At 67.5% G+C, this 230,686-nt stretch carries 193 protein-coding genes, 2 tRNA genes, 1 other RNA gene, 1 pseudogene and 2 riboswitches (1 of these 199 cut by a window edge); of the genes and pseudogenes, 114 read left to right on the top strand and 83 right to left on the bottom strand.

Translation table 11 applies throughout. The features are described from left to right. From typA to LDO15_RS15960, 3 genes are all read left to right on the top strand, one after another. Positions 1–1,856 carry the 3' portion of a translational GTPase TypA gene (gene typA / locus LDO15_RS15970; RefSeq protein WP_223980054.1) on the top strand. 73 nt of this gene lie to the left of the window's left edge, so 1,856 of the gene's 1,929 nt are visible here — the last part of the coding sequence; its start codon lies off the left edge, out of view; the stop codon is at positions 1,854–1,856. 27 nt (positions 1,857–1,883) lie between these two features. Further along, on the top strand, positions 1,884–2,261 hold the full coding sequence (locus LDO15_RS15965) for a hypothetical protein (protein WP_223980052.1): 378 nt from the start codon (positions 1,884–1,886) through the stop codon (positions 2,259–2,261). A gap of 585 nt (positions 2,262–2,846) precedes the next feature. Continuing rightward, positions 2,847–3,656, top strand: a complete 810-nt coding sequence (locus LDO15_RS15960) for a type IV toxin-antitoxin system AbiEi family antitoxin domain-containing protein (protein WP_223980050.1) — start codon at positions 2,847–2,849, stop codon at positions 3,654–3,656. 362 nt (positions 3,657–4,018) lie between these two features. Here LDO15_RS15960 and LDO15_RS15955 read toward each other — a convergent pair whose 3' ends face one another. Further along, positions 4,019–4,267 carry a hypothetical protein gene (locus LDO15_RS15955; RefSeq protein WP_223980048.1) on the bottom strand — a complete coding sequence of 83 codons (249 nt, stop codon included), beginning with the start codon at positions 4,265–4,267 and terminating at the stop codon, positions 4,019–4,021. A gap of 152 nt (positions 4,268–4,419) precedes the next feature. Between LDO15_RS15955 and fdxA the strand changes: the two genes are divergently transcribed. The 5 genes from fdxA (at position 4,420) to LDO15_RS15930 (ending at position 8,983) form a co-directional block, all read left to right on the top strand. Next, complete coding sequence (gene fdxA, locus LDO15_RS15950) at positions 4,420–4,746, top strand: ferredoxin (protein WP_026266493.1); 327 nt, start codon at positions 4,420–4,422, stop codon at positions 4,744–4,746. 12 nt (positions 4,747–4,758) lie between these two features. Further along, positions 4,759–5,907: a succinyldiaminopimelate transaminase gene (dapC, locus tag LDO15_RS15945; RefSeq protein WP_223980047.1), complete on the top strand. Its 1,149-nt coding sequence runs from the start codon at positions 4,759–4,761 to the stop codon at positions 5,905–5,907. Between the two features lie 215 nt (positions 5,908–6,122). Beyond that, on the top strand, positions 6,123–7,406 hold the full coding sequence (locus LDO15_RS15940) for a citrate synthase (RefSeq protein WP_223980046.1): 1,284 nt from the start codon (positions 6,123–6,125) through the stop codon (positions 7,404–7,406). 214 nt (positions 7,407–7,620) lie between these two features. Then, positions 7,621–8,313, top strand: coding sequence for a TetR family transcriptional regulator (locus tag LDO15_RS15935; RefSeq protein ID WP_223980045.1), 693 nt, complete (start codon positions 7,621–7,623; stop codon positions 8,311–8,313). A gap of 58 nt (positions 8,314–8,371) precedes the next feature. After that, positions 8,372–8,983: a hypothetical protein gene (locus tag LDO15_RS15930; protein WP_223980044.1), complete on the top strand. Its 612-nt coding sequence runs from the start codon at positions 8,372–8,374 to the stop codon at positions 8,981–8,983. 104 nt (positions 8,984–9,087) lie between these two features. On the opposite strand, the gene LDO15_RS15925 is transcribed toward LDO15_RS15930, so the two are convergent. Both LDO15_RS15925 and dapD read right to left on the bottom strand, forming a co-directional pair. Further along, complete coding sequence (locus tag LDO15_RS15925; protein WP_223987473.1) at positions 9,088–9,885, bottom strand: hypothetical protein; 798 nt, start codon at positions 9,883–9,885, stop codon at positions 9,088–9,090. 164 nt (positions 9,886–10,049) lie between these two features. Continuing rightward, on the bottom strand, positions 10,050–11,084 hold the full coding sequence (gene dapD / locus LDO15_RS15920; RefSeq protein ID WP_223980043.1) for a 2,3,4,5-tetrahydropyridine-2,6-dicarboxylate N-succinyltransferase: 1,035 nt from the start codon (positions 11,082–11,084) through the stop codon (positions 10,050–10,052). Between the two features lie 265 nt (positions 11,085–11,349). Between dapD and dapE the strand changes: the two genes are divergently transcribed. Beyond that, positions 11,350–12,465: a succinyl-diaminopimelate desuccinylase gene (dapE, locus tag LDO15_RS15915; RefSeq protein WP_223987471.1), complete on the top strand. Its 1,116-nt coding sequence runs from the start codon at positions 11,350–11,352 to the stop codon at positions 12,463–12,465. Between the two features lie 216 nt (positions 12,466–12,681). Here dapE and LDO15_RS15910 read toward each other — a convergent pair whose 3' ends face one another. From LDO15_RS15910 to LDO15_RS15895, 4 genes are all read right to left on the bottom strand, one after another. Then, positions 12,682–13,518, bottom strand: coding sequence for an amino acid ABC transporter permease (locus LDO15_RS15910; RefSeq protein WP_223980042.1), 837 nt, complete (start codon positions 13,516–13,518; stop codon positions 12,682–12,684). Continuing rightward, positions 13,515–14,165 carry an amino acid ABC transporter permease gene (locus LDO15_RS15905; protein ID WP_223980041.1) on the bottom strand — a complete coding sequence of 217 codons (651 nt, stop codon included), beginning with the start codon at positions 14,163–14,165 and terminating at the stop codon, positions 13,515–13,517. Before LDO15_RS15905 ends, LDO15_RS15910 begins: the two co-directional genes overlap by 4 nt. A gap of 98 nt (positions 14,166–14,263) precedes the next feature. Next, positions 14,264–15,148 (bottom strand): glutamate ABC transporter substrate-binding protein, encoded by an 885-nt coding sequence (locus tag LDO15_RS15900; protein ID WP_223980040.1) that lies wholly within the window; start codon positions 15,146–15,148, stop codon positions 14,264–14,266. A 58-nt stretch (positions 15,149–15,206) separates the two neighbouring features. Further along, the gene (locus LDO15_RS15895; protein WP_223980038.1) at positions 15,207–15,962 is read right to left on the bottom strand and encodes an amino acid ABC transporter ATP-binding protein; all 756 of its coding nucleotides are present in this window, start codon (positions 15,960–15,962) and stop codon (positions 15,207–15,209) included. Between the two features lie 386 nt (positions 15,963–16,348). Here LDO15_RS15895 and LDO15_RS15890 point away from each other — a divergent pair, with 386 nt between their 5' ends. The 4 genes from LDO15_RS15890 (at position 16,349) to LDO15_RS15875 (ending at position 19,263) form a co-directional block, all read left to right on the top strand. Continuing rightward, positions 16,349–17,080, top strand: a complete 732-nt coding sequence (locus LDO15_RS15890) for a TIGR00730 family Rossman fold protein (RefSeq protein WP_223987469.1) — start codon at positions 16,349–16,351, stop codon at positions 17,078–17,080. Between the two features lie 48 nt (positions 17,081–17,128). After that, positions 17,129–17,485 (top strand): DivIVA domain-containing protein, encoded by a 357-nt coding sequence (locus tag LDO15_RS15885; protein WP_223980036.1) that lies wholly within the window; start codon positions 17,129–17,131, stop codon positions 17,483–17,485. Between the two features lie 80 nt (positions 17,486–17,565). After that, positions 17,566–18,828, top strand: coding sequence for a hypothetical protein (locus LDO15_RS15880; protein WP_346655998.1), 1,263 nt, complete (start codon positions 17,566–17,568; stop codon positions 18,826–18,828). 267 nt (positions 18,829–19,095) lie between these two features. Beyond that, entirely contained in the window at positions 19,096–19,263 is a 168-nt protein-coding gene (locus LDO15_RS15875; protein ID WP_079550332.1) for a DUF3117 domain-containing protein, read from the top strand. A 193-nt stretch (positions 19,264–19,456) separates the two neighbouring features. Here the strand turns inward: LDO15_RS15875 and LDO15_RS15870 are convergent, their stop codons facing one another. Next, positions 19,457–20,089 (bottom strand): O-methyltransferase, encoded by a 633-nt coding sequence (locus LDO15_RS15870; protein WP_223980034.1) that lies wholly within the window; start codon positions 20,087–20,089, stop codon positions 19,457–19,459. 276 nt (positions 20,090–20,365) lie between these two features. Between LDO15_RS15870 and sigE the strand changes: the two genes are divergently transcribed. The 3 genes from sigE (at position 20,366) to LDO15_RS15855 (ending at position 22,752) form a co-directional block, all read left to right on the top strand. Continuing rightward, positions 20,366–21,019: an RNA polymerase sigma factor SigE gene (gene sigE / locus LDO15_RS15865; RefSeq protein WP_223980032.1), complete on the top strand. Its 654-nt coding sequence runs from the start codon at positions 20,366–20,368 to the stop codon at positions 21,017–21,019. A 110-nt stretch (positions 21,020–21,129) separates the two neighbouring features. Next, entirely contained in the window at positions 21,130–22,275 is a 1,146-nt protein-coding gene (locus tag LDO15_RS15860; protein WP_223987702.1) for a hypothetical protein, read from the top strand. An 81-nt stretch (positions 22,276–22,356) separates the two neighbouring features. Continuing rightward, positions 22,357–22,752 (top strand): twin-arginine translocase TatA/TatE family subunit, encoded by a 396-nt coding sequence (locus tag LDO15_RS15855; RefSeq protein WP_223980030.1) that lies wholly within the window; start codon positions 22,357–22,359, stop codon positions 22,750–22,752. 9 nt (positions 22,753–22,761) lie between these two features. Here the strand turns inward: LDO15_RS15855 and LDO15_RS15850 are convergent, their stop codons facing one another. From LDO15_RS15850 to LDO15_RS15840, 3 genes are read right to left on the bottom strand one after another with little or no spacing between them, the layout of a single operon-like run. After that, positions 22,762–23,904, bottom strand: a complete 1,143-nt coding sequence (locus LDO15_RS15850) for an Mrp/NBP35 family ATP-binding protein (RefSeq protein ID WP_223980028.1) — start codon at positions 23,902–23,904, stop codon at positions 22,762–22,764. An 11-nt stretch (positions 23,905–23,915) separates the two neighbouring features. Beyond that, positions 23,916–24,677, bottom strand: a complete 762-nt coding sequence (locus LDO15_RS15845; protein WP_223980026.1) for a DUF1003 domain-containing protein — start codon at positions 24,675–24,677, stop codon at positions 23,916–23,918. Then, on the bottom strand, positions 24,670–25,953 hold the full coding sequence (locus LDO15_RS15840; protein WP_223980024.1) for a CBS domain-containing protein: 1,284 nt from the start codon (positions 25,951–25,953) through the stop codon (positions 24,670–24,672). The genes LDO15_RS15845 and LDO15_RS15840 overlap by 8 nt, the downstream gene beginning before the upstream one ends. 77 nt (positions 25,954–26,030) lie before the next feature. On the opposite strand from LDO15_RS15840, the gene LDO15_RS15835 reads away from it, so the two are divergent. Next, positions 26,031–26,924: a general stress protein gene (locus LDO15_RS15835; protein WP_223980022.1), complete on the top strand. Its 894-nt coding sequence runs from the start codon at positions 26,031–26,033 to the stop codon at positions 26,922–26,924. 140 nt (positions 26,925–27,064) lie between these two features. On the opposite strand, the gene LDO15_RS15830 is transcribed toward LDO15_RS15835, so the two are convergent. After that, complete coding sequence (locus tag LDO15_RS15830; protein WP_223980020.1) at positions 27,065–28,648, bottom strand: aminopeptidase P family protein; 1,584 nt, start codon at positions 28,646–28,648, stop codon at positions 27,065–27,067. A gap of 150 nt (positions 28,649–28,798) precedes the next feature. Here LDO15_RS15830 and LDO15_RS15825 point away from each other — a divergent pair, with 150 nt between their 5' ends. Then, positions 28,799–29,644: a PHP domain-containing protein gene (locus tag LDO15_RS15825; protein WP_223980019.1), complete on the top strand. Its 846-nt coding sequence runs from the start codon at positions 28,799–28,801 to the stop codon at positions 29,642–29,644. Positions 29,645–29,739: 95 nt separating this feature from the next. On the opposite strand, the gene LDO15_RS15820 is transcribed toward LDO15_RS15825, so the two are convergent. From LDO15_RS15820 to LDO15_RS15810, 3 genes are all read right to left on the bottom strand, one after another. Continuing rightward, on the bottom strand, positions 29,740–30,612 hold the full coding sequence (locus LDO15_RS15820; RefSeq protein WP_223980017.1) for a site-specific DNA-methyltransferase: 873 nt from the start codon (positions 30,610–30,612) through the stop codon (positions 29,740–29,742). 8 nt (positions 30,613–30,620) lie between these two features. Next, on the bottom strand, positions 30,621–32,375 hold the full coding sequence (locus LDO15_RS15815; RefSeq protein WP_223980015.1) for a DEAD/DEAH box helicase: 1,755 nt from the start codon (positions 32,373–32,375) through the stop codon (positions 30,621–30,623). Between the two features lie 307 nt (positions 32,376–32,682). Next, a complete protein-coding gene (locus LDO15_RS15810) occupies positions 32,683–34,188 on the bottom strand; it encodes an RNB domain-containing ribonuclease (protein ID WP_223980013.1) in 1,506 nt (501 codons plus the stop codon). Between the two features lie 41 nt (positions 34,189–34,229). Between LDO15_RS15810 and LDO15_RS15805 the strand changes: the two genes are divergently transcribed. Continuing rightward, a complete protein-coding gene (locus LDO15_RS15805) occupies positions 34,230–34,901 on the top strand; it encodes a ferritin-like fold-containing protein (protein ID WP_223980011.1) in 672 nt (223 codons plus the stop codon). Positions 34,902–34,980: 79 nt separating this feature from the next. On the opposite strand, the gene thiE is transcribed toward LDO15_RS15805, so the two are convergent. Further along, positions 34,981–35,688: a thiamine phosphate synthase gene (gene thiE / locus LDO15_RS15800; RefSeq protein WP_223980009.1), complete on the bottom strand. Its 708-nt coding sequence runs from the start codon at positions 35,686–35,688 to the stop codon at positions 34,981–34,983. 26 nt (positions 35,689–35,714) lie between these two features. Next, positions 35,715–35,835: riboswitch (TPP riboswitch) on the top strand. Between thiE and thiO the strand changes: the two genes are divergently transcribed. From thiO to LDO15_RS15785, 3 genes are all read left to right on the top strand, one after another. Further along, on the top strand, positions 35,829–37,205 hold the full coding sequence (gene thiO, locus LDO15_RS15795; protein WP_223980007.1) for a glycine oxidase ThiO: 1,377 nt from the start codon (positions 35,829–35,831) through the stop codon (positions 37,203–37,205). (Overlaps the previous riboswitch by 7 nt.) Beyond that, positions 37,202–37,438, top strand: a complete 237-nt coding sequence (thiS, locus tag LDO15_RS15790) for a sulfur carrier protein ThiS (protein WP_223980006.1) — start codon at positions 37,202–37,204, stop codon at positions 37,436–37,438. The genes thiO and thiS overlap by 4 nt, the downstream gene beginning before the upstream one ends. Before the next feature lie 38 nt (positions 37,439–37,476). Then, positions 37,477–38,268, top strand: coding sequence for a thiazole synthase (locus LDO15_RS15785; protein WP_276572952.1), 792 nt, complete (start codon positions 37,477–37,479; stop codon positions 38,266–38,268). A gap of 175 nt (positions 38,269–38,443) precedes the next feature. Here LDO15_RS15785 and LDO15_RS15780 read toward each other — a convergent pair whose 3' ends face one another. The 3 genes from LDO15_RS15780 to LDO15_RS15770 all read right to left on the bottom strand — a co-directional run bounded on the left by LDO15_RS15780 (position 38,444) and on the right by LDO15_RS15770 (position 39,766). Next, positions 38,444–38,746 (bottom strand): cytochrome c-type biogenesis protein CcmH, encoded by a 303-nt coding sequence (locus LDO15_RS15780; protein ID WP_223980005.1) that lies wholly within the window; start codon positions 38,744–38,746, stop codon positions 38,444–38,446. An 86-nt stretch (positions 38,747–38,832) separates the two neighbouring features. Continuing rightward, positions 38,833–39,057 (bottom strand): DUF3107 domain-containing protein, encoded by a 225-nt coding sequence (locus LDO15_RS15775; RefSeq protein WP_223980004.1) that lies wholly within the window; start codon positions 39,055–39,057, stop codon positions 38,833–38,835. A gap of 61 nt (positions 39,058–39,118) precedes the next feature. Then, positions 39,119–39,766, bottom strand: coding sequence for a TetR/AcrR family transcriptional regulator (locus LDO15_RS15770; RefSeq protein WP_223987463.1), 648 nt, complete (start codon positions 39,764–39,766; stop codon positions 39,119–39,121). Between the two features lie 170 nt (positions 39,767–39,936). Here LDO15_RS15770 and moeB point away from each other — a divergent pair, with 170 nt between their 5' ends. Both moeB and LDO15_RS15760 read left to right on the top strand, forming a co-directional pair. Then, on the top strand, positions 39,937–41,160 hold the full coding sequence (gene moeB / locus LDO15_RS15765; RefSeq protein ID WP_223980003.1) for a molybdopterin-synthase adenylyltransferase MoeB: 1,224 nt from the start codon (positions 39,937–39,939) through the stop codon (positions 41,158–41,160). Between the two features lie 75 nt (positions 41,161–41,235). Next, positions 41,236–42,258, top strand: coding sequence for an SDR family NAD(P)-dependent oxidoreductase (locus LDO15_RS15760; RefSeq protein WP_223980002.1), 1,023 nt, complete (start codon positions 41,236–41,238; stop codon positions 42,256–42,258). A gap of 30 nt (positions 42,259–42,288) precedes the next feature. Here LDO15_RS15760 and LDO15_RS15755 read toward each other — a convergent pair whose 3' ends face one another. Next, entirely contained in the window at positions 42,289–43,647 is a 1,359-nt protein-coding gene (locus LDO15_RS15755) for a glutamyl-tRNA reductase (RefSeq protein ID WP_223980001.1), read from the bottom strand. A 290-nt stretch (positions 43,648–43,937) separates the two neighbouring features. On the opposite strand from LDO15_RS15755, the gene hemE reads away from it, so the two are divergent. From hemE to hemL, 10 genes are all read left to right on the top strand, one after another. Then, entirely contained in the window at positions 43,938–44,975 is a 1,038-nt protein-coding gene (hemE, locus tag LDO15_RS15750; protein ID WP_223987461.1) for a uroporphyrinogen decarboxylase, read from the top strand. Positions 44,976–44,980: 5 nt separating this feature from the next. After that, complete coding sequence (gene hemG, locus LDO15_RS15745) at positions 44,981–46,531, top strand: protoporphyrinogen oxidase (protein ID WP_223980000.1); 1,551 nt, start codon at positions 44,981–44,983, stop codon at positions 46,529–46,531. Positions 46,532–46,958: 427 nt separating this feature from the next. Next, positions 46,959–47,756: a hypothetical protein gene (locus LDO15_RS15740; protein WP_223979999.1), complete on the top strand. Its 798-nt coding sequence runs from the start codon at positions 46,959–46,961 to the stop codon at positions 47,754–47,756. Positions 47,757–47,895: 139 nt separating this feature from the next. After that, entirely contained in the window at positions 47,896–48,642 is a 747-nt protein-coding gene (gene hemQ, locus LDO15_RS15735) for a hydrogen peroxide-dependent heme synthase (RefSeq protein ID WP_223979998.1), read from the top strand. Then, the gene (locus tag LDO15_RS15730) at positions 48,639–49,919 is read left to right on the top strand and encodes a ferrochelatase (RefSeq protein ID WP_223979997.1); all 1,281 of its coding nucleotides are present in this window, start codon (positions 48,639–48,641) and stop codon (positions 49,917–49,919) included. Before hemQ ends, LDO15_RS15730 begins: the two co-directional genes overlap by 4 nt. Next, complete coding sequence (gene hemC / locus LDO15_RS15725; RefSeq protein WP_223979996.1) at positions 49,916–50,914, top strand: hydroxymethylbilane synthase; 999 nt, start codon at positions 49,916–49,918, stop codon at positions 50,912–50,914. Before LDO15_RS15730 ends, hemC begins: the two co-directional genes overlap by 4 nt. A 19-nt stretch (positions 50,915–50,933) precedes the next feature. Then, complete coding sequence (locus tag LDO15_RS15720; RefSeq protein WP_223979995.1) at positions 50,934–51,956, top strand: uroporphyrinogen-III synthase; 1,023 nt, start codon at positions 50,934–50,936, stop codon at positions 51,954–51,956. Continuing rightward, positions 51,953–52,936 carry a porphobilinogen synthase gene (gene hemB / locus LDO15_RS15715; RefSeq protein WP_223979994.1) on the top strand — a complete coding sequence of 328 codons (984 nt, stop codon included), beginning with the start codon at positions 51,953–51,955 and terminating at the stop codon, positions 52,934–52,936. The genes LDO15_RS15720 and hemB overlap by 4 nt, the downstream gene beginning before the upstream one ends. Next, positions 52,933–54,045, top strand: a complete 1,113-nt coding sequence (locus tag LDO15_RS15710) for an LLM class flavin-dependent oxidoreductase (protein WP_223979993.1) — start codon at positions 52,933–52,935, stop codon at positions 54,043–54,045. Before hemB ends, LDO15_RS15710 begins: the two co-directional genes overlap by 4 nt. 59 nt (positions 54,046–54,104) lie before the next feature. Continuing rightward, positions 54,105–55,436: a glutamate-1-semialdehyde 2,1-aminomutase gene (gene hemL, locus LDO15_RS15705; RefSeq protein ID WP_223979992.1), complete on the top strand. Its 1,332-nt coding sequence runs from the start codon at positions 54,105–54,107 to the stop codon at positions 55,434–55,436. A 169-nt stretch (positions 55,437–55,605) separates the two neighbouring features. On the opposite strand, the gene LDO15_RS15700 is transcribed toward hemL, so the two are convergent. The 4 genes from LDO15_RS15700 to LDO15_RS15685 form a co-directional block, all read right to left on the bottom strand. Beyond that, the gene (locus LDO15_RS15700) at positions 55,606–56,343 is read right to left on the bottom strand and encodes an amino acid ABC transporter ATP-binding protein (protein WP_223979991.1); all 738 of its coding nucleotides are present in this window, start codon (positions 56,341–56,343) and stop codon (positions 55,606–55,608) included. After that, positions 56,340–57,104 (bottom strand): amino acid ABC transporter permease, encoded by a 765-nt coding sequence (locus tag LDO15_RS15695; protein WP_223979990.1) that lies wholly within the window; start codon positions 57,102–57,104, stop codon positions 56,340–56,342. The genes LDO15_RS15700 and LDO15_RS15695 overlap by 4 nt, the downstream gene beginning before the upstream one ends. A gap of 3 nt (positions 57,105–57,107) precedes the next feature. Next, positions 57,108–58,043 (bottom strand): ABC transporter substrate-binding protein, encoded by a 936-nt coding sequence (locus LDO15_RS15690; RefSeq protein ID WP_223987458.1) that lies wholly within the window; start codon positions 58,041–58,043, stop codon positions 57,108–57,110. Positions 58,044–58,450: 407 nt separating this feature from the next. Then, positions 58,451–59,161 (bottom strand): 3'-5' exonuclease, encoded by a 711-nt coding sequence (locus LDO15_RS15685; protein WP_223979989.1) that lies wholly within the window; start codon positions 59,159–59,161, stop codon positions 58,451–58,453. Positions 59,162–59,257: 96 nt separating this feature from the next. On the opposite strand from LDO15_RS15685, the gene LDO15_RS15680 reads away from it, so the two are divergent. From LDO15_RS15680 to LDO15_RS15670, 3 genes are all read left to right on the top strand, one after another. After that, positions 59,258–59,674, top strand: coding sequence for an MGMT family protein (locus LDO15_RS15680; RefSeq protein WP_223979988.1), 417 nt, complete (start codon positions 59,258–59,260; stop codon positions 59,672–59,674). Positions 59,675–59,871: 197 nt separating this feature from the next. After that, on the top strand, positions 59,872–63,183 hold the full coding sequence (locus tag LDO15_RS15675; RefSeq protein WP_223987456.1) for an ATP-dependent DNA helicase: 3,312 nt from the start codon (positions 59,872–59,874) through the stop codon (positions 63,181–63,183). Then, on the top strand, positions 63,180–66,854 hold the full coding sequence (locus tag LDO15_RS15670; protein WP_223979987.1) for an ATP-dependent DNA helicase: 3,675 nt from the start codon (positions 63,180–63,182) through the stop codon (positions 66,852–66,854). The genes LDO15_RS15675 and LDO15_RS15670 overlap by 4 nt, the downstream gene beginning before the upstream one ends. An 807-nt stretch (positions 66,855–67,661) precedes the next feature. On the opposite strand, the pseudogene LDO15_RS15665 reads toward LDO15_RS15670, so the two are convergent. Continuing rightward, positions 67,662–68,606, bottom strand: a pseudogene (locus tag LDO15_RS15665) (macrolide 2'-phosphotransferase); the annotation flags it as partial. Between the two features lie 312 nt (positions 68,607–68,918). On the opposite strand from LDO15_RS15665, the gene nudC reads away from it, so the two are divergent. From nudC to LDO15_RS23535, 3 genes are all read left to right on the top strand, one after another. Beyond that, complete coding sequence (nudC, locus tag LDO15_RS15660; RefSeq protein ID WP_223987454.1) at positions 68,919–69,896, top strand: NAD(+) diphosphatase; 978 nt, start codon at positions 68,919–68,921, stop codon at positions 69,894–69,896. A 164-nt stretch (positions 69,897–70,060) separates the two neighbouring features. Next, positions 70,061–72,151: an ATP-dependent DNA helicase UvrD2 gene (locus tag LDO15_RS15655; RefSeq protein ID WP_223987452.1), complete on the top strand. Its 2,091-nt coding sequence runs from the start codon at positions 70,061–70,063 to the stop codon at positions 72,149–72,151. Further along, positions 72,151–72,819: a M48 family metallopeptidase gene (locus LDO15_RS23535; protein WP_223979986.1), complete on the top strand. Its 669-nt coding sequence runs from the start codon at positions 72,151–72,153 to the stop codon at positions 72,817–72,819. Before LDO15_RS15655 ends, LDO15_RS23535 begins: the two co-directional genes overlap by 1 nt. Positions 72,820–72,905: 86 nt before the next feature. Here the strand turns inward: LDO15_RS23535 and LDO15_RS15645 are convergent, their stop codons facing one another. Further along, entirely contained in the window at positions 72,906–74,363 is a 1,458-nt protein-coding gene (locus LDO15_RS15645; protein WP_223979985.1) for a zinc-dependent metalloprotease, read from the bottom strand. Positions 74,364–74,659: 296 nt separating this feature from the next. Here LDO15_RS15645 and LDO15_RS15640 point away from each other — a divergent pair, with 296 nt between their 5' ends. The 4 genes from LDO15_RS15640 (at position 74,660) to LDO15_RS15625 (ending at position 79,705) form a co-directional block, all read left to right on the top strand. Next, positions 74,660–75,808, top strand: a complete 1,149-nt coding sequence (locus LDO15_RS15640; RefSeq protein WP_223979983.1) for a S16 family serine protease — start codon at positions 74,660–74,662, stop codon at positions 75,806–75,808. A gap of 214 nt (positions 75,809–76,022) precedes the next feature. Beyond that, positions 76,023–79,031, top strand: coding sequence for a UPF0182 family protein (locus tag LDO15_RS15635; protein WP_223979982.1), 3,009 nt, complete (start codon positions 76,023–76,025; stop codon positions 79,029–79,031). A gap of 268 nt (positions 79,032–79,299) precedes the next feature. After that, positions 79,300–79,373, top strand: a tRNA-Met gene (locus tag LDO15_RS15630). Positions 79,374–79,631: 258 nt separating this feature from the next. Further along, a tRNA-Met gene (locus LDO15_RS15625) sits at positions 79,632–79,705 on the top strand. Positions 79,706–79,804: 99 nt separating this feature from the next. On the opposite strand, the gene LDO15_RS15620 is transcribed toward LDO15_RS15625, so the two are convergent. The 3 genes from LDO15_RS15620 to LDO15_RS15610 form a co-directional block, all read right to left on the bottom strand. After that, entirely contained in the window at positions 79,805–81,229 is a 1,425-nt protein-coding gene (locus LDO15_RS15620; protein WP_223979981.1) for a deoxyribodipyrimidine photo-lyase, read from the bottom strand. Positions 81,230–81,478: 249 nt separating this feature from the next. Further along, the gene (locus tag LDO15_RS15615) at positions 81,479–82,270 is read right to left on the bottom strand and encodes a PspA/IM30 family protein (protein WP_223979980.1); all 792 of its coding nucleotides are present in this window, start codon (positions 82,268–82,270) and stop codon (positions 81,479–81,481) included. Positions 82,271–82,439: 169 nt separating this feature from the next. Further along, positions 82,440–84,491, bottom strand: a complete 2,052-nt coding sequence (locus LDO15_RS15610) for a TPM domain-containing protein (RefSeq protein ID WP_223979979.1) — start codon at positions 84,489–84,491, stop codon at positions 82,440–82,442. Between the two features lie 307 nt (positions 84,492–84,798). Here LDO15_RS15610 and LDO15_RS15605 point away from each other — a divergent pair, with 307 nt between their 5' ends. The 6 genes from LDO15_RS15605 to LDO15_RS15580 all read left to right on the top strand — a co-directional run bounded on the left by LDO15_RS15605 (position 84,799) and on the right by LDO15_RS15580 (position 91,442). Continuing rightward, positions 84,799–86,526, top strand: a complete 1,728-nt coding sequence (locus LDO15_RS15605; protein ID WP_223979978.1) for a trypsin-like peptidase domain-containing protein — start codon at positions 84,799–84,801, stop codon at positions 86,524–86,526. A 309-nt stretch (positions 86,527–86,835) separates the two neighbouring features. Then, entirely contained in the window at positions 86,836–87,636 is an 801-nt protein-coding gene (locus LDO15_RS15600) for an electron transfer flavoprotein subunit beta/FixA family protein (RefSeq protein ID WP_223987450.1), read from the top strand. 15 nt (positions 87,637–87,651) lie between these two features. Further along, on the top strand, positions 87,652–88,605 hold the full coding sequence (locus LDO15_RS15595) for an electron transfer flavoprotein subunit alpha/FixB family protein (RefSeq protein ID WP_223979977.1): 954 nt from the start codon (positions 87,652–87,654) through the stop codon (positions 88,603–88,605). Between the two features lie 3 nt (positions 88,606–88,608). Further along, the gene (locus LDO15_RS15590) at positions 88,609–89,388 is read left to right on the top strand and encodes a PIG-L deacetylase family protein (RefSeq protein WP_223979976.1); all 780 of its coding nucleotides are present in this window, start codon (positions 88,609–88,611) and stop codon (positions 89,386–89,388) included. Positions 89,389–89,463: 75 nt separating this feature from the next. Then, positions 89,464–89,994, top strand: coding sequence for a gluconokinase (locus LDO15_RS15585; RefSeq protein ID WP_223979975.1), 531 nt, complete (start codon positions 89,464–89,466; stop codon positions 89,992–89,994). Between the two features lie 44 nt (positions 89,995–90,038). Next, positions 90,039–91,442, top strand: coding sequence for a gluconate:H+ symporter (locus LDO15_RS15580; RefSeq protein ID WP_223987448.1), 1,404 nt, complete (start codon positions 90,039–90,041; stop codon positions 91,440–91,442). Between the two features lie 116 nt (positions 91,443–91,558). On the opposite strand, the gene LDO15_RS15575 is transcribed toward LDO15_RS15580, so the two are convergent. The 4 genes from LDO15_RS15575 to LDO15_RS15560 form a co-directional block, all read right to left on the bottom strand. After that, positions 91,559–92,443, bottom strand: coding sequence for an anti-sigma factor (locus tag LDO15_RS15575; protein WP_223979973.1), 885 nt, complete (start codon positions 92,441–92,443; stop codon positions 91,559–91,561). A gap of 10 nt (positions 92,444–92,453) precedes the next feature. Beyond that, complete coding sequence (sigK, locus tag LDO15_RS15570; protein WP_223979971.1) at positions 92,454–93,059, bottom strand: ECF RNA polymerase sigma factor SigK; 606 nt, start codon at positions 93,057–93,059, stop codon at positions 92,454–92,456. Between the two features lie 284 nt (positions 93,060–93,343). Further along, positions 93,344–93,811: a tRNA (cytidine(34)-2'-O)-methyltransferase gene (locus LDO15_RS15565; RefSeq protein WP_223979969.1), complete on the bottom strand. Its 468-nt coding sequence runs from the start codon at positions 93,809–93,811 to the stop codon at positions 93,344–93,346. A gap of 23 nt (positions 93,812–93,834) precedes the next feature. Next, positions 93,835–94,821, bottom strand: coding sequence for a DnaJ domain-containing protein (locus LDO15_RS15560; RefSeq protein WP_223979967.1), 987 nt, complete (start codon positions 94,819–94,821; stop codon positions 93,835–93,837). Between the two features lie 141 nt (positions 94,822–94,962). On the opposite strand from LDO15_RS15560, the gene LDO15_RS15555 reads away from it, so the two are divergent. Continuing rightward, the gene (locus tag LDO15_RS15555; protein ID WP_223979966.1) at positions 94,963–95,919 is read left to right on the top strand and encodes a diacylglycerol kinase family protein; all 957 of its coding nucleotides are present in this window, start codon (positions 94,963–94,965) and stop codon (positions 95,917–95,919) included. Between the two features lie 162 nt (positions 95,920–96,081). On the opposite strand, the gene LDO15_RS15550 is transcribed toward LDO15_RS15555, so the two are convergent. After that, on the bottom strand, positions 96,082–96,531 hold the full coding sequence (locus LDO15_RS15550) for a hypothetical protein (RefSeq protein ID WP_223979965.1): 450 nt from the start codon (positions 96,529–96,531) through the stop codon (positions 96,082–96,084). A 90-nt stretch (positions 96,532–96,621) separates the two neighbouring features. On the opposite strand from LDO15_RS15550, the gene LDO15_RS15545 reads away from it, so the two are divergent. Further along, on the top strand, positions 96,622–97,428 hold the full coding sequence (locus tag LDO15_RS15545) for a transcriptional regulator (RefSeq protein WP_223979964.1): 807 nt from the start codon (positions 96,622–96,624) through the stop codon (positions 97,426–97,428). Between the two features lie 36 nt (positions 97,429–97,464). On the opposite strand, the gene LDO15_RS15540 is transcribed toward LDO15_RS15545, so the two are convergent. Further along, a complete protein-coding gene (locus LDO15_RS15540; protein WP_223979963.1) occupies positions 97,465–98,388 on the bottom strand; it encodes a DMT family transporter in 924 nt (307 codons plus the stop codon). A 152-nt stretch (positions 98,389–98,540) separates the two neighbouring features. On the opposite strand from LDO15_RS15540, the gene LDO15_RS15535 reads away from it, so the two are divergent. Next, entirely contained in the window at positions 98,541–99,785 is a 1,245-nt protein-coding gene (locus tag LDO15_RS15535; RefSeq protein WP_223979962.1) for a cysteine desulfurase family protein, read from the top strand. 8 nt (positions 99,786–99,793) lie between these two features. On the opposite strand, the gene LDO15_RS15530 is transcribed toward LDO15_RS15535, so the two are convergent. After that, positions 99,794–101,044, bottom strand: coding sequence for an FAD-dependent oxidoreductase (locus LDO15_RS15530; protein ID WP_223979961.1), 1,251 nt, complete (start codon positions 101,042–101,044; stop codon positions 99,794–99,796). Between the two features lie 298 nt (positions 101,045–101,342). Here LDO15_RS15530 and mnmA point away from each other — a divergent pair, with 298 nt between their 5' ends. From mnmA to LDO15_RS15495, 7 genes are all read left to right on the top strand, one after another. Further along, positions 101,343–102,455 carry a tRNA 2-thiouridine(34) synthase MnmA gene (gene mnmA / locus LDO15_RS15525; protein WP_223979959.1) on the top strand — a complete coding sequence of 371 codons (1,113 nt, stop codon included), beginning with the start codon at positions 101,343–101,345 and terminating at the stop codon, positions 102,453–102,455. A gap of 270 nt (positions 102,456–102,725) precedes the next feature. Further along, a complete protein-coding gene (locus LDO15_RS15520) occupies positions 102,726–104,354 on the top strand; it encodes an ABC transporter substrate-binding protein (protein WP_223979958.1) in 1,629 nt (542 codons plus the stop codon). Positions 104,355–104,487: 133 nt separating this feature from the next. Further along, positions 104,488–105,579 (top strand): ABC transporter permease, encoded by a 1,092-nt coding sequence (locus LDO15_RS15515; protein WP_223979957.1) that lies wholly within the window; start codon positions 104,488–104,490, stop codon positions 105,577–105,579. Positions 105,580–105,581: 2 nt separating this feature from the next. Beyond that, positions 105,582–106,601 (top strand): ABC transporter permease, encoded by a 1,020-nt coding sequence (locus LDO15_RS15510; protein ID WP_223979956.1) that lies wholly within the window; start codon positions 105,582–105,584, stop codon positions 106,599–106,601. Next, positions 106,598–108,313, top strand: a complete 1,716-nt coding sequence (locus LDO15_RS15505) for an ABC transporter ATP-binding protein (RefSeq protein WP_223979955.1) — start codon at positions 106,598–106,600, stop codon at positions 108,311–108,313. The genes LDO15_RS15510 and LDO15_RS15505 overlap by 4 nt, the downstream gene beginning before the upstream one ends. A gap of 275 nt (positions 108,314–108,588) precedes the next feature. Beyond that, a complete protein-coding gene (locus LDO15_RS15500) occupies positions 108,589–109,005 on the top strand; it encodes a chorismate mutase (RefSeq protein WP_223979954.1) in 417 nt (138 codons plus the stop codon). A gap of 2 nt (positions 109,006–109,007) precedes the next feature. Continuing rightward, positions 109,008–110,051 carry a hypothetical protein gene (locus LDO15_RS15495; RefSeq protein WP_223979953.1) on the top strand — a complete coding sequence of 348 codons (1,044 nt, stop codon included), beginning with the start codon at positions 109,008–109,010 and terminating at the stop codon, positions 110,049–110,051. Between the two features lie 92 nt (positions 110,052–110,143). Here LDO15_RS15495 and LDO15_RS15490 read toward each other — a convergent pair whose 3' ends face one another. Continuing rightward, positions 110,144–110,851, bottom strand: coding sequence for a DUF4166 domain-containing protein (locus LDO15_RS15490; protein WP_223979952.1), 708 nt, complete (start codon positions 110,849–110,851; stop codon positions 110,144–110,146). 179 nt (positions 110,852–111,030) lie between these two features. Here LDO15_RS15490 and mtrA point away from each other — a divergent pair, with 179 nt between their 5' ends. From mtrA to secA, 7 genes are all read left to right on the top strand, one after another. Continuing rightward, positions 111,031–111,705: an MtrAB system response regulator MtrA gene (mtrA, locus tag LDO15_RS15485; protein ID WP_223979950.1), complete on the top strand. Its 675-nt coding sequence runs from the start codon at positions 111,031–111,033 to the stop codon at positions 111,703–111,705. A 190-nt stretch (positions 111,706–111,895) separates the two neighbouring features. Then, positions 111,896–113,836, top strand: coding sequence for an MtrAB system histidine kinase MtrB (mtrB, locus tag LDO15_RS15480; RefSeq protein WP_223987446.1), 1,941 nt, complete (start codon positions 111,896–111,898; stop codon positions 113,834–113,836). Then, positions 113,833–115,551, top strand: coding sequence for an LpqB family beta-propeller domain-containing protein (locus LDO15_RS15475; RefSeq protein WP_223979948.1), 1,719 nt, complete (start codon positions 113,833–113,835; stop codon positions 115,549–115,551). The genes mtrB and LDO15_RS15475 overlap by 4 nt, the downstream gene beginning before the upstream one ends. 258 nt (positions 115,552–115,809) lie before the next feature. After that, on the top strand, positions 115,810–116,721 hold the full coding sequence (locus tag LDO15_RS15470) for a phosphoribosyltransferase family protein (RefSeq protein ID WP_223979946.1): 912 nt from the start codon (positions 115,810–115,812) through the stop codon (positions 116,719–116,721). A gap of 171 nt (positions 116,722–116,892) precedes the next feature. Beyond that, positions 116,893–117,618, top strand: a complete 726-nt coding sequence (raiA, locus tag LDO15_RS15465) for a ribosome-associated translation inhibitor RaiA (protein WP_223979944.1) — start codon at positions 116,893–116,895, stop codon at positions 117,616–117,618. Between the two features lie 32 nt (positions 117,619–117,650). Further along, positions 117,651–118,871: a crosslink repair DNA glycosylase YcaQ family protein gene (locus tag LDO15_RS15460; protein WP_223979943.1), complete on the top strand. Its 1,221-nt coding sequence runs from the start codon at positions 117,651–117,653 to the stop codon at positions 118,869–118,871. Positions 118,872–118,972: 101 nt separating this feature from the next. Beyond that, positions 118,973–121,711, top strand: a complete 2,739-nt coding sequence (gene secA, locus LDO15_RS15455; protein ID WP_223979942.1) for a preprotein translocase subunit SecA — start codon at positions 118,973–118,975, stop codon at positions 121,709–121,711. 163 nt (positions 121,712–121,874) lie between these two features. Here secA and LDO15_RS15450 read toward each other — a convergent pair whose 3' ends face one another. Together LDO15_RS15450 and LDO15_RS15445 are read right to left on the bottom strand one after the other, a co-directional pair. Then, positions 121,875–122,357, bottom strand: a complete 483-nt coding sequence (locus LDO15_RS15450; protein ID WP_223979941.1) for an Rv3235 family protein — start codon at positions 122,355–122,357, stop codon at positions 121,875–121,877. Positions 122,358–122,439: 82 nt separating this feature from the next. Continuing rightward, positions 122,440–123,258, bottom strand: a complete 819-nt coding sequence (locus LDO15_RS15445) for a LysM domain-containing protein (protein WP_223979940.1) — start codon at positions 123,256–123,258, stop codon at positions 122,440–122,442. 173 nt (positions 123,259–123,431) lie between these two features. On the opposite strand from LDO15_RS15445, the gene LDO15_RS15440 reads away from it, so the two are divergent. Then, positions 123,432–124,001: a hypothetical protein gene (locus LDO15_RS15440; RefSeq protein WP_223979939.1), complete on the top strand. Its 570-nt coding sequence runs from the start codon at positions 123,432–123,434 to the stop codon at positions 123,999–124,001. Positions 124,002–124,023: 22 nt separating this feature from the next. Here LDO15_RS15440 and LDO15_RS15435 read toward each other — a convergent pair whose 3' ends face one another. Beyond that, entirely contained in the window at positions 124,024–124,245 is a 222-nt protein-coding gene (locus tag LDO15_RS15435) for a helix-turn-helix domain-containing protein (RefSeq protein ID WP_090583666.1), read from the bottom strand. Between the two features lie 168 nt (positions 124,246–124,413). Here LDO15_RS15435 and LDO15_RS15430 point away from each other — a divergent pair, with 168 nt between their 5' ends. From LDO15_RS15430 to LDO15_RS15415, 4 genes are read left to right on the top strand one after another with little or no spacing between them, the layout of a single operon-like run. Beyond that, positions 124,414–125,058, top strand: a complete 645-nt coding sequence (locus LDO15_RS15430) for a hypothetical protein (protein ID WP_223979938.1) — start codon at positions 124,414–124,416, stop codon at positions 125,056–125,058. Continuing rightward, entirely contained in the window at positions 125,055–126,386 is a 1,332-nt protein-coding gene (locus LDO15_RS15425; protein ID WP_223979937.1) for a P-loop NTPase, read from the top strand. The genes LDO15_RS15430 and LDO15_RS15425 overlap by 4 nt, the downstream gene beginning before the upstream one ends. A 57-nt stretch (positions 126,387–126,443) precedes the next feature. Next, positions 126,444–131,309 (top strand): NAD-glutamate dehydrogenase, encoded by a 4,866-nt coding sequence (locus tag LDO15_RS15420; protein ID WP_223979935.1) that lies wholly within the window; start codon positions 126,444–126,446, stop codon positions 131,307–131,309. Between the two features lie 36 nt (positions 131,310–131,345). Continuing rightward, a complete protein-coding gene (locus tag LDO15_RS15415) occupies positions 131,346–132,815 on the top strand; it encodes a PAS domain-containing sensor histidine kinase (protein WP_223979933.1) in 1,470 nt (489 codons plus the stop codon). Between the two features lie 177 nt (positions 132,816–132,992). Here the strand turns inward: LDO15_RS15415 and LDO15_RS15410 are convergent, their stop codons facing one another. After that, a complete protein-coding gene (locus LDO15_RS15410) occupies positions 132,993–133,241 on the bottom strand; it encodes a WhiB family transcriptional regulator (RefSeq protein WP_003804966.1) in 249 nt (82 codons plus the stop codon). A gap of 255 nt (positions 133,242–133,496) precedes the next feature. Between LDO15_RS15410 and LDO15_RS15405 the strand changes: the two genes are divergently transcribed. Next, positions 133,497–134,006: a hypothetical protein gene (locus tag LDO15_RS15405; protein ID WP_346655963.1), complete on the top strand. Its 510-nt coding sequence runs from the start codon at positions 133,497–133,499 to the stop codon at positions 134,004–134,006. A gap of 69 nt (positions 134,007–134,075) precedes the next feature. Here the strand turns inward: LDO15_RS15405 and LDO15_RS23395 are convergent, their stop codons facing one another. Further along, positions 134,076–138,119, bottom strand: coding sequence for an FtsK/SpoIIIE domain-containing protein (locus tag LDO15_RS23395; protein WP_263428204.1), 4,044 nt, complete (start codon positions 138,117–138,119; stop codon positions 134,076–134,078). A gap of 27 nt (positions 138,120–138,146) precedes the next feature. On the opposite strand from LDO15_RS23395, the gene LDO15_RS15395 reads away from it, so the two are divergent. The 7 genes from LDO15_RS15395 (at position 138,147) to LDO15_RS15365 (ending at position 146,220) form a co-directional block, all read left to right on the top strand. Further along, entirely contained in the window at positions 138,147–138,443 is a 297-nt protein-coding gene (locus LDO15_RS15395) for a hypothetical protein (RefSeq protein WP_223979931.1), read from the top strand. 432 nt (positions 138,444–138,875) lie between these two features. Continuing rightward, complete coding sequence (gene glf, locus LDO15_RS15390) at positions 138,876–140,063, top strand: UDP-galactopyranose mutase (protein WP_223979929.1); 1,188 nt, start codon at positions 138,876–138,878, stop codon at positions 140,061–140,063. Then, a complete protein-coding gene (locus LDO15_RS15385; RefSeq protein ID WP_223979928.1) occupies positions 140,060–142,051 on the top strand; it encodes a glycosyltransferase in 1,992 nt (663 codons plus the stop codon). Before glf ends, LDO15_RS15385 begins: the two co-directional genes overlap by 4 nt. Further along, the gene (locus LDO15_RS15380; RefSeq protein WP_223979927.1) at positions 142,052–142,921 is read left to right on the top strand and encodes an ABC transporter permease; all 870 of its coding nucleotides are present in this window, start codon (positions 142,052–142,054) and stop codon (positions 142,919–142,921) included. It abuts the gene before it with no gap. Position 142,922: 1 nt separating this feature from the next. Continuing rightward, positions 142,923–143,675, top strand: a complete 753-nt coding sequence (locus LDO15_RS15375) for an ABC transporter ATP-binding protein (RefSeq protein ID WP_223979926.1) — start codon at positions 142,923–142,925, stop codon at positions 143,673–143,675. A 93-nt stretch (positions 143,676–143,768) separates the two neighbouring features. Then, positions 143,769–145,574: a L,D-transpeptidase family protein gene (locus tag LDO15_RS15370; RefSeq protein ID WP_223979925.1), complete on the top strand. Its 1,806-nt coding sequence runs from the start codon at positions 143,769–143,771 to the stop codon at positions 145,572–145,574. Next, entirely contained in the window at positions 145,558–146,220 is a 663-nt protein-coding gene (locus tag LDO15_RS15365) for a hypothetical protein (RefSeq protein WP_223979924.1), read from the top strand. The genes LDO15_RS15370 and LDO15_RS15365 overlap by 17 nt, the downstream gene beginning before the upstream one ends. 182 nt (positions 146,221–146,402) lie before the next feature. Here LDO15_RS15365 and LDO15_RS15360 read toward each other — a convergent pair whose 3' ends face one another. The 3 genes from LDO15_RS15360 to rfbA all read right to left on the bottom strand — a co-directional run bounded on the left by LDO15_RS15360 (position 146,403) and on the right by rfbA (position 151,282). Beyond that, complete coding sequence (locus LDO15_RS15360; protein WP_223987440.1) at positions 146,403–148,106, bottom strand: HNH endonuclease signature motif containing protein; 1,704 nt, start codon at positions 148,104–148,106, stop codon at positions 146,403–146,405. 185 nt (positions 148,107–148,291) lie between these two features. Continuing rightward, a complete protein-coding gene (locus tag LDO15_RS15355; RefSeq protein ID WP_223979923.1) occupies positions 148,292–150,340 on the bottom strand; it encodes a DUF6541 family protein in 2,049 nt (682 codons plus the stop codon). Positions 150,341–150,412: 72 nt separating this feature from the next. Then, positions 150,413–151,282: a glucose-1-phosphate thymidylyltransferase RfbA gene (gene rfbA, locus LDO15_RS15350; protein WP_223979922.1), complete on the bottom strand. Its 870-nt coding sequence runs from the start codon at positions 151,280–151,282 to the stop codon at positions 150,413–150,415. Between the two features lie 153 nt (positions 151,283–151,435). Here rfbA and LDO15_RS15345 point away from each other — a divergent pair, with 153 nt between their 5' ends. Further along, positions 151,436–152,518 carry an acyltransferase gene (locus LDO15_RS15345; protein WP_223979920.1) on the top strand — a complete coding sequence of 361 codons (1,083 nt, stop codon included), beginning with the start codon at positions 151,436–151,438 and terminating at the stop codon, positions 152,516–152,518. 62 nt (positions 152,519–152,580) lie between these two features. Here LDO15_RS15345 and LDO15_RS15340 read toward each other — a convergent pair whose 3' ends face one another. The 7 genes from LDO15_RS15340 to LDO15_RS15310 form a co-directional block, all read right to left on the bottom strand. After that, positions 152,581–153,474, bottom strand: coding sequence for a glycosyltransferase (locus LDO15_RS15340; RefSeq protein WP_223979918.1), 894 nt, complete (start codon positions 153,472–153,474; stop codon positions 152,581–152,583). A 17-nt stretch (positions 153,475–153,491) separates the two neighbouring features. Then, positions 153,492–154,586 (bottom strand): NAD-dependent epimerase/dehydratase family protein, encoded by a 1,095-nt coding sequence (locus tag LDO15_RS15335; protein ID WP_223979916.1) that lies wholly within the window; start codon positions 154,584–154,586, stop codon positions 153,492–153,494. A gap of 24 nt (positions 154,587–154,610) precedes the next feature. Beyond that, positions 154,611–155,498 carry a glycosyltransferase gene (locus LDO15_RS15330; protein ID WP_223979915.1) on the bottom strand — a complete coding sequence of 296 codons (888 nt, stop codon included), beginning with the start codon at positions 155,496–155,498 and terminating at the stop codon, positions 154,611–154,613. Position 155,499: 1 nt separating this feature from the next. Then, on the bottom strand, positions 155,500–156,000 hold the full coding sequence (locus tag LDO15_RS15325; RefSeq protein ID WP_223979914.1) for a DUF2304 domain-containing protein: 501 nt from the start codon (positions 155,998–156,000) through the stop codon (positions 155,500–155,502). A 2-nt stretch (positions 156,001–156,002) separates the two neighbouring features. Further along, the gene (locus tag LDO15_RS15320) at positions 156,003–156,752 is read right to left on the bottom strand and encodes a glycosyltransferase family 2 protein (protein ID WP_223979913.1); all 750 of its coding nucleotides are present in this window, start codon (positions 156,750–156,752) and stop codon (positions 156,003–156,005) included. Between the two features lie 77 nt (positions 156,753–156,829). Beyond that, entirely contained in the window at positions 156,830–157,771 is a 942-nt protein-coding gene (locus LDO15_RS15315; protein WP_223979912.1) for a glycosyltransferase, read from the bottom strand. Continuing rightward, complete coding sequence (locus LDO15_RS15310) at positions 157,758–158,993, bottom strand: polysaccharide biosynthesis protein (RefSeq protein WP_223979911.1); 1,236 nt, start codon at positions 158,991–158,993, stop codon at positions 157,758–157,760. Before LDO15_RS15310 ends, LDO15_RS15315 begins: the two co-directional genes overlap by 14 nt. Positions 158,994–159,080: 87 nt before the next feature. Between LDO15_RS15310 and LDO15_RS15305 the strand changes: the two genes are divergently transcribed. Further along, a complete protein-coding gene (locus LDO15_RS15305; RefSeq protein ID WP_223979910.1) occupies positions 159,081–159,845 on the top strand; it encodes a glycosyltransferase in 765 nt (254 codons plus the stop codon). Between the two features lie 139 nt (positions 159,846–159,984). Here LDO15_RS15305 and LDO15_RS15300 read toward each other — a convergent pair whose 3' ends face one another. Next, positions 159,985–161,778, bottom strand: coding sequence for a GH25 family lysozyme (locus LDO15_RS15300; protein WP_223979909.1), 1,794 nt, complete (start codon positions 161,776–161,778; stop codon positions 159,985–159,987). A 150-nt stretch (positions 161,779–161,928) separates the two neighbouring features. Here LDO15_RS15300 and rfbB point away from each other — a divergent pair, with 150 nt between their 5' ends. Then, positions 161,929–162,927, top strand: coding sequence for a dTDP-glucose 4,6-dehydratase (gene rfbB / locus LDO15_RS15295; RefSeq protein WP_223979907.1), 999 nt, complete (start codon positions 161,929–161,931; stop codon positions 162,925–162,927). 3 nt (positions 162,928–162,930) lie between these two features. After that, positions 162,931–164,355 (top strand): bifunctional dTDP-4-dehydrorhamnose 3,5-epimerase family protein/NAD(P)-dependent oxidoreductase, encoded by a 1,425-nt coding sequence (locus tag LDO15_RS15290; RefSeq protein WP_223979905.1) that lies wholly within the window; start codon positions 162,931–162,933, stop codon positions 164,353–164,355. 176 nt (positions 164,356–164,531) lie between these two features. Here the strand turns inward: LDO15_RS15290 and LDO15_RS15285 are convergent, their stop codons facing one another. Then, positions 164,532–166,094, bottom strand: coding sequence for a DUF2142 domain-containing protein (locus LDO15_RS15285; protein WP_223979903.1), 1,563 nt, complete (start codon positions 166,092–166,094; stop codon positions 164,532–164,534). 104 nt (positions 166,095–166,198) lie between these two features. Continuing rightward, entirely contained in the window at positions 166,199–167,203 is a 1,005-nt protein-coding gene (locus tag LDO15_RS15280; RefSeq protein ID WP_223979901.1) for a substrate-binding domain-containing protein, read from the bottom strand. Positions 167,204–167,487: 284 nt separating this feature from the next. Between LDO15_RS15280 and LDO15_RS15275 the strand changes: the two genes are divergently transcribed. Then, positions 167,488–167,946: a GtrA family protein gene (locus LDO15_RS15275; protein ID WP_223979899.1), complete on the top strand. Its 459-nt coding sequence runs from the start codon at positions 167,488–167,490 to the stop codon at positions 167,944–167,946. On the opposite strand, the gene LDO15_RS15270 is transcribed toward LDO15_RS15275, so the two are convergent. Further along, positions 167,943–169,490 carry a DUF2142 domain-containing protein gene (locus LDO15_RS15270; RefSeq protein WP_223979897.1) on the bottom strand — a complete coding sequence of 516 codons (1,548 nt, stop codon included), beginning with the start codon at positions 169,488–169,490 and terminating at the stop codon, positions 167,943–167,945. The genes LDO15_RS15275 and LDO15_RS15270 overlap by 4 nt on opposite strands. Positions 169,491–170,013: 523 nt before the next feature. On the opposite strand from LDO15_RS15270, the gene LDO15_RS15265 reads away from it, so the two are divergent. The 14 genes from LDO15_RS15265 to LDO15_RS15200 all read left to right on the top strand — a co-directional run bounded on the left by LDO15_RS15265 (position 170,014) and on the right by LDO15_RS15200 (position 182,490). Then, on the top strand, positions 170,014–171,237 hold the full coding sequence (locus LDO15_RS15265) for an ATPase, T2SS/T4P/T4SS family (RefSeq protein ID WP_223979895.1): 1,224 nt from the start codon (positions 170,014–170,016) through the stop codon (positions 171,235–171,237). Continuing rightward, complete coding sequence (locus tag LDO15_RS15260; protein ID WP_223979893.1) at positions 171,237–172,091, top strand: type II secretion system F family protein; 855 nt, start codon at positions 171,237–171,239, stop codon at positions 172,089–172,091. The genes LDO15_RS15265 and LDO15_RS15260 overlap by 1 nt, the downstream gene beginning before the upstream one ends. Further along, a complete protein-coding gene (locus LDO15_RS15255; RefSeq protein ID WP_223979891.1) occupies positions 172,088–173,029 on the top strand; it encodes a type II secretion system F family protein in 942 nt (313 codons plus the stop codon). Before LDO15_RS15260 ends, LDO15_RS15255 begins: the two co-directional genes overlap by 4 nt. Positions 173,030–173,221: 192 nt before the next feature. Next, the gene (locus LDO15_RS15250) at positions 173,222–173,425 is read left to right on the top strand and encodes a hypothetical protein (RefSeq protein WP_223987437.1); all 204 of its coding nucleotides are present in this window, start codon (positions 173,222–173,224) and stop codon (positions 173,423–173,425) included. A gap of 66 nt (positions 173,426–173,491) precedes the next feature. Next, positions 173,492–173,923, top strand: coding sequence for a TadE/TadG family type IV pilus assembly protein (locus tag LDO15_RS15245; protein ID WP_223979889.1), 432 nt, complete (start codon positions 173,492–173,494; stop codon positions 173,921–173,923). Then, positions 173,904–174,356 (top strand): hypothetical protein, encoded by a 453-nt coding sequence (locus tag LDO15_RS15240; protein WP_223979888.1) that lies wholly within the window; start codon positions 173,904–173,906, stop codon positions 174,354–174,356. The genes LDO15_RS15245 and LDO15_RS15240 overlap by 20 nt, the downstream gene beginning before the upstream one ends. Positions 174,357–174,427: 71 nt before the next feature. Further along, positions 174,428–174,841, top strand: a complete 414-nt coding sequence (locus LDO15_RS15235) for a pilus assembly protein TadG-related protein (RefSeq protein ID WP_223979887.1) — start codon at positions 174,428–174,430, stop codon at positions 174,839–174,841. Positions 174,842–174,909: 68 nt separating this feature from the next. Continuing rightward, positions 174,910–176,025 (top strand): peptide chain release factor 2, encoded by a 1,116-nt coding sequence (gene prfB, locus LDO15_RS15230; RefSeq protein WP_223979886.1) that lies wholly within the window; start codon positions 174,910–174,912, stop codon positions 176,023–176,025. A gap of 193 nt (positions 176,026–176,218) precedes the next feature. Then, positions 176,219–177,040 (top strand): cell division ATP-binding protein FtsE, encoded by an 822-nt coding sequence (ftsE, locus tag LDO15_RS15225; RefSeq protein WP_223979885.1) that lies wholly within the window; start codon positions 176,219–176,221, stop codon positions 177,038–177,040. Continuing rightward, positions 177,037–177,951 (top strand): permease-like cell division protein FtsX, encoded by a 915-nt coding sequence (gene ftsX / locus LDO15_RS15220; protein ID WP_223979884.1) that lies wholly within the window; start codon positions 177,037–177,039, stop codon positions 177,949–177,951. The genes ftsE and ftsX overlap by 4 nt, the downstream gene beginning before the upstream one ends. A 26-nt stretch (positions 177,952–177,977) precedes the next feature. Continuing rightward, positions 177,978–179,381, top strand: coding sequence for a M23 family metallopeptidase (locus LDO15_RS15215; RefSeq protein ID WP_223979883.1), 1,404 nt, complete (start codon positions 177,978–177,980; stop codon positions 179,379–179,381). 115 nt (positions 179,382–179,496) lie between these two features. Further along, entirely contained in the window at positions 179,497–179,967 is a 471-nt protein-coding gene (gene smpB, locus LDO15_RS15210) for an SsrA-binding protein SmpB (RefSeq protein ID WP_091249322.1), read from the top strand. A gap of 100 nt (positions 179,968–180,067) precedes the next feature. Further along, positions 180,068–180,436: a transfer-messenger RNA gene (ssrA, locus tag LDO15_RS15205) on the top strand. 164 nt (positions 180,437–180,600) lie between these two features. Next, the gene (locus LDO15_RS15200; RefSeq protein ID WP_223979882.1) at positions 180,601–182,490 is read left to right on the top strand and encodes an alpha-amylase family glycosyl hydrolase; all 1,890 of its coding nucleotides are present in this window, start codon (positions 180,601–180,603) and stop codon (positions 182,488–182,490) included. Between the two features lie 139 nt (positions 182,491–182,629). Here the strand turns inward: LDO15_RS15200 and LDO15_RS15195 are convergent, their stop codons facing one another. The 14 genes from LDO15_RS15195 to LDO15_RS15135 all read right to left on the bottom strand — a co-directional run bounded on the left by LDO15_RS15195 (position 182,630) and on the right by LDO15_RS15135 (position 194,311). Then, positions 182,630–182,980 carry an SHOCT domain-containing protein gene (locus tag LDO15_RS15195; RefSeq protein ID WP_223979880.1) on the bottom strand — a complete coding sequence of 117 codons (351 nt, stop codon included), beginning with the start codon at positions 182,978–182,980 and terminating at the stop codon, positions 182,630–182,632. A 50-nt stretch (positions 182,981–183,030) separates the two neighbouring features. Next, complete coding sequence (locus LDO15_RS15190) at positions 183,031–183,498, bottom strand: DUF6325 family protein (RefSeq protein WP_223979878.1); 468 nt, start codon at positions 183,496–183,498, stop codon at positions 183,031–183,033. A 414-nt stretch (positions 183,499–183,912) separates the two neighbouring features. Next, positions 183,913–184,047: a hypothetical protein gene (locus tag LDO15_RS23390; RefSeq protein WP_018775274.1), complete on the bottom strand. Its 135-nt coding sequence runs from the start codon at positions 184,045–184,047 to the stop codon at positions 183,913–183,915. A gap of 47 nt (positions 184,048–184,094) precedes the next feature. Then, a complete protein-coding gene (locus tag LDO15_RS15185) occupies positions 184,095–184,466 on the bottom strand; it encodes a hypothetical protein (protein ID WP_223979876.1) in 372 nt (123 codons plus the stop codon). 90 nt (positions 184,467–184,556) lie between these two features. Continuing rightward, positions 184,557–184,925: a CrcB family protein gene (locus LDO15_RS15180; RefSeq protein ID WP_223987434.1), complete on the bottom strand. Its 369-nt coding sequence runs from the start codon at positions 184,923–184,925 to the stop codon at positions 184,557–184,559. Then, entirely contained in the window at positions 184,925–185,374 is a 450-nt protein-coding gene (locus LDO15_RS15175; RefSeq protein WP_223979875.1) for a CrcB family protein, read from the bottom strand. Before LDO15_RS15175 ends, LDO15_RS15180 begins: the two co-directional genes overlap by 1 nt. Positions 185,375–185,386: 12 nt before the next feature. Further along, on the bottom strand, positions 185,387–186,103 hold the full coding sequence (locus LDO15_RS15170) for a metal-dependent transcriptional regulator (protein ID WP_223979873.1): 717 nt from the start codon (positions 186,101–186,103) through the stop codon (positions 185,387–185,389). Between the two features lie 16 nt (positions 186,104–186,119). Next, a complete protein-coding gene (locus LDO15_RS15165) occupies positions 186,120–187,331 on the bottom strand; it encodes an Nramp family divalent metal transporter (protein WP_263428400.1) in 1,212 nt (403 codons plus the stop codon). Positions 187,332–187,558: 227 nt separating this feature from the next. Beyond that, the gene (locus LDO15_RS15160; RefSeq protein WP_223979871.1) at positions 187,559–188,371 is read right to left on the bottom strand and encodes a class I SAM-dependent methyltransferase; all 813 of its coding nucleotides are present in this window, start codon (positions 188,369–188,371) and stop codon (positions 187,559–187,561) included. A gap of 206 nt (positions 188,372–188,577) precedes the next feature. Then, positions 188,578–190,017 carry an aminotransferase class V-fold PLP-dependent enzyme gene (locus LDO15_RS15155; RefSeq protein ID WP_223979870.1) on the bottom strand — a complete coding sequence of 480 codons (1,440 nt, stop codon included), beginning with the start codon at positions 190,015–190,017 and terminating at the stop codon, positions 188,578–188,580. A gap of 34 nt (positions 190,018–190,051) precedes the next feature. After that, positions 190,052–190,165: riboswitch (SAM riboswitch) on the bottom strand. A 184-nt stretch (positions 190,166–190,349) separates the two neighbouring features. Continuing rightward, on the bottom strand, positions 190,350–191,162 hold the full coding sequence (gene hisN / locus LDO15_RS15150) for a histidinol-phosphatase (RefSeq protein ID WP_223979869.1): 813 nt from the start codon (positions 191,160–191,162) through the stop codon (positions 190,350–190,352). Positions 191,163–191,240: 78 nt separating this feature from the next. Further along, positions 191,241–192,356 carry a ribosome small subunit-dependent GTPase A gene (locus tag LDO15_RS15145; protein ID WP_223979868.1) on the bottom strand — a complete coding sequence of 372 codons (1,116 nt, stop codon included), beginning with the start codon at positions 192,354–192,356 and terminating at the stop codon, positions 191,241–191,243. Beyond that, a complete protein-coding gene (gene aroA, locus LDO15_RS15140) occupies positions 192,340–193,758 on the bottom strand; it encodes a 3-phosphoshikimate 1-carboxyvinyltransferase (protein WP_223979867.1) in 1,419 nt (472 codons plus the stop codon). The genes LDO15_RS15145 and aroA overlap by 17 nt, the downstream gene beginning before the upstream one ends. 7 nt (positions 193,759–193,765) lie before the next feature. Then, the gene (locus LDO15_RS15135) at positions 193,766–194,311 is read right to left on the bottom strand and encodes a DoxX family protein (RefSeq protein WP_223979865.1); all 546 of its coding nucleotides are present in this window, start codon (positions 194,309–194,311) and stop codon (positions 193,766–193,768) included. Positions 194,312–194,559: 248 nt separating this feature from the next. Between LDO15_RS15135 and LDO15_RS15130 the strand changes: the two genes are divergently transcribed. After that, positions 194,560–195,312 (top strand): sigma-70 family RNA polymerase sigma factor, encoded by a 753-nt coding sequence (locus LDO15_RS15130; protein WP_223979863.1) that lies wholly within the window; start codon positions 194,560–194,562, stop codon positions 195,310–195,312. Further along, positions 195,309–195,569, top strand: coding sequence for a mycothiol system anti-sigma-R factor (gene rsrA / locus LDO15_RS15125; RefSeq protein WP_090950251.1), 261 nt, complete (start codon positions 195,309–195,311; stop codon positions 195,567–195,569). The genes LDO15_RS15130 and rsrA overlap by 4 nt, the downstream gene beginning before the upstream one ends. A 266-nt stretch (positions 195,570–195,835) precedes the next feature. Here the strand turns inward: rsrA and LDO15_RS15120 are convergent, their stop codons facing one another. The 4 genes from LDO15_RS15120 to LDO15_RS15105 all read right to left on the bottom strand — a co-directional run bounded on the left by LDO15_RS15120 (position 195,836) and on the right by LDO15_RS15105 (position 201,938). Next, positions 195,836–196,468 (bottom strand): PadR family transcriptional regulator, encoded by a 633-nt coding sequence (locus LDO15_RS15120; protein WP_223979862.1) that lies wholly within the window; start codon positions 196,466–196,468, stop codon positions 195,836–195,838. Beyond that, complete coding sequence (locus LDO15_RS15115; protein ID WP_223979860.1) at positions 196,468–197,295, bottom strand: DUF4097 family beta strand repeat-containing protein; 828 nt, start codon at positions 197,293–197,295, stop codon at positions 196,468–196,470. Before LDO15_RS15115 ends, LDO15_RS15120 begins: the two co-directional genes overlap by 1 nt. 128 nt (positions 197,296–197,423) lie before the next feature. Next, on the bottom strand, positions 197,424–198,023 hold the full coding sequence (locus tag LDO15_RS15110; protein WP_223979859.1) for a GDSL-type esterase/lipase family protein: 600 nt from the start codon (positions 198,021–198,023) through the stop codon (positions 197,424–197,426). A 111-nt stretch (positions 198,024–198,134) separates the two neighbouring features. Then, complete coding sequence (locus tag LDO15_RS15105) at positions 198,135–201,938, bottom strand: multifunctional oxoglutarate decarboxylase/oxoglutarate dehydrogenase thiamine pyrophosphate-binding subunit/dihydrolipoyllysine-residue succinyltransferase subunit (protein ID WP_223979858.1); 3,804 nt, start codon at positions 201,936–201,938, stop codon at positions 198,135–198,137. Between the two features lie 363 nt (positions 201,939–202,301). On the opposite strand from LDO15_RS15105, the gene LDO15_RS15100 reads away from it, so the two are divergent. The 6 genes from LDO15_RS15100 to LDO15_RS15075 all read left to right on the top strand — a co-directional run bounded on the left by LDO15_RS15100 (position 202,302) and on the right by LDO15_RS15075 (position 209,336). Further along, positions 202,302–203,798, top strand: coding sequence for a GuaB1 family IMP dehydrogenase-related protein (locus LDO15_RS15100; RefSeq protein ID WP_223979857.1), 1,497 nt, complete (start codon positions 202,302–202,304; stop codon positions 203,796–203,798). A 320-nt stretch (positions 203,799–204,118) separates the two neighbouring features. Next, positions 204,119–205,456: a hemolysin family protein gene (locus LDO15_RS15095; protein WP_223979856.1), complete on the top strand. Its 1,338-nt coding sequence runs from the start codon at positions 204,119–204,121 to the stop codon at positions 205,454–205,456. Then, complete coding sequence (locus LDO15_RS15090; protein WP_223979855.1) at positions 205,453–206,517, top strand: hemolysin family protein; 1,065 nt, start codon at positions 205,453–205,455, stop codon at positions 206,515–206,517. The genes LDO15_RS15095 and LDO15_RS15090 overlap by 4 nt, the downstream gene beginning before the upstream one ends. Before the next feature lie 112 nt (positions 206,518–206,629). Beyond that, positions 206,630–207,589, top strand: coding sequence for a zinc ABC transporter substrate-binding protein (locus LDO15_RS15085; RefSeq protein WP_223979854.1), 960 nt, complete (start codon positions 206,630–206,632; stop codon positions 207,587–207,589). A 49-nt stretch (positions 207,590–207,638) separates the two neighbouring features. Further along, the gene (locus tag LDO15_RS15080) at positions 207,639–208,454 is read left to right on the top strand and encodes a metal ABC transporter ATP-binding protein (RefSeq protein ID WP_223979852.1); all 816 of its coding nucleotides are present in this window, start codon (positions 207,639–207,641) and stop codon (positions 208,452–208,454) included. Then, on the top strand, positions 208,455–209,336 hold the full coding sequence (locus tag LDO15_RS15075) for a metal ABC transporter permease (protein ID WP_223979850.1): 882 nt from the start codon (positions 208,455–208,457) through the stop codon (positions 209,334–209,336). It begins immediately after the preceding gene. 149 nt (positions 209,337–209,485) lie between these two features. On the opposite strand, the gene LDO15_RS15070 is transcribed toward LDO15_RS15075, so the two are convergent. After that, positions 209,486–209,947 carry a Fur family transcriptional regulator gene (locus LDO15_RS15070; protein ID WP_223987431.1) on the bottom strand — a complete coding sequence of 154 codons (462 nt, stop codon included), beginning with the start codon at positions 209,945–209,947 and terminating at the stop codon, positions 209,486–209,488. A 133-nt stretch (positions 209,948–210,080) separates the two neighbouring features. On the opposite strand from LDO15_RS15070, the gene LDO15_RS15065 reads away from it, so the two are divergent. After that, on the top strand, positions 210,081–210,737 hold the full coding sequence (locus LDO15_RS15065) for an MBL fold metallo-hydrolase (RefSeq protein ID WP_223979848.1): 657 nt from the start codon (positions 210,081–210,083) through the stop codon (positions 210,735–210,737). A gap of 26 nt (positions 210,738–210,763) precedes the next feature. Here LDO15_RS15065 and LDO15_RS15060 read toward each other — a convergent pair whose 3' ends face one another. Then, complete coding sequence (locus LDO15_RS15060) at positions 210,764–211,915, bottom strand: PLP-dependent cysteine synthase family protein (protein WP_223979846.1); 1,152 nt, start codon at positions 211,913–211,915, stop codon at positions 210,764–210,766. Positions 211,916–211,964: 49 nt separating this feature from the next. On the opposite strand from LDO15_RS15060, the gene LDO15_RS15055 reads away from it, so the two are divergent. The 3 genes from LDO15_RS15055 (at position 211,965) to LDO15_RS15045 (ending at position 214,841) form a co-directional block, all read left to right on the top strand. Next, a complete protein-coding gene (locus tag LDO15_RS15055) occupies positions 211,965–212,837 on the top strand; it encodes a sulfurtransferase (protein ID WP_223979844.1) in 873 nt (290 codons plus the stop codon). Positions 212,838–213,237: 400 nt separating this feature from the next. After that, the gene (locus tag LDO15_RS15050; RefSeq protein ID WP_223979842.1) at positions 213,238–214,416 is read left to right on the top strand and encodes an NAD(P)-dependent alcohol dehydrogenase; all 1,179 of its coding nucleotides are present in this window, start codon (positions 213,238–213,240) and stop codon (positions 214,414–214,416) included. Then, on the top strand, positions 214,413–214,841 hold the full coding sequence (locus LDO15_RS15045; protein WP_223979840.1) for an HIT family protein: 429 nt from the start codon (positions 214,413–214,415) through the stop codon (positions 214,839–214,841). Before LDO15_RS15050 ends, LDO15_RS15045 begins: the two co-directional genes overlap by 4 nt. Before the next feature lie 82 nt (positions 214,842–214,923). Here LDO15_RS15045 and hrpA read toward each other — a convergent pair whose 3' ends face one another. The 7 genes from hrpA to benA form a co-directional block, all read right to left on the bottom strand. Continuing rightward, entirely contained in the window at positions 214,924–219,006 is a 4,083-nt protein-coding gene (gene hrpA, locus LDO15_RS15040) for an ATP-dependent RNA helicase HrpA (RefSeq protein ID WP_223979839.1), read from the bottom strand. A 13-nt stretch (positions 219,007–219,019) separates the two neighbouring features. Then, the gene (locus LDO15_RS15035; RefSeq protein WP_223979838.1) at positions 219,020–221,896 is read right to left on the bottom strand and encodes a LuxR family transcriptional regulator; all 2,877 of its coding nucleotides are present in this window, start codon (positions 221,894–221,896) and stop codon (positions 219,020–219,022) included. A gap of 24 nt (positions 221,897–221,920) precedes the next feature. Further along, positions 221,921–223,357 carry an aromatic acid/H+ symport family MFS transporter gene (locus tag LDO15_RS15030; RefSeq protein ID WP_223979837.1) on the bottom strand — a complete coding sequence of 479 codons (1,437 nt, stop codon included), beginning with the start codon at positions 223,355–223,357 and terminating at the stop codon, positions 221,921–221,923. Positions 223,358–223,460: 103 nt separating this feature from the next. Further along, positions 223,461–224,282, bottom strand: a complete 822-nt coding sequence (locus tag LDO15_RS15025; protein WP_223979836.1) for a 1,6-dihydroxycyclohexa-2,4-diene-1-carboxylate dehydrogenase — start codon at positions 224,280–224,282, stop codon at positions 223,461–223,463. Further along, on the bottom strand, positions 224,279–225,343 hold the full coding sequence (benC, locus tag LDO15_RS15020; RefSeq protein WP_223979835.1) for a benzoate 1,2-dioxygenase electron transfer component BenC: 1,065 nt from the start codon (positions 225,341–225,343) through the stop codon (positions 224,279–224,281). Before benC ends, LDO15_RS15025 begins: the two co-directional genes overlap by 4 nt. 28 nt (positions 225,344–225,371) lie before the next feature. After that, positions 225,372–225,908, bottom strand: coding sequence for a benzoate 1,2-dioxygenase small subunit (gene benB, locus LDO15_RS15015; RefSeq protein WP_223979834.1), 537 nt, complete (start codon positions 225,906–225,908; stop codon positions 225,372–225,374). 31 nt (positions 225,909–225,939) lie between these two features. Then, the gene (gene benA, locus LDO15_RS15010; protein ID WP_223979833.1) at positions 225,940–227,367 is read right to left on the bottom strand and encodes a benzoate 1,2-dioxygenase large subunit; all 1,428 of its coding nucleotides are present in this window, start codon (positions 227,365–227,367) and stop codon (positions 225,940–225,942) included. Between the two features lie 332 nt (positions 227,368–227,699). Between benA and LDO15_RS15005 the strand changes: the two genes are divergently transcribed. From LDO15_RS15005 to catA, 3 genes are all read left to right on the top strand, one after another. Next, the gene (locus tag LDO15_RS15005; RefSeq protein WP_223979831.1) at positions 227,700–228,614 is read left to right on the top strand and encodes a LysR family transcriptional regulator; all 915 of its coding nucleotides are present in this window, start codon (positions 227,700–227,702) and stop codon (positions 228,612–228,614) included. Further along, the gene (locus LDO15_RS15000; protein WP_223979829.1) at positions 228,611–229,720 is read left to right on the top strand and encodes an enolase C-terminal domain-like protein; all 1,110 of its coding nucleotides are present in this window, start codon (positions 228,611–228,613) and stop codon (positions 229,718–229,720) included. Before LDO15_RS15005 ends, LDO15_RS15000 begins: the two co-directional genes overlap by 4 nt. A 67-nt stretch (positions 229,721–229,787) precedes the next feature. After that, positions 229,788–230,651, top strand: coding sequence for a catechol 1,2-dioxygenase (gene catA / locus LDO15_RS14995; protein WP_223979827.1), 864 nt, complete (start codon positions 229,788–229,790; stop codon positions 230,649–230,651). Positions 230,652–230,686: the final 35 nt, after the last annotated feature.

Below are 230,686 nucleotides of genomic sequence, written 5' to 3'. Positions count from 1 at the left end.
CCCACGTTGACCACGGCAAGACCACTCTGGTCGACGCCATGCTCAAGCAGACCAACTCCTTTGCCGAGCACAACCACCTCGAAGACCGTGTCATGGACTCCGGTGACCTGGAACGCGAAAAGGGCATCACCATCCTGGCCAAGAACACCACGGTGGCCTACAACGGACCGTCCTCCAAGGGCGAGACCATCACCATTAACGTGATTGACACCCCCGGCCACGCGGACTTCGGCGGCGAGGTCGAGCGCGGCCTGTCCATGGTCGACGGCGTCGTCCTCCTCGTCGATGCATCTGAGGGCCCGCTGCCCCAGACCCGTTTCGTGCTGCGCAAGGCCCTCGCCGCGCACCTGCCGGTGATCCTCCTGGTCAACAAGACCGACCGCCCCGACGCTCGGATCGAAGAAGTCGTCCACGAGTCCATGGACCTGCTCCTGGGCCTGGCCTCCGACCTCGCGGACGAAGTTCCGGACCTGGACCTGGACAAGATCCTCAACGTCCCCGTCGTCTACGCCGCCGCCAAGGTCGGCCGCGCTTCCCTCGAGCAGCCCGCCGACGGCAGCGCCCCGGAGAACGAGGACCTCGAGCCGCTCTTCAACGCCATCATCGAGCACATCCCGGCCCCGACCTACAACCCGGAAGGTGTCCTGCAGGCGCACGTCACCAACCTGGACGCCTCGCCGTTCCTCGGCCGCCTCGCGCTGCTGCGCATCTACAACGGCACCCTGCGCAAGGGCCAGACCGTGGCCTGGGCCCGTGCCAACGGTGAACTGAAGAGCGTCAAGATCACCGAACTGCTGGCCACCAAGGCCTTGGACCGCGTGCCGACCGAATCCGCCGGCCCCGGCGAGATCGTCGCCGTCGCCGGTATCGAGGAGATCACCATCGGTGAGACCCTGACCGACGTCGAAAACCCGCAGCCGCTGCCGCTGATCACCGTTGACGACCCGGCCATCTCCATGACCATCGGTATCAATACTTCGCCGCTGGCCGGCAAGGTCAAGGGCGCCAAGGTCACGGCCCGCCAGGTCAAGGACCGTCTGGACAAGGAACTGATCGGTAACGTCTCCATCAAGGTGCTCCCCACCGAGCGTCCTGACGCCTGGGAAGTCCAGGGCCGTGGCGAGCTCGCGCTGGCCATTCTGGTCGAGCAGATGCGTCGCGAAGGCTTCGAGCTGACCGTGGGCAAGCCGCAGGTTGTCACCAAGACGGTCGACGGCAAGGTCCACGAGCCGATGGAGCACATGACCATCGACGTGCCGGAAGAATACCTCGGCGCCGTCACTCAGCTCATGGCAGCCCGCAAGGGCCGCATGACCAACATGGCCAACCACGGCACCGGCTGGTGCCGCATGGAGTTCATCGTTCCGGCCCGTGGCCTGATCGGTTTCCGCACCAAGTTCCTCACGGACACCCGTGGCGCCGGCATCGCCGCCTCGATCTCCGAAGGCTACGAGCCGTGGGCCGGCCCGATCGAATACCGCACCAACGGTTCGATGATCGCCGACCGCGCCGGTGTTGTGACCCCGTTCGCCATGATCAACCTGCAGGAGCGCGGCTCCTTCTTCGTCAAGCCCACCTCCGAGGTTTACGAGGGCATGATCGTCGGCGAGAACTCCCGCGCCGATGACATGGACGTCAACATCACGAAGGAAAAGAAGCTCACCAACATGCGTGCGGCTTCCTCGGACACCTTCGAGAACCTGACGCCGCCGCGCGATCTGACCCTCGAAGAGTCCCTCGAATTCGCCCGCGAAGACGAGTGCGTTGAGGTTACCCCGGATTCCATCCGCATCCGCAAGGTTATCCTGGACACCAACGAGCGTGCCAAGGCCAACCGCGCCCGCGCCAAGGTCTGATCCCGGATTCCGGGCTTCGGCTAAAACGTGACTAAGAGAGCTGCCGGGACGGCAGGCGGCATTGCCGCCGCCGTCCCGGCAGCTCTTTTTGTTGCCCTGGCCGGCACGGCCCTGCACCGGCACGATCTGGTTCTCGGCGGGATGCAGATTCCGTGGGGAGCGGCGGCGGCCCTGCTCCTGCTGGGCTCTGCCGAAGTATGGCTTGGGGCGGCGTTCCGGTCCGTCATTCCGACCGCCGTCTGCGGGCTCGTCTGCTATGCGCTCATCGGCTGGTGGTCCACCCTGGAGACAGGAAAGCGCCTGATCATCGGGGACACCGCAGGCAACATCTGGGTCTTCGGCATCGCCGGCATTACCCTGGCCATGCTCCTCTGGTGCCGGCGGTACAGGCTGCCCACCGGCTAGGCCCTCACGGGACATGCCCCCTGCACTCCGTGAGCTGCTTGAACTGAACTGCTGGACTGAACTGCTGGACTGAACTGCTGGACTAAGACTGCTGAACTGAACTGCTGGACTGGACTGGACTGCTGGACTGAACTGCTGGACTGCTCCCCGGGGGACATGCTCATTTTTTGCGCCCTCGAGTGGGCTCGATGGCATTATGTCCGGCGCGGGGCTGGCGCACGGGACATGTCCCCTCCTCCCGGCGGGACATGTCCGGCGCCACCACCGACCTGTGGACATGCCCCACCTGCACTCCGTGAGCTGTTTGAACTGAACTGCTGAACTTGAACTGCTCCCCCCGGGGGGACATGCTCATCTTTTGCGCCTTCGAGTGGGCTCGATGGCATTATGTCCGGCGCTGGGCTGGCGCACGGGACATGTCCCCTCCTGCCCGCGGGACATGTCCGGCGGCACCACGGAACTGGGGACATGCCCATTGACACGCCTGACCGGATGGCGGACAGCCTTGGCTCGGCAGCTCTTTAGTTCTCCACATAGCGCGGGATCTGACTACCCGGGCGCCGCGTACGACTTCACCATGGGTGAATGGCCAACATCATCGAGGTGCTCTCCAAGTACGACGGCGTTGCGCGCGCCAAATACCTCGCCGCGGCGGGGGTATCCGATTTCCAGCTCAAGTCGGCGATGGCCGCGGGTACCGTGTCCCGGGTTGCCCGTGGCGTCTATGCCTTGCCCGGCGCCGACGCGCAGCTGATCTCCATACGCTCGCTTCCAGCAGAGCCGGCCTGCATCACCGCTGCACACTACGGCGGGCTGTGGGTTCTCAAATCCCCGGCGCAGCCGCACGTAGCCCTCACTCACAGCAGGAGTTACCAGGGCTTCGTCTGTCACCGGGCATCCACGCCGCCGACGCTCCTGGACACCGTCGTCCAGTGCCTGCGCTGCCTGCCGGAGCTGGACGGACTGATCGTCGCCGAGTCCGCCGTCGTGGTCAAGGGACTCCAATTGGCGTCCCTGCGCCGGCGGCTCGATGGCAGGAACGACGCCCGTGAGCGCCGAATCGTGTCGGGCATCGTTCCGCAGTCGCAGTCCCTGATCGAGTGCCTGGCCCGATTTCTTCTGCGGCGTGCCGGCTTCCATGTCGAGTCCCAGGTCAACGTTCCGGGAATGGGCCATCTGGACCTGATGGTCGATGGCCGCCTCGGCATAGAGACCGATGGGGCCGGATTCCACATGGACAGGACGAGCTTCGAGGAGGACCGGCGGCGCTGGAACGTCACAACGCGCCGGGGAATTCCGACATTGGTTGTGAGCTACCAGCTGCTGAAGGATCATCCCGAGGAATTCATCACCATGGTCCGGGAAGCCCTGAACACGTTGTCTGCCGCCGCTTAGGGCTGGTTGCGGGTTCTCTCTTCTTGCGCGCTTGCATGGCGCCCACACAGTGCCCAGGCCGCAACTCGTCATGTGCTGAGCTGCATCCATTTATCACTGAACATGCGCCTTGTTGCCTCGACCCACCACTGGACATGTCCCGTTTTGCGTGGGTTCACCACTGGACATGTCACGTGCTGGCCGTCACCAATGGAGATGATGCTGATATGTCCATTGGTCCGTACATGGGGAGAGCATGTCCATCGGCTACACGTGATCTGGGAGGGCATGTCCACTGGGCGTTGCCAGGGGAGGGCATGTCCCGTCGGCGGCCTGACAGTAAGGTGTCCCGCCGCCGTCGCGCCGCTCCGGAGAGCCGCCGGCTACGGGGACTGCACCCGCGGGGCCCGACGAGGAGGGGCCGGGGGGACTTCCTTGGCAGCCACGACGAGGGGGAGTGCGATGACGACGTCGGAGCGGCGCGTGCGGACGGTGCACACGTCGTCGGCACGCTGAACCAGTTCGCCAAGCGCATCTGTGAAGCCGCCGTCGATCCGGTACCGGACCACAACGCGGGTGCCGAGCGGTGCGCCGGAGAGGAACTGCTGGGGCAGGGGCAATGGCGAGCTCATCAGATCATAGTAAGACGCGGACGGTGTATGACGCCCGGCTAGGTTCGCGGGAACAGGCTGGGAGATAATAGGCTCGGAAGTCAGCAACCCCGGCGCTCAGGCCGGGAAACCATCCGGCCGGTCGCCGGAACCAACGTGGAGAGGCCAGGGACGTGACGTACGTAATCGCGCAGCCGTGTGTAGATGTCAAAGATAAGGCATGTATTGAAGAGTGCCCCGTCGATTGCATTTACGAGGGTGAGCGCTCCCTGTATATCCACCCGGACGAGTGCGTGGACTGCGGTGCCTGCGAGCCGGTCTGCCCCGTCGAGGCAATTTACTACGAGGACGACACCCCCGAAGAGTGGGCCGACTACTACAAGGCCAATGTCGAGTTCTTCGACGAGCTCGGCTCTCCGGGCGGCGCCGCGAAGGTCGGCAACACCCACACCGACCACCCCATGATCGCCGCCCTGCCGCCGCAGAACCAAGACAACTAGGACGGCGCCACGGTGACCTCCGCGGTGCGCACTTTCGGCCTGAGCCTGCCCGACTACCCGTGGGAGGCCATGGCGCCGTACCTCGCCACGGCCGCCCGGCACGCGGCGGGAACCGTCAACCTCTCCATCGGAACCCCGGTGGACCCGACGCCGGATCTCATCCAGGACGCGCTGCGCGCCGCCGCGGACGCCCCCGGGTATCCCACGGTCCACGGAACGCCGGCCCTCCGGGAAGCTATCGCCAGCTGGTTTGAACGCCGACGCGGCGTGCCCGGGCTGGATCCGCAGAACGTGATGCCGACTGTGGGTTCCAAGGAACTCGTCGCGTGGTTGCCGTTCCTGCTCGGCCTGAAGACAGGCGACGTCGTCGTCCGCCCCACGGTTGCCTACCCCACGTACGATATCGGAGCCACCTTCGCCGGTGCGGAACAGATCGCCGCCGATGACCTCGACGAGCTCGACGCCGGAACCCGGGCCCGGGTGCGCCTTATCTGGGTCAATTCACCGGCCAACCCCACAGGCAGTGTCCGGGACATCGCGTCGTTGCGGCGGATCGTCCGGCAGGCCCGTGAGATCGGCGCAGTCGTCGCATCCGACGAATGTTACGCCGAACTCGGCTGGGGGGAGTGGGACGTCCAGCGCGGCGGCGCCCCGGTCCCCAGCATCCTGGACCCGCAGGTCGCGGAAGGCTCCCACGAGGGCCTGCTCGCCGTCTATTCGCTCAGCAAACAGTCCAACGTGGCCGGCTACCGGGCGGCATTTGTCGCCGGCGATCCGGCGATCATGGCGAACCTGGTCAACAGCCGCAAGCACGCCGGCATGATCGTTCCCTATCCGGTCCAGGAGGCCATGCGCGTCGCGCTCGGCGATGACGCCCACGTCGCGGCACAGAAGGACCTCTACAGGGGCCGGCGGGAGCGGATCGTGCCCGCGCTGGAGGGCTTCGGCCTGACGATCCACGAGTCCCGGGCAGGCCTTTATCTGTGGGCCACCGCAGGCGAGGCGACGTGGGACACCGTGGGACGTCTCGCGGACCGCGGAATCGTCGTCGGGCCCGGGGTTTTCTACGGCGAGGCCGGCAACGGGTTCGTCCGGGTGGCGCTGACTGCCAGTGATGAGAGGATCGACGCCGCCGTATCTCGGCTGGCCACAGGAGCGTAACAATGCTGTGACGCGTACCACATGTGGCCTTTTGGCGCCCTTCCGGATTAGTGCCACCCGCGAAGTGAAGGTACTTTTTAACTGACGATCAATGGTGGCTTTCCACAAGAAGGCAGCGCAGCCTTTGGAAATCCTGTCCGCAGGATCCGCGGGCAGCTTCACCAGATGTTGGACCAGCTTTCGACAGAGGCCCCGATGCCTCATGAGGAGACTCCATGACTGAAACCACCAGCGCAACCCTGCGCCATGCCGGCGGCGAGCTCGAACTCCCGCGCATCAAGGTTGTAGAAGGAAACGAAGGCTACGACGTTTCCAAGCTGCTGAAGCAGACCGGCGCCGTCGCCTTCGACCCCGGTTTCATGAACACCGCGGCCACCACCTCGGCGATCACCTACATCGACGGCGACGCCGGCATCCTGCGCTACCGCGGCTACCCGATCGAGCAGCTTGCCCAGCACTCGAGCTTCCTGGAAGTTTCCTACCTGCTGATCTACGGCAACCTCCCGACCCCCACTGAGCTGGAGTCCTTCGACCAGAGGATCCGCCACCACACGCTGCTGCACGAGGAACTCAAGGGCTTCTTCAGCGGCTTCCCCCGGGACGCCCACCCGATGCCGGTGCTGTCCTCGGCCGTGTCCGCGCTCTCGACGTTCTACCAGGACTCGCTGGATCCGTTCAACGCCGAGCAGGTGGAAGTCTCCACTATCCGACTCATGGCCAAGATGCCGGTCATCGCCGCCTATGCCCACAAGAAGTCGATCGGCCAGCCCATGCTGTACCCGGACAACTCGATGAACCTTGTGGAGAATTTCCTGCGCCTCAGCTTCGGCCTGCCGGCCGAGCAGTACGAGGTGGACCCGGTGGTCGCCAAGGCCCTGGATCTACTCCTGATCCTGCACGCCGACCACGAGCAGAACTGTTCCACCTCCACGGTCCGCCTGGTCGGCTCCTCGAACGCCAACCTGTTCGCGTCCGTCTCCGCCGGCATCAACGCCCTCTTCGGCCCCGCCCACGGCGGCGCCAACGAGGCCGTCCTGAAGATGCTGCGGCAGATCCAGGCCGACGGCGTCAAGCCGGAGGACTACATGGAGAAGGTCAAGAACAAGGAAGACGGCGTCCGCCTCATGGGCTTCGGGCACCGGGTCTACAAGAACTACGACCCCCGTGCCAAGATCATCAAGGCCACGGCCCACGAGGTCCTCAGCAAGCTCGGCGGAAACGACGAGCTGCTGGACATCGCCATGCGCCTGGAAGAGAAGGCCCTGGGCGATGACTACTTCATCCAGCGTAAGCTTTACCCCAACGTGGACTTCTACACCGGCCTGATCTACAAGGCCATGGGCTTCCCCGAAAAGATGTTCACCGTGCTGTTCGCCATCGGACGCCTGCCGGGCTGGATTGCCCAGTGGCGCGAGATGATCAGCGACCCGAACACCAAGATCGGCCGCCCGCGCCAGCTCTACGTCGGCGAGCCGGAGCGCAACTACCCGTCGCTGTAATGGCGCCGCCCGCAACGGCGCCGCCCGTTTAGGGCACCTGCCGTTTACGGCACCTGCGTTTGGCAACCACGACGCCGGCCGCGCACCTTTCCACTGAGGTGCGCGGCCGGCGTCGTGCTGGGGGAGCTCCGTTGCAGTGTGACCCGCGGCACGTGCCCGGCGGGTGCCGGTGTGCCCCCGAGCGGCAGCAGTACGGACGTGCTAAAAAAGACCAGTGCCTAAATTTGTCGACGCCGTAATCCGGCGCCAAGAAATAGTTGACGCGGTCTTCAGGATCATCGCCGCGGATGGTCTTGAACGGGCTTCCCTGCGGGAAGTTGCAGATGAGGCGCAACTGGCCGTCGGCTCGGTGCGGCACTATTTTGCCAGCAGCGACGAGTTGTTGACCCACGCTTTCTCCGTGGCGGTGGATCGGGTCGCCGGCCGCCTGACGGCCGCGGAATCCCGGCTGGCGGACCTGCCGCCAGGAACCGGAGAGCACCACGACGCCGTGCTGGCGCTGCTGGGCGAGGTTCTTCCGCTGGACGAGGAGCGGGCGGTCGATTCATGCGTCTGGATGGCCTTCAAGAACGCCGCCCGGACAAAGCCCTTCCTGGCCGCGGAGGCCGATCGCAGTCATCGCGCCGTTGCCGCCGTCGTGGGCGGGCTCATCCTCGGCCTGGCCGACGCCGCTTCTGACGCCGCTTCTGACGCCGCTTATGACAGCGCTGCTGACAGTGCCGCGGCCGGCCTGGACCAGCAGGTGCTGGTCACCGAAGCGGAGCTTCTGCTGGCGGTCCTGGACGGGCTGACGATGCACGCCCTCCTGCAACCGGAATGGATGACGGCTCAGATATGCAAAGATGTGCTGGAAGCCCATCTCGAGGGCCTGAACCGCCGGATGTCAGGCCGGGTAGCCAGCGGTTAACGTGCAATAACAACAGGATTAGACTGAGATGGTACGTCGTGCCAAGGGAGGCAACTGCATGCACCACACCGGCGGACCTGGCTGGCAGATCACCATGGATACTTCTGGTCCCATGCTCATTGCCCTTTATGTTCGTGACGCTGCCGGTCTGGACTCCGCCGGACATCCGGCACTGTGCCACGTGGCCCCGAAGATCCGCGCGTCGGACCATGCACATCTGATCGGTGAGGTCGGCGGCCCTGCCGCGCTCAAGACCGAGTGGGAAGCCTGGTGGGAGCAGCTTGTGAAGGCCCACCCGGAGATGTCGCCCGAGCTTTCCCCGCCGGGCTTCGGAACATTCAGCAACTCACCGGCGCTCCGGCGCGTCCTGCAGGCTCACTTCGGTGCTGCGCTGACGTGGGCTCGGGAGCGCCGAGGGGAGTATCTGGCCCTCGAAGCGGAGCGCGAGGCGAACAGCAACAACGAACTCCTGGCCGACATGGTGGAGGACCGGCTGCTGGAAGTGGGCCGTGCCGCGAAGGATTTCAGCCTGACGATCATCGAACTCCCGCTCGCGGAGCCGCGCGCCTGGTACCTCGAGCCGGACAAGATCATCATGAGCCAGGAGCTCCTGGCCCAGCCGGAACTGTTCCGAAGCTACGTCCAGCCGGTGGTCGACCTCCTCGTGTGAGCCGCGGCGGGGCCCGGGACGGCAAGCAGCGCAACGCGGGGTCACCTACGGCCCGTGTTGCCGCCGCGCATGGGCTGTAGGTGACCCCGCGTTGCTGTCTGCCGCTACGTCCCGGGAGCGTCGGCGACGGTTACCCGGACCTGTCCCGCGGGGACCTGTGCCTGCTGCCAGCCGTCGCGGGACTGCCGGTTCCAGGCGCGGCCGTCGACCTCGACGCCGGTGATGGAGAGGGCCTTGGCGTTGGCTACGGCCCACTGTCCAACAGCCCAGGCCTGGGTTCCGTCGGCGTCCACGAGCAGCGTCCGGCCGTCGGTGGACGTCCGCACTTCACCGAGCGCTGCCGTCAGCTCTTCGGCGACGGCAGCCGGATCCCCGGCGGTGTCGGGGGACCGCAGCGAGCAGTCCAGGCCGGCGGCCGTCTGGCCGCTCAGGGCGGAGGCGAACGCGCGGGCCATTGACTCGTGCTGGGCGTAGGCGGCCGGGTACGCCGAGTGCTGGACCCGCTGCGCGGCATCGGTGATCTCCAGCGACTGGTAGCCGGCGATCTCCTCGAGCGCATCGTAGAACGCATTGCTGGCATGGTAGGGGTCCATCACCTGTGCCGTCGTGCCCCAGCCCTGGGACGGCCGCTGCTGGAACAGCCCGCGGGAGTCAGGACCGGCCTGGTCGCCATGGCCGATGTTGCGCAGTTTGGATTCCTGCATCGACGTAGCCAGCGCAATGCTGGCGGCCCGGGCGGGAAGCCCGCGCCGGACCGCCACGGCAGTGATGAGGGACGCATTGGCGGCCTGGTCCGTGGCGAGGTCGTCGCCTCCGCTGCCCAGGGCGGTGCAGCGTTCGGTGATCAGCGTTTCCGAACGCTGCAGGAATGCCACAGCGGTGTAGATGGCGCCCGCGACCATCGCAAGGGTCAGCAGAAGGACGATCCGGCGCCGCCAGCTCCCTCGTCGTGCCACGAAACGTACTCCCTCAGGCCCTAGCGGGCTGTGTCATTGGCTGCTTCATCAACGGGACAGGCCCGTCGGGGCGGCCTTCGCCGCACGCCATACCGTACCAGCCGGTGCGGTCAGTTAGCGTGCAGGTCCGCGTTGAGCTCGACGGTCTGGCCCTTGCGGGGGAGCGCTTCGACGGTGCCGGTGGTGGAATTGCGGCGGAAGAGCAGGTTCGGAACCCCGGACAGCTCCACAGCCTTGACCACCCGGCTGGTGTCTTCACCTTCGGCGTCCCGGGGGCTAATGACGCGGACGCGCGTGCCGGCGGTGACGTAAAGGCCCGCCTCCACGACGGAGTCGTCGCCCAGGCTGATGCCCACGCCGGAGTTGGCGCCTAGGAGTACCCGCTCGCCGATGGCAATCTTTTCCTTCCCGCCGCCGGAGAGGGTGCCCATGATCGAGGCGCCGCCGCCGACGTCGGACCCGTCGCCGGTGACGACACCGGCCGAGATCCGGCCCTCGACCATGGAGGTGCCGAGCGTGCCGGCGTTGAAGTTCACGAAGCCCTCGTGCATGACCGTGGTGCCTTCGGCCAGGTGCGCGCCAAGGCGGACACGGTCGGCGTCGGCGATCCGGACGCCGGAGGGGACCACGTAGTCCACCATGCGGGGGAACTTGTCCACGCCGAAGACGGTGACTGCGCCGCGCCTGCGCAGGCGGGCCCGGGTGAGTTCGAAGTCCTCCACGGCTGCGGGACCGAAGTTGGTCCACACCACGTTGGGGAGCTTGCCGAAGATGCCGTCAAGGTTGATGGTGTTGGGCTGGACGAGCCGGTGGGAGAGCAGGTGCAGGCGGAGGTAGGCGTCCGCCGTGTCCGCGGGTGCCTCATCCAGGTTGATCTGGGCGAAGACGACCTGCTGCTCCGTGCCACGGTCCGGGTCGGCGCCGTTGGCGGCGATGTCGATCAGTGACTGGTCCGCGTTCTCCACATCACGCAGGTTCTGCGCCGCGACTCCAAGCGCCGGAGCCGGGAACCACACGTCCAGCACGGTGGCCTCACCGTTGCGGATGGACACCGTGGCCACTCCAAAGCCATGGGCAGAACGAGCGTCAGAGCGGTCGTCGGAACGGGTGTCGGCGGGCACAGCAGAAGCAGCAGTTTCAGTCATGGATCAAGTCTATCGAGAGCGTCCGCGGGCGCTGAAACTCATGACGACCCAACTAACTCGCAGCAGAGGCCGTTTTGACGCCTGAAAACGGCCCCTGCTGCGAGTCAGTTGGGAGAGGAGGGCGAGCAGATAAAGTGGGACCGTGACCTCCACGAATCCCCGCACCCCTGCCAGCGCCCCGACCGGCTTGCCGGCCAGTGCCCCTGCCAGCGCCCCGACCGGCTTGCCGGCCAGCGCTCCTGCCCGGACTGCTGTCCACGCTCCTATCCACGCTCCTTTCCACCTGGACCTCCGGCAGGACGTCGCCCTGCTCACGGCCGCCCTGATCGACATCAACAGCGTCTCCGGCAACGAAAAAGTGCTGGCCGACGCCGTGGAGCATGCGCTCCGCCTGCTGCCGCAGCTGGAGCTGGTCCGCGACGGCGATTCGATCATCGCCCGCACGAACCTCGGCCGTGCCGAGCGCGTGATCCTGGCCGGCCACCTGGACACCGTGCCCCTCCCCACTACCGAGGGCTCGCTTGGGACCGTGCCGGCGTACTGGCCCTCAGGGGCTCCCGGGGAGGGCCTCCTGTATGGCCGCGGCGCCACCGACATGAAGGGCGGCGTCGCCGTGCAGCTGGCGCTGGCTGCCACCATGTTCGACGCCGGGGCGGAGCCGGACAAGGACGTCACGTTCGTCTTCTACGACCATGAGGAAGTCGAAGCGGTCAAGAGCGGCCTTGGCCGGCTGGTACGCAATCACGGACACCTGCTCGGCGGGGACTTCGCGATCCTGCTCGAGCCGACTGACGGGACGGTGGAGGGCGGCTGTAACGGCACCATCCGTTTCGAGGCCTCGACACGCGGCGAGGCTGCCCACTCGGCGCGTGCGTGGATGGGCAGCAACGCCATCCACGCGGCGGCCCCGATCCTGGCCCGGCTGGCGGCGTACCAGCCGCAGACGGTGGAAGTGGACGGCCTCGACTACCGGGAAAGCCTCAATGCCGTGAAGATTCACGGGGGCACAGCTGGCAACGTCATCCCCGACGCCTGCGTCGTGGAAATCAACTACCGCTTCGCGCCGGACAAGACCCCGGACGCGGCGGAAGCCGTCGTGCGCGACCTGCTGGAGGGATTCGACGTCGTCCGCACCGACAGTGCGGCCGGGGCGCGGCCGGGGCTGCACCACCCCGCTGCCGCGTCGTTCGTCGCCGCCGTCGGCGCGGCGCCGAAGCCCAAATACGGCTGGACCGACGTCGCCCGGTTCAGTGAACTGGGCATCCCCGCGGTGAACTTCGGTCCCGGCGATGCGCTGCTGGCACACAAGGACAACGAGCACGTCGAGGCAGACGCGATCCGGGAATGCCTGAGGGCACTGCGGACCTGGCTCGGCGCCTAGGGGCGCCTGGCGCGACGTGCAGGGACGTGCAGGGACGTGCAGGGACGTGCACGCACAACGCACAGCGAAGTAACGAAGCAGCGAAGCAACACTTAACCCAGCAAGGGTCCGGAGTCCCCAGGGGATTCCGGACCCTTGCTGCGCTGGACCCTCGCTGTGTTGAGGAAGCCCTGCGCTAAAAGCGTCCTGCGCTCAGCAGCCTTGCGCTGACAGGCCTTACTTGGCCGCCGGAATTCCGGCGACCGGGACGTGTGCCACGCCGCCGGCGGCCCGCTTGGAGCCGCGGCGTTCGAGCCAGATGGCCAGGCGGGAGACCGCGAGGTCGATTGCGATGTAGATGGCGGCGGCCACGAAGAACACCGGGAACAGGTACTGCGGGCCGAGGAAGTCGGCCATGACCTGCACAGCCCGGAGCAGCTCGCCGTAGGCCACGATGTAGCCGAGCGAGGTGTCCTTGAGCAGTACCACGAGCTGCGCGACGAGCGAGGGCAGCATGCGCCGGATGGCCTGCGGCAGCTCGATGGTCAGCCGGGACTGGAAACTGGTCAGGCCGATCGCCAGGCCCGCCTCGCGCTGGCCCTTGGGCAGCGACTGGACGCCTGCGCGGATAATTTCGGCAAAGATCGCCGAGTTGTACAGCACCAGGCCGGCAACGACAGCGACGAATGAGCTGGTGGCAAAGACGAGCAGCACGAACAGCATCATGAGCACCACGGGCATGCCGCGCAGGAATTCCAGCACGATCCGGGTGGGCACCCTGATCCAGGCGTTGCCCGAGATGCGCATCAGGCACAGAAGCAGGCCCAGCGGGAAGGCAATCACTGCCGCCACCGCCGCGGCGGCGAGCGTGGCGCCGATTCCGTTGCCGATCAGCACCCAGACATCGGGAATCTGGAAGACCGCCCAGCGTTTGGGATCGAAGATTCCCTGCTGGGCAAGCGTCATGACCGCCAGGACGAGGAGCCCGCCGATCACGATGACGCCGATGATCGAGCCGATCAGCGAAATCCGGCGCGCTTTGGGGCCGGGGACGTCGTAGAGAACAGAGCTCATCGTGCGATTGCCACCTTTCGTTCAACGACGTTGGCGAGGTAGCCAAGCGGGATGGTTATCAGCAGGTAGAAGAACGCGACGCCGATCAGAACCCACACGACCGCGTCGCCGTTGGCGTTGGCCAGCTGCTTGCCGTAGCCGAACAGTTCCAGCACGTAGAAGGCGCCGGCCACGGAGGAGTTCTTGACCAGGGCGATCAGAATGTTGATCAGCGGCGGGATTACGGTACGAAGGGCCTGCGGAAGGATGATGAGGGAGAGGACCTGGCTGAACTTCATGCCGATGCTGCGGGCGGCCTCCGCCTGGCCCACCGGGACGCTGTTGACGCCGGAGCGCACAGCCTCGGCGATGAAGGCCGAGGTGTAGGCGCTCAGGGCGATGATGGCGGCGACCTCGAACTGCTGGAAGGTGATGCCGAGGCGGGGCAGAACCACTGCGGCGAAGAAGAACGCGATGGTCAGCGGGGTGTTGCGGACGATCTCGACGTACACCATGCTGAAGCCGCGCAGCGCGGCGACGGGCGAGACGCGGGCGGCCGCGAGGACGGTGCCGAAGACCAAGGCAATAATCCCCGAGACCACGGACAGGAAGAGGGTTCTGAGAAAACCGTCCCAATACTGGGGGAGGTTTTCAATGATGACGTCCATAAGTTCCTTCAGCTGCGTTGAGGGGATTCCAAGCGGAAGACGGGAGTGGCGGCCGCCGGGCTGCGGAAAATCCGCGGGCCGGCAGCCGCCACAGCCGGCTAGTAGCGGTCGATCGTGGGAAGCTCGGGCGCGGTCTTGATGACCGTGCCGGCGGTGTCTTCCCAGGCCTTCTTGTAAGAGCCGTCCTTGCCGAACGCCTCCAGCTGGTCATTGATCCACATGCGGAAGACCTTGTCGTCCTTCTTCAGGCCGATGCCGTAGGGCTCCTTCGTGAAGGTCTGGTCGGAGGCCAGCTTGAAGGCATCCGGTTCCTTGGACACGAAACCGGCAAGGATGACGTTGTCGGTGGTGATCGCTTCGACCTGCTTGTTGCGCAGCGGCTCAAGGCAGGCGGAGTACGTGGCGGCAGGAACCAGGACTGCTCCGTACTTTTCCACGATCGTCGCGGCCGGGGTGGAGCCGGTCACGGAGCAGACGTTCTTGCCCTTGACGTCCTCGGGCTTGGTGATGGTGGTGTTGTCCTTGTTCACCATGAGGGCCTGCCCGGCCTCGTAGTACGGTCCGGCGAAGTCGACTTCAGCCTTGCGCTTGTCGTTGATCGTGTAGGTGGCGACGATGATGTCCACCTTGCCCTGCTTGATGAACTGCTCGCGGTTGGCGGAGACCGTTTCAACCCACTCGATCTTGTCGGCGGGGATGCCCAGCTTGGCGGCAATCAGCTTGCCGATTTCGACGTCGAAGCCAACCGGCTTGCCGTCGAGGCCCTTCTGGCCGAAGAGCGGCTGGTCGAACTTGGTGCCGATGGTGATCTTCCCGGCGGATGAAAGCTTGGCCATGGTGGAATCTGCGGCAAAGCTCGGCTTCTCGGCTACGGGCGGGTTGGTGGTAGTGGAGGAGCTGCCGCCACAGGCACTCAGGCTGAGTGCCAGTGCTGCGGATGCGGCAACCAGAAGGGATTTCCTTCGGGTCAAAAATGCCTTCATGACATTCCTTTCATTGGACGGCCGCCTTGCGGCGGCCAGGGTGCGAACTCGTCAGGACTTAGTGCGTCAGCAGCTTGGACAGGAAATCCTTGGCCCGGCTGCTCTTGGGGTTGGTGAAGAATTCCTCGGGGGTCGCGTCCTCAACGATCTGGCCGTCGGCCATGAACACGACGCGGTCGGCCGCCTTGCGGGCGAAGCCCATCTCGTGGGTGACCACGATCATGGTCATGCCCTCCTTGGCGAGCTGGACCATGACGTCCAGGACCTCGTTGATCATTTCCGGGTCGAGGGCCGACGTGGGCTCGTCGAAGAGCATCACCTTCGGCTTCATGGCCAGGGCGCGGGCGATGGCCACGCGCTGCTGCTGGCCGCCGGAAAGCTGCGCCGGAAGCTTGGGGGCCTGGTGCCCGACGCCGACGCGCTCCAGGAGCGCCATGGCCTCTTTGTCGGCCTCGGCCTTGGAAACGCCCTTGACCTTGATGGGGCCGAGGGTGACGTTTTCCAGGATGGTCTTGTGGGCGAACAGGTTGAAGGACTGGAAGACCATGCCGACGTCGGCACGCAGCTTTGCCAGTTCCTTGCCCTCCGCGGGCAGTTCCTTGCCATCGATCCTGATGTCGCCGTCGTCGATCGTCTCGAGACGGTTGATGGCGCGGCAAAGCGTTGACTTGCCGGAACCCGAGGGTCCGATGACAACAACAACCTCACCCTTGCGGACATTCAGGTTGATGTCCTTCAAGACGTGCAACTGGCCGTAATGCTTGTTCACGGCCTTAAGGGAGACGAGCGCATCGCCGGGCACTTGAGTAGTCATGTAACGAATCTAGCGAAGATTGACGCAATATGACCGCAATCACTCTGTTTGGTGCAGATCGTGATTCAAGAGATACCTGCACTTCAGGGTCCCCTGCGGGACCGCCGCCGGACTCCCCGCGTCTTCCCCCGCGTCTTCCCCCGGGTCTTCCCTCCGGGGGCCGGCGCACTCTTGCCGCCGCGTCGATACCGACGCGCCGGAACGGCGGCGGCGGTGTTCCGCGCTAGCCTATGGGCATGAGTACCGATCCGCAGCAGGGCCCCAAGCAAGACGCCGAACAGAACCCCGCCGGGAAGCCGGCCCGCGAGGCCCGCACCATCCCGGGCCCCAACGGGATCCGCCATAAGGGCCCGCTCGAACTGCGCCGCAAGGCCGCCAAGGTCACCATGTCGGACCAGACCTTGCTGGACACCAAGGGGCCAGGCCAGTTCGTCCACACCGACCCCTGGCGCGTCCTGAGGATCCAGAGCGAGTTCGTCGAAGGATTCGGCGCCCTCGCCGATCTCGGCCCGGCGGTCAGCGTCTTCGGCTCCGCCCGCACGGTGCCCGGGAGCCCGAACTACGAGCTCGGCGTCGAGGTCGGACGCAAACTGGCCGAGGCCGGACTGGCCGTGATCACGGGCGGCGGCCCCGGTTCCATGGAGGCCGCGAACAAGGGCGCAGTGCAGGGCAACGGCGTCTCCGTGGGGCTCGGGATCGAACTGCCCTTCGAGCAGGGCATGAACCAGTGGGTGGATCTGGGCATCAACTTCCGGTACTTCTTCGCCCGCAAGACCATGTTCGTCAAGTACGCCCAGGGCTTCATCGTGCTCCCCGGCGGCCTCGGCACCCTGGACGAGCTCTTCGAAGCTATGGTCCTGGTCCAAACCCGCAAGGTCACATCCTTCCCGATCGTGCTGGTGGGAACGGCGTTCTGGACCCCGATGCTCGAATGGGTCCGGGACACGCTCGTCGCGGAGGGGATGGTCTCCGAGGAAGACCTGGACCTCGTCCAAGTGGTGGACGACGCCGCGCTGGCCGTCGAACTTGTCGTCGAAGGCGCCGCCCGCCACCGGAACCCGAACGGCTCCTCCACCAACGGGAGCACCAGTGGGGACGGCACCCGAACGCGCGGCTGAAGCGTCCGCCTGAGCGCTCCGGCGTCCGGCTTCTGGCACGATGGTCTAGTGAGTCTCTTCCTGGTCTTCCTGGCGATTGTGCTGATCGGCGTCGCTGTCCTCCTCGGCACCGGACTGGCGCCGAAAATCTTCCGCCGGGGCCGCGACGGCGGTGCGGGCGCCTCCTTTGAGGACGGTTTCGATGAGCCGGTCGCGTCCCTGCCTCCGGTCCTGCTGCCCGAGGACGCGGCCCCGGCGGACATCGACGATGTCCGGTTTGCCGTCGGGCTCCGCGGCTACCGGATGGACCAGGTGGACCAGGTTCTTGATGACCTGCGGGACCAGATCACGGCCAGGGACCAAAAGATCGAGGCACTCGGGGAGGAGCTGGAACGCCTCCGTCCCCCAACGGAGCAGCGTCCGTGAAGCACGTGGAAGACCCGGAGGCCGTCGCAGGATTTGAGGCCCGGGCACCGCTAGGGCTGAACGCGGCGGTGTGGAGCCGCATGGCGGCCGCGGGCGCCCGGATGTCGCGGTGGCCGTGGTGGTCCCAGGTGGCCGGGGTGTACATCCTCGCCCGGCTGGTCAGCGCCTGCATCTTCATGGCAGCGGCCCTGCACCAGGGCGTGAATCCTTGGTTTCCCGCCAAGCCGGACTACTGGAATTTCATCAATATCTGGGACGCCCGCTGGTACGCCGAAGCGCTCCAGACCGGGTACCCGGCGCTGCTGCCGACCGACGACGCCGGCACCGTCCGGGAGAACACGTGGGCCTTCTACCCGTTGTTTCCCGTGCTGGGCCGGGTGGTTTCCGGCCTCACGGGCACGGGTCCGGCGTGGTCGCTGACGGCCATCGCGCTGATCTGCGGGCTGGGGGCCGCCCTAGCGGCCTACAGGATCTTCCGACGCCGCGCCACCCACCGTACGGCGCTCTGGGGGATCGTGTTCCTGGCGGCTTTCCCGGTGGCGCCTGTGCTGCAGGTGCCCTACGCGGAATCCCTCAACCTGCTGCTGCTCGGCGGTGCGCTGCTGCTCGTCATGGAGCGCCGCTACCTGTGGGCCATGCCCGTGGTGGTCCTGATGTGCCTTTCGCGTCCCACCGGCGTTCCCTTTGCCGTGATGATGGGGCTGTTGTTCCTCTACCGAGCCTGGCAGCGCCTTGCTGCGCAGCGGCCAGCATCACAGCGCGTCACAGCCCAGCCCGTCACAGCGCAGCCAAGCACAGCCCAGCCCCCGCGCGGCGGGCCCGTCCACAGCGCCGCGCAGCTGTGGTCCCTGGCCGGGCTCACCGCCGTCAGCGGGATCGGGGCGCTGCTGTGGCCGGCCATCGCCTGGGCCGTCACCGGCGACCCTGGCGCCTACACCAAGACCGAAACCGCCTGGCGCGGCGATGAGCTGGTGCCGTTCAAGCCGTGGTTCGACGCCGGCATCATGCTCTTCGGGCCAAGGCTCGGCGTGCTGGCGCCGTTCGTGTTCGTCGCCGCGTTCACCCTGCTGATGCTGTCCCGCCCCGTGGTCGCGCTGGGCACCGAGCTGCGGCTCTGGTGCTGCTGCTACATGGGTTACCTGCTGGTCTTCCTGCACCCCCAGACCAGCACGTTCAGGATGCTCCTGCCGCTGTTCCCGCTCGCCCTCAGCGCCGCACTCCTCTCGCGCTCCCGCGCCTACCGCGGAGCCGTGGTGGTCATGTTTGTCCTGCTGCAGATCGTCTGGATTGTGTGGCTGTGGGCGTGGGCGCCGCTGCCGGGCGGGGGAGACTACCCGCCGTGACGCACAGCACCATTTCGCGGCACCGCCCCGGCTTTGCGGGGCGCGCTGGAAAGTCCAACGATTAGCTCCGGGCGCGTTGTTACGCGATAATAGAGGATAAGCAAGGACAAGAAGCACACTGAATAAAAGCACGCTGACTATTCGTCGGCTTATTTGTGAGCGGTCTGTCAGGCAGCCTCTTAGAGCGCTGCCGGGCGGCCTGATTGGCCAAGCGGACGCAGCCCGGCCGGGCTGGTATGTCAGGGACTAATGGAGGGGATATTCCTTATGGCGGCAATGAAACCACGCACCGGCGACGGCCCTATGGAAGTGACGAAAGAGGGACGAAGCTTGATCATGCGTGTTCCGCTCGAAGGCGGGGGGCGACTCGTAGTCGAACTCAACGCCGCTGAGGCGACAAACCTCAAGGAATGCCTCGTCGGCGTCACCGAATAGCTTCACACCAAGAGCTTCGCACAGGGCGGGGTCCCGGCCACCAGGCTGCGGACCCCGCCCTTTTCTGTCTGCGCCTGACCGCAGCCCGGTGTTGACCGGACCGGCCCCTGCGTCAGCAGGGCACTTTTTGCGTCAGCAGTGGCACGGTTTCGCCCCGTTTCTTGGGGCGACTGGTGCGCCCTACTTCGCCACGCTATTTCTTGACGGCGATGAGCAGGCCGTCGCCGGTGGGCAGCATGGCGGAGGCCAGGCGGTCGTCGTCGCGGATGGACTTGCCGATCTGGCGCAGCACCACCGTGGTGGCGTCCCTGGCGGCCGGATTCGCGACCCGGTCCTTGTCGAGGGCATCGTTGACGATCAGCAGGCCGCCGGACTTGAGCAGCCGCACGGCCTGTTCCACATAGCTGGGGTAGTTCGGCTTGTCGGCGTCAATGAACACGAGATCGTAGGCCCCGTCCGTCAGGCGGGGCAGGACATCGCCGGCGCGCCCGGAAATGGTCCGGGTGCGGTTGGCGGGGCTGCCGGCTTCATGGAACGCTTCGCGCGCCGCCTTGAGGTGTTCGACGTCGACGTCGATGGTCGTCAGGACGGCCTGCGGACCCAGCCCGCGCAGGATGCACACGCCCGAGACCCCGGCCCCGGTGCCGATCTCCACCGCGGTCTGCGCCTTGGACGCCGCCGCCAGCACCGTCAGGACGGCACCCACGCCGGGGCCGATCGGCGTCACGCCAAGCTCGAAGGACCGTTCGCGCGCGTGCAACAGGACCTCATCCTCGGCAGGCAGATCTTCTGCGTAGGACCAGCTCGTGGACTTATCGGCGCTCATGGGATATCGCTTTCTGGGCGGCAGGGGAGTGTTCCCTACAGCGTACTGTGTCCGGCGGGACGGGACACGGAGGCGGCAGTGCCGTGGCTCCCGGCGTCCGGGGCACGCGTTCCGCCTAGGGCTGAAGACCCCGGCGCGTCAGGAAATTCCCAGCTTATTTTGAAATGATAGGAGTCCGCTCATCCGCGTGGTGATCGGCGTCGAATCAAGGGTGCAGGAACCTGTGCGAACAGGCACCATTTCGGGCGTAGGTACCATCCATGAGGGGAGCGGACGATGTCGGTTCTGACACCTGTCCCGGCAACTGAGGCAACTGATCCATCCGGCCAGCCCGGCACCGCGGCGGAAGCCGAATGGGTCCGGCCGACCTGGGAGGAAGTGGTGACGAACCACTCCGCCAAGGTCTACCGCCTTGCGTACCGGCTGACCGGAAACAAATACGACGCCGAGGACCTCACCCAGGAGGTCTTCGTCCGGGTGTTCCGTTCGCTGGAGAACTTCAAGCCCGGCACGCTGGACGGCTGGCTCCACCGGATCACCACCAACCTGTTCCTGGACCAGGCCCGCCGCAAGAGCCGGATCCGTTTCGATGCCCTATCCGACGACGCCGAGTCGCGGCTTCCGGGCCGGGAACCCGGCCCGGAGCAGAGCTTCGAGTTCAACAACCTGGACGTCGACGTTCAGGCGGCGCTTGAGGAGCTTCCGCCGGACTTCCGCGCCGCCGTCGTGCTGTGCGACCTCGAGGGGCTTTCCTACGACGAAGTCGCCGCCGCGCTCGACATCAAGCTGGGCACCGTCAGGTCCCGGATCCACCGTGGCCGGACCATGCTGCGTGAAAAGCTGGCGCACCGCGATCCCCGGCCGGCACAGCCGGCCAAGCAGTCCCTCAAGCCGCGGCTCAAGATGCCGCGCATCGCCGGCCTCCTCTGAAGCGGTCCATGGGTCTGCTGAAACGACTCTTTGGAAGTGGCGGCTGCAGGTTCTCCGGCAGGCGCCTCCGCGGCGCCACGCGGAATTGGGCCTCCGGCCATCATGACCATGTGGAGTCGTGCGCGGAGTGCCGCGCCCGGCAGCAGCGCGAGCGCCAGTACCTCGAGAAGCTCCGCGGCGCCGCCGTGCCCGAGGCCAGCGAGGACCTGACCGCACGCCTCCTGGCGCGGACCGAGCAGCTCGCCGCCGAACGCGGGGACGCCGAACGCAGGGACGCCGAACGCAGGGACGCCGAACGCAGGGACGTACCCAGGGACCGGGCCCAGGGGGAAAGTGTGCCCGGGGAGGCGGAAGCCGCCGCGCCGGATCTGGCCGGGACCGGCCGTCCGCTTGCCGGCTGGCCGGCCGTGGCGTCCCGGCCTCGGGGCGGCCTCCGGGGCGGCGCGCGCCTGCCCGTACTGGCGGCCGGAGGGGCCGTCGCCGCCCTGGCCCTCATGAGCGGCACCGCATATTTCATGGGAGGCGATGCCCCGATCTCCGCCGACGGCGCTGAGGCCTCCGCCCTCGCACGCACGGACACCGCCGGACCGCCTGCCGCCGCCGAACCGCTCGGCGCGGGGGAACTGCTGGGTGCCGATGGCTCCGGGGATGCCGGCGCGCCCGGGGTCGGGTTCGGCCCCGACGGCGAGCCCGACTTCACTCCCGCCGGGGCGCTGAGTGCCGGCCAGCTTGCCGCGCTCCGCGCGCAGGGGTGGACATGTCCGGAACTGCGGGACCTCGGATTCCACCTCATATGGGCCCGCGCTGGAGTCATGTCCGGAGACAAGGTCCTGGAACTCCGGCTCACGGACGGCCGGCACTTCGCCACGGTCCTTGAGCAGCACGTTGCGCCGCCGCACGCCCCCGGCACGCCACCGGCGGCGGACCGGACCGACGCTTCGCCCGTCAACGTGCTGACCGGCCACGCCGCATTCGACGACGGCTTCAGCCGGACGACGGCCGGCCTGCCGTCGTCCGGCGCCAAACCCGGCGACGGCGAGCTGTGGGTCAATCCTGCCCCGCCCTACCGGGCCATCTACCGGACCGCCTCGGCCACCTACACTTACATATCGGATCTGCCGGTTGACCAGGCCGACGACGGCGCTGCCGCCCTGGCCAGGGTCAGCAGCGCACCTCCGGGGCCGGCCTCACGCGACGGAATTCCGGAACGGATCGAGCGCGGATTGAGCCGGATCCTGGAGCATCTGGCCCCGTGAGGCAGGGATGGGCCGGACATGGTCGGCGTCCGGGCTTCGCGAAGTCGTCGCCAGCCCGAATGAGAGGGTAATCTTCCTAAAGTGCTTGGAATCAATGGACCGGAGTTTTTACTTCTGCTGATCATCGGCCTTCTGGTGATTGGTCCCAGCAGGCTGCCCGAATACACCCAGAAACTTGCCAACATCGTCAAGGAAGTGCGCCGAATGGCGTCGGGGGCGCGGGAACAGATCAAGGAAGAAGTCGGCATCGACATCGATGAGGTCGACTGGAAGAAGTACGATCCCCGGCAGTACGATCCCCGCCGGATCATCAAGGAAGCACTCCTGGAGGATGACACCAAGCCGGTGAGCTCCGGGGCCCCCGCCACTGTGTCCGCGGCTGCGGCCGCCACGGCCATGGCAGAGCACCGCCCGGTCCGGGTCGTGGAGCAGCTGCCCGAGGGCGAACCGGCACCCTTCGACTCAGAGGCGACCTAGGCTTTCCTGTCAGCGCGGCTGCAGGCCAAGCGACATGCCCTTGAGTCCGCGCGGAACGGACGCCAGCCTCCCGGCGATCCCGGCCAGGGCCACGGCCGCCGGGGTTTCCGGACGGCCCAGCACCAGCGGCACCCCGGCATCTCCGCCCTCACGGAGCAGGACTTCGAGGGGAATCTGGCCCAGCAGGGGAACGTCGTCACCCACGGTGGCCGAGAGGCGCTCGGCGAGCACGGCGCCGCCGCCGCTGCCGAACAGTTCCATCCTGCCGCCGTCGGGCAGTTCAAGATAGGACATGTTCTCCACGACGCCGGCCAGGGTCTGGCCGGTCTGGGTGGCGATTGCCCCGGCCCGTTCGGCAACATCCGCGGCGGCCGCCTGCGGGGTGGTCACGACCAGGATCTGCGCCTTGGGCAAGAGCTGGGCGACGGAGATCGCGATGTCGCCGGTACCGGGCGGCAGGTCCAGGAACAGGGCATCGAGGTCGCCGAAATAGACGTCCGTCAGGAACTGCTCCAGTGCGCGGTGCAGCATCGGCCCGCGCCAGGCCACGGGCTGGTTCCCGGTGACGAACATGCCGATGGAGATGACCTTGACCCCGTAGGCCACCGGCGGCAGGATCATGTCGTCCACCCGGGTGGGGGACTGGGTGATGCCCATCAGCGCCGGGACGGAGAACCCGTAGACGTCCGCGTCCACGATGCCCACACGGAGCCCCTGGGCCGCCAGCGCGCACGCCAGGTTGACCGTCACTGAGGACTTTCCCACGCCGCCCTTGCCGCTCGCGACGGCATACACCTTGGTCAGCGAGCCGGGCGCGTTGAACGGGATGCCGCGCTGGCCGCCGGCGCCGCGGAGCTTTTCCTTCAGGGCGTCCCGCTGCGCCTGGGTCATGACTTTCAGCTCAACCTCGACGCCGGTGACGCCCGGGACGGCGGACAGCGCCGCCTCGGTGTCGGCCGTGATGGTGCCGCGCAGCGGGCAGCCCGCGATCGTCAAGAGCACCACGATCCGCACTCGGCCGCCGTCGGAGATCTCCACGGCCTCCACCATGCCGAGTTCGGTGATGGGGCGGCGGAGTTCAGGGTCGATCACGGTGGCAAGTGCCGCGTGCACTGCCCCGTCGAGGGAGGTGCTGTCCAGCGGGGTGCTCATGCGGGCGGTGCTCAGCTTTCGGGGAAGGTTCGGTGTGCGGGCTGGCGGGCGGGGTCGGCAGGCGGCTCGGGCGGGTGCACAGACGGGCTCGCCGGCGAGTCCTCCCGCTTGCTGCCGGCCTTGACCCGGGGGATCTGCTGGGTCCGGGGGCTGCGCTGTTTGTCGCGCCGCTCCTTCAACTTCTCCTTGACCTTTTCCCGCGGGGTCTCGTGGACGCCGGCGGAAGGATCGTGGGTGCGCAGTTCCTCCTGTGCCTCCAGCATGTCCTCCAGCAGGCTGCGCAGCTCGGCGCGGACATAGTCGCGGGTGGCGACCTCGCGCAGCGCGATGCGCAGGGACGCAAGTTCCCGGGTCAGGTATTCGGTGTCGGAAAGATTGCGTTCGGCCCGCTGGCGGTCCTGCTGGAGCGAGACCTTGTCCCGGTCGTCCTGGCGGTTCTGCGCGAGCAGCAGCAGGGGCGCGGCGTAGGAGGCCTGCAGGGACAGCATGAGGGTCAGCAGCGTGAAGCCCAGTTCCCGTGAATCGAACTGCCATTCCACCGGGGCCCACGTGTTCCAGCCCAGCCAGAAGACGCAGAACACGGTCATGTAGAGCAGGAACTGGGGGGTGCCCATGAAACGGGCGAAACCTTCGGTGGCGTGGCCGAACGCGTCCGGGTCGGGACGGAAGTTGGGCAGGATGCGCTGCCGGCCGCTCAGCGGCGTGTCGAGGCCGCCGGCGGTCCTGCTGCCGGGCCGGACATTGGAGCTCCGTGGTGCGGTGGGATCAGCCAATGCGGCCTCCAAGCTTCCTTATCGGGGCGTCGTCCTCGTGGGCGCGCCAGTCGTCCGGCAACAGATGATCAAGCACGTCGTCAACAGTCACCGCCCCCACAAGCCGTCCGTCCTCGTTGACCACGGGGAGCGAGTTGAGGTTGTAGGTGGCCAGCGTGCGGGCCACCTCACTGATGTGGGCCTGATCGGAGACCGGTTCCAGGTTTTTGTCCACGAGGTTGCCCAGCGGCTCCGGCGGCGGGTAGCGCAGCAGCTGCTGGATGTGCACGACGCCGAGGAAGCGCCCGGTGGGCGTTTCCAAAGGCGGCCGGGCGACGAAGATCGAGGACGCCAGGGCGGGGGAGAGCTCCTCCCGGCGGACGTGGGCGAGTGCCTCGGCGACGGTGGCTTCCGGCGGCAGGATCACCGGAACCGGCGTCATGAGGCCGCCGGCGGTGTCCTCGTCGTATTCGAGCAGCCGGCGGACGTCCTCGGCGCCTTCGGGTTCCATCAGCTGCAGGAGCTCCTCCGCCTGTGCGCTGGGCAGTTCTGCAAGGAGGTCCGCGGCGTCGTCGGGGTCCATTTCCTCGAGGACGTCGGCGGCCCGGTTGACGTCCAGGGCAGAGAGGATCTCCACCTGGTCGCCTTCGGGCATCTCCTGCAGGACGTCCGCGAGCCGCTCGTCCTGGAGTTCACTGGCGACCTCGAAGCGGCGTTTGTCGCTCATTTCCTGCAGGGCTTCGGCGAAGTCGGCCGGTTTGAGGTCCTCGTGCGTCGCCACGAACTGGGTGGCGGCCTGGGGCTCGGTCTTGGCGCCCTGCCGGGCATCCGCCCAGTCGATGATCATGGTTTCGTTGCGGCGCAGCCGGCTCAGCGGCGAGAGGGAGTGGCCGCGGCGGACGAAGAGCTTGCTGACAAACCAGTCGCCGGAGCGGTGCTTGTCCATGGCGATGTCCTCGATGGTCGCGTCCCCGCTGCCGTCCGCGAGGGTGACCCGGCGGTCGAACATTTCGGCGACCACGAGGGTTTCCGCACCGCGCTGTTCGAAGCGGCGCAGATTGACCAGCCCCGTGCAGATGATCTGGGTCTGGTCGATCGAGGTAATCCGCGTCATGGGCACAAACACGCGCTTCTTGCCGGGGACTTCGACGACGATGCCCACCACGTGCGGGGCGCCCCTGGTCCCGCGGGAGAGCACCACGACGTCGCGCAACCGGCCCAGACGGTCGCCCAATGGGTCGAAGACGTCCAGTCCGAGGAGGCGCGCGACAAACACCCGCGAAAGATTCATGCTCACTCATACAGGCTACCGAGTCTGCTCTCTTTTAGCTGAATTTCCAGCCACACACCAGCCGGATAGGTGAGAATGGGCGTATGTCAAACATTTTTGGTGCTCCCAGGGCCGGTGCCCCCAACGGCTCGGACGAGGCCCGCGCTGTCCCCAGAGGCGACGTCGTCGGTTCCTACAACTCCTACCTGGATGCCCAGAAGGCGGTGGACTATCTGGCCGACCAGCAGTTCCCGGTGCAAATGGTGTCGATCGTGGGCAACGACCTGAAGATGGTGGAGCGCGTCACGGGCCGGCTCACCTACCCTCGCGTCGCCCTGTCCGGCGCCCTCAGCGGCATGTGGTTCGGCCTGTTCGTCGGTGTCATGCTGTCGTTCTTCTCCACGACCCCCGGATACTTCTCGATTGTCACGTCCGTGCTGATGGGTGCCGCGTTCTTCATGCTGTTTGGCATCGTCACCTACGCCATGCAGCGCGGCAAGCGTGACTTCACCTCCACCAGCCAGGTGCTGGCGACCAATTACGACGTCGTGGTCTCCTTCGAGGCCGCCGGCGAAGCCCGCCGCCTGCTCCACCAGCTGCCCATGACGCCGCATGACGCGTCCGGTGCCCCCGCTGCCGGATATCAACAGCACGACTACCGGCACCAGGAACCCCAGCACCACGCCCCGCAGCAGCCTGGCCATGCGCCCCAGCGTCCCGCAGGCTGGAATGACCCGTACGGCCAGAGGACCCCGGAGGCCGGCAACGGGCCCGCCGGCCAGTCTCAGCCCGGCCAGTATCAGGGTGGCCAGCCCCAGCAGGGCGCCGCCGCGGGCCAAGCCCCGGCCGGACCCGGCACGGAAGAGGAAGCCGCCCGCCCTGCCGGCCGCGTTTCAGGTGTGAGCTATCCGGACCTGCCGGACGGCCGTCCTCAGTACGGGGTCAGGATCACGGACACCGAGAAGCCGGCCCCGGGCCAGGACAGCCAGCAGCACTGATCCCCGGCGGCAACGGCAGCACCGATTGACGCAGCAGAAAAGCGAGGGTCCCGGACATCCGGGACCCTCGCTTTTCTGCTCTTTAAACTGCTGCTTCCGCTGTGCTGCTTCCGGTGAGGAGGAGCCGTCGGGCGGGAAGGCTACGGCGTCTGGCCGTCGACTTCCAGGTAGATGCCCGCCATCCAGGACTCGACGTCGTCCGCCTTGCGCGGGAGTGCAGCGCTGAGGTTGACCGGGCCGTCGGCCGTCATGAGGATGTCATCCTCGATCCGGACGCCGATTCCGCGGTATTCCTCAGGGATGCCGATGTCCTCGTTCTTGAAGTACAGGCCGGGTTCGATCGTGAACACCATTCCGGGCGTCAGCACGCCGTCCAAGTAAAGCTCCCGCTTCGCCTGCGCGCAGTCATGGACGTCGAGGCCCAGGTGGTGGCTGGTGCCGTGCGGCATCCAGCGGCGGTGCTGCTGGCCCTCAGTGCTGATCGCTTCCTCCACAGAGACGGGCAGGAGACCCCATTCGGCGAGCCGTTCCGCGAGCACAGTCGTGGCCGCGGTGTGGATGTCGCGGAACTTGGTGCCCGGCTGCGCGGCGGCAAAGCCGGCGTCGGCGGCGTCGAGGACTGCCTCATAGACCTTGCGCTGGATCTCGGAGAACTTGCCGTTGGCCGGCAGGGTGCGGGTAACGTCCGCGGTGTACAGGGAGTCGGCCTCGACGCCCGCGTCCAGGAGCAGCAGTTCGCCGGCATTGACCCTGCCGGTGTTCCGGGTCCAGTGCAGCACGGTGGCGTTGTTGCCGGAAGCGGCAATGGTGTCGTAGCCGAGCTCGTTGCCTTCCTCACGGGCGCGGGCGAAGAACGCTCCTTCCACCACGCGCTCGCCGCGGTGGTGGGTCAGCGCCCGCGGGATTGCCTTGACGACCTCCGTGAAGCCGGCCACGGTGGCGGCGACGGCGACCTTCATCTGTTCGATTTCCCACTCGTCCTTGAGGAGGCGCAGTTCAGAGAGGGCCTCTGTGAGCTTCTCGTCCAGTGCGTCGAGGACGCTCAGGTCAAGGTTGTCCGGGTCCTTGGCCGTGTTGTACCGGGCCGTGTCCACGAGGGCGTCAATGTTGTCGTCAACCTTGCGGACCAGCCTGATCGAGATGCCGCCGATTTCCGGCGCGCCGACGTTCTTGGTGATGGCGAGTTCGAGTTCGCCGATGTCCGCGGTGTCCAGTCCGAGCTTGGCCTTGAACTCGGCGAGGCTCGGGCGGGCGCCGATCCAGAACTCGCCGGAGCGGGAGTCCGCGTAGAACTGCTCGGTGTCGCGGCCGGCCAGCGGGCGGAAGTACAGTGTGGCGCGGTGGTTGCCGCCGTCGTCGCCCGTGCCCTCCGCCACCGGTTCCAGGATCAGTACCGCGTCGGGTTCGTGGTCCACGCCGAGGCCCGTGAGGTGCGCGAACGCGGAGTGCGGCCGGAAGCGGTAGTCGCAGTCGTTCGAGCGGACCTTCAGCGGGCCGGCGGGGACGACCAGGCGTTCACCTTTGAACAGGCCTGAAATGGCGCGGCGCCGGGTTGCGGCGTGGTCCGCGACGGCGTCACGCTCCGGGAGGTGCTGGGTGGCCGGCGCCCAGTTGCTGGCCATAAAGGCCTTGAAAGCGTCGGAGCTGGGCCGCTGCGAGCGGTTGTTGACGCGCTCTTCGAGGGGCTGGGAAGCGGAGACTTGGGTGTTATCTGCATCGTTCACCGTCCCATAGTCTCACCAGCGCCGCGGCTAAGGCCAACGGCGCGCGCCGGCCGCCGGGCCCATGGCCGGGCGCACCGCCGGGCACCGGCCTGACCCGATCCGCCCTCTCGGGCTGCGGCTTTGGATCCGGCCATCTACTAGGCTGGTGAGGTGAGGATTGACCTGCATGCGCACTCGAACGTTTCCGACGGCACCCAGGCGCCGGCTGACGTCATTGAGTCCGCCGCGGGGGCCGGGCTCGACGTCGTCGCGCTGACCGATCACGACTCCACCGGCGGGTGGGCTGAGGCCGCCGCCGCCGCCCGGAGGACCGGGGTCGCCCTGGTCCCGGGCATGGAGGTCTCCTGCCGGACAGCGGAAGGCATCAGCGTCCACCTCCTGAGCTACCTCCATGACCCCGCCCATCCCGGGCTGCTAGAGGAAATCTCCAAGGCCAAGGACGCCCGGCACACCAGGGCGCAAAAGATGGTCACCCTGCTGGCCGAGGACTACCCGCTGACCTGGGACGACGTGATCCACCATGTCGCGCCGGGCGCCACCCTCGGCCGCCCGCACATCGCCGACGCGCTCGTTGCCGCGGGCGTAGTGGAAGACCGGGCCGAGGCCTTCGGCTCCATCCTGACCTCACGTTCGCGCTACTGGGTCCAGCACTATGCGCCGGAGCCGGCGCTCGCCGTCGAACTGGTCCGTGCAGCCGGCGGCGTGCCGGTCTTTGCCCACCCCGTTGCCTCTGCCCGCGGGCGGATCGTGGGGGAGGAGACCTATCGGGAGATGATCGACGCCGGGCTGGCCGGCCTGGAAATCTATCACCGGGACAACCCCGAGGAGGGCAGGGTGTTCCTCCGCCGCATCGCCGAAAAGTACGGCCTGCTGGTCACCGGGTCCTCCGACTACCACGGCACCGGGAAGCCGAACCTGCTGGGGGAGAACCTGACCTCGCCGGAAGTCTTTGCCCGGATCGAGGAACTCGGTACGGGTTCTGCCGTGGTGCGCTGAGGACCGGCGGGGCCGCACCTGACCGGAAGGGCAGTACCGGACCTGACCGGGAGGCAGTACCGGGCCTGACCGAGAGGCAGTACCGGGAAGGGCAGTCAGGCCGGCGGGAACGACGTGAACTGCGCCTGAACGGCCAGGCGCTTGGCCATGACATCGACGGCGGCCTGGTTCTGGTCCACGCACACGAACCTGCGGTCGAGTTTCGCGGCCACGGCGCCGAGCGTGCCGGAGCCGGCGAAGAAGTCCAGGCACCAGTCGCCGGGGCGGCTGGAGGCCGCGACCACGCGCCGGATCAGGCCTTCGGGCTTCTGCGTCGGATAGCCGGTCTTCTCCTTGCCGGTCGGCGAAACGATCGTGTGCCACCAGACGTCCGTGGGCAGCTTGCCGAGCTCGCGCTTGGCCGGCGTGACCAGTCCGGGCGCCATGTACGGCTCGCGGTCCACCTCGGCGCTGTCGAAGTGGTACTTCGCCGGGTTCTTGACGTAGACAAGGATATTGTCGTGTTTCGTGGGCCAGCGGTACTTGGCCCGCGCGCCGTAGTCGTAGGCCCAGATGATCTCGTTCAGGAAGCACTCGCGGCCGAAGATCGCGTCCAGCATGACCTTGGCGTAGTGCACTTCACGGTAGTCCAGATGCAGGTAGAGGGTGCCGTCGTCGGCCAGCAGCCGCCAGGCTTCCACGAGCCGGGGCTCGAGGAACGACCAGTAGTCGCTGAAAGCGTCGTCGTAGCTGTGCAGCGCGCCCTTGATGGTGTCATAGGAACGGCCCTTGAACCCGACTCGGTCACCCTCGCCGCCGGCGTTGAGCACCATCCGGGTTTCCTGGCGCCGCTGGACCCGGCCGGTGTTGAAGGGCGGGTCCACATATATCAGGGTGAAGGCGCCGTCCGGCAGCGTGGGGAGGTATGCCGCGTTGTCCGCGTGAACCACCAGGTTGCTGCCGTCCGGCGCCCAGACGGTCTCAGTCATGGAGGGGATTAGGCCTCGGCGCCGCTCGGCTGGGCGTCGCCGCCGGCCACCACTTCGCCGTTGCGGCGGCGGGTGCGGGTGCGGCGGCGGGCACGGGTCGCCCGGTCAACTTCGGTCGGGGCCTTCGAGGGAGCGGCGCTGGCCGCAGCTTCGGTGCCCTGTCCGCTGGCAGTGGAGGCTGCAGCGGCTTCGGCGTCCGCAGGACGGCGACGACGGTCCCCGGTGCGTCCGCCGGCCTCGGCGCCGCTGCGGCGCGTGTCGCGGCCGCCGGTGCGGCTGCCTTCACGGGCACTCTCACGGCCGCCGGTACGAGTGCTTTCGCGGCTGCCGCTGCGGCTGCCATCACGGGCGCCGTCTTTTGCGCCGCCACGCGAGTTCTTCTTGCCGGTCTCGCCGAGGTCTTCGAGGACCTCCGCGTCGACGCCGGCCAGCACGCGCTTGTCGCGGGGGAGCCGGCCCTTGGTGCCCTCGGGGATATCGAGTTCCTCGAACAGGTGCGGCGAGGAGGAGTAGGTCTCCACGGGCTCGGGGTAGCTCAGGCCCAGGGCCTTGTTGATCAGGCCCCAGCGCGGCATGTCATCCCAGTCGACAAAGGTGACGGCGGTGCCCTTGTTGCCCGCACGGCCCGTGCGGCCGACGCGGTGCAGGTAGATCTTCTCGTCCTCGACGCACTGGTAGTTGATCACGTGCGTGACGTCGTCGACGTCGATGCCGCGGGCAGCGACATCGGTGGCCACGAGGACGTCCACCTTGTTGTTGCGGAAGGCGCGCAGCGCCTGCTCACGGGCGCCCTGGCCGAGGTCGCCGTGGATGGCGGCCGCGGCGAATCCGCGGTCCACCAGTTCCTCGGCCACCTTCGCGGCGGTGCGCTTGGTCTTGGTGAAGATGATGGTGCGGCCGCGTCCGCGGGCCTGCAGGATGCGGGCGACGACCTCCACCTTGTCCATGCTGTGGGCACGGTAGATCAGCTGGCGGATATCGCGCTTGGTCAGGCCCTCGTCGTCCGGGTCGGCGGCGCGGATGTGGGTCGGCTGGGTCATGTAGCGGCGGGCCATGGCGATGACCGGGCCGGGCATGGTGGCCGAGAACAGGAGCGTCTGGCGGACCGCGGGGGTCCCGGCGATCAGGGTCTCGACGTCCGGCAGGAACCCGAGGTCCAGCATCTCATCGGCCTCGTCCAGGATGACGATCTTGACGTTCTTCAGGCTCAGGTGCTTCTGCTTGTAGAGGTCGATCAGGCGGCCGGGGGTGCCGACGACAACCTCGACGCCGTTCTGCAGCGCCTCGACCTGCGGCTCGTAAGCTCGGCCGCCGTAAATGGTGGCGATGCGGGCATTGCGCTTCTTCGCGGCATTCTCGAGGTCCTTGGCCACCTGGACGGCGAGTTCGCGCGTGGGCACGATCACCAGGGCCTGCGGCGCGCCCGGAACGGCCAGCTTGTCAAAGCCGGCGTCGTCGCGGCCGACGACGCGCTGCAGCGCCGGGATGCCGAAGCCGAGGGTCTTGCCGGTACCGGTCTTGGCCTGGCCGATGATGTCATGCCCGGCCAGTGCGACAGGCAGGGTCATGGCCTGGATCGGGAAGGGGTGGGTGATGCCGGCGTCGGCCAGGGACTCCACGATGTCGGCGCGGACATTGAAGTCGGCAAAGGTCTTTTCGGCGATCTCGTGCGGCTTTTCGTCCGAGATGATGGTCTCTTCGGGCTCGATGGTCTCTGTGCCGGACTCATCGGTCAGAAGCTGGTGCGTGTGCAATTCACTCACAGGTGAGTTTCCTTATTCATTTTGGGCTGCGCTGCTTGCTCAACGGGGCCGGCCGTGGTGGCCGTTCCGGAGCACGCTCAGGGGCGCAAGCATTTCCAGTGGAAGCCGATCGCGGGCTATCTAAATGCTGGCACTGGGGACCAGCGGGCGTATCTCAAGATCGCGTAGGGGCGGGCTTGTTGAATTCGAAAATCATGGAAATCAACGACCGGGCATCCATTTCTACTTCTCCAGTCTAGCTGGCAATAGTCCCGATCCTCGACTGGAGCCGCGATCGCGCCACCGGAGCGTACCCGGCAGCGAAGCGTCAGCCCACGAGCTCGAGCCGGATCTCGCGGGTGGCGATGTCCGAGGACACCACCCGGACCCGGACCCGGGTGCCCGGTTCCAACTCGCCGGGGCACCGTGCCGTCACGGCGGGTTCGGCGATCTGGACGATCCCGGACGGCCCGTTCCCGTTGCCGTTGGCCTTGCTGCCGTTCCCGTTGACCCCGACGGCGGCGTTGACGTTTGCGCCCTTGACCGGTTTGGCGCCGGAGATGACGAGGGCGTCGAATTCCTGACCGACGTGGTTGACCAGCAGCGCCGCCTCCACGGTGTCCAGCGACAGCCGCTCCAGCTTTGCGGCCAGCTGGTCCGAGGTGGCCATGATGGCCGGGAGGGACGGCAGGGCCGCCCTGGCCCAGGCCGGAACTTCGGTGCCGTTGCTCAAGGCCTCGCAGATCACCAGCACGAAGCGGTCGATCAGCCGCCGCAGCGGCGCCGTTGAATGGGCGTAGGCCGCGCCGATGGCGGCCTGGACGGCGGCCTGCGGCACGGTGCCGTCGAAGGGCGTGTAGCCGGCACCGCGGAAGAGCATGCCGGCCGAATGCACAATTGCCAGCTGCCGGGGGTCCGTGGGATCGAGCGTCCGCAGGTACTCGCCGTACCGCATCTCCCCGTCCCAGGGCTTGCCGAGGGCGTGGGTCTGGCGGTGGAAATGCCGTAGCGACGCCTCGTCCGGGGCGGGCATGGTACGCAGGATGCCGACTTTGCCCTGGAGCATCAGTGCGGCGGCCGCCATCCCGGTCATGAGGGAAATCTGGGCGTTCCAGTCCTCCACCGGCAGCGGCGGGGCAGCCACAATCCGGTAGCCGCCGTCGGGCAGCTGCTGGATCTCCTGTTCGGGCATATTCAGGCTCGCGCCGCCGCGCTTGCGTTCCAGTTCCACCCGCTTGATGCCCACTTCTTTCAAGAGCTGCAGCACGGGTGCCGCGGTGCCCGCGTCGAGCTCGGCCTGGACGCCCTTGTAGTTGAGCTTCGCGCGGCTGCGGACCTGAGCCCGGCGCACGAGCACGGAGGTCACCTCGGCCGCGGCGTCGAGCTCGAATTCCCAGACGAACGCCGCACACAACTGCCCGGCAAGCAGGCTGCCGGCGGCCTCGCTGATAATCTCCGGGTGCAGCGGGATCCGGCCGTCCGGGGTGTAGAACGTCTGACCGCGGCGGCGGGTCTCGGCGTCGAGCGCCCCGCCCGGGGCGACAAAGGACGGGACGTCGGCGATGGCGTAAAACACCTTGTAGCCCTCGCCGCTCCGTTCGATGAACAGGGCCTGGTCGAGGTCGGTGGACGACGCCGGATCGATGGTTACGAACTCGACATGCGTGAAGTCCAGGTCCGGCAGCTTGTGCTCGGCCACCGCCGCCTCCGCATCGCGCAGCACGTCCTCGGGGAACGGACCGGGCAGTTCCAGCGTGGTGCGCAACGCCTTGAGGGCCTCGGCAAGCTGGTTCTGCTGCTCGTGGACGCTCGGGGTCAGGCGATGATGTGACACGAAAATCAGGGTAGCCCGATTTCCGCGATTAGTCTTGGAATATGAGCGCAATCCCGGGCGATCCTGCCCGCTACAACAGCTTCCTGGCGGATCTGCTGGGAGTCATGGCGTACGGCGAGCTTTCGGCCTTCGAACGGCTCTCCTCGGATGCCCGGTATTCGCCCACGCTGCATGACCGTGCGGTGCTCGGCAGGATTGCCGTGGTCGAGTTCCAGCACTACGAACTAGTCCGGGCCCGGCTCGAGGAGATGGGCCTGGATACCGAGGCGGCCATGCTGCCGTTCCAGCCCTCCGTGGATCACTTCCACGAACGCACCCGCCCCGCGGACTGGTACGAATCGCTCATGAAGGCCTACGTGATCGACACGGTTTCGGCCGACTTCTACCGTGCCGTCGCCCGGTATGTCGACGCCGGCACCCGGGAGCTGATCGGGCGGATCCAGTCCACCGAAGCGTCCACGGCCGTGCTGCAGGAGCGCCTCAAGGCGGCCCTGGCCGATGACCCCCGGCTGGCGTCGCGCCTGGCGCTGTGGGCCAGGCGCCTGCTCGGCGAGGCACTGACCCAGGCCCAGCGGGTGAGCCTGGAACACGCGTTCCTGGGCGGCCTCTCAGGCCTGGATGACGCCGGTGCCAGGGAACTGGTCAGGGCCCTGACGGCAGAACTCGCGGCGAACCACTCGCGCCGGATGGCCGGGCTGGGGCTCGCCGGGTAGGCCGGATGGCCGGTGCCGGGACACGCCCGGCTGCGTGCCGGGGAGCTGGCGGGCGCCGGTGGAGCCTGCGGGGGCCCGCTCAGGAATCAGCGGCATCCAGCGCCGCGAGCAGCGCGCCAGCGGCGTGCGCCGGATCATCGGCGTCGGTGATGGCCCGGACCACGACGATCCGCCGGGCACCGGCGTCGACGACCTCCTCCACATTGCCGAGGTCGATCCCGCCGATCGCGAACCAAGGCAACAGGCTTCCGGCCTGGCCGTCGACCTGGCCGGTCCCGTCCGCATCCGCCGGGCCGGCCGCCTGGGCGGCGTAGCGCACCAGGTCGATGCCGACGGCGGCGCGGCCCGGCTTGGTGGGAGTGGCCCACACCGGCCCCACACAGAAGTAGTCGAGTCCCTTGCGGCCGGGCGAGGACGCGATGGCCGCGTCAACCTGCTCCGCGTTGTGGGTGGACAGGCCGATCACGGTGTCCTTGCCGAGGAAGCCGCGGGCGGCGTCGAGCGGAATGTCCTTCTGCCCGATGTGGAACACCGGCGCCCCGGACAAGGAGGCGATGTCCGCCCGGTCATTGACGGCCCAGAGCCGTCCGTGGCGCTGCGCCGCGGCGTGCACGACCGCAAGGAGTTCCAGTTCCTCGGCCGCCTCCAGCGACTTGTCGCGCAGCTGGATGATGTCCACCCCGCCGGCAAATGCGGCGTCCACGAAGTCTTCGAAGTCGCCGCGGTCACGGCGGGCGTCGGTGCACAAATAGAGGCGGGCAGTGGTGTGGAGGGAGTCCTGGCTCATGGGACAAGCCTAGTTCCTCTAAACTGGGCGCATACCGCGGGAGCCCGCAGCAGCCATGTCAACGCTGCCCGGCTGAGAGGGCGTCAGAGCCGACCGCTTGACCTGATCCGGCTAGTACCGGCGTAGGGAAGGAATTTTTCATGGGCACAAGAGCCAGCCGCGAAGCCGAAGCCGCAGATGACGCCGCTTCCCTGGATTGTGACACCGGGCCCGGGCCCGGGCCCGGGCCCGGGCCCGGTGCCGGACACGGAACTGCCGCCCGGCACGCCGCCGCAGGGGATGTCAGCCCAGGGGACATCACAGCAGGGGACATCACCGTCGACGTTGCGGTGATCGGCGGCGGGGTAATCGGCCATGGCATCGCCTTCGAGGCCAGCCGTGCCGGCCGCTCGGTGGTGTTGATCGATGACGCGCCCGGCAGCGGAGCCAGCTGGGCCGCGGCCGGCATGCTGGCCCCCGTCAGCGAGCTGCACTACCAGGAAGAACAGCTCCTGGAACTGATGCTTGAGTCCTCCCGCCTGTGGCCCGCGTTCGCAGCGGCAATCGGTGCCGCCGGCACAGAACCAGGCGCCGGCACGGGATATTTGACGACGCCGACCCTCGCCGTCGGGGCAGACGCGGCGGACCGGCGCGCGCTCGCGGACCTGCGGGAAGTCCAGCAGGCCTGCGGGCTGACCGTCGAACCGCTGACCGTGCGGGAGGCACGCGGCCGGGAGCCGCTGCTGAGCCCCGGCATCTCGTGCGCCTTCGACATCCCGGCCGACCACCAGGTGGACCCCCGGCTCCTGATCGCCCGGCTCGCCGACCTACTCGGCGCAGACGGCCGCAGCGGCTTCGTGCGGCGCCGCGCGGCGGGGCTGCTCTGGGACGACGGCCGCGTTGCGGGTGTCAGGCTCGCGGGCGGCGGCTCCGTGCGCGCCGCGGAAACCGTGGTGGCCAACGGGCTCGGCGCCGCCGGCCTCGACGACCTGCCCGCCGGACTGGCGCTGCCCCTGCGGCCGGTCTACGGCGACATCCTCCGGCTCCGCGTGCCCGAGCACCTGCAGCCGCTTCTCACGGCCACCGTGCGGGGCATGGTGCGCGGGGTGCCGGTCTACATCGTCCCCCGGCAGGACGGCACCGTGGTGATCGGCGCCACCCAGCGCGAGGACGGCCCGTCGGACCCGCACGCTGTCTCTGCCGGCGGCGTCTACCAGCTGCTGCGTGACGCACAGCAGCTGGTGCCCGCGGTAGCAGAACTGGAGCTCCTGGAAACCACCGCCCGGGCACGCCCCGGCACGCCGGACAACGCCCCGCTGCTGGGACGGGTCCCGGGCACGGACGGCGGGGACATCACAGGGCTCATCATCGCCACGGGCTTCTTCCGGCACGGCGTCCTGCTGACCCCCGCTGCCGCCGCCGTGTGCCGGCAACTCATGGACGGGACGCCGGACCCGCGCTGGGCCGGGTTCCGCCCCGACCGTTTTTCCCGCATCCCGGACACGTCCGGGGACAGCCCCGACAAGGAAGCAGCATGAACATCAGACTGAACGGAACGGAGGAGACCGTCGCCGACGGCGCCTCCGTCAGCACGCTCGTAAGCCAGCTCACCGGCCGGAACATCGGCCCCGACGGCCGGGCTGCCGACGGGCGGAAGCTCGGCGTCGCCGTCGCCCGCAACGCCGAGGTGGTGCCGCGCAGCCAGTGGCACGCCACCGCGCTCGCCGACGGCGACGACGTCGAACTTGTCACGGCAGTCCAGGGAGGATAACCACCATGAACGAGACAACTTACGCAGGAACCCCGGCCATGCCGGCCGTCAGGATGGCAGCCGATCCGTTCGTGGTCGACGGCGTGACGCTGGGCTCCCGCCTCATCATGGGCACCGGCGGCGCGCCGAGCCTGGACGGGCTGGGGGCGGCGCTTTTGGCCTCCGGGACGGAACTGACCACCGTCGCGATGCGCCGCTATTCGCCGGCGGAGACGGGCTCGCTGTTCCAGCTGCTCGTGGACCACCACATCCGGGTGCTGCCCAACACGGCCGGCTGCTTCACCGCCAAGGACGCCGTCCTCACCGCCGAACTGGCCCGGGAGGCCCTGGAAACCGACTGGGTCAAGCTCGAGGTCATTGCCGACGAGCACACCCTGCTGCCGGACGCGGTGGAGCTCGTGGACGCGACAGAGCAACTCGTGGCCCGCGGCTTCAAGGTCTTCGCCTACACCAACGACGATCCCGTCCTTGCCCTCCGGCTGGAAAACCTCGGTGCCACCGCCGTGATGCCGCTGGGCGCACCGATCGGCACCGGCCTGGGCATCCTGAACCCCCACAACATCGAGTTGATCGTCTCCCGGGCGTCCGTGCCCGTGGTGCTCGATGCCGGGATCGGCACGGCCTCGGACGCGGCCTTGGCCATGGAACTCGGCTGCGACGCCGTGCTGCTGGCGACGGCCGTGACCAGGGCCCAGAACCCCGCGCTCATGGGCGAGGCCTTCAAACACGCCGTCATCGCCGGCAGGCTGGCGAAAGCGGCCGGCAGGATACCGCGGCGCGAGCACGCACTGGCGTCATCGGCCATGGAGGGCCGGGCCGAGTTCCTCTAACGGGCCCGGCGGCCTCCGGGCCCCAACGAACCGTGACCACGCACCCTGGTGGGTACGTGGTCACGGATGCGCACGGGTGCGCACGGGGACCGGCTGTGCCTGTGCAGGACGGCCTCGGACCGGACGAAGCGGGCCCGGGAGCAGGCGCTGTCCTGCCGGCCGCCTGTGAGGCCTGTTAGAGCTTCAGGATGGCGGTCAGCCGCTCGGTGTCGTGCCGGGTCCGGGTCTTGCCGAGGTACACCACTGCCGCGATGGCGGCTGCAGTGCCCAGAAGCAGCGGCAGAATCCACGGGATCCAGGTCAGGCCCGGCTGGTAGCCGAACCCGGCCGCCATGAAGATGATCCAGCTCAGCATGCCGACCGAGACGGCGACGCCCGCCGGGACACTGACGCCGTACTTCGTGTGTCGCTTGTCATTGGCCCACACCACGAAGCCCGCGGCAACGGTCACCATGGCGACCACAATCAGGGAAAGCATTCAGGACCCCTCACGATAGTGAAGTAAACGGGAGCGAAATAAACAGGAGCGACGAAGGCGTCAGCGAAGGCAGGAATAGAGCCGGGTTAGAGGGCGCCAAAGCCGACGCGGCGGGCCTCTTCTGCCCCGATTTCAACATAGCCCAGTACGTTCGCGGGGACGATCACCAGGCGGCCCTTGTCGTCCTTGAGCCGCAGTTCGCTGCCCTTGGCGATCGCGTCGCCCACCACCTTGGCAACCGCTTCGGCATCCTGGGTCGATTCGAGGACAATTTCGCGGCCGATATTCTGAATGCCAATCTTTACTTCCACAGCAGGGCCTCCCAGCCAGTCAAGGTCAAATAAATGTCTAAGGTCAATCTCTAGTTGTAGTCTAGGTCTCCTTGGGGAAGCGGGAGATTCCGCGCCAAGCTAAACGGTAGATGAGATCGCTGGCCACATCGAGGTCCAGGTTTCCGTCCGTCTCCAGCCAGTACCGGGCGCTCACGTGGGCCATCCCGGCGAGTCCGCGGCCCAGGAGTTGGGCCTCCAGCTCCGGCAGCTTGGTGTCCTCGGCAATGACGCGGGCGACGGCGTCGGCAAAGGTCTTGTTGAATGTTTCCAGCCGTGCGCTGACGTCGGGGTCGTTGATCAGGTCCGATTCGAAGACGAGCCGGTGCGCCTGATCGTCATGGGCGATGAAGCGGAAGTAGGCACGCATGACCGCCTGGACGCGTTCGTCGTTGTCAGTAGTGGAATTTAGAGCCCCCAGCAGGAGGTCGATCAGCTTACTGAGGTGGCTGTCCAGGAGGGCCAGGTACAAGTCGCGCTTGGACGGAAAGTGCTGGTACAGCACCGGCTTGCTGACATGCGCGGTCTCGGCGATCTCATCCATGGCCGCACCGTGGTAACCGTTCGCCACGAAGACTTCCTGCGCGGCCGCCAGCAGCTGCGCCCGGCGTTCGTCACGGGGAAGGCGTGCCGAGCGCTGTCCGCTCCGCGTCTGCCCGGCCGGCTGCTTGCCGGACTCGTCCCGCTCCACCGGTGCCTGATGAACCACTGTCGGCCTTCTTTCCCTATTCACCCAATAGCGCGCAATGCGCCTCAACTGCACTTGCACTCAACTGCACTTACACACATCTACAGTGCACTGAACAACACTTTACGCGCGGGTAATATGACCTTGCGGTATCTTCGGGCATAGATTGAAGTATGGCTTCCAAGTTCACCCCCAATGGTGCCCCCGAAACCCCCCGGACCCAGCTGGACCAGCGGCCTGGACCGCTGGTTGAACCGGCGGCGGATCTCAGCCCGGACGAGGTGGAACGCTACTCGCGCCACCTGATCATTCCCGAGATCGGCGCGATCGGCCAGCGCCGCCTCAAGAACGCGAAAGTCCTCGTGATTGGGGCCGGCGGTCTTGGCTCTCCGGCACTGCTCTACCTCGCCGCGGCCGGGGTCGGGACCCTCGGCATCGTCGACGACGACGACGTCGACCTGAGCAACCTCCAACGGCAGATCATCCACGGTGTCGCGGACGTGGGCCGGCCCAAGATCGAGTCCGCCCGCGATGCCATTGACGCCCTGAACCCGCTCGTGGACGTCCGGCTCCACAACGTCCGCCTCGACGCGTCCAACGCCCTGGACCTCTTCGCCGGCTACGACCTCATTCTCGACGGCGCCGACAACTTCGCCACCCGTTACCTCGTCAACGACGCAGCCGCCATCCTCGGCAAGCCCTACGTCTGGGGATCGATCTTCCGCTTCGACGGCCAGGTCAGCGTCTTTTGGGAACAGCATGGGCCCACCTACCGGGACCTCTACCCGGAGGCGCCGCCGGCCGGATCCGTGCCCTCCTGCGGGGAGGGCGGCGTGTTCGGCATGCTGTGTGCCGCCGTCGGGTCGCTCATGGTGACCGAGGCCGTCAAACTGATCACCGGCGTCGGGCGGTCCCTTCTGGGCCGGCTGGCGCTCTATGACGCGCTGGGCGGAACGTGGCGGGAGATCAAGGTGGCCAGGGACCCTGAGGCCGAGCGCATCACGGAGCTGACCGACTATGAGGCCTTCTGCGGGATAACCCCGGCGGCGGACGCGGGTACCGAGCACACGGTGACGGCAACCCAGCTCGCCACCATGCTGGCCTCCCGCCAGGCCGGCCTCAAGGACTTCCACCTGGTGGACGTACGGGAAAGCGGGGAGTACGAGATCGTCCGCATTGACGGGTCGGTGCTGATCCCGCAGGGCCGCATCCTTGCCGGGGAAGCCTGGCAGGAACTGCCCCAGGACGCCGAAATCGTCTTCCACTGCAAGGCCGGAACACGGTCCGCCGCTGTCCTGTCCGCGGCCCGAGCCGCCGGATACGAGCGCGTCAGCCACCTCGAGGGCGGCATCCTGGCCTGGGTGCGGGACGTGGAACCCGGGAAGCCCGTTTACTGAAGCCGGCCGGCCGTTCACATCCCGGCTCCGAAGGAAATATCCGTCCCCATGGCGTCTCCAGCGAAAGGCTTGGTCATGAGCGAGGAAAACACCCTGACACCCCAGCGGAAGATTGGCTCCGGCTTCGGCCGGGATTCGACGGCCGCGGAGGTCATTGCGGGCATCGACTTGTCCGGCAGGACCGCGATCGTCACGGGCGGCTACTCGGGGCTGGGCCTGGAGACCGTACGGGCCCTGACATCCGCCGGTGCCGCGGTGGTGGTGCCGGCCCGGCGGCCGGAGCACGCCCGCGAAGTCCTCGCCGCGGCCGGGCTGACGCCGGGAACCCGCGGCGGCGACGTCAGCGTGGCCGGGCTGGATCTGGCGGACCAGGACAGCGTGAAGGAGTTCGCCGCGGGCTTCCTGGCCGGCGCGGCTCCCGGCACGCCCCGCAGCCTGGATATCCTCATCAACAACGCCGCCATCATGGCTAGTCCGGAGCAGAGGGTGGGTCCGGGCTGGGAAGCGCAGTTCGCCACGAACCACCTGGGCCACTTCGCCCTCACCAACCTGCTGTGGCCGGCGCTGGCCGCGGCGGGGAAGGCCCGCGTGGTCTCGTTGTCCTCCACCGGACACAAGCTGTCCGGGATCCGCTTCGATGACATCAATTTCGACTCCGGCTACGACAAGTGGCGGGCGTACGGCCAGGCCAAGACGGCCAACGCACTCTTCGCCGTCCAGCTCGACGCCCTGGGCCGGAACTTCGGCGTGCGCGCCTTCGCCGTGCATCCCGGCGGCATCATGACGGAACTGCAGCGGCACCTGCCACGGGAGGAAATGATTGCTGCGGGCTGGATGGACGAGCACGGCACCGTCGACTCCCGGTTCAAGACACCGGCGCAGGGTGCGGCCACCTCGGTCTGGGCCGCGACGGCGCCGGCGCTCGACGGTATGGGCGGCGTCTACTGTGAGGACTGCGAGATCGCCGAACTCACGGCGCCAGGCTCACCCGACGCGAGGATCAGGGGCGTGGACGCCCACGCTGTGGACCGGGAGGCTGCCGCACGGCTGTGGCAGGTGTCGGCCGAAATGACCGGGATCAACGCTTTTCCCGGCTAGGCCGGGAGGGTTACGGATAGTGCCGGTTAGCTACGCGGTTTCGCGGATATCGCCGGCGGCGGGGCTGCTGTCCCCGCCGGCGTGCTCCACGGGGCACTCCGCTTCGGAGGCCCGAACACCGGCAGCGGCGGGGGAGGGCTCCACTGTGATGCCGTACAGCGCCTCGAGGCCCGCGACGTAGACATCCTGCTGTCCGTTGGCGGCCAGCTCGCGGGCCCGGACGGTGGGGACATGCAGCAATTGTTTCACCATGCGGCGCAGGGCGAATTCGACTTCCTCGGCGGCCGCAGTGCAGCCGTGCCGGGCCCGGACTTTTTCCATTTCGGCGTCCAGGACATTCATCGTGTGACGGCGCAGGGCGACAATCGCCGAGTCCACTGAGCGGGCCTCGCGCTCCTGCTCGAAGGCGCTGGCCGCACCGGACACAATGCTGCTGGCCTGGGCCAGTGATTCGGCCTGTTCCTGGGGTGCGGCGAGCCGGACCGATTCGAGCGTGAGGAGTTCGACGCCGTCGAGGTCGCCCACTGCGGGGTCGAAGTCGTGGGTCAGGGCCAGGTCGATCGCGATGAGCGGCTGCGACGAGTTAGCCCGGATCCGGCCCAGATCGTCCGCTTCGACCCGGCTGTCGGAGCCGCTGCAGCCGATCATGACGTCGGCAGCGGCGACGGCGTCGGCGAGGCTGCCCTCATCCAGGGCGGTGCCGCCGCGGGTGGCGACGAAACCGGGCGCGCGGCCCGAGGAGGAATAGACGCTGACATCGGTGCAGCCGCGTTCACGCAGCAGCGACATGGTGGCCCCGGCATAGGCGCCGGTCCCAAAGACGACCGCCTTCTTGGCCGACCAGTCCGGGTTCTCCGATAAGTCCGTGGCAAGATCCAGCGCCACGGAGACGATCGAGAGGCCGCGCGAACCAAGCGCGGTCTGCGCGCCGACGTCCTTGGCGGTCTTTGACGCTGCTTGGAACAGCCGGACCAGGCCGGAGCTCGCGGTGCCCTCGTGCTGGGCGGTGATCAGGGCGCGGCGGACCTGGCCGGCAATTTCGCGTTCGCCGACGACGGCGGAGTCCAGGCCCGAGCTGACCGCGAAGAGGTGCTGGCTGACCTCGGCGCCGGTGCGGGTGCTGAAGGCGCGGGAGACCAGCTGGTCGTTGAGTCCGCTGGCGCCGCTGATCTGGGTGATGAGGGCCGCGCGGGCCGCGCCGATTGCGTCGGGATGCGGGGCTTCACCGTAGATTTCAAAGCGGTTGCAGGTGGCAAGGACAACGGCACCCGCCACGGCCGGCGATCCGGCGAGGGCGGATGTGGCAAGCCCGGAAGCACCGGTGCTCAACTGAGCAACGGTTTCGAGGTCGATGTCGGCGTGTGTAGCCACCAATGAGAAAAGAACCACAGCAGGACCATCATAGCTTTTTCGTGTCCGTGTAGAACAACTATTCCGGAGTGGGGTCCGGCACCCCGGCGTGTGATTCCCGCCACCGCGCAGCACTCGTGGCCAGTGTGACGGCCCGCGTGACAGGCTGTCGTTATCTTTTAGGCGCAAATTTGGGCACAATCGAAGTCATGACTCCAAGCGCTGCGGCAAGTGCCGGCACGACAACATTCAGTACGTCCGGGAACGGCGCAACTGCCGAAGCGGCGGCAAATGGTGCCGCCGGCGGCCTCGATGCCGGACACCCGCTGATGGACGGCCGCACCGCGGGCTCCCCGCTGATCACCGCATACCGCGGCGGCACGCCCTCCCGCCGTCCCGTCTGGTTCATGCGCCAGGCCGGCCGCTCGCTGCCGGAATACCTCAAGGTCCGCGAGGGCGTCGGGATGCTCGACTCGTGCCTCCGCCCGGAGCTGGCTTCCGAGATCACGCTGCAGCCGGTCCGCCGACACGACGTCGATGCCGCCATCTTCTTCTCGGACATCGTCATCCCGCTCAAACTGGCTGGCGTCGGCGTGGACATCGTGCCCGGCGTGGGCCCTGTCCTGGACGTGCCGGTGCGCACGGCCGAGGACGTTGCTGCCCTTCCGCAGCTGACCTGGGAGGCCCTGGAACCCATCCGCGAAGCCGTCCGGCTCACTGTGGCCGAGCTCGGCAGCACTCCGCTGATCGGCTTCGCCGGCGCTCCTTTCACGCTCGCCGCGTACATGGTGGAAGGCAAGCCTTCCCGCGACCACCTCGGTCCGCGCACCATGATGCATGCCGACCCGGAAACCTGGACGGCGCTGGCCAACTGGGCCGCCGACGCCTCCGGCATGTTCCTTCGGGCACAGCTGGAAGCCGGCGCTTCGGCTGCGCAGCTTTTCGACTCCTGGGCCGGCTCCCTCGGGCTGGCCGATTACCAGCGCTTCGTTGCGCCGGCGTCGTCCCGGGCCCTGGACCATGTCCGCCACCTCGGGGCGCCGTTGATCCACTTCGGCACCGGCACCTCTGAACTGCTCGTCGCCATGCGCGACGTCGGCGTCGACGTCGTGGGGGTCGACTACCGGCTGCCGCTGGACGAGGCCAACCGCCGCCTGGGCGGGTCCGTTCCGCTGCAGGGCAACATCGACCCCGCGCTCCTCTCCGCACCCTGGGAGGTCCTGGAAGCGCATGTCCGCGAGGTGATCAGGGCCGGCTCCGCGGCGCCGGGCCACGTCCTGAACCTGGGCCACGGCGTGCCCCCGGAGACGGATCCCGCCGTGCTGACGCGCGTCGTCGAACTCATCCACTCCATCTCTCCGGAGTAGAAGGCATGGAGGCAGGCGCCGCCGGAACGTCCGCGGAAGGAACGGCAGGACCCTCCCTTGACGGGACCGCGGTCGTGGTCGGGGGCGGGATTTCTGGTCTGCTCGCGGCCCGGGAGTTCGCCAGGGCCGGCGTCCGCACTACCGTCCTGGAGGCCGGGGACGCCTGGGGCGGCTGTGTCGGCAGCCATGCCGTGGCCGGTCTGACCCTGGACAGCGGGGCGGAGTCCTTCGCCACCCGCACCGCCGCGGTGGCCGATCTCGCAGCCGAACTCGGGATTGCCGATGAAATTGTCGTTCCCAACCCCGGCGGCGCCTGGGTCCAGCTGCCCGACGGCCCGAGGGAATTGCCCAGGACCGGCGTGCTGGGCATCCCGGCCAGCCCGTGGGACCCGGAAGTCCGCCGCTCCTTGGGCCTGCTTGGCTCCTTGCGTGCCTCGATCGACGCCGTGCTGCCAGCCTCGCTGGGCACCGCCGCCGAGGCCACGAGCGTCTCAGCGCTGGTCCGCCGGCGGATGGGCAGGCGCGTGCTGGACCGGCTCGTGGCACCCGTAGTCGGCGGAGTCCACTCCGCAGATCCCGCCGTACTCGACGTCGACATGGTGGCACCCGGCCTGCGGGCCGGGATCCGCCAGCACGGTTCCCTCGCCGCCGCCGTCGCGGCCCAGCGCAGGGGAGCGCCGTCCGCTGCCGCCGGAATAACCGCGACTGCCGATGCGGCCGGACCGGCGAAGGTCCAGTCTGGCGGTCTTCAGAAAGCCGGCTCCGCCGTCGCCGGCCTGCGCGGCGGGATGAACACGCTCGTGGCCGCTCTGCTGGCCGATCTTCGGCAGCGCGGCGTCACGCTGCTCAGCGGCACCCGTGCCCGGTCCGTGCACCGCACGGCCGGCGGCTGGAGGGTGACCACGGACCAGGCCGCCTACGACGCCGGTCTGCTCGTGGTCGCGGTCGAGGGCCCGGCCGCCGTCGGGCTGCTTGAGGAAGTCCTGCCGGAGCTGGCCGCCCTCCGCCCCGATGCCGGACCCGATGTCAGCCTGGTCACCCTCGTGGTGGACCTCCCGGCCCTGGACCGGGCGCCCCGCGGCACGGGCGTGCTCGTGGCGCCGCAGAGCCCGGGAGTGCAGGCCAAGGCGCTGACGCATGCCACCGCCAAGTGGGCGTGGCTGGCGGACCGGACCGGACCGGGCCGGCATGTGCTCCGGCTCTCCTACGGTCGGGGCGTTGCCCCCGGCGGAACCCACGGCGGAAGCCCGGATTCCCGCGGGCCGGGTGCCGCCGCGCCGCGCTCGGACGATGAACTGTTCAACGCCGCGCTGGCCGATGCGTCGGCCCTGCTCGCTGTCCCCGTCAGTGCCGGGGAGGTGGCCGGCTGGGACGTGGTCCGCTGGGGCGGCGCGCTGCCGTTTGCCTCGCTGGGCCATAAACAGCGTGTCGAGGCCGTCCGGAGCATTTGTGCCGCGGACGGCACGCTCGCCGTTGTGGGCGGGTGGCTGTCCGGCAACGGGCTCGCGGCGATCGTGGCCGACACTCCGCGGCAGGTCCGCAGCCTGCTGCCCTGAGCGTGTGCCTGGGACTCTGCTGCCCGGAGCTGCCGCCCTATGCGGTTCCGCCCGGCGGCGCGTTCCCGTACGGCGTTGCCCGACGGCGGTGCGGCCCCGTACGGCGTTGCCCGACAGTGCTGCCCCGACGGCGTTGCCCCAGGTTGTCCCAGATTCGGGGGCGTGAGCTTCCGCACTCAGAGGTGGCCCGCGGTTCCGTCCCGGATGGTCCTGCCGACGGCCAAACGCCGTGAAGATTGCCAGTTCGAAGTCCGGTATTCCGGGCCGGTTGGACCCCGTGAGCCACAGGAATCACAGCGGTCCCAGATGCACCCCGCATCTCTCCGACCCCTTGGGTTACTTTCCGGTAATCCGCGGTTTTTAGCCGGTTTTTCCTCCCGATCGATTCCGGCTAGGCTCGATGACCATGGTTATTTTCAGGTCCAACGTGTCAACAACGAAGACCGGGCGCCATGGGGGACTGCGGCGCGGCGCAGCAGCGGCGGCGCTCGGAGTGGTACTGGCGGTCACCGCGGGGGTTCCCGCTTCCCACGCCGCCACGGGGCTTTCCGCGGCAGCGTCCACTCCGCCGTCGGCTCAGGGCTCGCTGACCCTCGGCCTGGATGATGTGCTGGACAGCCTGCTGGGCTCCGCGCCGACGCAGAGCCCCTCGCCGTCCGCCGGCTCGGATGAGTCCACCCCGTCGCAGCCGCCGTCGCGCACCAGCAGCCCGGAGCCGACGGACCCCGAGTCCGCCACCCCGGAGCCTGGCACCCCGGAACCCGGCGACCCCAGCAGCCCCGAGCCCACGGCCCCGCGCGCCAGCACCCCGCCCTCTGGTACCCCGTCAGCTACTGCTCCGCAGCCTTCCGCTCCGTCGGTCCCGGGCACGCCGCCCGCCACGCCTGCGCCGGGAGCGCCTGACGCGGGCGCGGCCGCCGGATCAGCGCCGGCCGCCGGCACGGCCGCCGGGCCCCAGTCCGGATCAGCACCGGCCGGAAGCGGCACCGGGACGCAAGCATCGCCGTCGAACTCTGCCACGGCGCGGCCTTCCTTGGCAGGCTCAAACAAGGCCGGCTCGGCAACGGCGCCGGCCGCGGCCAAGGGCCATTCCGGAAGCACATCCCTGCAGGCCACGTCGGAGGTGGAACCCGCCGGGCCGTCACCGCTCATCGGCTGGGGTATCTGCCTGGTGGCGCTGTCCCTCGGCGCCGGCGTCGCCGTCGTCAGGATGCGCCGGAGCTGAGGCCGCCGGCGGTCCGGCAAAGCCACTGCGGTCACGCCCTCCGCCGGATTTTGCCGCGGCATGTGAAATAAAGCACTTCTACGCGTTGTAGAAGTGCTTTTTTTCGACTTAGCTGAGGAGAGGAGGCAGACTGGTATGCATGAGCCACACTTCTGCCGAATCTGTCACTAAAACCGGAATGTCAGTCCCCGGAGAATCAGTCGCCGGGGCATCGGCGCCCGACAATTCAACCGAGCAGTTCTTCACCCTCTGGACCGTTTTCAAACGGTCCGCAGACGTCCTCCGCGGCGAGGACGCGGCCGAGGACTTCGAGTCGCTGCTGAAACGTCTCGCCGAGGCCGGCGTGGTCCACCGCGGCAGCTACGATGTTTCCGCCATGCGCGCCGACGCGGACATCATGGTCTGGCTCCACGGGCCGAAGGCCGAGGACCTGCAGCGGGCGGTCCGGGACATCCGGCGCAGCAAGCTCTTCGCCGGTACCGAGATCGCCTGGTCCGCCATGGGCGTCCACCGCGAGGCGGAGTTCGCCAAGAACCACACGCCCGCCTTCTCCCGCGGCGTGGAACCGGCCGAATGGCTGTGCGTCTACCCGTTCGTCCGCTCCTACGAGTGGTACCTCCTGCCGGACGCCGAACGCGGCGCGATGCTCCGCGACCACGGCCTGCTGGGCCGCGACTTCCCGCAGGTCATCTCCAACACCGTCTCCTCCTTCGCCCTGGGCGACTGGGAATGGATCCTCGGCCTGGAAGCGCCCGAACTCGTGGACCTCGTGGACCTGATGCGGCACCTGCGCGCCACCGAGGCGCGCCACCACGTCCGCGAGGAAATCCCCTTCTACACCGGCCGACGCGTCAGCGCCGCAGAGATCGCCGAGGTCCTTGCATGAGCCCGCTTGATCCGCAGACAGCCACCGTTACCGCCGTGAACCCCGTCACCGAGGCCGGCAGGATGGCTCCCAAGGACTACGACGCCGTCCTCCTTGCCTCCTTCGGCGGCCCGGAAGGCCAGGAGGACGTCATCCCGTTCCTCCGCAACGTCACCCGGGGCCGCGGCATCCCGGATGAACGGCTCGAAGAGGTTTCGCACCACTACCGCGCCAACGGCGGCATCAGCCCCATCAACGCCCAGAACCGCGCGCTCAAGGCCGCCATGGAGACCGAGCTCGCCGCCCGGGGCATCGATCTGCCGGTCTTCTGGGGCAACCGCAACTGGAACCCCTACATCCCGCAGACGCTCCAGGACATGTACGACGCCGGGCACCGCAAGGTCCTTATGGTCACCACGAGCGCTTACTCCTGTTACTCCAGCTGCCGCCAGTACCGCGAGGACATCGGCATCGCCCTGACCGACACCGGGCTGGACGGAAAACTCGAGGTGGACAAGGTGCGCCAGTACTTTGACCACCCGGGTTTTGTCGAGCCTTTCATCGAGGGCACCGCCGCCGGCCTGGCCGACGTCCGCGCCCGGCTCGCCGCGGCCGGCACTCCCGACGCCCCGGTGCACATCCTGTTCGCCACCCACTCCATCCCCACCCGTGACGCCGAGGCCGCCGGCCGTTCCGAGGGCGAGCCCCGCCACTTCGACGAAGACTCCGCCTACGTGGCCCAGCACCTGGCCACCGGCACCGAGGTCATCCGCCGGGTTGAAGCCGAGTCCGGGCTGACCGCCCCGTGGTCCCTTGTTTACCAGTCCCGGTCCGGGGCTCCGCATGTGCCGTGGCTCGAACCCGACATCAACGACGCCATCGAGGACCTCGCCGGCCAGGGCGTCAAGGGCGTCGTGATTGTGCCCCTGGGCTTCGTCAGCGACCACATGGAAGTCGTCTGGGACCTTGACACCGAGGCGCTGGAAACCTGCGGCAAGCTCGGCCTGACGGCCACCCGCGTCCCGACGCCGGGAACGCACCGCAAGTTCGTTTCCGGAATCGTGGACCTGATCTGCGAGCGGACCGCGGCGAACAACATCGCCGACCGGCCGCACCTGACCGGGCTCGGCCCCTGGTACGACGTCTGCCGGCCTGGCTGCTGCGCGAACTTCCGCGGCGAAAAGCCCACGATCGCCGGCGCCGACACCACGGTCGGGACCGGGCACGATCCCCATCCGGCGGCAGCACCCGCCGCCGCGGATTCGGCGGGCCCGGCGGCCGGTCAGGCAGCGCCGTGACCGTCCGGATCGGCACCCGCGCCAGCACGCTGGCTCTCACCCAGACCCAACAGACCGCAGACCAGCTCGCCGCCGTCGGCGGGTTTCCCGTGGAGCTCGTCCACATCCGGACGGACGGCGACGTCCTGACCGGCTCGCTGTCCCAAATGGGCGGCACCGGGGTCTTCGTGGCGGCCCTGCGCGACGCGCTGCTGCGCGACGCGTGCGATGTCGCCGTGCATTCGCTCAAGGACCTGCCCACCGGTGCGGCCCTCGGGCTGACCCTCGCGGCGACGCCGAAACGCGTCGACGTCCGTGACGTCCTCTGCGCGCGGGACGGGTACAAGCTCGCCGACCTCCCTGCGGGCGCAAGCGTGGGCACCGGCTCGCCGCGGCGTGCGGCCCAGTTGCGCGCCGCCCGGCCGGACCTGGACATCCGGGATATCCGCGGCAACGTGGACACCCGGCTGGGACGCGTTCCCGGGCTGCCGGGGAACACCACCGACGACGTCGTGGACGGCAAGTCCTGTGACCTCGACGCCGTCGTCCTCGCCGCCGCCGGCCTGCACCGGATCGGCCGGCTGGATACGGTCAGCGAATACCTTGAGACGGACATCATGCTGCCCGCCGCCGGGCAGGGAGCTCTTGCGATCGAGTGCCGTACCGCCGACGCACCACGCAAGGCCGGGTCCACCGAAGGCTCCCAGGGTGTCCTCGCCCAGGCCCTCGCGGCACTCGATGACCCGGACACGCGGCTCGCCGTCACCGCCGAGCGGGCGCTCCTGGCCCGTCTGGAGGCAGGCTGTGCCGCGCCGGTGGGCGCTTATGCGTACCGCAAGGGAAGCATGCTGTACCTCGAAGCCGTGGTCTGCGCCGTCGACGGCACGGCCAGTGTCCGGGACCGGAAGGCGACCGACGGGCTGACCGAGGTCGGCGCGACCCTGCTGGGAATCGAACTGGCCGAAGTCCTGCTGGCCCGCGGAGCCGCCGATATCGCTGACCTGACCGCTTCCTGAACCGGGGGATCCACCGCATATGGGACGCGACAACGCCAGCCACAAGGGCAACAGCGGGCCGGACGGTCACGCCCGGGGAGCCTTGGACGGTGCCCGGATCCTGATCGCCCGTAGCCCGGACCGCGCCGGTGAGCTCATCGCGGCCCTGCGCCGGCTGGGTGCCGAGCCCGTGCTGCTGCCCCTCATCGACTTCGAGATGGCACGCGACCAGCACTCCCTGGACGTCGCCTTCGACGCCCTCGGCGCCGGTGCCTACAACTGGCTCGTCATCAGCAGCGTGACCACAGTCCAAGTGCTCGAGGGCAAGGCCGCGGAACGCGGCTCCACGCTGGCCGCATGGCTTCCCGGCCACGTCCAGGTGGCCACGATCGGGCCCGCCACCCGGCAGATCCTCGAATCGAGGGGGATCAGCGTGGACCTCGCGCCAACGGCACTGCAGTCCGGGACCGGCCTGCTGGGAGTCTGGCCGGAAGGCCGCGGCAGCGTGCTCCTGCCCCAGGCCGACATCGCCGATGCCAGGCTCCGCCGCGGGCTGGAGGCCCGCGGCGCCTCGGTGCAGGCAGTCACGGCGTACCGGACGGTGGACTACCCTGCTAATCCAGGCCTGAGCCTGCCGCCCTGCCAGCCGCCGCTGCAGGGCGCCGACGCCGGCGCGCCCGCCGACGTCCTGACAGCCGCCGAAGCGAAACGCGAGATCGTCGCCGGCCGGCTCGACGCCGTCGTCGCCGCGTCACCAAGTGCGGCGCGCCGCATCCTTGCGGACCTCGCCCCGCTCGGCAGATGCAAGTTCGTCGCGATCGGGCGTTCGACGGCGGCGGAGGCGGCTGAGCTTGGACTCACGGTCGCCGCCGTCGCCGAAACCCCGACCGCGTCAGGCCTCGTCGCCGCCGTCGTCCGTTCCCAGCCGGTGGCGGAGCCGGCCGCCGGGACCTCAGCAGCCGGCCGCGCACAGGCAGAGCACTCACCGGCAGTTCGATTTCCAGCAAATCTCTTTCCAGCCGTACGTTTTCCAGCAGAGCATCCAGCGAAGGACAACACATGAGCTTCCCGACCCACCGGCCGCGCCGGCTCCGCACCACGCCCGCCATGCGGCGGCTGACCGCCGAGCACCGCCTCTCGGCCGCGGAACTGATCCTTCCCGCCTTCATCCGTGAAGGCCTGACCCAGCCCAACCCGATTGCCTCGATGCCCGGCGTGCAGCAGCACACCACCGATTCGCTCAAGCGCGCCGCGGCCGAGGCCGTAGAGCTGGGCGTCGGCGGGATCATGCTGTTCGGTGTCCCGGCCGTCCGGGACGCGCGCGGCACCGCCTCCCTGGACCCCGACGGCGTGCTGAACAAGGCCATCCGGGACGTCCGCGCCGAGGTCGGCGACGAGCTCGTGGTCATGAGCGATGTGTGCCTCGACGAATTCACCGACCACGGCCACTGCGGCGTCCTGGACGCCAACGGTTACGTGGACAATGACGCGACCCTGGAGATCTACGGCCAGATGGCTGTCGCACAGGCCGACGCCGGGGCCCACGTCCTCGGCCCGTCCGGCATGATGGACGGCCAGGTCGCCGTGATCCGGCAGGCCTTGGAGGACGCCGGGCACGCCAACACCGCCATCGTGGCCTACGCCGCGAAATACGCCTCCGCGTTCTACGGGCCCTTCCGGGAGGCCGTCGACTCGCAGCTGACCGGGGACCGCCGCACATACCAGATGGACGCCGCCAACCGCCGCGAGGCCATTCTCGAGGTGGACCTGGATCTGGCCGAAGGCGCCGACATGGTCATGGTGAAGCCCGCCATGAGCTACCTGGACATCCTCGCCGACGTCGCCGCCATGAGCCCGGTGCCCGTGGCCGCGTACCAGATCTCCGGCGAATACTCGATGATCGAGGCCGCCGCCGCGAACGGCTGGATCGACCGCCGGGCCGCCATCACCGAATCCGTCCTGGGCATCAAGCGTGCCGGCGCCAACATGGTGCTGACCTACTGGGCGAGCGAACTCGCCGGCTGGCTCAGGGAATCCCGGTGACCACGGCCCACGAGTCCCGGACTCCCTCTCCCACGGCCCCGGTGGGGCCCGGGCGGATCCTCCTGGGCCTGAACACCTTCGGTGACGTCGGCGTCTTCCCCGACGGCCACCCCGTCCCGCACGCCCAGGTCCTGCGGCAGCTCCTCGAGCAGGCTGAGCTCGCCGACGAGATCGGCCTGCACGCCTTCGCGGTGGGGGAGCACCACCGGCGCGACTTCGCGGTGTCCGCGCCCGAAGTCTTCCTGGCCGCCGCGGCCGCCCGCACCAAGCACATCCGGCTCGGCTCCGCCGTGACAGTGCTCAGTTCCGATGATCCGATCCGGGTCTTCCAGCGCTTCGCCACCGTGGACGCCATCTCCAGCGGCCGCGCGGAAGTCATGCTGGGCCGCGGCTCCTTCATTGAATCCTTCCCGCTGTTCGGCCTCGACCTGGCAGACTACGACGTCCTCTTCGAGGAAAAGCTCGAACTCTTCGACAAGGTCCGGGCGCAGGAACCCGTCCACTGGGAGGGACGCACCCGGCCGGCCATCAACGGACTGAGCGTCTATCCGCCGCTGGAACACCACCTCCTGCCCACCTGGATCGGTGTCGGCGGCACGCCCGAATCAGTGCTTCGCTGCGCCGAGTACGGCTACCCGATCATCTTCGCGATCATCGGCGGCCAGCCGCGGTCCTTCGCCCCGCTGGCCGGCCTCTATCGTGAGGCCATGGCCAAATACGGGCAGCCGATGCAGCAAATGGCCACACACTCGCCCGGCCACATTGCCGCCACCGACGAGGAAGCGCGGGAGGAGTTCTTCCCGCACTGGATCGCGATGCGCAACCGGCTGGGCGCGGAGCGCGGCTGGGGCCCGGGGAGCCGGGCCGAATTCGACGCCATGTGCACCGCCGAGGGCGCACTCTACGTGGGGTCCCCGGAAACCGTGGCCGCGAAGATTGCCTTGTTGAAGAAGAACCTGGGCGTGGACCGCTTTGATCTCAAGTACAGCAACGGCACCCTGCCGCACACGGCCATGATGCGCTCCATCGAACTGTTCGGCACCGAGGTGGCGCCCCGCGTGGCCGCCCTGCTGTCCGGTTCGCCGGCCGGCGACTCCACTGCGAACTGACTACGCTGCGAACCGGCCGGCTGCGACCTGGCCGGCTGTGAACTGAAAGAATAGGAACCATGACTTCCAGCATGCCTCGCAACGAGGAACTCTTTGACCGCGCCCGCCAGCTGATGCCGGGCGGCGTGAACTCGCCCGTGCGCGCCTTCGGCTCCGTGGGCGGGACGCCGCGGTTCATGGTGTCCGCCAAGGGTGCCTACCTGACCGACGCCGACGGCGCCGACTACGTCGACCTCGTCTGCTCCTGGGGCCCGGCGCTGCTGGGCCACGCCCACCCGGAGGTGATCGCCGCCGTGCACGCCGCCGTCGACCGCGGCCTGTCCTTCGGCGCGTCCACGCCGGACGAGGCCAACCTCGCCGCGATCGTCAAGGAGCGCGTCCCGGCCGCCGAACGCGTCCGGATGGTTTCGACCGGTACCGAGGCCACCATGACCGCCATCCGGCTGGCCCGCGGCTTCACCGGCCGGAACCTCGTCATCAAGTTCGCCGGCTGCTACCACGGCCACCTCGACGGCCTTCTCGCCGCCGCCGGCTCGGGGCTGGCGACCCTCGCGCTGCCCGGCTCTGCCGGTGTCACGGCCGCGACTGCCGCCGAGACCCTGGTCCTGCCCTACAACGACCTTGACGCCGTCGAAGCCGCCTTCGCCAAGCACGGTGACAGCATCGCCGCCGTCATCACCGAAGCCGCCCCCGCCAACATGGGCGTGGTCACCCCCGGTGAGGGTTTCAACGCGGGCCTGTCCCGGATCACCCGCGAGCACGGCGCCCTGCTGATCCTCGATGAGGTCCTCACCGGCTTCCGCACCGGCTACTCCGGATACTGGGGGCTGACCGGCGGGGCCGCCGACGCAGCCGAGCCGTGGGTCCCTGACCTGCTGACGTTCGGAAAGGTGATCGGCGGGGGCATGCCGACGGCGGCCCTCGGCGGACGCGCCGAGGTTATGGACTACCTGGCGCCCGTGGGCCCCGTCTACCAGGCCGGGACCCTGTCCGGGAACCCGGTGGCCATGGCCGCCGGCGTCGCGACCCTCACCCACGCCACCCCCGAGGTCTACTCCTTCGTGGACGCACGCTCCCTGGAGCTCTCCGCGGCGCTGTCGTCGGCCCTCGATGCCGCAGGCGTGGACCACTCCATCCAGCGCGCCGGCAACTTGTTCTCCGTGGCGTTCGGCACGGGCGCGCGGGGCGTCCACAACTACGACGACGCCCAGGGCCAGGAAGTGTTCCGCTACGCCCCGTTCTTCCACTCGATGCTGGACTCCGGGGTCTACCTGCCGCCGTCGGTCTTCGAAGCCTGGTTCCTTTCCGCCGCGCACGACGACGCCGCGATGAACCGGATCTTCGAGGCCCTGCCGGCCGCGGCGAAGGCGGCAGCCGCAGCGAAGCCGTAGCCTCAGGCCCGCGGACGCGTTAGCCATGCGGGAGCGTCGGCGGGCCCGGCGTCCGGCCCCGTGCAGTTAGTGCGCCTGGCGGCCCCCAACGGCCGGCATGCGTAAACGACTGATGGCACCCGCAGCGCGGGTGCCATCAGTCGTTAATGCTGCCGTGGCGGCCGGCCGACTAGAGTACGTCGGAGAGGAAGCCCTGCAGCCGTTCGGTCCGCGGGTTTGTGAAGATCTGTTCCGGCGGACCGGACTCCACGACGACGCCGCCGTCCATGAACGTGACCGTGTCCGAGACTGTGCGGGAGAAGCCCATTTCGTGGGTGACCACCACCATGGTCATGCCGCCCTTGGCGAGGTCGGTCATCAGCGCCAGCACACCCTTGACGAGTTCCGGGTCGAGGGCGGAGGTGGCCTCGTCGAAGAACATCACCTCCGGCTTCATAGCCAGCGCACGCGCGATCGCCACGCGCTGCTGCTGGCCGCCGGAGAGGTTGGCGGGACGCGCGTCGGCCTTGTGCTTGAGCCCCACCAGATCGAGCTGCTCGAGTGCCTCGGCCCGGGCCTGCTCGGCCGGCAGTTTGCGCAGCTTCCGCAGGGCGAGCGAGACGTTGTCCACCACGGTCTTGTGCGGAAACAGGTTGAACTGCTGGAACACCATGCCGATCCGCTGGCGCAGTTCGTCCGGGTTGTCCTTCAGGACCGAGCGGCCGTCCAGCAGGATGTCTCCCTGATCCGGTTCGATCAGGCGGTTCATGACCCGCAGCAGCGTGGACTTCCCGGAACCTGAGGGGCCGATCACAGACGCGGTAGTGCCCTTCTCCACGTGCAGGTCGATGCCGCGCAGAACGTGGTTGGATCCGAAGGACAGGTGCAGGTTCTTGCCGGTCAGCGAGCCGGAGGCGAATTCGCTCATGGCTGTGCTCCCTTCCCGATCAGGGCCGCGGCGTCGTCCGGCTGCTTCTTCTCCGGACGGCCGGTGCGCAGGCGGTTGTCGATGTAGTTGACCAGGTGGGTGAGCGGAACGGTCAGCAACAGGTACATGAACGCCGCGGCAACCAGCGGCGAAAGGTTCCCCGTGTTGGCCGCTGCGTCGTTACCGATCCGGAAGATCTCGCGTTGGCTGGCGATCAGGCCCAGCAGGTAGATCAGGGACGAGTCCTTGATCAGCGCGATGAATTGGTTGACCAGGGCCGGGAGCACCCGGCGGATGCCCTGCGGAATCACCACGAGACGCATGGACGAGCCATAGCTGAAGCCCAGGGCACGGGAGGCCTCCAGTTGGCCCTTTTCCACGCTCTGGATGCCTGAGCGGAAAATCTCGCCGATATAGGCCGCCGCCATGAGGGTCAGGGCGAAGATGGCGAGCGGGAACGGGTTCGTGGATCCGGTTGTCACCCGGACCACGGGTCCGAGCCCGAGGCCGATCAGGAGGATGATCACAATGGCGGGGACGCCGCGGAATATATCCGTATAGATCCTGGACAGCACCCGGAGCGCAGTGAGGCGGGACGTGCCCATAACGGCCAGGACCATGCCCAGGATGCACCCGAGCACGCCCGAGGAAACCGCCAGGATCAGGGTGTTGGGCAGCCCGAACATAATCATGTTCGGTAGGACGGCTGCCATCGCCTCCCAGTCAAAGAAGGTCTTGACGAGTTGATCGAGTGCATCCATGGACTAGGACTTCGGAACGGTGACGGCCTTGGAGCCCGGTGACCACGTGGCCGGAGTCTCGCGGTCCGGGTACCATTCCTTGGTCAGCTTGGACCAGGTGCCGTCGGCAATCACGGCGTCGAGGCCGGAGTTCAGTGCGTCAATGAGCGCCTGGTTGTCCTTGTTGACGGCGTACGCGGTGAAGTTCTGGGTGTTCACAACGGACTCGGCGATGACCGTGCCGTCGCCTTCCTTGACCTGGCCGGTGGCCTGCTGGGACGGCGCGACCCAGGCGTCAACCTGACCGTTCTTCAGGTTGGCGTAAGCGGTGTTGTAATCCTCGAAGCGGACGGGCTCGATCTGGAGCGTGTTGGTGACATAGTCATCCTGCACGGTGCCCTGGACCACCGCGATGCGGGTGTCCTTGGTCAGGTCCTTGAACCCCTTGACGGGGGCGTCCTTCTTGGCCACCACGGCCATGTAGCCGAAGTCGTAACCGTTGGTGAAGCCCACGGTCTTGCGGCGGGCGTCAGTGGTGGAGATCGAGGAGGACCCGAGGTCGAACTGCTTGTTCTGGACCTGGGCGAGCAGCGACGCGAAGCCGGTCGCCTTGAACTCCACCTTGAGGCCCAGCTTGTCGGCGATGGCGCGCAGGAGCTCGTTGTCGTAGCCGGTGAACTTGCCGGACTTGTCGATGTAGATGTTCGGCGGGGCGTCCGAGAGCGTACCCACCGTGAGGGTTCCGTCGCTGATGAGGCCGAGCTTGGACTTATCGATTTTGTCCAGGGGCGTGACGTCCTTGGTGGTGTACTTGTCCAGGGAGGTCTGGTCGCTGCCCTGCAGCGCGTCCGTCGGTGATGCCGAGGTCTGCGCCGACCCGCCACCGCACGCCGCCAGGGAGACCGCCACGGCGACGGCCACGGGAACGGTTGTCAGCCACTTCAAGGCTTTGCTTTTCATCACGCAATCACTTTCTTTGAAGTTCAGTGGTTCGCGGGGAGGCTCATCGGGCTCCCGGCCGCTCGCTTGGGCGCCGGGCGGAGCAGACACGCCGCGAAAGATAATTGTGTCATCCGACGCGGACGCCGTTTGAATCCGAATTAGTCGGTGCGGCAATGGCTGATCAACGAAGGATCTTCACGATCCTGGACGTTTGGCCGTGATCCGGAGAGCGGCGTCAAGGCGCGGCGGAATCATCGACGCCCGGGGACCCTGTGCCAGAAAGCCCCGGGCGGTGTGAGTTGCATCGCAATTGCTGGAATTGCGCGTATTGGGGGACTAGGAAAGTCCTTCCGGCGGTCATTTGCCGGCGAACGTTTCGTTTTAAGAAGTTTCAGCGCCCTGTGTCTGTGCCTGTGCCCGGCGGTCTAGAAGTCGCCGCGGCTTGCGTCCTCCGGGGGCAGGACCGGCCAGTCGCCTTCGATCACGGCGGCAGGCTTCGTCTTGCGCAGGTAGCTCTGGAAATCCGCGGCCTGGGCCGAGGCCCACTCGATCTGGAGCTGGTGCAGGTTGCCCGCCGGCATCCTGAGCTTGGGAAATTTTCCCGCCATGGCATCAAGCATGCGCAGGGTTGCCAGGGCGTCGGCGGCAGAGGTGTGGGCGTTGTCGAGGCTGACGCCGTATTCCTCGCACAGGGCAGTGAGCGTGCGCTTGCCCTTGCGGTACCGGTCCACCTGCTTGTTCATGATGTACGGGTCCAGGACGGGGAAACGGCTTAACTGCGGGACGCCGTAGCGGGCCGATTCGGCAGCGAGGACGGTGAAGTCGTAGCTGGCGTTGAACGCGATGACCGGCACGCCGGAGTCGAACAGCTCCTGCAGTACCGCGGCGAGTTCGCGCGTCACTTCGGCGGCAGGGCGGCCCTCGCGGCGGGCCTGCTCGGTGGTGATGCCGTGGATGTCGCTGGCCTCGGTGGGAATCTCAACGCCGGGGTCGGCTAGCCACTCGTGTTCCTTGATCACGCCGCCGTCGGAATCCACCACGGTGACTGACGCCGTGACGATCCGCGCCGAGCGGGAGTTGCGGCCCGTTGTTTCGAGGTCGAAGGCTGCGCGGGGAAGGCTGTTCCAAGTGCTCATGCTTCAACGCTACCTGCTGCCTCCGACAGTACTTGACCGCCGCCCCGCGTGCCGTCCGGGCACGGCGCCTGGGTGGGAAACGGCTAGGCTTGACCGATGCGGACGGAGTATGTGGAGGCAGTGCTGGAACTCGTGGCGTTGATCCCCGCCGGGACCGCGGTGGCCTATGGCGACGTTGCTGAACTCTTGGGCTCCGGCGGCCCGCGTCAGGTCGGTTCCGTCATGAGCCACCACGGCACCAGCGTGCCTTGGTGGCGCGTGCTGAAGTCCAGCGGGGACGCACCTCCCGGCCATGAGCACGAGGCACTCTCGCTCTATCTGCGGGAGGGGACACCGTTGCTGGGCGGTTACGAGGACTTCCTGCGGACCGGCGAGGGACGCTGGCGGGTTGACCTGGCCGCAGGCCGGTGGGCGCCCACCGACGCCGACTTCGACCGGATAGACGCCATAGCTGAGCGCCTCGAACGGGCATTGCATAAATTGTCGGTACCGGATGATGAAATGACTGTGTGAACACCTCCAGCCACGGCATGCAGCCCGAGTTTCAGTCCGAGATGCAGCAGCCCGAGTTGGAGCAGCCTGAATTGCAGCAGCCCGGGACGCAGCTGTCCGAGTTTCGGGGAATCGAGTTGCAGCCCGCAAGCCTCGATCCAGGCCCGCACCGCGCGCGGTCCCGGATCCCCGGGGCGGCACCGGCAACGGGCGCTGGTCTGCGCCTGCTGCCGCCCCGGACCCACCACAGTGCTGTCCCGGTGCTGTCGCCCGACCAGCTCGCCGCCGTCGAGGTCCCGCCCGGATCCGGCCCGGTTCTGGTGCCGGGGGCTCCCGGCACCGGCAAATCGACAGTCCTGGTCGAAGCCGCCGTCCGCCGCACCCGGAGGGATGGCCTGGACCCGGAACGGATGCTCATCCTGGCTCCCGGCAGGCTTGCCGCGGATACACTCCGCGACCGCTTCACGGCCCGCCTGGACCGGAGCCTGAGCACGACACCGGCCCGCACCTGGGCGTCGTATGCCTTCGATCTGATCCGGCGGGCCAAAGCCGAAGGCATTCTGCCGCTGCCGCGCCAGCCAAAGCTGCTCTCCGGCCCGGAACAAGACCTGATCATCAAAGAACTGCTCGAGGGACATGCCCTGCCCGGCCTTGAGCTACCGTGGCCGGAAGATCTGGACGCCGCGCTGCAGACTCGCGGTTTCCGGCAGGAGGTCCGCCAGCTCTTTGACCGGATCATCGAATCCGGGCGGACGGCAGAGGACCTCGTCGCCCTTGCCCGGCAGTGCAACCGGCCCGACTGGATTCCGGCGGCAGCGCTGTACTCCGAGTACCGCGACGTCCTGGACCTGCGCATGCCCGAGGCCTTCGACCCCGCAGGCATCATCACCGCAGCACGGCAGATCTTCCAGGACGCCCCGGAATTCCTTGCCGCGGAGCGCGACCGGCTGCAGCTGATTCTCGTGGACGACATCCAGGAAGCGAACCCCGCCGTCTTCGAACTGCTCGCAGACATCGCCGCAGGCAAGGACGCCATCATCACCGCCTCGCCGGACACGGTGGTTCAGGGCTTCCGCGGCGCGCGCCCCGATCTCGTGGCGGAGCTTCCCCGGCTCCTGGCCGCCGACGGAGTCATCCTGGAACGTCCGCTCTGGACGGCGCACCGGCATGCCCCGGCCGTGGCAGAGTCGTGGCTGTCGGTGGCCGGGCGCATCTCCCGACGCTCCGGCGGTCAGTCCGCACGCCGGCTCGAGCAGCCCGCAGCAGTCCCGACGCCGGACGGTCCGGGCGACCCGTCGCCCCGCATCGCCGTCGACGGCTGTTCGGGATCGGTGGAGGCGCATCTGCTGCCGTCCCCGGTCCACGAACTGAGGTACGTAGCTCAGCGGATCCTCGAAGCCCAGTTGAACGACGCGCGGGAACTCGGGGACATCGCGGTGATCGTGCGCAACGGCGGCCAGCTCAGCCAGCTGCAGCGGTACCTGGCCGGCCAGGGGATTCCGGTGCGGATTCCCGTCGCCGAATCCGCGGTCCGGGACGAGGTCGCCGTGCGTCCTTTGCTGGATGCCTATGCCGTGGCCTTGGACCCTGCAGCGCTCACGCCCGAGTCCGCCGTGTCCCTGCTGACATCCCGGATCGGTGGCGCCACCTCCATCGAATTGCGCAGGCTGCGGCAGTCACTCCGCGGCGAGGAACTGCTCGGCGGTGGCGGGCGGACCAGCGACGCCCTCCTGGTCGAAGCCCTGCTGGAGCCCGGAGCGCTGGCGACACTGGGCATCGAGGGGCACTCGGCCCGCCGGATCGCCCGGATGATCAGGGCCGGGCGGGACGCCGCCGAGGCCCCCGGAGCCAACGCCGAAACGGTGCTGTGGGCACTCTGGCACTCCACCGGCCTGGCCTCCCGCTGGACCGAGGCCGCCCTGGCCGGAGGGTCGGCCGGGGCGCGGGCCGACCGCGACCTCGATGCCATGATGGCGCTGTTCCACACCGCCGAACGCTTCGTTGACCAGCTCCCCGGCTCCGGCCCCGAGCAGTTCCTGGAATACCTGCTGAGCCAGGAGCTCCCGATGGACACCCTGGCCGCCAGGGCGCAGCTTGAAGACGCGGTGGAACTCATGACGCCTGCCAGCGCCGCAGGCCGGGAATGGCCTGTGGTCATCGTGCCGGGGCTTCAAGAAGGCGTGTGGCCCAACACCCGGCTGCGCGGTGAGCTGCTCGGCAGCACCTTGTTTGCCGATGCCGTGGAACACGGCGTGCAATATGCCCTGCAGCTGGATCCGCTCAGCCGGTTGCGCGAAATCCGCTATGACGAACTCAGGAGCTTTTCCACCGCGGTGTCCCGCGCCCGCGACGTGCTGATCTGCACGGCTGTGTCCTCTGAGGACGAGCAGCCGTCCTCATTCCTGGACTATGTGGCGCCGCTGCCTCCGGGGCAGGACCGGAGGGGCTTTACCCCGGTCGAGCGGCCACTGACCCTCCGGGCCTTGGTCGCGGAACTGCGCCAGTACGCACAACTGGACCCCAGGGCCCCCGAATCGGCCGAAGCCGCGGCCGTGCTGGGGCTCCTGGCCACAGCACAGCCGCCGGTCCCCGGCGCGCACCCGGCGAGCTGGTGGGGGCTGGCCGAGTTGTCCTCCGAGGAGCCGGTTGTGCCTCCGGGCGGCACCGTCTTCGTTTCGCCCTCGAAGGTCGAAACCGTGCAGAAATCACCGCTGGACTGGTTCGTCCAGGCCGCCGGCGGGGAAGCGGCGACGGATTTTGCCCGCAGCCTGGGAACCTTGGTCCACGCCATAGCGCAGGACCTCCCAGACGCCTCGGGGGGAGAATACGTCGCGGAACTCGTCCGGCGCTGGCCCACGCTGGGAATGAAGGACAACTGGGAAGGCAAGCTCGACTTCCAGCGTGCGGAGTCCATGGTCCGTAAACTCGCCCAGTATGTCCTCGTCATGCGCAGCGAGGGCAGGAGCCTGGTCGGCGTCGAACAGGATTTTGAGGTGAAGCTTGGGGACCTTCCGGCGGAGACGGCCGCTTCCGCGGTGCCCGCGGGGGCCGCCGGATCCGGGTCCGGCGACACCGGGGGCACCGGGCCGGCACGGCCCGCCGTGCTCCGCGGCCAGGTCGACAGGCTGGAGATCGACGCCGAAGGCCGGTTGGTGATCGTTGACCTCAAGACCGGCAAGCGCCAGCCCGGCAAAGCGGAGCTGGAGCGTCATCCGCAGCTCGGCGCCTACCAGGCAGCCGTGCTGGCCGGGGGCTTTGCGGGTCCCGACGACGGTCCGCCGCCGCTGCCGGGCGGAGCCGTCCTGGCCCAGCTCGGCACCACCACCAAGAGCCCCGGCATCCAATCCCAGGTCCCGCTGGACCCGCAGGACAACTGGGCGCTGGAGTTGGTTGGCGACGCCGCCCGGGTGATGTCCGGCAGTACTTTCCAGGCCCGCCATGATCCGTCCAAGGGAGGACACGGCGGCCACGGCTGCCGGCTCCCCGAAGTGTGCCCGCTGTGCGTGCGGGGAAAGCAGGTTACTGAATGACCTCCGAGGCGCCGCCCACCGGCCTGGCCGGCCCGCACCCGGCACCGACTGCCGGCACCCTTCCCGATGCGCTTCCTGATCCGCGGTTCAGCCCCGAGGAGCTGTCCGCACTGCTGGGGGAGAAGAACAGTCCCACGGCCGAGCAGTCCCTGATCATTTCCTCGCCCCTGGCCCCGCGGCTTGTCATCGCAGGGGCCGGCTCGGGGAAGACGGCCACCATGGCGGATCGGGTGGTGTGGCTCGTGGCCAACGGCTGGGTTCGGCCGGAGGAAGTCCTCGGCGTCACCTTCACCCGCAAGGCCGCCGGTGAGCTCGCCTCCCGGATCCGGTCCAAGCTGACCGCGCTGGCGCGCATTGCGGCGGCGGACACCGGGAACACCATCTTCCCCGCCGGGCTGCTCAGTACCGACGCGCTCGAACCGAAGGTCTCCACATACCACTCGTACGCAAGCGGCATCGTGTCCGACTATGGCCTCCGCCTCGGCGTCGAACGCGACGTCGTGCTGCTCGGCGGTGCCCAGTCGTTCCAGCTCGCCAGCGAGGTGGTGGAGGCCTTTGACGGGGACTACGAACACTTCCGGTCCGCCAAATCGACCCTCGTCAAGGCCGTGATCCAGCTGGCAGGGGAGTGCGCGGAACACTTGCAGGACCCGGCCCATGTCCGGGGCTGGCTACTGGAACGGATCGCCGCTTTCGAGTCGCTTCCCTACGTGGCCGGGGCCAAGAAGAACCCCACTCAGGCGGCGGGCGAGCTCAGCGCCATGCTGCGGACCCGGGCCAGCGTCGCGGACATGGTGGGCCGGTATTCCGCGGCGAAGCGCGCCCGCGGAGCCCTGGACTTCGGCGACCTCGTGGCCCTGGCGGCGCGGGTGGCCAACGAGATTCCGGTCGCCGCGCAAACAGAGCGTCAACGCTACAAAGTAGTGCTGCTCGATGAGTTCCAGGACACATCGCATGCCCAGCTGGTGCTCTTCTCCCGGCTCTTTGGTGACGGCCATGCCGTCACAGCGGTAGGGGACCCGAACCAATCCATCTACGGCTTCCGGGGAGCCTCCGCCGGGCAACTCTTCCACTTCGTCCGTGAATTCCCGGTCCGCGTCAGCGGCGACGCCACGAACGGCGACGTCACCGCGGGTGAAGGCCCCGGCGGCGAACGCGGCGAAGGTATTGGGGAGGAGGGGATTGGCGGGAACCGGGGCAGCGAGTCCGCCGGGCCGGCACGCTTTGCCGTCGCGCCGACGTCGTACCTGACCACGGCATGGCGCAACGGGCGCAACATCCTCGCCACGGCCAACCTCATCTCGGCGCCGTTGAGCAAGGCGGCGGCGAGCCTCGGGCCCGCCGGGGCCCGGGAAACGGCCGATGCCGTCGAGGTCCCGCCCTTGCAGCCCAGCCCGGCCGCGGTCCAGGGCAGGGTCGTGATGGGACGGTTCCCCACGGATGAAGCCGAGGCCGCGGCCATCGCCGGGGACGTCCTGAAGTTCCGGGTGACAGACTTCGACGCCGCGCAGGCAGACGCGCTGCCTCCGGCCATGGCAGTCCTCTGCCGGCGCCGGGCACAGATGGAATGCATTCGGCGGGAGTTTGAGGTCCGGGGCATTCCGTACGAAATCGTCGGGCTCGGCGGCCTGCTGGACACCCCGGAAATCATCGATCTTGTCGCGACGCTCCGGGTCTTGGCCGACCCCGGGCGCTCGGACTCCCTCATGCGCCTGCTGGCCGGCGCACGGTGGCGGATCGGCCCCGCGGACCTGATGGCGCTGAGGGACTGGTCGAGTTTCCTCGCCCGCCGCCGCGGCCGTCCCGGCAGCCCGGACGCCGCTGATAGCGCGGTGCCGGACACTGCCGATGACGCGGTAATTGAAGGCGACATCACAGATTCCGCCAGCCTGGTCGAAGCCCTGGACTGGCTGCCCCGCGAGGGATGGACCTCGGCGCACGGCCGCAGGCTGAGCCCCGAGGCCCGCGGCCGCCTGCAACGGCTCTCGGACGAACTCCGGCAGTTGCGCAGCTACATGGGGGATGACCTCTCCACCTTGCTGGGCGAGGTGGAACGGGCCATGCTCCTGGACATCGAAGTCGCGGCGCGGCCCGGAATCAGCATCCATCAGGCGCGCCGGAACCTGGACGCCTTCCAGGACGCCGCCGCCGGGTTCCTGCACACCTCCCAGCGAGTCGACGTTCTGGCGTTCCTTGCCTGGCTGGAAGCCGCGGCGGCCGAGGAAAACGGCCTGGACGCCGCAGCTCCCGAGGTGAACCATGAGGCCGTCCAGCTCCTGACCGTCCACGCCTCCAAGGGCCTGGAATGGGATGTCGTGTTCGTTCCCGGGCTCAACTCAGGGGCTTTCCCCAGCAGCAGGGACTCACGGTGGAGCAGCGGAAGTGCGGCTTTGCCGTGGCCGCTGCGCGGCGATCGCGCCGACCTGCCCCAATGGGACCTTGACCAGCCGGACCAGAAAGGCTGGCTCGACGCCGAGAAGGAGTTCAAATCCGCTGTCCAGACGCACGGCGAAGCGGAGGAACGGCGCCTGGCCTACGTGGCCTACACCCGGGCCAAACACGTGCTCTGGATTTCCAGTGCGGCATGGGTAGGGTCCCGCGCCGGACTGGCCGAGATGTCGCCCTTCCTGGCCGAGCTTGAGGGCCTCGCAGTGGAGGGTGCAGCCGAAGTCCATCCCCTGTCCGTCAGTGAGGAGGCGCTTCCCGCCGAAAGCCCCCTGACTTCCGAACTCGAGGTCGCCACGTGGCCCTACGATCCGCTTGAGGGGCCGTCCGACCCCCGCACCGGCAAACGGCTGAGGCTGATCCCGGGGCGCCGGGCAGCCATGGAATCCGCCGCGGTCCGTGTCCTGCAGGCGATGGACCTTGACCCGGACTTTGACCCTGGTCTCGCCCGGACCTGCGGCGTGGGCCGTGATCCGGCGCCCGCCCGGGCGCAGTCCGGCGGCGAGGACGAACGCCGGCCGCTCCTGCGGGGTCCGGCGGCCGGCTGGGCGCAGGAGGCGGCCACCCTGCTGGAACGCCGGTCCCGCCGTTCCGTGGTCCAGGACGTGCACTTGCCCGGCCATATCTCGGCGTCCACCCTGGTGGACCTTGAAGATGACGCGGGCTCCGTTGTGGCTCGCCTGCGGCGCCCCGTCCCGCGCGAACCGGGGATGTCGGCGCGCAAGGGCACGGCCTTCCACGCGTGGGTGGAGGAATACTTCGGCGCCGCGGGCATGCTGGACCTGGGCGAGGCCGCCGGCGCCGACGATCACATCGACGAGGCCTACGGCCTGGATTCCATGGTGGAGACCTTCCGCCAGTCCGAGTGGGCACACCGCGCCCCGGCCCATGTAGAGGTCCCGGTGGAGACGAGGATCGGTGACGTCGTGGTTCGGGGCCGGATCGACGCCGTGTTCCGCGACGCCGACGGCGGCTGGGACCTCGTGGACTGGAAGACCGGACGCCGCCCCTCGGCAGCCCAGCTGAAGGTTAAGGCCGTCCAACTCGCCGTCTACCGCCTGGCCTGGGCCCGGCTCAAGGGGGTCCCGCTGGAGGACGTCCGGGCAGCGTTCTACTACGTTGCTGACAATCAGGTGGTCCGTCCGCACGACCTCGGATCGGCGGAGCAACTTGAAAGAATTGTGGCCGCTGCGCTGGGGAGGACCACGGCGGCGTCGGGCGACTAGGCGGATCCGGAAGCCGGCGGGGCAGCCGCCACGGGGGTCCGTCGGCTGCCCGGGCCGACGATTCGGGCCGACAGTTCAGGAAGTCAGCTCAGGAAGACAGCAGGGGCAGACAGCTCAGGCAGTTGGTCCGGGCAGAAGGGGCTAGCGGGACGTGGCGTCGGCCGCCGCGATGGCGGCGGTTGACGTGTTGTCATCCGGTGCAGGTTTCCCGGCTGACTCGGGCTGGACGACGGCGATTGATTGCGTCGAGGTGTCGTCGGCAGCGGGAACCGCGGCGTCAGCGTCGTTTTCTGCGGCCACGCCGGCACCTGGGCCCGGGGCATCGGTCTGTGTGGCCGTAGCGTCCGGGGCATTCTCCTGGGTCACATCGTCACCGGAGGCCTCAGGGGTGGTTCCGGCGTCACCGTTGGTGCCCGTGCCGGTGCCTGTTCCTGTGGCGGTGCCGGTGCCTGTGGCGGTGCCGGCGTCCGCATCCGTGTCCTTGTCGGTGTCGGGCTGCGCGGCGGCCTTCGGGGCCCCATCCTCCGTCCCGCGGGGGATGGGCGTGACATGGACAGCGGGCACGGCACTGATCTCCGGCGCGGCAGGTGTGCCCTGGGCGGCGCCGGGCACCGGCTCCAGGGGCAGCAGTGTGACCTTGCTGACGGCAGGCGCCGTTCCGCCGGCAGTGCCCCCCGTGCCTCCTGTGGCTCCCGCTCCCGGTGCTCGCGGGGCGTCCGAAGCGATTGACGCGGCGGACGCCGTCGTCGGCGCATCGGCGCCGGGATGGGCCGGTTCCGAGCCGGGTTCGGGTGTCCCGACCGGCCGCGGCAGCGGTTCGACACTGATCGGCTGTCCGCCGTGTTCCGCGACGTCGTCGGCCAGGGCCGCCAGCATGGACTCGGCCTCGTCGATCATGTCCTCGTTGCCGGCCGCCATGCCCTTGACCAGATACTGCGCCAGGGCGAATTCGGCGGACAGCGCCGCCCGCCGCAGCAGGTGGACATCGGGAACGTCACGCCGGCTGGTGGTGTAGTGGTCCAGGACGGCGCTGACAAAGTCCTGTTCATTCGAGGCGACCAGCCACGCCATATCGTCCGCCGGGTCGCCGATGCGCAGGTCCGTCCAGCCTGTCACGGCGGTCACGCGGTCGCCGTCCACCAGCAGGTTGTCCTCATGAAGGTCGCCGTGGACCACGCACGGATTGAAGCGCCAGAGCGAGACGTCTTCCATGGCGTGTTCCCAGCGGCGCAGCAGCAGCGGCGGGATCTTTCCGGTGGTGGCGGCCTGGTCGAGTTCGTTGAGGCGCCGCTGGCGGAATTCGTTGGGGGTGTAGCTGGGCAGATCGGCATTGCTCACGATTGACCGCGGGAGGTCATGGATTGCCGCCATCGCGGACCCGATTTCCCGGGCCAGGGCCGGAGAGCCGCTGCTGAGGTCGTCAAGGGAGCGGGTAGCGCCGGCCAGGTGGGAGTAGACGAAGGTGCTGAGCTGTCCCTGCCGGACCGTTCCCGCCACGGTCGGCATGAGGAACGGCAGTTCGGCCCGGATGCCGGGAGCGAAGGCCCGCAGAACCAGGAATTCGGTTTCCAGCCGGGCACTGGCCTCGGCGTGCCGGGGGGAGCGGACGCGCCAGCGTTTTCCTTCCGAATCCAGCAGGAGCGCTGCGTCGAAGTCTGCCGGATCGTCGGGCGCAGAACTGACGGCGGTCGGGGTCAGGCCGGGTACCGCCGCAGTTGCTACAGCTGCCAGTTCGATTGGTTTCCTTCTCACCCTTCCACGGTAGATTGAGCGGCGCCCAAGACGGCGATGCACCTCGGCGAGTCTTGAGATCGGGGTCAAATCAGGGTCAAAACAGCGGAAATTCGGCGCTAATCACGCGGCAAAGGGCCCATCCGTCCCACGCCTGCGCCCGCGCGGCCGCGGGGACGGCAAATGTCATTTGTCAGCCCGAGTCAGTACGGTGGGTGTATGAGTCTTGCGGAGTCACCGGCATCTTCACCGGCATCAGGGAAAACGCCCTCTGAACCCTCGTCGCCCGGCCAGGCGGCGCCCGCGGGGCAGCTCTTGCCCGCCAACCACCTGATGGATACGGTCCTTCCCGTGCGTCCGGCCCTGATCGACCGCGGCTCCGCGGCCCGGTTGAGGCCAGGGATGCTGACAGAGCTGATCGACTCAGGCTCGGCGCGGGCCGTGGTGCTTTCCGGCCGGCAGGCCCTGGTCAGCGACAACAGCCTCGTGCTCCTGAACGCGGCCGAGCTGGCCGGGCATCTGGCGAACACCCCCTACGCTCCGGAGCACGTCATCTACCTGGGGTCGGCCCTGGCCGGTTCGGACCTCGACGCCGGAACCGAACTCGTCCTCTTCGTCCTGCCGGTGCAGTTCGAGCTCAGGGCCGAGGAGTTCGAAGCCCACGTGGCCGGCATCCCCGGCGATGCGCAGTGGGCAGGTTTCCGCGAGGTCGCCGCGCGCTTGAATGCCACGGATACGGCGTTGTTCGTCGAAGCCAGCGCCATCGCCAACTGGCATGCCACGCACACCCATTGCCCGCGCTGCGGCTCGCTCACGCAGCCGGAAGCCGGCGGCTGGGTCCGCCGGTGCCCGGCCGACAATTCCGAGCACTATCCCCGCACGGACCCGGCCATCATCGTGACGGTAGTGGGCGCCGACGGGAGGCTGCTGCTCGGCGGCGGCGGCCCGCTCGACGCCCGGAACTATTCCACCCTCGCCGGCTTCGTCGAGCCGGGGGAGTCGCTCGAACAGGCCGTGCAGCGCGAGATCGGTGAGGAGGTCGGAGTCCGCGTCACGGCCTCCCAGTACCTCGGCTCGCAGTCCTGGCCGTTCCCTGCTTCCCTGATGCTCGGCTTCACGGCCACCACGGCGGACACCGAAGCCCGGCCCGACGGCGTCGAAGTCACCCGGGCGCGCTGGTTCAGCCGGAGCGAACTGCAGGAAGCCGTCCTCAGCGGTGAGATCGTCATTTCCAGCAGGCTCTCCATCGCCCGGTCCCTCATTGAACACTGGTACGGCGGCGTCATTCAGGACGCCGCAGACAGCGCCTGACACGGCCTGTCCCCCTCCGCAGGACACCGACTACCGACTGAGCAGCAAAAGTGACCACAGAGAAATTGAACTTCAGTACCACTCCCGTCGGCGAGCCTGCCGGGCCGGGGGACGCCACGTCCGACGTCGGCCCGGAACCGGATGCCCGCTCGCTCGAGGAACGGATCCTGGGCGGCCTCGACGCCGAGCAGCGCGAGGTCGCCAGCACCCTGCAAGGACCCATGTGCGTCCTGGCTGGCGCCGGGACCGGGAAGACCCGCGCCATCACGCACCGGATCGCCTATGGCGTGCACTCGGGGGTGTACAGCCCGCAGCGTCTCCTGGCCGTCACCTTCACTGCCCGGGCCGCCGCCGAGATGCGCAGCCGGCTCCGTGACCTCGGCGTCGGCAACGTCCAGGCCCGCACCTTCCACGCCGCGGCGCTGCGCCAGCTGCAGTTCTTCTGGCCGCAGGCGGTCGGCGGCACGCTGCCCAACCTGCTGGACCACAAGGCGCAGATGATTGCGGAAGCGGCACGCCGCCTCCGGCTCAGCACGGACCGCGCCTCCATCCGGGACCTCGCCTCCGAAATCGAATGGGCGAAGGTCTCCATGCTGACCCCGGCGAACTATCTGGAAAACGCCCAGGGCCGCGGCAATCCGGGCGGCTTCGACCTCACTGCCGTGGCCCGGGTCTTCCAGTCGTACGAGGACGTCAAGACAGACCGCAACGTCATCGACTTCGAGGACGTGCTGCTGATCACCGTGGGCATCCTGCAAGAGGATCCGAAGGTGGCGGCGACCGTCCGGGAGCAGTACCGCCACTTCGTCGTTGACGAGTACCAGGACGTCTCCCCGCTGCAGCAGCGGCTCCTGGAGCTGTGGCTCGGCGGCCGCGACGACCTCTGCGTCGTGGGCGACGCGAGCCAGACCATCTACTCCTTCACCGGCGCCTCCCCGAAGCACCTGCTCGGCTTCAAGGCTATGTATCCCGAGGCCCACGTGGTCAAGCTCATCCGGGACTACCGTTCCACCCCGCAGGTGGTCAAGCTTGCCAACGACCTGCTCGCCGGCCGTCGCAGCGGCGGCCCCGCAGCGGACGCCGCCTGGGCCACGCCACTGCAGCTCGTGGCGCAGCGGCCGGCAGGCCCGGTGCCGCAGTTCACCGAATGTTCAGACGACGAAGCCGAGGCCGCCACGGTGGCCGTGCGGATCCGCGAGCTGCTCGACGCCGGGACCCCGGCCAGCCAGGTCGCCGTGCTCTTCCGCACCAATGGGCAGTCCGAAGCCTACGAACAGGCCCTGGCCTCGGCGGGAATCGGATACCAGCTGCGCGGCGGCGAGCGATTCTTCGCCCGGAAGGAAGTCAGGGACGCCATCCTGCAGCTCCGGGCCGCCACCCGGGCGGTGGCCGAAACCGCCGCGCCCGAGCCGCTCGGGCAGCTGGTCCGCGACATTGTTTCCTCCCTCGGTTACACCGACGCGGCCCCGCACAGCGGCGGCGCGCTCCGGGAACGCTGGGAATCGCTGGCCGCCCTCGTGGCCCTGGCCGACGAACTCGTGATCAGCCGCGGGGCACAGTTCAGCCTGTCCGACTTCGTCAACGAGCTCCAGGAACGGTCGCTTGCCCAGCACGCGCCGACCGTCCAGGGCGTCACCCTGGCATCGCTGCACGCCGCCAAGGGCCTGGAGTGGGACGCCGTGTTCCTGGTGGGGCTCAGCGAGGGACTCATGCCGATCTCTTTCGCGGACAGCCCCGAAGCGGTGGACGAGGAACGCCGGCTCCTGTATGTGGGCATCACCCGCGCCCGCGAACACTTGTTCCTGTCCTGGTCCACCGCGCGGACACCGGGCGGGCGGGCCAACCGTAAGCCTTCCCGCTTCCTGGACGGGCTGCGCCCCGATTCGGTGGCCAGCTCCCAGCTCCGGGGCAAGGGGGCTGCGCCGCGCCGGAAGGCGGCCGTCCCGGCGTCGTGCCGGGTCTGCGGCAGCATGCTCTCCAGCGGCGCGGAACGCAAGGTGGGGCGCTGCAACCAGTGCCCGCCCAGCTATGAGGAACAAACGTTCGAGGCTTTGCGGCAATGGCGGAAGGACGTGGCCCTCGAGGCCGACGTCCCGGCGTTTGTCGTGTTCACCGATGCCACACTGACCGCCATCGCCGAGGCCCCCCCCGACTCGCTGGAACAGTTGGCCAAGCTCGCCGGCGTGGGTCCCGCCAAACTGGAGAAGTACGGCGAGGCCGTCCTCACTGTCCTGGCGGAAAGCACGGTTCAGTGATGACCCGTGCGGTTCCCGCTGCCACGCCGCCCACCCCACCGCTGACCACCGCCGACGGCGCCCCCGTTGTGGTGCGACGGTCCGCCCGCCGACGCCGGACCGTCGCCGCGTTCTGGGAAGACGGCACCGCCGTGGTCGCCATTCCCGCCTCGTTCAGCAGGGCCCAGGAGCGGGAATGGGTTCACCGTATGCTGGAAAAGCTCCGGCTGCAGGGGGCCCGCGGCGCCCGTGGCTCCGGCCGGCGGCGTCCCCGCTCTGATGCCGATCTTGCCACCCACGCCGCCGAGCTGTCAGCGAAATACCTGGGCGGCCGGGCGGTGCCGTCCTCGGTCCGCTGGGTCACCAACCAGAACTCGCGCTGGGGTTCGGCGACGCCGTCGGAGGGAACCATCCGGCTCTCGGCAAAGCTTCAGCCCATGCCGCAGTGGGTGATCGACTACGTGCTGCTCCACGAACTCGCCCACCTCCTGGTGGCAGGCCACGACGCCGCGTTCTGGCGGCTGCTGGAGGCGTACCCGGAAACGGAGCGTGCCAAGGCCTTCCTTGAGGGAGTCTCATTCGCGACCTCTCGCGGCCTGCCGCCCGGCGAGGCATCGCCCGGTGAAGCATACGGCGACGGATACGACGAAACCCCGGACGGAACCGAAATCCCGGCCGGGGCCCACTGACGTTCCAACGTTCGCGGTCTGGCGCTGCGGCCGACGGAAGTGTCAGGCGCCAGGCGCCAAGGGCCCAGACACCAGGCGCCCGGACACTAAGCCTTGGGGCTGCCGCCCTCTTCCGGCCCGCCGTCCTCACGGTCGTCGTCGTTGTCCGCCGGCGGTTCCTGGCCGGAGCCTGAGTCCTCCGTACCGGCGTCGGCTTGCTCGTCGAAGCCGCCGCTGAGAAGCTTCTGCAGGGCGTCATCGACCTCGCTGTCGCTGGCTTCGGCAAGCTTCCGGCGTTCAGTGAAGCCCTGCGGATCGTCCAGGTCCTCTGCCGTGGGCAGCAGATCAGGATGCTGCCAGACGGCATCGCGGCCCTCAATGCCACGCTCGTCCTTGAGCGAGGCCCACAGCGTGGCGGCCTCGCGGAGCCGGCGCGGCCGCAGTTCGAGTCCCACAAGGGAGGAGAACGCGTGCTCCGCGGGCCCCCCGGTGGCCCGGCGGCGCCGTACGGTCTCGCGCAGTGCGGCGGCGGAGGGGAGCAGCTTCTCGGTGGCGCCCCAGGTGAGTTCGTCCACCCAGCCCTCCACCAGAGCCAGGGCCGTCTCCAGCTTTTCGAGGGCCTGCTCCTGCGCAGGCGTGCGCTGCGGCATGAAGACACCCTGCGAGAGCGCCTCCTGGATGCCCTCGGGGTTGCTGGGATCGATCTCCCGGGCAAGTTCTTCGATCTTGGACGTATCGATGTGGATGCCGCGGGCATAGGCCTCGATCGCGCTGAGCAGGTGTCCGCGGAGCCAGGGGACCTGGACGAAGAGGCGGGCGTGGGCGGCCTCGCGCACCGCGAGGAACAGGCGGATGTCATTTTCCGGCAGGCTGAGGCCCTCACCGAATTTCGCCACATTGGCCGGCAGGAGCGCCATTTCGAGGTCTGCCAGGGGCACCCCGATGTCCGTGGAGCTGACCACTTCGGCCGAGAGCGCGCCGATCGCCTGGCCGAGCTGCATGCCGAAAATCGCCCCGCCCATGTTCTGGATCATCGAGGAGGCGCCGCCCATCATCGCCTTCATTTCCTCGGGCATCTGCTCGGTCATGGCGGCGGAAAGCGCGTTGGCAATGCTGTTGGCCACCGGCTCGGTCAACCGCTTCCACGTGCCGAGGGTTTCCTCGACCCATTCGGCACGGGACCATGCCCGGCCGATCAGTCCCGTGGCCGGAAGCCCCGTGACCTGGTCCAGCCAGAGTTCGGCCAGCCGCAGGGCCTCGTCGACCTCACGCGACTGTTGTGCGGTGACCGAGGGGTCGGACCCGCTGGCCGCCACCCGCCGGGCGTTCTCGTGCGCCAGTTGCCAATTGACGGGCCCCTCCGTCGGGGCGCTCATCATCGCCTGCACCTGGGAGAACATCTGGGCCAGGAGATTGGGATCGTCCGGCAGTCCCGCGGCCTTGGCGAGTTCGGCGGGGTCGATATTGCCCATGCCCTGGCCGCCCATCAGGTTCTTGAGCATTTCGGCCAAGGGATCCTTGGGTTCCTCGTCGCCATTGGACGGATTGAGTGGGTTGGAGGTCATGATCCCGCCGATCGTCGGTGTGGCTGCTTCTCAACTTCACGGTACCCCCCGGCGAGAGTGGCTGTCTGCCGAAACCGCGGCACGTTCGCTGTAGGCAAAGAGCACTCCGGGGTAGCAAGCGCGTACTGTTGGAAGTTGGAATATTTGCATGCGGCAGCCTCGGGTAGGCTGCGGCCCAAGTGCGTGGTCACGGCATCCTGTCAGGATGTCCTGGCAGGCTTGTCGTGACGGGGTTGCCTTTCGGCGAATCCTGTCAGGTGCCGCCGCCCCTCGCGCCGGCACGGAGAGGTCGTTCAATGACAGTCACCCAAGGTGAACAGCCCGCCAGCGACCCGGCGGCCGGCCCGGTCCGGGGCAGGAGGTCGCGAGCGGCAGGTGCCGGCGTACCGCACAAGCGCGGCAACCGGTCGTCAGCCATGCTGGTCTCGGGGCTGCTGACCTTGGCCCTGGGGCTCACCGCGGTGAGCCTCCCGGTGCCCTACGTGGTCGAGTCTCCCGGACCTACCTTCAACACCATTGGCGAGGACAACGGCAAACCGGTCATCAGTGTGACCGGCCACGAGACGTTCCCCGCCAAGGGCAATCTGGACCTGACCACCGTCTATGTCGACGGCGGCCCGAACGGTCCAGTCAGCGTGTTCGAGGCGTTTTCGGCGTGGCTCAACGGGACCAAGGCCGTCTACCCGCAGGAACTGCTGTTCCCCACCGGCGTGACCAAGGAACAGTCACAGCAGGAGAGCGCCACCGCGATGACCACCTCCCAGGAGAACGCCGTCGCCTCGGCACTGAAGGAACTCAAGATTCCGTTCGAACAGAAAATGCAGGTGGCCGGCCTCCCGGACGACTCCGCCTCGAAGGGTCTGCTGGAAACAGGCGACGTTCTGGTCTCGATTAACGACAAGCCCATCACGGCCCTCGGTGTCGTCCAGACGGAACTGGCCGCCGGCAACGGCAAGCCCGTCAAAGTCATCGTGGAACGCGCCGGCAGCCAGGTGCCCGTCGCGATCACTCCGGCCAAGAACAGCGCCGGCCGCTACATCCTCGGCGTCCTGCTGCAGTACAAATTCACCTTCCCGTTTGACGTCAAGATCTCCCTCGACAAGGTGGGAGGCCCCAGCGCGGGCATGATGTTCGCCCTGGGCATCATCGATACCGTCACGCCCGGGGACCTGACCGGGGGCAAGCACATCGCCGGGACCGGAACCATCACCCCGGACGGCGCCGTAGGGCCCATCGGCGGGATCGCCCAGAAGATGCAGGGGGCCAGGTCCGGCGGGGCCACGATGTTCCTGGCACCGGCGGCCAATTGCGACGACGTCGTGGGCCACGTTCCCGACGGCCTGCAGGTCGTCAGGGTGGAGAACCTGACCGAGGCACGAAAAGCGGTTGAACTGGCCGCGTCAGGCGGCGACACATCCGGCCTCCCCGTCTGCACCAGCAACTAGACTGGCCGCGGAACTAAGCGCCGGCCTCACTCGTGGCACTAATGACGGCCGCCGCCGTCCCGCCGGGGCATGCTGTAGGACCCTGACGGAGCGGCAGCGGCGGCCGTTAGAATGCATCAACCCTGCTACACCGGCACTTAGTCGCAGGACTGAGTCGCAGCAGCGACCAATAACTAAAAACCAGCAGTAGACGACCAGCTATGAGGTACCGAGTTTGTCCCGTCCCGCCAGCACTGTCCCGCCCGGAAGACCCCAGACACGACGCGGCGCCCTGACGCCGACGCTGATCATCGTGGCCCTGATCGTGGTCGGATTCATCTTCTTCGCCAATGTGTGGACGGATGTCCTCTGGTACCAGCAACTGGGCTTCTTCGAAGTGTTCATGACCGAGAACCTGGCCAGGATCGCGATCTTCCTGACCGGTTTCGCCATCATGTTTGCCGCCGTCTTCTTCGCCATCCGGATCGCGTACCACGCCCGGCCGGTCTATGCCCCCGACTCGGAAATCCGGGACAACCTGAACCGGTACCAGGTCCAGCTCGAACCAATCCGGCGCGTCGTGATGGTGGGCCTCCCCATCCTCTTCGGCCTGTTCGCCGGCAGCGCCGCGGCGAGCCAGTGGCAGAAAGTCCTGCTCTTCCTGAACCAGGAGCCCTTCGGCCAGAACGATCCGCAGTTCAACCTGGACATCAGCTTCTACCTGATGACCCTTCCCTTCCTCGGCTTCGTCACCGGGTTCCTCATCAGCGTCACGGTGGTCGCGGGACTTGCCGGCATCCTCACCCACTACCTCTACGGCAGTATCCGGATCATGGAACGCGGGATCTTCACCAGCCGCGCCGCGCAGATCCACCTGGCTGTCACGGGCGCTGCCTTCCTGCTGCTGCTGGGCATCAATTTCTGGCTGGACCGGTATTCCACGGTCCAGAACAACGGCGGACGTTGGGCCGGTGCGCTGTACACGGACGTGAACGCCGTCATCCCGACCAAGGCCATCCTGGCCGTGGCCGCGGCCATCGTGGCCGTGCTGTTCATCATCGCCGCGGTGATCGGCAAGTGGCGGCTCCCGGTGATCGGCACCGCCATGCTCATCATCACGGCCATCCTGGCCGGCGGGGTCTACCCGTGGGTCATCCAGCAGTTCCAGGTCCGGCCCTCGGAGCAGACGCTCGAGAACGAATACATCAAGCGGAACATCGCCATGACCCGGGCCGCCTACGGCCTGGATAAGGTCCAGGAAAAGCGGTACAACGCCACCACCAACGCCACGACCGGCGCGCTGGCCCCCGATGCGCAGACCACCGCCAACATCCGTCTGCTGGACCCGAACCTGATCTCGGATGCGTTCTCGCAGCTGGAGCAGTACCGGCCTTACTACCAGTTCCCCAGCGCCCTGAACGTGGACCGCTACGAGATCAACGGCAAGATCCAGGACACGGTCATCGCCGTCCGTGAACTGAACCCGGACGGACTGGCCACGAACCAGCAGTCCTGGCTGAACCGGCACGTGGTCTACACGCACGGCTATGGCGTTGTCGCGGCCAAGGGCAACAAGTTCACCGTCGACGGCAAGCCGGAATTCCTGCAGGCGGGCATCCCGTCCACCGGCGTGCTCGGCAATGATTCGACGTACCAGCCCCGCGTCTACTTCGGCCAGAACTCGCCCGACTACTCGATCGTGGGCGCCCCGGACGGCGCGCCGCACCGCGAGCAGGACCGGCCCGCGGCCAAGGAAGGCGACGGCGAAACGCAGTACACCTTTACCGGCAACGGCGGTCCGAATGTGGGCAGTTTCTTCAACAAGATTCTCTATGCGATCAAGTTCCAGTCCTCGGACCTGCTGCTTTCCGACGGTGTGAACGCCGAGTCCCAGATCCTTTACGACCGCAACCCGCGGGACCGCGTCGAGAAGGTAGCACCGTACCTGACGGTGGACGGCAACCCCTATCCCGCCGTCGTCGACGGCCGGGTGAAGTGGATCGTGGACGGGTACACCACGAGCCCGTACTTCCCGTACTCCCAGCAGGAACAGCTCTCCGCCGCCACGGCCGACTCGCAGACCGTCGCCAACCGCACAGTGGCCCTGCCCAACAGCTCGGTGAACTACATCCGTAACTCGGTCAAGGCCACCGTGGATGCTTACGACGGCTCCGTGACGCTGTACGCGTGGGACGACCAGGACCCGGTGCTGAAGGCCTGGCAGAAGATCTTCCCGACGTCGGTGAAGCCGTATTCCGAGATGTCCGGTGCGCTCATGAGCCATGTGCGGTACCCGGAGGACCTGTTCAAGGTTCAGCGCGAGCTTCTGGGCCGCTACCACGTGACCAATCCCGACAGCTTCTACACCAACATTGACGCGTGGTCCGTTCCTAACGACCCCACCGTCAAGGACGACGTCAAACAGCCGCCGTACTACATGTCGCTCAAGATGCCCGATCAGGACAAGCCGGCGTTCCAGCTGACCTCTTCGTTCATCCCGCAGGTGGTCAACGGCAACGCCCGCAACGTGCTCTACGGCTTCCTGGCCGCGGACTCCGATGCAGGCAACCAGAAGGGCGTCAAGGCGGACAGCTACGGCCAGCTCAGGCTGCTGCAAATCCCGCCGGAGACCCAGGTCCCCGGCCCCGGCCAGGCGCAGAACAAGTTCAACTCCGACCCCACCGTTTCGCAGGCCCTCAACCTCCTGCGCCAGGGTGCGTCGGCGGTGCTCAACGGCAACCTGCTGACGCTGCCCGTGGGCGGCGGCATGGCCTATGTCCAGCCCGTCTATCTGCGCTCCACGGGTGAAACCTCCTACCCGACGCTGCAGCGGGTCCTGGTGGCCTTCGGCGACAAGATCGGGTTCGCGCCCACGCTGGACGAGGCACTGAACCAGTTGTTCGGCGGAAATTCGGGAGCCTCGGCAGGGGACTCGGCGAACAAGGGACAAACGCCGTCCACCCCCACGACACCAGGGGGATCCCCTCCCGGAACCACGGACGCGAAGGCGGAACTGAAAGCCGCGCTCGATGAGGCCAACGCGGCGATCAAGGCCGGCCAGGACGCCCTCGCAAAGGGCGACTTCGCGACCTACGGTGACCAGCAGAAGAAGCTGGCGGCGGCATTGCAGAAGGCGCTCGACGCCGAAGCGAAGCTGGAAACGACGGCGGCACCTGCAAGCACTGCCTCGCCGTCGCCGTCCGCCACCCCGTCGGCGACGCCGTCAGCATCAGCCGGCAGCTAACTCTGCTGCAGGACCCACACAGGACCGGCCGCAGGCCGACTTCGAGAAGACACAGGCCGGGCTTGCCCTCCACGGAGGTGCGAGCCCGGCCTGTGGCGTGCCGGGCCGGTGCCCCGGACGGTGCTGTCGGGCCCCTTGGTCCGCTCCGCCTCTTCGTGCCCCGACGTCCCCCTTCGGGGCCCGAGGGGAGGCCCGAGGGCCGCGAGATGCACATCACGTCACCTCGATTTGGCCTCAAGTTCACCGGCGGGTAGAGTTGTTCTTGCGACGCGGGGTGGAGCAGTTCGGTAGCTCGCTGGGCTCATAACCCAGAGGTCACAGGTTCAAATCCTGTCCCCGCAACTGAGAAAAGGTCCGGAACACTGGAAACAGTGTTCCGGACCTTTTGCTTTAACCCCGTGAGGCCCGGGATTCGGGGTTGTAGGGGTTATAGGACAATACGTGGGTTGTGTGTGGGCAACGCGGGGATATTAGGACAGGACGGGCACTGAAGCGCGGGTCGATTCAGGCGCCAGTTGCCGGGGTACCCCGGAGGTTTTCTCTGAGTAAACGGCCGGTGGTCAATGCGGCTCTGAAACTAGGGTAGAGTTGTTCTTGCGACGCGGGGTGGAGCAGTTCGGTAGCTCGCTGGGCTCATAACCCAGAGGTCACAGGTTCAAATCCTGTCCCCGCAACCGAGAAAAGGTCCGGAACACTGGAAACAGTGTTCCGGACCTTTTGCTTTGTCCGCCGGGACGCCGGGGACGTCCGGGTTGGCTGCCCGGACCAGCCCCTCAGCCGTCCTTCAGGCGCTGGTAGGTGGCCAGGGCAACGGCCCTGGACTCGGCAAGGTCCACAATGGGTGCCGGGTAGCCGGGGGCGGCGCCGTCGGCCTTCCAAGGCTCGTGAACCGCCTTGTCGTCCAGCGCCGCGAGCTCAGGAATGTACTCGCGCAAGTAGCGGCCGGCGGCGTCGAACTTCTTGCTCTGCGTGACCGGATTGAAAATCCGGAAATACGGCGAGGCGTCGGCGCCCGACCCCGCGACCCACTGCCAGTTGGCCGGGTTGCTCGCGGCATCGGCGTCCACCAGCGTGTCCCAGAACCACGCCTCGCCCAGCCGCCAGTCGGCCAGCAGGTTCTTCACCAGAAAGGACGCCGCGGCCATCCGCACGCGGTTGTGCATCCAGCCGGTCTGCCAGAGCTGGCGCATGCCCGCATCTACCAGCGGATAGCCCGTACGGCCCTGCTGCCAGGCATCAAGCTCGGAGCCCGACGGCGGCTGCCACTCGAAGCGGTCGAACTCGGGCCGGTAGTTCTGCGTCGCCAGATCCGGGTTCTCGTAGAGCAGCTGCCAGCAGAATTCCCGCCAGCCGAGTTCGGAACGGAAGATCCCGACGTCGGCCGGTGCCCCCGGCGCAAAGTGTTCCCGCAGCGTGTGCCAGATCCGGAAGGGGCTGATTTCCCCAAAGCGCAGATGGGGGGAAAGCCTGCTGGTACCTTCGACGCCGGGGATGTCGCGCCCGGTGCCGTATTCCGCGGCCGGCCCGTCCACGAAATCCGCCAGGCGGCTGTGGGCGCCGGCTTCTCCCGGCGTCCATGTCTCGGCCAGCCCCGTGCTCCAGTCGGGATTGTGGGGGAGCAGTGCCCAGCTCTCTATTGCTTCGCTTGAGGGAAGGGTTCCGTCACGGGTGTGCGCAGGGGCCGGTAGCCGGTCCGGGGCCGCCAGCGGCTGCCGGGGCTCGGTGCCGGCCAGGCACGCTTTCCAGAAGGGCGTGAAGACCTTGTAGGGGCCTCCGCTGCCGGTCCGCACGGTCCAGGGCTCAAACATGAGGTTCGCCTGGAAGCTCGTCGCGCTGAGGCCCTCGGCGGTGGCCCAGTTCTTCAGGCCGGCGTCGACGGTGCGCTCAGGTTCGCCATAGCGTCGGTTCCACAGCAGGGTGTCGGCAGCGGTTTCCGCGGCGAGGTCCTGGATGATCCGGGCGGCCGGGCCGCGGCGGAGCACCAGCCGTGAGCCGGCGGTCTCCAGCGCAGCGGCGAGCCCTGCGAGGGAATGGTGGAGCCACCACTTCACGGCGCCGCCCAAGGGCCGGATGCCGGGCGATTGCTCGTCGAGGACATAGACAACGGTCAGGGGTGTGCCCAGGGCGGCGGCCTCGGTCAGTGCAGGATTGTCATCCAGCCGGAGGTCGTCGCGGAGCCAGACAAGGGTCGCAGACATGGATCCACGGTACACGCGGGGGCCGTACGCCCGGGACAATCAGACCGGGCAACCAACACGGCAGAGCCCGGGCGGGCCGGCTCGGTTCATAGCGGGCGGGGCACAACAAGGGCCGGGCCCCGGCGGGCGAACCTGATGTTTCAGACCCGCCCGGCGGAACCCGGCCCGTGCATCCTAGCCTCCGGCCGGAAAACGAGTCCGGACTGTGCGTCCGGTCCTGCCTCCGGCGTAAGGCGCCGGGCAGGCAGGTTAGAGCTTGTCGAAGTCGGCTTCGTCCACCGTGGAGCCGGTCGCAGCAGCACGGTCGCCGGTGCCGATGGCCGCGGGGGAGCCTCCGGACTTCATCGCGGCCAGCCGGGCCTCGATCTCGGTCTGTTCGCCCAGGTCTTCCAGGGAATTGAACTGCGCGTCCAGGCTTGAGGCGGCGAGCTCCTGCTGGCCGCGGACCTTGGCTTCCTCGCGGCGGATCTTCTCTTCGAAACGGCCAACCTCGGACGTGGGGTCCATAATGTTGATGCTCTTGAGGGCGTCGTGGACCTGGCTCTGGGCCTGCACGGTCTTGGACCGGGCCACCAGCTCGTTCCGCTTGCTGGTCAGTTCGTTGAGCTTGCCCTTCATCTGGTCCAGGCCGTGCTTGAGCTTGTCCACCACCTCGGTCTGGGACGCGATGCTCGGCTCGGCGGCCTTGGCCTCGTTCTCCGAGGCGATCTGGCGCTGCAGCGCAACCTTAGCCAGATTGTCGAACTTCTCCGCGTCCCCGACGTCGCCCCGGGCACGGTATTCGTCGGCCTTCCGGGAGGCGGCGAGGGCCTTGTTGCCCCAGTCCTGGGCGTTCTTGATGTCTTCGTTGTAGTCGTCCTGGAGCATGCGCAGGTTGCCGATGGTCTGGGCCACGGCGGACTCAGCCTCCGCGATGTTGTTCGTGTAGTCGCGGACCATCTGGTCCAGCATCTTCTGCGGATCCTCGGCCTGGTCCAGCAACGAGTTGATGTTGGCCTTCGCCAGCTGCGCCATGCGGCCGAAAATGGACTGCTTAACCATGGTGTTACCTTTCGTCCTGCTCAGTTGTCTCACTGAATCCAGTGAACAGATGATGTGTCGCTTCTATCCGCTGTCCCGGTCCGTTCCGGCCGGCGCGTAGTCTGTTGTGTTCCTGTGCGGCGTGTTCCCGTGCGGCCCAGGGGCCCGGCGGGTTGGAAGGCCCGGCTGCTTAGAAACTGCCGGAGTCGCCGCCGCCGAAGTCACCGCCGCCGCCAAAGTCGCCGCCGCCGCCCCAGCCGCCGCCGGAGTCGCCGCCGCCGCCCCAGCCGCCTCCGCCGCCACCCCAGCCGCCGCCTCCGCCGTGGAGGATGGAGTTGATGAGGATTCCGCCGAGGATCGCGCCGCCGAGGCCGCCTCCGCCGCTGCCGCCGAACATCCCGCCGCGGCCGTAGCCCTGGTTTTCGTAGCCACCGAAATGGTCAACGTCGGACTGGGCCAGCTGCGCGGCCTGTGCCGCCAGGGCATGGGCCTGCTGAGCGTACTGCAGCGCGGTGACGGGGTCGGCGCGGGAGATGGAGAGCGCATAGTCCAGGTTCCGCTGGGCCTCAGCCAGGCGTGTGCGCGCTTCGGTGCCCACGCCGCCGCGGCGTGCGGTGATGTAGTCCGACGTCGCGCTGATCTGGGCCTGGGCCGACATGATGCTCTGCTGCAGCGACGCCTGGGCGCGGCGCGCCTGTTCCTGCTGGTCCCGGATGCCGCTGAGTGCCTGGTCGAGGGTCTGGTGCGCCGTGGCCACCCGTTCCAGTGTGGCCATGGGATCGATCTTGCCGCCCTGGATTTCCGCCTTGACCTGTGCCAGCGCGGCTTCCACCGCGGCCACCGGGCCGGAGAGCTCCGGATGGGCGCCGGACTGGATCATCGCCTTCGCCTGGGCCAGGTCCTGGGCGGTGTCGACGACGGCGGACTCCAACCCGCTGCGCGCCTCGCCGAGGCTTTCGGCCGTCTTAGTGATAGCGCCGATCAGCACGTTCGTCTGGTGCAGGCTTTCCTCCGCAGCGCGCACCGCGACGGCGGCGAGGCTGTTTTCGCCTGCGGCGAGCTTCTCCCTCGCCGTGGCCGAGGCGTTCTGCACGAAGTCCAGGCGGTCCTTGGCCTGGTTGATGTTGTCAGCAACCTGGACCAGGGCGCTCTCGGCGTACTTGGCACGCAGATCGGTCAGTGACTGTTCGGCGCTGGCAATCTTTGCCTCGGCCTCCGCTGCTCCGGCGCCGACTGCGGCGAGAGCCTGCGGCGCGTTCTTCTCCAGCTCCCGGAGGGAATCGAAGTCGGCCTTCTGCTCCTGCAGTGAGGCAAGGGCAGCCTCGGAGCGGCGAATGATTTCGCCGAGCCAGCTGCGCTGCTGCTCCTCGGTGTCGGGAATGTGGTCGTCGAGCTGCTGCTGCAGCTTGAACGACTCCGTCATGTGGCCCTTGGCCTCCGCCAGCGCCTTGGTGAAATTACCCACCGCGGAGTCACCGTATTGGGCCTGGGCGAAGCCAAGTTCCTGCTCACTGGACTTGATAGCGTCGTCGGCCTCAATCAGCAGCGAATCGCTCTTACGGCGCAGTTCCGTCACGGTGAGGCCCGCCAGCGGGTCCGGCTGGGCGCCTTGCGTCCCGTTGGACGTTCCTGCACCTTGGGCTGCCTTCTTCCGCCGGTTGCGGAAGTACAGGTACGCTCCCGCCCCGCCCACGGCGACGACGCCGACGCCGACGAGGACTGCACTGCCGGCTCCGGCCTCGGACGGCACGGTGCCGCTGCCGCCGCCCGCCGCGTCGCCCACCGCGGCGGCGGTATCAATGGCCGCCTGCGCGAAGTCGCGCTTTCCGCCGGCCAGGTTCGGAACTATGGCGTTCTGTGTGATGTTGGAGGTCTTGGAGTAGATGGCGCTGGCCTTGGCAGGGGAGAAGTAGTACTTGCCGTCGTCGGACATGGTGAGGATGACGTCGGCTTTGCCCATGCCCTTGTTCGTCGCCACGGCCACCGCCCATGCTGCGGGGTCCGTAGGGTTCTCGAACGTCTTTGCCGTGATGACGTACAGGTTGTATTTGTGGTCCTTCAGGAGCTTTTGGATGGCGTCCTGGACTTCGGCCTTGCGGCTGCCGAGCACGTTCGCGCTGTCCACGATGTTCTGCCCGGACGGGATGGTTACCGGGTCTTCGGCCAGGGCGGGAGCGGCGGGGAGCGCCAGCAGTCCGGCCACGCCAAGGACGGCGAGGAAACGATTCAACTTAGACCGCATGTGCAACCCTTCAGCACTTCTGCGACCGGTTCGGTCGAACCAGCCGTCACAGAATGCAGCAGCGCCCCCACGCAGATGTAAAGCCGCAGGTCGCTGTGGCAATTCCATTTGATTCTATGGTGCACCCAAATGGCAGTCCACCTACGGGAATATGCCACCAGCGAAAAGCGCTTAAACGACCAAGCAAACACCACGCACCGGTCCGCAGGCCGTTGTCTATCCGTTCAGGAACCTCCCAGCAAATGTCCGCTCTAGTATCAGTCTGAGCGTCCATAGTTATAGGCAGACGAGGATGAAAGGAAGTCTTATGACTGAGAACCCAGTGCCGGGTGCGTCACCGGAGCCGACACAACAGAACCGGGGACCCGCGGGACCGCAGGAGGGCGCCCCGGAGCAGCCGCATGCAGTCCGCGCCCCTGAGGCGGCACCTGGAAGCCCGGCACCCGAGAACCAGACCCTCCGCATGGAGCGCGCCGAGGACGGCGCACCGCGTCCGGTGTACCCGCAGCAGCAGCCTTCCCAAGCCCAGCACCCCCAAGCCCAGCACCCCCAGTCCCAGTACCCTGCCGCGGACACCCAGCAGTTCGGGGCCCAGCCCCAGCACGCGGACACCCAGCAGTTCGGGGCCCCGGCCCAGCCCTCGGGCCCCTACGGCGCACCCTCCCAGCAGGGTCAGGGACACGGACAGGGCCAGCCCGCCCAACATCAGTCCGGCCAGTCCCCGTATGGCTACGCCCCCTATGCTGCCCACTCCGGCGGCCAGCCGCCGTCGGGTCCCTATGGTTCCGGCCAGAGCTTCGCCACCGACCCGGCGCACGCCCCCAAGCGCAAGGCGGCCTTCGGCGTGCCGACCCTCGTGGCGAGCATCTTGGCGGCCGGCCTGATCGGCGGCGGCGTGGTGGCGGGCAGCAACGCGCTGCTGGCGGACCGTTCCTCCACCGCCACAAGCAGCACCACCCAGGCGGGCCCGGTGATCGTCAACAACAGGGAAGACGTCAACGCCATCACGGCGGCCGCCCTCAAGGCTTCCCCCAGCGTTGTGACCATCAAGGCAACCAGCGGCAGCGACGGCGGAACCGGCAGCGGGATCATCCTTGACGCCGAGGGCCACGTGCTCACGAACACCCACGTGGTCACGCTCGACGGCAAGGCCGCGAACGCCACGATGGAAGTCCGGACCAGCGAGGGCAAGGTGTACTCCGCGAAGATCGTCGGCACCGATCCGCTCTCCGATCTCGCCGTGATCAAGATCGACAACCCCTCGGGGCTGGTCCCGGCCACACTGGGTGACTCGGGCAAGCTGAACGTCGGCGACACCGCCGTCGCCATCGGCTCGCCGCTGGGACTCACGGGCACGGTCACCGACGGCATCGTCTCCACGTTGAACCGGACCATCAGCGTGGCGTCCTCGGCTGCCCCGAAGGACGGTGCGGATAACTCCCAGGGCGGTGACCAGGGCTTCCAGTTCGCGCCTCCGGGCGGCGGCCAGACCCCGAGCACCGCGGACCAGGGCTCCATCTCGATCAACGTCATCCAGACCGACGCGGCCATCAACCCGGGCAACTCCGGCGGCGCGCTGGTGAACACCAAGGGCGAGATCATCGGCGTCAACGTCGCGATCGCCTCCGCCGGCGGCGACTCGTCCAGCGGCAGCAGCAGCGGCAACATCGGCGTGGGCTTCAGCATCCCGATCAACAACGCCAAGCGCGTAGCCCAGGAGATCATCAGCAGCGGAAAGGCCACGCACGGGCAGTTCGGCGTCAGCGTGAAGGCCAAAGCCGCAGGCTCGTCCTCCTCCGGCTTCTCCGTGGGCGCGGAGGTTGCGACCGTCGAGCCGGGCTCGGCGGCTGACAAGGCCGGTGTCAAGGTGGGCGACGTCGTGACGAAGTTCCAGAACCTGACCATCAGCGATCCCAACCAGCTGACCGCTGCGGTGCGCGAACAGCCCGCCGGAGCCACGGTCAAGGTGACGGTCCTGCGCGGCGGCCAGCAGAAGGACCTGGATGTGACCCTCGGCACTGCTGCCGAGCAGTAGGAGGCAGTGCGGTAAACGCAGTGCAGTAGGGCCGGGCGGCACCTGACGGTGCTTCCCGGCCTTTGCCGTGCCCGGGCGCTTGGTACGGCGGCGGGGTAGCGCGGCGGGTAAGGCGGCGGCGCAGCGCAGCAGGGGATGGCCGCAGAGCCGGAGGCGCTCCTGACACAGGCGTTAACCCAGGCCGCGCCGCCTGGCGGCTATATGGTTAGCTAGGAACAGCCCGGCTGCCGGGCGTTCCGTTGCCATGACCCCGCCAGGGGCGGCTATCCACCCGCATGGAAGGCTGCTGTAGACACAGTGGAAGAAACCCTGAAGATCATTGTGCTGGTCAAGCACGTCCCGGATGCGCAGTTCGACCGCCACCTCACTGGCGAAGCCAACACGGTTGACCGCTCCGAAAGCATCCTGTCCGAACTGGATGAATACGCCCTCGAAGCGGCACTGCAACTGATCGAGGCCCGCGGCGGAGAAGCGGCCGGCAACAAGGTCATCGCCCTGAGCATGGGGCCGGCCGGGGCCGTCAATGCGGTGAAGAAGTCCCTCCAGATCGGCGCCACGGAAGGCGTGCACCTCAGCGACGAAGCCCTCGCCGGTTCCGATGCCGCGGCCACGTCCCTGGCACTCGCCGCCGCGATCCGCCACCTCGGCGCGGACACGCCCGCGGACCTGATTCTCACCGGCATGGCCTCCACGGACGGCGAGACCTCCCTGGTCCCGGCCCAGCTCGCGGAGCGGCTGGGGCTTCCGCAGGTAACTTTTGCCGCGTCGCTGGAGCTCGACGGCGGCAAGCTCACCGCCCGCCGCGACGGCGACACGCACGCGGACACCATTGAGGCTGAACTGCCCGCCGTCGTCTCGGTCACCGACCAGATCAATGACCCCCGGTACCCTAACTTCAAGGGGATCATGGCGGCGAAGAAGAAGACGATCACCACCTTGAGCCTTGCCGACATCGGCGTCGACCCGGCCCATGTGGGCACATCCGGTTCCTGGACCGTCGTCGAGACCGCCGAGGCCCGTCCGCCGCGCACCGCCGGCACCATCATCACCGACGACGGCGACGCCGGCATCCAGCTGGTCGAGTTCCTGGCCGCCCAGAAGCTGCTCTAAAGGGGATATCCGAACATGGCAAAAGTACTCGTTTTCATTGACAACCCCGGTCAGGCGCTGAAGAAGTCGAGCCTGGAACTGCTCACGATCGCCCGTTCCCTCGGCGAGACCGTGGCCGCCGTCAACGGCGAACTGCACGACGCAGCCGCGGCGGCCCTGGCGGCGTACGGCGCCGAGGCGCTGTACGTCCCGTCCGCCGCAGACCTCGACGCCTACCTTGTCGGACCCAAAGCGGCATTCCTGGCCGCGGCCGTTGACGCGGCCGGAGCGGACGTCGTCATGGCCGAGAATTCGGCCGAGGGCAAGGAAATCGCCGCCCGGCTCGGCATCCGTCTGGGCGCGGGCGTCATCACCGACGTCGTGGCCGTGGATGCTGACGGAACGGCCCACAAGTCGGTACTGGCCGGGTCCTACACGACCACTGCGAAGGCCACCACGCCCGTTTCCGTCCTGACCGTGAAGTCCAACAGCATCACCCCCGAGCCCGCGGCGTCCGCTACGGCGCCGGAAAGCGTCACGGTGCAGCTTCCGGCCGACGCCACCGCTGCCTCCGCCCGGGTCACGGCGCGAAACGAAAAACCCGCCAGCGGACGCCCGGATCTGGCCGAGGCCCGGATCGTCGTGGCCGGCGGCCGCGGCGTGGACGGCAACTTTGGTCCGCTGGAGGAACTCGCCGACGCCCTCGGCGCGGCCATCGGCGCCTCGCGGGCCGCCACGGACGCCGGCTGGATCGGCCACGACGCACAGGTGGGCCAGACCGGCAAGACAGTGTCGCCGCAGCTCTACATCTCTGCCGGCATTTCCGGTGCCATCCAGCAGAAGGCCGGCATGCAGACCGCCAAGGTGATCGTCGCCGTGAACAAGGACGCAGAATCGCCGATTTTCGAGATCGCGGACTTCGGCATCGTAGGTGACCTGTTCCAGGTCCTGCCGCAGGCGACGGCCGAAATCAAGAAGCGCAAAGGCTGACCCATGAGCCCCAACGCCGTTCCGGCGCAAAGCCCGTTCGATCCGGAAATGTCCCGGGTCGAGCGGGTGCTTTGTTTCACGGCCCACCCCGACGACATCGATTTCGGCGCCGCCGGCACGATTGCGGCCTGGACTGCCGCGGGCGTCGCGGTCAGCTACTGCATCATGACCGACGGCGACGCCGGCGGCTTCGATCCCGCGCAGCGCGACGAAATCGTGCGTCTGCGCATGGCGGAGCAGCAGCGCGCCGCCGCCCTGGTGGGCGTCACGGACATCCATTACCTGCACCAGCGCGACGGCTACCTTGAGCCCTCGCATGAGGTGATGCGCGAGGTGGTGCGCCTGATCCGGCAGCTCCGGCCCGACGTCGTGCTGTCCATGCATCCGGAGCGCAACTGGAACCGGATCCAGAAGAGCCACCCGGATCACCTGGCCGTGGGGGAAGCCGTGACCCGTGCCGTGTATCCCGCACTGGAAAACCCCTTCGCGTACCCGGAGCTGGCCGAGTCCGGGTTGGACGCCTACAAGCTGCCGTGGCTGTGGCTTTTCGCCGGGCCGGAAGAGCGCGAAAACCACTTCGTGGACGTCACGGAACACGTCGAAAGCAAGCTTGCCGCCGTCCACATCCACGTCAGCCAGCACCCCGACGTCGACGCCATGGAGCGTACGGTCCGCGGCCTCATGCTCAGCACCGGCGCGCGCGCCGGGCTCCCTGCCGGACGCAGCGCCGAGGCCTTCCACGTCGTAACAGTCAACGGCCCGGGGACCATCGCCGGGTTCTAGTGTTGCCGCAGCACCACCTCTGCCATATGCTGGCCTCTGTTTAAATCATATTTATTTGATGGAAGGCAGACTTTGATGGCGAAGACTGCGCAACACCCCGTTCTTGTGATCATGGGCGTCTCCGGATCCGGCAAATCAACTGTCGCTGGACTGCTGGCCGGCAGGCTGGGCTGGGATCTGGCCGAGGGCGACGACCTGCACCCCGAAGCGAATGTGGCCAAGATGCAAGCAGGCCAGCCGCTGACCGACGAGGATCGGTGGCCCTGGCTGGAAAGCATCGCCGACTGGATCCGGGCCCATACAGAGGCCGGGACTCCCGGCGTCGTGACCTGTTCGGCGCTGAAGAAGCGCTACCGAGACATCCTGCGCGGCGAAGGAGTGGTCTTTGTGTTCCTTGAGGGTTCACAGGACAAGATCTCGGACCGGCTGGCTTCCCGCCACGGGCACTTCATGCCTCCGGCCCTGCTCGAGTCCCAGTTCGAGGCCCTCGAGGCGCCCACCGAGGACGAGAACTTCATTGCCCTGTCCGTCTCCGCATCGCCGGCGGAAGAGGCACAGGAAGTCATCACCCGGCTTCATCTCGACGCTGCCGACGCCAGGCCCTGAGCCTGCCCGCGTTCCACAGCCCACCAAGGAATTTTGTGAAATCTCTGATAGCAACGCAGCTTCCGGCTGCCGTTGACGCCGTGTCCGGCGTCAACACCCAACTACTGATCATCGCTGGCCTGGGCATCGCCCTGCTCGTGGTGCTGATCGCCAAGTTCAAGTTCCACCCCTTCCTGGCCCTGATTCTGGGCTCCGGTTTCGTCGGCCTCGCCGCCGGCGTGGAGCCGGCCAAGGTGATCGCCAACTTCGAGGACGGTGTGGGAGGGGTCCTGAAGGAAGTCGGCCTGCTGGTCGCACTCGGCGCGATGCTGGGCAAGCTGCTGGCTGACTCCGGCGGCGCCAACCGGGTGGTCGACACCCTCCTGGCCAAAGCCACCGGAAACAAGCTGGTCTGGTCCATCACCCTCGTCGCGGTAATCATCGGCCTGCCGATGTTCTTCGAGATCGGGCTCGTCCTGCTGCTGCCCGTGATCGTCCTCGTCACGCAGCGCTCCAAGATGCCGCTCATGCGCATCGCCATCCCGGCGCTGGCCGGCCTGTCCGTGCTGCACGGACTCGTGCCGCCGCACCCGGGACCGCTGATCGCGATCAGCGCCGTCAAGGCTGAACTGGGCACCACGCTGGCCCTCGGCATCCTCGTCGCCATCCCCACGGTGATCATCTGCGGCCCGCTCTTCTCCCGCCTGGCAGCCCGGTGGGTGCCCGTCGGCGCCCCCGCCGTCGCCGGCGGCGTCGACACCGTGCACGGCGCGGACATGGAGGGCGTCAAGCGTCCGCCGAGCTTCATCGTCACGCTGTTGACCATCCTCTTCCCCGTGGTGCTCATGCTGCTCAAAGCCGTCATGGACATCATCTGGCCCGACCCCAAGACGGCCCCGGCCATCCGGACGTTCTTCGACTTCGTCGGGCAGCCGCTTGTTGCGATGACCCTGGCGGTCCTGCTGGCCATGGTGAGCTTCGGCTACGCCGTGGGCCTCAACGGCAGCAAGATCACGAGCAAGATCGCGGCCAGCCTCGGCCCGATCGCCGGGATCCTCCTGATCGTCGGCGCCGGCGGCGGCTTCAAGCAGACGCTCATTGGCGCCGGCGTCGGGGACTCCGTGAAGGCCTGGGCCGAGGGGACCAACATGTCCGTCCTGCTGCTCGGCTTCATCGTGGCCGTCGCCCTGCGCCTGGCAACAGGCTCGGCCACGGTCGCCACCGTGACGGCCGCCGGCATCGTGGCTCCACTCGCCAGTTCGCTGACGCCGACCCACGCCGCGCTGCTGGCCCTCGCCATCGGCGCCGGCTCGCTGTTCTTCTCGCACGTGAACGATGCCGGCTTCTGGCTCGTCAAGGAGCTGTTCGGACTGACGGTGGGACAGACGTTCAAAACCTGGTCCGTCATGGAAACGCTGATCTCCGTGGTGAGCTTCGGCCTGGTCATGCTGCTCTCGCTCGTGATTTAGCCGCGTCCAACACCGGGCTCAACGCAGGAAGCCGCCCGGTCCCTGACTCCTCCTCCGGAGGAAATCAGGGACCGGGCGGCTTCTCTGGTTTTGCCGGCTGCGGGTCCTGCGGGTGCCTAGGCGCCCAGAGGCGCGGCGGCGACGGTCGGCAGGGTTGGTGACGTGGACCCGCCTGCGGGTTCGACCGTGATGCCCAGGGCGGCGGCGGAGCCGATGCCCTTGACGACGGCCGGCTTGGAGAGGGCTTCGGCGTCCATGAGGCCCTGCGATACCGGAGCCGATCCGTCCTTGGGGATCAGCCACATCTGGTAGACCTTGCCGGCCGGCGGAGCCGGGACACCGTTCATCTTGACGACGGCGGCGTCCTTGGACGGGGAAATCGACACGGTGGCGGTGCCGCCTCCGTTGACGTCGACGGTGGCCTGCCGGACGTCGCTGGCCTGCATGACCTGGTTCAGCGGATCGTTCTGGTTCGCCACATACGCGCCGACTCCCACACCGCCAAGGGCGATCACGGCCGCAGCCGCGACGCCGACAAGCCAGTTCCGCATGCCCTGCGGGCGGCGGCGTTCGTCCCTGCGCTTGCGGGCGGCGCCGAGCTCGTCAGTAACGGGCAGTTCCGTGGTGTCGCGTACCGGGTGCGGCGTGACGGGCGTCAGCCGCGGCGCGGCATCCGGGAGGGGTGCGACGGCGGGCGAACGCCCCGCCGCCTGCGCCGGCAGCGAGGACATGATCCGGTCCAGCAGGCCGGCCGGGGGTTCCTCCTCCGCGGTGAAGCTGGCGGCCAGAGTCTCCCGGGCCTGCCGGACGCGGTCGTTGAAGGCATCCCGGTCTGCGCCAGGTGCAGAGGCGAGGAAGTGCTCGATGGCGGCCCGTTCGGCGTCGTCCACCGCGTTGAGGGCGTAAATCTCGGCAAGGTCCACGATGCGGCCGGAGGCCAGGTCTGTGGGGATGTCTGCTGTGAAGCCGCCGGGGAGGCGGTTGTTGTCATGCGCGTTCATGTCAGTCAATTCAGCTCACCCCCAAGCAGGTCTTCAGTCGGATTAGCCCATCGCGGATGCGGGACTTGATGGTGGGAACGGCTGCATTCAGCCGCTCGGCAACTTCCCGGTAGGTGAGGCCGCCGTAGTAGGCCAGCCGGACGGACTCCTGCTGCGTATCGGTCAGTGTCGCCAGGCACCGGACAACTGCCTCGGCCTCGAGCCGGCTGCCGACCTCGTCCGAGACGGAATCGTGATCGATTTCCTGGCTGCTGGCACCGTACTTGGCTTCGCGGTCAGTGGCGGACTGGGAAGACCGGACTTTGTCCACGGCGCGCCGGTGCGAGATGGTCATCAGCCAGGCGAGCGGGCTGCCGGCCGCGGCATTGAACTTGGCCGCGTTCTGCCACACCTGCAGGAAGACTTCCTGCGTGGTGTCCTCGCTGAGTTCCGTGTCGATCAGGACCCGGCGTGCCATGCCGTATACCCGCCTGGAGGTGAGGCTGTAGAACTCCGCGAATGCTTCCTGGTCACCCTGTGCGATCAGTTCGAGCAGGCTGCCGAGCCGGCCGTTGATGTCGGCTGAGGTGCCCGCCGGTGCGGCGGCCTCGGGGTTCGGGGCGTTGGGAGTTTCCATCACCCTCAAGCATAAGGCGCCCGCGGACGAAGGCGGGCCAGGACGTGCGTCTTGCGGAGTTTGGCCGGACCCTGCCGGGCAGGCAGGGCGCGTCGTCAAGTGTGCTGTTCTCACCCGCCGCTCCTCGCTCCCTTCCGTTCTCTCCCCATGACCTGCAAGGTGACGGCCCGTGTGCCCGCCTCAGAAGTGATTCGGCGCAGCCATGAACCCGGATGGGAGGGAACGGCGGGTTTCTTCTGCTGCGCACTCCCGACACGGCAGCTGCGGCCCCCGCGCGGAACCTGCTAGAGCTTGGCTCCTGCGAACCCGTTCTGGCGCCACGCCTCATAGACGGCGATGGACGCCGCGTTGGCCAGGTTCAGCGACCGGAGGGCCGGCAGCATGGGCAGGCGGACACGGGACGTTACCCGGGGGCTGTTCTTAACTTCCTCCGGCAAACCTACGGATTCGGGGCCAAACAGCAGGACGTCGCCCGGGCGGTAGCGGATGTCAGTGTACGTGGTCTCGCCGTCGGAGGTGAAGGCAAAGACCCGCTCCGGCTCCAGTGCCGCCCAGGCCGCGTCGATGTCTTTGTGGACGGTTACGACGGCGAGGTCGTGGTAGTCCAGGCCGGCGCGCCGGAGCTTGGCGTCGGAAAAATCAAAGCCCAGAGGCTCCACCAAATGCAGTTCGGCGCCCGTGATGGCTGCCAGCCTGATGGCGTTTCCCGTATTGCCGGGAATTTCGGGGGTGTGGAAGAGGATGCGGAACACCTCCCCATCCTAGCCAGATATGCCTAGTGCATTCCGCGCAGCAGCCTGGCCAGCACGGGAACGTTGACGGTGTTGGGGGCCGGCCCCGAGCTGAGGAACTGCTTGAGGCCGCGGACCAGGCCCGCGGCGTTGACCACCTCGACAAGTCCGGAGTTTTCCCCGTAGCCGCCGCCCAGGCCGCCGGGCGAGCGGCGGTGCCGGTCAATGACCGGCTGGTGCAGATTTCCGTCCGTGCTGTGGACGACAATCCAGCCGGTGACATTGAGTTCGGGGAAGATGTCCTGCATCCGACGCACAACGTGGCCCAGCTGGGGCGGGGCCACGGACCGTCCACCGTGGGTCAAGGTGCTGCCGTTCCACGCATAGGCGCCCGGCGGCAGCAGCATGGAACCGATGATTGCGAGCCGGTAGCCGGCAAGGAGGGCGTGGTCGATGTGGCTGTTGTCAGCCGGGGACTGCAGTCCGTTGATGAGGCGCGCCGCGGGGATTGCCGTCAGTATCTGCCGGCTGATGAGCTGCACGGTGCGCATCTCGCGCTGGATCCGGGCCTCGGCTCCGAAGATCCCGCGCTTGCGGGGCATGCCGTGGACCTGCTGCCGTGCCACGTCCACGGGAATCAGCGGCACCGCGGCACCTTCACGAAACTGTTCGAAGGGGGGACTATAGACCGGCGCGTCCGCTGCGGTATTCCGCGGCGTGTTCGGGCGGCGCACGTTGGCTGAGGCCCGGCTGCCGGCGGCCGGGGCGTCGAAATGGGCGCCTTCGTCCTCGGCGGGGGATGAATAGGCGCCGCCGGGTGTGCTGCCGTAGGAACGGTCGTAGTCCGCGCGTCGTTTGGCGTCGATGAGTGTCTCGTAGGCGAGGGTGACACGCCGGAACGCCGCAGGATCGCCGCCGTGGTCCGGGTGGGCGAGCCGGGCGGCTTTCCGGTACGCCACTTTGATGTCCTTCTCTGTCGCCGTCACGGGGATCCTGAGGACTTGGTAATGCGAGCTGCTGCCCTGCGTCAAACAGAAATCCTTTTCGTTGATGGTGCCGGCGTTGCGACGGCCGGACCGTTCGCGCGCGCCCGGCGTGGCCAGTTTAACCGGCTGGAAGAAGAACGAGCGCGCGTACCGGGATGGTTCCCGTCGGCTGGCATAATTCAGCGCATGATGATCGCCGTCGCCGTCAATCCGCGCGCATCCTTTGGCCGGGCGCGGGATGCCGGGAAGGATGCGGCGGCGCACTTCCGGGCCGCCGGAGCGGAGGTGCTGTTGCTGTGCGAGGACAGCTATGCCGGGCTGGCTCAGGCCGTTGACCGAGTACTGGAATCGGGCGTGGACGCCCTGGTGGTGGTGGGCGGTGACGGCATGGTCCACCTCGGCCTCAATGCGCTCGCCGGGGGGAGTGCCGGGGGCGGCATTGCAGGCAAAACACGAGCCGGCGCAGGGTACGCCGGTGACAAGGATCCCAGCCGGATTCCGCTGGGCATCATTCCCACCGGAACGGGCAACGATATGGCCCGGGCACTGGGCCTGCCGCGGCACAACCTCCCGGCCGCCTGCGAACAGGTGCTGGAATCCCTGGCAGGAGGCGGCCGGATGATCGACGCCGGACGGATTACCGCCGGGGGAACCTCCCGCTGGTTCGCCGGCGTGGTTTCGACCGGCTTCGATGCCGCCGTCAATGAGCGGGCCAATGCCTGGCGCTGGCCGCGAGGCAAGATCCGCTACCAGCTCGCCATGCTCCGCGAACTGGTCTCGTTCCGGGCCATCAGCTACACGGTGACGGCCGACGGCCAGCGCTGGCAGCAGGGCGCCATGCTGATTTCCGTCGCCAACGGACAGTCGATTGGCGGAGGGATGAGGATCGCCCCGGAGGCCGTCCTCGACGACGGCCTCCTGGACCTGTTCATTGTCAGCAGGGTGTCCCGGGCCGGGCTGCTGGCTGTGTTCCCGAAAGTGTTTTCCGGCAGGCACGTGGACCATCCCGCCGTGGAGCTGCGCAGGGTCCGCCGCGTGGAACTCGCGGCCGGCAACATTGTGGCCTACGCCGACGGCGAGCGGATCGGGGCGCTTCCCCTGACCATCGAGGTGGTCCCGCGGGCCGTCCGCGTCCTCGCCTAGCGGCCTTGTGTGCCGGCGTTGCGTAGCGACCCTGTCCAGCAGCCCTGTCCCAGCGGCCCTGTCCAGCGGCCCTGTCCCAGCGGCCCTGTTTAGCGGTCCTGTTTAGCGGTCCTGTTTAGCGGTCCTGTTTAGCGGTCCTGTTTGGCGGGCCGCCGTAGCGGCCTACGCGGTGGCCGAGTCCTGCGAGGTCCCTGGGGCCTTTGCTGATTTGCGCGGGGACAGCCTGTTCAGCGCCAGGGCGCCCACGAGCAGCCCGAAGTCCCGCAGCGCGACGTCATAGAAGCTGCCGAGGACGATCAGGTTGACGATGATGCCCAGCAGCCAGAGGGCCACCAGCGCCGACCCGAAGCGGGGGCGCAGGGCCACCAGCACGCCGGCGAGGATTTCCACCCCGCCCACGATGTACATGATGGTCTGGGCCGGCAGCGGGACTACCGAGGTCACCGCGGGGGCCAGGTACACGGTCCAGTCGGTCAACAGGTTGGTGAACTTGTCCAGACCGAAAAGAATCGGCGCGACCGTAAAGACAGTCCGCAGCAACAGGAAGGCCTGGCGGTGCCGGTCCGCCTCGAGGTGCCGTGCCGGAGTCGCGAGGATTGGGGAAGCTTTCATGACATGCTCCTTCTAAAGTTGGATATTCTGATTTTAGAATCCCCGGGAGGATTAAGCAATGATTCTTGTTTTTAGAGATATCCTTGCTTCATGACCAAACTTGCGTGGAACCGCAGGCTTGCGGCGCTCGCGTCCCTGGGGGATGAGAACCGCAGGAAGCTGTTTGACTTCGTTGCCTCAGCATCGGACGCCGTCGGCCGGGACGACGCTGCCGGGGCGCTTGGTTTGGCGAGGAGCACGGCCTCTTTCCATCTGGACCGGCTCGTGAAGGACGGGCTGCTTGCGGTGGAGTTCCGCAAGCTTGGGGGACGGGAGGGCCCCGGCTCCGGGCGCCCGGCCAAGCTGTACCGGGCCGCCGTGGACGAGGTGGCGGCCTCGGTCCCCGACCGCCACTACGATCTCGCCGCCGAACTGTTGGTCTCCGCGATCGAAGCCGCAACCAACGACGGCGGATCGCCCCGGGATGCGCTGCTCCAGGCCGCCCGCGCCAAGGGGCTGTCAGCCGCCGAAGCGTCAGCCGGCGGGACGGCCGGGGCGGAAAATGGGGCCACTGAGCGCCCGTCCACAGGAACCGGCGGGACGCCGGAAACCGCCGCCGTTCCCGGCAGCGCCGAACCTTTCGCGGCGTTCCTGGCGGGGCAGGGCTACTGTCCGGCGGACGACGGCGCCGGGGGCCTGCTGCTGTTGAACTGCCCGTTCCATCGCCTCGCTGCAGGCCACGCGGACGTGGTCTGTGCCATGAACGGCGCCTTCCTCGGCGGGGCCTCCGCGGCCTTGGGGGTCGACCCCGGGCGGGTGGAAGCGCTCGCCATCGAGGAGCTCAGGGAGCGGGGGAGTGCCCGGCCCGGCCAGTGCTGTGCCCGGATCCTGCCCATGCGACCCGGGCTGCCTGCGTGACCGGGCCGCCCGGTGTACCCGATAGACGGGTCCCGGCTACGCGGGGCTTCGGTTATCAGCCCCGCCGGGCCCTGCCGTTGCGGTAGTCCGTGCTGCAGGCCCGCGCTGGCCCCTGGTCCCGGTCAGCAGGACTCCCGCAATCACCATGAACCCTCCAACGATCTGCACCAGGCTGAGCGGCGTCCCCAGCACCACCGTAATGATGGCCGTGAAGACCACCACAAGGTTCAGGTAGTTCCCCGCGGTCCCCGGCGCGGTGGTCTTCAACGCCAGGTTCCAGAAGAGATAGGAACAAAGGGAGGGGAACACGACGATGTACGCCAGCGACCAGCCCTCGGCCGCGGTGCCGGGAAACCGGACGTTGAAGGCGAGCGCGAAGGGCGCCAGCATAATGGTCGCAAACACCACCTGCACGGCCGTGGCCGAGATGGCCGGCACATCCAGCCGGCGGGCAAGGATCGTGTAGAAACCCCAGACAGTGATCGCGCCGGTCATCATGAGCTCGCCGGTGTTGATGGAGAGGCTGAACACCCGGGCCACTTCGCCCCTGGTCAGTACGAGCAGCACGCCCAGCAGTCCGAGGCCAATGCCGAGCCAGCCCAGGCGCGTTGTCCGCTCCCCGAGCAGGACGATCGCCATCACCATGATCAGCGCCGGGTTGGCGGCAGTAATGAGGGAAGCGTTCAGCGCGGACGTGTACCCGAGTGCGCCATAGAGCAGCAGCGTGTAACCGATCATGCCCAGGGCGCTCAGTGCCAGGAGCGCGGGCCAGCGGCGCAGCACCGCGCGCCAGTCCGGCTTCTCGAAAAAGTGGGCCAGGAGCAGCAACGGCACGGCGGCCAGGGTCCAGCGCCAGAACGTCAGTTCCAGAGGCGTCATTGAGGTGGCCGCGGCCTGGCCGATGACAAGGTTGCCGGACCAGAACAAGGTCGCCAGCACAAGATAGAGGGACGCTTTCACCGCCTGAATCTACACCAGCCCGGCGCCCTGCCTGATGCCCTTCCCGGTGCCCTTCCCGGTGCCCTTCCCGGTGCACTTAGCGGTGTTCTGCCCTGTGCCTCCGCCCGTTGCCGCCGCAGGAATGCAGGGGTGGCCACAGGTAGAATTGGGCTGTGCCTGCCTACCTCGATCATGCCGCCACCACCACCCTCGCCCCGGAGGCGCTGGCTGCAATGACACGCGAGCTTGCCCGGACCGGCAACCCCTCCTCGCTGCACGGCTCGGGCCGCCGGGCGCGGCGCGTCGTGGAGGACGCCCGCGAAGCCCTGGCAGCCTCGGCGGGGGCCCATCCCTCCGAGGTCATCTTCACCTCCGGCGGCACGGAAGCGGACAACCTTGCCGTCAAGGGGCTGTACTGGGCCCGGCGCGCTCAGGACCCGTCCCGTACCCGCATCCTGTGCTCCAGCGTCGAACACCATGCGGTCCTCGACACGGTCGAATGGCTGGAGCGGCACGAGGGGGCCGACGTCTGCTGGCTGCCCGTCGACGCCGACGGCGTCGTGGACCTGGCCGCTCTGGAGGCCGAACTGTCCAGGGACCCGGCCTCGATCGCCCTGGTGACCGTCATGTGGGCCAACAACGAGGTCGGCAGCATTCAGCCGATCGCCAAAATCGTGGAGCTGGCCCACCGTGCCGGCGTGCCTGTGCACTCGGACGCCGTCCAGGCATTTGGATCGGTCCCCGTGGACTTCCGTGCCAGCGGGTTGGACGCCATGTCCATCTCCGGCCACAAGATCGGCGCGCCCGTGGGCGTCGGTGCGCTGCTTCTGGGGCGGGCGGTCAAGCTGACGCCGGTGCAGCACGGCGGCGGCCAGGAGCGGGACGTGCGGTCCGGCACCCTGGATACCGCCTCCATCGCCGCCTTCGCCGCCGCCGCCGAGGCAGTTGTGGGCCGGCTCGGCCAGGAAGCCGCACGGATCGCGGCCTTGCGCGACCGGCTGATCGGGGGTGTCCGGGAGGCTGTACCCGAGGCCGTGCTGCGGGGCGCCCCGGGCGCCGGGCGGCTGCCGGGCAATGCGCATTTCACCTTCCCCGGCTGCGAGGGCGACTCGCTGCTGTTCCTGCTGGACCTGGCCGGCGTCGAATCCTCCACGGGTTCCGCCTGCACGGCAGGGGTTCCGAGGCCCTCCCATGTGCTGCTGGCCATGGGCCTGGACGAGGACACTGCGAGGGGTGCGCAGCGCTTCACCCTCGGGCATTCCTCGACCGACGCCGACGTCGATGCCCTGCTCGCCGCGCTGCCGGGCGCCTACGCGCGGGCCCGCCAGGCCGGCATGGCGGGGCATGAATCCAGCATCCAGACCGCGGGCACCGTCGCCCGTGAATCTGCGCGTCAGGCCCCGTCCGCAGGGAGCTGATCGAGGAGCTAACCGGGGAGCCGGTCCAGGAGCTGATCCAGCGGTACCGATGAGTCCGTGAGAAGATCCGGGCTGATGGCGGCGCGGGCGCCGATCAGCGCCTTGATCGCCTTTTGCGGCTTCGCGGCGCGGGGCCAGTTGACGTTCATCCCGGCCACCACGCTGCCCTCGCGCTGCCAGAACGCGATGAACTCCTTGTCCGCGAGCGAACCGCGGATCACCGGCGGCCCGGCCACGAGCGACGGGAAGCCCGAATACTCCATGCTGACGTCGTACTGGTCCGTGTAGAAGTACGGGATGGTGTCCAGCACGGCGTCGAGGCCGAGCATGGCCCGGGCGGCGACCTTGCCGCCGTTGAGGGCATTGGACCAGTGCTCGCTGCGGTGGTGCTCGCCGGTGAACGGGTGCAGGGCATTGGCGACGTCCCCGGCCGCGAGGATCCCGGGGGTCCCGGTGCGCAGCGAGGCGTCGGTGAGTATGCCGTTGCGGATCCCGACGCCGGCCGCCTCCGCCAGCCCCACCTCCGGAACCACCCCCACGGCGATGACCACAAGGTCCGCCGGAAGGATTTCGCCGGTGTCGGTGCGGACGCCGGTGACCCGTCCGGAGGTGCCCGTGATTTCCGCCGCGGAGGCCGGCAACCGGAAGCGCACGCCGTTGGCCTCGTGCAGGGACCGGAAGAAGCCGCCCAGCTCAGGTCCGATTGCCCCGGCCAGCGGCACCTCTTCGAGCCCCAGCAGGGTGACGGGGTTGCCGTAGGTGGCCGCGGCGGCGGCCAGTTCCATCCCGATCCAACCCGAGCCGACCATCACCACCTTCCGGCCGCCGTCGGCGAGGGCGCCGCGGAGGCGACGGCTGTCCTCTACCGTGCGGAACGTGCTGACCCCGGCCAGCGCACTGCCCGGAAGCGGGATGCTGCGCGGGCTGGCCCCGGTCGCGAGCAGCAGGGACGTGAACCGCAGCCGGCTCCCGTCGCCTAGCACCACGGCCCGGGCGGCAAGGTCCAGTTCCGTGACCCGGGCGCCGGGGCGAAGGTCAACGTCGTTGGCGCCGTACCACTCTTCCGGTACCACCGGCAGGGCGTCCTCGCCGGATGTGCCCAGCAGGTAGTCCTTTGACAGCGGCGGCCGGAGGTAGGGCGGGTGGGACTCCGCGGCGAGCACGGTGATACGCCCGGAGAAGCCCTCCGTGCGCAAGGTCTTGGCGGCGGTGGCGCCCGCCAGGCCGCCGCCCACGATCACGATGTCCTCATTGGCCATGGTCCGCTCGTCTCCGTCGTGCCGGTCGCCTGGAAAGTCAGGTATCAGTCTAAAATCGTTTCGTTTGATTTTAGAGTCGCCGGCAGCTGCCGGTCAAGGGTTTTTGGGCGGGGAATCGGCGTGGCGATAGAATGGGGCCGCAGGCCTTGTGCTATCCGACCTGATGACTGCCGCCTATGTGTCACTTATGTGCCTCAAGGTCAGTGCTACTTGTTTGGTGTCACTTGTTTGGTGCCAGTTATCTGGGGCCGCGGATCGGCACAGGCCGGCGATACCCCGAAAGCTAGAGAAAGACAGTATGCGAGTTCTTGCAGCCATGAGCGGCGGCGTCGATTCCGCCGTTGCCGCCGCCCGCGCCGTCGACGCAGGTCACGACGTCGTCGGGGTCCACCTCGCGCTGTCCCGCATGCCGGGCACCCTGCGGACCGGCAGCCGGGGCTGCTGCACGATCGAGGACTCCCGGGACGCCTGGCGCGCTTGCGACATCCTCGGGATCCCTTACTACGTCTGGGATTTCTCCGAGCGGTTCAAGGAGGACGTCGTCCAGGACTTCATCGATGAATATGCCGCCGGGCGCACTCCCAACCCGTGCATGCGCTGCAACGAGCGGATCAAGTTCGCGGCCCTGCTGGAGAAGGCCATCGCCCTGGGCTTCGACGCCGTCTGCACCGGCCACTACGCCAAAGTCATCACCGACGCCGACGGCAATCCCGAGCTCCACCGCGCCGCGGACTGGGCCAAGGACCAGAGCTACGTTCTCGGCGTGCTGACCCACGAACAGCTCAAGCACTCGATGTTCCCGCTCGCTGACACGCCGTCCAAGGCCGAGGTCCGCGCGGAGGCGGAGCGCCGCGGACTCTCGGTGGCGAACAAGCCCGACAGCCACGACATCTGCTTCATCCCCGACGGCGACACCGCCGGCTGGCTCGCCGAAAAGATTGAAATGACCACGGGAGACATCGTGGACGAGTCCGGGGCGAAGGTCGGCGAGCACCCCGGCGCCAACGCCTTCACCGTCGGCCAGCGCCGCGGACTGAAGCTCGGCACCCCGGCCGCGGACGGCAAGCCGCGGTTCGTGCTGGAGATCCGGCCGAAGGAAAACAAGGTGGTGGTGGGGCCGGAGGCCCTGCTCGCCATCGACGAAATCCGCGGCATCAAGGTCTCCTGGGCGGGCCTGCCCATTGACGAAGTGGCCGCCGGCGCGGAGTTCGACTGCTACGCCCAGGTCCGCGCCCACGGCGATCCGGTGCCCGCCCGCGCCCTCATGGCCGGGGACGGACTCGTGGTCACCCTCGCCGAGCCGCTGCGCGGCGTGGCCCCCGGCCAGACGGTGGTGCTCTACCAGGGCAGCCGCGTGCTGGGCCAGGCCACCATCGACGCCGCCCGCTCGCTGCAGCGCGCCGCCCTCTAAGCGCCCGCCGCACCCGACTCCAGTGAAGGGTCCCGCCAAGAGGCGGGGCCCTTCGTCGTCTGAGCCGGACCCTGCCGAAGAATCGGGCGGAATCCTGCAGAAAATGAGAGAAACCTTCGAATCGTGTAAATTTTGTGTCTCAACTCACAAAATGCAACGTTTCACCGAATGATTGTCTGGTTGAATCTAGGAATCAGCAAAGCGTGCCGCCCGACGAGTCATTCGTTCACTTCGGGCTGCGCTAGAACGCATCGAACAGAAAGTTCACAGATGGCAATGAACAAAAAGGCCTGGCAGAGCGTCATCGCGCTGGCCGGGGTTTCCGCCTTTGCACTGACGGCCTGCACCGGGCCGTCCGGCGGCACCGGCGGGTCATCAGCCGCCGCAAGCGGACCAATCGCCTACGGCACCACGGACAAGGTCACCGCCCTGGACCCGGCGGGCTCGTACGACAACGGTTCATTCATGGTGATGAACCAGATCTATTCCTTCCTGCTCAACTCGAAGCCGGGCAGTGCGGATCCCGTTCCGGACCTGGCCGAATCCGCGTCCTTCACCTCGCCGACCGAATACACGGTCAAGCTCAAGCCCGGACTCAAGTGGGCCAACGGGCACACCCTGGACTCCAAGGACGTCAAGTTCTCCTTCGACCGGCAGACCAAGATCAACGATCCCGCCGGCCCCGCAAGCCTGCTGGCCAACGTGGAGAGCGTCTCTGCTCCCGATGCCACCACCGTTGTCTTCAAGCTGAAGCTGGCCAACGACCAGACCTTCGCGCAGATCCTCAGCAGCCCCGCCGCGCCGATCGTGGACGATGAAGTCTTCCCGGCCGACAAGCTGCTCGACGACGACTCGATCGTCAAGGCCAAGGCCTTCTACGGCCAGTACACGATCGACACCTACAAGAAGAACGAGCTGATCAGCTTCAAGGCGTTCCCCGACTACCAGGGAGTCCTCGGCAAGCCGGCCAACGACGCCGCCACGATCAAGTACTACGCCGATCCCACCAACATGAAGCTGGACATCCAGCAGGGCAACATCGACGTCGCAAACCGCAGCCTGAGCGCCACCGACATCGATGACCTGAAGAAGGACTCCAAGGTCAAGGTCAACGTGGGCCCCGGCGGCGAAATCCGCTACATCACGTTCAACTTCGACACGATGCCGTTCGGCGCCAAGGCCGCGGATGCAGACCCGGCCAAGGCAACCGCCGTCCGCCAGGCCATCGCCAACCTCGTCGACCGCCAGGCCATCGCGGACCAGGTCTACAAGGGCACCTACCTGCCCCTGTACTCCAATGTTCCCAGCGGCTTCCTCGGCGCCAACGAGTCCTTCAAGGACGCTTACGGCGACGCCGGCAAGCCCAGCCTGGACAAGGCCAAGAAGGTCCTGACCGACGCCGGCGTGACCACGCCCGTGTCGCTGAACCTGCAGTACAACCCGGACCACTACGGCAAGTCCTCCGGCGACGAATACGCCATGATCAAGGACCAGCTGGAGAAGTCCGGTTTGTTCAAGGTCAACCTGCAGTCCACGGAGTGGGTCACCTACAGCAAGGCCAGCCGCGCCGATGAGTACCCGCTGTTCCAGTTCGGCTGGTTCCCGGACTTCAGCGACGCCGACAACTACCTGACGCCGTTCTTCCCGGATGGCGGCTTCCTCAAGAACCACTACAACAACCCCACTGTCACGGATCTGATCAACAAGCAGCTCACCACCGTTGACAAGACTGAGCGCGAGTCCACGATCAAGGATGCCCAGAATGCCCTCGCCAAGGACATCTCCACGCTTCCGCTGCTCCAGGGCGCGCAGGTTGCCATTTCCGGCAGCGGCGTCAAGGGTGTCGATACCACCCTCGATGCCTCCTTCAAGTTCCGTTTGGGAACTGTTTCCAAGTAAGGCTGCATTCCTGCTGTTCTGACCAGCCTGCGAGGCGGGGCGCCCTCGAGGCGCCCCGCCTTTGCTGGTCATTGCCGCATCTTGCAGTTCACGGGGCCGGCCCATGGCCGCGAAAGCACAATTTTAGGTACCAATGACAACACTGATAGAGGCGCCGCCCAGCGACGCCGACGGACTCCTTCCGTCCAAGAAAAAACCCTCGGGCGGGGGACTGGGGACGTACATCCTGGTCCGGTTCTTCCTGATCATTCCGACCATTTTCATTCTCGTGACCTTGGTCTTCTTCCTGATGCGGGTCATCGGCGACCCCATCACCGCGGCCCAGGGCGGCAGGCTTCCGCCTGAGGCGCTGGCGCAGCGCATTCACGAAGCCGGGTATGACCGCCCGATCCTGGTGCAGTACCTGGAATACGTCGGCCAGGTGGCGACCGGCAACTTCGGCACCACCATCACCGACCGCCGGCCGGTTGTTGAAATGCTTGTCACCTTCGGCGCGGCAACCCTTGAGCTGGCCATCAACGCACTCATCGTGGCGTTGATCGTCGGCATCCCGCTCGGCCTCATCGCCGCCTACAAGCGCGACAAGGTGCCGGACGCCTTACTGCGGTTCTTCGCCATCCTCTGCTACGCCACTCCGGTGTTTTTCGCCGGCCTGTTGATGAAGCTGACCTTCTCGATCTGGCTCGGCTGGCTGCCCGTCGCAGGACGGGCCTCCACCAGGACCGAACTGGCCATGGGAAGCCTGTCCGCGCCGACCGGGATCTATTGGCTTGATGCGCTGCGCAGCGGCAACGTGGCCGCGTTCGGCGACGTCGCGGCCCATTCGGTCCTTCCGGCAGTGACCCTGGGCCTGCTGACGGCAGGGGTCTTCCTCCGGCTGGTCCGCACCAACGTCATCGGCACGCTCGGCAAGGACTACGTCGAGGCCGGCAGGTCCCGCGGCGTCAGTAATTTCCGGCTCGTGACCAAGCACGCCTACAAGCCTGCACTCATCCCGATCATCACGGTCATGGGGCTCCAGATTGCCCTCCTGCTGGGCGGCGCGGTCCTCACGGAGACCACGTTTGAGTGGAAGGGCCTCGGCTACCAGCTGGTGCAATACCTGAACTCCCGCGACTTTGTCGCTGTCCAGGGCATCGTGGTGCTGCTGGCGGTCATCGTTGCCATCACGAACTTCATCGTGGATGTCGTCGCCGCCCTGATCGACCCGCGAGTGAGGTACTAGCCATGAATGCAACCACAGTAAGCGGGCGCAAGCAGCCCCTCATGTACCGCCTGCCGGTGATCTCGCACTTCCGCAAGAGCGTCGGGCTGCAGCGCGGCATGCTCGTCACCGGCCTGGTGCTGACCGTCGTTTTCCTGCTGACGGCGGCGCTGGCGCCGGTGATCGCACCCTACGGCTTTGCCCAGCTCAGCGATGCCTCGGGTACCTTCCCGGCACAAGCGCCCCCCAGCCCGGCCCACATCTGGGGTACCACGGTGGGCGGCTACGACGTCTATTCCCGCGTGCTCTGGGGCGCCCAGACGGCCTTTGTCGTGATCGTCGTCGCCGTGGCGATGTCGATCTTCCTCGGCGTCGCACTGGGCCTGCTCAGCGGCTACTTCGGCGGCTGGCTGGACCGGACGCTCGTGGTGATCGCCGACGCGATCTACGCTTTCCCCTCGCTCCTGCTGGCCATCGTGATGTCAATCGTCATCAACCACGGCCAGTCCAGCTTCTGGGGCGGCATCATCGCCTGTTCCATCTCGATCTCCGTGGTGTTCGTCCCGCAGTACTTCCGCGTGATCCGGGCCGAGACCATCCGGCTGAAGGCGGAGCCGTACGTCGAGGCAGCCAAGGTGGTGGGTGCCTCGAGCATCCGCATCATGGGCCGCCATATCTTCAAGAACGCAACCCGCACGCTTCCGCTGATCTTCACACTGAATGCGTCCGAGGCGATCCTGACCCTGGCCGGACTTGGCTTCCTGGGCTTCGGCATCGAACCGTCCTCCGCCGCCGAGTGGGGTTTCGACCTCAACAAGGCCTTGGCTGACGCGTCCTCGGGTATCTGGTGGACGGGCGTCTACCCCGGTACGGCGATCGTCCTGACCGTGCTGGGACTGACCCTGGTCGGTGAGAGCATGAACGATCTCAACGATCCACGGCTCCGGGGCCGCAAGAAGGCCGGGAGCAAGAAGGCCCCGGCCGGCCCCGCCCCGACCGCCGCAGTACAGGCCGCCCCTGAAGCAGAATCGAGCAGTTCATGACCACCAACATTGGCTCCGTTTCAGACCGCCAGGCCACCGGCTCCGGCCCCGTTCTGGACATCGAGAACCTCAAGGTCACCTTTGCGACCGACGGCGGCGACGTCTTCGCCGTCAAGGACGTCAGCCTCGAGGTCAACCCCGGCGAGGTTGTCGCCATCGTCGGCGAATCGGGATCCGGCAAGACCGTGACGGCCAAGACCATCCTGGGCCTGCTGCCGGAAACGGCGACCAGCCAGGGTGCCGTCCTGATCAACGGCAACAACGTCATCAGCGTCAGTGCGGCCAAGCTGCGGCAGATCCGCGGCCGCGACGTCGCCATGGTGTTCCAGGAACCGTCCACGGCTCTCAACCCGGTCTACACCGTGGGCTGGCAGATTGCCGAAGGCATCCGGGCGCATGCCGATACCGGCAGCGGCAACAAGATCTCCGCCAAGGAGGCGAAGGCCCGCGCCATCGATGCCCTTCGCAAGGTCGGGATCCCGGACCCGGAAACGCGGGTCAACTACTACCCGCACCAGTTCTCGGGCGGCCAGAAACAGCGCGTCGTCATTGCCGCCGCGCTGGCGCTCAACCCCGGGCTCATCGTGGCCGACGAGCCGACCACCGCCCTGGACGTCACCGTCCAGGCGGAAATCCTGGAACTGCTGCGGGACCTGCGCGACAAATACGGGACGTCCATCGTGCTGATCACGCACAACATGGGCGTTGTCGCCGATCTCGCCGACCGCGTGGTGGTCATGTACCAGGGCGACGTCGTGGAGGAAGCTCCTGCACGGGTGCTGTTCGCCCAGCCTAAGGAGGACTACACCAAGAAGCTCCTCGCCGCCGTCCCTCACCTGGGCCGCAATTCCGCGTCCGAAGGGATGACGGAACGCGCCCACCAGGGCGGCAAGGTGCTGGTCGAGGCAAAGAACCTGACCATCGAGTACCCGGGGCGGCTGGGCAGTCCGTCCTTCAAGGCCGTCGACGACGTCAGCTTCACGGTGTCCGAAGGCGAAGTCTTCGGTCTCGTGGGGGAGTCGGGGTCCGGCAAGACCACCATCGGCCGGGCGATCGCCGGCCTCAACCGGACCACGGGCGGCAGCCTCAAGGTGCTGGGCTACGAAATGCTGAACTTCAAGGAGCGCACGTTCAAACCGCTCCGCAAGGAGATCGGCTTCGTGTTCCAGGACCCGGCGGCCTCCTTCAACCCGCAGCTGACCATCGGCGACTGCGTGGCGGAACCGCTGATCATCCACTCCAACCCGAGCCCGGCCGAGGCGCGCAAGCGGGTGGGTGAGCTGCTCGAATCCGTGCAGCTACCGGCGTCGTACGCTGACCGGTTCCCGCATGAACTCTCCGGCGGGCAGCGCCAGCGCGCCTCCCTGGCACGGGCGCTCATCCTGAACCCGAAACTGCTCATCGCCGATGAGCCGACGTCGGCCCTGGACGTCTCCGTGCAGGCCGTGGTACTCGAACTGTTCAAGGAGATCCAGCAGCAGTTCGGCTTCGCGTGCCTGTTCATCAGCCATGACCTCGCCGTCGTGGACATGCTCTCCCACTGGGTCGGCGTGCTCTACAAGGGCAAGATGGTGGAACAGGGGCTCGGCAACCAGGTGATGGGCAACCCGCAGCACGCCTACACGAAGAAGCTCATTGCCTCGCTGCCCGTTCCCGACCCCGACGAACAGGCCAGGCGCCGGGAGGCGTTCCGGGCCGTGCTCCACGGCTAACTGCCCGGAACGCTGCCGGCCCCCGCGGGTCCGGACGCACGCGTCCGGCCCCGCGGGTCCGGACGCGTGCCAGGGACGCCTGCCACGGACATAGCCAGTGGACATGCCCGCCGTTCGCCATGAACGGCGGGCATGTCCATTTAGGTGTGCCGGCTTTGGGCGCGGCTCTGTGCCCGCCTTCGTGCCTGCCCTTGTGTTCGCCTGCCTGCGGCGTGGCGCCTGCAACGGTGCTTAACAGCAGAAGGCATTAGGCGCCGTGCCCATAGACTGGGTCAATGACCGAGCAGAACCTCAATCTTCCTGATACCGATTCCTACGACCCGGCGGCAAGCTCACTGGCCGGATCCGTGGATCCCGCGGTGATGGCGGAGCTGTTGTCGATCCGCTCCAGCATCGACAACATCGATGCCACTCTCGTCTTCCTCCTCGCCGAGCGCTTCAAGGCAACCCAGAAGGTCGGCTTCCTCAAGGCGGCGCACAAGCTCCCCGCGGGGGACCCCGGCCGTGAAACGGCGCAGATCGCCCGGCTGCGTCACCTCGCTGCCGAGGCCCACCTGGACCCGGCGTTCGCGGAGAAATTCCTGAACTTCATCATCGGTGAGGTCATCCGCCACCATGAGGCCATCGCCGAGGACCACCAGGCCGCCCAGGCCTCCGGCTCCGCGGACGCCGCCCGCGCCGCAGACGCCTAGCCATGACCGGATCAGCCGTGCCCGCTCCCGGCCAAGTCACCGCCACGGGCTTGGGCCCGTGGCCCGGCGTGGACCCGGCCGAGGCCGCCCGGATCATCCGCGGTGAACTCGGCAGCCCGCACCTGCCGTTCCTTGCCGAACTTCCCGACCGCGGCGTCGGCTCCGATGCCCTGGGCCGTACCGCGTCCCTGCTCGTGGAACTCGCCGTCGACGTCCAGCCGCATGGCTGGAGGCTCGTGGACCGTCCAGGCAAGGACCTGCAGCGGGCGAAAACGGCGTTGTCCACCGACATCAACATCCTGGCGGACGTGATCGGGGACGAGGAGGCGCCCGCGGACGATCTCAAGATCCAGCTGCGCGGTCCGCTCAGCCTGGCCGCCGGCCTGCATCTGCACAACGGAGAGCGGGCCTTGATTGACTACGGCGCCCGCCGGGAGATCGCGGCGTCGCTAGCAGCGGGCGTGGAAGGCTACCTCAAACGGGTCGCCGAGGCGGCCCCCGGTGCCCGGATTGTGGTCCAGATCGACGAACCGGAAATTGCCTCCGTGCTGGCCGGCACCATTCCCACCGCCAGCGGGTACCGGACCCTGCGCTCAGTGCCGGGCCAGGAAGTCACCGAGTCCTGGCGGCTGGTCATCGACGCGCTCCGTGCGGCGGGCGCCGTCGAAACCGTGGTGGCCGTCTCCGAAGTCGAGGCACCATTCGAGCGCATCCTTGCGTCCGGCGCGGACGGAATCGCCGTGCCGCTCCGGGCACTGACGTCGCGCCAGTGGGAACAGCTCGCGGGCGCGGTGGAGGCCGGCAAGCGGCTCTGGGCCGGCGCGCTGGACGTGGCGGATCCCGCGGCGACACTGCCCCGGGTTGGCAGCGTCGTGGAAAACGTATGGCGGCCGTGGCGGCAGCTGGGTCTTCCGGCGTCCACGCTGGGGGCGCTGCGGATCACGCCGTCGGAGGGTCTGGCACGGCACTCGCCCGCCGCGGCGACCGCGGTCCTGACCCGCCTGACCCAGGTGGCCGACGGGCTCAATCAGCTGGCCCTCGGATAGGACACCCGCGTATAACATTCGGTAGAACACCCGGTAGAACAGTGGCCGGGGATGCCCGGGCCTCCGGTACCCGGGTACCAGCGGGGCCCGGGTCAGACCCTGCGTTCCCAGCCGTCCGGGCGGGCATAGCCGGGCAGATACCCCGGCGACGCTGTGCCGCCGGGGTATGGCTCGAGCCGGTAGTCGAAGTGGCCGGCGTACACCAGCACCAGGCCGATCTGGGGCTGGATCACCTTGACCTGGATCCGGTGCCGGCCGCCCTCCTGCGGTTCCCACCACTGCTCCGCATAGGCCTTGGCGTCCAAGGCCGCCGGAAGCGGAATCCGGAGCGGCCCCAGAAACAGCCGGGACGCCTCGGACACGCCGCGGAGCCGGCCCTCCGCCGTGACGCTGAGGTTGAGGTCGGTGACGAGCCGACGGAACCGGCCGACATAGTCCACGAGCCCGGGACTGCGCCCGGAGTCATCAAAGCTGGTGGTGTCCTGGAAAAGCCGGGTGTTTTCCGGGAAGAAGATCTCCCGGCGGGCCGTCAGGCTTGACCGGCCGAACGGGTCCAGATGGGCGTGGTTCTCGATCCGGAAGGGAATGCCCTCGCCGTACTCGGGAAAGAAGGCCTGCTCGCCGGTGGTGAGCCGCAGAAGGGGGCGCAGCCAGGCCTGCCGGCAGCCGACGACGTCGAACACTCCCTCGCCGACGCCGTAGTGGCCGGACCCCGGTGCCAGGGCGAAGTATTCTTGGAGTTCGGGCTGGAGCCGGGCGAAGTCACTGCCCAGAGCGCTCTGATAGATGGGGGTGTTCACGGTTCCTCCTGCGGTCCGGGCCGGTTCACTGGGCCTGTCCACAGCATGCAGGACAACGCGGCAATTGTCACAGCGACCCGTCCGCCGGCCGGGTCCCGGCGGCTGTGCCGGGCCCGCCTGCGCCATGCCGGTGGGCCGCCCGATACGACAAAGCCAATTCAATGGGGGAATATATAACTATGAAGGCACGCATTCTGGTAGTGGATGATGACGAGGCGCTCGCCGAGATGATCGGTATTGTGCTGCGCAACGACGGCTTCGAAGCCGTCTTCTGCGCCGACGGCGGACAGGCGCTGGACGTGTTCCGCTCCTCAAAGCCGGACCTCGTCCTGCTCGACCTCATGCTTCCTGGAATGGACGGCATCGAAGTCTGCCGCCAGGTCCGTGCCGAGTCCGACGTTCCCATCGTCATGCTGACCGCCAAGGCGGACACCTCGGACGTCGTCCGCGGCCTGGAGTCCGGAGCCGATGACTATGTGCCCAAGCCATTCAAGCCCGCCGAGCTCGTGGCCCGGGTCCGCGCACGGCTGCGCCCGGGCGACCAGAAGGCCCCGGAAACCCTGCGCATTGCCGACGTCACGATCGACGTCGCAGGCCACCTGGTCAGCCGCGGCAACGACCGGATCTCGTTGACGCCGCTGGAATTCGACCTCCTCGTGGCCCTGGCCCGCAAGCCGTGGCAGGTGTTCACGCGTGAACTGCTCCTGGAGCAGGTCTGGGGCTACCGGCACGCGGCCGACACCCGGCTGGTCAACGTCCATGTCCAGCGGCTGAGGTCCAAGATCGAACGAGACCCGGAAGCCCCCGAAGTTGTATTGACGGTCCGTGGTGTCGGCTATAAAGCAGGGTCCTGAGCCTGCGGACCGCAGCGTCCCGCAGGACACGGCGCCGGACACGGTGCTGGATACGGTGCTAGACACAGCACCGGGCACGCCACCGGCTGAGCAGCCCGAGCAGCGCGAGCAGCCCGCACCGGACCGGCCCGAGCCGCGGCCGGCCGGCCGCGGGCCCGGTCCTTGGCGCCGACTCTTTTTCCGGACCCGGCTGTGGGTCAAACGCGCCAGGATCGTTGGCGTCCGGGTCGCACGGCTGGTCCGCACGGGGGCGCGGCGGTTCTTGCCGGGCATTCGCTACTTGCTCCGCGCCGTGCAGCGGAAGTGGCGGCGTTCGCTGCAGTTCCGGACCGTCCTGACCACGCTCCTGCTGGCCATCGGTTCGTTCGCAGTGGTGGGCGCGTACCTGTCCAACCAGATCGCCAACAATCTGTTCCAGGAACGGCTCGCCCAGGCCGAATCGGAGACCCGCTACAACGTCAAGCAGGTCCAGGACACGTTCGACGGCGCCCAGGTCACGGACCAATCCAGCGTCATCACCCTGGTTTATGACACCCTGAACGCCGTCGAGGGCCGCGGGTCCGTCATCCAGCGGCGCTACGTTTTCGAAGCGATGCCCGAGCAGACCAAGCCGCGCAACCGGTGGGTGGAATCCCGGGCCTCGGACCAGCTCACTATCGGCGTCATCCCCCCGGACCTGCGCAAGGCCGTGCAGGACTCGGGCAAGGACCAGTACTGGGCGTCCACGCAGTTTCCGGTGGGAACCGAGGACCGCCCCGGCATCGCGGTGGGCAACAAAGTGACCTTCAACGGCACCGTCTACGAGCTCTACCTCATCTATGACCTCAACACGGCGCAGAAGACGCTGGACGAGATCCAGAACGTCCTCCTGGCCGGCGGCGCCCTGCTGGTGCTCATGATCGGCGGCGTCGCCTGGTATGTCACGCGGAACGTCGTCAGCCCGGTCAGCCACGCCGCCGTCGTCTCCGAAAAGCTCGCCGCCGGCCAGCTGCAGGAGCGCATGGTGGTCAAGGGCGAGGACGAGGTCGCCCGCCTCGGCGCCTCGTTTAACCACATGGCGGCAAGCCTGCAGGAACAAATCACGCAGCTGGCCACACTCTCGCAGATGCAGCAGCGGTTCGTCTCCGACGTGTCCCACGAGCTCCGCACGCCGCTCACCACGGTGCGCATGGCTGCGGAGGTCCTCTATGACGCCCGCGAGGATTTCGACCCCATCAACAAGCGCTCCGCGGAGTTGCTGTACAACCAGGTGGAACGGTTCCAGTCGCTCCTGGCGGATCTGCTGGAAATCTCGCGCTTTGACGCCGGCGCGGCCACCCTCGACGCGGAACCCACGGACATTGTGCAGCTCGTCTCGCACGTGATCGAGGGCGTGGCACCCGTTGCCGCCGAATACGGATCGGCCGTCACCCTTAACGCTCCGGCCGGCAGCATCATCGTCGACATGGACGACCGCAGGATCGACCGCATCCTGCGCAACCTGATCCTGAATGCGCTCGAACACGGCGAGGGCCGGCCGGTGAACATCTCCGTGGCCGCCAACGACACCGCCGTGGCTGTGGCCGTGCGAGACCACGGCATCGGCATGACGCCGGCCGAGGCTGCCCGCGTCTTCGACCGCTTCTGGCGGGCCGATCCCGCCCGCGCCCGCACCACCGGCGGCAGCGGGCTGGGCCTGTCCATCGCCGCCGAGGACACCAAGCTGCACAACGGCTGGCTGCAGGCGTGGGGGAGCAAGGGTAACGGCTCAAACTTCCGGCTCACCCTTCCGTTGCGCCGCGATGAACCGATCACCAGGTCTCCGCTCCAGCTCGAACCGGTCAACGTGGGGCTCCCGGGGACAGGCAACCAACAGACGGTGCTCCTGCTGGACCCGCCGCCGGCTGCAAGTACCCCGGCCGTTGCGGCACCTCCCGTTGAGACACCTTCCGTTGCGGCACCTTCCGTTGCGGCACTGCGCGTCGAAGCACCGCCCGTGGACGCGGCGGGCGCATCGGGCGCCGTGGACGGCGGGACGACTCCTGACGGATTCACTGATGACGTCACTGACGGTTCGGTTACCGTCGGCAGGATGATCCCGGACAACGGTCCGGCCGGCCCCCGGGACACCGGGACGGAAGGCAGGGCATGAGCCGTAGTTCCAGAAAGTTCACCCGGGCCGGGGCCGCGCTGCTTGCTGTGGTGCTGCTTCTGTTGACCTCCTGCGCCCAGATTCCACGCTCGGGGCCCGTCGGCAAGAGCACTGATGAGAGCGCGGGAAACCCCAATGCCCCGGTCTTCTTCCCGGCCGCGCCGCGTCCCGGTGCGGGGCCCGAGGCAGTGATCGAAGACTTCTACCTGGCCGGAAGCGGGTACGAGGACGACTACGCCGTCGCCCGGCAGTACCTGACCCAGGCGTCATCGGTGACGTGGAAGCCGGACCAGCGGGCGCTCGTCTTCCGCAAGGCCACAGTGGTGGCCACCGGCGTCGAAAACGTCTTCAACTACCAGCTCGACGTCGCCTATTCGGTGGACGCCGACGGCGTGGCGACGCAGCTTCCCGAGGGCACCACCGAGAACATCCCCGTCACCGTGACCCAAGTGGACGGCGAGTGGCGGATCTCCGAACTCCCGGACGGCACGGCCATCCCGGAAGAGACCTTCAAGGTCATCTACGGCGCCTACCCGATCTACTTCTACGACCCCACGTTCACTTACGCCGTGCCCGATGTCCGCTGGTTCATCCGCAAGAAGACCGTCAAGGCCATGACGAGCGCCCTGCTCGGCGGCCCCGCCCCGTACCTCAAGGGTGCCGTCGTCAGCGCCTTCCCGTCGGGGATCAAGCTGGCGCGGGAGTCCGTGCCGGTGGTCTCAGGCGCCGCCCAGGTGGATCTGACCGCCAAGGACCTCGTGGAGGCCTCCAACGAGGACCGGCTGCGGATGCAGACGCAGCTCGCCCTGACCTTCCGCAGCCAGCCGGATGTCATCAACGTCGAGCTCCGAGCCAACCAGGACCTGGTCCGCGTCGAGGACAACGGCTCGGTGCTGCCTCCGATCCGGGACGAAAACGTCCCGGCCTACCAAATCGCCGTCAGCAACAACGACCTGGTCCGCTACGAGAACAACCGGCTCTCACCGTTGCCGGACATCCGGTCCGTCGCAGCCCTGTCACCGCGGGCACCGGCGGAATCGACCGAATCACAGGCCGTGGCGTTCCTCAATGCCGCCCGCACCACGTTGTACTCGATCGTTCCGGGCCAGCCCGCCAGGGCGCTGACTACCCGGGCTACCCTTTCCCGGCCCTCATTCGGCCGCTACGACTGGGTCTGGACCGCGGGACCGGGCCCTGCCGGAGCCACTGAGGTGGTGGCCTACCGGCCGGTCGGCATGCCGGAGAACGCCAGTGTGCCCACCGTGACCCTGTCGCCGGGCTGGCTGGCGGGCCGGACCGTCAAGGAATTCCGGATATCCCGGGACGGCACGCGTGCCCTGGTCATTTCCGAGCAGAACGGCAAGAGCAAGGTCCAGATCACCGGGATCATCCGGAACGCGGACGGCACCCCGAGGGATCTGACCGTGCCCCTGACGCTCCTGACTCCCCGGGATCCGGACCAGGGGGTTTGGGTGGATGACACCACCGTCGCGGTCATGAAGGCCTCCGCCAGCGACGCCGTCACTCCCGAGCTGTTGTCCCTGACCTCGGCACAGCCGCAGCAGCTGGCTCCGTGGCCCGGGCTGACGGCGCTCAGCGCTGGCAACGGAACATCGGAGATTTACGGCCAGTCCGCCGAAGGAATCTTCCAGCGGCTCGGCAACGGCTGGTCACCGCAGCTCAAGGGACCCATCGACCCGTCGTTCCCGGGCTGACGCGGGGACAGGGCGCCTGCCGACCGCCGCGAGCCCGGCGCCGGCGGCTAACCCCCTGGGCGGGCCCTCGGAGGGCCGGGGCTCGGGGCGGTAACCCTGGGCCTAACCCTGGGACCCGGTGGCCTGAGGGCGCGGGCGGGCCCGTGACCGCGACGTTGCACGCGCCGTCACGCAGACGGGGGTTCGCTGGAGGCTCAGTTGTCCACATACGCTCCAGCGGCGTTTCCGCCGACGGACTTCCCGGTCCAGGATCGGGGGATGAGTAACACCGACCCGCGTTCGGCCACCGATCCGGACCTTGCCCCGGCCGCACCGACGGCAGCGCGGCACCGCGGCATCTACGCTCGGCCGCTGGCACGGCTGTCCGACCGGACGGCGGCGGCCGCGGCCGAGGTGCTCGCCCTTGCCCTGCCCGTGGACTGCGTCTGCTGCGGTGCCGAGGACGCCGCGCTCTGCGGAGCGTGCTCGCGGCAGCTCCGCCTGCTGACCTTGAAGCCGTTCCGGGCGGAGGCCCAGGCGCCCGCCCTGATGGACATGGACGGCTCCGTCCTGCTTCCCGTGGTGGCGGCAGGGGCCTACCGGGCGGAACTGGCGCAGTGCCTGCTGTCCTTCAAGAGCCACGGCCAGGCACGGCTGGGCGTCGAGCTGGCGCGGGCCCTGGCGCGTGCCCTCCTCGCCGCTGCCGGGCAGGCACGGGGCCTCACCCTCGTCCCCGTGCCCACGAGCGCCGCTGCGTTCCGCAAGCGGGGCTTCAGCCCGGTCCATGTCCTGCTGCGCCGGCTGGTTCTCGGCGATGAAATCCCGGGGTTTACGGTCGCGGACGCGTTGCGGAAAACCGTGCCGGCCGTGCGGAACCGGATGCCCCTGGGCGGGGCCCGCTACCTGCCCGGCGGACAGAAGGGACTGGGCCTGGGTGCCCGGTCCCGGCGGGTGCGGGGATCCATGCGCGCCAGGGCCGGGCCTTGGTCTCCGAGTGTAGAAGGACGCGCCTGCATCATCGTCGATGACGTGCTGACCACCGGTGCCACGGTGGCCGAGGCGGCCCGTGCGCTGCGGGCAGCAGGAGCCCTCGTCGGCGGCGCCGTCGTGGTGGCCGCGACACGCCCGCCGGCGACTTCCGACGTCGGCGCCCCCAGCCCCGCGGTGGCGCGGCCGGACGGCGGAACGTAAAAAAATAAACCGTAAAAGGATGAATAACAGGTTGCTATGAACTAACGTCGAAGATGGGTACCAAGAACAGATGTACCTGTCGATAGCGGCTCGGAAAGGGGCTCGACTGTCATTCAGATCGGCCCCCGGAAAGTACCGCCGTCGTGTCACCGAAGTCATTTGGAGGGCACCATGGAGTTCATGATCAGCGGACGCAACTTGACGGTCTCGGACCGGTTCCGCGAATATGCCGACGATAAGATCTCAAAGATCGCGTCGTTGGGAGACAAGGTCCAGAGGGTAGACGCGAAGGTCACCAAGGAGACCAAGGCCCGCCAGACCGCCGAATCGCTCACGGTTGAGTTGACAGTCCTGGGACGCGGCCCAGTAATCCGCGCAGAAGCGAGTGCCGCAGACAAGTTCGCTGCGTTCGATCTCGCTTACAACAAGCTTCTTGAACGCCTGCGCAGGGCAAGGGACCGCAGAAAGGTCCATCACGGCCGGCACACGCCCAAGTCCGTCACCGAGGCGACGGCAACCTTGGAACCGGCAAGCCCCAACGAGCCCCTCTACGTCGAGGCGGCAAACCAGCAGGCTGCCCCGGCGGCGGCGGCAGAGAAGTCGCCCTACGAGGTCGAGAACGATATTCCGGCCGGCGACTCGCCCGTGCTGATCCGCCGGAAGGTGTTCCCCGCGGCCCAGCTGACGCTCGATGACGCCGTTGACAACATGGAACTCGTGGGTCACGACTTCTACCTTTTCGTAGACAAGGAGACCAAGGCGCCGTCGGTCGTGTACCGCCGCGACGGCTGGACCTACGGGGTCATCTCCCTGGACCAGACGTGCGAGCCCGGACATTCAAGTCTGGAAGACAAGATCCTGGCCTATCGTTCCGAGGATGAGCCTGCCAGCGCATAAGCTGGTGCAGACCATCCAACGAAGGGACTGACGTGCAAGCATCGCTGAGCCTGGCACAGGCACGGCGGATCGCATTGGCAGCCCAGGGATTGGACAAGGTACGGCCCGCCGGACCCGTGAGCGCACGGGCGGTGGGCCGTACCTTTGCCCGGTTGCACCTGGTGCAGATCGATTCGGTCAACGTGGTTTCCCGCAGCCACTTCCTGCCGTTCTTCTCCCGGCTGGGCAACTACGACCGCGCCATCCTCAAGCGGATGGCGGGGACCCACCCGCGCCGGATGATGGAGTACTGGGCACACGAGGCCTGTTTCATCCGCCCGGACCACTTCCACGACCTCGTGCAGTGGCAGAACCGCTCATGGGTGGGCGCGCACGCCATGGACCCCGAACTGCGCAACGGTGTGGCGACCAGGGTGCTGGAAACCCTTGCCGCCGGGAAACCGATGACCGCCGCCGAACTGACGGCGCGGCTGGGCCACGTGGAGGACCGGCAGCGGGACAACTGGGGCTGGAACTGGAATGCCGTCAAAAGGGTCCTGGAGCATCTGTTTGAGGACGGCCTCATTTCCGCATCCTCGAGGACCGAATCCTTCGAACGGCGCTACACCCTTACGGCCCGGGTGCTGCCCGGACCGGTAGCTGCGACGGAGGCCACCGAACCGGACGCGGCCGCCGCAATGGACCGGCTGATCGACGCCGCGGCCCGGGCCCACGGCATCGGGACCGTCCGGTGCTTCGCTGACTATTTCCGAACGCCGCAAAAAGCCGCAGCCATCGCCGTCCGGAACCTCGTGGACACCGGCCGGCTGCAGCCGGTCACGGTGGCCGGCTGGGACCGGCCCCTGTACCGTCACGCGGAGGCGAAACTTCCGCGCTCCGCCACCGGCCGTGCGCTCCTGAGCCCCTTCGACTCCCTGGTGTTCGAACGCCGCCGGCTTGAGGAATTATTCGGGTTCCACTACCGGATCGAGATTTACACCCCCGAGGCGAAGCGCCGCTACGGCTACTACGTCCTGCCGTTCCTCCTGCGAGACGCGATCGTCGCACGGGTGGACCTCAAAGCGGACCGGGCCGGGAGCCGGCTGTTGGTAAGGACCGCCCATGCCGAATCCGGCGCGCCGGCGGACACCGCCGTCGAACTCGCCGCGGAACTGCAGCTCATGGCAGAGTGGCTGGGACTGGACGGGGTGGTCGTCGCGCCGACGGGGGATCTAGCCCCGGCGCTCGCCGAAGCCGTGGCTGCCCGGCAATGAGCAGTATCCGCTATGAGGGAACAGGCGCCCCCGGCCCTGCGTCTCTCCCGTAGACTAAATCACGCCAGAATTCGGCGGCTTGAGACTGGGAGCAACTTCACGTGGCATCACTTATCGAAAAACTTCTCCGCACAGGGGACAAAAGGACCCTGCGGCAACTGCGGAACTATGCCGATTCCATCAATGCCCTGGAGAGCTCCTTCCAAACCTTCACGGACGCTGAGCTCCGTGAAGAAACTGACCGTCTGCGCGCACGCCACCAGGACGGCGAAAAACTCGACGATCTGCTGCCCGAGGCCTTCGCGGCCGTCCGCGAGGCCTCGTCCCGCACCCTCGGCCTGCGCCACTTCGACGTCCAGCTCATGGGTGGCGCGGCCCTGCACCTGGGCAACATCGCCGAGATGAAGACCGGTGAAGGCAAGACCCTGGTGGCCACTGCTCCGGCCTACCTCAATGCCCTCACCGGCAAGGGCGTCCACGTCGTCACCGTGAACGATTACCTCGCCGAATACCAGTCTGATCTCATGGGCCGCGTCTACCGCTTCCTCGGCCTGAGCAGCGGCTGCATCCTGTCCAACCAGGACCCGGCCCTGCGCCGCGAGCAGTATGCCGCGGACATCACCTACGGCACCAACAATGAATTCGGCTTCGACTACCTGCGCGACAACATGGCGTGGGACAAGTCCGAGCTCGTCCAGCGCGGCCATCACTTCGCCGTCGTCGACGAAGTGGACTCCATCCTCATCGACGAGGCCCGCACGCCGCTCATCATCTCCGGCCCGGCCCAGGGGGACACCAACCGCTGGTACAGCGAGTTCGCCAAGGTGGTCACGCGCCTGCAGCCCGAGACCGACTACGAGGTCGATGAGAAGAAGCGCACTGTCGGTGTCCTTGAAGCCGGCATTGAAAAGGTAGAGGACTACCTCGGCATCCACAACCTTTACGAGTCCGCCAACACCCCGCTGATCGGCTTCCTGAACAACGCCATCAAAGCCAAGGAACTGTTCAAGCGGGACAAGGACTACGTCATCCTCGACGGCGAGGTGCTGATCGTCGATGAGCACACCGGCCGCATCCTGGCCGGCCGCCGCTACAACGAGGGCATGCACCAGGCCATCGAAGCCAAAGAAGGCGTCGAGATCAAGGCTGAAAACCAGACGCTCGCCACTGTCACGCTGCAGAACTACTTCCGCATGTATGACAAGCTCGCAGGCATGACCGGCACGGCCGAGACCGAGGCCGCCGAGTTCATGAGCACCTACAAGCTCGGCGTCGTGGCAATCCCCACCAACCGCGACATGCAGCGGATCGACCAGCCGGACCTCGTCTACAAGAACGAGACCGTCAAGTTCGACGCCGTCGTCAAGGACATCGCCGAACGCCACGAGAAGGGCCAGCCGGTCCTCGTCGGCACCACCAGCGTCGAGAAGAGCGAATACCTCTCCCGGCTGCTGGCCAAGGAAGGCGTCCGCCACGAGGTCCTGAACGCCAAGAACCACGCCCGGGAAGCCTCCATTGTGGCCCAGGCCGGCCGCAAGGGCGCCGTCACCGTCGCGACCAACATGGCCGGCCGCGGCACCGACATCATGCTCGGCGGCAACGCCGAGTTCACCGCCGTCGCCGAACTGGCCCGCCGGGGCCTGGACCCGGAGGAAAACTCCGAGGAATACGAGGCCGCGTGGCCCGAGGCGTTCGAGTCTGCCAAGCAGGCCGTCAAAGACGAACATGAGGAAGTCCTCAACCTGGGCGGACTCTACGTGCTGGGCACCGAGCGGCATGAATCACGCCGCATCGACAACCAGCTGCGCGGCCGTTCCGGACGCCAGGGCGACCCCGGCGAGTCCCGGTTCTACCTCTCGCTCACCGATGACCTGATGCGCCTGTTCAACTCCGGTGCGGCCGAACGGCTCATGAACAGCTCGGTACCTGACGATGTCGCGCTCGAATCCAAGCTCGTCTCCCGCGCCATCGCCTCGGCCCAAGGCCAGGTGGAGGGCCGCAACGCCGAGCAGCGCAAGAACGTGCTGAAGTACGACGACGTCCTGAACCGCCAGCGCGAGGCAATCTACGGTGACCGGCGCCGTATCCTCGAAGGCGATGACCTGCACGAGAAGGTCCAGTACTTCCTGGAAGACACCATCAACGCCTTCATCGACGCGGCCACGGCCGAGGGCACCGGCGATGACTGGGACTTCAACCTGCTGTGGTCCAATCTCAAGACCCTGTACCCCGTGAGCTTCACGCCGCGCGACGTCATTGACGAGGCCGGCGGCAAGTCCCGCGTCACCGTCGATTTCCTGAGGGAAGAGATCCTCTCCGATGCCCGGCTGGTCTACCAGGCCAGGGAGCAGGCGATTGGCTCGGAAAGCATGCGCGAGCTCGAGCGCCGCGTGGTCCTGTCCGTGATCGGACGGAAGTGGCAGGAACACCTCTACGAGATGGATTACCTCAAGGAGGGCATCGGGCTGCGCGCCATGGCCCAGCGCGACCCCCTGGTGGAGTACCAGCGCGAGGGCTTCATCATGTTCCAGGCCATGATGGAGGCCATCCGCGAGGAGAGCGTCGGCTTCCTGTTCAACCTCGACGTCGAAGTGACGCCGGCGGAGGATGTTGTGGTGGCAGACGCCGCGGGAGAGCACACGGAACACCACGAGCCGCAGATCCACGCTGCCGGGCTCGAGGCCCCGGAGAAGCCCGCCCAGCTGCAGTACACCGCCCCCGGCGAGGACGGTGCTGCCCAGACCCGGATCGAGGCGAAGAGCTCAGGCCGTTCGGGGAACCCGGCAAAGGCCGCTGCGCAGGACATCGGCCGCCGCACAGCGAAGAAGAAGCGGCGCTAGGCACGGGAGCCAGGCTAAGGAAAACGCGGGAGGACCGGAACGATTGTTCCGGTCCTCCCGCGTATCTTCCCTCCTTTCCCTGGCAGGCCGGGTCTGCTTCCCCTCGGGGCCTCCCGGTCCGTGTCCCGCCCCGGCGGGCCTCCTTCCCGCCCCGGCGGGACGCTCAGCCGATCTCCAGCACTGTGACGCGCCACGCCGCCGTGTCGCGTTCCAGCCGCAACGCGACCGCGCGGACCCGCGAGTCCTCAACCACCACAGCGCTGGCCTCGTAGACGTCATCCGATACCCGGCAGGCCCGGACAGACCGGACGGACGGGTTGCGGTGCAGCCGGCCGGCCGTGGGTGAGCTCCCGGAGGCTACCCGCCGGGTCAACGCGGCGCGGTGTTGAAGGGCGGCAAGACAGTGCGGGTCCAGGCGGCGGGAGAGCTGCTGCGCAGGCCTCGTGCCGGCAAGGACTTCGATGGCCGCCTGCACGGTGCTGCGGGAAATCGCGCAGATCTCGCGGCCTTCATCAACCACGTGCAGGGGCTCCGGGGGCGGGGCGGGGTGCACGTCCGGCGCTGCCGTGCCGGACACCACCCGAAGGGCAGGGACGGGTGGGGCTGGGGTCGCCGCGGCTGCGCGGATCCCGGTGACTGGATTCATGACGGTTCCTTTGCTGGTGGCTGATGCTCGATGATCTTTCGGTTCGTGCTGCGTTGGTTGCTCGGCGGGTTGCTACCGGGTGCTACCTTTCCGGCGGGAGGACCAGGACCTGTCCCGGCCGCAGGAAATGCGGATTGGCACCGATCGCCTCGCGGTTGCTCGCATACAGCCGGGGCCACTCCCTGGCGATGTCGGCGTCCGACGCGAACGGCCCGAGCGCAGCCGCGGCGATGCTCCAGAGCGAATCACCGGCGCGGACGGTGACCTCCCGCGCACCGGGGGAGTCGTTCGCGCGCATGTGCCGGGCCGCCAGGGGGCCTGCATCCACGATCGGGCTGCGTGGCTTCCAGCGCGCATCCACCGCGGAGGCGCCGGCCGGGCCCTGCGGCGCAGGCACCGGTCCGGGCACCGGCTCTGGGGTCCGGGCGGCGGATGGCATCCACGCGGCCGACACCGCCGCCGGCGTCGCCGTTGCCAGCTGGGGGGCCTGGCCCGGGCCGGAAGCGTCGTGCGGGGTGGCGGCCGTCGCCAGCGGGGCGGTCAGGAGCTGGAGGCCGACGGCGGCGAGCACCAGCCGGCGCATGAAGGCCGGACTGAACCGGCCCGTGGCCGCGGCCGCACGGGTCTTGCCGAAACAGTCAAGCAGGCCCGCGGCGACCGCGATGGCGAGCGACAGGACCCACCAGGTGATGATGATCAGTCCGGCGGTATTTGCCGCGATCCCCAGCTGGTCCTCGAAAGACAGCGACTGCTGGCGCGCCGAGGCCACGTGCCACCGCTGAACCAGGGAGTTTCCCGTAGTTGCCAGGAAGACCCCCAGCAGCAGGATCACCAAGGCCATGGCGGCGTCTGCCCGAACAGTTTGCCGGGAACGGGGACGCGGTGCTGCTGTTCGGTCCATGGCTGCTGCCTCCAATGGCTAACGGTGGTGTTTGATGTCATTTAATGCTGTTTGATGCAATTAACAGCAGTTTGGTCCGCCAGGGCCATATTTGTCTAGATGCAGTTCGATGCCTGTGGATTGACAGGTGTCTCTGGATTGACCGGTGCCGACGGCGCGCTTACGCTGGCGCAATGCGGTGGGACGCCTTGTTTGACGACATGGAGGCACAGCTGGCGGCGCGCCAGCGGCTGGACTTTGAGGCTGAGGTCGCGGAGCGCGCCTTGGTGGACGCGGCGCAGGTGGAGCTCGCGGACCGGCTCCGCGGTTCCCTGGGACTCAGCATCCGCGTCCAGGTGTCCTCTGGACCGGCGCTCGAGGGGACGCTAAGCCACGCGGGCAGCGAAGCGCTGGTCCTCGATGAGCCCCAACATCAGGTACTCATCCCTTACGCCGCCGCCGTACGGTACGGGGGTCTTTCGCGGCTGGCGGTCCCCGAACCGTCAGCGGTCCGCCGCCGCCTGGGTCTGGCCAGCGCCCTCCGGGGTCTCGCCGGGAACCGGGCGCGCGTGACAATTCTGGCCTCGCACGGGCCGCTGGAGGCAGGGCTTCAAGGCGTCATCGACACCGTTGGCCGGGATTTCCTGGACCTGGCCGTGAACCTGGAGGGCGGGGACCGGCGCCCGGCGAGCACCCGGCAGGTGCTGACCATTCCCTTTGGCGCTCTGGCGGGCATCAGGTCCGCCGGTGCCGCGGGCGGCTAACCGTACTCTGCCGGCAGCTTGCTCAGCTCCCGGCAGATTTCGACTTGGCTTCTTCGATCATGCGGCTGGCTTCGGCGTAGCGCTCCTGGATGTACTGCTCCAGCATCTTCTCCTCGACCCGCCACTGGCCGCGTCCGCCCACCTGGATCGCCTTGAGCTCACCGCTGCGCACGAGTGCGTAGGCGGCCGGGGAGTTGATCTGGAGCTGCTCGGCAACGTCTGCGAGAGTCAGGAAACGGGGCATGTGACTATTTTGCCACCGTTGGGGCCAACTGGTGCCGTTATCCACAGTTTGGCCCTGTTTGTCGTGGGATCTTCCGTGCGGACCATCCGGGCGCAACAATAGGGGAGTCCGGCATCCCGGGAACGGACCATCCCGGCAGCGGACGGCGACGACAGGGGGAGCGGACGCATGAGTGGAAGCGCTGCAGCCGATGGGGCCCGTTTGAAGAAGCCGTCCTGGAAGGACCCGCGGCTCCTCGTCGGAATCCTGCTGGTGCTCTCTTCCGTGGTGGGCGTGGTTTCGCTGGTCGGTGCCGCAGACCAGACCACCGAAGTGTATGCGGCGCGCGAGCCGATCGCCGTCGGCGAGACGCTGACCGTTGACAAGCTGCACCGGGTCAAGGTGCGGCTGGGCGAGGTGGAACAGCACTACCTGACTCCTGAGTCCGGCCTGGAGGCCGGACTCGTGGCTGTGCAAAGGATCGGCAAGGACCAACTGCTGCCGCGCGAAAGCGTCGGGCAGTTCGACGGTCTGGACCGCAAGCCAGTCGCCGTCACCGTCGAAGAAAGCCTTCCCGCCCAAGCTGTGGCGGGTTCCCGGGTGGACGTCTGGGTGGCGTTGCCGGATACCCGAAACGGCTTCAACGAGCCCACCCTGCTTCTGCCCGGCGCCGAAATTGCGCAGATCACTGCGGGCAGCACGGCCCTGGGGTCCTCACGCTCCGTGGTGGTCATGGTGCTCGTCCCGGATGCCCAGATGCCGAAACTGCTGGGAGCGCAGGCCAACAAGGCCAAAATCGCGGTCGTCTGGAACCCCGGCGGTGCCGGACGATGAGCATTCCCGTTGTGACCGTGGGCGACTCCCGCGATGACTTGGTCGGCGGCCTGGAGCGCCTCCACGGCCCCGTGTCCGTTGTCCGGCGGTGCGGCGAGCTGGCCGAACTGCTGGCCGCGTGCCAGAGCGGGCTGGCCCGCGCCGCCGTCGTCGCGACCGGGAGCGAAGAGCTGACGGCCTCGCTGGTGGACCGCCTGTCCGCCGTCGGCGTGGTCGTCATCGCCCTGGCCGATGATTCGGCCGAAACGGCCCGCCTGCGGGCCATCGGCGTCGCAACTGAAGCCAGCGCCGTTGACGCCGCGGCCCTTGCGGCACGGATTTCCGCGGCCGTGGCACAACGCAGCAACGGCGGGGACCGGCCCTCTCCTGATGCGGCCGGCGGCGCGGCCCCGTCCGGCGCTCTCCCGCCGGCAGGCCAGGTGCCGCACGCTTCGGGAGAGGGCGCCGCGGGCGCCCGACGCCCTGCCGGCAGGGGCCGGGTCATTGCGGTCTGGGGCCCTGCCGGCGCGCCGGGCCGGACCCTGGTTGCCGCCAACATCGCCGGTGAGCTGGCCGCCGAAGGGCAATCCGTGCTGCTGGTCGATGCCGACAGCTACGGCGCCAGCGTGGCCGCCCTGCTGGGACTGCTCGATGAGGCAGCCGGGCTGGCCCAGGCCTGCCGGCTGGCAGATCAGGGGCTGCTCGACGCCGATGCCCTGCTTCGGGTCGCCACCACCGTGGTAACCAAATCCGGGACGTTCCGCGTGCTCACCGGAATTACCCGGGCAGACCGGTGGACCGAGCTGCGTGCCGCGGCGCTCACGCTGGTGTTGGAGCGGGCCAGGGAAATCGCGGATGCGACTGTGGTGGATACCGGCTTCTGCCTTGAAGCCGAGGAGGGCCTCAGTTTTGACGCCGGGGCCCCGCGAAGAAACGCTGCCACCCTGAGGAGCCTGGAACTGGCAGACACGGTTTTTGCGATCGGGGCGGCTGACTCCATCGGAGTGCCGAGGCTGGTGCGCGGCCTCGCCGACCTCCAGGCGGCCGTTCCGCACGCATCGCCCCAGGTGGTCATGAACAAAGTCAGGACCGCCGCCGTGGGGCGGTCTCCGGAACGCCAGCTCCGGGCGGCGTGGGAGCGGTACGGCCCGGCGGCCTCCCTCTCGGCGTTCCTGCCCTCAGACCCTGCCGCGAGCGATGCTGCGTTGCTTTCCGGAGCACTTTTGCTCGAATCCGCCCCCGAATCCGAGTTGCGGCGCGCGATCGCCAAATTGGTTTGTGCACCTGCCCAGCGAAACAAGAATTCCTTTGTCTTTTCTTCCACAGCACACCGCCTGGCAAAAGGCTAGTGTCGTCGTAAGGGCCGCAATGAGGCGGCTGTGAACTTCTTTTATGGAGGCGTTTCGATGTCGTCTGGGTCCAGCGTGGAGGATCAACCCGTTTCGATCGGTAGCAGCGAAAGCTACCTCGGGGATTACTACGAGCACCTCGCCGAGGAGGATTTCAGGGCCTATGCCCAGGAAGTCCTGACGGCAAGGGCCGATACCCACCGCCAGGTCGCGGCGACGCGGTTGCCGGGCATCGCGAACATTGCCGTCCGTGATGAGGCCGATTGCAGCGTCGTCTACATTGTCACCGACGACATGCCCTTCCTCGTGGACTCGGTCAACGCCGAGCTGGTCCGCCAGAACGCTCCCATCCACCTCGTGCTGCACCCGCTGTTCGTTGTGACCCGCAACCGCGAGACCGGTGACCTGGTCAAGGTTGCGCGCGTCCCCTCCCATTTGGGCTTCTCCAGCGGGGACACGGCCGCCATGCCGAACATCTCGCACCTGATTGCCCAGGGTGACAACGCCTCGCACATGGAATCCTGGATCGCCGTCGAAATCGACCTCGTCGGCGAAGACAAGCGCGCCGAACTCGTGAAGGGCATCTCCCGGGTGCTCGGCGACGTCCGCGCCGCCGTCGAAGACTGGCCGAAAATGCGCGCGAAGGCTCTGGAAATCTCCGCGGACCTGGACAAGGTGGCCAACAGGGCGCAGATTGCCGAGCTGCGTCAGGCCCAGGACCTGCTCCGCTGGCTCGACGACGGAAACTTCACGTTCCTTGGCTACCGCGAATATGACCTCGTGAATGAATCCGGCGAGGATGTGCTGGAGCTGCGCGAGGAAAGCGGCCTCGGCCTGCTCCGCGCCGGCACCGACAGCCGTCAGGTCCAGCACCTCACGGAGGCCGGCAGGAAGAAGGCGCGCGAGAAGCGCGCCCTCGTCATCACGAAGGCGAACTCGCGCTCCACCGTGCACCGCCCGGCCTACCTGGATTACATCGGCATCAAGAGCTTCGACGCCGCCGGAAACGTCAACGGCGAACGCCGCTTCATCGGCCTGTTTGCCACGACCGCCTACGCCGGTTCCGTCCGTGACATCCCCGTGGTCCGGGAAAAGGTGGCCGCTGTCCTCGACGACGCCGGCTTCCCGCCGGACTCGCACTCGGGCAAGGACCTCCTGGGCATCCTCGAAACGTACCCGCGCGACGAGCTCTTCCAGATCGAAATCCCGGACCTCGCCGCCATCGCGACCGGCATCCAGCGGCTGCAGGAGCGCCGCCGGACGCGCCTGTTCCTTCGCCCCGACATCTACGGGCGGTTCATGTCCGCCGTCGTCTACCTGCCGCGCGACCGCTACACAACGAACGTCCGGCTCCGCATCGAGCAGGAACTGCGTGAGACCTTCAACGCCGTGTCCATCGACTACGAGGCACGGATGACCGAGTCCGCACTGGCCCGGCTCTTCTTCCGGATCCGGCTGCCGAAGGACGCCGACGTCAGCAACGTCAACAGCGACGAGCTGGAAAAGCGCCTGGTACGGGCCGCCCGCTCCTGGGGTGAGGGCATTTCCGAGGTTCTGCGTGCCCGCGCCGGCGCCGGCCTTGGCGAGGGCGATGCCAAGGAACTGGCGGCAGTCTGGGCGGAAGCGTTCCCTCCCAGCTACCGGGTGGACTATGAGATCGAAGACGCGTTGCAGGACATCGATCGCTTTGAAAAGTACGGTGCCGCGTCCGAACGGGCCGGCGAGGCCGTCAAGGAGCAGCCCGGCGTGCATGTGTACCTGCCCGACGGCGCCGGTGCCACCCTGGAAGAGGACGCCCGCGTCAAGCTCTACATGCTGGAACCGAAGAGCCTGAGCCAGATCCTGCCCTATTTCCATAACCTTGGCCTTGAAGTCCTGGACGAACGCCCGTTCGAGATCGAGACCGCGGACCAGCGGGACTTCTTCCTCTACGACCTCGGCCTGAAGTACCCGGCGGGCGTTGACCCCCAGGCCACGGGCCAGCTTCTGGGCGAATCGTTCGGCGCTGCCGTCACGGGTGCCGTGGAGTCCGACAGCTTTGACCGGCTGGTGCTCAGGGAGGGGATGCACTGGCGCCAGGTGGTCGTGCTGCGCGCCTACGCCAAGTACATGCGGCAGATGGGCAACACGAACTCCTTCGAGTTCATCTCCGATACCCTGCTGGGGAACCCGGACGTGACCCGCGCATTGACCGGGCTGTTCGCCGCCCGCTTCGATCCCGCGCTCAGCGACGCCGAACGCCTGTTCCGGCAGGATCAGGTCAGCGCCGAACTCGACGCCGCCATCGAAAACGTCGCCACGCTGGACGCCGACCGGGTGCTGCGCACGTTCGCCAACCTGATCCGGGCAACGCTGCGGACCAACTACTTCCAGAACAAGACACACGTCAGCTTCAAGCTGAGCCCGGCGGCCATTGACGGACTGCCGTTCCCGCGGCCGATGTTCGAGATCTGGGTCTACTCGCCCCGGGTTGAAGGCGTGCACCTGCGCTTCGGCAAGGTGGCCCGCGGAGGCCTTCGCTGGTCGGACCGGCGCGAAGACTTCCGGACCGAAATTCTCGGTCTCGTGAAGGCGCAGACCGTCAAGAACGCCGTCATCGTCCCGACCGGTGCCAAGGGCGGCTTCTACGCCAAGCAGCTCCCGGACCCCGCGACCGACCGCGGCGCCTGGATGGCCGAGGGCATCGAGAGCTACAAGACGTTCATCCGCGGCCTGCTCGACATCACGGACAACCTCATCGTGACGCCCGAGGGCGAAACGGTCCGGCCGCCGGCCGACGTCGTCCGCCACGACGACGACGACTCCTACCTCGTGGTCGCTGCCGACAAGGGCACTGCGTCCTTCTCCGACATCGCCAACGGGCTGGCCGCCGAATACGGCTTCTGGCTCGGCGATGCGTTCGCCTCCGGCGGTTCGGTCGGCTATGACCACAAGGCCATGGGCATCACCGCCCGCGGCGCCTGGGAATCGGTCAAGCGCCACTTCAGCGAGCTGGATCTCGACACCCAGTCGGAGCCTTTCACCGTGGTGGGCGTCGGCGACATGTCCGGCGACGTGTTCGGCAACGGCATGCTGCTCTCCAAGCACATCCGCCTCCTGGCCGCCTTCGACCACCGGCACATCTTCCTGGACCCCACTCCGGACGAGGCAGCCTCCTACGCGGAGCGCCAGCGGCTCTTCGAACTGCCCCGGTCCTCGTGGGATGACTACAACAGGGCGCTCATTAGCGAAGGCGGCGGCGTCTTTGCCCGGCAGGCCAAGGTGATCCCGGTGTCCCCGCAGGTGCGTGCGGCCCTTGGACTCCCCGACGGCACCACGGAGCTGAGCCCGCCGGAACTCCTGCGCGCGATCCTGCTGGCCCCGGCTGACCTCCTCTACAACGGCGGCATCGGCACGTACGTCAAGGCGAGCACGGAATCCAACGCCGAGGTCGGCGACAAGGCCAACGACTCCATCCGCGTCGACGGCCGCGACCTGCGCGTCAAGGTGGTCGGGGAAGGCGGAAACCTGGGGATGACCCAGCGCGGACGCATCGAGGCGGCGCTCCAGGGCGTCATCCTCAACACCGACGCGATCGACAACTCCGCCGGCGTCGACTGCTCCGACCACGAGGTCAACATCAAGATCTTCGTGGACCGGATGGTCGCGGCAGGCAAGCTGGAGAGTGCGGAACGGGCGTCCTTCCTGTCCTCGATGACCGAGGAGGTCGGCCGGCTGGTGCTCGAGGACAACATCGACCAGAACATCCTGCTCCTGAACGATCGGATGCGGGTTTCCGAATGGAGCCCCAGCTACGAACGGCTCATGGACTGGCTGGAAAAGTCGGCTGACCTCAAGCGGGACCTGGAGGCCCTGCCCACCACGGCCTCGCTGCGCGAGCGGCTGGAGCAGGGACAGGGGCTGACCTCTCCGGAGCTGTCGGTCCTCGCCGCCTACGCCAAGATCGAACTTGCCAGCGCCCTGCGCGACAGCGACCTCGCCGATGATCCGTGGTTCCGCTCAACGCTGCGGGCCTACTTCCCGAAGCAGTTGCGGGAGAGGTTCGACGCCGAACTGGACACCCACCCGCTGCGCCGCGAAATCATCGCCACCGTCGTGGCCAACGACATGATCAACCTCGGCGGCATTACCTTCGCATTCCGCGCCATTGAGGAAACGTCGGCCACGGAAGCGGCCGTCGCCAAGGCGTTCGTGGCCCTCCGCGAGGTCTATGAGCTGAACATCATGGTCGCGGAACTCAACGAACTGCCGGCGTCGTTCCCGACCGAACACTGGAGCAACGTCCACCTGGACATCCGGCGGCTCCTGGACCGCGCGGTCCGGTGGCTCCTGGGCCAGGGCGGCACGTCGCGTCCCATCGCCGATATCGTGGGCGAATTCAAGCCGCTGATGGATCCGATGCGGGCCCGGCTCCTGGATTATCTCCGGGGCGATGACCGTGCCCGCGTGGCCGAGTGGCTGGAGAAGGCGCGCAGCTGGGACCTTCCCGAGGACCTGGCCCACCGCTGGGCGGAACTGTTCGAGAGCTTCGTGCTCCTGGACATCGCCAAGATCGTCCACGTCAGTCCGGAACCCGTGGCCGAGATTGCCCACGTGTACTACACGGTGTTCAACCGCTTCCATGCGGACTCACTCCTCGAACGCATCACCAAGCTGCCGAGGGAGGACCGCTGGCAGGCGCTGGCCCGTGCGGCGCTGCGCGACGACCTCTACTCCACCATTTCGGATATGACGACGGCGGTGCTGGAGAGCACTCCCGCCGGGGCTCCCGCGGAGGAACGGCTCACGGCGTGGGAAGGCCAGAATGTCGAGCAGCTCGGCCGGGCGAAGTCCATGTTCGATGAGGTCAATGCACTCGAAGCCGATGACATGGCCTCGCTGTCGGTAGCATTGAGGCTCTTGAGGTCAATCGTCCGACGCTAGGGGGCTGCCGTCCCCGGCGTCGCAAATGGAGGTGCTGTGGCAATCTTTACGGACCCTATCAGGGAGCATGCTGATTTTGGGCCGGGGGACGCCGAATGGCTGCATCTCCTGGTCGGCGACTGGCAGATGGTCGCCGACCTCGCGTTCGCCGACCTCGCGCTGTGGTTTCCGCATCCTGAGTTCGGCTACGTGGCTCTCGCCCACGTCCGCCCCTCCACCACGCACACGGTGTTCCACGCCGACTTCGTGGGGGAGGGGATCAGGTCGGACCTGCAGCCGCTGGTCGACAAAGCGTGGGAGAGCCGCGCGATCGAGCGCTCCAACGAGACCAACTGGAGCAGCGACATGGCCCTGCGGGTCGAGGCGGTCCCGATGGTCCGCAACGGCCGCACCCTGGCCATCGTGACGTCCCACATGGACCTTTCCAGTTCACGGATGCCCTCGCGGCTCGAGCTCACCTACCGGCAATGCGCCTACGATCTGCTGCGCATGGGAACCCTGGGCCTGTGGCCGGACTTCGCATCGCCGACAGGCTCGCGCCGCGGCGCTCCCCGCGTTGGTGACGGCCTGATCAGGCTCGACGCCGAGGGGATCGTGCAGTACGCCAGCCCCAACGGGGTCTCCGCGTTCCGCCGCCTCGGCGACGGCGAGTCCCTCGAGGGCCGGTCCCTCGCCGAAGTGACCGCCGGGCTCCTGAAGGACCGGCGCCTGGTCGATGAAACACTGCCGCTCGTCGTCACCGGACGGATGCCCTGGCGCAGTGAAATCGAGTCCCGCGGCGTGAGCCTGTCGCTGCGGGCGATCCCGCTGCGCGACGAGCAGCAGCGGTTCGGCGCCCTGGTCCTTTGCCGCGATGTCTCGGAGCTGCGCCGCCGGGAGATGGAACTCGTCACCAAGGACGCCACCATCCGCGAAATCCACCACCGGGTGAAGAACAACCTGCAAACCGTTGCTGCGCTCTTGCGGATGCAGTCGCGGCGCATGGTCAGCGACGAGGCCAAACAGGGGCTGGAACAGGCCATGCGGCGGGTAGCCACCATTGCCCTGGTGCATGAGACGCTCTCCCAGGGCCTGACCCAGAGCGTCGATTTTGACGAACTCATCGGCCGCCAGTTCCGCCTTTCGGCCGAGGTTGCCTCGCCGTCGCAGCAGGTCAAGACACAGCGTTCCGGGCTCTTCGGGGACCTGCCGAGCGACTTCGCCACCCCGCTTGCCCTCGTCATCAACGAGCTGGTCACGAACGCCGTCGAGCACGGGCTGGAGGGCAGGACCGGTACCGTCTGGCTGCTTGCCGACCGTTCGGAGACCGAGGACGGGGACGAACTGCTCACCGTGACCGTGGAGGACGACGGCGTCGGGCTGCCCGAAACGCCGTACGTCGAAGGCCTTGGCCTGCAGATCGTCCGCACGCTCGTCATGAGCGAACTGGGCGGCACGATCCAATGGCAGGCCAGGGACGGCGGGGGAACAGCCGTCCAGATTGTCCTGAGCCTGACATCACACTGACCAGCCGGGCGCCGGGGGCTGATGCTCCCGCGGCCCTGGGCTTCCGGGTAGGCGGCTCGCCGCGTCGTTAGGTAGCGTCAGTTGGTAGCGGTTTAAACGGACAATGGCCGCGGACCTCTCGGTCCGCGGCCATTGCTGCAGAGGTGGTGCGTAGCTGCCGGCGCTCCGGCAGCGGGATCAGGAAGCGCGCCGGGCGCGTGCGGCGCGGCGCTTCAGGGCGCGGCGCTCGTCCTCGCTCATGCCGCCCCAGACTCCGGCGTCCTGGCCGGACTCCAAGGCCCACTGCAGGCAGGTATCCACAACGGGGCAGCGCCGGCAGACGCTTTTCGCTTCCTCGATCTGCAGGAGGGCAGGGCCCGTGTTTCCAACGGGGAAGAACAGCTCCGGGTCCTTGTCAAGGCAGGCTGCGCGGTTACGCCAATCCATGCTGATCAGTCACTCCATTCCTGGGAACGCGTTAAATGCCTCTTGTGAAATTATTCACTAGAGGCTCCATAAGAAAAGGGCCCATTGGGGCCCCCTCGGTCATCTGGATTAAGCGTGTCATGTTAACGCTGTGTAAACAAGGGGTAATAGAGGTCCAAATGCCTCGAGACCGTGAGCGATGCATCACATTCAGTGGCGGCGTCCTCACATCTAGACGACTATGTCCGGTAGTGTGCCAGTGTGTCAAGGCCCCCTGTGAACCCTGAAAATCCCAGCGAAAATGCCGGTGAAGATCCCCGCGAAAATGCCAGCAGCAATCCCGGGCAAGAACCGCTTCGAAATACTGCCGAAGGTCATGCCGGAGCCGCAGCGCGGCCAAAGGCAATCGTTGTCATCGCCGTCGTCGTCGCGCTAGAGGCTGCAGCGCTGCTCCTGGCGGCCGCCTGGTACGGCACCCAGCTCCTGACCGGAGCGCCGGTTCTTTCCTTCTGGGGCGCCATCTTCACGCTGTGCCTCCTGCTGGCGTTTTCCGTCTGGCTCTTCGCCGTGGCACGCTTCCTGCTGCGAGGCTTCCGTTGGCCGCGGGCCGGTGCCCTCGTAGCCCAGCTCTTCGTGCTGACCATTGGCTTCCCGACGCTGACGGGCGGCTATCCGCTGGCCGGACTGGCCATGCTGGTCCCGGCAGTGATCACGATTGTGCTCCTTTTCGACAAACGCGTCATCGCTTTCGCCTCGCGGGCAGCCGGAGCCCCGCCCGCCCTGTGACCGCCTGTCCCGTGACGGCCCGACCTGTCATGGACTGTCCCTAGCGGCCCGCTGCCTGGGGGTGCCCCGTCACGGACCGTCCCGTGCGGCCTGCTGCCCGGGGGATGGCCGGGGCGGGGCGCCTGCAGGCCGGAGCGCGGCCAGCTGGACGGGCGTTGCGCGGCCGTCGGAAATGACGACGGCGCGTCCCGGCGGCGGATTCTGCTCCGGTTCGAACCGGACGCCGAAGGGCTCGCTGTCCATGAGCCCCCGCGGGCGCACCAAGACTGCCCGCCCCTGGCTCCGCGCGACGGCAGCCAAGGGCACCCGTTGGCCAAACGCCGGACCTGATTCCGCCGCCAGGATGACCCTCCAACCCAGGCTGTTCAGCGCCGCCAGACTGCTGTTGACCTCGTGCGAGAGCAGGTCAGCGTCATCTGCGAGCGCTATCGCTGTCCGGTCCAGGGTGCCCGCCATAGCGCTGGCGTGGGCCTCGGACCAGTAGCGGCCGGGATCGGTCCCCGCCCGCGGCGCCAGCCAGACGCCGGCCGGGTTCAGTGCCGGGAGCGCAGCCAGCAGCGTGCTCTTCCCCGAGGCTGGGCCGCCGAGGACCGCAAGGACGCCACCGGGCGGCAATCGGACTTCATGCGGCCGGAGTTCGTCGCCGCCGACCCCGACCAGCACCGCGGCCGGTGGGACCGGGTCCTGCGCCGTTCCCGGAATGGCCGTGGGCATGGCCGCGGGCGGCGGAATTCTGTGACCCGGCCCGGCGCCGCCGGACTGGGCCAGAACCTCTTCCACGGTCACCAACGAGGGCAGGGCATCGACCCGGAAAGGCCGCGTGGAGACGGCGCCATTCAGGGGGAAGAACCCTTCCGCGATCCTTGCTTCGAACAACTGGGCCGCGTGACCGGACACCAAAGAGGCCGGCACGAAGGTACCGTACACGGCCACGCGGCCGGGGACCGGCTCCAGGGCCGGAAGCCGCGGCCACGCAAGGCGGCCCTCTTCGGTGGACCCTGCGGGAAAGAAGATCCGGTTTGGCAGCCCGGCGAAGAACCTGGCCGTGACGAGCTCGCGCTCGCCGGAGACCATGACTGTGACTCCGGCTCTGGAGCCGTCCCGCACGATGTCATGGACGAGGTCTTCGGCCCAGGCCAGCGGCCCCGAGCGAAATGCCGAAACCCAGGCGCCCCAGCCGCTCAGGACCAGCACGAGTCGAGGCCGCGAGCCGGCCGGGGGCGCACTGAGCCGCGATATGACTTCCTGGGCAACCCGCTGCAGCACCCGGGCAGCCCGGCGAAGTTCATGCAGGCCAGCCAGCGCGCCGACCCGGGGTGCCGCCGCCACGGCGGCACGGAAGGTACCGGCGGCGTCCAGGATGTACAGGTGCGATTCCACGCTGGCGCCCAGAAGCTGATCCACGGCTAGGGCCAAGGCCGCGTCGCCGGCGCCGGAGCCGGCGGAGATGAGGCCCAGATGCCCGTGCTGAGCTGGACTCCAGCTCAGCACGGTGACTCGTTGGAGTTCCGGTAGGTCCACCCGGCCCAGCCGGACCAGGTCCCGGCTCGTGGCCCCTGGCTCCGGTGAATCCTGCGCAGCCCGGGCGCTGGACGGGTCAAGCGGCCCAAGCGGCCCAAGCGGCCCAAGCGGCCCGACGGGCCCGGGGCCGTCGGCGACCCCGGGGGCCGGGTACGCCAACAGCGCCGGCAGGGGGTCAGCCACGGGCCGGCGTGGCGGCAGGCCGCCGAGATCCCGCCACAGGCCCACAACGTTGTCGACCAGGCGGTCCATGGGGTTGTGAATGGGCGGCGCCGCCCCCTGCGCAGGCGTTGGGATCCCGCCGCCGGAGTGATCTCCGGGGCTGGAGGATCCGTCGGCCGGAAGGCCCGCCGGCGATTGCGTCCGGGACCGTGCCAGATCTTCCGCGACCGTGCGCACCGTGACCCCTCCATGCGTTCGTGCACCGGTCGCGGGCGTCAGGGTGGCCGTCTGGAACTCCTCCGGGGCCTGCGTGCCGCGGATCAGGAACGCACGTCCCGGATGTGCGATGGGGATGGCGGCCGCGAGGCCGGAGCCCATGACGTCGAAGGACTCGAGGCCCGATTGGACCCGAAGGGCAATGCACGTGGTGACGTTGGCCCGGATGTCGGCGTTCAGTGCCCCCTGCGGGCGCTGAGTGGCCATGACCAGATGGATCCCCAGGGACCGGCCGATCGCGGCAATCCTCATGAGTTCGGTGAGCGCACCGGGCGCCTCGTCCACCAGGATCCTGAACTCGTCAACGATGATGACCAGATAGGGAACAGGCGGGCCGGCCGCCGGTGACGACTCGTAAGCGGAGAGATCCGCGGCGTGCACCCCGGAGAGCAGTTCCTCCCGGCGCCGCACCTCGGCCCGCAGCGAAACGAGCGTGCGCTCCACTTCCGCGGCGCCCAGGTCCGTCAGTATGCCGACGCAGTGCGGGAGGCCGGTCAGAGGGCCCAGGCCTGAGCCGCCTTTGAAGTCTATGAAGAGCAGGTTGACGCGGTCCGGGGGATAGCTGGCGGCCAGACCGACGGCAAGAGTCCGCAGAAACTCCGATTTCCCGGAACCCGTAGTCCCGGCGACGAGGAAGTGCGGACCGTCTGCCTTCAGGTCGATGAGCACGGTCCCGGAGCTCCCCACGCCGACCGGGACTCCCAGCCCGGACGCCTGTATGTCGGTCGGCCCGGACGCTTGTCCGGTCCGGGACCAGCGCCGGGAGATTTCCGGCCCCGCGAGCGGAAGCAGGTCAGCCAGGCTGCAGTGGTGCGGGATGGCCGGCAGGGGAACCGGAGTTCGTCCTGCGGCGTTGAAAGCGCGGCAAAAGCGGTCAAAGACCTCCGGCGGCACCAAATCCGGGACGAAGTCCAGGGGCGGGGTCCCCGCCGTGATCAGGGAACCGTGCAGGCCGAGGACGATGCCGGGGTGTTCTTCGGGGTGTTGCCTTCGCGAACACTCAATCACCCTCCACCCATGCGCCATGGCCAGTGACCGGAACGCCGGTCCTGAACTGCTAAATCCCGCACTGCCCGGTCCTGCGCTGCCCGCCTCCTGGCTGCCGTCGGCCCTCGGCTGCTCGGGTGTGTCCCAGAGGAAGAGAATCCCCCGGTCAAATCCCTCGCAGGGACCGGCGGTCAGGAGTGCGACGGTGGTGGCCTCATCCGCGGAGAGGGTGACGCCGGGCAGGAAGCGCGCCGCCAACGGCACGGCATCCGCCGGACCGTGCAGGAGCAGGCACGTGCCGCCAGCCAGGGGATAGGCGGCCAGTTGCAGGATGAAAGAGCGCACCAGCGCGGCCGCCACGGGCCCGGGGCCATGGATGGTCACCGCCGCCGCCGGGTTCAGGGTCAGGGGCACCTGGCCAAGCGACGGCGGCAGGAAGCCGGATTGGGGCGGCTCCAATCGGATGTTCGCCGTCTGCTCCGCCAGCCCGAGACGCAGCCAGATGTCCGGAGCGTCCCGCCGAGGTTCACTTGCCCGCTTTGTTTGCCCCGCTGCGGAACCGATGACGAGATCCGCCGCGGAGGGGCCGGCCTGCCGGCGCCGTTCCCTGTCCTGCAGCACTGCCGCCGCCACGGCTGCCTGGAGCTCGCGGCGTTGGCGGCGGCCCGACAAGACGGGGACGAGGACGGACACGGCGGACACTGCGGTGAAGGCCAAGAACATCCACATGCCGGTGAGGATCGCCAGGCCGACGCCGACCAGGAGGGGCAGCACGGCGGTGAGCGCCACGGTGGCCCGGTGGCTTGGGGCGGGGGTGCCCCGGACGACCAGGGGCTCGGCAACGCTGGAGCCGGCAGCCGCCGTCGGGGAGTCCACTGCAGCGGTCGGTACGACCGGCGGCCCGAGCCGGAGCGACATCGTGGAGTCGCCGCAGCGGATCAAGGAAAGCGTGGTCACCGGCGCCGACCGCACCTTGCGGCCGTCCACTCTGGTTCCGTTGGCGCTGCCAACGTCCGCGATCGTGACGTCCCAGTCCGAGACGTCCAGGCGGGCGTGTTCCCGCGAGAGTGCGGGATCCGGAATCACGATCTCCGTCCCCGTGCGTCCGATCCGGAACCGGCCCCGCCGCAAGGCAACGAGAGTCCCCGCAGCGGGGCCGCTGTGCACAGCGAGCAGCAGCGTCGCAGTTTCCGAGTGCCCCGGCCCGGAGCGGACGGTTGGGCCGGCACCACCAGCCAGACCCGCGCCTCTTGCCAGACCGGCACCACCAACCAGACACGCACCATCAGCCAGCACGGCAGCATCAACCAGCACAGCGCCATGGACCAGGGGAGCCACACCAACCGTCATTGCGGCGACCGGTGCTCCCCGGACGAACAGCTCGCCGGTCCCGTATCGCCGGGCGATGGCAGCCTCCAAGTCCGCACCCGGGCACGGGCCGGGCACCTCGACGGCCAGCTCAACAAGCGGGCCGTCCGGCGCCGGACGTGACGTCACTGCGCTTCCCAAAACGGTGCTTGGCAAGACAGTGCTTGTCAGGACAGTGCTTGTCAGGACAGTGCTTGCCAGGACAGTGCTTGCCAGGACAGTGCCTGGCGCGAGCGCGGGCTGCATGAGCGTGCACGGTACGAGAGTGCAGTGGAAGATCATCCGGGCGTCCTTTCCGTCCATGGCGGCCCGGCTTCCACGTTAGGGACGCAGGGACCCGGGTGCGCCCGGAAAATTGGCCCATGTGGATAAACGCGAAGGGAGGCGCGGACGCCGCCCCGGCGGCTGAGTCACCGGCCTGTCTCCGGCCTGAATCGGGCCTGTGTCCGGGCCGGGCGCCACGGGCCGGGCGCCGATTCCATTTGAGCCTCGGGTAGGCTAGAGCAGCAGACAATGCGCAACATTGGGCTGCCCGCATTCGAATCAGGAGAGTTTGTGACCGCTGACCTCGTCATCGTAGGGTCGGGCTTCTTTGGCCTGACAATCGCAGAACAGGCCGCCACTGAGCTGGGCTTGAAGGTAGTCGTCATCGACCGCCGCCACCACATCGGCGGCAATGCCTACAGCGAAAAGGAAGAACAGACCGGGATCGAGGTGCACCGCTACGGTGCGCACCTGTTCCACACTTCCAACGACCGTGTGTGGGAGTACGTGAACCGCTTCACCACCTTTACGAACTACGTCCACAAGGTCTACGGCGTGCACAAGGGCGAGGTCTACTCCCTGCCCATCAACCTGGCCACGATCAACCAGTTCTTCCGGGCCAACCTCACTCCCGGCCAGGCGAAGGAACTGATCAAGGAGCAGGCCGGCGAACTGGCGGGCACGGATCCGCAGAACCTGAACGACAAAGGCATCCAGCTCATCGGCCGCCCGCTCTACGAGGCGTTCATCAAGCACTACACCGGCAAGCAGTGGCAGACGGATCCCAAGGACCTGCCCGCGGGCATCATTTCCCGCCTTCCTGTCCGGTACAACTACGACAACCGGTACTTCAACGACAAGTACGAGGGCCTGCCGACCAACGGCTACACGGCCTGGATCGAAAAGATGGCCGACCACCCGAACATCGAGGTCCGGCTGAACACGGACTTCTTCGACGAGTCGCACGAGTACAGCAAGGGTAAGGTCGTCGGCACCATCCCGGTCATCTACACCGGCCCCGTCGACCGCTACTTCGACTTCGCCGAGGGCGATCTGTCCTGGCGCACGATCGACTTCGAGGAAGAGGTCCTCGACGTCGGCGATTTCCAGGGAACCTCCGTGGTCAACTACAACGACGACGACGTGCCGTTCACCCGCATCATCGAGCCGCGCCACTTCCACCCGGAGCGCGACTACCAGACGGACAAGACTGTCATCATGCGTGAATTCTCCCGCGCGGCGGAGAAGGGCGACGAGCCCTACTACCCGATTAACACCGCCGCGGACCGCGAACGCCTGCTCAAGTACCGGGATCTCGCGGCAGCCGAGAAGGACGTCCTTTTCGGCGGACGCCTCGGCACGTACAAATACCTGGACATGCACATGGCCATCGGCTCTGCCCTGACCATGTTCGAGAACAAGATCCGGCCGCATTTCGAGGCCGGCGCCACGATTGAAAGCGGAGGAGTGGACGCATGAGCGCCGCTGAAACGACACCCGGCTGGAACCCGATTCAGCGGGTCATCCTGCCATCGACGGACCAGCCCGACACCGTACCCCTCTATGTTGACGCCGGCACCGCCAGCGGCATCCGGCTCCGGGAGAACGACGAATTCGCCCGCACCCCGAAGCTGCTCGAGGACAAGCTGCAGATGTTCAGCTCCGAGAGCCGGGTGGCGCACTTCGAGGACCTCCTGGGCCGGCACTCCATGCGCGTGCGCTCGGGCGAGCAGATCTCGTTCGGCACCTACTTCAACGCCTTCCCGGCAAGCTACTGGCGCCGTTGGACCTCGGTGCGGGACGTCCGACTAGTCGTTGAAACGTCCGGCCCGGGGACCGTCACGGTCTACAAGTCCAACGCCCGCGGATCGGTCCAGCGCGTCGACGGCAAGCACGTCGACGGCGACGCCACCTCCACGTTCGATCTCTCGCTCAAGCCCTTTGGCGACGGCGGCTGGTACTGGTTTGACCTGGCCGCCAGCACCGGCGACCTGGTCCTGAAGAACGGCGCATGGCAGGCCGCCGGCGGGCCCGCGACCAAGGGGCAGGTGACCCTCGAAATCACCACCATGAACAAGCCCGACTTCTGCCTGAACAACGCCCGCATCCTGGCGGAAAACCCTGATGTCCTTGAAAACGTCAAGGAGATCCTGATCGTGGACCAGGGCACGCAGAAGGTCGAGGACCAGGAAGGTTTCGCCTCCGTACGGGAGGCCCTCGGCGGCAAGCTCCGGGTCATCAACCAGGCAAACCTCGGCGGCTCGGGCGGTTTCGCGCGCGGCATGTTCGAGGCCGTCGAAAACGGCAGTGACTACGCCCTCCTGCTCGACGACGACATCGTCGTCGAGCCCGAAAGCATTGTGCGGCTCCTGACGTTCGCCGATCACTGCCGCAAGCCGACGATCGTCGGCGGCCACATGTTCGACCTCTACAACCGCAGCGTCCTGCACACGTTCGGCGAGGTCGTGGACCCCTACCGGATCGTGCCGGCGCTGCCCCACGCCGACATGGAGACGCGGCACGATTTCAGCGTCGCGAACCTTCGCCAGACCCCGTGGCTGCACCGCCGGGTGGATGTGGATTACAACGGCTGGTGGATGTGCCTGATCCCCACGAAGGTGATCCAGGAAATCGGGCTGTCGCTGCCGCTGTTCATCAAGTGGGACGACGCCGAATACGGGCTGCGCGCCCGGGAAGCCGGCTTTGCCACGGTATCGATGCCCGGCGCTGCCGTCTGGCACGTGTCGTGGATCGACAAGGACGACCTCGTCGGCTGGCAGGCCTACTACCACGCGCGCAACCGGCTGATCACCACCCTGATCCACAGCCCGTACCCCAAGGGCGGCCGGGTGCTGCGCGAATCCTTCCAGTCCGACGTCAAGCACCTCGTGTCGATGCAGTACTTCACCGAGCACGGGCGCATCGACGCGCTGCGCGACCTCCTCAAGGGCCCCGACGACCTCCACAAGGTGCTCGGCACCAAGCTGCCGGAAATCAACGCCCTGAAGGCCGACTACCCGGACGCCCAGCTGAAGGAGGACGTCGATGACTTCCCGGCGCCCAAGATCGGCCGCGGACCGATGGGCGGGACCGTTGTGGGGCTGCCCAGCAAGAAACAGCTCATCCCGTGGGGCATCAAGACCGTTGCGCGCCAGCTGATCAAGGCGCCGGGACCGGAAAGCGCCGAACGGCCCCAGGGCTACCTGGCCCACCGCGACAACCGGTGGTACCGGGTGGCGCACTATGACAGCGTCGTGGTCTCCAACGCGGAGGGCACCGGCGCCTCGTGGTACCAGCGCGACCCGAAGAAGCTGAAGTCGATGCTGACGGAAGCGACCAAGCTCCACGCGAAGCTGTTCCGGGAATGGGACAGCCTTGCCGAACAGTACCGCCGCGCGGTGACCGAGATCAGCTCGATCGATGCGTGGAAGAAGACGTTCGAGGCGCATTCCGAGGACGGCAGGTAGATGGCTGGTCAAACCGACCAACTGATCAAGCCCGGGACCGGGCACGGGCTGCTGGACGTCTACGGCGACCGCTTCCTCCTGAAGCTGTTGGTGCGCAAGGAAATCAAGGTGCGCTACCGCGGCTCGGTGCTGGGCCTGCTGTGGTCCTACGTGAAGCCGCTCGTGCAGTTCCTGATCTACTTCGTGGCGCTGGGCATCTTCCTGAATCTCCAGCGGGGCACGCCCAACTACGCGATCTACCTGTTCTCCGGCATTGTCCTGGTGAACTTCTTCACGGAATCGCTGTCCAACGCCACCCGCTCGATCGTGGACAACCGGGACCTGATCCGGAAGATCTACCTGCCGCGGGAACTCTTCCCGGTGGCCACGGTCTGGGTGTCGGCAGCGCACTTCCTGCCCCAGCTGCTGGTGCTGGTCGGCGCCTGCCTGGTGGTGGGGTGGGCACCGACGCTGCTGCAGCTCGCCGCGGTGGTCCTGATTTTCCTCATGGTGGCTGTCCTGGGCACCGGCCTGGGCCTGCTGTTCGGCGCCGTCAACGTCTATTTCCGGGACTCCGAAAACATCGTCGACATGATCGTCATGGTGGTCACCTGGGCCTCACCGGTCCTCTACCTCTGGTCCATGGTCCAAAAAGTCATGGGTGACTGGTTTTGGATCTACCAGCTGAACCCGATGACGGTCGCCGTCGAGGTCTTCCACTGGGCCTTCTGGGAGCCGACGCTCAAGCCAGACCAGATGGTCAACGACGCCTCACCCCCGGGCATGCTGACGCTCTGGCTGCCCGTCGCCCTGCTGATCACGCTGGCGGTGCTGTTCCTTGGACAGTGGACGTTCCGCCGGCTCGCCGTCCACTTCGCACAGGAGCTCTGACATGACCGCGCACGGCCACGTGGCCATCATCTGCACCGACGTCCGGAAACAGTTCGTGCTCCGCCACACCCGTTCCCTGAAGGAAGCGCTCGTCTGGCTCGTGAAGGGCCGCAAGGGCGACCTCTCGAAGAGGTTCCTGGCCCTCAAGGATGTCTCCCTTGAGGTCAAGCAGGGCGAAACGGTTGCGCTCATGGGACTCAACGGTTCCGGAAAGTCAACGCTCCTGAAGCTCATCTCCGGGGTCCTGCAGCCCGACGGCGGAACGGTGCGCACGCGCGGCCGCGTCGCCGGACTCATCGAGGTCGGGGCAGGCTTCCACCATGACCTCAGCGGCCGGGACAACGTGTACCTCAACGGCGCCATCCTCGGCATGACCGAGAAGCAGATCGACGAGAAATTCGACTCGATCGTCGAATTCTCCGAAATCGGCGAGTTCATCGACACCGAGGTGAAGTTCTATTCCTCCGGCATGTACCTGCGGCTGGCGTTTTCCATCGCGGTGCACACGGATCCCGAGGTCTTCCTGATCGACGAGATCCTCGCCGTGGGCGACGAGCCCTTCCAGCGCAAGTGCATCGCGAAGATCAAGGAACTCTCCGACATGGGCAAAACCCTGTTTGTCGTGAGCCATGACCTGGACCTGGTCGCCACGGTGTGTGAGCGGGGCGTCCTGCTCGAACACGGCGAAATCGTCATGGACGGCGAAGTGCACGACGTCGTCGGCGAGCTCCGGCGCAGGTCGCTCGCCCTGTAGCGGCGCGCCCGGCCGTCCCCGCACGCAGACCGTCCGTTATGATGGGCCCGAAACGGGGGCTCAGCCCCGTACCGGGGGATGCGGGAGCAAAAAATGGCAGCTGTGGGGATCATGACCAGGGCCGTGGCCATCGCGGCTGTGACCGTAACCGTGGTGGCAGGCCTCAGCCAGGGAGCCTTCGCGGAGACAACCGCGCCTCAGCCCGCTGCCACAGCCCAAGCGACATCACCGGCCACAGCGTCGCCGGCGGCGGCACCCGCCGCTGCGCCATCGCGCACGGCCGAGCCGACGTCAACACCGTCACCAACGTCTTCAGCCACACGGACAGCGACGCCGGCACCAACACCGACGTCGTCCGCCGGCGTGTCCCCGGCTGCCGCGCAGCCTGCCGGGCCATCTGCCAAGGCAGCTCCCGCGGGGGCGGCCGCGGAAGCGGCCATCCGAGTGCCCGGGGCCATCGGCGTCGAATATGAGCGGCTCGGCGGTGCCGACGGAACTGCGGGGCCGGCCACGGCCGCGCAGCAATGCGGCCTGCCCGGCGGCGGCTGCCTCCAGGCCTTCACGAATGGAACCATCGTCTGGAGCGTCGCCACGGGCGCCCACCTGCTCTCCGGCGGCGTGCTGAATGCCTGGCGCAACGCGGGCGGCGTTCGAAGCTATCTTGCCTACCCGGTGGGGGACGCCAGTTGCGGCGGAGAGCCCCGGGTGTGCCGTCAGGCGTTCCAGCGCGGGGCTCTCTATAACGTGATCGGCATCGGAACGTATCCGGTTTGGGGCGCCATCGGCGCCGCCTACGATGCCCAGGGCGGGCTGAAAGGGTACCTGGGCTATCCGCTGGCAGCCGAAAAGTGCGGGCTGCCCGGCGGGGCCTGCAGCCAGAAGTTCCAGCGCGGTGCCGTGTACTTTGCCCCCGGCGCGGGCACGTTCCCGGTCTGGGGCGCGATCAATGCCCGCTACGTGGCCCTGGGTGGCAGCGGCGGGTATCTGGGCTACCCGACCGGGGCGGAAAAGTGCGGACTGCGGAGCGGCGGCTGCTCTCAGGCCTTCCAGCGAGGACGGATCTACTACGCGGCAGGCGCCGGCACGCAGGCGGTGTGGGGCGGTCTCGGCCAGTTCTATTCGGCGCGCAAGGCCCAGGACGGCGCCCTCGGGTATCCCGTCACGGCCGAGGCCTGCGACCGGGGCGGCTACTGCAGCCAGTCCTTCCAGTACGGCCGGCTCGAATGGATTCCGCGGGCCGGGGTCCGGTACCGGCTGACCTCGGCCGCGTACTGCCCGGCCATCAGTTCCGGGGCCGTGAAGTACCGCACCGAGGGGGCTTCAAGGGTGTCCTTCGCGATCGCTGACGACTACGGGTCCACCGGCGTCACCTTCATCACCTGCGTCCGCCGGGCGGACGGCAGCTACGTCAAGGAGTGGGGCGCGCTGGGCCATGCGGGCGAGTCCGGCTTCGCCGCCCCCGGCGTGGCGACCGGTCCCACCTGGCAGATGTTCTCCCCGACCGGATCCTTCACCGTCACCCAAGCCTTCGGCCTGGGCAACCCCGGCACGGCTTTGCCATACCGGACCCTCAACCCCTATTCGCGCTGGGGCGGCCGGCTCAATGCCAACTACAATAAGTACTTCGAGTCGAGCGCGGACGTGTTCCCGGACGAGAACATGTGGTACTTCGCGACCCGGCCGTCCCATGACTACCGGCAGGGGGTCGTCATCAACTACAACCGGCCGCCGGACGCGCCCATCACCATGAACGCCGGATTCGCGATCTTCCTCCACGGCAACAACCTGCCCACGTGGGGCTGCATCTCCCTCAACGACGGGGACTTGCTGCAGTACCTGAGGACGGCGCATTCCGGTGACCGTTTCGTGATGGGAGTGGCTCATGACATCTTCAACTAGCCGGTTCGGCGTTGTGGGCTCGCTGGCCGTCGCGGCCGGCCTGGTCCTGGGTGCCTGCACGGCAGCCCCGGCGCCCGGCCCGCCACCATCGGCTGCACAATCGGAGGCCGTCACGACGCCTGCTCCTACCCCGACGGCGACATCCGGCATTGCCCCCGGGAACGACCCCCTGACTCACGACGGGCGCACCGTGCTGCCGGCGCCGCGGGAGGACTGCGCCCGCCCGGCGCTGCCGGACATCCAGCGGCTGCTAGGGCCGGTGGCCGACGGCGTGCAGGAAGCCGACGTCCAGGCCTCCACCAAGGATGGGGTGGCGGAGCGTGTCTGCACGTTCGCGCTGGCCCCGGTCAGCGCCGGGCAGGCTCCGGACGTGGGCAATGCCCTGATCATCGCCCGGACCACAGCGCCGGACCAGGCGGCACTGGACCGGCTCGGGTTGCCCCGGCTCATGATGGCTCCCGTGTCAGTGCCGGGTCTGGGGACGGCGGCGTGGTACTCGGTGAACCGGCTCAGCGGGACCACGGAGTACGTCCTCGAAGCCGTGGACGGCCTGTCGGTGCTGAGGGTGACCCTTGCCCTTCCGTCAGATGCGGCCGAGCCCGAGAACGTTTCCGGCCAGCTTGCCGAACTCGCCAAGCTTAGTTAGCCAGGGTCGTTCGGAACGTCCTGCACAGATCGAACGCCGCAGCCGTCGCAGATCACATGGCGGCCACGCCGTCACCGGCCGGCGTGCCGATCTGGCCCCCGACTGCCTGATGCAGTGGACTTCGCACATCCCGTGCAGGATGGCGTCTGAAAATGGCACCGTGCGTCTTTTTGCAGTGGGACCTACAGAACCAGGAGTTCTTGCGGGATGGGGTCGTCGAGGGGCGCCGGCCAGTCCGGAGCGTCGGTATAGCCGTGAGTGAATTGGTGCAGGGTGAATCGCTGCAGGGTAAATGGCAGCGCGGTGAAGTGGTGCCATTCCGGGAAGGGATCCGGGGGCAGGACGGGATCGGGTTCCGCACCGGGATCCATTGACAGGACGTGTTCGGGCAACAGGGCCAGGTCCGGCTCCGCGGGCGGGTCCCCACCGATATCCGGGGGCAGGTTGAAACCTTGGTCCAGGAAGGGATCCGCAGTCAGGAAGTCGTCCGGCCATTGGGGTGGTTCCCAGCCGGGGCGTTCGCTCGGATAGTGTCGCCGTGCCGGTGAGATCCAGCCGGGCGGGCTGGTTTTGCTGGCCCCGACGGGTTGCCAGGCCGAGGAGTGTTTGAGGCGGTGGTGTTTGGGGCAGGGCTGGCCCAGGTTGGCGATGCCGGTGGTGCCGCCGTCGGCCCACGCCAGCAGGTGGTCCGCGTCGTTGTCCAGGGAATGGTTGTTACAGCCCGGGAACGAGCAGTGGCTGTCGCGGAGCCGGAGCCAGTGCCGCTGGGCCTTGGTGACCCGGTAGCTGCTCCGGCCGATTTCCAGCGGGGCACCGTCCCGCGGGTCAACCAGGACCCGGTAGAAGGACCCGGCGCCCTCGGCGACGAGCCGCCGGGCCATCGACGGCGGGATCGGCCCGTACCCGTCCAGGACGGCCGGTTCCCCGGTGACGCCCAGCAGCGACAGCACCGGGACGGTGACCAGGACCTGCGCCCGCGGCGACGGCACACCCCCGCACCCGCCGGTGTTGGCGCCCGCCCCGGCCAAGCCGTCGCCGGTGGTCCCGGTGCCGGTGTTCCCGCCGGGACTGGTGGTGGTGGTGAGGAGCCAGGTGGCGGTGATGTCGGCGCGGAGCTGGGCCAGGGTGCGGGCCTCGTCCGGGCCCTGGAGGGCGCGGGCGGCCGTGGTGGCCCGGTCCCAGATCCCCGCGGCGGTGTCGGCGGGGAAATAAGCGCTCAGCCATGCCATGCCGTCCCGGTCCGGAACGAACTCGACGCGTCGGTCCCCGGAGCCCTTCACGTGGCGGGCTTCGATGCTGGCCGGGTGGTGGCGTTCCCGCCAGGCCCGGGCCTTGGCCCGGAACCGGGACGCCGTGAGCTCCCCGGCCCGGCAGCCCCGGGCCGGGCTCGGGGCGCCGGCGTCCGGGGCGTCGGGGTCCAGGAAGTGCTCCTCCAGCCCGGCCGCCCCGGCCCGGTCCAGGTTCTGGGTTTCGTCAATGATGATCCGGGCGTGGGCCCAGGAGATCGTCCCGGCGCCCAGCGCGGCCAGGGTCAGTGGCAGCGACGACGTCAACGCCAGGGCATCGGACAGCAGCGCCCCGGCGGTCCGTTCGCTCACGGTCAGCACACACGCGACCTCCGCGACCAGCGCCATCTCCCGGGCCGTGGCCTCCTGGGGTGATCCCGCCGGGCCCGCCAGCAACCCCGCCGCGCGGACATGGTCCGCGGCCAGGTGCACCTTCAACGCCGCCATCCTGGCCTCCAACCGCGCCACCTCGGCCAACCCGTCCAGACACCCGTCCGCCAGCTGCCGCAAAGGATCGGCACAAGGCAAAGGATGCGCGTCCAGCAGGCCATCAGCGCAGGCCGAATCAGCGTGCTTTTCGCCGTCCCCGTCGGCGCCCATCAAAGCGGCCAGCGCAGCAAAGGACGCGGCAGCGGCCGCCACCGCCGCCCTGCTTTCAACGCTCCAAGCCGTTCTGCTCTCCACACTTAAAGCATCTCAGGAGGCACTGACTTTATTGATGACGGGTGCTTCGACAGGAACGATGAGGCGGATGCCAGGTATGGCCCCGTGCTAGATCCACCGCGCTAGGTCCCCCGGCAGGCCGTCACTTCGTACAGCCGGGCACCGCCCTCTGCCAGCACGAGCCTGACGGCCAGAGAATTGTTGAGGTCCTCAAGTCCGGGGAAAGGATGATCGCCGAAATGGACTTCATTGGAACCGAAGTCCAGGACGTAGCGGACACCCGTAGCTTTCAACGCGGCGCAGACGGCCGGATCGCTGTCGGCGTTGCGGAGGCCCCGGTTGAGGGTTTCGACGTCGGCCGTGTTTGCCGTGAGGATGTGTTTGGCCGTGGTCTCGCGGTGCGCCAGGGCGTAGGCCAGCGCCCCGCCCGTCCACGGGTTCACCGCGATCGCGGCATCCTGAGGAACGATTTCGTCCAGCCGGTCGATGATCTTCTGTTCGTCCGTTGAGATAAGCAGCGAATGGTTGGTCTCGAGGTAGTTCTTCCGGGCGGAGCCCATCGCGGCCCGCATCGAGGGGACCTGGGAGGCGGCGACCGCCAGGGCGAGGACACAGCAGATGACCGGGTAGACCACTTTGTTGCCGCGACCGGCTCTGGCTTTGTCCCCGAGGCGGCCAGCCGTCGCTGCCGGTCGCACCGCGGCCGGCCGGTCAAGCCGGCGGCGGAGCCAGACGGCAACGGAATCGACGCCGACGGCGGCGAACGGCAAGGCGGTCATCGGCAGGAGCGCCGCGATCCTGTTGCTGTCGTTATACCAGATCCCGGTCAGTGCGCTCCGCACGTCTCCCTTCAGCGTGCCGGAGACGACGACGTACAGCACGCCGATGATGACAAAGCCGGCGATCATCCACGTCCTGCCGCCGCGGCGCCAGCACACGAAGAGCCCGATCAGCATCAGCACGCTGGCGCCGATCGCAGCGGGGCGGTCGATGGCGGCATTCGCCAGAACGTCCCACACAGCGCCCCGGGGCGTCTGCACGGGTTCCCAGAACGCGGCATCTTCCGGCGGCCGGATGGTGGTCCACAGCAGGTACAGGGACAGGGCCCCGACGCCGAGGCCCACACTGGAAAAAATCCAGGCGGTCCGGTGCCGGGACCGGTTCTCGCGGGTGCCGGCAAGGCGGGCGTAGGCCTGCAGGATGATCGGAACCGAGAGGGCCAGTAGCGACATGAAACCGTTCGGGTGGGCCAGGGCGAGTCCCGGAAGGATCAGCAGCGGCAGTGAAAACCTCGGGGCGGGCGGCCACTGCAGGCTGCGGCCCACCCGGAACAAGAGGGCAATGCTGGCCAGGACAGCCGGCAGCATGCTGATGGCCAGGAAATTCGGATAGAGGACCCCGAAATCCAGCAGGAGGATCGGGAACGGCGCGAACATTGCGGCCAGGATCGCGGCCGCCCCGACGGCCACAGGCCGGTTGCCCGCCACTGTCCGCGTCAGCATCATGCAGCCCAGCGGCCAGACCACGGCCGCCACCGCCATGTTCAGGACGTTCACGGCCACCGTAACGGGCAGGCCCGTCATCTGGACGACAGCCGCGGCCAAACCATGCCAGGCGGCGGGATAAAAATAGGGGGCCGCATCGCCGCTGGTCATCTTGGACATCCACAACGAGGACGCGTTGCCCGTGTCCAGGACGTACCGCACGCCGTTGAGATGGAAGACGTTGTCAAAGGTTTGCGAGAAACTCTCCGGAGACCCGAAAACCAGGGCAAGTTCGACCAGGATCAGCGCCGCCCCCGCCAGGAAGGCCGCCGCAACCCAGGCACCTGTCCGGCGTGCCTCAAGCGAGGACGCCCCGGTGCGGCGTGCGGGGAGGAAGACCTGACGCAGGCTGCTGTCCGCGCTGACGCGCCTGAGCCCGAGGAACCGGATCCCGACGACCAGGGCAGAGAACAGGATGCCGCCGGCCAGGACGGGCAGGCCCGACCACGGGATGGACGCAAACGGCAGCAGGACCGCCAGGACCGCCGCAATGGAAATCGTGACCGGACCGGCCAGGGCGGCTGCGGACAGACCCCTCAGGCCCAGGCTCACCGTCACCAGGCCGCCGGGCAGCAGGAGAAAGACCACCGCCGCCAGCACGTACGGCAGCGTCTGGAGCCAGGTCAACGCTTCAGGCCGGGAGTGATGCGGGCGCCGGGCAGCGGCCCGCCGGCGGGAACGTCAGGACAGGCGGGCACGTCAGATGGTCTGGTCCAGCAGTCCCAGCAGATAGGCTCCGTAGCCGCTCTTGACCAGGGGTTCCGCGCGTTCGCGAAGTTCGTCGTCGGACAGGAAGCCCAGCCGCCAGGAGATCTCTTCCGGGGCGCCGATTTTCAGGCCCTGGCGGTTTTCGACCGTGCGGATGAAGTTCGAGGCGTCGCTGAGATCATCGAAGGTTCCCGTGTCCAGCCACGCCGTTCCGCGCGGAAGAATTTCCACCTGCAGCTTGCCGCGCTCCAGGTAGGTCCGGTTGACGTCGGTGATTTCCAGTTCGCCTCGCGGGGAGGGCCTGAGGTTCTTGGCGATGTCGATGACGTCATTGTCATAGAAGTACAGGCCGGGCACGGCGTAGTGGCTGCGCGGCTTGGCGGGCTTTTCCTCCAGCGAGAGCGCCTTGCCGGCGTCGTCGAATTCCACGACGCCATAGGCCTTGGGATCCCGGACCCAGTATCCGAACACGGCTCCGCCGTCGATATCGGCGTGCCGGCGCAGCTGCGTGCCCATGCCCTGGCCGTAGAAGATGTTGTCACCGAGGACCAGCGCCACGGTCTCGTTGCCGATGTGCTCGGCGCCCAGCACGAACGCCTGGGCCAGGCCGTCCGGCGAGGGCTGCTGGACGTAGGTGAGGTTGACGCCGAACTTGGACCCGTCGCCCAGGAGCCGCTGGAACTGCTCTGCGTCGTGGGGCGTGGTGATGATGAGGATGTCCCGGATGCCCGCAAGGATCAGCGTGGACAAGGGGTAGTAGATCATCGGCTTGTCGTAGACCGGGACCAGCTGCTTGCTGATTCCGAGGGTGATCGGGTGAAGCCGGGAGCCGGTACCGCCGGCCAGAATTATTCCACGCATGGGCCCAATCCTCCCGTACCTGTGCCCGTCACAGCAAACTCGGCGACGGCGCGGGTGCGCGCGAACGTGCCCCCGGGCGCCCGCGCCCGGGGAGCGGGGCCCCCGTGCAAGGTAGAATTACGGGTCTGGACTACGTTACGAAGGATACCCGGATTGAGCGCAGCTGTACTGACACCCAACGTGAGGCCGGCCCCGGCAATGGGCAACCGGCTGGACCCGCGGAAGAACAGCTTGAACCTCATCAGGCTGATTCTGGCGTTTTCAGTCCTGCTCGCGCATAGCTGGCACATCGTCGGTGACGGCAACGGCTGGGGCTTCCGCGGCGAAAACCTGGGCGGCTGGGCCGTGGCCGGATTCTTTGGCATCAGCGGTTACCTGATTACGGCCAGCCGGTTGAGCAGCGGGATCGGCAGGTACCTGGTTCATCGTGTCGCCCGCATCTTCCCGGCGTTCATCGTCTGCCTGGTGGTCATGGCCTTCGTCTTCGCCCCGGTTGCCTACGTGATCCAGCACGGTTCGCTGCACGGCTTCCTGCAGACGGCCACGACACCCTTGAATTCCATCTTCGCGAATCTGTCCCTCCGGATTGTCAGCTACGACATTGCCGGCACCCCGGCCGGCGTTCCTTATCCGGGCGCATGGAACGGCTCACTGTGGACGCTCTACTTCGAGTTCATGTGCTACCTCCTGGTCGCCATGATGGGTTTCATCCCCCTGGTCCGGAAGACCCCGTGGCCCGTGATCGCCGCGTTTATCGCGAGCGTGGTCCTGTGGGCCAATGTCGGGGTCCTCAAGCCCTACCTCCAGTCGAACCTGGACTTTGAACTCGCGGCACGTCTGATCCCGTACTTCCTCGGCGGCGCCGTGGTGCAGGTGCTGAGCCACAAGATCGGCATTCACAAGGTGGCCGGGCCCGCCGCGATCGTGCTCGCTGCCCTGTCGATCTTCTTCGTGGACGGCTTCGGCGGCCAGCTCGCCGCACCGTTCATTGCCTACGGGCTGCTTTGGATCTCCACGTGGCTGCCCCAGCCGGCCGTTGTGGGCCGCCACGACATCTCCTACGGCGCGTACATCTACGCGTTCCCAGTCCAGCAGCTGCTGGCCGTGTTCGGGGCCTACCACTGGGGCGTGTGGTGGTTCACCGTGGCGGCCACGCTGTGCACGATCCCGCTGGCAGCGGCCAGCTGGTTCTTCATTGAACGTCCCGTCATGCGGCGGGCCAAGAACGCGGGCTGAACAGCGCCGGCTGAAAAGCGCTGACTCCACAACGCGGGCCAAGAACGCCGGCTGAGCAGGACCTAACCTCGGGTGCGCCGTCCCGAGACGCCGCGGACGCCGTCCGCCACGCCGCGGAAGGCGTTCGCCAGCCTGATGCCGCGGCCGGGGGCCAGAAGCGTGACGATGGCCAGGTGGCGGTAGTCGGCCAGCAGGCCTTTGAGTGTCCATGCCGGAAAGCGCCGGCCGTACTGGCGGGCGAGCAGGATCCGGTTCCGGAAGAGGTAGTAGTAGCGCCAGTCGGCGGCCGTCCGGACATTCAGCGGCCGGCCCGCAACGGTCACGTCGCGGCCAAAGATGTTGGCTGCTGCCGGGCTGCCGAGGGCGTGGTTGAGCGCGGCGTTCGGCGCCAGTATGGTGCGGAGCCCCGCGCCCTCGCACCGGAGGTAGAACTCGCTGTCCACACCGTCGATGAACAGGGTGCCCTGGAACAGGCCGAGCCGTTCGAGGACCGGCACGGGCACCAGGAGTCCGGACTGGATCGGTTCCCCGCCGAGCTGGATGCCGTTCAGGACCGGGCCGCGGCGCACCGGCAGTCCCCGGACCGACGCCGGGGCGACCATGCCGACGGGGACGCCTGCTTCCCGGGCAGCGGCCGCGGCGGCGAGCAGGGCGTCGACGTAGCCGGCGTCCAGCAGCGAGTCCTGGTCCATGGTGAGGATGTAATCCGGCTTTGTCCCGGCCGCCAGGGCCGCGGTGATTCCGGCGTTGAGCGCGGCGGCGATGCCGGAGTTCTCGCTAAGCCGCACCACCTTGCAGCCCATGGCGTGCAGCTCGGCCAGGATCGGCGCGGGGTCTGAGGGGCTGCCGTCGTCGACCACCACTACGGAGTCGACCTGGGCGAGCAGCGCGGCGGCGTTCGCCAGCACGCCGTCGTCGGGGTTAAACAGGGAGACGACGGCGGCAGTCTGGGGCACGGGAGCGTCCGTCGGCGTCAGGCGGGCTGGACGTCGGGCTGGGCGTCAATCCAGTTGGCGAGCCGGTCGATGCCCTGGGCGAGGTTGTACTGCGGGGTCCACCCGAGCACGTCCTTCGCAGCCGTGATGTCCGCCCATGCGTGCCGGACGTCGCCCTGCCGGTACTGGCCGGTGACGTGCGGCTCGGGGGCGTCGTAATGCTGCGCGATGAGCTTCGCCGCGGTGCCGATGGTCTGGAATTCACCGGAGCCAATGTCCATGGGCTCGCCCTGGACGGTGGGGGAGACGGCGCCGGCAACAATCGCCGAGGCGACGTCGTCGATCAGGATGAAGTCGCGGCGCACTTCGCCGTCCTCGTACAGCGGGATGGACTTGCCGCCCATCGCCATGCGGCAGAACAGGCTCATGATGCCGGTGTACGGGTTGATCAGGGACTGGCCGGGGCCGTAGACATTCTGCAGGCGCAGCACGACGGTCTCGACGCCGTAGGACTTCGCCCAGGCCTGCAGGACGTGTTCCTGCGCCAGCTTGGTGGCGCCGTAGACGCTCACGGGGGCGGGGAAGGTTTCGGAGGCCTTCATCGGCAGCGGGGTGGCGCCGGGGAAGTCCCACTGGGACTGGTCCAGGGTGGTGCTGGTGCGCTGGCCCGGGTAGAAGGCCTTGCCGTTGGCGTCGCTCCAGGCGCCCTCGCCGTAGACGGCGCGGCTGGAGGACAGGACGATCCTGCGGGGAAGCTTGCCGTGGCGGTTGAGCCCGTCCAGCAGCTGGGACGTGCCCACCACGTTGACGTGGGTGTGCCGGGTCGATTCTTCCAGCGACTGGCCCGTTCCGGTCTCGGCGGCCAAGTGGATGACGACGTCGGGGGAGTGCCGTGCCAGGACGGTGTCCCAGGTCTGGGCTTCGGCGACGTCGGCCACGATCAGTTCCGCCCGCGCGTCGAGCTCTGCGGGACGCTCGCCCGTGGCGTGGATCTGCGGGTGGAGGCTGTCCACCACTACCACCCGGTCGAACGCATCGGCGAGGGAGGCGGAAATGGCACAGCCAATGAAACCGGCGCCGCCGGTGACAAGGACGGTTCCGCCGGGGCGTGCGGAGGTTTCGGAAGAAGTCACAACGGACCTTTCGTAGCGGGGCGTTTACTTGCCGAAGGAATGGCGCACGAGCGCGCTGACGGCTGTTTGGTTGCGGTCCAGAACGGCCCGCGGAAGCAGGGAGAGCGCGTGCGCCCGGGACGTGAGCCTGAGCCTGGCGGCGCGCTTTGCCCGGCGCCAGCCGAGCGCGTCGGCCTGCGACGCGGAGAGGGCGAAGTATTCGCGTTCGCCGGCGAACCGTGAGCCGTCAACGAGTTTGGTTGAGGAGGCGCTGTTGGAGTGGCGGCGGTACTGGAAGCACACCGTGGGCTCGATCAGCAGCTGGTCGCCCTTGTAGATCATGTCCATGATGAGGGCGAGGTCCTGGATGATCGGGAACCCGTCCCGGAAATCCACTTCGCGGATCTTGTCGGTCCGGAAGGCGAGCGAGGGCCAGTACAGCCAGTCGCCGTGCATGAGGTTGCTGGCAATGGCCTCGCCTGCGATGAGCTGCTTGCCGCGGCCCCGGGGGCGGACGATCTTCTGCTTGACGGCGTCCGCCAGCGTGGCCACGACCTGGCTTTGTTCATCGATGACCTGAACACCCGGCTGGATGATCGCCGCGTCAGGGAAACGCCGGTGGGCGGCCAGGATCACGTCCACGTAATTCGGCAGCAGGACGTCGTCGCAGCCCAGGATGACCATGATCTCCTGGCTGGCCATCCCGACGCACGTGCGGTAGTTCTCCGTGATGCCGGCGTTGATGTCCTTGCGCACGTAGCGGACGCGGTGGTCCTGGATTCCGGCCATGTACTCGGCAATTTCCGTGCCGGGGTAGGCGTCGTCCACCACGGTGAGGAGCCAGTCGCTGTTGTCCTGGGCGAGGACACTGCGGACGGTTTCCTTCATGTAGCCGGGGTCGCCCCAGTAAGGGATGAAAATATCGAGGGGCATCTTAGGATTCCGTGCTTTCAGCGGGGCGGTCGATGGTGTGCGCGCCGGCCGGAGCCGGCGCGGCCGCCTCCGGGCGGGGAGCAGGGACAGGACCCGGCTGGGAAGCAGTGCGGGGATTGGGCAGCGGGGCCGGGCGGGCCGAGTCAAGAACGGACAGGTGGCGGTGCTGTTCCAGGGACTCGAGCTGCGTGCGCAGGATGGCCACTTCCTCGGCGAGGGTCCTGGTTTCGTCCTCCACGACCGAGATTTCCCAGGACAAATGCAGGCAGACGCCGAGCAGCATGAGGATGCTCATGGCGAACAGCAGGTTGGAGGGGATCTGGACCCCGACGTATTCCGCGACGATGTTCAGCAGCCGGGGGAAGGCGGCGAGTACCAGGGTGGCGACGCCGACCACCAGCCAGAGGACGGCGTACTTCTCCCGAAGCTTCTTGCGCCGGAGCATTTCGACGACCAGGGCAACGATGGCGAGCGCCAGCAGGAAGGCGGCGATGTTTCCCATCCCTAAGCTCCTGCGGGTTCAGCGGCCCGGGCGGCCAGTCGAGTGGGTTTCCGGGTGAGGGCGAAGAGCAGGGCGAACACGGACCTTCCGAGGTAGATGGCGGCCTTGACGGGATTGTGGCTTGGCTTGCCGCCCTGGCGTGCCCGCATCTCAACGGGCACCTGCGTGACCGTGCAACCCGAGCGGATGGCCACGACGAGTGAGTCGATCGTGTCGCCCAGGTATTCGGCGGGGTAGTGGTCGAGATACTGGGCAACGGCGCGCTCGTTGGCGGCCCGGAAGCCGCTCGTGACATCCGTCAGGCGGGTCTTGGCAAGGCCGGAAATGACCTTCGCCAGCAGCTGCATGGCCCACTTCCGCGGGCCGGTGACCTTGTATTCGCCCCGGTCGGCGAAGCGGGCGCCGATCGAGATGTCCGCGTGCTGAAGGCCCGCGAGGACTTCGTCGATGTTCCGGGGATCGTGCTGGCCGTCCGAGTCCACCTGAATGACCTGGGCGTAGCCGAGGCGCTGGGCGTACTTGAAGCCGGCCCGCATGGCGCCGCCGACGCCAAGATTGAAGGGCAGGTTCAGGACGGTCGCGCCGGCCGCTGCTGCCTCTTCCGCCGTCGAGTCCGTGGAGCCGTCGTTGACGACCAGGACGTCGTAGCGGGCATTCTCGTGGAGGACTTCCCGAACGGTGCTGCCGACAACGGCGCCTTCATTCCAGGCAGGCATGATCACCAAGACGCGCGGGGAGGGTAGGGCTTCCATATCGTCCAAACTATATCAATTGCGTGCAGGTACCTCGGTGGCGGCGGCCGCCCGGGCGGCGTTGGGCGCCGCCCGGGTCACCGCAGGCGCCGCTCCAGCTCCGCCGGAATGCGCCCGGTGGAGCCCCTGAGCGCGTCAGTGAATCCTGCGGCTGCGGCGCGGAAGAGCTTGGTGCGGCCGGGGCTGAAGGTGAAGCGCAGGATGTGCGCTTTCAGTTCCTCCACGAGGCGCCGCAGCACCCAGCCCGGATATTTGCGCAGGTAGCGCAGGGTCAGCAGCGTTCCGTTCCGGCAGATGTAGTACACCCGGCTCGGGGAGTGGTAGTTGTAGGAAATTTCCCGGCCCAGGACCTTCAGCGGCCGGCCGAAGAGCCTGCCGGGCTCGCGTTGTCCGAGGTCGTGGGCGATGTCACAGCCGTCGCCCACGAGGACCGCGAGGCCCGCAGCGCGGGTCCGCATCGTGAATTCGGAGTCCACCCCGTCGATGAAGAGGGCCTCTTCAAAAGGACCGACCCTGTCCACGGTGGAGCGCGGGATGAGGAAACCGGACTGCATGGGATCGAACGCGTGAACGAACCGGCCGTCATGGTGCAGCACGGGGATGGGGTGTCCGCTGTACGACGCGGCCGTCACGAAGCCGACCCCCACACCGGCGGCACCGGCCTGCGTGTAGGTCGCCAGGCCCCGCCGGACGTACTCGCCGGCGGGACGGGAATCCTGATCCAGTGTGAGGAAGAAGTCCGGGTTCCAGCGTTCCCGCGCCGCCGCCACGCCGGCGTTCAGCGCGGCCGCGATCCCGGAATTCTGCTGCTGCCGGACCACCAGGGCGCCCGCCTCCGCGAGGGCCGCCAGGACGGCTTCGGACCCGGCGGGTGATCCGTCATCCACGACGACGACGTGCCCCACCTGCTGCTGGAGGGCCCGCACGGTGTCGGCCAGGGACGGGTCGGGGCGGTAGGCGGCAACGACGGCGACGACGCTGGGGGACGGATGATTCGGCGACGGCTCATTCGGCGGCAACGGGTTCCATGCTTTCTGTGGCGAGCAGTTTCGACCCCGGGATCAGCAAGGTCAGGAACAGGATAGCTTCGCTGAGGGCCATGCCCAGCGCGATGCCCGGGGCGTTCCCCATGAATCCGGCATAGATCATGGCTGCGACCCCGAATGCGGCCGAAATCAGCGTCCAGCGAAGCACCAGCCCCTGCTGGCCGGCCGGAATGAGCAGGTTGCGGATGAACGGGGTGCTCGCGCTCAGGAAGAGGAAGGCGATCCCGTAGTAGAGGCACAACTCGGTGGTGGCCTGGGCCTGCCCGGCGAAGAGGAGGCTGCTGACAAACGGTCCGGCGACCGTCAGGACGGCGGCGCCGATCACGCCCAGCCCGATGTGGGACCAGATGGCTGCCAGGTGGCGCCTCTTGCGGTCGGACGCTCCGCGTTCAAGGGTCCAGCCCTGGAAGGCGTTGCCGAGGGCCACCACGGTGAACAGGCCGAAGCGGTACAGGGTATCTGCCGTCGCCAGGCTGCCCGACGCCGCCGGGGCGGTGCTGGCGGTCGCGATCGGGGCAGGCGTGGAGGCGTAGGCATTGCCGGCGAGGCTGATGCCCGCCGTGCGGCCCTGGGCGCCCAGTTCGCGCACGGCGCCGCGAAGATCGCGGGGCCACCAGTTTCCGCCGGGGGAGTATGTCCGGTGGAACACGATGAGGGAGGCCAGGGTGGTGGCTGCGAGCAGGCCCGTGTAGTACCAGAGCTGGTGGCTGACCAGCAACACGGGGACGGCCAGGGCGGTGGCGATGAAGCGCGGGACGGTGTCGTAGACGGCCAGCAGCCGGGGTTGGCCCAGGCCGATGCAGAACCACGACGGCGACATGCCGGCGAGGGCGACCGCGCAGGTCATGGCCACGGCTTCCCAGCGGAACGCGGGAACGGCCACGATCGCGGCGACGGCCGCGGCGGCGGGCACGGTCACGACAAGGAGGATCAGCCGGGTCCGGATGCTGCGGAGGTAGACGCCGGCCCGGTCGGAGCTGCTGGCGGCCCGGGCGATGGCGACGGGCCCGTCCACGTTCCAGCCCCACATCAGCACGGTGGCGGCGAAGGTGCCGATCGCCTGCCCCGAGATGACGCTGGAGATTCCCTCGCCGCCGACGAAGCCCGAGATGACCGGGAGGAGCAGGAGCGGAGTGATCAAGGACAGCAGGGGCAGAATGGTGAACCCTGAAAGTCGCAGCAGTACGGTTCTCATTCGAGCCGGAATCCTTGTTTCTTAGACATCGTCCCTCGATCCTACGGGATGCCCGGCCGCCGTCCGCGGTCCCCTAGGATGGTGCAGATGAACGATCAGAACCGGTTGCCCGACGTTCCGCTCCGGGCCAGCATCTGCATGGCAACGTACAACGGCGCGGAATTCGTGGCGGAGCAGCTCGCCTCGATCCTGGCCCAGCTGGGCCCGGACGACGAGATCGTGATCGTGGACGATGCTTCCACGGATGACACAATCGCGAGGATCCGGGAGCTCACCGATCCGAGGATCCGCCTGATCGAGGCCGCTGCCAACCAGGGATACGTCCGTTCTTTCGAACAGGCCGTGCAGGCCAGCTGCGGCGCCGCAATCTTCCTGGCGGACCAGGACGACGTCTGGATCGAAGGCCGGCTGGACGCGATGCTGGACGCCCTGGCGACGCACGCCGTCGTGGCCAGCAACTTTGACGTGCTCGGCGGCGGTGACCGCCCCCCGATTCCCCGGCTCCGGGCGGCCGACAGCGGCCGGCACCGGGCCAACCTTTGGGGCATCCTGGTGGGCTACCGGGCGTACTACGGCTGCGGCATGGCGTTCCGCCGCGAGGTCCTCGGCAGCTTCGTCCCGGTGCCGCCCTACCTGCGCGAATCCCACGACCTCTGGCTTGCGATCCTCGGCAACACCGCCGGCTCGATCCGCCACCTGGACGCCTCGACCCTCCTGCGCAGGCTCCATGAAGGCAATGCCACCCCGCGCGGCTGGCGTTCACTGCGCGTCATCCTGGCCGCACGGGTGGTGCTCCTGCGCCTCATGGTCGAGGCCCGCCGGCGGCTCCGGGCCGCGTCCGGGCAGGCCTAGCACGGCGGGAGAGCAGGGCGCCCGGCGATGGAACAGGGTGCCGGCCCGGCGATAGACGAATGAAGGCCCGGGACCTCGCGGTCCCGGGCCTTCATTTGCCGCGGCGTTCCTGGAAGGGTGTGTTCCCAGGGGTGATTTCCTAGAAGTAGGAGATATCCACCGTCCGCTTGGCGAGGCTGTTGGTCAGCTGCCAGCTGTTGCCGCGCACAATGCCCACGGTTGTCAGTTTGTCGCCGTTCCAGTCGCCGGTGACGGGGCGGTCGGTGCCGACCCCGAAAGCGATGAAGTTGGACACAACCGGGGATTTGATGCGGTTGCTGAGCCACCACTCGCCCGCGCGCCAGACGCCGATGCTGGTCTTTCCGTCCCCGTCCCAGTCGCCGATGATCGGCGTGTCGGAGGGAATCCCGAATCCGGTGTATTCGTTGACCACCGGATTGTTGACGTTGTAGCTGACCTGGAAGCTTGAATTGCGCCAGATGCCGATCCCGTCCCGGCCGGAGCCGCTCCAGTCGCCAACGATCGGGGTGTCGGATCCGACGCCGAAGCCCACCACCTTCGTGATGGCCCTGGTGTTGATGTCATCCACGAGCCACCACATGCCGTTCCGGAAGATGCCGATCCCGGCACGGCCGTCGCCGTTCCAGTCCCCGACGACGGGCTTGTCGCCCGGGTTGCCGTAACCGAAGCAGCGCCGCGGCGCCGAGGGCATCTGCAGGCACCAGAATCCGTCCTTGAACCAGCCGGTGTAGGACTTGCCGTCGCCGGCCCATTTGCCGCTGAGCAAGGTGGCGCCCGGAATGAGGCCGATCGGGTACGTGTCCGGTGTCGAGGCGAGTTTCCGCAGCTGGTCCTGCGAGCCGTTGAAGACGTTCTGGTCGCCGGGGAACGTAGCCCGGACCGTCTGCGAAGCGTCCGCGAAGGCGTTGGCGTACTGCCAGACGGTGTAGGTGGGCCATCCGCCGGGAACGGCAGGTGCGTTCGTGTAGTAAGAGGCCAGCCACAGCGGGTTCACCTGGCTGAATTCGCTGGTGTTGCCCAGGCAGTCACGCCAGAAGTAGTAGCTGGTGTAGATCATGGCCTGCTTGTTGGTCATGCGGTACACGGTCTGGGTGAAGTCCCTGACCCAGGTGGCCAGCTGCCCCGGCGTGGCGCCATAGCAGCGGTTGAGGCCGGCGTAGGGGTTGTCCTCGATGTCGAGGACCGGCGGCATCGTCACGCCGTCGGCGGACCATCCGCCGCCGTTGTTGACGAAGAACTGGGCCTGCGCAGCGCCGCCGGAGACATCCGGGCGGCCAAAGTGGTAGGCGCCGCGGAGCAGGCCGACGGAACTCGCACCCGTGTACTGTGCGCCGAATTCGCTGTTGCGGTAGCTCGTGCCCTCAGTGGCCTTGACGTAGGCGAAGCGGGCGCCGTTGGCCTTGACGGAGGACCAGTTGACACTGCCCTGCCACGAGCTGACATCCAGGCCCAGGGGCTGCCCGCGGGTGTCGAAGGGCTGCTCCGCCACCCAGGGCTCGGTGGCCTGGGTCACGGGGACCTGCTGCGTCTTGGCTATGGCCGCGGAGGCCGTCGCCGGGTTCAGACCGGCGCGGCCCATTCGGGCCTGTCCCTGTTCCGGCGCGGCCTGCGCGGCGGCGGCCTGCGCGGTGCCGGCGGCGGCCGAAGCCGAAGCCGTCGATGCCGGCGCGGCAGGCGAGGTTGCCGCTTTGAGCGCGGGTGCCGGTACGGGGCTGCTGGTCGCCGTCGCCGTCGCGGTCGGTGTGCCGGTCACGGCGGCCGCGGAACCGGCGGGCGCGGGGGCGGTGGCGGTGGGGGAGGGGCTGGGCGCGGGAGCCGCGGTAGCAGGATTAGCCCAGGTCAGCGCCAGTGCGAAAGGCAGGCAGAGTGCCGCTGCGGTCCGTAGTTTGTGGATTTTGATAGTCTTCACCATTACTCCGGAGGATCTGGACAGAGGCCAAGATCACCCCCGTATGTGCGTAAAGAGTAACCAATTGCCACCTGCGTTACCACTGTGGCCAATGTTGCAGCTGAAGTGTCCGCCGTCGGAGGGGAGAATTTCGCCAGCCGGTAAGCTGGCCTCATGCAGAAACTCCTCGTCACCGGCGGTGCCGGTTTCATCGGTTCGAATTTTGTCCACTATGTACTGGAGAACACAGACCACCACGTCACGGTCCTCGACAAGCTCACCTACGCGGGCAACGTGGAGTCGCTGGCGGGCCTTCCTGCGGACCGCTTCACGCTGGTGCAGGGCGACATTTGCGACGCAGCGGTGGTTGACGGCCTGGTTGCCGGGACCGACGTCGTGGTGCACTACGCGGCGGAATCGCACAACGACAACTCGCTTCACGATCCCCGCCCGTTCCTGGACACGAACATCATCGGGACGTACACGCTGATTGAGGCCGCCCGGAAGCACAACAAGCGCTTCCACCACATCTCCACCGACGAGGTCTACGGCGACCTCGAGCTCGACGACCCGGAGCGGTTCACCGAGAACACGCCGTACAACCCCTCCAGCCCGTATTCCTCCACCAAGGCGGGCTCGGACCTGCTGGTCCGCGCCTGGGTGCGGTCCTTCGGCCTGCAGGCGACGATCAGCAACTGCTCCAACAACTACGGTCCTTACCAGCACGTGGAGAAGTTCATCCCGCGCCAGATCACCAACGTGATCGACGGCATCCGGCCCAAGCTGTACGGCAAGGGCGAGAACGTCCGCGACTGGATCCACGCCAATGACCACTCGTCCGCCGTCCTGGCGATCATCGCCAAGGGCCGGATCGGGGAGACCTACCTGATCGGCGCCGATGGCGAGAAGAACAACAAGGACGTCGTGGAGCTGATCCTCAAGCACATGGGACAGGCGCCGGACGCCTACGACCACGTGGTGGACCGGCCCGGCCACGACATGCGCTACGCGATCGACTCCGCGAAGCTTCGCGACGAACTCGGCTGGGAGCCGAGGTTCTCCAACTTTGACGCCGGCATCGAAGACACCATCGCCTGGTACCGGAACAACGAGGACTGGTGGCGTCCGCAGAAGGCCGCCACGGAAGCCAAGTACAAGGAACAGGGCCAGTAGATCATGTCGATCGAGTTCTCGAAGAAGCTCACCGCACACGAAACCCCGATTCCCGGCGTCGTCCTCTACGACCTTCCGGTACACGGTGACAACCGGGGCTGGTTCAAGGAGAACTGGCAGCGGGAAAAGATGGTGGCGCTCGGCCTGCCGGACTTCCGTCCGGTGCAGAACAACATCTCGTTCAACGAGTCGGCCGGCACCACCCGCGGCATCCATGCCGAGCCGTGGGACAAGTTCATCTCCGTGGCCACCGGCAGGATTTTCGGCGCCTGGGTCGACCTGCGCGAGGGCCCCACGTTCGGTGCCGTGTTCACGGCCGAGATGGACCCCAGCCAGGCCATCTTCATTCCCCGGGGGGTGGGGAACGCCTTCCAGACACTGGAGGACAACACCGCCTACACCTACCTCGTCAACGACCACTGGTCCGCCGACGCCCAGGGCCGGTACACGTTCCTGAACCTCGCCGACGAGACCGCGGCCATCAGCTGGCCTGTGCCGCTGGAGGAGGCCGAGCTCTCGGACAAGGACAAGGCCCACCCGCGCCTGGCGGACGTCACCCCGATGCCGCCGAAGAAGGTCCTTGTGGTCGGCGCCAACGGCCAGCTCGGCAAGGCCCTGCGCAAGGAGTACGACGGCGACCCGTCCGTTGAGTTTGCCAGCCGGGCCGAGTTTGACCTCGGCAGCGAGGACGCCTTCGCCGGGCGGAACTGGAAGAACTATTCGGCGATCATCAACGCCGCGGCCTACACCGCGGTGGATGCCGCCGAGTCGACCGAAGGCCGCGCCGCTGCCTGGGCGGCCAACGTCACTGCCGTGGCGCGGCTGGCCCGCGCCGCCGTCGAACACGATCTCACCCTGGTGCACGTGTCCTCGGACTACGTCTTCGACGGCACGCGCGCCAGCCACGACGAGTCGGAGGCCGTGGCGCCGCTGGGGGTCTACGGCCAGACCAAAGCCGCGGGCGACGCCGTCGTCAGCGTAGTGCCACGGCACTACATCGTGCGCACCAGCTGGGTGATCGGCGAGGGCAACAACTTTGTCCGCACCATGGCCTCATTGGCGGAGCGCGGCATTGAACCGTCGGTGGTGGACGACCAGATCGGGCGGCTGAGCTTCACTGAAGACATCGCCGCCGGCATCCGGCATCTGCTGGAATCGGGCGCCGGGTACGGCGTCTACAACCTCAGCAATGACGGCGCGCCCCAGTCCTGGGCGGACATCGCCGCGGACGTCTACGAGCTCGCCGGCAAGCCGCGGGAGGCCGTGACCGGCGTCAGCACGGAGGAATACTTCAAGGACAAGTCCGTGTCGCCGCGGCCCCTTAACAGCGCCCTGGAGCTGGACAAGATCAAGGCCGCCGGGTTCGTCCCGCCGCTGTCCTCGGACCGGCTCAGGGAGTACATGGGGGCAACGGTTCCCCAGCACTGAGGCCTGCGGCAGTACTGAGGCCCAGCGCAAAAAGACCCGTTCACGCTCAGGGCGTGGACGGGTCTTTGCGTTGGCGACGGGTTAGTTTCAGGCCGGCCGCCCGGGTGGCAGGTGCCTGGGTTCCGGTGCCCGGGTGTTAGGTCTTCCGGCTCAATTGTTCGGGTCCATCGCCCGGCTCAGCCCGCTTCAGCGGCGGCAGCGGGACGCTTGCCGGAGCGCTTCGCCCTGAGCCTCCATGGCCGCTTCGGGAGCAGTGCATGGCCCGGGAAGAGGTAGCCGAACAGCTTGGCGGCACAGAGCAGGAGCGCTGCCGTGAAGGCCAGGGTGAGGACCTCCCAGGTCAGCGGCGGCTGCCAGCCCGGCACCGTGAACATCGTCTGCCAGTTCGCCGTTTCCTGGAGTCCGACAACGTAGCGCCGGAGCACGTTCACAAAGGCGTAGGCATGCGCCACGCAGCCGGCCAGCAGCAGGATCCGGGCGATGCTCAGGCTCTGCGGGCGCCGACCAAACGGGCGGAACCGCATGGCGAGTCCCGCCGAGATGACCGCGATGGTGAACAGCGGAAGGCTGTACCGGCCCTGCCAGATGAAGCCGGCGGTGTTGATGAGGGCGGCCTGCACCACGGCTGGGACCACCGCCAGCAAGGCGATTGAGACCCAGAAAGCCGCCTGCAGCCGGTAGGGCCGCACCAGCAGGACGGTGAACATGAGCCCCAAGAGCAGCATGCTCCAGAACATGTGGACGGCCTGCGGCGCGGGCGCGTCCAGCCACCCGGCGACGCCGATGTACTGGCCGACAAAGTCAAAGGCCTTGTCCATCATGGTCAGGAACGCGTTGTACGGACGCACCTCGCCGGCGACGTTCGAGATCCCGGCCGGGGCTTCGCCGGCGGATGCCGGCGCCCGGAGCATCAGGAAGTTCCACGCCACGCCCAGGACGATTCCCACGGCGGTCAGGGCGGTCACCGCCAGAACCACCCGGTTCTTGAAGATGGCGATGAGGTCCGCGCGCCGGAAGAAGAGGCAGGCAACGATTGCTCCGCAGAGGAGCCACAAGAGGGACACGTTGCGGGTGTTGGCGAGGGTCGCGGCGGCGATGCCGACCGTTACGATGCCCGGGCGCGCCCGGTGCAGGTGCCGCGAATTCTCCAGCACCGACACCAGCCCGCAGAAGGCGGCCATGGAGGCCGCGATTTCCAGCGAATTGGGATTGATGCCGCTGGCAAGGAACAGGACCATCGGGGTCGTGGCAATCGCGGCCGCGGCGAGCGGCCACTTGGGGTTGCGCAGGCGAGAGAGTGCGGTGAAGCCGGCGGCGTAGAAGGCTGCGGACAACAGACCGCTGACGATCCGCATGGCGAAGATCGCCGGCGCCCCCGACATGAAGAGGCTGGGCAGCCCCACAAGCCAGTAGTAGAAGGGGTTGTAAAGCCCAGCCGAAGTCACACCGATGGTGAGGTCGTTGTCATCGAGGGGGATCGCCGGGGCACAGCCTGCCGGCTTCGTCACCTGGAAGGGGAAGCACATCTGCGCCTGCACGTTGGCGATGTAGGACGGAACCTGCACGTGGACGCCGTGTCCGTAGGATTCGCCGGGACCCGGGAAGAACTGGCCCCGGGCGACCGCGGCCGCCTTGATGGTGTGCGAGGGCTCGTCCGGATAGGCCATGAGCGGTGTGGCCAGGATCCACAGGGTAATGAGGACGGAGAGGAGGCCGAAGACTGACAGGAAGAACCCCATGCCGCCTCGGGTGTTCGGCGACGGCCTGAACCACCGCGTCATTCCGGTCCGGGCTCCGGGCTTGGGGCCCGCCGGGGAAGGCCGTTGGGCCTCGGTTGCGTGGATCACTGGGCGTCCCCGATCGTGTCAATCAGTTTCCTGGATTCCCGGATGGACTCTTCGCTGGGCGAGGCGACATTGGCGAAGTACGTTGAGGACACCTGGCCGTCGGAGCTGAGGATGAATTCGCCCCACGACTTCACGAGCGTGCTCAGCTGATGGTTGGGGTACTGGCTGCAGAAGGCCTGGTAGCCGACGACGCCGAGGGCGTAGCCTTGCTCGCTGGTCTCCGGCAGGGTGAATTCCACGCCGGTGGGCAGCGTCCGGGTGCTGCCCTCCTGGGCGGCCACCGCGGCCGAGTCTTTGGACATGCGGACGTAGCCTCCGCCGAAGGAGAGCAACGCGGTTTCAAATCGGCTGCCGATCGAGCCGAGGTCCATGAAGGCGATGCCGCCGGGGGTCTTGTCGACCTTGTCGGCAAGGTCGGAGTGTTTCTTGACCGTGACGGCGTTGTCGGTCTTCGGCCAGGTGGAGGACACTCCGGAGGTCCACGCGGGGTCGGCGCTGAGATACTTAGTGGCCGCTTCCGTTTCCACGCTGGGTTCCGTGGCCACGATCGGCGCGATGTCGTCAGAGGGGAGGGGGGTCCCCGGATTGATGTCCGCGACTTCAGGCGCGTCCCAACGGGTGATGGAGCCGGAGAAGATCCCGGCCAGGACTTCGCGGGTCAGCTTGACGTTCCGAAGGCTCGGATTGTTGAGGGCTACCCCGATGGATGTTACGGAGACCGGGACGGAAAATGCCCCCGCCGGACCGCACACGTCCTTGGTCTGGTTTTGCTGTTCCGGGGTAAGGGGCCCATCGAGCGCCGCGAAGTAGGCTTGGCGTGTTGCCAGGGCCGTCAGCCCGACGTTCGAGCCGTCCGGGGAGTAATTCAGCGACGTCGCGGTCAGTTCCTTGCTCCAGGCGTTGCTCCAGGCCCCGATCGGGTCCTTTTGCACGGGCGTGCCGATCGCCGTCAGTGATCCCCGGACCTCGCTGACCGGTGCCCCTCCGGAGCATCCGGTCACTCCGATTCCAAACAGCAGAATGCAGGCGAGAGCACCGCCCGTGGACCGATTGCGCAAAGAAAATCCCTTCCTGTTCCGGAGTACCTCCGAAACCGTTCCCTATTACCCTAGCCGGTCCCGCTGTGTCGAGGGGTTTCAGATCACGCCCCCGGGCACTCCGCGGGGCGGGCCGGGCTGGTCTAGACTTGACGGATGTCCACGCTGAACGAAGTGCCCGGACTCGTCAACGATTCCAGGCGGTATGTTCGAACAATGGGGATGAAACCGTGAGCCTGGCTCACCGCATGAGGACCGTTGTGCGTGAAGGTTTCCTGGTCAAGTTCCTCGTCGTGGGAGGGCTTTCCTTCGCCATCGATCTCGGACTCCTCGCCCTCCTCCATGAGGTGGGCAATGTCGATCTGTGGATCGCCACCCCTATCGCCTTCCTGGCCAGCCTGGTCTTCAACTTCTTCGTCCAGAAGAACTTCACCTTCCAGTCCGGCGCCCGGGCACACGTCAGTTTCCTCAAATACGGCGCCCTCGTGGCGTTCAACGTCGTGGCCACAGACCTGATCGTTAATCTCTTCGCAGGTGCCGGCCAGTCCTATGCGCTCGGCAAGGTGATTGCGACCATTGCCACGACCGTCTGGAACTTCCTGCTCTACAAGCACTGGATCTTCAAGGCCGCGCCGGCCCACGACGGCGATACCGTGGACCTGGATGCCTCCGCGGCTCCTGCCGGCGGCTCCCACCATCGCGACTAGCTGAGGCTGCGCTCGGCCTCCACGGGCTCCGCGGATCGTGCCCGGCCGGGGGACAGTTGGCGGTAGAGCAGCACACCCGCCACTGCAGTCACCCCCAGATAGGCCAGGGTCAGCGGCAGCCAGCCCAGCGGGGGCTCCCACTTGGTCGCACCGAACATGTCCGCCCAGTTGGCCTCCGTGGAAATTCCGACGCCGTACCTGCGCAGGGCATTGGCAAACACCGCCGTGTGCGCGGCCGCGGTGAGCCCGATCATCCACATGGATATTCTCTTGGCGAAAAGCGATTCCGGAAACGGAAGGACGCGGAGGGCAAGTCCCGCGGCCAGCAGCATCGGGACCACCACCGGCAGAAGATACCTGCCCTGCCAGATGTAGCCAAGCTCCGAGACCACCTGCGCCTGAAGGACGGGCGGGATGATGATCGATGCGGCGAACAGCACGATGAATCCCAGCCTGGGGCGCCATTGCTTGATGGATACCGCGGCGACCATGAGCGCTCCGGTGAGGCAGGACCACCAAAAGAAGACGCCGGTGGGGCCGTTGGTGTCCAGCCATCCGAGCTGGGCGACGTAGGAAGCCGCGATGTCGAACGTCCTTTCGACCATGGTGCCGAAGGCCTGCTCGGGAGTGACGGTGCCGGGTGTTCCCAGCAGGCTGGCGAGGGTGTTGGCGGACTTGAGCCACAGCAGGCCGCACACAGCCGCGATGGCGATCACTGCCGTCATGGCGAGGACCAGTTTGTTCTTCACGAGCAGCAGCAGATCCCGTGGCGGGAACATGAGCAGGGCGGCAGTAACCGCCAGCGCAAGCCACAGCAGTGACAACGCCCTGGTGTTGGCCAGGACGGCGGCGGAGACCCCCACGACAACAATGTTGAACCGGAACCGGGACAGGTCCCGCACATTGTCCAGGACGAGGCAGAGGTTGACGAACACCGCGGACGTGGTGACGATCTCCAGGGCATTCGGGTTTATCGCCCCGCAGAGATAGAGAACCATGGGAGTGACGGCGATCCCGGCCGCCACGACGGGCCAGCGTCGGTTGGCGAACTGTGTGGTTGCGAACAGCGTGGCGGCCAGGAACAGCGAGCAGACCAGTCCGCTGAGGATCCGCATGGCGTAGATGGCCGGCTCGCCGCTCAGGACCCGGGAGGGCAGGCCCGTTACCAGGTAGTACAGGGGGTTGTAGTTGCCGGCGGACGTGCCGGTCGTCGTCGGCTGCCGGTCTGCGGAATTCAGGCCGGGCGAGCAGTCCGCTGTCACGACCACCTTGAAGGCAAAACAGGTCAGTTTTTGGGTGTCGGCGATGTACTTGGGCACCACGACCTGCAGCTGTTCGCCCTGGGTCTGGCCGGATGTGCCGAGGAACTGGCCCCGGGCCACGGCGGCGGCCTTGATGGTGTGGGCCGGTTCGTCCGGGATCGACATCAGGGGAGAGGCGAGGCTCCACAAGGTGCTGAGCAGGGACAGGAGCAGGAAGATCGCGCCGAAGCGCAGGACAGGTGCGGGGATCCTCGTCCGCGCTGGGTCCGTGTGCGCCGGCATCCTTTGTGAGGGCTCAGTCCGGCGAGGCCGCGGCGCTCTGCGCAAGGGAAGACTCATGGTTTCAGTGCACCGTTTCACGATGGGAGACGCGTCCTGCGCCCTGGAAGCGCCCTGGCGGAATGCTGCCGGCTGAGATTAATGCAGAACACCGCGTCGGGACGCCGGGGCCCGTCTGTCCCCCGTCGATCGTAGGGCCATGCGGCTCGCCGTTCAAAAGTGCCGTTCAAAAGTGCGGTTCAAATGTGCAGGTCAAATCTGCGGTTCAAATGTGCAGTTGGAAAGTGCAGGTCAACAAGTGCGGTTCAAATGTGCTGTTCAATAGCGCGGGGCGCGGTGGGAGGCCTAAACGCGGCGGATGCGTGAGGCCAGTGGTCCTGTTGTGGCCGCTGGGAAAGATGTTGTGCCGTGATGAGGACTGTTATCCACATAAGAGCGCCGCACCTCTTGTCCGGCCGGTCAGGCCCGCCTAGGTTTAAGCCACTTTCATCGCCCCGGCACGGGGCGGCAGTCATTTGGGGGCCACGTGGAGGCTGTGCGCATTGTCGAGGACGAGGTCCGCGAGCTGATCCGCCGGCGCGGCCTGGACCCCCTGCGGCAGTCCGGGGAAGTCCGGCGCCTGGTCGAAGCCGCGGTCAGCGACTACGACGAGCGGGCCCTTCTCGCGCCGCTGCCTCCACTGGGCCCGTTGGAGTCGGCCCGGAGGTTCGTCTTCGACGCAGTGGCGGGCTTTGGCGCGCTCCAGCCGCTCCTGGACGATCCGGGCATCGAGGAGATCTGGCTCAATGCACCGAATGAGATCTATGTGGCGCGCAACGGCGAATCGGAACTTACCTCCGTGTCGCTGACGGACCAGCAGGTCCGGGACCTCGTGGAACGGATGCTGAAGAGCTCGGGACGGCGGCTGGACATGTCCTCCCCGTTCGTGGATGCCGCGCTCCCGGACGGCTCGCGCCTCCACGTGGTGATCCCCGATGTCACCCGGCGTCACTGGGCCATCAATATCCGCAAGTTCGTGGTCAAGGCCAGCCGGCTGGAACATCTGGTGGAGCTGGGAACGCTGACCCCGCAGGCGGCCAGGTTTCTCGGTGCGGCCGTCGCGAGCGGCCTCAACATCCTGGTCTCGGGTGCCACCCAGGCCGGCAAAACCACCATGCTCAACTGCCTCGCCGCGAGCATCGGCACCCGCGAGCGCGTCATCACGGTGGAGGAGATCTTCGAGCTGCAGTTTCCGCTCCGCGACGTCGTGGGGCTCCAGTGCCGGCAGCCGAACCTGGAAGGGCAGGGGGAGATTCCGCTGCGGCGGCTCGTCAAGGAGGCCCTGCGCATGCGCCCGGACCGGCTGGTGGTCGGGGAGGTCAGGGAGGCCGAGAGCCTGGATATGCTCATCGCTCTGAATTCCGGCCTTCCCGGAATGTGCACCGTCCATGCGAACTCTGCCCACGACGCAGTGACGAAGATCTGCACGCTGCCGTTGCTGGCCGGCGACAACATTTCCAGCGCCTTCGTAGTTCCGACTGTGGCGTCCTGCATTGATCTGGTGGTCCATTGCAGCAGGCACGCCAACGGGCGCCGGCAAGTCACGGAGATCCTGTCATTGGGGCGCCGGGTGGAAAACGGCATCATCGAATCCTCCATGGTCTTCGCGATGGCGGACGGGCAGCTTCAGCCCAAGGCCAACTCCATGCCCGCCGCGGAAAAGTTCGCCCGCTCCGGGTTCGACGTCGCGGCGTTGCTGGAGCAGCGCTGATGGCGCCGCTCCTGGGAATGCTGGGCGGGGCCGGACTCCTGCTGATCTGGTGGTCCGCGTGGGAGCACCCCGTGAGTGCCCGGCGCAAATCCCGGACCAGCCGGCTTGAAGACCTGCTGCGGACGGCAGGCATTGAAAAGGTCAGCGCGGCAGGGCTGCTCGCTTCGTGTCTGGGGGTCGGGGTGTTCACAACCCTCGCCTTCTATGCAGCGACAGCGTCATGGCCCATCTCTTGTTGCTTTGGCCTGTTCGGCGGATGGCTGCCGATGGCGATGGTCCGCTGGCGTGCCAGAAAGCGCACCGCTGTCCTCCGCCAGCTCTGGCCCGATGTCGTTGATCATCTCCGGTCGGCCATCAGGGCCGGCCTGTCACTGCCCGAGGCCCTTATCCAGCTTGGCGAGAAGGGCCCTGTGGAGCTTCGGCATGTGTTTGTGGACTTCGGCTCCGACTACCGTTCGGGAGGCCAGTTTGATCCCTCGCTCACCCGCCTCAAAGAGCGTCTTGCCGATCCGGTGGCGGACCGGATCGTTGAGGCGCTTCGGCTCACCAGGGACGTGGGCGGCTCGGATCTCGGGCGGCTGCTGGGCACCCTCGCAGAGTTCCTGCGGGAGAGCGCCCGGACCAGGAGTGAACTGGAGGCAAGGCAGTCCTGGACCGTCAACGCCGCACGCCTGGCCGTGGCGGCGCCCTGGATTGTGCTGGTGTTACTGGCAAGCCGTCCAGAAGCCGTGATGGCCTACAACACCCCGGCCGGGGCCGCCGTGCTGCTGGGCGGCCTCGCTGTCTCCCTGGCCTCCTACGCCATCATGCTGCGTATCGGTGCGCTGCCGGAAGAACAGCGGGTACTCCGATGACCGGGATGATGGCTGGCGCCACGGTGTGCGGGGTGGTGCTCGGCGCCGGCCTCTGGCTGTTCCTCGCGCGGCTTCCCTTCATGCGTCCGACGACCTTCACCGAACGTATCGGTCCACAGTTGAGAACCCACAACCTGGAATCCCGGCTGCTGCGCACTGCCCCAAGGAACCTCACCCCGTTTGGGCCGCTGGAGCGGATTCTCCGCCCGGCGATCCGCGACGGTGTCAGATCCTTGGGCCGCATCAACCTCGGCGCCACGGCGTTGAACCGCAGGCTTGCCCGGGCCGGGAGTGCCAAGACGGCGGTGGACTTCCGGGCTGAGCAGCTGTTGTGGGCGGCCGGCGGCTTTGTCCTCGCGGTCGGCGCCGTGGCGCTCGCCGGCTCTGCCGGCCGGTTCAGCCCGTTCGGCGCGGTGGTGGCCGTCCTGGCAAGCGCCGTTGGCGGGTTTCTGCTCCGGGATTATCTGCTGGGTGCGCACATCAAGAAACGCGAGGCCCGGATGATGGCGGAGTTTCCCAGCATTGCCGAACTCATGGCCCTGGCGGTCAGTGCCGGCGAGAGTGCCACCGGTGCGCTGGACCGGGTCTGCCGCAGTGCCCGGGGGGAGCTCTCTCAGGAATTCAGCCGCGTCCTCGCCGAGACCCGGGCCGGCAAGCCCCTCGTTGAGGCCCTGCGGGAGTTCTCGTCCAGGACGGACCAGGGGCCCCTGGTCCGCTTTGTGGACGGAGTGATCGTGGCCGTGGAGCGCGGAACGCCCCTCGCCGACGTCCTCCGGGCGCAGGCGCAGGATGTCAGGGACACAGCCAAGAGGGAACTCATGGAGTCCGCCGGCAAGAAGGAAATCGGGATGATGGTGCCGCTTGTCTTCGGCGTGCTTCCGCTCACGGTCATCTTCGCCGTCTTCCCCGGCCTGGCCGCAATCAGTCTCGGGCTCTAGGTACTGCCGGCATGGCGATGAAGCACAAGTAAGGGATATGCAGGCTCGAAGGAAAGGACCCAAGAAAAGCCACACGAGGAGGGAACAGGATACGCAGAGCGGAAGACCAGAATCCGGCGGGACCAGAAAACCAGGAATGAGGACATGGTGAAGAACTTCGGAACTCGGGTGTTGGCGGCGTGCACGCTGAGCATGTTGGCGTGGTGGTCGGCTGCGCCGCGACCACGGCCAGGGGAAAACCCTGCAGGGGGAGCGGACCATCCCGAGAGGGGGGACGTACCCGGCTGGGTGATGATCACTCTCATGTCAGCAGTCCTCGTGGCCGCCCTCCTGGCCCTCGCCGGTCCGGCGCTGGAGGGGCTCTTCAACCAGGCCATGGACAAGGTCGGACAGTAGCCGGTGGCGGTCCAGGACGGCCACCCCATCCGGCCGTTCCCGGTGACACGTGCCCGCAGTGGCCGTATGCGCAACCACAGCCCCCGCGAGGCGAGCGGCCGGCACGGCAAGGACCCGGGGCGCGGTCACGACCTTGAACACGGTTCAGCCGTAGTTGACTTCGTGCTGATCGGCTCCTTGCTGACGCTGTTCTTCCTCGCGATCGTCCAGCTCACTTTGGTCCTTCACGTCCGAAACACCCTGATCGACGCCGCCGCCTCGGGCGCCAGGTACGGCACGCTGGCGGACCGCGGCTCCGGGGATGCCAGGGACCGGACGGTCCAGCTGATCACAGCAGCCCTCAACGCCGAGTTCGCCGGGGACGTAACCACCAGCGAATCGACGTACCAGGGCATCCGCACACTGGAGGTGACAGTCCGCGCACCGTTGCCGGTCATCGGCTTCATCGGTCCCCGGGCGCTCCTGGAGGTGCGCGGTCATGCTGCCATCCAGCCGTGACCGGACGGCGTGCGTCCCCGCCACGGAACAGGGCAGTGCCGTGGTCGAGTTCATCTTCCTGTCCCTGCTGCTGATGGTTCCCCTTGTCTACTTCATCATCACCGTAGGCCAGATCCAGGGTGGTTCGTTCGCAGTCGTCGGCGCCGCTGACCAGGCCGCCAAGGTCTATGTCGCCCAACCGGACGCCGCAAGTGGCCGGGCCGCCGCCGAACAAGCCGTGCTCCTGGCGCTCGCGGACTACGGCCAGCCGACGGAAAACGCCAGTATCGACACGCGCTGCGAACCCGCGGACTGCCTGGCCCCCGGCTCGGCGGTTACGGTCACCGTCCACCTCACCGTGCCCCTGCCCTTTGTGCCCTTCAGCGATGCGCTTCATCTGAACGCTAGCCAACTCAGCGCATCGGCAACGCAGCTGGTGGGGAGGTTCCGGTGAGTCGTCCTGCCGGGGCCCCCGGGCACCCACGCCCCGGATATCCGGGTGGGGGACCCCGGCAGGAGGGCCAGGTGCTCGTGCTGAGCATCGGCTTCGTCGTGATTGCCCTGCTTCTCGCGACCGTTGTGGCGGCCGCCTCCAGCGTCTACCTTGAACACAAGAAACTGCTCTCCCTCGCCGACGGCGCGTCGGTGGCCGCCGCGGACAGTTTCACCCTCGGGCAGCTGGGGAACGCCGGCGGCACGCCCTCCGCGGTGCTCAGCGGGGCCAGGGTACGCAGCGCCGCCGTCGACTATCTGGACCGCAACGGCGCTTTCGGCCATTTCAGCGGGCTGAGCGTGGCACCGTCGACGGGCAGCCCGGACGGTGCCACCGCCGTCGTGGTGCTTAGCGCAGCGGTCCACCCGCCGGTGGTGAACTTCCTTGTCCCGGACGGCATCCGGATCGAGGCGACGTCGACGGCGCGGTCCCGCCTCAGCCGCTGAGCGGCAAATCCGCGTGACCGGGCAACCGGGTCGGCCGGCTAGGACACATAGCGTAGGCTTAAAAAACCATGGCAAACATTGATTTTCCCGCTGAAATCCGCGCGCTGCGGGCCACCTATGCGTCCATCGAGAATGTCTCGAACGTCGAGGCGCTCAAGGAAGACATCGCCGAGCTCAGCGAGCGGGCCGGCGAACCCAATCTGTGGGACGACCCCGCCGCGGCGCAGGTCATCACCTCCAAGCTCTCGCACAAGCAGTCCGAACTCGAGCGCCTGAACAAGCTGGCCGCCCGGATCGATGACCTCGAGGTCCTCGTCGAGCTCGGCCAGGACGAGGACGACGCCGACTCCATGGGCGAGGCCGCCGCGGAGCTGGAATCGGTCCGCAAGGCGCTGGCCGACCTCGAGGTGGTCACGCTGCTTTCCGGCGAGTTCGACGAACGCGAGGCCGTGGTGACCATCCGGGCCGGCGCGGGCGGCGTGGACGCGGCGGACTTCGCCGAAATGCTGCTGCGCATGTACCTGCGCTGGGCCGAACGCCACGGCTACCCGACCACCATCATGGACACGTCCTACGCCGAAGAAGCCGGGCTGAAGTCCGCGACCTTCGAGGTCAAGGCGCCCTACGCCTACGGCACGCTCAGCGTCGAAGCCGGCACCCACCGCCTGGTCCGGATCAGCCCGTTCGACAACCAGGGCCGCCGCCAGACCTCCTTCGCCGCCGTCGAAGTGATCCCGCTGATCGAGCAGACGGACTCCATCGACATCCCGGACAACGAGATCCGCGTGGACGTGTTCCGGTCCTCCGGCCCCGGCGGGCAGTCCGTCAACACCACCGACTCCGCCGTCCGACTGACCCACATCCCCACCGGCACGGTGGTGTCCATGCAGAACGAGAAATCGCAGCTGCAGAACCGCGCGGCCGCCCTGCGGGTGCTCCAGTCCCGCCTCCTGCTGCTGAAGAAGGAACAGGAAGACGCCGAGAAGAAGGCGTTCGCCGGCGACGTCAAAGCCTCCTGGGGCGACCAGATGCGCTCCTATGTCCTCAACCCGTACCAGATGGTCAAGGACCTTCGCACCGAGCACGAGGTCGGCAACACTTCGGCGGTGTTCGACGGCGAAATCGACGACTTCATCGACGCCGGGATCCGCTGGCGGACAGACAACCGCAACGCCGTGAAGTAGGCCTGCCGCATCGACTGTGCGCCCGGCTGGGAGGTCCCTGACAATCGTGCGACACACCCCGGCGTTCCGGCCGATCCGCCGATACCCGTGCGTATAGTCGAGGGGCCGGAGCTCAACTTCCCCCAAACGAAAGCCCTTGCGCCGGCAGCAGAACCGGGCCCCCAAGGCCTCGTCCTGCAGGGTACTAAGGGCCATGATCCGTTTCGAAAATGTCACCAAGGTCTATGACCAGAAGGCGCGGCCGGCGCTGGATTCGATCAACCTTGAGATCGACCGTGGCGAATTTGCCTTTCTCGTCGGCGCCTCCGGGTCCGGCAAGTCGACCTTCCTGCGCCTGGTCCTCAAGGAGGACCGCGCCTCCTCCGGCGCCGTCTACGTCGCCGGCCAGAACGTCGCCAACATCTCCAGCTGGCGCGTGCCGCGGCTGCGGCGCGGCATCGGCGTCGTCTTCCAGGATTTCCGCCTCCTGCCGCAGAAGACCGTCTTCGCCAACGTCGCCTTCGCCATGCAGGTCATCGGCAAGAGCCGCAGCGTCATCCGCGACACCGTCCCCGAGGTCCTCAAGACGGTCGGCCTTGAAGGCAAGGAAAACCGCCTCCCGCACGAACTCTCCGGCGGTGAGCAGCAGCGCGTGGCGATCGCCCGCGCCGTCGTAAACCGGCCCGGCATCCTGCTCGCCGACGAACCCACCGGAAACCTGGACCCCACGACCTCCATGGGCATCATGGGCGTGCTGGACAAGATCAACCAGAACGGCACCACCGTCGTGATGGCAACGCACGACGACGACATCGTCAACGAGATGCGCAAACGGGTGGTCGAACTCAAGAACGGCGTCGTGATCCGCGACGAGGCCAGGGCCCTCTACACCTCCATGATTCCGGTGGTGGGACAGTCGCGCCGCCTGCGCGACGCCAGCGGCCGGGACGAACCCCCCGTCGCCGTCTCTCCCCGTGCCGAAACACGCGCCGCAGCGCGCGCCGAGGTCCGCACCGCAGGGGAGGGTCAGGCGTGAGGCTGGCATTCGTTCTCAGCGAGATCGGCAGCGGCCTGCGCCGCAACCTGTCCATGGTCATCTCCGTCATCCTGGTGACCTTCGTGTCCCTGACGTTCGTCGGCGCCGCCGGCATGCTGCAGCTGCAGATCAACCAGATGAAGGGCTACTGGTACGACAAAGTCCAGGTGGCGATCTTCCTTTGCAGTGACGGCTCGACGGCGCCCGGCTGCGCCACCGGACCGGCCACACCGGAGCAGGAAGACAACCTGCGCCAGCTCCTGCAGTCGCCCGCGGTGGCCCAGTACGTCAACGACTTCCAGTACGAATCCAAGGACGACGCCTACAAGCATTTCAAGGAACAGTTCTCCAATTCCCCGATCGTAGACTCCGTGACACCGGACCAGCTTCCGGCCTCGTTCCGGATCAACATGAAGGATCCGGAGAAGTACGAGATCATCAGCGAGACCTTCTCCTCCCAGGCCGGCGTGGAGACCGTGATCGACCAGCGGCAGCTGCTGGAGCGCTTGTTCTCGGCCATGAACGCGGCATCCCTGGTGGCAGTCAGCATCGCCGGCGTCATGATCATTTGCGCCATCCTGCTGATCGCGACCACCATCCGGCTGTCCGCGTTCAGCCGCCGCCGTGAAACGGGCATCATGCGGCTGGTGGGCGCGTCCAAGATGGTCATCCAGCTGCCGTTTATCCTCGAAGGCGTCATCGCCGCGGTAATCGGCGCGGCCCTGGCCTCCGGAACCCTCTGGGCCGTGGCCCACTTCTTCCTCGGCGAGGTCCTGTCCAAGCAGTATCCGGACACCGCATTCATCTCGCCCGGGCAGACCCTGATCCTGGCACCCGCCCTGATTGGCCTGGGCGTCGTCCTGGCCGGAATTTCCTCCCTGCTGACCCTCCGCCGGTACTTGAGGGTCTAGCTGTGCGCAACGAAAAGGGAATGCTTATGACACCGACGGCCCGCCGCTCCCTCCGGCAGTCCCTCCGGCTTCGCCTGGTGGGACGCCGCAGCCGGATGATCAGCGCCACCCTGGCGCTGGTCCTGGCCGGAACCATGGGAGCCTCGAGTCCGGCGGCATTCGCGGACGACCTCGAGGACCAGCAGGCCGCGCTCCGCGAGGAGGCGGCCCGGGTCCAGCATTCCCTCGAATTCGTGGACGGCCGGATCGCCCAGGCCGCGGCGGACCTGGTCCTGTACCAGGGCCAGCTCCCCGGCGCCCAGCAGGCACTCCTTGACGCCCAGGGCCGGGTAGCCGGAGCGGTCCAGGAGGTGGAGGCCCTCGCGGCCCGGGTGGACCTGGCGCAGCAGAACAAGGCGAAGATCACGCAACAGCTCGAATCGGACAAGCAGAAAATTGCTGACACAAGGAAGCTGATCGGGCAGATCGCAACCCAGGCCTACAAGTCCGGCGGCGTCCCGTCCAACCTCTCGTTGTTCTTCGGCTCGAACCAGGGCGGCAGCCTGACGGACACCATCGACCTGGCGGACCAGGCCCTGCGGAGCCAGAACTCCGCGATGGACAAGCTCACCCAGCAGAACGCCACCAACGTCAACGCGCAGGCCCGGCTGGCGGCAGTCGAGGCCGAGATCACGGATCTCAAGGCCAAGGCCGACGCCGCGCTGGCGCGGGAAAAGGCCGCCCGGGACGAGGCTGAAGCCAAGAAGGCCGCCGTGGACAAGCTCATCGCCGACACCACCAGGCTGGACGCCGAACTCCAGGCCGCCAAGCCCGGCATCCAGAACCAGCTCGCCCAGGTCAAGGCGCAGCAGGACGCCGTCGCCGCCGAAATCGCCGAACGCGACCGGAAGCTGCGTGAGGCCTGGGAGGCCGAGCAGCGGCGCATCGCCGAAGCCGCAGCGGCCGCGGCCCGGGCGCGGGGACAAGCCGTCCAGCCTTATGTCCCGCCCGCCCAGGGCTCGCCGTCCGCCTTCGGCCTGCGGCACCCGTTCCCCGGGAACATCCCGATCACGTCCGGGTTTGGCTGGCGCGCCACGCCGCCGGGCACCATCGACTTCTACGGCCAGGGCGGCTACATGCACACCGGGATCGACTTCGGCGCCGCCTGCGGCACGCCCGTCTACGCCGCGGCTGCCGGCACCGTCTTCTCGGCCGGCTGGGCCAACGACGGCGGCGGCAACAACGTCAAGATCTCCCACGGCGTGGTCCAGGGCAACTCGCTGACCACGATCTACTACCACAACACGTCCGTGACGGTCTCTGTCGGCCAGCACGTTGCGCAGGGTCAGCTGATCGCGTATTCGGGAACCACCGGCAACTCCACGGGCTGCCACTCGCACTTCGAGACCTGGCTCAACGGCCGCGCCGTGGACCCGATGAACCTGCTGTAGCCCGGCCCGTGGCGGCCGCGGCGGCGGTTGCCCTGCCGTAAACTGGAAGACTGTACTGGAAAGATTCCGTCCCACCCGGCCGGAGTGAACCACCAACAAACCAAGGAGTCCTACCGTGCCCAAAGAAAGTGGCCGTAAGGTAGTGGCCACCAACCGCAAGGCCCGGCACGACTACCACATCCTGGACACTTACGAGGCCGGCATCGCGCTGATGGGCACGGAAGTCAAGTCCCTGCGCGAAGGCCACGCCTCGATGGTGGACGGCTTCTGCACCTTCTATAACGACGAGCTGTGGATGGAGGGCATCCACATCCCCGAGTACCACCAGGGGAGCTGGACCAACCACGCCGCGCGCCGGCGCCGGAAGCTGCTGCTGCACCGCGAAGAGCTCACGAAAATCTCGCACAAGATCCGGGAATCCGGGTTCACGATCGTGCCGCTGCAGCTCTACTTCGTGGACGGCCGCGCGAAGGTGGAAATTGGCGTCGCCCGCGGTAAGAAGGAATACGACAAGCGTCAGACGCTGCGCGAGCAGCAGGACAAGCGTGAGGCCCAGCGGGTCATGCGCGAACGGAACCGGCGCTAGCGCGGCCGGGCCCCGGGAATGTTTCCCGGAGCCGGTGCGTTATGATTGGTAGTCCGGGAAGGATACGAAAGTATCCGGTTCCGGTTTGATAAAAAAATACGGGGATGATCGGTTTCGACGATGTTAGTCGCGACAGGTGAAGCGGGCCGAGGATGCAGAATTATCTCGTAAACGCTGTCTGCAAACCAATAAGTGCCGAATCAAAACGCACTGACTTCGCTCTCGCTGCCTAAGCAGTAAGACAGTCCGTCAGCCCGAGGTTGCTATTGCCCCGGATCCTGGCGTCATTTAGATAGCCACTGCTGTTTACCTCCGTCATCGGGGTAAACGGGACTCTTAGATGACTGGGCCCGGATCAGCCAGCTGTTTGCAGCATGGCTGGGGCCGAGAAAATCCGACGCAAACTGCGCCCGGAGAAGCCCTGACAACACGACATCGGACGGGGGTTCAATTCCCCCCATCTCCACATCGGAGCACCGGCAACGGTTCTCCACCCCGTATTGGGAACACATAACTCCCCGCTGACTTCGGTTGGCGGGGAGTTGTGCGTTAACAGGCGTCCCCGGGCGCTCTTTGAGACACTGCGAACCCGTTGGCCCTTCCGCGGCGCGGACGAATTGTCCATACTGGGCTATGTTTTCCAGCATCAATAACATTCCGTGGACGAAGCTTCTGAAGCAGAACCACTATCACCCGTCGCCCCGCGACTGGTCGGACCAGGTGATCTACTTCCTGTTGATAGACCGTTTCTCCAACGAGTTGGAGGATGGCTACCGGGATGCTGCCGGCCGGATCGTGCAGGGCAGCACGCCACTGTTTTCGCCGGCGGACGCGAACAACGCCGTCCAGACCACGGCCGAGGTCCAGAACTGGGAGAATGCTGGCACCCAGTGGCTCGGCGGCACCCTGAACGGGATAAAGTCCAAACTTGGCTACCTGAAGCGGCTGGGGGTTACCGCGCTCTGGATCAGCCCGGTACTGCGGCAAAGGCCCGGGGTGGATGACTACCACGGCTACGGCATTCAGAACTTCCTCGAAGTTGATCCCCATTTCGGCACCGCCCAGGACTTCAAGGAGCTGGTGGGCGCCGCCCATGCGGCCGGGCTCTATGTCATCCTCGACGTCATCCTCAACCATTCGGCGGACGTGTTCCAATACGACACCGTGGATCCTGCCACCGGGCAGCCCTGCGTTCCGGTGTGGACCGGCGCCACCTATCCGGTCGCCGGCTGGCGGGATCCCGGCGGCGTTCCAAGCCTGCCCTTCCCCGCTCCGGTGAATCCGCCCGATGTGGACAGCGCTGTGTGGCCCCGCGAGCTCCAGGCCGACGGCGTCTTTACCTGTAAGGGCCGGATCGCCAACTGGGACGCCATCCCGGAGAAGACCGAGGGGGACTTCATCGGGCTGAAGGACATCCATCATGGAACGGGGCCGGTGGACGAATACATTCCGTCGGCGGCCTTTCACACCGTCATCGACGCGTACCGGTACTGGATCGCCTTTGCCGACGTGGACGGCTTCCGCGTGGACACCGTCAAACACATGGACCCGGGTGCCACGCGCTACTTCGCCTCCGCAATTCACGAGTTCGCGCAGTCCATCGGCAAGGACGCGTTCTTTCTCGTCGGGGAAATTACCGGGAGTCGAGACGAAGCCATCGGGCTCCGGGACGCTACCGGGCTGGATGCCGCCCTGGGCCTAGCGGACGTTCAAGGACGGATGGTCGAGGCGGTGAAGGGGTGGGCCAACCCGGCCGAATACTTCGATCTCTTCCGCAACTCGATCCAGGCCGGCAAGGAAAGCCACACCTGGTTCCGCAATCACGTCGTCACGGCCTTCGACGATCACGACCTCGTCCGCCAGGGATCAAGCTACAAGGCGAGGTTTGCCGCTGATCAGGACGGCCGCGCCCTGGAGCTTGCCATTCTTGCCATGAACGCCGCCACGCTGGGCATCCCGTGCATCTACTACGGCAGCGAACAGCGCTTCGACGGGAAATTCCCGCCGGAGGTCAATCCCCGGCCCGCGGACGATTTCAAGGCAGACCGGTACATCAGGGAAGCGATGTTCGGAGGTCCTTTTGGATCGTTTCGAAGCCGCGGACGGCACTTTTTCGATGAGTCAGGGGCCACGTACCAGCATCTTGCGGACATCCTGGCGCTTCGGAAGAGGGAACTCGCGCTCCGCCGCGGACGCCAGTACCTGCGCCCCCTCTCCGAGGACGGCCTCAGCTTCTGGTATCCGGAGCGCATCGGTCTTGGGAGAATGACGTCAATAGTGGCGTGGAGCCGGATCCTGTCGAACAGGGAGGTCGTCTGCGCCGTCAACACTGACTGGGCCGCCCCGCTTACAGCCTGGGTGACCGTTGATGCGGCTCTGCACTCGGCCGGTGACCAGTTTGAGTGCATCTATTCAACTGACAAAAGCACGATAGGGTCGCTTGTCGCAGCCGAGCCCCGGAACGGCCTGGCGATCAGGATCGACGTTCCTGCGGCGGGTTTCGTCGTCCTGGCGCCTAAATAGAAGTCAATGCGTCGTAGGACGTCCTCGAGCAGGAGGTCCTCAAAGAGCACATCAGAGCACCGAAGAAGAGCTCATGCCAGCAGGGAGGGGAAATGTCGGAAGACATTTCCCCTCCCTGCTGGCACGGCAAACTGTTTGCCTACGTCCCGAGGATCTTCGCCTTTTGGGCCACGAACTCTTCCTCGGTGAGGATCCCTTGCTCCTTCAGCGCTCCGAGCTCCTTGAGCTGCTGGATGGCGTCGTCGGTGATGCCGCCCGCGGGGGCCGCAGGCGGGGGCGGGGGAGCCGGCTGCTGGTAGACGGGCTGCTGATAGGCAGGCGGCGGCTCCTGCTGGGCCATCTGCGCATCGTAGGCCTCCTGCTGCTTGGCTGCCGTCGCGGCGTCCTTCTCAGCAAACTTGTTGGCCTGCCGGCGCTGGACCCGGCCGCTGACCGCGGTTGCCGTCCCGGCCACCACCGCAGTCCGCGCCATACCCCTAAGAAGTCCCATAATTCCTCTCCTCTCACATCACTTCTTCTGCGTCAGGTCTTATGCGTCTCTTATGCGTCCGCCGCCGGCGCGGCGTCGCGGGCCTCGAGGGCGTCGAGTGCTTCCATGACGTCCGGCGCGGGGATCCGCGTGCTCGCGACGAGCTCGCCCCCGCTTTCACGCACGGCCGCCACGAATGGTGCCGCCCAGGTGTTCTCATAGACAATGAGCGCGGCGACCGTCCCCGGGAGCAACGCGGCAGCCGCCTCGGCGATATCGTCATCGCCCAGAAGCCCGGTCCGGGCCCCCTCGAAGTAGGAGAAGCCTGCCGCCGGACCGCCCGGGTCCGTCAGTTCGAGCACCTCGACGGTGCCGTCTTCGTTTTTCATGACGACGAGGAGGTCGAAGAGGCGGACCACGCCCTGTTCGATGAGCTTAGCGAGTTCCTCGCTAGCCCGTCCTGTCAGTCCCGCCATGGGGAACTCGAGGAGTACGAAGTCGACCGGGCCGTGCGCCTCGGTCTCCGGTGTGGTTGTCACTGGCTTTCCTCCGGTCTGGTTAGGGCGCACCGTCCAGCGCGCTGATCTTAGTGTGGACGTCCTGTCCGGGGGCGTCACCACCCGCGCCGGGTGATTCCGCTACCGGGACGCCGGCCGGGCCGCACCGTCGGGCACGGCCCCCGGGCGGAGCAGCGGCCGCAGCCACGGTCCCGGCCACAAGGATCTCATCACCACTAAAGCGCCAACACCAGGGAAGCCGCATCATCCGTTGAGGGTGAGCCCAAACCCCCGCAGAACAAGCAAAAAAACAGCACAGATGCAGGGCAGAGGCATGTCAAATGCCCGGCAGACGCACGGGCAGAGGCACGTCAGACGCACGGCAGACGCAAAGCAGAGGCACGTCTACGGAACACGACGCGGGGCCGGAAGCAAGGCTTCCGGCCCCGTGACATTTCAGCGCTTTTTGATGTGTGCTACTGGATCGGTGTGGGCATCAACGATGTGCTTCGCTTTTTTCTCGGCCCGTTTTTCCTTGATCGTTTTAACCGACTTCTTCGACACGCTCTGGTGCGGCGTCTTGTCAGGCATGGTGCTCTCCCTCACGGCAGGGGCCCGGAATAGCCCCGCTTTCTAAGCTACGCTTCGGGAACCGCGGCGTCCACGATGCCCGCGAAACGGCTGCCGACGCCGTCGTACACGCTGCGCACGAGCCCGGGCCCGAGCACCGGGATGTCCCGGGCCTCGTGGTGGGCACAGCAGACGTAGGTGAAGTCCGGCCACCATTTCTTGGGCCGGGCCGCTTCGGAAAATCCGCAGACGGCGCAGGTCAGCTGGACCCAGACGGGCCTTTTGCCTGTCCGGTTCGCCTTGGACTGGACCAGCCACGCCGGGGGATTGTCGAGCAGCTCGCCGAGCTCGGCCTCGGACAGGCGGGAGGGGATGCCGTGACGGTGCGCCATTTCCAGCGGGATGTCGAGGATCTGGGCTGCTTCACGTCGGGTAACCATCCTTCAACGATACGGGAACGACGGCGGCCCGGAACCACTGGAACGGCCCGGTGTAAGGCTCGACACACCACCGCCGGCCGGCTGACGTCCTCAGCCGGCGAGGAAGAGCCCGAGGCCCGCGGCGGCGAGGCCCGCGACGAGATTTGCGCCTATGTTTAGCGCTGCCGCCCGGTATCGTGTCTCGCTGACGAGGCGCACCGTTGCGGTGCTCCAGGAGCTGAAAGTTGTCAGGCCGCCGGCCAGTCCGGTCGCGACGCCGGCATGCCAGTCGGCTCCCAGCTCCAGGTGGCCGGTCAGGCCCACGGACAGTCCGATGATGAACGATCCTGCGACGTTGACTGCCAGCGTTGCCCATGGCCAGTGCGGACGGGTGCCCTGGTGGTGGGCGAAGAAGGAGTCGACGGCGAACCGCAGGAGGGCGCCTGCCACACCGAAGACTCCCACCAGGAGGGCGGTCATCATTGGGCAGCCCCGCCGGCGTCCGCGATCGCCTTGCCGGTTTTCCAGCCGGCGGCCGCGGCACCCAGGCCCAGGACGAGCGAGAGCCCGAGGTAGGCCAGCCATGTGGCATGGAGGCCGCCGCGGATCTGCTGGTCAATGACTATCACGAGCGCCGAAAAGGTGGTGAATGACCCTAGCAGGCCCGGACCGATCCCGGCCCGCAGCCAGAAGGCCGTCTTGGGCCGCGCGATCCAGATGGTGGTCAGGGTGGCCAGGACGAAACTCCCGGCCACATTGATGGCCAGCGTGGTCCAGGGCACCGCGCCGGCACTTTCGGGGAACATGAGGCCGGCGCCGAACCGCAGCTCCGTTCCGATCAGCCCGCCGACGGCGACGGCGGCCCAGGCCTTCCAGCCCGGAACGCCGGGGCGCGGCACGGCCCGGCGCTCATCAAGCGCACGCTTCACTCAGCGCCCTTGTCACTCATGGGCCGCCACACTGCAGCCTGCGTGCACGGCATCGCTGTGGACCCAGAGGGATGAAGCGACTTCCTCGGCAAAATCAAATTCGCGGGGCGCTGCGGCGGAACCGATCCGCACCACGAGCGGGCCGCCGAACGGCCTGCGGCCCACAACCTCCACTTCGGCGTCGAGATCAATGTCCTCGGCGGCAAGATAACGCAGGAGCTCCGGGTTCTCATCGCTAATCCGGGTGATCCGGCCGGTGTGGCCGTCGTCGAGTTCGCTCAGGCGGTGGGCGGAGGGCATGAGCACGGAGCCGTCAGCGGCCGGAATGGGGTCGCCGTGCGGGTCGCGTGAAGGGTTACCCAGCTTGGCCGCCATCCGTTCGATGAAAGTGTCGGAGACGGCGTGCTCGAGGAGCTCGGCTTCGTCGTGGACCTCGTCCCAGCGGTACCCGAGCTCCTGGACAAGGAACGTCTCGAGCAGCCGGTGCCGCCGGACCATGGAGAGGGCGAGCCGGACACCGTCGCTGGTGAGGGTGACGGCGCTATAGGGCTTGTGGTCTACGAGGCCTTGGTCCTTGAGTTTGCGGACCATTTCGGACACCGAGGAGTTGGCGACCCCCAGGCGCTGCGCCAGCTGCGTGGAGGTGATGGGCTTCTGCTGCCACTCGGTGAAGGAATAGATGACCTTGACGTAGTCCTCGATCGAGGAGGAGGGCGTACTGGTCTTCACAGGCCCAAGCCTACCGTCAGCCGCGCCCGGAGAAGGTGAGCCACAGCAGGACCAGGTTTAGCGCCACCACAAGTATCACGCTGATGATGGCCGCGATCCGCAGTGACAGGCCGTCGGCAAAACGGCCCATCAGGGTCTTGTTGCTGGTCAGGACCACCAGCGGGACGAGGACAAAGGGGATCCCGAAACTGAGGACCACCTGGCTCAGGATGAGGCCCCAGGTGGGGTCGAAGCCGACCGCCAGCAGCACCACGGCCGGAATCAGGGTGACCACGCGGCGGGCCATGACGGGGATCCGGATCTTGAGCAGGCCCTGCATGATGGTTCCGCCGGCATAGCAGCCCACCGAGGTGGATGCCAGGCCGGACGCGAGGAGCCCGACGGCGAACACCACACCCACGATGGGGCCCAGGTTGGCGGTGATGGCCGCGTGCGCGCCCTCGATGGTGTCCGTTCCTTCTTCGCCGCCGAGCGTCGAGGCGGCAAGCAGCAGCATGCCGATGTTGACGATTCCGGCGATGGCCAGCGCGGCCACGACGTCGAAGCGGGTGGCACGGACCAGCCGGGCAACGGCGGACGGGGGGACATGTACGTGTTCGTCCGGGCGGTGCCGGTCGCGGGACAGGGCCGAGTGGACGTAGATGGCGTGCGGCATGACCGTGGCGCCGAGCATGCTGGCGGCCAGCAGGACGGTGTCCGGACCCTGGAAACCGGGCACGAGCCCGGCCACGGCCGCCGCCGGATCGGGCGGGCTGATGAACAACCCGGCCAGGAAGCCGATGGTGATGATGCCGAGCAGGAACATGATGATGAACTCGAAGGGACGCTGCTTCTCCCGTGCCTGCACCGCGAGCAGGAGCATCGAGACCGCGCCGACGATCACGGCACCCAGAGGGAGGGGGAGGCCGAACAGCAGGTGCAGCGCGATTGCTCCGCCCACCACTTCGGCGAGGTCCGTGGCGGCCGCCACGATTTCGGCCTGCAGCCAGAAGGCGCGGCGCCAGAACGGCCTGAGCCGCTCGCCCAGGATCTCCGGAAGGCTCTTGCCGGTGACGATCCCGAGCTTGGCGGACTGGTACTGGACGAGCACGGCCATGACGTTGGCCACCACGAGGACCCAGACCAGAAGGTACCCGTACTGGGCTCCGGCGGTCAGGTTGGCGGCCACGTTTCCAGGATCCACATAGGCAATCGACGCCACAAACGCCGGCCCCAACAGGCCGATCAGCGCCCTGCGGGCACCCGGATGCTTGTAGGTGCGTGCGCCCGGCGGCTGTTGTTCGTGTCCCTTTACGTCCAGCACTGCCAGCTCCCGTGATTTTGCGCGTCCGCGTTGACGCGATGATCGTCACCGACGGAGGAAGCCGCCGGCGTCAAAGTTGATTGCCCACAAAAAGTTCCATATGCCTACAACTAATTATTAGGCATACCGAAACAATAGCTCCGACGGAGGCCTCATGCAATCCGGACGGCCCGCCACGTCTGGGTGAGGTAGGGAAGCCGGAGGGAATCGCCGGGGGCGTGGCCCAAGTGCTCGTGAAGGTACCAGTCGAGATTGGCCATGACCTTGTCCCGGGTGGCCGCCGACGCCGCCAGGTAGTAGCTGCGGGACTTGGCCAGCTCCTGGATGTCCGCGGTGGTGACGGAATCCTCCCACCGGGTCAGGTGGCCCTCCAACCCGGTGAACTCGGGGCCCACGGGAGGCCGGAAGTGGGGTTTGTGGACGTCCCCGGCATGCATGATGCGTGAGAGGCGGTGAACCCAGGGCACCGCCGTGTCCAGTTGATTCCAGATCAGGCCCAGCACGCCGTGCGGCCGCAGGATCCGGGCGATCTCGGCGCTGGCCAGGCGGGGGTCGCACCAGTGCCAGGCCTGGGCAACCGTGACGAGGTCGAATGACCCGGACTCCAGTCCCGTGTGCTCGGCGGTGCCCTCGACGGCGGTAACATCCGGTAGCATCCGGCGCAGCTGCGCAAGCATGTCGGCTGAGGGATCGACGGCCACCGTGTGCAATCCCCGTGCGAACAGGAGTGCCGTGAACTTTCCGGTGCCTGCGCCGATATCCGCGGCGTCCCGCGCTCCCGCAGGGATCAGCCAGTCGGCCGATTCCTGCGGATAGCCCGGGCGGACGCGGTCGTAGTGTGCTCCGCCGTCCTGGAAGCTTTGTCCGAGTTCCTGGCGCCGCTCGCTCTGCAGTTTGGGGCCACTGTGCAGTTTGGGGCCACTGCTCGCTTTGGGGTCGCTGTGCAGTTTGGGGTGAGTGTGCATTTTGGGCACGCTGTGCAACGTGCGATCTCCTTCTGAAAGGTCCTGACGGGTTCAGTTACCTTTCGAATTTACCGCACCGGACCGCGCCAGGATTCTGCCGTGGTTGACGGTCCCTGGCCCGCGGTCCCCGGCCCGCGGTCCCTGGCCCGCGGGCCCCGGTCCGCTGTCCGCAGGCGCCAAATAGTCCACAGCCCTAGTCCGCAGTCCTAGTCCACTGTGCAGGGCGCGGCGCCGGCAGTGCCGGGGGTGTTCGGTGCCCAGTGCGGGTAGATCCGGGTGTCGTTGGCCGGAACCCAGCGTCCGGCGTCCACGACGTAGTCCCAGCCGAGCCCCGTTTGCCGCAGCTGACGCAGCCCGGCCAGGAGCCGCTCGGCATCCTCCAGACGGGAGCCGAGACCGAAGCTGGCCCGCAGGGAGCCGGCGGGCAGGCCGAGCCGCTTGAGCAGCGGATGGGCGCAGAAGCGGCCGTCGCGCAGGCCGATGCCGTGCTCGGCCGACAGGTAGGCGGCCACCAGCCCGGCGTCGTAGCCTTCCACGGAAAAGTTCACGACTCCGATGGTGCCGGTGCCCGGCTGATCGTCTCCGGGGGCACCTCCGGGGGAAGAAGCGGGAGCGGAATCGGCAAAGATCTGGTGTACGGTCACGCCCTCGATGCCTTGGAGACCCTCGACCAGGAAGGACCGGATGGCGTCCTCGTGGGCGTACCACTGTTCCGTGTCCAGGGCCGCGATCACCTGGGTGGCACGGGCCAGGGCGGCCGCACCCAGCACGTTCGGCGAGCCGCCCTCGTGCCGGGCCGGTCCGGTGGTCCAGCTGACGGAGTCGAGCCGGGCATCCTTGACGGCCCCGCCGCCCGCGAGGTGCGGGGTGCCGGCGTCGAGCCAGTCCGTCCGCCCCACCAGCACGCCGGCGCCGAAGGGGGCGTACAGCTTGTGCCCCGAGAACGCGAGGTAGTCGACGTCGTCCGCGGCAATGTTGATCCGCCGGTGCGGGGCCAGCTGCGCGGCGTCGACGACGATCCTGGCGCCGTACTCGTGCGCCAGTGCGGCGAGGGCGGCGATGGGCAGGATTTCCCCGGTGACGTTGGAGGCGCCGGTGACGGCCAGGAGGCTTACGCCGCCGCGGGCGAGCTCGTCCCGGAGGCGGTCCACGGTGGCCGCGAGGGTGGCGGCGGCCACGACGCTGCGGTGCGGGACATTCTGCCAGGGCAGGAGGTTGGCGTGGTGTTCGATGTCGAGGTAGAGGACCTCTCCGGCGGGCCGGCCGTCGAGGAACGGCAGGCAGCCGGCCAGCAGGTTCAAGGAATCGGTGGTGTTGCGGGTAAAGATCACCGCATCGTCCGGTCGGCCGCCCACGAAGTCCCGGACGATGTCGCGGGAGTTCTCGTAGACCGAGGTGCTGATCTGCGACGCGTAGCCGGCGCCGCGGTGGACGCTCGCGTAGTACGGCAGGATTTCGTTCAGGTAGGCCGAGACGACTGACAGGGCCGGGGCCGAGGCGCCGTAGTCGAGGTTGGCGTAGCGGGCGTGGCCGCCGTGGATCAGCGGGGCCTGGATTTCGGCCCCGGTGACGGCGGCCAACGGACGGGCCGCGGCGGCAAACCGCGTGTGGAATTCGGGGGCAGTGGGAAAAACGGCAGTAGTCATGGGACCTCACTCGACCAGGACCCCACATCGTGGGAGTCCGCGCTTGCCGGGTCCGTTCCGGACCGGCCAGGTCGTCACCCGGGGCACCCCACCGCGACTGGAGGGTTGCCGGCCAGCAAACCGGGGTTTAGCGCTGGCACTCGTGACCTGCATCGAGCGTAGGACATCGGCGCCGCCGGGGAAAAGGCGGCCGCCGAATGTGAAGGGAATTGTTACGCGCGCAAAACCCGCACTGGCCGAACAAAGAACGGCGGCGGCCCCGGGATGGGGGCCGCCGCCGCAGTTTGTTCGGCCGGCGCCGGATTTCGGTTGAAGCCTAAGCCGGGTTGTGCCTACAGGAGGTCGTCGAGTCCGGGGTTGAGCCGCTTGAGGACTTCCGAGTGGAGGATCGAGTTGGTGGCGAGGGCGTTGCCGCCGAAGGGCCCGTCCTCGCCCTCGAGCGAGGTGAAGCGGCCGCCGGCCTCGGTCACGATCGGCACGAGGGCGGCCATGTCGTAGAGGTTCAGCTCGGGCTCGCAGGCGATGTCCACCGCCCCCTCGGCCACGAGACAGTACGACCAGAAGTCGCCATAGGCACGGGTGCGCCACACCTCTTCGGTGAGGCCCAGGAACTCGTCCAGGTTCCCGCGTTCCTTCCAGCCGCCGAGGCTGGAATAGGACAGCGACGCGTCCTCGAGCCTGGACACGTTGGACACCTTCAGCCGCGTGGCGGCCGCCAGCGAACGGCCCGTGTAGGCACCTGCCCCTTTGGCCGCCCACCAGCGCTTGCCCAGTGCCGGCGCGCTGACGACGCCGACCACCGGCTCGCCCTCATCGACGAGGGCGATCAGGGTGGCCCAGACCGGGACGCCGCGGACAAAGTTCTTGGTGCCGTCGATCGGGTCGATGATCCAGCGGCGGGAGCCGTGGCCCGAGCTGCCGAATTCCTCGCCCAGGACGGCGTCGCGGGGACGGGACCGGGAGAGCTGGCCGCGGATGGCCTCTTCGGCGGACTTGTCGGCATCGGTGACCGGGGTGAGGTCGGGCTTCGTTTCAATCCGAAGGTCCAGCGCCTTGAAGCGGCTCATGGTCTGGGAATCGACGGAATCTGCCAGTACATGGGCAAGGCGCAGGTCATCGTTGTAGCTCGAAGCGGTTTGGCTCATGGTTCCAAACTACCGGCAAAGCGGGCCGCCTGCCGGGAGGCCGCGGCGCTGCGCCGCGGGCCGGGGGAGCGGCACCGCCTAGGACACGGTACCCAGTTCTTTCGTTTCCTGTGCTTCCTGCCGCGGGTCGGTGCCCAGGAGCCGGCGCAGGGACGCAAGGCGGGCGGGTCCGGAGGCTCCCGCGTGCCCGGCCGCGACCCAGGCGTCCACGCCGCAGTTGACGGCGGTGGCGTCGTGTTTGCAGCCGCGTTCGCAATCGTCGGTGCCCGGTTCCAGATCGGGGAACGAACGGAGGATCCGGTCCGGATCCACGTGGGCCAGGCCAAAGGAGCGAATGCCGGGGGTGTCGATGATCCAGCTTCCGGCCGGGGAGTCGTTGACCTTGAGCGCCAGCGCGGAGGAGGAGGTGTGGCGGCCGCGGCCGGTCACGGCATTGACGCCGCCCGTGGCACGCTCGGCCCCGGTCAGGGCGTTGACCATGGTGGACTTGCCGACGCCGGAGTGGCCCAGCATGACCGTGACCTTCCCGTCGAGGTAGCCGCGCAGCTGGGACACGGCGTCCTTGTCCAGCCGGGCCGAGAGCCCGTCGTCGGAGCGGGCGTCGATGCCGGACGCGGCAGAGTCTGCCGTCTTGGAGATGATGACCGGGAAGTCGAGGTGCGTGTAATTGGACAGCAGTTCGGCGGGATCCTTGACGTCGGCCTTGGTGACCAGCAGCAGCGGCTCAATGCCGGCGTCGTAGGCCGCCACCAGGGCTCGGTCGATGAAACCGGTCCGGGGCTCCGGATTGGCCGCGGCGACCACGACCACGAGCTGGTCTGCGTTGGCCACCACGGCGCGTTCGATCGGGTCCGTGTCGTCGGCGCTGCGGCGCAGCAGCGTCTTGCGGTCCTGGATCTTGACCAGCCGCGCGAGGGTGTCCGGCTCGCCGCTGACATCACCGACGAGGGAGACGAAGTCACCGGCCACCACGGGATTGCGGCGCAGTTCCCGGGCCCGCGCCGCGATGATCTTGCGTTCCTCGTCAGTTCCTTCCCCGACGACGGCGGTGTAGCGTCCGCGGTCAACGGTGATGATGCGCCCGGTGACGGCGTCGTCGTGGCTGGGCCGGTCCTTGGTGCGGGGCCGGGTGCCCTTCTTGTTGGGGCGGATCCGGACGTCGGACTCGTCCCAGGAGTCAGTGCTGCGTGCCACCGGCGGTGTCCTCGTCTGCGGCGGTTCCCTGGGCCAGCATGGCGTCCCAGAGCTGCGGGAAATCGGGCATGGTCTTGGCGGTGGTCCCGATATCCTCGACTTCCACGCCGGGCACGGCAAGGCCGAGGATGGCGCCGGCGGTGGCCATGCGGTGGTCGGCGTAGCTGTGCACGACGCCGCCGTGCAGCCGGGCCGGGCGGATGATGAGTCCGTCGGCCGTCTCTTCGGCGTCGCCGCCGAGGCGGGTGATTTCCGCGACGAGGGCGGCGAGCCGGTCCGTTTCGTGGCCCCGGAGGTGCGCGATGCCGCTCAGTCGCGAGGGGCCGGCGGCCAGGGCGCAGAGCGCCGCCACGGTGGGGGCGAGCTCGCTGGTCTCGTCGAAGTCGCCGCCCTTGATCTCCGGTCCGCCGCTCACGGTCAAGGTGCCGCCGTTGAGCGTCACAGTTGCGCCCATGGCAGTCAGGATGCCGCGCCAGAGATCGCCGACCTGGGTGGTCCCGGCGGGCCAGTTCGGGATCCGCACGGTGCCGCGGGTGGCGAGGGCCGCCGCGAGGAACGGTCCGGCGTTGGAGAGGTCCTGTTCGATCCGCTGGTCGAAGGCGCGGATGGGGCCCGGGGAGACAACCCAGTGGTTCGGCACCGAGTCATCGACCGCCACACCGACGCCGCGCAGCACGGCCACTGTCATGTTGATGTGGTCCAGGCTCGGCACGGGCTTGCCGGGGTGTTCGGTGCTGCGGTGCTCGAGGTGGAGTCCCTCGGTGAAGCGGGCGCCGGCCAGCAGCAGGGCGGAGACGAACTGGGACGAGGCGCTGGCGTCGATGATGAGGTGGCCGCCGCGGACTTCGCCCGTGCCGTGCACGCTGAAGGGCAGCGACGACGCCGGGCCGCCGTCGGGCGCGCTGACCGCCACGCCCAGCCCGGTCAGGGCCTCGATGATGGTGCCCATCGGCCGTTTGCGGGCGTGCGGGTCGCCGTCGAAGCCGGACTCGCCGCGGCGCAGGGCGGCCACGGGCGGCACGAAGCGCATGACCGTCCCGGCGAGGCCGCAGTCGATCGCCGTGTCCGCGGCGGCGTCGTCCATGCTGATCGGGAGGATTTCGAGGTCGGGGCCGAAGGCGCCGTCGCCGGGAACCTCGGTGACGGCGGCCCCCAGCTTCCGCAGCGCCTCAATCATGAGCGCGGAATCCCGGGAGTGCAGGGGCGCCCGCAGGCGGGACGGCCCGTCGGCGAGGGCGGCGAGCACGAGGTACCGGTTGGTCAGGGATTTGGAACCCGGAACGGTGACGGTGGCGTCCACCGGCCGTGCGGCATAGGGCGCCTTCCAGTGCGGACCGCCGTCGGCAGTATGGGAGCCGGCAGAGTGGGAAGGGACAGTTTCGGAGGGGGTGGCGCCAGTCATTACCGTCTTAGGCTCCGGCCGCGTGGGTTGCCTTGCGCACGACTTTGTCGGCCTTCTTCAGCTTCTTGTTGGTCGACTTCCGGGCATCGGCGGCGAGGTGACCGGCGCTCTTCTTGGCGTCCGCGGCCAGGTGCCCGGCGCGCCAGGCCAGGCTGGGCTTTCCGGCGGTGTCGACGGCGGCGAGGAGCACGCCGCCGGTCAGCGAAACGTTCTTCAGGAGCTGCTTGCGGCGGGCGTCCCGGGCTTCCTTCGAGGAAATGTCCGCGCTGCGCCATTCGACGTAGCCGTTCAGGGCCGAAGTGACGGCCAGGACGGTGGCTGCCAGCCGGGCGGACTTGCCGAGTGCGAAGCAGATGCCGGCACCGATCTGGGTGCCGCCGATCACGCGCGCCAGGACTTTTTCGTTCGTCTGGAACGGCAGTGCGTCGGCCGTGCGGCGCAACAGGGGGGACAACTGCGTCGCGGTGTCATCCGCATTCTTGAGCTTGTCCATGCCGGCGAGGACGAAACTGGAGGCGAGCATGGGCCGGGCGAGAAAGCGGACAAACGACATGAATTTCCTCCTGGATGGACGAACCGCGGATTCACTGCGGGGGAACCGGTTCTAGTCTTGCACTTTTGCGGAATATTTGCCCGCCGGACGTGGTTGTGAAAGGCAGATTCCAGCAGGCTGAGGAAGGCGGAGATTTGACGCGGGTTTTGGACAGGAGGGAACTGGAAGCCGGTTCCGGGCAGCCGTGGGCCGTCGTGCTTCCGGCGGTTCCGGGTGCCCGGCAGAAGGTGACAGTAGACTTGAAGGCAATGAGCACCATGGACCCGGCCGTTGCGGCCATGCACGAGGTTGCCGGAAACGACGCCACGCCCACCGAAACACCTGAGGCCAGTACGGCTGCCGCCCTGGAAACCGAGGTGGACGGCAAGCCTCTGGACGTCTCCACCGAGTCCGCGGAGGAGCGCCGGGTGCGCTTTGAACGCGATGCCATGCAGTACGTGGACCAGCTGTATTCGGCGGCCATGAGGATGGCCCGGAATCCCTCGGACGCCGAGGACCTGGTCCAGGAGGCGTACACGAAGGCGTTTTCCGCGTTCCACCAGTACAAGCCCGGCACCAACCTGAAGGCCTGGCTGTACCGCATCCTGACCAATACCTATATCAATCTGTACCGGAAGCGTCAGCGTGAGCCGCTTCAGTCGAACTCGGACACCATCGAGGACTGGCAGCTTGCCCGCGCGGAGTCGCACACTTCGTCCGGACTCCGTTCGGCGGAGGCCGAGGCCCTCGACCACCTGCCCGATTCCGACGTGAAGCGCGCACTCCAGTCGATTCCGGAGGAATTCCGGCTGGCGGTGTACTTCGCCGACGTCGAGGGCTTCGCCTACAAGGAAATTTCAGACATCATGAACACCCCCATCGGAACCGTCATGTCCCGGCTGCACCGCGGCCGGAAGATGCTGCGGGACATGCTGGCCGATTATGCCGCCGAGCGGGGATTCAGGGCCGCCACCGAGTCAAGCACCGCGGCCGACAGCAACAAACAGGAGAACAGGAAATGAGCGACTGCCAGGGACTGGGCGATTGCGACGACGCCCGGATGCAACGTATCTATGAATATCTGGATGGCGCGCTCACGCACAGTGACATCGCAGAGATCAAGGACCACCTGGACAGTTGCCCGGAGTGCCTGGAGCAGTACGACCTCGAATGTGTCATCCGCGTGATGGTCAAGCGTTCGTGCACCGAAGCGGCTCCGGAAAACCTCAAGAACTCCATCCTGGACCGGATCCACTCCATCCGGACCGTGGAGGCCTGAGGCCGGGTCGCTATGGACATAAACGAATGACCCCGGAAGCCGTAAGGTTTCCGGGGTCATTCGTTTAAAGCTGTCAATCAAGCTTTGCTTAGGCGTTGGGGCGCTTACCGTGGTTCGCGCCGCCACGCTTACGGTCACGACGTTTACGTGCACGTTTGCTCATAGCTGGCCTCCTTAATCTTGGTACTCAAAAGAGCTGCCCTCAAGTCTCCCACATCGCGGCACCCGCCGCGAACCGGGGACCCGTACTACGAGTTAGCGTGGGGTCAGTCCTCCAGTGAATTGCGGATTGAGATCCGGGCCTGGTCCAGCACTGTCCTGACCGTTTCGAGCGTGACGGCGGTGACGGGGCGGCTCCCGGCATGGCGCCGCAGTTCCACCCGCATGTCGTCGCGGAAGGCCTGGACGAGCATTTCCGCTTCCTTGAGCCGTCGCTCGCCCTCCGGGGAGTAGCGCGAGCCCGCTCCGCCGGCAGAGCCCGAGCCGGCTGCCCCCGCGGCGCGGGCCGAGGTCCGCGCCGCCTCAGCGGTTGCCGCGAGATCGGCCCGGAGGCCGCGCATGTTGACCCGGATGTCCTGGCGCAGGTTGTCGGCGAGGCGGCGGACCGAGGCGGAGATGTCGTTCTCGACGCCGGCGAGCTCGTCCCGCCGGCTGTTCAGTTCCTGGAGTCCCGCCGGGGTGATGCTGTAGTTGGTGCGCCGGCCGTCCGTGTGGGTGGCCACGAGCCCTTCCTCCTCGAGCTTGCCCAAGCGCGGGTAGATGGTTCCGGCGCTGGGGGAGTAGGTGCCGCCGAACCGCTCGCTGAGGGCTTTGATGAGCTCGTAGCCGTGCTTGGGACCGGATTCGAGCAGGGCCAACAGGTACAGCCGCAGCGCCCCGTGGGCGAAGACGGGAGGCATCAGAGGGCCGTTTCGGTGTCCGCGGTGGGCCGGCCGTGGAAGATCGAGGTCTTGCCCGAGACCGAGTTGGTCCGGACCAGCATCAGCTTGGTGTCCGGTCCCGCGATGGTCTGCACGGTGCCGCTGGACTGGACATATTTCTGGTTGTCGATGACCACCGCCCCGCTGGCGGATTTGGCGATGATGTCCACCCCGACGTCGTACGGAAGCCGGATGGTGACGTCGCCGGAGACCGAGTTGGCGCCAAAGTCCTGGGTGAAGCCGTGCAGGTCGAAGTTCAGGTCGCCGCTGACGGTGTTCGCGCGGATGTGGCTGAAGTCGCCTGACGCCGTCACTTCGCCGGAGACGCTCTTGGCGGTCAGGATCCCGCGATGGTTGCGGGCAATCACTTCGCCGCTGACCGTATTGACGGACAGGTCGCCGGAGGTGCCGTCGGCCAGGACGGACCCGGAGACCGTGTTGAGCCGGGCGTGGCCGCTGATCCCGGAGACCATCCCGTCGCCGCTCACCGTCCCGGCCTCCACCTCGACGCCGGCCGGCAGGGCGATGCTGATGACGATCGAGTTGCTGCTGTTGTTGTTGACGGTCCCCATCAGGTTCCTGAACCAGCCCTGCGGGCCGTGGAGCTGGTGGCGGACTTCCAGGCGGCCGTCGATGACCTCGACCGACAGCGGATCGCCGCTGATTTCGGAGACTTCGACCCTGGCAACGTCTTCGTCATGGGTGACGATATCGAACCGCCCGCGCACGATTCCGAGCTTGAGCGAGCGGACGCCGTCGACGTCGATGGTCTGCGGACCGGTCACGGTCCACGTGCTCTCTGACATGGTTCCTCCGGAAAACGAAAAATGGCTGGACAACTGACGATATATCGCGACTATGAAGTCACGATATATCGCACCTGCCGTCCGGTCAAGATATATCGCGAATTATCCGGGCCCATGCCGGGCCGGGGCTACTCCGGCGCGTCGATGCCCAGCCACTGGAACCAGCCGCGGTGCAGCACGAGCCAGGCCATCAGGCCATAACCGGCCTGGCCGGGCGTGCCGCCGTTGGCCGCGAGGTCCTGGCGCCACTGTTCGTGGTTCAGCAGCGGCGAGAACGTGTCCACGTACAGGTGCTTCCGGCGCGTTGTGACGTCCGCGAACGCGGTGTTGAGTTCGCCGAGCCTGCGGTTCTGGGCGGGGTCAAGGGTGGGCGGCGGCCCCACCACGAAGACCTCGATCTTGTTCTGGGAGGCGGAGTCCAGGATGTTGGCCAGGTTCAGGCGGCTGCGCGCCGTGGACAGGCCGAACTCGATATCGCGCCCGGACAAACCGATGATGAGGCGGTTCTCGTGGTGGTTGCCGAAGCGGCGGCCCGCCTCCTCGAGCCAGCGCGCCGCAATTCCCTCGGTGCCCTCTTCGGGGCAGGGCAGGGAGTAGCACTCCAGCGCTACGCTGTCCTGCGGCGTGCGGGCCAGGACCCGGCCCAGCCAGCCCAAAGCGCGCGGATCACCCAGCCCGGCCAACAGCTCGTCCCCAACGGCCGCGATCCGCAGCTTCCGATCTTCCACGACTACCTCTTCACTTCCACACTGTGCATCAAGCTGACCACTAACAGTCCATTAAACAGAACTGCCCGGCCGGAGTGTTGTGTTTCAATCTCCGGCCGGGCAGCAATGACGCTATTTACGCGCGAATGCCTGCTTGAGCAGGGAGTCCTGCTCCGCCGCGTGGCGCTTCATCGATCCTGCCGCGGTGGAAGCCGAGGCGGGGCGCGAAATGAGGCGGACGCGGCGGTCCAGGGCATCGGGCAGGTTCAGGCCGATGAACGGCCACGGACCCTGGTTGGCCGGTTCGTCCTGCGCCCAGACCACTTCGGCGTTCGGGTACTTGGCCAGCTCCGCGGCAATTTCGGCGGCCGGCAGCGGGTAGAGCTGCTCGACGCGCACGATCGCGGTGGTCTTGTTCTCGGTCTTCTGCCGGGTGGACAGCAGATCGTAGTACAGGCGTCCGGAGACCAGCAGCACGCGTTCGACGGCGTCCGCCTGCAGCTGCTCATGTTCCGGGATGACCGGGCGGAACGAGCCGGTGGTGAAGTCTTCCACCGAGGACGCCGCGGCCTTCAGGCGGAGCAGCTGCTTCGGCGTGAAGATGATGAGCGGCTTGCGCGGCTTGCTGTAGGCCTGGCGGCGCAGCAGGTGGAAGTGCGAGGCCGACGTCGTGGGGTTGGCCACGATCATGTTCTCTTCAGCGCACAGCTGGAGGAAACGCTCGATGCGGGCGGAGGAGTGGTCCGGGCCCTGCCCCTCGTAGCCGTGCGGCAGCATCAGTACGAGCGAGGACCGCTGGCCCCACTTCTGCTCGGCGGAGGAGATGAACTCATCGATGATGGTCTGCGCACCGTTGACGAAGTCACCGAACTGCGCTTCCCACAGCACCAGGGCGTCCGGGCGCTCCACGGAGTAGCCGTACTCGAAGCCCATGGCGGCGTATTCGGAGAGCAGGGAGTCGTAGATCCAGAGCTTGGCCTGGTCCTCGGACAGGTGCGCGAGCGGCAGCCACTCGTCGCCGTTGGCGCGGTCGTGGAAGACGGCGTGGCGCTGCACGAACGTGCCGCGGCGCGAGTCCTGGCCGGCGAGCCGGACGGGGACGCCCTCAATGATGAGCGAGCCGAACGCGGCGAGTTCGCCGAAGCCCCAGTCGATGCCGCCTTCGCGGGACATGACTTCCCGCTTCTCCAGCAGCTGCTTGAGCTTGGCGTGGACCGTGAAGCCCTCGGGGATGTCGGTGTGGGCCTTGCCGATGCGGGCCAGGGTCTCCGCGGAGATCGCGGTCGACGCCGGGGTGCTGACGCCGGAATCGGACTGCTGGGCCATGGGGCGCTCGAGATCGGACACCGCGGCCGAATCGGCCGTGATGATCGGGATCGGGGACGTCTGGGCGGCGTGCGTTTCGGCGAAGACGCGCTCCAGGCGTTCCTGGTAGTCGCGCAGCAGCTGCTCGGCTTCTTCCTCGGTGATGTCACCGCGGCCGATCAGCGATTCGGTGTAGAGCTTGCGGACCGAACGCTTGGCTTCGATCAGGTTGTACATCAGCGGCTGGGTCATCGAGGGGTCGTCGCCCTCGTTGTGGCCGCGGCGGCGGTAGCACACCATGTCGATGACAACGTCCTTGTGGAACCGCTGACGGAACTCGTAGGCGAGCTGGCCGATGCGGACCACGGCTTCCGGGTCGTCGCCGTTCACGTGGAACACCGGCGCCTGGATCATCTTGGCGACGTCCGTGGAGTAGGTGGAGGACCGCGAGGAGGACGGTGCGGTGGTGAAGCCGACCTGGTTGTTGACCACGACGTGGATGGTGCCGCCGGTGCGGTAACCACGCAGCTGGGAGAGGTTGAGCGTCTCGGCCACCACGCCCTGGCCGGCGAAGGCGGCATCGCCGTGCACCATGATCGGGAGTACGGGGAATGCCTCGCCCTGGTCCAGACGGTCCTGCTTGGCGCGGACAATGCCTTCCAGGACCGAGTCGACGGCCTCGAGGTGCGACGGGTTCGCGGCGAGGTAGACCTTGGTCTCCTTGCCGTTGTCCGAGGTGAACGTGCCCTCGGTGCCGAGGTGGTACTTGACGTCACCGGAGCCCTGGACCGAACGGGGGTCCTGGGTGCCTTCGAATTCGCGGAAGACCTGGGCGTAGGTCTTGCCCGCGATATTGGTGAGCACGTTGAGCCGGCCGCGGTGGGCCATGCCGATCGCCACTTCGTCGAGTTCGTCGTCGGCGGCGTCGGAAATGATCGCATCCAGCAGCGGAATCAGGGACTCGCCGCCTTCGAGCGAGAAGCGCTTCTGGCCGACGAACTTCGTCTGCAGGAAGGTCTCAAAGGCCTCGGCCGCGTTGAGCTTGGAAACGATGCGCAGCTGCTCGTCACGGCTCGGCTTCGAGTACGGGTGCTCGATCTGGTCCTGGAACCACTTGCGCTCGGCCGGGTCCTGGATGTGCATGTATTCGATGCCGGCGGTGCGGCAGTAGGCGTCGCGGAGGACGCCGAGGATGTCGCGGAACTTGAGCATCGGCTTGCCGCCGAAGCCGCCGGTGGGCCATTCGCGGTCCAGGTCCCACAGGGTCAGGCCGTAGGTCAGGACGTCGAGGTCCGGGTGCTTGCGCTGGACGTACTCGAGCGGATCGGTGTCGGCCATGAGGTGGCCGCGCACGCGGTAGGCGTGGATCAGCTGCTGGATCCGGGCGACCTTGTTGATCTCGTCCGCCGGGTCCACCTGCAGGTCCGGGCTCCAGCGCACGGGCTCGTACGGGATGCGCAGGGACTCGAAGATTTCGTCGTAGAAGTTCTGCGCACCGAGCAGGAGCTGGTGCACGAGCTTGAGGAACTCGCCGCTGCCGGCGCCCTGGATGACGCGGTGGTCATACGTGGAGGTCAGCGTGAGGACCTTGCTGATGGCGTTCTGCGCAATGATCTTCTCGCTGGCACCCTGGAACTCCGCCGGGTAGTCCAGTGCACCGACGCCGATGATGGCGGCCTGGCCCTTGGACAGGCGGGGCACCGAGTGCACGGTGCCGATGCCGCCGGGGTTGGTCAGGGAGACGGTGGTGCCGGAGTGGTCGTCCGCGGTCAGCTTGCCGTTGCGGGCGCGCTTGATCAGGTCCTCGTAGGTGTGCCAGAACTCGGAGAAGTTGAGGGTCTCCGCCTTCTTGATGTTCGGCACCATGAGCAGGCGGGTGCCGTCGGGCTTGGGCATGTCGATCGCAATGCCGAAGTTCACGTGCGCCGGCTGGACCGCCACCGGCTTGCCGTCGATCTCGTCGTAGTAGACGTTCATCGACGGGAACTGGGACAGGGCACGGATGACGGCGTAGCCGATCAGGTGCGTGAAGGAGACCTTGCCGCCGCGGGCGCGGGCCAGGTTGGAGTTGATGACCACGCGGTTGTCGATCAGGAGCTTGGCCGGGATGGCGCGGACGCTCGTGGCGGTCGGCACTTCCAGGCTGGTGACCATGTTCGACGCGATGGCCTTGGCAGGGCCGCGCAGGACAGAGACGACGTCCTCTTCCGGCGCCGTCGGGGCCTTGACGTTCTTGGGCAGCTGCGCCGGAATCGGCGCGGTGCCGGGACCGGCGTCGGAGGTCTTCGAACCGTCCCGGGCGACGGTGGCCGGGGCTTTCTTGACGGCGGGAGCGGGCGCGGGCGCGGCGGCAGCGGGTGCAGCAGCTGCCGGGGCGGCCGGCGCAGGTGCTGCCGGTGCGGCGGGAGGCGCTACCAGGGGAAGTTCACGGGTGGCAGGTTGCACAGCTGTCGCTGTGCCGGACGTTCCGTTGGCGGAAGAGGCGTCACTCGCGGCAAAGGATTCGAACAGGGGCCACCACTTGGCGTCAACCGTGTTCTTGTCCTGCTGGTAACGCTCGTACAGTTCGTCAACGAGCCACTCGTTTCCGCCAAATTCCTCTGGTAGACGGTGGCTAGGCTGCTCTGGCACTTGAAATACGCCTCTTCCATGAGTTTGATTCCCTCTGGCTTCCACGGTGCGTGGGCACAACGATCGAGCCAGTCTCTGCGTCCAGTGAACCCAGACCCATGCCAGTCTAGTGACGATTCTTGCCAAACCGCCAATAAGCGTGACTCAAATCATGGTCTGCTGTCTCGGCCGCCGAATTCGGGCCAAGAAGTCGTGCAGAATGGGCGCAGAACCGGTCCCGACCCGGTGCCGGAACGGATCCCCAGGCGGTGCCGGAGGCGGCCCGGGAGCGGTGCCGGGATGGGCCCCGTCCCGCACCGCGGAAGCGCCCTAGAATCGAGGGAGAACCCGTTTGGCGCCGAAGGTGCCAGCTAAGGAGCAGCCGTGCGTTTCCTCAATGAGCCCACCACCGATCTGACCTACTCCGACCTCTTCCTGGTGCCGTCCCGTTCCGATGTCACCTCGCGCCTGGACGTGGACCTCGCGGCGGACGACGGGACCGGCTCGGCGATTCCCCTGGTCGCGGCGAACATGACGGCCGTGACCGGCAAACGGATGGCCGAGACCATGGCCCGCCGCGGCGGCCTGGGCGTCCTGCCGCAGGACATCCCGCTCGATGTCATCCGGGACGTTACGGCCTGGATCAAGGGCCGCCACCCGGTGCTGGAGACGCCCGTCACGCTGGCGCCCACGGACACCGTGATTGATGCCCTCCACCTGATGGGCAAGCGGCCGCACGGGGCCGTAGTGGTGGTGGACGCATCCGGCGCGGTGACCGGGGTGGTGCGCGCCGCCGACTGCGAGGGCCAGGACCGTTTCGCGTCGCTGGGCTCCGTTGTCCGCCACCAGCCGCTTGTGCTGGACGCCGGAATGCTGGGTGCCGGAATGCTGGGTGGCGGGACGCCCGACGGCGGATCCGCCGCCGCGGATGCTGTGCAGGCCCTCCGCCGCGCCTTTGAGGCGATGGATGCTGCCGGAACGGACTACGCGCCGGTGCAGCAGGACGGAGTCCTGGCCGGGGTGCTGACCCGCAAGGGCGCCTTGCGCTCCACGCTCTACCGCCCGTCCCTGGACGAGGACGGCAAGCTCAAGGTGGCCGCCGCCGTCGGGATCAACGGCGACGTTGCCGGGCGGGCGGCCGAACTGCTCGCTGCGGGCGTGAACGTGCTGGTCCTTGATACCGCCCACGGCCACCAGCAGAAAATGTTCGACGCCCTGGCCGCCGTGAAGGGACTCAACCCCGGCGTGCCCGTGGTGGCCGGCAACGTGGTCACCGGCGAGGCCACCCGGGAGCTCATTGAAGCAGGGGCGGACATCGTCAAAGTCGGTGTGGGGCCGGGCGCCATGTGCACCACCCGCATGATGACGGCCGTGGGCCGCCCGCAGTTCAGTGCGGTCCTGGAATGCTCCGCGGCCGCGCGGGAGGCCGGTGGCCGGGTATGGGCCGACGGCGGTGTCCGCTACCCGCGCGATGTCGCCCTGGCCCTGGCCGCGGGTGCCAGCCAGGTCATGATCGGCTCCTGGTTTGCCGGCACGCACGAAAGCCCCGGGGACTTGCAGTTCGATGCAGGCGGCCGGCAGTACAAGGAGAGCTTCGGCATGGCGTCCGCCCGCGCGGTTCAGAACCGCAACCAGCGCGAGGGTGCGTTCGAAAAGGACCGCAAGGCCCTTTTCGAGGAGGGCATCTCCACGTCCCGCATGTACCTGGACGCCGCGCGGCCCGGCGTCGAGGACCTGCTGGACATGATCACCGCCGGCCTGCGCAGTTCCATGAGCTACGCCGGCGCTGCCGATCTCGCCGCCTTCCGGGAACGTGCCGTGGCCGGCATCCAGTCCGCGGCCGGGTACGAGGAAGGCCGTCCCGTCCCGCAGAGCTGGTGACGCCGCACGGCTGGTGACGCCGCACGTCGGGGGCTGGCGGCGGCTGCTCCTGTAGACTGAAATCCTTATGGACAGTAAATCTAGGTGCCGGCCTGGGGGCTGTCAGCGGAGAACGGAAACCGTTCCCGCGCAGTCCACCCGCAGAGCCGGCAAACCCCGTTCACGCGCCCATCATTCTCCGGCCTCCCGCCACTCCGGAGCCTTCCAGGAAATAGGGTCGGCCTCCGCCGACCATCCTCCGCCGGGCAGACACGTCCAGCCATCACGTTCGGTGCGGCGGCACCGGCTGTGCGCCGCTGCACCGGAAGCAGGCAGTTAATATGGAATGGCTACTCCTCGCAGCAGGCCTCCTGCTCATCCTCGGCACCGGCTTCTTTGTCGCCGTGGAATTTTCCCTGGTGGCCCTGGACCAGGCCACCGTGCAGCGCGCCGTCGACACCGGCGATACCGCCGCCGAGCCATTGCTCAAATGTCTCAAATCCCTCTCCACCCAGCTCTCCAGCTGCCAGCTGGGCATCACCATGACCACGCTGCTGACCGGATACGTCATGGAACCGTCCGTCGGCAAACTGCTCGAAGGTCCCCTCGCCGCGCTCGGAGTCCCGGCCGCGGCGGCCGCCTCCCTGTCGCTGGTCCTTGCAATGGCGCTGGCCACCCTGCTCTCGATGGTGATCGGCGAGCTGGTGCCCAAGAACATGGCGATCGCGCTGTCCTTTCCGATCGGCAAGGCCGTCGCCCGGCCCCAGCTGGTGTTCACCGCCATCTTCAAGCCCGCAATCGTGGTGCTGAACGGTTTCTCCAACAAGGTCCTGAACGTCTTCGGCCTGGAGGCCAAGGAGGAAATCTCCGGCGCCCGTACCCCGGCCGAACTGGCCTCGCTCGTGCGCCGCTCCGCTGCCATGGGCACCCTCGACGCCGGAACCGCCAACTTCATCGCCCGGACCCTGAAATTCTCCGGACGGACCGCGGCGGACGTCATGACCCCCCGCATCCGCGTGGAAACCATCGACGCCGACCAGCCGGTCTCGGACATTGTCGAGGCCGCGAAGCGCACCGGCTACTCCCGTTTCCCGGTGATCGGAGAATCCTCCGACGACATCCGCGGCGTGGTCCACATCAAGAAGGCCATCGCCGTTCCCGCGGACCGGCGCGCCAAGCTGCAGGCTGGCGCCATCATGACCGATGTGCTCCGCGTGCCCGAGACCATCCATCTGGACGCCCTCCTCGCCGAACTGCGGGAGGGCAACCTGCAGCTGGCGGTGGTCCTGGACGAATACGGCGGCACCGCCGGCGTCGCCACCTTGGAGGACCTCGTGGAGGAAATCGTCGGGGAAGTGGCCGATGAACACGACAAGGTCCGGCCGGGGCTGCTCCAGAGCGCCTCGGGGGACTGGTACTTCCCCGGCCTGCTGCGGCCCGACGAACTCTCCGAACAGATCCCGGGCCTGACCGTGCCTGACGAAGCTGCCTACGAAACGGTGGGAGGCTACGTCATGAGCCAGCTCGGCCGCATCGCGGCAGTCGGGGACACGGTCGACGTCGTCGGCGGGACACTGAGCGTGACCCGCATGGACGGCCGGCGGATCGACCGGATCTGCTTCCGGCCGTCCCGGGAACCCGGCGCCGGCCAGCCCGCGACCCAGGCAGGTGCGGCATGAACGACTGGGCCGGAATTCTCTGGCTTGCCGTCCTGCTGGTCGGCAACGCCTTCTTCGTGGCGGCTGAGTTCGCCGTCATGTCCGCCCGCCGGAGCCAGATCGAGCCGCTGGCCGAGGCCGGTTCCAAGCGCGCGCAGACCACGCTTCGGGCCATGGAAAACGTCTCCCTCATGCTCGCATGCGCCCAGCTCGGCATCACGGTCTGCTCGCTGCTGATCCTGCAGGTGGCCGAGCCCGCCATCCACCACCTTCTGGCGGTCCCGCTGGAAGCGGCGGGCATCCCGATGGAGGCCGCCGACATTGTGGCCTTCACGGTCGCCCTGCTGGTGGTGACGTTCCTGCACGTGACCTTCGGCGAAATGGTGCCCAAGAACATCTCCGTGTCTGTGGCGGACAAGGCGGCCCTGCTGCTGGCGCCGCCGCTGATGTTCATCGCGCGGATGGTGAAGCCGGTGATTGCGGCCCTTAACTGGTCCGCCAACCACATCCTGAAACTCATGCGGATTGAACCCAAGGATGAGGTCACGTCCTCCTTCACCCTCGAAGAAGTGCAGTCGATCGTGCAGGAATCCACCCGCCACGGGCTCGTGGACGACGACGCCGGGCTCATCACCGGAGCGCTGGAGTTCTCCGAACACACGGCGTCCCACGTGATGGTCCCGCTGGGAAAACTCGTCATGCTCAAGGCGGCCACCACGCCGGCGGAATTCGAAAAGGCGGTGAGCCGGACCGGGTTCTCGCGCTTCCCGATGCTCGATGACGACGGCATGCTGTCCGGGTACCTCCATATCAAGGATGTGCTGACCATTCCGGATGCCGGGTATCACCAGCCGATTGCCGAAAGCCGCATCCGGTCGCTGGCGAACCTCGCAATGGAGGACGAAATCGAGAAGGCCATGTCCGTCATGCAGCGCACAGGCTCGCACCTTGCCCGTGTGATCGGTCCGGACGGGCTGACCCAGGGGGTGCTGTTCCTGGAAGACGTGATCGAACAGCTCGTCGGCGAAATCCGGGACGCCACGCAGGCCACCGGCTACCGAAGGCTGGGACAGGACCAGTAGCGGAGGCGAGGCGGCGCACCGTGTATCCCTAAATAGGAATGATTCCCATTTAGGGATACACTCGGGCTGTTGCTATTGCTCCTGATTCTCAATAACAGATCCGAGGTTTTCCGTGCGTCGTCCCGCTGCCCGAGCCATGCTGGCCGGTTTTGCCGGCTTAGGCCTCCTGCTCACGGCCTGCAGCCCGACGGCGGGAAGCTCCCGGGGGACCGCCGCTGACGGCGTCGTCGACGTCGTCGCCTCCACCAGCGTCTACGGCGACATAGTCTCCAGCATCGGCGGCGACAAGGTCCGGGTCAGCTCGATCATCAACCGCACCAGCCAGGACCCGCATTCCTACGAGGCCACCACGCAGGACAAGCTGGCTGTGTCCAAGGCCGAGCTCGTGGTGGAGAACGGCGGGGGATACGACGCCTTCATCGACACGCTGGCGACCGACACCGGGCTGGACCGCGGCAGCGTCATCAACGCCGTGGACGTCGCCGGCGTCGCCTCCGAAAGCCCGGCAGCGGCGAGCCCCGATTCCTCCGGCCACGCCCACGAACATGCCGGGCTGAACGAGCACGTCTGGTACAGCCTGCCGGCCATGTCCCGCCTCGCGGACGCCGTCGCCGACAAGCTGGGTGCCCTGGAACCGGGCTCGGCGGAGACCTTCCGGCGCAATGCGGCGGCCTTCAAGGACTCGCTGGGCGGCCTGGAAGCCAAGCTCGCCGCCATCAAGGCCTCGGCAGGCCACACGCCCGTGGCCGTCACCGAGCCGGTGCCGCTCTACCTGCTCGAGGATGCGGGACTGGAGAATGAGACCCCGGCCGAGTACACGGCCGCGATCGAGGAGGACGCCGACGTCCCGCCGGCCGTGCTCAAGGCAGCCGTCGATCTTGTGGCATCCCGTGGCGTCCGGCTGCTGGCCTACAATACCCAGACCGAGGGACCGCAGACGGTGGCGCTGAAGAACGCCGCCAAGACCGCCGGCGTCCCGGTGGTGAACTTCAGCGAAACCCTCCCGGACGGCCAGTCCTACGTGCAGTGGATGACCGGGAACGTTGAGAGCATCAGCAAGGCCCTAGGATGATCGCACCAGCAGGAGCAGCAGTCTCCGCAGAAAATCGAGGACACCTCATTTGACACCGGTAGTGAGCCTGCGTGGCGCCTCCCTGACGTTCGGCAAGCGGACACTGTGGGAGGGCCTGGACCTGGACATCAATCCGGGTGAATTCTTTGCCGTGCTCGGTCCCAACGGCAGCGGCAAGACCACCTTCCTGAAGGTCCTGCTGGGGCTCCAGGCGTTAAGCACCGGCACGGCCGTGCTCGACGGCCGGCCCGTTGAGCGGGGCAGCCGCCGGATCGGCTACGTGCCCCAGCAGAAATCCTTCGACCCCGACACGCCCCTGCGCGCCCGTGACCTCGTGGCCCTCGGCGTCGACGGCCACCGCTGGGGGATCCGCCTGGGCGGCGCGAAGGTGAACCGAAAGGTCGACGAACTCCTGGAACTTGTGGGCGCCAGCGACTACGCCAAGGTGCCGGTGGGCCAGCTCTCCGGCGGCGAGCAGCAGCGCCTGCGCGTGGCCCAAGCCCTCGCCACGGATCCCAACGTGCTGCTGTGCGACGAGCCGTTGCTGTCCCTGGACCTTCAGCACCAGCAGGCCGTCAGCGCCCTGATCAACAAGCAATGCCATGAAGCCGACAGCGCCGTGGTGTTCGTGACGCACGAGATCAACCCGATCATGGACTACGTGGACCGGGTCCTGTACCTGGCCGGCGGACGGTTCCGCGTGGGCACGCCTGCCGAGGTCATGACCACCGAGGTGCTCTCCGATTTGTACGGCAGCCACGTGGAAGTCATCCAGACCAACGGCCGGCTGATCGTCGTGGGGCTGCCGGATGCAACGACGCACCACCACCAGGACGCGCATTCGGTCGCAGGGGAGATGGGCTAAATGGACCTGGGCAACCTGCTGCATTCAATTTTCAACTTCGAGAACTACGGCGAGCTGCTGGTCCTGGTGCAGAACTCGATCTGGGCCGGCGCCGTCCTCGGGCTGCTCGGCGGCCTGATGGGCACCTTCGTGATGAAACGCGACCTCGCCTTCGCGGTCCACGGAATCTCGGAACTGTCCTTTGCCGGGGCGGCGTTCGCGCTGCTGATCGGCGCGAACATCGTCCTCGGCTCACTGGCCGGATCGGTCATCGCGGCCCTGGTGCTGGGCGTCATGGGGGTCCGCGCGCGGGACAAGAACTCAATCATCGGCGTCATCATGCCCTTCGGGCTGGGCCTGGGCATCCTGTTCCTGTCCCTGTATGAGGGCCGGGCGGCCAACAAGTTCGGCCTGCTGACCGGGCAGATCGTGTCCGTCGGGACCGTCCAGCTGCAGGTCCTCGCGGTCGCCGCGGTGGTGGTGATGGTGGCGCTGGTCGCGATCTGGCGGCCGCTGACCTTCGCCAGTGTGGACCCCGACGTCGCCACCGCCCGCGGCGTGCCGGTGCGGGCACTGGCCCTTGGGTTCATGGTGCTGCTGGGCATCAGCGTGGCGCTGTCCATCCAGATTGTGGGCGCCCTGCTGGTCCTGGCCCTCCTGATCACGCCGGCGGCGGCCGCCATGCGGGTCACGTCCTCGCCGCGGCTGGTGGTGACGTTGAGCATCGTCTTCGCCATGACCGCCACCGTGGGCGGGATCCTGCTGGCGCTCGGCGGCCGGCTGCCGATCAGCCCCTACGTGACCACGCTGTCTTTCCTGATCTACGTGGCCTGCCGCATGATCGGCGGCGCCCGGGCCAAGCGGGGGCTCAACGGCCGGATCCTGCCGGCGGCCGCTGCCTAAGGCCTCCCCGGTTGCCTTGTCGGGCCCCGCCCCGGCGTCTGGGCGGCGTAATCTCCCCATGTTTGGCGGCGGCCGACGGCGGGTCCCTGCGACCCGCCGGTGCATTCCGGCGTCGCGACGTCAAAGCAGGGGAATTTCCGCGGCCTCGGCTAGCGGCCGGCCTGCAACGCCGTGCATTCGGGGCACAACCCGAAGATTTCCACGGTGTGCTCCACCGCGGTGAAGCCGTGCTCTTTCGCGATCCGCGCGGCCCAGGCTTCCACCGCCGGGGCTTCCACTTCCACGGCCTTGCCGCAGTTGCGGCACAGCAGGTGATGGTGGTGCCCGGTGACGGCGCAGCGCCGGTACACCGCCTCGCCGTCGGCGTTGCGCAGGACATCCACCAGCCCGTCGTCGGCGAGTGACTGCAGGATGCGGTAGGACGTGGCGAGGGACACGGCCGTGCCACGCTCGTGGAGGATGCGGTGCAATTCCTGGGTGCTGACAAAGTCCGCGAGATCGTCGAGGGCGGCGCTGACGGCGAGACGCTGCTTGGTGACGCGCTGCTCCTTGCCCTGCGCGGGCGCCGAGGCCGGACTCCGGCTGCTGCCGGCGGTGGCGCCCTGGGACATCATGGAACTCGCTTCATCTTAGGTTTCGCGGGTGGGACCCGCCGAGGTGGTGGCAATGTCCAAGATTACCAGCGTGCGGGATCGCCGGCAGAGCTCCGTGGACACCGTGACTGCCGTTGCCTAGGCTGGCCGGATGAAGCTGACCAAATTCACGCACGCCTGTGTCCGCCTCGAGAAGGACGGACGGGTGCTGGTGTTCGACCCGGGCACATTCTCGGAGACGGATCAGGCCCTGGCCGGAGCGCAGTCCGTGCTGATCACCCACGAGCACGCCGACCACGTGGACGTCGACGCCGTCGCCGCGGCGCTGCAGTCCAACACGGCCCTTGAGTTATTCGCCCCGGAGGCAGTGGCTGCCGCGCTCCGCAGCAAGGCTCCCGACGCCGGAAGCCGCATCCATGCGGCGGCCGCGGGCGAGGAATTTGAAACCGCGGGCTTCGCGGTCCGGACCTATGGCGGCCAGCATGCCCTCATTCACCCGCAGATTCCCGTGGTGGCAAACGTCGGCTACCTTGTGGATGGGAACGTCTACCACCCCGGGGACTCCTTCGCCATTCCCGACGGCGTTGAGGTCCGGACGCTGCTTGTGCCCATTCACGCCCCGTGGAACAAAGTGGGCGAGGTGGTGGACTTCGTGATCGGCGTCCGAGCGCCGCAGGCTTTCCCGATCCACGACGCGCTCCTGAACGAGATGGGCCGCGGCCTGGTGGAAGGGCACGTGACGCGGATCGGCGCCAAGTACGGCACCGAGTACCGGCACCTTTCCAGCGGCGACTCCGTGGAGGTTTAGCCAACTGGCTTTAGCCAACTGGCGGCTTAGGCCGGCCAGACTCCGCTCGTGAAGAACTCGCGGAGCACGGCCTCGTGCGGTTCCGGATCCAGGCCCTGGGCTGCCAGCCACTCCGGGTTGTAATAGTTCCCGGCGTAGCGGTCCCCGGCGTCGCACATCAGCGACACAACACTGCCCCGGCGGCCCTCGGCGATCATTCCTGCGATGAGCTGCCACACGCCCCAAAGGTTGGTGCCGGTCGACGGGCCGGCGTGCAGACCGGCGTGCTCCCTGAGGTGCCGCATGGCCGCCACGGACGCGGCGTCCGGAACCTGAATCATGTGGTCAATCACGGCGGGCACAAAACTCGGCTCCATCCGCGGCCGGCCAATGCCCTCGATGCGGGACGGCAGTCCGGCAGCCGTCCCGCCTCTAGTTGTCGCCCCTGTGATTGTCCCGTCTGTGATTGTCCCGCCTGCGGCGGGTGTCCCGCCGCCGGACTGGCTGGCCTCCCAGCCCGGAAAGAACGCGGAATTCTCCGGATCGACGACGGCGAGCCTCGTCTCATGGCGGTGATAGCGCAGGTAGCGTCCGATCGTGGCGCTGGTCCCGCCGGTGCCGGCCCCGACCACTACCCAGCGGGGAACCGGATGCTCCTCCATCGCCAGCTGGCCGAAGATCGACTCGGCGATGTTGTTGTTCCCGCGCCAGTCCGTGGCCCTCTCGGCGTACGTGAACTGGTCCATGTAGTGGCCGCCGGTGCTGCCGGCCAGGTCCGCGGCCGCCTCGTAGACCTCGGAGGCGTGGTCCACCAGGTGGCAGGACCCACCGAACTGTTCGATCAGGGCGATCTTTTCCCGGCTGGTGGTCCGTGTCATCACCGCGATGAAGGGCAGTCCCAGCAGCTGCGCAAAATAGGCCTCGGAGACGGCGGTGCTGCCGCTGGAGGCCTCAACGATCGTGGTGCCTTCCCGGATCCAGCCGTTGACGAGGCCGAAAAGGAACAGCGAACGTGCCAGCCGGTGCTTGAGGCTGCCCGTGCGGTGCGTGGACTCGTCCTTCAGGTACAGCTGCACACCCCAGTGCTCGGGAAGCGGGACCGAATACAGATGGGTGTCGGCAGACCGGTTGTTTTCGGCATTGATCCGGCGGACGGCCTCGTCGGCCCAGGCCCGGTCCTGCTGGTGCGCGGTGTTCACCGCTACAGCCTACCGGGGACGGCAGGACGGGCGAAGATAGAGTGGGCGCATGGACACCCTCATCGATGCAGCTGCCCTGAAGGACCAACTGGACGGCGCCCGCGAAAATGGACCGCGCACAGCGCTCCTCGATGTTCGCTGGGCGCTGGGTGACCCCCATGGGCATGACCACTATGTGCGCGAACACATTCCCGGAGCCGTCTTCGTGGACCTCGCCACTGAACTCGCCGGACCCGCGGAACCGAGCCGCGGACGGCATCCGTTGCCGACGCTGGAGCAGTTCCAGGAGTCCGCGCGGCGCTGGGGCATCAACGACGGCGACACCGTGGTGGCGTACGACGACAGCGGCAACATGGCTGCCGCCCGGCTGTGGTGGATGCTGCGCAATGCCGGTGTCCGTCCCGTCCACCTGCTCGACGGCGGCCTTGCCGCCTGGCGTGCCGCCGGTTTCGAGCTGGCCGCGGGAGCCGAACAGCCCGCGCCCGGAAATGTCACCCTGTCCGAGGGTGACATGCCCGCGATCGACGCCGGACAGGCAGCTTCCTGGGCTCAGCAGGGGCTGCTTCTCGATGCCCGGGCGGGGGAGCGGTACCGCGGAGAATTCGAACCGGTGGATCCTCGCGCCGGCCACATTCCGGGCGCTGTCAGTGCACCCACCACCGGCAATTTGCAGGCGGACGGGCGGTTTCTGGCTCCGGAAGAACTGCGGCAACGGTTCGAGCTGCTCGGTTACCGGGCCGGTGTCCCCACCGCCGTGTACTGCGGTTCCGGAGTGACCGCCGCCCACGAAATCGCAGCCCTGGAGATCGCCGGCTTCTCCGCCGCCTTGTACCCGGGCTCGTTTTCGGAATGGTGCCACGGTGTCTCGAACGACGTCGTCACCGGGCCGCAACCGTACGGCGAGGACGCGGCGTCAAACTAGTGCCCGTGCGCGCACCGGCTGGTTCGAGTGCGGCCGGAGCACGGCGTCGCAGAGTATGTGCGCCATCAGTCCAGCGTTCCCAACCCCCGAGGAAGCTGCCCGGCAGAGATTCTCCACGGGGACGAAGTCCAGATAGTTGTAGTGCCGCGCTAACAACAATGAACCCGTATCCGTAAGGGGATCCCGCAGCAGCTGAATGCCTTGGGAGCGTCAGAGTTTGTGCAGGCTTCCGAAGGACCCCTGCACGCGGGCCCCTCGCGGACCCCTGCACGCGGGCCCCTCGCGGGCTCCGGCACGCGGACCCCGGGACCCGGGCGCGCGGCGGCCGATGCGCGTGCCAGCAGTGTGGCGTGGGGCTCCAAAGTGGAACAGACGCCGGGACCGGGGGTAGCGTCGACGTATGACACCTGGACGCCCTGTACCCCCGCCCCTGGCCAAGCCGCTGCCGGAACCCGACGCCACCTCGCACACCACCGCCGACAAAGTCGCGCAGACCGCCGGACCGACCCTGGCCGCCGCCTACGGTGCCACCTCACCGGACAGCGGACTCGTTCCTTTGACGGTGTCCCGCCGGGCGCCCAAGGCGGACGACATTGAGATCGCCATCGAATTCTGCGGACTGTGCCACTCTGACGTGCACGCCACCCGCGGCGAATGGGGCGGCGACACCTACCCCCTGATCCCGGGCCATGAGATCGTCGGCCGGGTCAGCCGGCTCGGTTCCGGCGTGGACGACTTCACGGTGGGTGAGCGCGTGGGCGTGGGTTGCATGGTGGATTCCTGCCGCGAATGCGACAGCTGCCTGGACGGCCTCGAGCAGTACTGCGAAAACGGAATGGTGGGAACGTACGGGGCCAAGGATCCCCGCAATGACGGCGCCATCACGCAGGGCGGCTACTCGACGTCGATCGTCGTGGACCGCAACTATGTCCTGCGCGTGCCGGAGAGCCTGGACCCCGCCGCGGCCGCACCCCTGCTGTGCGCCGGCATCACCACGTACTCGCCCCTGAACCACTTTGAAGTTGAGGAAGGCGACGTGGTCGGCGTCGTCGGTCTCGGCGGTCTCGGCCACATGGCCGTTAAGATCGCCAAGGCCATGGGTGCCGAAGTCAAGGTCTTCACCACCTCGGAGAAGAAGTTCGCCGCGGCCCGCGAGCTGGGCGCCGACGACGTTATCCTCTCCACCGACCCGGCCGCGATGGAGGCCGCGAACCGCAGCATCGACGTCATCATCGACACCGTCGCCGCGCCGCACGACCTCAACCCGTACTTCCGCACGCTGCGCCTGGACGGCGCGCTGTTCCAGCTGGGCCTGCCCTCGGAAGCGATGCCTCCCGTCAATCCCGGCGCGCTGATCCGGCGCCGGATCGCGTACGCGGGGTCGCTGATCGGCGGCATCGCCGAGACCCAGGAGATGCTGGACTTCTGCGCCGAGCACGGCGTGGTGTCCGACGTCGAGGTGGTGGGGGCAGACCAGCTCAACGAAGCCTACGACCGCATGGTGGCGGGCGACGTGAAGTACCGTTTTGTTTTGGATGCCAGCACCCTGGGGTCCCCGGCGGAAAAGGCGGACGCATGAGCACTCTCTTCACCAAAATCATCAACGGCGAGATCCCGGGCCGCTTCGTCTGGCGCGAGGACAACGTCGTGGCGTTCCTGACGATGGGGCCGCTGGCCGACGGCCACACCCTCGTGGTGCCCACCGAGGAAGTGGACCGCTGGACGGACGCCTCACCTGAGGTCCTCGGCCGGGTCATGGAGGTTGCGCGCAAGATCGGCGCCGTCCAGGTGGACGTGTTCGACGCCGCGCGGGCCGGCCTGATCGTGGCCGGCTACGAAATCAACCACATGCACGTCCACGTGTGGCCCTCCAACTCGATGGCGGACTTTGATTTCGGCTCGGTCGACCAGCACCCGGATCCGGCCAGGCTGGACGCCAACGCTGAGAAGCTCCGCGCAGGCCTCCGCACCGCCGGGTACTCGAAGCACGTCCCGGACGCCTAGCTCCCGGAGACGCAGCCCCCGACGCCTGAGTGGCATCTGGGGACGGCCAGGAACTGGCGCCGGCGCAGCACCCCATGGGGGTCTACGCCGGCGCCAGTACCTTGTTAAGCGCCGCCCGGATGCGCTTTTCGGACACCGAATAGGCGGTGCCCAGTTCGACGGCGAAGAGGCTCACCCGCAGCTCTTCGATCATCCAGCGCACGTGGGTTAACTCCGCACCGGCCCGCCGTCCGGGCAACAGGGCGGAGACGGCGTCGTCGTAGTCGTCCTCGAGCGCCTGGACCGCGGCCATGTGCTGGGCGTCCCGCTGGACGTTGCCCGGAAGCTTCTCCAGGCGTTTCTCGATCCCCGCTAGGTAGCGCGGCAGCTGGCTGAGCTGGGCGTAGCCCGTGCGTGCCACGAAACCGGGATAGACGAGCTGCTCCAGTTGGCTTTTGACGTCGTTGAGCGCGCTGATGAGCGCCAGGCTCGTGGTTCCCTTGAGCTGCTTTTCGATCCGGCGCGTGCTCGCCAGGATGCGTTCGACGACGGCCGTGACAGTGAAGACGGTGTCGATCAGTTCCGCCCTGACGGTCTCGTAGAGCGCCTTGAAGGACGCCTCGTCCCACGGCAGCCCGGCCGGCGTGAGCTTGTCGATGGCGGCCAGGGCGCAGTCCGCGATCAGCGCGGTCACGGAGCCGTGCGGGTTCTGGCTGAACGTCAGCTTCTCGGTGTTGTTCAGGTGCTCCAGGACGTAGCGGTCCGGCGGCGGCACTTTCAGGGCCAGGAGCCTGATGACGCCGCCGCGCATGGCTTCCTGCTGCTCGGACGGCGTCTGAAACAGCCGCAGCGCCACGGACTTTCCCTCGTCCACCAGAGCCGGGTAGCCGGTGACGGTGTGCCCGCCGACGCTGCCCTGAACCTGGCGCTGTACTGTTCCGAACGTCCAGTCCGTGAGTCCGGACAATTCGGTGAACCCGCCCGTCCCCGCGGAAGTTGCAGCCGCCAGGGCGGCCGACGGCGACGAGCCGGCCCGTGATGTCCGGCCCGTGTCCCTCCCGTTGCCAGTGCCGCCCCTCACGGTGTCCTGCCCACCGGACTGCCCCTTCGCCGCCTGCCCCTTCGCCGGAGCCGTGGTGGCCGGTGTGGCTCCAAGGGATTCCGCGATGGCCCGGCGGGTGGCCGGGGCCAGCCGTTCCTGCAGCGCGCCGAGGTCCTTGCCCTCGTCCAGCACCTTGCCGCGGGAATCCACCACCTTGAAGCTGACCCGCAAGTGCGGCGGCACGGCGTCCCAGTTCCAGGACCCCGGCGGGATGACTTGTCCGCGGATGCGGCGCAGCACGAGTTCGAGCGACGGTTCGAGCTCGTCGGTGGCGGGATCGAAGTCGGCTTCCAGCGCCGCGACGGCCTGGCGGGCCACATCCGGGGCGGGGACGAAGTTTTTGCGGACCTGCTTGGGCAGCGACTTGATGAGCGCCGTGACAAGTTCCACCCGCTGGCCCGGGATCAGCCAGCGGAACGCTGCGTCGTCGAGCTGGTTCAGGAACAGCACGGGAACCTCGGCGGTGACGCCGTCGGAGGGATTCGGCGGTGAACCGGGCGCCACGGGATGGAACTCGTAGCTTAGCGGCAGCTCGAAGCCCTTGTGCAGCAGGGTCTTCGGGTAGGCCGAGTCGTCCAGGGCCGCGGCGTCCTCGCTGATCAGCAGGGACTGATCGAAGTCCAGCAGCGTCGGATCCTGCTGCCGCGCGTCCTTCCACCACTTGTCGAAGTGCCGCTCCGAGACCACTTCCTGGCCGATCCGGGCATCGTAGAACTCGAACAGCGTCTCATCATCCACCAGGATGTCCCGGCGCCGCATCCGGGCCTCGAGCTCCTCGACTTCGTGGAGCAGGGCGCGGTTGCGGTGGAAGAACTTATGGTGGGTCTGCCAGTCGCCTTCCACCAGGGCGTGGCGGATGAAGAGCTCCCTGCAGAGCTCCGGATCCACATTGCCGTAGTTGATGCGCCGGCTCGGGATGATCGGCACGCCGTACAGGGTGACCTTTTCATGGGCCATCACCGAGCCCATCTTCTTGGACCAGTGCGGCTCGCTGTAGCTGCGTTTGACCAGGTCCGGGGCCACCTGCTCGGCCCAGAGCGGATCAAACTTCGCCGCGACGCGGGCCCAGAGCCGGCTCGTCTCCACGAGTTCGGCGGCCATCACGAAGGTGGGGGATTTCTTGAACAGAGCCGAACCCGGGAAGATCGCGAAACGGCTGCCGCGGGCACCGGCGTACTCGCGCTTGCGTTCGTCGAGGATGCCGATGTGGCTCAGCAGCCCCGACAGCAGGCTGATGTGGATGCCGTCGTGGTTGCCCACGGGATCGGCCAGGCGCTTGTTGTCCAGGCTGATGCCCAGCGGCCGGGCAAGCTGGCGCAGTTGGGCGAAGAGGTCCTGCCATTCGCGCACGCGAAGGTAGTTGATGAATTCGTTGCGGCAGAGCCGGCGGAACGCGGTGGAGGAGAGTTCCTGCTGTTTTTCCTGCAGGTAGTTCCACAGGTTCAGGTAGCCGGTGAAGTCCGAGTTCTCGTCCCGGAAGCGGGCGTGCTTTTCCGCGGCGAGCTGCTGTTTATCGGTTGGGCGCTCACGCGGGTCCTGGATGGTCAGCGCGGCGGCCAGGATCATGACTTCGCGGACGCAGCCGCGCTTGCCCGCCTCCACGATCATCCTGCCGAGCCTCGGGTCCACCGGCAGCTGCGCCAGTTTCTGCCCGACGGCGGTGAGTCCGCCGCCGTTCCTTCCGAGGGAGCCGCCAGACGCGCCGGCGGGCCGGCGGCCGGTGCGGCCGTCGCCGTCGTCCGCTGGTTCCTGCCGTGCGGCACTGAGGGCGCCGAGCTCGCGCAGGAGGCTGACGCCGTCGTTGATGGCGCGTGAATCCGGCGGTTCGACAAAGGGGAAGTTCTCCACGTCCTTCGGCCCGCGCGCCACGCCCATGGCGGTCATCTGCAGGATGACGGCCGCGAGGTTCGTGCGCAGGATCTCCGGGTCCGTGAACAGCGGCCGGGACTCGAAGTCCTCCTCGGAGTACAGCCGGATCGCGATGCCGTCGGAGACACGGCCGCAGCGGCCCGAGCGCTGGTTGGCCGAGGCCTGGGAGACACGCTCGATCGGCAGGCGCTGGACCTTGGTGCGGTGCGAGTAGCGGGAGATGCGGGCCGTGCCGGTGTCGATGACGTACTTGATGCCCGGGACCGTGAGCGAGGTCTCGGCGACGTTGGTGGCCAGCACGATCCGGCGTTTGCTGCCGGGGTGGAAGACCTTGTGCTGCTCCTGCAGGCTCAGCCGGGCGAAGAGGGGGAGGACCTCGGTGCCGGCCAGCCGCCGGTTGGACTGGATGCGGGCGTTGAGGGCCTCCGCAGCGTCGCGGATTTCGCGCTCTCCGGAGAAGAAGATGAGGATGTCGCCGGGGGCTTCCAGAGCGAGTTCGTCGACGGCGTCGCACACCGCGTCGAGCGGGTCACGGTCCTCCTCGAGTTCGTCGTCCGCGACTGCGCCTTCTCCGTCTCCATCTTCGGCGCCTGCGCCGCCGGCCGGCTGGGAGAGCGGGCGGTAGCGGATCTCCACCGGGTAGGTCCGGCCCGAAACTTCAATGATGGGGGAGGGCTCGTCCTCGCTGCCGAAGTGCTTGGCGAAGCGCTCCGGATCGATCGTGGCCGAGGTGATGATGATCTTCAGGTCCGGGCGCTGCGGCAGGATCCGCTTGAGGTAACCGAGAATGAAGTCGATGTTGAGGCTGCGCTCGTGGGCCTCGTCGATGATGATGGCGTTGTACTTGCGCAGCAGCTTGTCGCGCTGGATCTCCGCCAGCAGGATGCCGTCGGTCATGAGCTTGACCTTCGTGGAGCGGCTGACCTCGCCGGTGAAGCGGACCTGGAAACCCACCTCCTGGCCGATCTCGACGCCGAGTTCCTCCGCAATGCGCTCGGCGACAGTGCGGGCCGCGAGCCGGCGGGGCTGGGTGTGGCCGATCAGCCCGTTCTCGCCCAGGCCGAGCTCCAGGCACATCTTCGGGATCTGGGTGGTCTTACCGGAACCGGTCTCGCCGGCGATGATGGTCACCTGGTTGGCCGCGATGGCGGCCATCAAATCTTCGCGGCGCTCGGAAACCGGCAGCTCGGCGGGGTAGGAAATATGCAATGTCATGGCTGGAGACAGTCTACTGCGGCAGGGACTGCCCGCTGCCTTCCGCGGGTTCCGCCACTTTTCCGGGGTAGGCAGCGGCGAGCCCGGAGCGGGATGTCACCCGGAGCTTGGCGTAGATTCTCGTGAGGTGGTACTGGACGGTCTTGACGGAGATGTAGAGCTCGGCGGCGGCTTCCCTGTTGCTTAGCCCCGACGCGACGAGTGCTGCCACGGATTTTTCCTGCTCGGTCAGGTCGTCCGGGCCACCCCCGGCCGTCGGACCCCCCGACGAGGCCTGGCTGGCGCTTCCGGTTGTGCTGACACCGCTGGCCCGCAGTTCGCGTGAGCATCGGTCCACGTACGCCTCCGCGCCCAGGACGGCGAACAGTTCACGGGCCTCAGCCAGCGTGGCGGCGGCTTCCTTCCGCTTGCCGGCGCGCCGGAAGGATTGGCCGTAGGCGAATTTAACCCGGGCGCGGGCAAAAGGCATGGGGAGCGTGTCCAGTTGCGCGAGGCCGCCTTGGAACGTCGCGCGGGCGGCGTCGAGGTCGCCGGCCGCGGCCTGGATCCGGCCCCTAACGTACGACAACCGCGCCAAGGTGGACCTGTGTCCACGCCGGGCTGCCAGTTCTTCATGCGGGACCAGGAACGCGTCCGCTTCCGCCACCCGTCCCACCATGACCAGGGCATTGGCGTAGTGGTCCTGCCAGGGCCAGAAGCCCGGCTCGTCGATCCCGCCGCCACGCTGCATCCGCACCACGGGCAGCAGCGCACGGATGACGCCGTCGTAGTCCGCCTTCGTCTCGGCCACCTGGGCCTGTGCGAGGCAGTAGGGCAGCAACATGGTGGGGTAACTGTCTGTCGCGGCGGCGCCACGGTCCAGGTGGTGGGCGGCAGCGTCCCAGTTCCCGCGCAGCGCATGGATTTGGGCGCCGCTCCAGTGCAGGAGCGGCCGCAGGAGGTCGATCCCGGACTCTTCCTGCATGGCCACGGCGTTCTCCACGGTCCGGAGGGCTTCGTCCCAGGCGCCCAGGGTGAAATCTGCCCGGGCGAGCCAGCCCTGGGCCCACAGGGATATCCGCTGTGAACCCTGGGCGAATTCCGTGGGGACCGCCCCGGCCAGTTCTGCACGTGCCTCTTCCACGCGGTCCATGGCCAGGTGCAGCCAGCCCCTGCCCATGTCGATCCGCTGATGTTGCGCGGCCCGCTCCGGCCACTGATCCGCGGCCCGGTAACTCATTTCGGCCTCGTCATACCGGCCTATTGCCCCCAGGCCCAGTCCCTCGATGGCCTGCGCTTCAACCGCCGGGGGACTGCCGGCAGACGCCAGCCGTCTGGCACGCCCGGCCCATGTCACCAGGTCCCTCCCGTGAAAGCGGGCCAGCGCGTGCAGGACTTGCCGCTGGCAAATGCCGCCGGCCGTCGCGGCGTCGGTGGAGGGGTCGACGGCGGTCCAGGCCTTGTGGAGCAATGCGTCCGCTTGGGCGGGGCGGCCCCTAAGGATGGCGAGGTAGCCGCGCACGGCATCGCTCCTGGGACTCGGGGCAAAGGAATCAAGAGCTTCCAGGGCCGCCTCGGCCCGGGGCAGTTCCCCGGCTCCCACCATGGCATCCACGGCCTTGACGAGGAGCAGTTCCCGCTCGGGGAGCTCGGGGTTCAGGCGGGACGCCTGGGCATACGCCTCTGCCGCCCGGTGCCAGGCACCGTTCGAGGCAAAGTATTCTGCGCTGCTTTCGAGTTCGGCCGCGAGGGTCGCATCCGGCAGCAGCGCGGCGGCGGCCCTGTGGCTGAGACGTTGCAGCGGGTCTGTCATGATCGCTGCCGCGGCCGTATGCAGGGCGACCCGGCGGCCGGGGCCGAGGTGCTGGTAGACGGCCGCGCGGACGACCGGCAGGGGAAATTCCAGGCGCGTTTCGGCATTGGCCATGGTCAGGCGGAGGAGCCCGGCGGCGTTGGCGGAGTCGACGCCGGCGACCGGATCCGTGACCCCGGCCAGTTCCACGGCGAGGGCAAGCTGGGACCGCACACCCAACACAGCTGCCGCCTCCGTGAGTGCGGCGCCCTCCGGAGACATCCTTTTCAAGGCGCTTGCCACCGAAACAACGTAGTCCGCGGGCGCGGGCAGGTGCTCCGGACTGCCGGACCATACAGCGGTGCTGAACTGCTCCAGAAGCGGGCGCACCAGCGCAGGGCTGCCGCCGGTATGTTCCACAAGGGCCCGGGCGGCCGGGGCTGTAAGCCCTGGCCCGGGGGAATCGCGCCACATCGAGAGTATGTCATCGGCTGTCAGCGGCCCCAGCCGGATGGTGGTGGCGCCCGGCAGGCGGAGGAGACCCGCGAATCCGTCGTCCGGTTCCACGTCGTGTGCTGCTGCGGCGTCCTGATCGACGCAGAGTATGGTCAGCAAACGGAGGGGACCAATCCTGCGGAGTGCGTAGAGGATTGTCCGCAGGGAAGCGATGTCACCCAGTTCGAGATCATCCAGCCAAAGGACCAGTGTGTGATCTGGCCCGGCCAGCTCATGAACAGCGGACAGAAGGTTGTCGCCAACCTGGCGCAGCCGCGCCGCGCCGTTGTCGCCTTCCGTGCCGGCGGTCCGCGCCCCATCAGAGGCCGTTGCGGCTGCGGAACCCGGCGCGACCGGACGTTGGGAAAGAAGTTGTTGGACGAGGCCGAAATCGAACGGTTTTTCCCACGCGGCCCCGGCAGCCCGGAGGACAATGGTCGCCTCCCGGCTGACCTCGTCTTGTCGGAGGAAAAGTTCCACCAGGGACGTTTTGCCCATTCCGGGGCGGCCGCAAACGATGGCCAGCGCGGGGACGCCGGAGCGGGCGGACCGCAACAGTCCCAGCAGTTGCTGGGACTGTGCGGTCCGCCCGCTGAGGAAGGGGCTGGCGTCATTGTCAGGCATGGATTTCAACAATATCCGACCGGCTCACGATCCCCACTGGCCGGTCCCCTGCTGAACGGTCTCGCGGGACTCGCCGAAGCCGGCCGGGTTGCCTGGAAAGGCGGCCGCGTGAACACCTGCCCGGTGTCTGCGGACGAACACCGTGACGAGGCCGCCAAACAGGGCCACGGCGGCGAAAACGATAAAGGCCACATTGTTGGGTGCATGGGCGCTGATCAGGAACCCGCCCACCAGCGGACCCACGATGCCGCCCAACCGGCCGAAGCCCGCGCACCAGGCGACCCCAGCCGCGCGCGCCGGCGTCGGGTAGTAGTTGGAAACGAACCCGTATACGAGCACCTGCGTGCCGAGGCTGCCCACTCCTGCAAAAGCGACGGCGATCAGCAGCACGGGGAGCGGGAACTCCAGGGTCAGCAGAACCAGGGCAGCTGCCGCGATGACGAAAGTGGTGGCAACGATGGCCCTGGGCCCCAGCCTGTCCGCGGAGCGGGATGCGACGAGTCCGCCGATCACCGCGCCGGCGTTGAGCGCCAGAAGGAACGTCAGCGAGTAGGTCTTCCCGTAGCCGTGCTGGCCCATGATCTCGGGAAGCCAGGTGTTCAGGCCGTAGGTCAGCAGCAGCCCGCAGAAGCTCATGAGGCCAAGGAGGATAGTGGGTGTGCGGTAGTTTCCGGAGGCGAGGGCCGCGAAACCCGTGAGCGGACGTCCGTCCTGGCGGACGGCGGCCGGGGGTTGCGTGGACAGTCGCGGGTCGGGGGAGGCGCTGGCGGCCTGGGCATCTCCATCCGCCAGACTGATACCGGTCTTCACGGACAGGAGGCGGGCATCCTCTGTCCGGCCCCGGGCGAGGAGCCACCGCGGCGACTCGGGCAGTTTCAGGTACGCCAGCGGGAACAGGACCACGAGGGGGAGCGCACCGATCATGAACAGCCCGCGCCAGTCGGTCACGCCGCCGAGGACGATGGCCAGCAGCGACGCGAGCAGCCCCCCGGCGGGGACGCCCGAGTAGACAATGGCGTTGTGGAAATTGCGCTTGCCGGCCGGGGCGAATTCCGCGACGACGGCGCCCGCGGTCGCGACGAGCGCACCGACGCCGATGCCGGTCAGGAACCGGAGGAGGCCAAAGACCGGAACGCTGGTGGCCGTGGCTGTGAGGGCCATGCCTACGGAGAACCAGACGATGTTGATGAGCATCAGCTTCCGGCGGCCCAGGGCATCACCCACGGCTCCGGCGGTGATGGCACCCACCATGACGCCCATCAGGGCGTAACTGCCCAGTGCGCCGGCCTCGGCAGCATCGAGAGTTCCGAGTTGGCTGGGGTCGCGTAGCAGCGAGGAAACGACTGTTCCATAGACCACGAGGTCATAACCGTCAAAGAGCAGGGCTGCGGCGGCAATTGCCATCACCCAGCGGACGGTTGTCTTGCGTGTCGCATCCGCGGATGCAGGGAGAACGTTCATAGGTGGCTCCAGTGGCCTGGGCCGCGTCATTGCGGCAGGGTGGGGTCGAACGGGATAACCGGGGCAGTAGGGCAGCAGGGCAGGTACGGGGCGGGCGGGGGGATCAGCCCAAATCGCCGCCGGCCACGGCGAGGACGCTGCCGGTGATGTAGGAAGCCTCGGCAGAGGCCAGAAAGGCGATGGGGCCGGCCTGTTCTTCGAGGGTTCCGTACCGCTTCATCAGGGAGGAACCGATGGTCTGGTCCACAATCTGCTGGTACCAGGCCTTTTCCGTTGCGCCTTCGGGTTGCGGGCCCCGGGCCACGCGGCGGGCCGGTGCCTCCGTTCCGCCCGGAGCGGTGGCCACCACGCGGATGCCGTGGGGGGCCGCTTCCAGGGCCAGAGCGGCGGTGATGGCTTTGACGCCGCCCTTGGCCGCGGCATATGGGACGCGGTTAATGCCGCGCGTGGCCACGGAGGCAACGTTGACGATCACGCCGCCCGCCTGGCTGATCATGTGGGGAAGCACCGCGCGGCAGGCCCACAGCGTGGGAAACAACGAACGCTGTATTTCCTTGCTGATTTGTTCAGGTTCGTAGTGTTCAAACGGCTTGGCCCAGATGGTGCCGCCCACGTTGTTGATCAGCACGTCGATGCGCCCGTGGCGGTTCAGCGCCGCCTCAATCGCGGCACTGGCGCCGGCATAGTCTTCGAGGTCGGCCGTGACGGCGAATGCGGAGCCGCCGTCCGCGCTGAGCTCGGCCGCCGCCTCATGGACGAGGTCGGCGCGGTCCACCAGGACGGTGTGGGCGCCCTCCGCGGTGACGCGGGAGGCAACGGCGCGTCCGATGCCCTGGGCCGCTCCCGTCACAACCACCACCTGGCCGGCGAACCGGCCCGGGCTGATCGCCCGGGCCGCGCTGGACCCCCGGCCGCCGGAGCTCAAGCGACTGCCCCTGCGAGCGCCGGGGCAGCCGGCGCCGGTGCCGCCGTGGCCCCCACCGCGAAGCGCTCGTAGTAGAAATTCGCGGGCGTGATTCCCTGGGCGTCCCAGTACTTCCGGACGGCGTCCACCATGGCCGGCGGCCCGCAGAGGTACACGTCGACGTCACCGTCGTTCAATTGCGCTGCCGTAATGTACTGGGTCACGTAGCCCTTGTTCTCCGCGGCGCTCGCCGGATCGGCCACGCAGTAATCAAAGGAGAAGTTCCCGACGGCGTCGGCATAGCGCTGCAGCTTGTCCAGTTCCACCAGGTCCTTGTCGAAAGTGACCCCATAAACCAGGTGCACCGGGTAGGCGGGCGCCTCCTCCAGCCCGGTGGCGATCTTCTCCAGCATGGACAGCAAGGGGGCGACGCCGGTACCGCCGGCCAGCATCAGCACCGGACGTTTGATATCGCGGAGGAAGAAGCTGCCCATGGGGCCCGTCAGGGGAACGGTGTCCCCGACGGCGGCGCGTTCCTTCAGGTAGGTGGTCATGGCGCCGTCGGGAGCCGTGCGGATCAGGAAGCGCAATTCATCCGCGGCCGGTCCGCTGCTGAACGAATATGACCGTACGGCGTCCGTGCCCGGCACGGCGAAGTTCATGTACTGACCAGGGAGGAACAACAGGTCCCCGCGGTTTTCGACGGCGAGGGTGACGGCGGCGGTGTTGTCCGCGAACCACGTCAGTTCCTTAACAGTGGCCGCGAAGGTGGTGGCGCCAACCTTCGCCATCTCCGAAGTGCCGGAGATCTGAAGCACAAGATCACTTTCGGGCACCATCTGGCAGGGGAGGCAGAAGCCGTTCCCGGCTTCGTCCTCGGTGAGGGCCTCATCGATGTAGTCGCCGCCGTCGTACTTGCCGGATTCGCAAAAAGCCTTGCAGGTGCCGCAGGCCCCGTCCCGGCAGTCGAAGGGGATATTGATGCGGGCCTTGTAAGCGGCGTCGGCCACTGTTTCGTTGGGATGTGCGGTGACAAAACGGGTGACGCCGTCTTCGAAGCTGAGGGCAATCTGGTGGCTCATGGGGGACTCGATTCCAGTCGTTCGGATCTTAGATGTGGTAGATATCCACGACGTGGTGGATGTAGTCGTTCTTGAGGACGACTTTCTTCTTGGTGATGACGGGTTGCGTGCCCGAAAAGTCGATGGTGTAGAACGATGTTCCGAAGTAGGGATCAATGTTCTGATAGCGGTAGTAGAGCGTGTGCCAGTTGAAGCGGACATCAACCTGGCTGCCGTGAGCATCCACGATCTCGACGTTCGTGATGTTGTGGCCGGTGCGCGGCTCCGGCAGGCTTGTGGCGCTGGAGCGGTCGGTCTTGATGCGGAAGACCCTATCCTCCAGGCCGCCACGGTTGGCGTAATAAATGAGGGAGATTTCGCGCTGCGGGTCGTTGGTGAGCTGATCGTCGTCCGCCCAGGCGGGCATCCAGAACTCGGCTTCCGGGTGGTAGCAGTCCAGCCAGCGGTCGAACTCGCGGTCGTCGAGGAACCTTGCCTCGCGGTAGAGGAAGGAACGGATCTCTTCCAGGGAGGCCGGGCTGTCTGTGCCGGCGCCCTGAGTGCCGACGTCGATGGTCTGTGTCATGTGCTGTGGTTCTCCTCGGGCCTGGTGCGGGCTAGTTCTGGGCTGCGTTGTTCGGTGCCGCGTTGTTCTTTTCCACGGTCCGCGTGGTGGGTGAGGCTGCTTCTTCGGCGGCTGATTCTTCCGCGGCTGCCGCTGCGCGCATCGTCTGCACCCAGTAACCGTGCTGGATGGGGTACAGCCCCTCGTCCTCGGTCCGGACGCCGCTGGAGATGGGCTTGAGGCCGATGACGTCAGCATTGGCGTCGGGGCCCGCGATCTGGTGGGTCGCGCCGCGGCTGAGGTCATTCCACGCTGCGGCCGTGGCCTGGTAGGTCTTCTGGCAGGATCGGAATTCCTCGAGGTCGTCCGGCGTAGCCATGCCGGAGGCGTTGAAGAAGTCCTCATACTGGCGGATGCGGCTGGCGCGTGCCTCCGCGCTCTCTCCCTTGGGGGCGATGCAGTAGATGGTCACCTCCGTCTTGTCGACGGAGATGGGGCGGAAGTGCCGGATCTGCGAGCCGAACTGGTCCATCAGATACACATTCGGGTAGAGGCACAGGTTGCGGGAGATATTGATCATCCAATCGGCCTTGGCTTCGCCGTACTTCTCCACGAGTTCGGCCCGGCGATCAAACAGGGGACGGTTACTGGGATCCAGCCACTCGGTCCAGAGCAGCAGATGGCCGTGGTCGAAGGAGTAGTAGCCGCCCTTCTGCTTGGCCCAGCCGCCCGCATCCATGTTCTTGGTCTCGTTGGCAGATTCGCCGGTGGTGCGGCGGGCGGTGGTGGCGGCGTAGTTCCAATGGGTCGCGGAGACGTGGTAGCCGTCGGCACCATTTTCTGCCTGCAGCTTCCAGTTGCCGTCGTAGGTGTAGCTCGAAGCGCCGCGGAGGACTTCCAGGCCTTCGGGGGACTGGTCCACGATCATGTCGATGACCTTGGTGGACTCGCCCAGGTGCTCCTCAAGGGATTTGACGTCGGGGTTGATGCTGCCGAAGAGGAAACCGCGGTAGCTCTCGAACCGGGCCACCTTTGTAAGGTCGTGGGAGCCCTCCTTGTTGAACTGCTCCGGGTAGCCGGCGTCGCGGGGGTCCTTGACCTTGAGGAGCTTGCCCGTGTTATTAAAGGTCCAGCCATGGAATGGGCAGGTAAACGTGGTGCGGTTGTCCGTCTTGCGGCGGCACAGCATCGCGCCGCGGTGACTGCAGGCGTTGATGAGTGCATTGAGGCCGCCCTGCTTGTCGCGGGAGATGATGATCGGCTGGCGGCCGATGTACGTGGTGAAGTAGTCACCCACAGTGGGGATCTGGCTGTCATGCGCCAGGTACACCCAGTTGCCTTCGAAGATGTGCTTCATTTCCAGTTCGAACAGGTCTTCGTCGGTGAAGATGCTGCGCTTGGCGCGGAAGATGCCTTTTTCGTGATCCTCCACAAGGGCCTCGTCAAGCTGGGCTCGGATGCCCACCAGGGTCTCAGTCATGTTGGCTCCTATCGGTATCGGGCAGCGTCGCCCGGGTGGCCGGGCTGCGCTGCCCGGCGGACCGCCGAACGGTCGGTCGGTCGATGGTGAATGCAGCCAACTTTGCCAGCTGGTGGCGAGCGTCACACTAGGCATTTGCCTAGGCTCACCTAGGCCTATATTGAGACTTTTGAAATCTGAATAATGCGGAATTTGGTATTTGCTGAATACTAAATTCGGCCCTACGCTGTTGAACCAACAACCAATAACCATGACCCGGGCAGCGTCACAGGCCCGGGCCGGCCGGCCCCTTCAGTGTTGCGGGCCGTCCCGCCCACGGAAGGAGCCATTGCATGGAACTGCGTCACCTGCGCTATTTCGTGGTGGTTGCCGAGACCTGCCACTTCGGTCAGGCGGCTGAGCGCCTGCAGATGGCGCAGCCGCCGTTGTCCCAGCAGATTCGTCAGCTCGAAGCCGAACTGGGCATCGAGCTTCTGGCCCGCACCACGCGCAGCGTCAGGCTGACTCCCGCAGGGGAAGTCTTCCTCCTGGATGCCCGGCGGATTCTGCGTAGCGTCGACGAGGCTGCGCGCCGGGCCCGCCGTTTCGCAGATGGGACAGCGGGCACGCTCCGGATCGGACTGACCGGCACGGCGTCCTACTCGCAGCTGCCCCTCCTGGCCCGGCTGGTCAAGGAGCAGCTGCCCGGCGTGGTTCTGGACATTCACACTGAGATGCTTACTCCCGCCATCGAGAAGGCGCTCGTTGCCGGGGAGCTCGACGTCGGCGTACTGCGGCCGCCGCTCAAGGACACCTCGCTGGCGCTGCGCCCCATAGTCCGCGAGCAGTTTGTGGTGGCCCTCCCGACCGGCCACCGGCTCACGGCGGGGGAACCCGTGACCATGGGTGAGCTGCGCGCCGAGGATTTCATCATGTATCCAGCGGGTTCCCATTCGGTGGTCAACGATGCGGTGATCCGTGCGTGCCGGGCGGCAGATTTTCATCCCCACGTGGCCCACGAGTCCGCGAAGACCTCCACCCAGCTCTCGCTCGTGGCGGCCGGCCTGGGCGTGGCTGTCTTGCCGGAATCCGTCAGGGGCATAGCGCTGGACGGGGTGCAGTACCGTGCGGTTTCCGGAACCGAACCCGTGGAACTGGGGCTGTCCTGGCGGCGCAACGACGACTCACCGCTCGTCGACTCGTTCCTCGCGATGCTCGAGGACAACAACATCTTCATCGACTCGACCTATGCCGGAGGGCTCCCGTGAAAATCACAGCCGTAGAGGCGATCCCCTTCGCCATCCCCTATACGAAGCCCCTGCGCTTCGCGAGCGGCGAGGTCCACACCGCGCTGCACGTCCTGGTGCGCGTCCATAGCGACGACGGAGTCGTGGGCGTCGCGGAGGCTCCGGCCCGGCCGTTCACATACGGCGAGACCCAGGAGTCCATCGTGGCAGCGATCCAGACGCTGTTTGCGCCGCACCTCGTGGGGATGTCCGTGATGGACCGGGAGGCTGTTCATGCCGTCATGGACAGGACCGTCGGCAACCCGACCGCAAAGTCGGCCGTGGACATGGCCATCTGGGACGTTATCGGTAAGACACTCGGCCAGCCCGTTACGGCCCTGCTTGGCGGCTATTCGGACAGCATGAGAGTCAGCCACATGCTGGGTTTTGCGGAGCCGGCGAAGATGGTGGCCGAGGCGGAACGGATGCGCGAGGCCTACGGGATCACCACGTTCAAGGTGAAAGTGGGCAGGAAGCCGTTCAGGCTCGACGTCGATGTCTGCCGCGCCCTGCGCGAAGAGCTCGGCGAGGAAATCGAACTGTACATCGACGGCAACCGGGGCTGGACGGCGTCGGAATCGCTCCGGGCGCTAAACGCCATGGCCGACCTCGACCTCACCCTCGCCGAGGAACTATGCCCGGCTGACGACGTCCTGGGACGCAAATGGCTCGTGGAGCGTTGTCCCGTGCCGTTCGTGGCCGATGAGAGTGCGACCCGGCCTGGCGAGGTCACCCGCGAACTGCTCAATGGCGCCGCCAATGCTGTCAGCATCAAGACGGCCCGGACCGGCTTCTCGCACTCCCAGCGTGTGCTGTTCCAATGCGACGGGCTGGGTGCCGAAGTGATCATGGGCAACCAGATCGATGGCCAGCTGGGCACGCTGTGCACGGTCACCTTTGGCGCTGCCTTCAAATCCACCACGTTGCGGGCCGGCGAACTCTCCAACTTCCTGGACATGAGCGATGACCTTCTGGCGGAGCCGCTGGAGATCGTGGACGGGCGTCTGGCCGTCCGCCAGGTGCCGGGCATCGGGATCAGCATCGACCCGGAAAAACTTTCCAAATACCGCCTCGACCAGGGCAACTAGGCCCTAAACCACCCCCGATCAGGCGCCCACACCGAAGTGGCGCCGGATAGAAGAAAGTGAGTCAACGATGACGACCGAACTGAGTGAATTTGATGCCAAGGCCGCGGAATCCGGCAGCCTGGCCACTGAGCGCTTCCGCGACAGTGGCAAGACGGCGGCACTCGAGGTTCCCAAGGAACGTGTGTCCCTGCTCGCCAACGAGGTCCTGGGTGCGGTCTATGAGACCATCCGCAAGCACAAGGTCACCTACGACGAGTTCAACGCCCTGAAGTCCTGGCTCATCAGCGTGGGCGAAGACGGTGAATGGCCGCTGTTCCTGGACGTCTGGGTGGAGCACGTGGTCGAAGAGGTTTCCACAGAGGACCGCGAAGGCAACAAGGGCACCATCGAGGGCCCGTACTACGTGCCCGGTTCACCCCGGCTCGAAACCCCGGCCACGTTGCCGATGCGTGCGGATGAGGGCGGCACGCCGTTGTTGTTCCAGGGCCAGGTTCGCGCCGTTGATGGCACCCCACTGGCCGGTGCCAATGTTGAAATCTGGCACGCGGATGATAACGGTTTCTACTCGCAGTATGCCCCCGGGCTGCCCGAGTGGAACCTGCGCGGCACCGTCGTGGCTGATGGCGAGGGTAACTTCGCACTGAACACGGTCCAGCCTGCGCCCTACCAGATCCCCACGGATGGTGCCTGCGGGAAGCTCATCGCTTCTGCCGGATGGCACGCCTGGCGCCCCGCGCACCTCCACCTCAAGGTGTCTGCTCCGGGTTACCAGCTGCTGACTGCACAGCTCTACTTCGAAGGTGACCAGCACCTCTCCGACGACATTGCCTCGGCCGTCAAGCCGGAGCTGGTCCTGAGCCCCACTGCCCGTGTTACTGAAGCGGGCAACGAGGTCACCTACGATTTCGTACTCGACGCCGCCCGCGCCTGACTCAAGCGCCGAGACCCAACAAGGCTCACCTGACC

It is taken from the genome of Arthrobacter sp. NicSoilB8, assembly GCF_019977355.1.
GTDB lineage: Bacteria > Actinomycetota > Actinomycetes > Actinomycetales > Micrococcaceae > Arthrobacter.
This window is presented reverse-complemented; position numbering and strand designations above follow the sequence as displayed.

What these genes read in the sequence shown, in the direction of transcription:
- LDO15_RS15960 (WP_223980050.1), top strand. Translation starts at nt 2,847, where the DNA reads ATGGCCAACATCATCGAGGTGCTCTCCAAGTACGACGGCGTTGCGCGC.
- LDO15_RS15955 (WP_223980048.1), bottom strand. Translation starts at nt 4,267, where the DNA reads ATGAGCTCGCCATTGCCCCTGCCCCAGCAGTTCCTCTCCGGCGCACCG.
- LDO15_RS15940 (WP_223980046.1), top strand. Translation starts at nt 6,123, where the DNA reads ATGACTGAAACCACCAGCGCAACCCTGCGCCATGCCGGCGGCGAGCTC.
- LDO15_RS15930 (WP_223980044.1), top strand. Translation starts at nt 8,372, where the DNA reads ATGCACCACACCGGCGGACCTGGCTGGCAGATCACCATGGATACTTCT.
- LDO15_RS15925 (WP_223987473.1), bottom strand. Translation starts at nt 9,885, where the DNA reads ATGGTCGCGGGCGCCATCTACACCGCTGTGGCATTCCTGCAGCGTTCG.
- dapD (WP_223980043.1), bottom strand. Translation starts at nt 11,084, where the DNA reads ATGACTGAAACTGCTGCTTCTGCTGTGCCCGCCGACACCCGTTCCGAC.
- LDO15_RS15910 (WP_223980042.1), bottom strand. Translation starts at nt 13,518, where the DNA reads ATGAGCTCTGTTCTCTACGACGTCCCCGGCCCCAAAGCGCGCCGGATT.
- LDO15_RS15905 (WP_223980041.1), bottom strand. Translation starts at nt 14,165, where the DNA reads ATGGACGTCATCATTGAAAACCTCCCCCAGTATTGGGACGGTTTTCTC.
- LDO15_RS15900 (WP_223980040.1), bottom strand. Translation starts at nt 15,148, where the DNA reads ATGAAGGCATTTTTGACCCGAAGGAAATCCCTTCTGGTTGCCGCATCC.
- LDO15_RS15895 (WP_223980038.1), bottom strand. Translation starts at nt 15,962, where the DNA reads ATGACTACTCAAGTGCCCGGCGATGCGCTCGTCTCCCTTAAGGCCGTG.
- LDO15_RS15890 (WP_223987469.1), top strand. Translation starts at nt 16,349, where the DNA reads ATGTCGGACCAGACCTTGCTGGACACCAAGGGGCCAGGCCAGTTCGTC.
- LDO15_RS15880 (WP_346655998.1), top strand. Translation starts at nt 17,566, where the DNA reads ATGGCGGCCGCGGGCGCCCGGATGTCGCGGTGGCCGTGGTGGTCCCAG.
- LDO15_RS15875 (WP_079550332.1), top strand. Translation starts at nt 19,096, where the DNA reads ATGGCGGCAATGAAACCACGCACCGGCGACGGCCCTATGGAAGTGACG.
- LDO15_RS15870 (WP_223980034.1), bottom strand. Translation starts at nt 20,089, where the DNA reads ATGAGCGCCGATAAGTCCACGAGCTGGTCCTACGCAGAAGATCTGCCT.
- sigE (WP_223980032.1), top strand. Translation starts at nt 20,366, where the DNA reads ATGTCGGTTCTGACACCTGTCCCGGCAACTGAGGCAACTGATCCATCC.
- LDO15_RS15850 (WP_223980028.1), bottom strand. Translation starts at nt 23,904, where the DNA reads ATGAGCACCCCGCTGGACAGCACCTCCCTCGACGGGGCAGTGCACGCG.
- LDO15_RS15835 (WP_223980022.1), top strand. Translation starts at nt 26,031, where the DNA reads ATGTCAAACATTTTTGGTGCTCCCAGGGCCGGTGCCCCCAACGGCTCG.
- LDO15_RS15820 (WP_223980017.1), bottom strand. Translation starts at nt 30,612, where the DNA reads ATGACTGAGACCGTCTGGGCGCCGGACGGCAGCAACCTGGTGGTTCAC.
- LDO15_RS15805 (WP_223980011.1), top strand. Translation starts at nt 34,230, where the DNA reads ATGAGCGCAATCCCGGGCGATCCTGCCCGCTACAACAGCTTCCTGGCG.
- thiE (WP_223980009.1), bottom strand. Translation starts at nt 35,688, where the DNA reads ATGAGCCAGGACTCCCTCCACACCACTGCCCGCCTCTATTTGTGCACC.
- thiO (WP_223980007.1), top strand. Translation starts at nt 35,829, where the DNA reads ATGGGCACAAGAGCCAGCCGCGAAGCCGAAGCCGCAGATGACGCCGCT.
- thiS (WP_223980006.1), top strand. Translation starts at nt 37,202, where the DNA reads ATGAACATCAGACTGAACGGAACGGAGGAGACCGTCGCCGACGGCGCC.
- LDO15_RS15785 (WP_276572952.1), top strand. Translation starts at nt 37,477, where the DNA reads ATGCCGGCCGTCAGGATGGCAGCCGATCCGTTCGTGGTCGACGGCGTG.
- LDO15_RS15780 (WP_223980005.1), bottom strand. Translation starts at nt 38,746, where the DNA reads ATGCTTTCCCTGATTGTGGTCGCCATGGTGACCGTTGCCGCGGGCTTC.
- moeB (WP_223980003.1), top strand. Translation starts at nt 39,937, where the DNA reads ATGGCTTCCAAGTTCACCCCCAATGGTGCCCCCGAAACCCCCCGGACC.
- LDO15_RS15760 (WP_223980002.1), top strand. Translation starts at nt 41,236, where the DNA reads ATGAGCGAGGAAAACACCCTGACACCCCAGCGGAAGATTGGCTCCGGC.
- hemE (WP_223987461.1), top strand. Translation starts at nt 43,938, where the DNA reads ATGGACGGCCGCACCGCGGGCTCCCCGCTGATCACCGCATACCGCGGC.
- hemG (WP_223980000.1), top strand. Translation starts at nt 44,981, where the DNA reads ATGGAGGCAGGCGCCGCCGGAACGTCCGCGGAAGGAACGGCAGGACCC.
- hemQ (WP_223979998.1), top strand. Translation starts at nt 47,896, where the DNA reads ATGAGCCACACTTCTGCCGAATCTGTCACTAAAACCGGAATGTCAGTC.
- LDO15_RS15730 (WP_223979997.1), top strand. Translation starts at nt 48,639, where the DNA reads ATGAGCCCGCTTGATCCGCAGACAGCCACCGTTACCGCCGTGAACCCC.
- LDO15_RS15720 (WP_223979995.1), top strand. Translation starts at nt 50,934, where the DNA reads ATGGGACGCGACAACGCCAGCCACAAGGGCAACAGCGGGCCGGACGGT.
- hemB (WP_223979994.1), top strand. Translation starts at nt 51,953, where the DNA reads ATGAGCTTCCCGACCCACCGGCCGCGCCGGCTCCGCACCACGCCCGCC.
- hemL (WP_223979992.1), top strand. Translation starts at nt 54,105, where the DNA reads ATGACTTCCAGCATGCCTCGCAACGAGGAACTCTTTGACCGCGCCCGC.
- LDO15_RS15700 (WP_223979991.1), bottom strand. Translation starts at nt 56,343, where the DNA reads ATGAGCGAATTCGCCTCCGGCTCGCTGACCGGCAAGAACCTGCACCTG.
- LDO15_RS15695 (WP_223979990.1), bottom strand. Translation starts at nt 57,104, where the DNA reads ATGGATGCACTCGATCAACTCGTCAAGACCTTCTTTGACTGGGAGGCG.
- LDO15_RS15690 (WP_223987458.1), bottom strand. Translation starts at nt 58,043, where the DNA reads ATGAAAAGCAAAGCCTTGAAGTGGCTGACAACCGTTCCCGTGGCCGTC.
- LDO15_RS15685 (WP_223979989.1), bottom strand. Translation starts at nt 59,161, where the DNA reads ATGAGCACTTGGAACAGCCTTCCCCGCGCAGCCTTCGACCTCGAAACA.
- LDO15_RS15680 (WP_223979988.1), top strand. Translation starts at nt 59,258, where the DNA reads ATGCGGACGGAGTATGTGGAGGCAGTGCTGGAACTCGTGGCGTTGATC.
- LDO15_RS15670 (WP_223979987.1), top strand. Translation starts at nt 63,180, where the DNA reads ATGACCTCCGAGGCGCCGCCCACCGGCCTGGCCGGCCCGCACCCGGCA.
- nudC (WP_223987454.1), top strand. Translation starts at nt 68,919, where the DNA reads ATGGATACGGTCCTTCCCGTGCGTCCGGCCCTGATCGACCGCGGCTCC.
- LDO15_RS23535 (WP_223979986.1), top strand. Translation starts at nt 72,151, where the DNA reads ATGACCCGTGCGGTTCCCGCTGCCACGCCGCCCACCCCACCGCTGACC.
- LDO15_RS15645 (WP_223979985.1), bottom strand. Translation starts at nt 74,363, where the DNA reads ATGACCTCCAACCCACTCAATCCGTCCAATGGCGACGAGGAACCCAAG.
- LDO15_RS15640 (WP_223979983.1), top strand. Translation starts at nt 74,660, where the DNA reads ATGACAGTCACCCAAGGTGAACAGCCCGCCAGCGACCCGGCGGCCGGC.
- LDO15_RS15620 (WP_223979981.1), bottom strand. Translation starts at nt 81,229, where the DNA reads ATGTCTGCGACCCTTGTCTGGCTCCGCGACGACCTCCGGCTGGATGAC.
- LDO15_RS15615 (WP_223979980.1), bottom strand. Translation starts at nt 82,270, where the DNA reads ATGGTTAAGCAGTCCATTTTCGGCCGCATGGCGCAGCTGGCGAAGGCC.
- LDO15_RS15610 (WP_223979979.1), bottom strand. Translation starts at nt 84,491, where the DNA reads ATGCGGTCTAAGTTGAATCGTTTCCTCGCCGTCCTTGGCGTGGCCGGA.
- LDO15_RS15605 (WP_223979978.1), top strand. Translation starts at nt 84,799, where the DNA reads ATGACTGAGAACCCAGTGCCGGGTGCGTCACCGGAGCCGACACAACAG.
- LDO15_RS15595 (WP_223979977.1), top strand. Translation starts at nt 87,652, where the DNA reads ATGGCAAAAGTACTCGTTTTCATTGACAACCCCGGTCAGGCGCTGAAG.
- LDO15_RS15590 (WP_223979976.1), top strand. Translation starts at nt 88,609, where the DNA reads ATGAGCCCCAACGCCGTTCCGGCGCAAAGCCCGTTCGATCCGGAAATG.
- LDO15_RS15585 (WP_223979975.1), top strand. Translation starts at nt 89,464, where the DNA reads ATGGCGAAGACTGCGCAACACCCCGTTCTTGTGATCATGGGCGTCTCC.
- LDO15_RS15575 (WP_223979973.1), bottom strand. Translation starts at nt 92,443, where the DNA reads ATGAACGCGCATGACAACAACCGCCTCCCCGGCGGCTTCACAGCAGAC.
- sigK (WP_223979971.1), bottom strand. Translation starts at nt 93,059, where the DNA reads ATGGAAACTCCCAACGCCCCGAACCCCGAGGCCGCCGCACCGGCGGGC.
- LDO15_RS15555 (WP_223979966.1), top strand. Translation starts at nt 94,963, where the DNA reads ATGATGATCGCCGTCGCCGTCAATCCGCGCGCATCCTTTGGCCGGGCG.
- LDO15_RS15550 (WP_223979965.1), bottom strand. Translation starts at nt 96,531, where the DNA reads ATGAAAGCTTCCCCAATCCTCGCGACTCCGGCACGGCACCTCGAGGCG.
- LDO15_RS15545 (WP_223979964.1), top strand. Translation starts at nt 96,622, where the DNA reads ATGACCAAACTTGCGTGGAACCGCAGGCTTGCGGCGCTCGCGTCCCTG.
- LDO15_RS15530 (WP_223979961.1), bottom strand. Translation starts at nt 101,044, where the DNA reads ATGGCCAATGAGGACATCGTGATCGTGGGCGGCGGCCTGGCGGGCGCC.
- mnmA (WP_223979959.1), top strand. Translation starts at nt 101,343, where the DNA reads ATGCGAGTTCTTGCAGCCATGAGCGGCGGCGTCGATTCCGCCGTTGCC.
- LDO15_RS15520 (WP_223979958.1), top strand. Translation starts at nt 102,726, where the DNA reads ATGGCAATGAACAAAAAGGCCTGGCAGAGCGTCATCGCGCTGGCCGGG.
- LDO15_RS15515 (WP_223979957.1), top strand. Translation starts at nt 104,488, where the DNA reads ATGACAACACTGATAGAGGCGCCGCCCAGCGACGCCGACGGACTCCTT.
- LDO15_RS15510 (WP_223979956.1), top strand. Translation starts at nt 105,582, where the DNA reads ATGAATGCAACCACAGTAAGCGGGCGCAAGCAGCCCCTCATGTACCGC.
- LDO15_RS15505 (WP_223979955.1), top strand. Translation starts at nt 106,598, where the DNA reads ATGACCACCAACATTGGCTCCGTTTCAGACCGCCAGGCCACCGGCTCC.
- LDO15_RS15500 (WP_223979954.1), top strand. Translation starts at nt 108,589, where the DNA reads ATGACCGAGCAGAACCTCAATCTTCCTGATACCGATTCCTACGACCCG.
- LDO15_RS15495 (WP_223979953.1), top strand. Translation starts at nt 109,008, where the DNA reads ATGACCGGATCAGCCGTGCCCGCTCCCGGCCAAGTCACCGCCACGGGC.
- mtrA (WP_223979950.1), top strand. Translation starts at nt 111,031, where the DNA reads ATGAAGGCACGCATTCTGGTAGTGGATGATGACGAGGCGCTCGCCGAG.
- LDO15_RS15475 (WP_223979948.1), top strand. Translation starts at nt 113,833, where the DNA reads ATGAGCCGTAGTTCCAGAAAGTTCACCCGGGCCGGGGCCGCGCTGCTT.
- LDO15_RS15470 (WP_223979946.1), top strand. Translation starts at nt 115,810, where the DNA reads ATGAGTAACACCGACCCGCGTTCGGCCACCGATCCGGACCTTGCCCCG.
- raiA (WP_223979944.1), top strand. Translation starts at nt 116,893, where the DNA reads ATGGAGTTCATGATCAGCGGACGCAACTTGACGGTCTCGGACCGGTTC.
- LDO15_RS15450 (WP_223979941.1), bottom strand. Translation starts at nt 122,357, where the DNA reads ATGAATCCAGTCACCGGGATCCGCGCAGCCGCGGCGACCCCAGCCCCA.
- LDO15_RS15445 (WP_223979940.1), bottom strand. Translation starts at nt 123,258, where the DNA reads ATGGACCGAACAGCAGCACCGCGTCCCCGTTCCCGGCAAACTGTTCGG.
- LDO15_RS15440 (WP_223979939.1), top strand. Translation starts at nt 123,432, where the DNA reads ATGCGGTGGGACGCCTTGTTTGACGACATGGAGGCACAGCTGGCGGCG.
- LDO15_RS15435 (WP_090583666.1), bottom strand. Translation starts at nt 124,245, where the DNA reads ATGCCCCGTTTCCTGACTCTCGCAGACGTTGCCGAGCAGCTCCAGATC.
- LDO15_RS15430 (WP_223979938.1), top strand. Translation starts at nt 124,414, where the DNA reads ATGAGTGGAAGCGCTGCAGCCGATGGGGCCCGTTTGAAGAAGCCGTCC.
- LDO15_RS15425 (WP_223979937.1), top strand. Translation starts at nt 125,055, where the DNA reads ATGAGCATTCCCGTTGTGACCGTGGGCGACTCCCGCGATGACTTGGTC.
- LDO15_RS15420 (WP_223979935.1), top strand. Translation starts at nt 126,444, where the DNA reads ATGTCGTCTGGGTCCAGCGTGGAGGATCAACCCGTTTCGATCGGTAGC.
- LDO15_RS15410 (WP_003804966.1), bottom strand. Translation starts at nt 133,241, where the DNA reads ATGGATTGGCGTAACCGCGCAGCCTGCCTTGACAAGGACCCGGAGCTG.
- LDO15_RS15385 (WP_223979928.1), top strand. Translation starts at nt 140,060, where the DNA reads ATGAGCGCCGCTGAAACGACACCCGGCTGGAACCCGATTCAGCGGGTC.
- LDO15_RS15380 (WP_223979927.1), top strand. Translation starts at nt 142,052, where the DNA reads ATGGCTGGTCAAACCGACCAACTGATCAAGCCCGGGACCGGGCACGGG.
- LDO15_RS15375 (WP_223979926.1), top strand. Translation starts at nt 142,923, where the DNA reads ATGACCGCGCACGGCCACGTGGCCATCATCTGCACCGACGTCCGGAAA.
- LDO15_RS15370 (WP_223979925.1), top strand. Translation starts at nt 143,769, where the DNA reads ATGGCAGCTGTGGGGATCATGACCAGGGCCGTGGCCATCGCGGCTGTG.
- LDO15_RS15365 (WP_223979924.1), top strand. Translation starts at nt 145,558, where the DNA reads ATGACATCTTCAACTAGCCGGTTCGGCGTTGTGGGCTCGCTGGCCGTC.
- LDO15_RS15360 (WP_223987440.1), bottom strand. Translation starts at nt 148,106, where the DNA reads ATGGGCGCCGACGGGGACGGCGAAAAGCACGCTGATTCGGCCTGCGCT.
- rfbA (WP_223979922.1), bottom strand. Translation starts at nt 151,282, where the DNA reads ATGCGTGGAATAATTCTGGCCGGCGGTACCGGCTCCCGGCTTCACCCG.
- LDO15_RS15330 (WP_223979915.1), bottom strand. Translation starts at nt 155,498, where the DNA reads ATGCCCCTCGATATTTTCATCCCTTACTGGGGCGACCCCGGCTACATG.
- LDO15_RS15325 (WP_223979914.1), bottom strand. Translation starts at nt 156,000, where the DNA reads ATGGGAAACATCGCCGCCTTCCTGCTGGCGCTCGCCATCGTTGCCCTG.
- LDO15_RS15320 (WP_223979913.1), bottom strand. Translation starts at nt 156,752, where the DNA reads ATGGAAGCCCTACCCTCCCCGCGCGTCTTGGTGATCATGCCTGCCTGG.
- LDO15_RS15310 (WP_223979911.1), bottom strand. Translation starts at nt 158,993, where the DNA reads ATGAGAACCGTACTGCTGCGACTTTCAGGGTTCACCATTCTGCCCCTG.
- LDO15_RS15305 (WP_223979910.1), top strand. Translation starts at nt 159,081, where the DNA reads ATGAACGATCAGAACCGGTTGCCCGACGTTCCGCTCCGGGCCAGCATC.
- LDO15_RS15300 (WP_223979909.1), bottom strand. Translation starts at nt 161,778, where the DNA reads ATGGTGAAGACTATCAAAATCCACAAACTACGGACCGCAGCGGCACTC.
- rfbB (WP_223979907.1), top strand. Translation starts at nt 161,929, where the DNA reads ATGCAGAAACTCCTCGTCACCGGCGGTGCCGGTTTCATCGGTTCGAAT.
- LDO15_RS15290 (WP_223979905.1), top strand. Translation starts at nt 162,931, where the DNA reads ATGTCGATCGAGTTCTCGAAGAAGCTCACCGCACACGAAACCCCGATT.
- LDO15_RS15285 (WP_223979903.1), bottom strand. Translation starts at nt 166,094, where the DNA reads ATGGGGTTCTTCCTGTCAGTCTTCGGCCTCCTCTCCGTCCTCATTACC.
- LDO15_RS15275 (WP_223979899.1), top strand. Translation starts at nt 167,488, where the DNA reads ATGAGGACCGTTGTGCGTGAAGGTTTCCTGGTCAAGTTCCTCGTCGTG.
- LDO15_RS15270 (WP_223979897.1), bottom strand. Translation starts at nt 169,490, where the DNA reads ATGCCGGCGCACACGGACCCAGCGCGGACGAGGATCCCCGCACCTGTC.
- LDO15_RS15260 (WP_223979893.1), top strand. Translation starts at nt 171,237, where the DNA reads ATGGCGCCGCTCCTGGGAATGCTGGGCGGGGCCGGACTCCTGCTGATC.
- LDO15_RS15255 (WP_223979891.1), top strand. Translation starts at nt 172,088, where the DNA reads ATGACCGGGATGATGGCTGGCGCCACGGTGTGCGGGGTGGTGCTCGGC.
- LDO15_RS15250 (WP_223987437.1), top strand. Translation starts at nt 173,222, where the DNA reads ATGTTGGCGTGGTGGTCGGCTGCGCCGCGACCACGGCCAGGGGAAAAC.
- LDO15_RS15245 (WP_223979889.1), top strand. Translation starts at nt 173,492, where the DNA reads ATGCGCAACCACAGCCCCCGCGAGGCGAGCGGCCGGCACGGCAAGGAC.
- LDO15_RS15240 (WP_223979888.1), top strand. Translation starts at nt 173,904, where the DNA reads ATGCTGCCATCCAGCCGTGACCGGACGGCGTGCGTCCCCGCCACGGAA.
- prfB (WP_223979886.1), top strand. Translation starts at nt 174,910, where the DNA reads ATGGCAAACATTGATTTTCCCGCTGAAATCCGCGCGCTGCGGGCCACC.
- ftsE (WP_223979885.1), top strand. Translation starts at nt 176,219, where the DNA reads ATGATCCGTTTCGAAAATGTCACCAAGGTCTATGACCAGAAGGCGCGG.
- LDO15_RS15215 (WP_223979883.1), top strand. Translation starts at nt 177,978, where the DNA reads ATGACACCGACGGCCCGCCGCTCCCTCCGGCAGTCCCTCCGGCTTCGC.
- LDO15_RS15200 (WP_223979882.1), top strand. Translation starts at nt 180,601, where the DNA reads ATGTTTTCCAGCATCAATAACATTCCGTGGACGAAGCTTCTGAAGCAG.
- LDO15_RS15195 (WP_223979880.1), bottom strand. Translation starts at nt 182,980, where the DNA reads ATGGGACTTCTTAGGGGTATGGCGCGGACTGCGGTGGTGGCCGGGACG.
- LDO15_RS23390 (WP_018775274.1), bottom strand. Translation starts at nt 184,047, where the DNA reads ATGCCTGACAAGACGCCGCACCAGAGCGTGTCGAAGAAGTCGGTTAAA.
- LDO15_RS15185 (WP_223979876.1), bottom strand. Translation starts at nt 184,466, where the DNA reads ATGGTTACCCGACGTGAAGCAGCCCAGATCCTCGACATCCCGCTGGAA.
- LDO15_RS15180 (WP_223987434.1), bottom strand. Translation starts at nt 184,925, where the DNA reads ATGACCGCCCTCCTGGTGGGAGTCTTCGGTGTGGCAGGCGCCCTCCTG.
- LDO15_RS15160 (WP_223979871.1), bottom strand. Translation starts at nt 188,371, where the DNA reads ATGCACACTCACCCCAAACTGCACAGCGACCCCAAAGCGAGCAGTGGC.
- LDO15_RS15155 (WP_223979870.1), bottom strand. Translation starts at nt 190,017, where the DNA reads ATGACTACTGCCGTTTTTCCCACTGCCCCCGAATTCCACACGCGGTTT.
- hisN (WP_223979869.1), bottom strand. Translation starts at nt 191,162, where the DNA reads ATGAGCCAAACCGCTTCGAGCTACAACGATGACCTGCGCCTTGCCCAT.
- aroA (WP_223979867.1), bottom strand. Translation starts at nt 193,758, where the DNA reads ATGACTGGCGCCACCCCCTCCGAAACTGTCCCTTCCCACTCTGCCGGC.
- LDO15_RS15135 (WP_223979865.1), bottom strand. Translation starts at nt 194,311, where the DNA reads ATGTCGTTTGTCCGCTTTCTCGCCCGGCCCATGCTCGCCTCCAGTTTC.
- LDO15_RS15130 (WP_223979863.1), top strand. Translation starts at nt 194,560, where the DNA reads ATGAGCACCATGGACCCGGCCGTTGCGGCCATGCACGAGGTTGCCGGA.
- rsrA (WP_090950251.1), top strand. Translation starts at nt 195,309, where the DNA reads ATGAGCGACTGCCAGGGACTGGGCGATTGCGACGACGCCCGGATGCAA.
- LDO15_RS15120 (WP_223979862.1), bottom strand. Translation starts at nt 196,468, where the DNA reads ATGCCTCCCGTCTTCGCCCACGGGGCGCTGCGGCTGTACCTGTTGGCC.
- LDO15_RS15115 (WP_223979860.1), bottom strand. Translation starts at nt 197,295, where the DNA reads ATGTCAGAGAGCACGTGGACCGTGACCGGTCCGCAGACCATCGACGTC.
- LDO15_RS15095 (WP_223979856.1), top strand. Translation starts at nt 204,119, where the DNA reads ATGGAATGGCTACTCCTCGCAGCAGGCCTCCTGCTCATCCTCGGCACC.
- LDO15_RS15090 (WP_223979855.1), top strand. Translation starts at nt 205,453, where the DNA reads ATGAACGACTGGGCCGGAATTCTCTGGCTTGCCGTCCTGCTGGTCGGC.
- LDO15_RS15075 (WP_223979850.1), top strand. Translation starts at nt 208,455, where the DNA reads ATGGACCTGGGCAACCTGCTGCATTCAATTTTCAACTTCGAGAACTAC.
- LDO15_RS15070 (WP_223987431.1), bottom strand. Translation starts at nt 209,947, where the DNA reads ATGTCCCAGGGCGCCACCGCCGGCAGCAGCCGGAGTCCGGCCTCGGCG.
- LDO15_RS15065 (WP_223979848.1), top strand. Translation starts at nt 210,081, where the DNA reads ATGAAGCTGACCAAATTCACGCACGCCTGTGTCCGCCTCGAGAAGGAC.
- LDO15_RS15055 (WP_223979844.1), top strand. Translation starts at nt 211,965, where the DNA reads ATGGACACCCTCATCGATGCAGCTGCCCTGAAGGACCAACTGGACGGC.
- LDO15_RS15050 (WP_223979842.1), top strand. Translation starts at nt 213,238, where the DNA reads ATGACACCTGGACGCCCTGTACCCCCGCCCCTGGCCAAGCCGCTGCCG.
- LDO15_RS15045 (WP_223979840.1), top strand. Translation starts at nt 214,413, where the DNA reads ATGAGCACTCTCTTCACCAAAATCATCAACGGCGAGATCCCGGGCCGC.
- hrpA (WP_223979839.1), bottom strand. Translation starts at nt 219,006, where the DNA reads ATGACATTGCATATTTCCTACCCCGCCGAGCTGCCGGTTTCCGAGCGC.
- LDO15_RS15035 (WP_223979838.1), bottom strand. Translation starts at nt 221,896, where the DNA reads ATGCCTGACAATGACGCCAGCCCCTTCCTCAGCGGGCGGACCGCACAG.
- LDO15_RS15030 (WP_223979837.1), bottom strand. Translation starts at nt 223,357, where the DNA reads ATGAACGTTCTCCCTGCATCCGCGGATGCGACACGCAAGACAACCGTC.
- benC (WP_223979835.1), bottom strand. Translation starts at nt 225,343, where the DNA reads ATGAGCCACCAGATTGCCCTCAGCTTCGAAGACGGCGTCACCCGTTTT.
- benB (WP_223979834.1), bottom strand. Translation starts at nt 225,908, where the DNA reads ATGACACAGACCATCGACGTCGGCACTCAGGGCGCCGGCACAGACAGC.
- benA (WP_223979833.1), bottom strand. Translation starts at nt 227,367, where the DNA reads ATGACTGAGACCCTGGTGGGCATCCGAGCCCAGCTTGACGAGGCCCTT.
- LDO15_RS15005 (WP_223979831.1), top strand. Translation starts at nt 227,700, where the DNA reads ATGGAACTGCGTCACCTGCGCTATTTCGTGGTGGTTGCCGAGACCTGC.
- catA (WP_223979827.1), top strand. Translation starts at nt 229,788, where the DNA reads ATGACGACCGAACTGAGTGAATTTGATGCCAAGGCCGCGGAATCCGGC.